This window comes from Pseudomonas sp. PSB18 (assembly GCF_014596565.1).
GTDB lineage: Bacteria > Pseudomonadota > Gammaproteobacteria > Pseudomonadales > Pseudomonadaceae > Aquipseudomonas.
In genome coordinates this window covers 230,335-456,790 of record NZ_NOIN01000001.1, presented here as the reverse complement: position 1 = coordinate 456,790, position 226,456 = coordinate 230,335, and the positions used below count along the sequence as shown (strand labels likewise).

Annotated in this window: 207 protein-coding genes, 3 tRNA genes and 2 riboswitches (2 of these 212 running past the window's edge); of the genes, 110 read left to right on the top strand and 100 right to left on the bottom strand. The window is 61.9% G+C overall.

What is annotated here, in order from left to right; all coding sequences use genetic code 11:
• A protein-coding gene (locus tag CGA22_RS01945) for an amino acid racemase (protein ID WP_041024300.1) crosses the window boundary here: on the top strand, positions 1-476 show its end. The gene continues 1,012 nt to the left of window position 1, outside the view; only the last 476 of its 1,488 coding nucleotides appear in the window; the start codon falls outside the window, past its left edge; the stop codon is at positions 474-476.
• Positions 477-584: 108 nt separating this feature from the next.
• On the opposite strand, the gene CGA22_RS01940 is transcribed toward CGA22_RS01945, so the two are convergent.
• On the bottom strand, positions 585-1,487 hold the full coding sequence (locus CGA22_RS01940; RefSeq protein ID WP_041024301.1) for an AraC family transcriptional regulator: 903 nt from the start codon (positions 1,485-1,487) through the stop codon (positions 585-587).
• A gap of 246 nt (positions 1,488-1,733) precedes the next feature.
• On the opposite strand from CGA22_RS01940, the gene CGA22_RS01935 reads away from it, so the two are divergent.
• Together CGA22_RS01935 and CGA22_RS01930 are read left to right on the top strand one after the other, a co-directional pair.
• Positions 1,734-2,969 (top strand): MFS transporter, encoded by a 1,236-nt coding sequence (locus CGA22_RS01935; RefSeq protein WP_041024302.1) that lies wholly within the window; start codon positions 1,734-1,736, stop codon positions 2,967-2,969.
• 88 nt (positions 2,970-3,057) lie between these two features.
• Complete coding sequence (locus CGA22_RS01930) at positions 3,058-3,336, top strand: hypothetical protein (RefSeq protein WP_177329290.1); 279 nt, start codon at positions 3,058-3,060, stop codon at positions 3,334-3,336.
• Positions 3,337-3,346: 10 nt separating this feature from the next.
• Here the strand turns inward: CGA22_RS01930 and CGA22_RS01925 are convergent, their stop codons facing one another.
• From CGA22_RS01925 to chrA, 5 genes are all read right to left on the bottom strand, one after another.
• Positions 3,347-3,826, bottom strand: coding sequence for a hypothetical protein (locus CGA22_RS01925; RefSeq protein WP_041024303.1), 480 nt, complete (start codon positions 3,824-3,826; stop codon positions 3,347-3,349).
• A gap of 283 nt (positions 3,827-4,109) precedes the next feature.
• Positions 4,110-4,397, bottom strand: coding sequence for a helix-turn-helix domain-containing protein (locus CGA22_RS01920; RefSeq protein WP_041024304.1), 288 nt, complete (start codon positions 4,395-4,397; stop codon positions 4,110-4,112).
• A 2-nt stretch (positions 4,398-4,399) separates the two neighbouring features.
• Positions 4,400-4,714, bottom strand: a complete 315-nt coding sequence (locus CGA22_RS01915) for a type II toxin-antitoxin system RelE/ParE family toxin (protein ID WP_041024305.1) — start codon at positions 4,712-4,714, stop codon at positions 4,400-4,402.
• Positions 4,715-4,826: 112 nt separating this feature from the next.
• Positions 4,827-5,978: a mechanosensitive ion channel family protein gene (locus CGA22_RS01910; RefSeq protein ID WP_041024306.1), complete on the bottom strand. Its 1,152-nt coding sequence runs from the start codon at positions 5,976-5,978 to the stop codon at positions 4,827-4,829.
• 185 nt (positions 5,979-6,163) lie between these two features.
• Positions 6,164-7,507 (bottom strand): chromate efflux transporter, encoded by a 1,344-nt coding sequence (chrA, locus tag CGA22_RS01905; protein ID WP_041024307.1) that lies wholly within the window; start codon positions 7,505-7,507, stop codon positions 6,164-6,166.
• Positions 7,508-7,689: 182 nt separating this feature from the next.
• On the opposite strand from chrA, the gene CGA22_RS01900 reads away from it, so the two are divergent.
• The 6 genes from CGA22_RS01900 to CGA22_RS01875 all read left to right on the top strand — a co-directional run bounded on the left by CGA22_RS01900 (position 7,690) and on the right by CGA22_RS01875 (position 16,180).
• Positions 7,690-8,349: a ribonuclease T2 family protein gene (locus tag CGA22_RS01900; protein WP_041024308.1), complete on the top strand. Its 660-nt coding sequence runs from the start codon at positions 7,690-7,692 to the stop codon at positions 8,347-8,349.
• Positions 8,350-8,525: 176 nt separating this feature from the next.
• Positions 8,526-10,085 (top strand): GGDEF domain-containing protein, encoded by a 1,560-nt coding sequence (locus CGA22_RS01895; RefSeq protein ID WP_041024309.1) that lies wholly within the window; start codon positions 8,526-8,528, stop codon positions 10,083-10,085.
• A 123-nt stretch (positions 10,086-10,208) separates the two neighbouring features.
• A complete protein-coding gene (locus tag CGA22_RS01890; RefSeq protein ID WP_041024310.1) occupies positions 10,209-12,785 on the top strand; it encodes an EAL domain-containing protein in 2,577 nt (858 codons plus the stop codon).
• A 36-nt stretch (positions 12,786-12,821) separates the two neighbouring features.
• On the top strand, positions 12,822-13,616 hold the full coding sequence (gene xth, locus CGA22_RS01885; RefSeq protein WP_041024311.1) for an exodeoxyribonuclease III: 795 nt from the start codon (positions 12,822-12,824) through the stop codon (positions 13,614-13,616).
• Between the two features lie 115 nt (positions 13,617-13,731).
• Positions 13,732-14,550, top strand: coding sequence for an arylamine N-acetyltransferase family protein (locus CGA22_RS01880; RefSeq protein ID WP_041024312.1), 819 nt, complete (start codon positions 13,732-13,734; stop codon positions 14,548-14,550).
• A gap of 109 nt (positions 14,551-14,659) precedes the next feature.
• On the top strand, positions 14,660-16,180 hold the full coding sequence (locus tag CGA22_RS01875) for a nucleobase:cation symporter-2 family protein (RefSeq protein ID WP_041024313.1): 1,521 nt from the start codon (positions 14,660-14,662) through the stop codon (positions 16,178-16,180).
• Between the two features lie 193 nt (positions 16,181-16,373).
• Here the strand turns inward: CGA22_RS01875 and CGA22_RS01870 are convergent, their stop codons facing one another.
• The gene (locus CGA22_RS01870) at positions 16,374-16,724 is read right to left on the bottom strand and encodes a hypothetical protein (protein WP_041021191.1); all 351 of its coding nucleotides are present in this window, start codon (positions 16,722-16,724) and stop codon (positions 16,374-16,376) included.
• Between the two features lie 166 nt (positions 16,725-16,890).
• Between CGA22_RS01870 and CGA22_RS01865 the strand changes: the two genes are divergently transcribed.
• On the top strand, positions 16,891-17,712 hold the full coding sequence (locus CGA22_RS01865) for a shikimate 5-dehydrogenase (protein WP_041021192.1): 822 nt from the start codon (positions 16,891-16,893) through the stop codon (positions 17,710-17,712).
• A gap of 2 nt (positions 17,713-17,714) precedes the next feature.
• Here the strand turns inward: CGA22_RS01865 and CGA22_RS01860 are convergent, their stop codons facing one another.
• On the bottom strand, positions 17,715-18,362 hold the full coding sequence (locus tag CGA22_RS01860) for a YceH family protein (protein WP_041021193.1): 648 nt from the start codon (positions 18,360-18,362) through the stop codon (positions 17,715-17,717).
• A 130-nt stretch (positions 18,363-18,492) separates the two neighbouring features.
• On the opposite strand from CGA22_RS01860, the gene CGA22_RS01855 reads away from it, so the two are divergent.
• Positions 18,493-19,002, top strand: coding sequence for a DUF1993 family protein (locus CGA22_RS01855; protein ID WP_041021194.1), 510 nt, complete (start codon positions 18,493-18,495; stop codon positions 19,000-19,002).
• Positions 19,003-19,193: 191 nt separating this feature from the next.
• Here the strand turns inward: CGA22_RS01855 and sstT are convergent, their stop codons facing one another.
• Entirely contained in the window at positions 19,194-20,426 is a 1,233-nt protein-coding gene (gene sstT, locus CGA22_RS01850; protein WP_041021195.1) for a serine/threonine transporter SstT, read from the bottom strand.
• Between the two features lie 284 nt (positions 20,427-20,710).
• On the opposite strand from sstT, the gene CGA22_RS01845 reads away from it, so the two are divergent.
• Positions 20,711-21,865: an MFS transporter gene (locus tag CGA22_RS01845; RefSeq protein ID WP_041021196.1), complete on the top strand. Its 1,155-nt coding sequence runs from the start codon at positions 20,711-20,713 to the stop codon at positions 21,863-21,865.
• Here the strand turns inward: CGA22_RS01845 and nhaR are convergent.
• The gene (gene nhaR, locus CGA22_RS01840; RefSeq protein WP_041021197.1) at positions 21,862-22,755 is read right to left on the bottom strand and encodes a transcriptional activator NhaR; all 894 of its coding nucleotides are present in this window, start codon (positions 22,753-22,755) and stop codon (positions 21,862-21,864) included. The two genes, CGA22_RS01845 and nhaR, sit on opposite strands and share 4 nt — an antisense overlap.
• A 135-nt stretch (positions 22,756-22,890) precedes the next feature.
• On the opposite strand from nhaR, the gene CGA22_RS01835 reads away from it, so the two are divergent.
• Positions 22,891-23,154: a hypothetical protein gene (locus CGA22_RS01835; protein WP_041021198.1), complete on the top strand. Its 264-nt coding sequence runs from the start codon at positions 22,891-22,893 to the stop codon at positions 23,152-23,154.
• A 28-nt stretch (positions 23,155-23,182) separates the two neighbouring features.
• Positions 23,183-23,932 carry a TerC family protein gene (locus tag CGA22_RS01830; protein WP_041021199.1) on the top strand — a complete coding sequence of 250 codons (750 nt, stop codon included), beginning with the start codon at positions 23,183-23,185 and terminating at the stop codon, positions 23,930-23,932.
• A gap of 69 nt (positions 23,933-24,001) precedes the next feature.
• Here the strand turns inward: CGA22_RS01830 and CGA22_RS01825 are convergent, their stop codons facing one another.
• On the bottom strand, positions 24,002-24,166 hold the full coding sequence (locus CGA22_RS01825; RefSeq protein ID WP_177329232.1) for a hypothetical protein: 165 nt from the start codon (positions 24,164-24,166) through the stop codon (positions 24,002-24,004).
• A 223-nt stretch (positions 24,167-24,389) separates the two neighbouring features.
• Here CGA22_RS01825 and CGA22_RS01820 point away from each other — a divergent pair, with 223 nt between their 5' ends.
• Positions 24,390-25,067 carry a lipoprotein gene (locus CGA22_RS01820; protein WP_041021200.1) on the top strand — a complete coding sequence of 226 codons (678 nt, stop codon included), beginning with the start codon at positions 24,390-24,392 and terminating at the stop codon, positions 25,065-25,067.
• Positions 25,068-25,167: 100 nt separating this feature from the next.
• A complete protein-coding gene (locus CGA22_RS01815) occupies positions 25,168-25,374 on the top strand; it encodes a DUF6021 family protein (RefSeq protein WP_041021201.1) in 207 nt (68 codons plus the stop codon).
• A 105-nt stretch (positions 25,375-25,479) separates the two neighbouring features.
• On the opposite strand, the gene pbpG is transcribed toward CGA22_RS01815, so the two are convergent.
• Together pbpG and folD are read right to left on the bottom strand one after the other, a co-directional pair.
• Positions 25,480-26,418 carry a D-alanyl-D-alanine endopeptidase gene (gene pbpG, locus CGA22_RS01810; protein WP_041021202.1) on the bottom strand — a complete coding sequence of 313 codons (939 nt, stop codon included), beginning with the start codon at positions 26,416-26,418 and terminating at the stop codon, positions 25,480-25,482.
• Positions 26,419-26,684: 266 nt separating this feature from the next.
• Entirely contained in the window at positions 26,685-27,539 is an 855-nt protein-coding gene (gene folD, locus CGA22_RS01805) for a bifunctional methylenetetrahydrofolate dehydrogenase/methenyltetrahydrofolate cyclohydrolase FolD (RefSeq protein ID WP_041021203.1), read from the bottom strand.
• Between the two features lie 281 nt (positions 27,540-27,820).
• Here folD and CGA22_RS01800 point away from each other — a divergent pair.
• The 10 genes from CGA22_RS01800 (at position 27,821) to CGA22_RS01755 (ending at position 38,206) form a co-directional block, all read left to right on the top strand.
• A tRNA-Arg gene (locus CGA22_RS01800) sits at positions 27,821-27,897 on the top strand.
• 40 nt (positions 27,898-27,937) lie between these two features.
• Positions 27,938-28,013, top strand: a tRNA-His gene (locus CGA22_RS01795).
• Positions 28,014-28,071: 58 nt separating this feature from the next.
• Positions 28,072-28,156: transfer RNA gene (locus tag CGA22_RS01790), tRNA-Leu, on the top strand.
• Between the two features lie 435 nt (positions 28,157-28,591).
• A complete protein-coding gene (gene tig, locus CGA22_RS01785) occupies positions 28,592-29,902 on the top strand; it encodes a trigger factor (protein WP_041021204.1) in 1,311 nt (436 codons plus the stop codon).
• Positions 29,903-29,994: 92 nt separating this feature from the next.
• Positions 29,995-30,636 (top strand): ATP-dependent Clp endopeptidase proteolytic subunit ClpP, encoded by a 642-nt coding sequence (gene clpP / locus CGA22_RS01780; protein WP_003183177.1) that lies wholly within the window; start codon positions 29,995-29,997, stop codon positions 30,634-30,636.
• Positions 30,637-30,743: 107 nt separating this feature from the next.
• Positions 30,744-32,027, top strand: coding sequence for an ATP-dependent Clp protease ATP-binding subunit ClpX (gene clpX, locus CGA22_RS01775; protein WP_003183176.1), 1,284 nt, complete (start codon positions 30,744-30,746; stop codon positions 32,025-32,027).
• Between the two features lie 220 nt (positions 32,028-32,247).
• On the top strand, positions 32,248-34,644 hold the full coding sequence (gene lon, locus CGA22_RS01770) for an endopeptidase La (protein ID WP_041021205.1): 2,397 nt from the start codon (positions 32,248-32,250) through the stop codon (positions 34,642-34,644).
• 149 nt (positions 34,645-34,793) lie between these two features.
• On the top strand, positions 34,794-35,066 hold the full coding sequence (locus CGA22_RS01765; RefSeq protein WP_041021206.1) for an HU family DNA-binding protein: 273 nt from the start codon (positions 34,794-34,796) through the stop codon (positions 35,064-35,066).
• A gap of 222 nt (positions 35,067-35,288) precedes the next feature.
• On the top strand, positions 35,289-37,160 hold the full coding sequence (locus CGA22_RS01760; protein ID WP_041021207.1) for a SurA N-terminal domain-containing protein: 1,872 nt from the start codon (positions 35,289-35,291) through the stop codon (positions 37,158-37,160).
• A 224-nt stretch (positions 37,161-37,384) separates the two neighbouring features.
• On the top strand, positions 37,385-38,206 hold the full coding sequence (locus tag CGA22_RS01755) for a DUF2242 domain-containing protein (protein ID WP_041021208.1): 822 nt from the start codon (positions 37,385-37,387) through the stop codon (positions 38,204-38,206).
• A gap of 292 nt (positions 38,207-38,498) precedes the next feature.
• Here the strand turns inward: CGA22_RS01755 and CGA22_RS01750 are convergent, their stop codons facing one another.
• Positions 38,499-39,536, bottom strand: coding sequence for an AraC family transcriptional regulator (locus CGA22_RS01750; RefSeq protein ID WP_041021209.1), 1,038 nt, complete (start codon positions 39,534-39,536; stop codon positions 38,499-38,501).
• Positions 39,537-39,538: 2 nt separating this feature from the next.
• On the bottom strand, positions 39,539-40,669 hold the full coding sequence (locus CGA22_RS01745; RefSeq protein WP_041021210.1) for a carbon-nitrogen hydrolase family protein: 1,131 nt from the start codon (positions 40,667-40,669) through the stop codon (positions 39,539-39,541).
• Between the two features lie 335 nt (positions 40,670-41,004).
• Between CGA22_RS01745 and CGA22_RS01740 the strand changes: the two genes are divergently transcribed.
• Positions 41,005-43,044, top strand: coding sequence for an FAD-dependent oxidoreductase (locus CGA22_RS01740; protein WP_041021211.1), 2,040 nt, complete (start codon positions 41,005-41,007; stop codon positions 43,042-43,044).
• Positions 43,045-43,233: 189 nt separating this feature from the next.
• Positions 43,234-44,142 (top strand): 1-aminocyclopropane-1-carboxylate deaminase/D-cysteine desulfhydrase, encoded by a 909-nt coding sequence (locus CGA22_RS01735; RefSeq protein ID WP_041021293.1) that lies wholly within the window; start codon positions 43,234-43,236, stop codon positions 44,140-44,142.
• Positions 44,143-44,148: 6 nt separating this feature from the next.
• Here the strand turns inward: CGA22_RS01735 and CGA22_RS01730 are convergent, their stop codons facing one another.
• Together CGA22_RS01730 and CGA22_RS01725 are read right to left on the bottom strand one after the other, a co-directional pair.
• Positions 44,149-44,697 carry a cytochrome b gene (locus tag CGA22_RS01730; protein WP_041021294.1) on the bottom strand — a complete coding sequence of 183 codons (549 nt, stop codon included), beginning with the start codon at positions 44,695-44,697 and terminating at the stop codon, positions 44,149-44,151.
• 167 nt (positions 44,698-44,864) lie between these two features.
• Positions 44,865-46,271 carry a type VI secretion system Vgr family protein gene (locus CGA22_RS01725; RefSeq protein ID WP_041021295.1) on the bottom strand — a complete coding sequence of 469 codons (1,407 nt, stop codon included), beginning with the start codon at positions 46,269-46,271 and terminating at the stop codon, positions 44,865-44,867.
• A gap of 219 nt (positions 46,272-46,490) precedes the next feature.
• On the opposite strand from CGA22_RS01725, the gene CGA22_RS01720 reads away from it, so the two are divergent.
• A complete protein-coding gene (locus tag CGA22_RS01720; protein WP_041021296.1) occupies positions 46,491-47,195 on the top strand; it encodes a YebC/PmpR family DNA-binding transcriptional regulator in 705 nt (234 codons plus the stop codon).
• Between the two features lie 75 nt (positions 47,196-47,270).
• On the opposite strand, the gene CGA22_RS01715 is transcribed toward CGA22_RS01720, so the two are convergent.
• The 8 genes from CGA22_RS01715 to CGA22_RS01680 all read right to left on the bottom strand — a co-directional run bounded on the left by CGA22_RS01715 (position 47,271) and on the right by CGA22_RS01680 (position 55,549).
• Positions 47,271-48,596: a leucine-rich repeat-containing protein kinase family protein gene (locus CGA22_RS01715; RefSeq protein WP_041021297.1), complete on the bottom strand. Its 1,326-nt coding sequence runs from the start codon at positions 48,594-48,596 to the stop codon at positions 47,271-47,273.
• Positions 48,597-48,800: 204 nt separating this feature from the next.
• Positions 48,801-49,847 (bottom strand): ABC transporter substrate-binding protein, encoded by a 1,047-nt coding sequence (locus CGA22_RS01710; protein WP_041021298.1) that lies wholly within the window; start codon positions 49,845-49,847, stop codon positions 48,801-48,803.
• A gap of 17 nt (positions 49,848-49,864) precedes the next feature.
• The gene (locus CGA22_RS01705) at positions 49,865-50,980 is read right to left on the bottom strand and encodes an NAD(P)/FAD-dependent oxidoreductase (RefSeq protein ID WP_041021299.1); all 1,116 of its coding nucleotides are present in this window, start codon (positions 50,978-50,980) and stop codon (positions 49,865-49,867) included.
• Positions 50,977-52,332: an NAD(P)/FAD-dependent oxidoreductase gene (locus CGA22_RS01700; protein WP_041021300.1), complete on the bottom strand. Its 1,356-nt coding sequence runs from the start codon at positions 52,330-52,332 to the stop codon at positions 50,977-50,979. The genes CGA22_RS01705 and CGA22_RS01700 overlap by 4 nt, the downstream gene beginning before the upstream one ends.
• A 226-nt stretch (positions 52,333-52,558) precedes the next feature.
• Complete coding sequence (locus tag CGA22_RS01695; protein ID WP_041020092.1) at positions 52,559-52,849, bottom strand: (2Fe-2S)-binding protein; 291 nt, start codon at positions 52,847-52,849, stop codon at positions 52,559-52,561.
• A 7-nt stretch (positions 52,850-52,856) separates the two neighbouring features.
• Positions 52,857-53,651, bottom strand: coding sequence for an ABC transporter permease (locus tag CGA22_RS01690; protein WP_041020093.1), 795 nt, complete (start codon positions 53,649-53,651; stop codon positions 52,857-52,859).
• A gap of 6 nt (positions 53,652-53,657) precedes the next feature.
• Complete coding sequence (locus CGA22_RS01685; protein WP_041020094.1) at positions 53,658-54,527, bottom strand: ABC transporter permease; 870 nt, start codon at positions 54,525-54,527, stop codon at positions 53,658-53,660.
• Positions 54,524-55,549: an ABC transporter ATP-binding protein gene (locus tag CGA22_RS01680; protein WP_041020095.1), complete on the bottom strand. Its 1,026-nt coding sequence runs from the start codon at positions 55,547-55,549 to the stop codon at positions 54,524-54,526. Before CGA22_RS01680 ends, CGA22_RS01685 begins: the two co-directional genes overlap by 4 nt.
• Positions 55,550-55,800: 251 nt before the next feature.
• On the opposite strand from CGA22_RS01680, the gene CGA22_RS01675 reads away from it, so the two are divergent.
• Positions 55,801-56,637: an IclR family transcriptional regulator gene (locus CGA22_RS01675; protein ID WP_041020096.1), complete on the top strand. Its 837-nt coding sequence runs from the start codon at positions 55,801-55,803 to the stop codon at positions 56,635-56,637.
• Positions 56,638-56,757: 120 nt separating this feature from the next.
• Here CGA22_RS01675 and CGA22_RS01670 read toward each other — a convergent pair whose 3' ends face one another.
• Together CGA22_RS01670 and CGA22_RS01665 are read right to left on the bottom strand one after the other, a co-directional pair.
• Entirely contained in the window at positions 56,758-57,510 is a 753-nt protein-coding gene (locus CGA22_RS01670) for an anti-sigma factor family protein (RefSeq protein ID WP_041022060.1), read from the bottom strand.
• Entirely contained in the window at positions 57,507-58,013 is a 507-nt protein-coding gene (locus tag CGA22_RS01665) for a sigma-70 family RNA polymerase sigma factor (protein ID WP_041022061.1), read from the bottom strand. Before CGA22_RS01665 ends, CGA22_RS01670 begins: the two co-directional genes overlap by 4 nt.
• A gap of 167 nt (positions 58,014-58,180) precedes the next feature.
• Here CGA22_RS01665 and CGA22_RS01660 point away from each other — a divergent pair, with 167 nt between their 5' ends.
• Together CGA22_RS01660 and CGA22_RS01655 are read left to right on the top strand one after the other, a co-directional pair.
• Positions 58,181-59,275, top strand: a complete 1,095-nt coding sequence (locus CGA22_RS01660; RefSeq protein ID WP_188258466.1) for a catalase family peroxidase — start codon at positions 58,181-58,183, stop codon at positions 59,273-59,275.
• The gene (locus CGA22_RS01655) at positions 59,272-59,814 is read left to right on the top strand and encodes a cytochrome b (protein WP_041022406.1); all 543 of its coding nucleotides are present in this window, start codon (positions 59,272-59,274) and stop codon (positions 59,812-59,814) included. Before CGA22_RS01660 ends, CGA22_RS01655 begins: the two co-directional genes overlap by 4 nt.
• Before the next feature lie 82 nt (positions 59,815-59,896).
• On the opposite strand, the gene CGA22_RS01650 is transcribed toward CGA22_RS01655, so the two are convergent.
• Positions 59,897-61,048, bottom strand: a complete 1,152-nt coding sequence (locus CGA22_RS01650; RefSeq protein WP_041022407.1) for a M14-type cytosolic carboxypeptidase — start codon at positions 61,046-61,048, stop codon at positions 59,897-59,899.
• A 486-nt stretch (positions 61,049-61,534) separates the two neighbouring features.
• Positions 61,535-61,873: a DUF6124 family protein gene (locus CGA22_RS01645; RefSeq protein ID WP_041022408.1), complete on the bottom strand. Its 339-nt coding sequence runs from the start codon at positions 61,871-61,873 to the stop codon at positions 61,535-61,537.
• A 128-nt stretch (positions 61,874-62,001) separates the two neighbouring features.
• Between CGA22_RS01645 and CGA22_RS01640 the strand changes: the two genes are divergently transcribed.
• Positions 62,002-62,649, top strand: a complete 648-nt coding sequence (locus CGA22_RS01640; protein ID WP_041022409.1) for a LexA family protein — start codon at positions 62,002-62,004, stop codon at positions 62,647-62,649.
• 29 nt (positions 62,650-62,678) lie between these two features.
• Here CGA22_RS01640 and CGA22_RS01635 read toward each other — a convergent pair whose 3' ends face one another.
• The 4 genes from CGA22_RS01635 to CGA22_RS01620 are packed head-to-tail and all read right to left on the bottom strand — an operon-like array spanning position 62,679 to position 68,269.
• Positions 62,679-64,628, bottom strand: coding sequence for an acetyl/propionyl/methylcrotonyl-CoA carboxylase subunit alpha (locus CGA22_RS01635; RefSeq protein ID WP_041022410.1), 1,950 nt, complete (start codon positions 64,626-64,628; stop codon positions 62,679-62,681).
• Complete coding sequence (locus CGA22_RS01630) at positions 64,628-65,473, bottom strand: gamma-carboxygeranoyl-CoA hydratase (RefSeq protein WP_041022411.1); 846 nt, start codon at positions 65,471-65,473, stop codon at positions 64,628-64,630. Before CGA22_RS01630 ends, CGA22_RS01635 begins: the two co-directional genes overlap by 1 nt.
• Positions 65,474-65,486: 13 nt before the next feature.
• Positions 65,487-67,094, bottom strand: a complete 1,608-nt coding sequence (locus CGA22_RS01625; RefSeq protein ID WP_041022412.1) for a carboxyl transferase domain-containing protein — start codon at positions 67,092-67,094, stop codon at positions 65,487-65,489.
• 11 nt (positions 67,095-67,105) lie between these two features.
• The gene (locus tag CGA22_RS01620; protein ID WP_041022413.1) at positions 67,106-68,269 is read right to left on the bottom strand and encodes an isovaleryl-CoA dehydrogenase; all 1,164 of its coding nucleotides are present in this window, start codon (positions 68,267-68,269) and stop codon (positions 67,106-67,108) included.
• A 209-nt stretch (positions 68,270-68,478) separates the two neighbouring features.
• Here CGA22_RS01620 and CGA22_RS01615 point away from each other — a divergent pair, with 209 nt between their 5' ends.
• A complete protein-coding gene (locus CGA22_RS01615; protein ID WP_041022414.1) occupies positions 68,479-70,170 on the top strand; it encodes an AMP-binding protein in 1,692 nt (563 codons plus the stop codon).
• Positions 70,171-70,813: 643 nt separating this feature from the next.
• On the opposite strand, the gene CGA22_RS01610 is transcribed toward CGA22_RS01615, so the two are convergent.
• The 3 genes from CGA22_RS01610 to CGA22_RS01600 all read right to left on the bottom strand — a co-directional run bounded on the left by CGA22_RS01610 (position 70,814) and on the right by CGA22_RS01600 (position 73,282).
• A complete protein-coding gene (locus tag CGA22_RS01610) occupies positions 70,814-71,713 on the bottom strand; it encodes a hydroxymethylglutaryl-CoA lyase (RefSeq protein ID WP_041022415.1) in 900 nt (299 codons plus the stop codon).
• A 153-nt stretch (positions 71,714-71,866) separates the two neighbouring features.
• Positions 71,867-72,265 (bottom strand): MerR family transcriptional regulator, encoded by a 399-nt coding sequence (locus CGA22_RS01605; RefSeq protein ID WP_041022416.1) that lies wholly within the window; start codon positions 72,263-72,265, stop codon positions 71,867-71,869.
• Between the two features lie 87 nt (positions 72,266-72,352).
• A complete protein-coding gene (locus tag CGA22_RS01600) occupies positions 72,353-73,282 on the bottom strand; it encodes a LysR family transcriptional regulator (RefSeq protein WP_041022417.1) in 930 nt (309 codons plus the stop codon).
• Between the two features lie 189 nt (positions 73,283-73,471).
• Here CGA22_RS01600 and CGA22_RS01595 point away from each other — a divergent pair, with 189 nt between their 5' ends.
• The gene (locus tag CGA22_RS01595) at positions 73,472-74,701 is read left to right on the top strand and encodes an acyl-CoA dehydrogenase (protein ID WP_041022418.1); all 1,230 of its coding nucleotides are present in this window, start codon (positions 73,472-73,474) and stop codon (positions 74,699-74,701) included.
• A 147-nt stretch (positions 74,702-74,848) separates the two neighbouring features.
• Here the strand turns inward: CGA22_RS01595 and CGA22_RS01590 are convergent, their stop codons facing one another.
• The 11 genes from CGA22_RS01590 to CGA22_RS01540 form a co-directional block, all read right to left on the bottom strand.
• Complete coding sequence (locus tag CGA22_RS01590) at positions 74,849-75,718, bottom strand: oxaloacetate decarboxylase (protein WP_041022419.1); 870 nt, start codon at positions 75,716-75,718, stop codon at positions 74,849-74,851.
• Between the two features lie 182 nt (positions 75,719-75,900).
• Entirely contained in the window at positions 75,901-76,083 is a 183-nt protein-coding gene (locus CGA22_RS01585; RefSeq protein WP_041022420.1) for a hypothetical protein, read from the bottom strand.
• Positions 76,084-76,101: 18 nt separating this feature from the next.
• Complete coding sequence (locus CGA22_RS01580; RefSeq protein ID WP_041022421.1) at positions 76,102-76,761, bottom strand: hypothetical protein; 660 nt, start codon at positions 76,759-76,761, stop codon at positions 76,102-76,104.
• Entirely contained in the window at positions 76,758-77,462 is a 705-nt protein-coding gene (locus CGA22_RS01575; protein ID WP_084213755.1) for a hypothetical protein, read from the bottom strand. Before CGA22_RS01575 ends, CGA22_RS01580 begins: the two co-directional genes overlap by 4 nt.
• Before the next feature lie 260 nt (positions 77,463-77,722).
• A complete protein-coding gene (astA, locus tag CGA22_RS01570; RefSeq protein ID WP_041022422.1) occupies positions 77,723-78,757 on the bottom strand; it encodes an arginine N-succinyltransferase in 1,035 nt (344 codons plus the stop codon).
• 49 nt (positions 78,758-78,806) lie between these two features.
• Positions 78,807-79,823: an arginine N-succinyltransferase gene (locus tag CGA22_RS01565; protein ID WP_041022423.1), complete on the bottom strand. Its 1,017-nt coding sequence runs from the start codon at positions 79,821-79,823 to the stop codon at positions 78,807-78,809.
• A gap of 126 nt (positions 79,824-79,949) precedes the next feature.
• Positions 79,950-81,299: an APC family permease gene (locus tag CGA22_RS01560; protein WP_041022424.1), complete on the bottom strand. Its 1,350-nt coding sequence runs from the start codon at positions 81,297-81,299 to the stop codon at positions 79,950-79,952.
• A 61-nt stretch (positions 81,300-81,360) separates the two neighbouring features.
• Positions 81,361-82,113: an N-formylglutamate amidohydrolase gene (locus CGA22_RS01555; protein WP_041022425.1), complete on the bottom strand. Its 753-nt coding sequence runs from the start codon at positions 82,111-82,113 to the stop codon at positions 81,361-81,363.
• Positions 82,097-83,446 carry a glutamine synthetase family protein gene (locus CGA22_RS01550; RefSeq protein ID WP_041022426.1) on the bottom strand — a complete coding sequence of 450 codons (1,350 nt, stop codon included), beginning with the start codon at positions 83,444-83,446 and terminating at the stop codon, positions 82,097-82,099. Before CGA22_RS01550 ends, CGA22_RS01555 begins: the two co-directional genes overlap by 17 nt.
• Positions 83,443-84,087: a cysteine hydrolase family protein gene (locus CGA22_RS01545; RefSeq protein ID WP_041022427.1), complete on the bottom strand. Its 645-nt coding sequence runs from the start codon at positions 84,085-84,087 to the stop codon at positions 83,443-83,445. Before CGA22_RS01545 ends, CGA22_RS01550 begins: the two co-directional genes overlap by 4 nt.
• Before the next feature lie 2 nt (positions 84,088-84,089).
• Positions 84,090-84,944 (bottom strand): MurR/RpiR family transcriptional regulator, encoded by an 855-nt coding sequence (locus CGA22_RS01540; protein ID WP_041022428.1) that lies wholly within the window; start codon positions 84,942-84,944, stop codon positions 84,090-84,092.
• A 287-nt stretch (positions 84,945-85,231) separates the two neighbouring features.
• Between CGA22_RS01540 and CGA22_RS01535 the strand changes: the two genes are divergently transcribed.
• Both CGA22_RS01535 and cobF read left to right on the top strand, forming a co-directional pair.
• Positions 85,232-85,798, top strand: coding sequence for a histidine phosphatase family protein (locus CGA22_RS01535; protein WP_041022429.1), 567 nt, complete (start codon positions 85,232-85,234; stop codon positions 85,796-85,798).
• A complete protein-coding gene (gene cobF / locus CGA22_RS01530; protein ID WP_041022430.1) occupies positions 85,795-86,550 on the top strand; it encodes a precorrin-6A synthase (deacetylating) in 756 nt (251 codons plus the stop codon). Before CGA22_RS01535 ends, cobF begins: the two co-directional genes overlap by 4 nt.
• A gap of 188 nt (positions 86,551-86,738) precedes the next feature.
• Here cobF and ftrA read toward each other — a convergent pair whose 3' ends face one another.
• The gene (gene ftrA, locus CGA22_RS01525; protein ID WP_041022431.1) at positions 86,739-87,698 is read right to left on the bottom strand and encodes a transcriptional regulator FtrA; all 960 of its coding nucleotides are present in this window, start codon (positions 87,696-87,698) and stop codon (positions 86,739-86,741) included.
• A gap of 101 nt (positions 87,699-87,799) precedes the next feature.
• Between ftrA and CGA22_RS01520 the strand changes: the two genes are divergently transcribed.
• The 4 genes from CGA22_RS01520 (at position 87,800) to CGA22_RS01505 (ending at position 91,246) form a co-directional block, all read left to right on the top strand.
• Entirely contained in the window at positions 87,800-88,234 is a 435-nt protein-coding gene (locus tag CGA22_RS01520; RefSeq protein ID WP_041022432.1) for a rhodanese-like domain-containing protein, read from the top strand.
• A 238-nt stretch (positions 88,235-88,472) separates the two neighbouring features.
• Positions 88,473-89,252, top strand: coding sequence for an ABC transporter substrate-binding protein (locus CGA22_RS01515; RefSeq protein ID WP_041022433.1), 780 nt, complete (start codon positions 88,473-88,475; stop codon positions 89,250-89,252).
• A gap of 101 nt (positions 89,253-89,353) precedes the next feature.
• Positions 89,354-90,466, top strand: a complete 1,113-nt coding sequence (locus tag CGA22_RS01510) for a M14 family metallopeptidase (RefSeq protein WP_041022434.1) — start codon at positions 89,354-89,356, stop codon at positions 90,464-90,466.
• A gap of 63 nt (positions 90,467-90,529) precedes the next feature.
• Positions 90,530-91,246 carry an alpha/beta hydrolase gene (locus tag CGA22_RS01505; protein WP_041022435.1) on the top strand — a complete coding sequence of 239 codons (717 nt, stop codon included), beginning with the start codon at positions 90,530-90,532 and terminating at the stop codon, positions 91,244-91,246.
• Between the two features lie 173 nt (positions 91,247-91,419).
• Here CGA22_RS01505 and CGA22_RS01500 read toward each other — a convergent pair whose 3' ends face one another.
• The 3 genes from CGA22_RS01500 to CGA22_RS01490 all read right to left on the bottom strand — a co-directional run bounded on the left by CGA22_RS01500 (position 91,420) and on the right by CGA22_RS01490 (position 93,413).
• Entirely contained in the window at positions 91,420-92,007 is a 588-nt protein-coding gene (locus CGA22_RS01500) for a hypothetical protein (RefSeq protein ID WP_041022436.1), read from the bottom strand.
• 90 nt (positions 92,008-92,097) lie between these two features.
• A complete protein-coding gene (locus CGA22_RS01495) occupies positions 92,098-92,382 on the bottom strand; it encodes a hypothetical protein (RefSeq protein ID WP_041022437.1) in 285 nt (94 codons plus the stop codon).
• 80 nt (positions 92,383-92,462) lie between these two features.
• Positions 92,463-93,413, bottom strand: a complete 951-nt coding sequence (locus CGA22_RS01490) for a nucleoside-specific channel-forming protein Tsx (protein ID WP_052435117.1) — start codon at positions 93,411-93,413, stop codon at positions 92,463-92,465.
• Positions 93,414-93,606: 193 nt separating this feature from the next.
• Here CGA22_RS01490 and selD point away from each other — a divergent pair, with 193 nt between their 5' ends.
• Together selD and mnmH are read left to right on the top strand one after the other, a co-directional pair.
• Complete coding sequence (selD, locus tag CGA22_RS01485) at positions 93,607-94,641, top strand: selenide, water dikinase SelD (protein WP_041022438.1); 1,035 nt, start codon at positions 93,607-93,609, stop codon at positions 94,639-94,641.
• Positions 94,641-95,744 carry a tRNA 2-selenouridine(34) synthase MnmH gene (gene mnmH, locus CGA22_RS01480; protein ID WP_041022439.1) on the top strand — a complete coding sequence of 368 codons (1,104 nt, stop codon included), beginning with the start codon at positions 94,641-94,643 and terminating at the stop codon, positions 95,742-95,744. Before selD ends, mnmH begins: the two co-directional genes overlap by 1 nt.
• A gap of 162 nt (positions 95,745-95,906) precedes the next feature.
• Here the strand turns inward: mnmH and CGA22_RS01475 are convergent, their stop codons facing one another.
• Both CGA22_RS01475 and CGA22_RS01470 read right to left on the bottom strand, forming a co-directional pair.
• Complete coding sequence (locus tag CGA22_RS01475) at positions 95,907-96,959, bottom strand: permease (RefSeq protein ID WP_188258465.1); 1,053 nt, start codon at positions 96,957-96,959, stop codon at positions 95,907-95,909.
• Between the two features lie 158 nt (positions 96,960-97,117).
• Positions 97,118-97,792, bottom strand: coding sequence for a hypothetical protein (locus CGA22_RS01470; protein ID WP_041024529.1), 675 nt, complete (start codon positions 97,790-97,792; stop codon positions 97,118-97,120).
• A 324-nt stretch (positions 97,793-98,116) separates the two neighbouring features.
• Between CGA22_RS01470 and CGA22_RS01465 the strand changes: the two genes are divergently transcribed.
• The 3 genes from CGA22_RS01465 to CGA22_RS01455 all read left to right on the top strand — a co-directional run bounded on the left by CGA22_RS01465 (position 98,117) and on the right by CGA22_RS01455 (position 101,275).
• Positions 98,117-98,815, top strand: coding sequence for a glutathione binding-like protein (locus tag CGA22_RS01465; protein ID WP_041024530.1), 699 nt, complete (start codon positions 98,117-98,119; stop codon positions 98,813-98,815).
• Between the two features lie 172 nt (positions 98,816-98,987).
• On the top strand, positions 98,988-99,962 hold the full coding sequence (gene hemB, locus CGA22_RS01460; RefSeq protein WP_041024531.1) for a porphobilinogen synthase: 975 nt from the start codon (positions 98,988-98,990) through the stop codon (positions 99,960-99,962).
• A 218-nt stretch (positions 99,963-100,180) separates the two neighbouring features.
• Complete coding sequence (locus tag CGA22_RS01455; protein ID WP_041024532.1) at positions 100,181-101,275, top strand: DUF1615 domain-containing protein; 1,095 nt, start codon at positions 100,181-100,183, stop codon at positions 101,273-101,275.
• Between the two features lie 118 nt (positions 101,276-101,393).
• Here the strand turns inward: CGA22_RS01455 and CGA22_RS01450 are convergent, their stop codons facing one another.
• Positions 101,394-101,789 (bottom strand): hypothetical protein, encoded by a 396-nt coding sequence (locus CGA22_RS01450; RefSeq protein ID WP_188258464.1) that lies wholly within the window; start codon positions 101,787-101,789, stop codon positions 101,394-101,396.
• 193 nt (positions 101,790-101,982) lie between these two features.
• Here CGA22_RS01450 and CGA22_RS01445 point away from each other — a divergent pair, with 193 nt between their 5' ends.
• Positions 101,983-102,612: a glutathione S-transferase family protein gene (locus CGA22_RS01445; protein ID WP_041020641.1), complete on the top strand. Its 630-nt coding sequence runs from the start codon at positions 101,983-101,985 to the stop codon at positions 102,610-102,612.
• A 15-nt stretch (positions 102,613-102,627) separates the two neighbouring features.
• Here the strand turns inward: CGA22_RS01445 and CGA22_RS01440 are convergent, their stop codons facing one another.
• The 5 genes from CGA22_RS01440 to CGA22_RS01420 all read right to left on the bottom strand — a co-directional run bounded on the left by CGA22_RS01440 (position 102,628) and on the right by CGA22_RS01420 (position 106,575).
• Complete coding sequence (locus CGA22_RS01440) at positions 102,628-103,164, bottom strand: membrane integrity-associated transporter subunit PqiC (RefSeq protein ID WP_041020642.1); 537 nt, start codon at positions 103,162-103,164, stop codon at positions 102,628-102,630.
• A gap of 17 nt (positions 103,165-103,181) precedes the next feature.
• Positions 103,182-104,831, bottom strand: a complete 1,650-nt coding sequence (locus CGA22_RS01435; protein ID WP_188258463.1) for an intermembrane transport protein PqiB — start codon at positions 104,829-104,831, stop codon at positions 103,182-103,184.
• Positions 104,812-105,456: a paraquat-inducible protein A gene (locus CGA22_RS01430; protein WP_041020647.1), complete on the bottom strand. Its 645-nt coding sequence runs from the start codon at positions 105,454-105,456 to the stop codon at positions 104,812-104,814. Before CGA22_RS01430 ends, CGA22_RS01435 begins: the two co-directional genes overlap by 20 nt.
• A gap of 11 nt (positions 105,457-105,467) precedes the next feature.
• Positions 105,468-106,064 (bottom strand): paraquat-inducible protein A, encoded by a 597-nt coding sequence (locus CGA22_RS01425; RefSeq protein WP_041020644.1) that lies wholly within the window; start codon positions 106,062-106,064, stop codon positions 105,468-105,470.
• A 70-nt stretch (positions 106,065-106,134) separates the two neighbouring features.
• Positions 106,135-106,575 (bottom strand): CBS domain-containing protein, encoded by a 441-nt coding sequence (locus CGA22_RS01420; RefSeq protein WP_041020645.1) that lies wholly within the window; start codon positions 106,573-106,575, stop codon positions 106,135-106,137.
• A 370-nt stretch (positions 106,576-106,945) separates the two neighbouring features.
• Here CGA22_RS01420 and CGA22_RS01415 point away from each other — a divergent pair, with 370 nt between their 5' ends.
• Positions 106,946-109,309: a DNA polymerase II gene (locus CGA22_RS01415; RefSeq protein ID WP_041020646.1), complete on the top strand. Its 2,364-nt coding sequence runs from the start codon at positions 106,946-106,948 to the stop codon at positions 109,307-109,309.
• Between the two features lie 9 nt (positions 109,310-109,318).
• Here CGA22_RS01415 and CGA22_RS01410 read toward each other — a convergent pair whose 3' ends face one another.
• Positions 109,319-110,245 carry an AEC family transporter gene (locus tag CGA22_RS01410; protein WP_188258486.1) on the bottom strand — a complete coding sequence of 309 codons (927 nt, stop codon included), beginning with the start codon at positions 110,243-110,245 and terminating at the stop codon, positions 109,319-109,321.
• 208 nt (positions 110,246-110,453) lie between these two features.
• Between CGA22_RS01410 and CGA22_RS01405 the strand changes: the two genes are divergently transcribed.
• Entirely contained in the window at positions 110,454-111,488 is a 1,035-nt protein-coding gene (locus CGA22_RS01405; RefSeq protein ID WP_041023106.1) for an alcohol dehydrogenase, read from the top strand.
• A gap of 3 nt (positions 111,489-111,491) precedes the next feature.
• On the opposite strand, the gene CGA22_RS01400 is transcribed toward CGA22_RS01405, so the two are convergent.
• The 5 genes from CGA22_RS01400 to CGA22_RS01380 all read right to left on the bottom strand — a co-directional run bounded on the left by CGA22_RS01400 (position 111,492) and on the right by CGA22_RS01380 (position 115,405).
• A complete protein-coding gene (locus CGA22_RS01400) occupies positions 111,492-112,343 on the bottom strand; it encodes an AraC family transcriptional regulator (protein WP_084213780.1) in 852 nt (283 codons plus the stop codon).
• Complete coding sequence (locus CGA22_RS01395) at positions 112,340-113,488, bottom strand: flavin monoamine oxidase family protein (protein WP_041023107.1); 1,149 nt, start codon at positions 113,486-113,488, stop codon at positions 112,340-112,342. Before CGA22_RS01395 ends, CGA22_RS01400 begins: the two co-directional genes overlap by 4 nt.
• Positions 113,489-113,490: 2 nt before the next feature.
• Complete coding sequence (locus tag CGA22_RS01390) at positions 113,491-114,159, bottom strand: cupin domain-containing protein (RefSeq protein WP_041023108.1); 669 nt, start codon at positions 114,157-114,159, stop codon at positions 113,491-113,493.
• A 58-nt stretch (positions 114,160-114,217) separates the two neighbouring features.
• Complete coding sequence (locus tag CGA22_RS01385; protein WP_370444522.1) at positions 114,218-114,568, bottom strand: carboxymuconolactone decarboxylase family protein; 351 nt, start codon at positions 114,566-114,568, stop codon at positions 114,218-114,220.
• A 63-nt stretch (positions 114,569-114,631) separates the two neighbouring features.
• Complete coding sequence (locus tag CGA22_RS01380) at positions 114,632-115,405, bottom strand: SDR family NAD(P)-dependent oxidoreductase (protein WP_041023110.1); 774 nt, start codon at positions 115,403-115,405, stop codon at positions 114,632-114,634.
• Positions 115,406-115,543: 138 nt separating this feature from the next.
• On the opposite strand from CGA22_RS01380, the gene gcvA reads away from it, so the two are divergent.
• The 3 genes from gcvA (at position 115,544) to CGA22_RS01365 (ending at position 118,216) form a co-directional block, all read left to right on the top strand.
• Complete coding sequence (gene gcvA / locus CGA22_RS01375; protein WP_041023111.1) at positions 115,544-116,455, top strand: transcriptional regulator GcvA; 912 nt, start codon at positions 115,544-115,546, stop codon at positions 116,453-116,455.
• A gap of 125 nt (positions 116,456-116,580) precedes the next feature.
• Entirely contained in the window at positions 116,581-116,826 is a 246-nt protein-coding gene (locus tag CGA22_RS01370) for a hypothetical protein (protein ID WP_218187531.1), read from the top strand.
• Between the two features lie 157 nt (positions 116,827-116,983).
• A complete protein-coding gene (locus tag CGA22_RS01365; protein ID WP_041023113.1) occupies positions 116,984-118,216 on the top strand; it encodes an MFS transporter in 1,233 nt (410 codons plus the stop codon).
• A 25-nt stretch (positions 118,217-118,241) separates the two neighbouring features.
• On the opposite strand, the gene CGA22_RS01360 is transcribed toward CGA22_RS01365, so the two are convergent.
• Together CGA22_RS01360 and CGA22_RS01355 are read right to left on the bottom strand one after the other, a co-directional pair.
• Positions 118,242-119,063: an aldo/keto reductase gene (locus CGA22_RS01360; protein ID WP_041023114.1), complete on the bottom strand. Its 822-nt coding sequence runs from the start codon at positions 119,061-119,063 to the stop codon at positions 118,242-118,244.
• Positions 119,064-119,280: 217 nt separating this feature from the next.
• A complete protein-coding gene (locus tag CGA22_RS01355) occupies positions 119,281-120,432 on the bottom strand; it encodes an aldose epimerase family protein (RefSeq protein ID WP_041023624.1) in 1,152 nt (383 codons plus the stop codon).
• A gap of 296 nt (positions 120,433-120,728) precedes the next feature.
• Here CGA22_RS01355 and CGA22_RS01350 point away from each other — a divergent pair, with 296 nt between their 5' ends.
• The 3 genes from CGA22_RS01350 to CGA22_RS01340 all read left to right on the top strand — a co-directional run bounded on the left by CGA22_RS01350 (position 120,729) and on the right by CGA22_RS01340 (position 123,224).
• Entirely contained in the window at positions 120,729-121,478 is a 750-nt protein-coding gene (locus CGA22_RS01350) for a hypothetical protein (protein WP_041023625.1), read from the top strand.
• Between the two features lie 110 nt (positions 121,479-121,588).
• Positions 121,589-122,374 (top strand): sulfite exporter TauE/SafE family protein, encoded by a 786-nt coding sequence (locus CGA22_RS01345; protein WP_041023626.1) that lies wholly within the window; start codon positions 121,589-121,591, stop codon positions 122,372-122,374.
• A gap of 301 nt (positions 122,375-122,675) precedes the next feature.
• A complete protein-coding gene (locus CGA22_RS01340; RefSeq protein WP_041023627.1) occupies positions 122,676-123,224 on the top strand; it encodes a DUF4174 domain-containing protein in 549 nt (182 codons plus the stop codon).
• 193 nt (positions 123,225-123,417) lie between these two features.
• Here CGA22_RS01340 and ampC read toward each other — a convergent pair whose 3' ends face one another.
• Positions 123,418-124,566, bottom strand: coding sequence for a class C beta-lactamase (gene ampC / locus CGA22_RS01335; RefSeq protein ID WP_041023628.1), 1,149 nt, complete (start codon positions 124,564-124,566; stop codon positions 123,418-123,420).
• A 285-nt stretch (positions 124,567-124,851) separates the two neighbouring features.
• Here ampC and CGA22_RS01330 point away from each other — a divergent pair, with 285 nt between their 5' ends.
• Both CGA22_RS01330 and CGA22_RS01325 read left to right on the top strand, forming a co-directional pair.
• The gene (locus CGA22_RS01330) at positions 124,852-125,745 is read left to right on the top strand and encodes a Dyp-type peroxidase (protein WP_041023629.1); all 894 of its coding nucleotides are present in this window, start codon (positions 124,852-124,854) and stop codon (positions 125,743-125,745) included.
• A gap of 52 nt (positions 125,746-125,797) precedes the next feature.
• Positions 125,798-126,544 (top strand): SDR family oxidoreductase, encoded by a 747-nt coding sequence (locus CGA22_RS01325; protein WP_041023630.1) that lies wholly within the window; start codon positions 125,798-125,800, stop codon positions 126,542-126,544.
• A 135-nt stretch (positions 126,545-126,679) separates the two neighbouring features.
• On the opposite strand, the gene mapR is transcribed toward CGA22_RS01325, so the two are convergent.
• From mapR to CGA22_RS01310, 3 genes are all read right to left on the bottom strand, one after another.
• Positions 126,680-128,089, bottom strand: a complete 1,410-nt coding sequence (mapR, locus tag CGA22_RS01320) for a GntR family transcriptional regulator MpaR (RefSeq protein ID WP_041023631.1) — start codon at positions 128,087-128,089, stop codon at positions 126,680-126,682.
• Between the two features lie 154 nt (positions 128,090-128,243).
• Complete coding sequence (gene ccoG / locus CGA22_RS01315) at positions 128,244-129,656, bottom strand: cytochrome c oxidase accessory protein CcoG (protein WP_041023632.1); 1,413 nt, start codon at positions 129,654-129,656, stop codon at positions 128,244-128,246.
• A 211-nt stretch (positions 129,657-129,867) separates the two neighbouring features.
• Positions 129,868-130,101, bottom strand: coding sequence for a DUF3203 family protein (locus CGA22_RS01310; RefSeq protein WP_041023633.1), 234 nt, complete (start codon positions 130,099-130,101; stop codon positions 129,868-129,870).
• Between the two features lie 135 nt (positions 130,102-130,236).
• On the opposite strand from CGA22_RS01310, the gene CGA22_RS01305 reads away from it, so the two are divergent.
• The gene (locus tag CGA22_RS01305; protein WP_041023634.1) at positions 130,237-130,737 is read left to right on the top strand and encodes an MgtC/SapB family protein; all 501 of its coding nucleotides are present in this window, start codon (positions 130,237-130,239) and stop codon (positions 130,735-130,737) included.
• A 132-nt stretch (positions 130,738-130,869) separates the two neighbouring features.
• Here the strand turns inward: CGA22_RS01305 and CGA22_RS01300 are convergent, their stop codons facing one another.
• Positions 130,870-131,034: a hypothetical protein gene (locus CGA22_RS01300; protein ID WP_175361304.1), complete on the bottom strand. Its 165-nt coding sequence runs from the start codon at positions 131,032-131,034 to the stop codon at positions 130,870-130,872.
• Between the two features lie 218 nt (positions 131,035-131,252).
• Here CGA22_RS01300 and CGA22_RS01295 point away from each other — a divergent pair, with 218 nt between their 5' ends.
• From CGA22_RS01295 to glgB, 3 genes are all read left to right on the top strand, one after another.
• Positions 131,253-133,250, top strand: a complete 1,998-nt coding sequence (locus tag CGA22_RS01295; protein WP_041023635.1) for an alpha-1,4-glucan--maltose-1-phosphate maltosyltransferase — start codon at positions 131,253-131,255, stop codon at positions 133,248-133,250.
• A 194-nt stretch (positions 133,251-133,444) separates the two neighbouring features.
• A complete protein-coding gene (gene treS, locus CGA22_RS01290) occupies positions 133,445-136,777 on the top strand; it encodes a maltose alpha-D-glucosyltransferase (RefSeq protein WP_041023636.1) in 3,333 nt (1,110 codons plus the stop codon).
• A gap of 11 nt (positions 136,778-136,788) precedes the next feature.
• Positions 136,789-139,023, top strand: a complete 2,235-nt coding sequence (gene glgB / locus CGA22_RS01285) for a 1,4-alpha-glucan branching protein GlgB (protein WP_041023637.1) — start codon at positions 136,789-136,791, stop codon at positions 139,021-139,023.
• A gap of 177 nt (positions 139,024-139,200) precedes the next feature.
• Here the strand turns inward: glgB and gudD are convergent, their stop codons facing one another.
• Complete coding sequence (gene gudD, locus CGA22_RS01280) at positions 139,201-140,544, bottom strand: glucarate dehydratase (RefSeq protein ID WP_041023638.1); 1,344 nt, start codon at positions 140,542-140,544, stop codon at positions 139,201-139,203.
• Between the two features lie 28 nt (positions 140,545-140,572).
• On the bottom strand, positions 140,573-141,919 hold the full coding sequence (locus tag CGA22_RS01275; RefSeq protein WP_041023639.1) for an MFS transporter: 1,347 nt from the start codon (positions 141,917-141,919) through the stop codon (positions 140,573-140,575).
• Between the two features lie 337 nt (positions 141,920-142,256).
• On the opposite strand from CGA22_RS01275, the gene CGA22_RS01270 reads away from it, so the two are divergent.
• Positions 142,257-142,967: a FadR/GntR family transcriptional regulator gene (locus CGA22_RS01270; RefSeq protein WP_041023640.1), complete on the top strand. Its 711-nt coding sequence runs from the start codon at positions 142,257-142,259 to the stop codon at positions 142,965-142,967.
• A gap of 372 nt (positions 142,968-143,339) precedes the next feature.
• Here the strand turns inward: CGA22_RS01270 and CGA22_RS01265 are convergent, their stop codons facing one another.
• The 3 genes from CGA22_RS01265 to CGA22_RS01255 are packed head-to-tail and all read right to left on the bottom strand — an operon-like array spanning position 143,340 to position 145,930.
• On the bottom strand, positions 143,340-144,521 hold the full coding sequence (locus CGA22_RS01265; RefSeq protein WP_041023641.1) for an acetyl-CoA C-acetyltransferase: 1,182 nt from the start codon (positions 144,519-144,521) through the stop codon (positions 143,340-143,342).
• 11 nt (positions 144,522-144,532) lie between these two features.
• Positions 144,533-145,198 (bottom strand): CoA transferase subunit B, encoded by a 666-nt coding sequence (locus CGA22_RS01260; protein WP_003180355.1) that lies wholly within the window; start codon positions 145,196-145,198, stop codon positions 144,533-144,535.
• 33 nt (positions 145,199-145,231) lie between these two features.
• Positions 145,232-145,930 (bottom strand): CoA transferase subunit A, encoded by a 699-nt coding sequence (locus CGA22_RS01255; RefSeq protein ID WP_041023642.1) that lies wholly within the window; start codon positions 145,928-145,930, stop codon positions 145,232-145,234.
• Positions 145,931-146,074: 144 nt separating this feature from the next.
• On the opposite strand from CGA22_RS01255, the gene CGA22_RS01250 reads away from it, so the two are divergent.
• The 9 genes from CGA22_RS01250 (at position 146,075) to CGA22_RS01210 (ending at position 153,862) form a co-directional block, all read left to right on the top strand.
• Positions 146,075-146,977 (top strand): LysR family transcriptional regulator, encoded by a 903-nt coding sequence (locus tag CGA22_RS01250; protein WP_041023643.1) that lies wholly within the window; start codon positions 146,075-146,077, stop codon positions 146,975-146,977.
• A gap of 286 nt (positions 146,978-147,263) precedes the next feature.
• Positions 147,264-147,773 carry a ferritin-like domain-containing protein gene (locus CGA22_RS01245; RefSeq protein ID WP_041023644.1) on the top strand — a complete coding sequence of 170 codons (510 nt, stop codon included), beginning with the start codon at positions 147,264-147,266 and terminating at the stop codon, positions 147,771-147,773.
• A 56-nt stretch (positions 147,774-147,829) separates the two neighbouring features.
• The gene (locus CGA22_RS01240) at positions 147,830-148,099 is read left to right on the top strand and encodes a hypothetical protein (protein WP_041023645.1); all 270 of its coding nucleotides are present in this window, start codon (positions 147,830-147,832) and stop codon (positions 148,097-148,099) included.
• A 10-nt stretch (positions 148,100-148,109) separates the two neighbouring features.
• Positions 148,110-148,364, top strand: coding sequence for a metallothionein (locus CGA22_RS01235; RefSeq protein WP_223194625.1), 255 nt, complete (start codon positions 148,110-148,112; stop codon positions 148,362-148,364).
• Between the two features lie 431 nt (positions 148,365-148,795).
• Positions 148,796-149,173, top strand: a complete 378-nt coding sequence (locus tag CGA22_RS01230) for a general stress protein (protein WP_041023646.1) — start codon at positions 148,796-148,798, stop codon at positions 149,171-149,173.
• A 246-nt stretch (positions 149,174-149,419) separates the two neighbouring features.
• Positions 149,420-150,301 (top strand): manganese catalase family protein, encoded by an 882-nt coding sequence (locus CGA22_RS01225; RefSeq protein ID WP_041023679.1) that lies wholly within the window; start codon positions 149,420-149,422, stop codon positions 150,299-150,301.
• Positions 150,302-150,377: 76 nt separating this feature from the next.
• A complete protein-coding gene (locus tag CGA22_RS01220) occupies positions 150,378-151,307 on the top strand; it encodes a ZIP family metal transporter (RefSeq protein WP_041023647.1) in 930 nt (309 codons plus the stop codon).
• Positions 151,308-151,412: 105 nt separating this feature from the next.
• Positions 151,413-152,798, top strand: a complete 1,386-nt coding sequence (locus CGA22_RS01215; protein ID WP_041023648.1) for a saccharopine dehydrogenase C-terminal domain-containing protein — start codon at positions 151,413-151,415, stop codon at positions 152,796-152,798.
• A gap of 50 nt (positions 152,799-152,848) precedes the next feature.
• Complete coding sequence (locus tag CGA22_RS01210) at positions 152,849-153,862, top strand: lipoprotein (RefSeq protein ID WP_041023649.1); 1,014 nt, start codon at positions 152,849-152,851, stop codon at positions 153,860-153,862.
• Positions 153,863-153,871: 9 nt separating this feature from the next.
• Here CGA22_RS01210 and CGA22_RS01205 read toward each other — a convergent pair whose 3' ends face one another.
• Complete coding sequence (locus CGA22_RS01205) at positions 153,872-154,066, bottom strand: hypothetical protein (RefSeq protein WP_041023650.1); 195 nt, start codon at positions 154,064-154,066, stop codon at positions 153,872-153,874.
• 258 nt (positions 154,067-154,324) lie between these two features.
• Between CGA22_RS01205 and glsB the strand changes: the two genes are divergently transcribed.
• Positions 154,325-155,233: a glutaminase B gene (gene glsB, locus CGA22_RS01200; protein ID WP_041023651.1), complete on the top strand. Its 909-nt coding sequence runs from the start codon at positions 154,325-154,327 to the stop codon at positions 155,231-155,233.
• Between the two features lie 78 nt (positions 155,234-155,311).
• Here the strand turns inward: glsB and CGA22_RS01195 are convergent, their stop codons facing one another.
• The gene (locus CGA22_RS01195) at positions 155,312-155,641 is read right to left on the bottom strand and encodes a hypothetical protein (RefSeq protein WP_041023652.1); all 330 of its coding nucleotides are present in this window, start codon (positions 155,639-155,641) and stop codon (positions 155,312-155,314) included.
• 675 nt (positions 155,642-156,316) lie between these two features.
• Positions 156,317-158,233, bottom strand: a complete 1,917-nt coding sequence (locus CGA22_RS01190; protein ID WP_041023653.1) for a DNA topoisomerase III — start codon at positions 158,231-158,233, stop codon at positions 156,317-156,319.
• A gap of 229 nt (positions 158,234-158,462) precedes the next feature.
• Between CGA22_RS01190 and CGA22_RS01185 the strand changes: the two genes are divergently transcribed.
• A complete protein-coding gene (locus tag CGA22_RS01185) occupies positions 158,463-158,870 on the top strand; it encodes a response regulator (RefSeq protein WP_024781367.1) in 408 nt (135 codons plus the stop codon).
• 165 nt (positions 158,871-159,035) lie between these two features.
• Here CGA22_RS01185 and CGA22_RS01180 read toward each other — a convergent pair whose 3' ends face one another.
• Positions 159,036-160,658, bottom strand: coding sequence for an MFS transporter (locus CGA22_RS01180; protein WP_041023654.1), 1,623 nt, complete (start codon positions 160,656-160,658; stop codon positions 159,036-159,038).
• 204 nt (positions 160,659-160,862) lie between these two features.
• On the bottom strand, positions 160,863-162,506 hold the full coding sequence (locus CGA22_RS01175) for a GMC family oxidoreductase (protein ID WP_041023655.1): 1,644 nt from the start codon (positions 162,504-162,506) through the stop codon (positions 160,863-160,865).
• Positions 162,507-162,625: 119 nt separating this feature from the next.
• Between CGA22_RS01175 and CGA22_RS01170 the strand changes: the two genes are divergently transcribed.
• The 4 genes from CGA22_RS01170 (at position 162,626) to CGA22_RS01155 (ending at position 166,913) form a co-directional block, all read left to right on the top strand.
• Entirely contained in the window at positions 162,626-163,510 is an 885-nt protein-coding gene (locus tag CGA22_RS01170) for a LysR family transcriptional regulator (protein ID WP_188258462.1), read from the top strand.
• A gap of 346 nt (positions 163,511-163,856) precedes the next feature.
• The gene (locus tag CGA22_RS01165) at positions 163,857-164,228 is read left to right on the top strand and encodes a c-type cytochrome (protein ID WP_041023657.1); all 372 of its coding nucleotides are present in this window, start codon (positions 163,857-163,859) and stop codon (positions 164,226-164,228) included.
• A 7-nt stretch (positions 164,229-164,235) separates the two neighbouring features.
• Positions 164,236-165,630, top strand: a complete 1,395-nt coding sequence (locus CGA22_RS01160) for a D-arabinono-1,4-lactone oxidase (RefSeq protein ID WP_041023658.1) — start codon at positions 164,236-164,238, stop codon at positions 165,628-165,630.
• A gap of 74 nt (positions 165,631-165,704) precedes the next feature.
• Positions 165,705-166,913, top strand: a complete 1,209-nt coding sequence (locus CGA22_RS01155) for a DSD1 family PLP-dependent enzyme (RefSeq protein ID WP_177329271.1) — start codon at positions 165,705-165,707, stop codon at positions 166,911-166,913.
• A 134-nt stretch (positions 166,914-167,047) separates the two neighbouring features.
• On the opposite strand, the gene CGA22_RS01150 is transcribed toward CGA22_RS01155, so the two are convergent.
• Complete coding sequence (locus tag CGA22_RS01150; protein WP_041023660.1) at positions 167,048-167,992, bottom strand: transporter; 945 nt, start codon at positions 167,990-167,992, stop codon at positions 167,048-167,050.
• 205 nt (positions 167,993-168,197) lie between these two features.
• Between CGA22_RS01150 and CGA22_RS01145 the strand changes: the two genes are divergently transcribed.
• The 15 genes from CGA22_RS01145 to CGA22_RS01075 all read left to right on the top strand — a co-directional run bounded on the left by CGA22_RS01145 (position 168,198) and on the right by CGA22_RS01075 (position 185,187).
• The gene (locus CGA22_RS01145; protein WP_041023661.1) at positions 168,198-169,238 is read left to right on the top strand and encodes an AraC family transcriptional regulator; all 1,041 of its coding nucleotides are present in this window, start codon (positions 168,198-168,200) and stop codon (positions 169,236-169,238) included.
• Positions 169,239-169,327: 89 nt separating this feature from the next.
• Complete coding sequence (locus CGA22_RS01140) at positions 169,328-170,080, top strand: GntR family transcriptional regulator (protein WP_041023662.1); 753 nt, start codon at positions 169,328-169,330, stop codon at positions 170,078-170,080.
• Positions 170,077-171,822 carry a fumarate reductase/succinate dehydrogenase flavoprotein subunit gene (locus tag CGA22_RS01135; protein WP_177329269.1) on the top strand — a complete coding sequence of 582 codons (1,746 nt, stop codon included), beginning with the start codon at positions 170,077-170,079 and terminating at the stop codon, positions 171,820-171,822. The genes CGA22_RS01140 and CGA22_RS01135 overlap by 4 nt, the downstream gene beginning before the upstream one ends.
• Before the next feature lie 24 nt (positions 171,823-171,846).
• Positions 171,847-172,092 (top strand): ferredoxin family protein, encoded by a 246-nt coding sequence (locus tag CGA22_RS01130; protein WP_003180418.1) that lies wholly within the window; start codon positions 171,847-171,849, stop codon positions 172,090-172,092.
• Positions 172,093-172,330: 238 nt separating this feature from the next.
• The gene (locus CGA22_RS01125; RefSeq protein WP_041023663.1) at positions 172,331-173,734 is read left to right on the top strand and encodes an ABC transporter substrate-binding protein; all 1,404 of its coding nucleotides are present in this window, start codon (positions 172,331-172,333) and stop codon (positions 173,732-173,734) included.
• Between the two features lie 127 nt (positions 173,735-173,861).
• The gene (locus CGA22_RS01120; protein WP_041023664.1) at positions 173,862-174,644 is read left to right on the top strand and encodes an ABC transporter permease; all 783 of its coding nucleotides are present in this window, start codon (positions 173,862-173,864) and stop codon (positions 174,642-174,644) included.
• On the top strand, positions 174,644-175,489 hold the full coding sequence (locus tag CGA22_RS01115) for an ABC transporter ATP-binding protein (protein WP_041023665.1): 846 nt from the start codon (positions 174,644-174,646) through the stop codon (positions 175,487-175,489). The genes CGA22_RS01120 and CGA22_RS01115 overlap by 1 nt, the downstream gene beginning before the upstream one ends.
• Positions 175,486-176,448, top strand: a complete 963-nt coding sequence (locus tag CGA22_RS01110) for a HEAT repeat domain-containing protein (protein ID WP_188258461.1) — start codon at positions 175,486-175,488, stop codon at positions 176,446-176,448. The genes CGA22_RS01115 and CGA22_RS01110 overlap by 4 nt, the downstream gene beginning before the upstream one ends.
• Complete coding sequence (locus tag CGA22_RS01105) at positions 176,445-176,723, top strand: DUF971 domain-containing protein (RefSeq protein ID WP_041023666.1); 279 nt, start codon at positions 176,445-176,447, stop codon at positions 176,721-176,723. The genes CGA22_RS01110 and CGA22_RS01105 overlap by 4 nt, the downstream gene beginning before the upstream one ends.
• Before the next feature lie 98 nt (positions 176,724-176,821).
• Positions 176,822-177,439, top strand: coding sequence for a transcriptional repressor LexA (lexA, locus tag CGA22_RS01100; RefSeq protein WP_041023667.1), 618 nt, complete (start codon positions 176,822-176,824; stop codon positions 177,437-177,439).
• A complete protein-coding gene (gene imuA, locus CGA22_RS01095) occupies positions 177,439-178,068 on the top strand; it encodes a translesion DNA synthesis-associated protein ImuA (protein ID WP_041023668.1) in 630 nt (209 codons plus the stop codon). Before lexA ends, imuA begins: the two co-directional genes overlap by 1 nt.
• A 7-nt stretch (positions 178,069-178,075) precedes the next feature.
• Positions 178,076-179,497, top strand: coding sequence for a Y-family DNA polymerase (locus tag CGA22_RS01090; RefSeq protein ID WP_041023669.1), 1,422 nt, complete (start codon positions 178,076-178,078; stop codon positions 179,495-179,497).
• Positions 179,473-182,571, top strand: a complete 3,099-nt coding sequence (locus tag CGA22_RS01085; protein ID WP_218187537.1) for an error-prone DNA polymerase — start codon at positions 179,473-179,475, stop codon at positions 182,569-182,571. The genes CGA22_RS01090 and CGA22_RS01085 overlap by 25 nt, the downstream gene beginning before the upstream one ends.
• Before the next feature lie 137 nt (positions 182,572-182,708).
• Positions 182,709-184,820: an ATP-binding protein gene (locus CGA22_RS01080; RefSeq protein ID WP_084213791.1), complete on the top strand. Its 2,112-nt coding sequence runs from the start codon at positions 182,709-182,711 to the stop codon at positions 184,818-184,820.
• Positions 184,821-184,917: 97 nt separating this feature from the next.
• The gene (locus tag CGA22_RS01075) at positions 184,918-185,187 is read left to right on the top strand and encodes a hypothetical protein (RefSeq protein WP_041023672.1); all 270 of its coding nucleotides are present in this window, start codon (positions 184,918-184,920) and stop codon (positions 185,185-185,187) included.
• 73 nt (positions 185,188-185,260) lie between these two features.
• Here the strand turns inward: CGA22_RS01075 and CGA22_RS01070 are convergent, their stop codons facing one another.
• Entirely contained in the window at positions 185,261-185,782 is a 522-nt protein-coding gene (locus tag CGA22_RS01070) for a DUF4142 domain-containing protein (protein WP_041023673.1), read from the bottom strand.
• A gap of 216 nt (positions 185,783-185,998) precedes the next feature.
• Between CGA22_RS01070 and CGA22_RS01065 the strand changes: the two genes are divergently transcribed.
• Positions 185,999-186,235, top strand: coding sequence for a YdcH family protein (locus CGA22_RS01065; protein ID WP_024781383.1), 237 nt, complete (start codon positions 185,999-186,001; stop codon positions 186,233-186,235).
• A 96-nt stretch (positions 186,236-186,331) separates the two neighbouring features.
• On the opposite strand, the gene CGA22_RS01060 is transcribed toward CGA22_RS01065, so the two are convergent.
• The 3 genes from CGA22_RS01060 to CGA22_RS01050 all read right to left on the bottom strand — a co-directional run bounded on the left by CGA22_RS01060 (position 186,332) and on the right by CGA22_RS01050 (position 188,396).
• The gene (locus tag CGA22_RS01060) at positions 186,332-187,195 is read right to left on the bottom strand and encodes a LysR family transcriptional regulator (RefSeq protein WP_041023674.1); all 864 of its coding nucleotides are present in this window, start codon (positions 187,193-187,195) and stop codon (positions 186,332-186,334) included.
• A 120-nt stretch (positions 187,196-187,315) separates the two neighbouring features.
• The gene (locus CGA22_RS01055; RefSeq protein WP_041023675.1) at positions 187,316-187,633 is read right to left on the bottom strand and encodes an SCP2 sterol-binding domain-containing protein; all 318 of its coding nucleotides are present in this window, start codon (positions 187,631-187,633) and stop codon (positions 187,316-187,318) included.
• Between the two features lie 52 nt (positions 187,634-187,685).
• Positions 187,686-188,396, bottom strand: coding sequence for a histidine phosphatase family protein (locus CGA22_RS01050; RefSeq protein WP_041023676.1), 711 nt, complete (start codon positions 188,394-188,396; stop codon positions 187,686-187,688).
• 232 nt (positions 188,397-188,628) lie between these two features.
• On the opposite strand from CGA22_RS01050, the gene sohB reads away from it, so the two are divergent.
• A complete protein-coding gene (gene sohB / locus CGA22_RS01045; protein WP_188258485.1) occupies positions 188,629-189,660 on the top strand; it encodes a protease SohB in 1,032 nt (343 codons plus the stop codon).
• Between the two features lie 627 nt (positions 189,661-190,287).
• Here sohB and CGA22_RS01030 read toward each other — a convergent pair.
• The 4 genes from CGA22_RS01030 to metH all read right to left on the bottom strand — a co-directional run bounded on the left by CGA22_RS01030 (position 190,288) and on the right by metH (position 197,000).
• Complete coding sequence (locus CGA22_RS01030) at positions 190,288-190,782, bottom strand: DUF934 domain-containing protein (protein ID WP_024781389.1); 495 nt, start codon at positions 190,780-190,782, stop codon at positions 190,288-190,290.
• Positions 190,766-192,418, bottom strand: coding sequence for a nitrite/sulfite reductase (locus tag CGA22_RS01025; protein ID WP_041021301.1), 1,653 nt, complete (start codon positions 192,416-192,418; stop codon positions 190,766-190,768). Before CGA22_RS01025 ends, CGA22_RS01030 begins: the two co-directional genes overlap by 17 nt.
• Positions 192,419-192,984: 566 nt before the next feature.
• Positions 192,985-193,203 carry a DUF2970 domain-containing protein gene (locus CGA22_RS01020; RefSeq protein WP_041021302.1) on the bottom strand — a complete coding sequence of 73 codons (219 nt, stop codon included), beginning with the start codon at positions 193,201-193,203 and terminating at the stop codon, positions 192,985-192,987.
• Positions 193,204-193,289: 86 nt separating this feature from the next.
• A complete protein-coding gene (gene metH, locus CGA22_RS01015; protein WP_041021303.1) occupies positions 193,290-197,000 on the bottom strand; it encodes a methionine synthase in 3,711 nt (1,236 codons plus the stop codon).
• 155 nt (positions 197,001-197,155) lie between these two features.
• Between metH and CGA22_RS01010 the strand changes: the two genes are divergently transcribed.
• On the top strand, positions 197,156-199,447 hold the full coding sequence (locus CGA22_RS01010) for a fatty acid cis/trans isomerase (RefSeq protein WP_041021304.1): 2,292 nt from the start codon (positions 197,156-197,158) through the stop codon (positions 199,445-199,447).
• A 117-nt stretch (positions 199,448-199,564) separates the two neighbouring features.
• Entirely contained in the window at positions 199,565-200,149 is a 585-nt protein-coding gene (nfuA, locus tag CGA22_RS01005; protein WP_024781251.1) for a Fe-S biogenesis protein NfuA, read from the top strand.
• 172 nt (positions 200,150-200,321) lie between these two features.
• Here nfuA and cobM read toward each other — a convergent pair whose 3' ends face one another.
• The 4 genes from cobM to CGA22_RS00985 form a co-directional block, all read right to left on the bottom strand.
• The gene (cobM, locus tag CGA22_RS01000; RefSeq protein ID WP_041021305.1) at positions 200,322-201,068 is read right to left on the bottom strand and encodes a precorrin-4 C(11)-methyltransferase; all 747 of its coding nucleotides are present in this window, start codon (positions 201,066-201,068) and stop codon (positions 200,322-200,324) included.
• A gap of 80 nt (positions 201,069-201,148) precedes the next feature.
• Positions 201,149-201,553: a cobalamin biosynthesis protein gene (locus CGA22_RS00995; protein WP_188258460.1), complete on the bottom strand. Its 405-nt coding sequence runs from the start codon at positions 201,551-201,553 to the stop codon at positions 201,149-201,151.
• Positions 201,550-202,257 (bottom strand): CbtA family protein, encoded by a 708-nt coding sequence (locus tag CGA22_RS00990; protein WP_041022745.1) that lies wholly within the window; start codon positions 202,255-202,257, stop codon positions 201,550-201,552. The genes CGA22_RS00995 and CGA22_RS00990 overlap by 4 nt, the downstream gene beginning before the upstream one ends.
• 11 nt (positions 202,258-202,268) lie before the next feature.
• Positions 202,269-202,457: a CbtB domain-containing protein gene (locus tag CGA22_RS00985; protein WP_041022746.1), complete on the bottom strand. Its 189-nt coding sequence runs from the start codon at positions 202,455-202,457 to the stop codon at positions 202,269-202,271.
• A gap of 104 nt (positions 202,458-202,561) precedes the next feature.
• A riboswitch (cobalamin riboswitch) is annotated at positions 202,562-202,785 on the bottom strand.
• A 231-nt stretch (positions 202,786-203,016) separates the two neighbouring features.
• Positions 203,017-203,231, top strand: a riboswitch (cobalamin riboswitch).
• Between the two features lie 97 nt (positions 203,232-203,328).
• Here CGA22_RS00985 and cobW point away from each other — a divergent pair.
• From cobW to CGA22_RS00920, 13 genes are all read left to right on the top strand, one after another.
• Positions 203,329-204,393, top strand: a complete 1,065-nt coding sequence (cobW, locus tag CGA22_RS00980; RefSeq protein WP_041022747.1) for a cobalamin biosynthesis protein CobW — start codon at positions 203,329-203,331, stop codon at positions 204,391-204,393.
• Positions 204,394-204,396: 3 nt separating this feature from the next.
• Positions 204,397-208,158, top strand: a complete 3,762-nt coding sequence (gene cobN, locus CGA22_RS00975) for a cobaltochelatase subunit CobN (protein WP_188258459.1) — start codon at positions 204,397-204,399, stop codon at positions 208,156-208,158.
• Positions 208,159-208,362: 204 nt separating this feature from the next.
• Positions 208,363-209,367 carry an ATP-binding protein gene (locus CGA22_RS00970; protein WP_041023446.1) on the top strand — a complete coding sequence of 335 codons (1,005 nt, stop codon included), beginning with the start codon at positions 208,363-208,365 and terminating at the stop codon, positions 209,365-209,367.
• A 53-nt stretch (positions 209,368-209,420) separates the two neighbouring features.
• Positions 209,421-210,032, top strand: coding sequence for a vWA domain-containing protein (locus CGA22_RS00965; protein WP_177329264.1), 612 nt, complete (start codon positions 209,421-209,423; stop codon positions 210,030-210,032).
• Positions 210,033-210,226: 194 nt separating this feature from the next.
• Complete coding sequence (locus tag CGA22_RS00960; RefSeq protein WP_188258458.1) at positions 210,227-211,873, top strand: phospholipase D-like domain-containing protein; 1,647 nt, start codon at positions 210,227-210,229, stop codon at positions 211,871-211,873.
• A gap of 383 nt (positions 211,874-212,256) precedes the next feature.
• On the top strand, positions 212,257-213,105 hold the full coding sequence (locus tag CGA22_RS00955; protein WP_041024413.1) for a transporter substrate-binding domain-containing protein: 849 nt from the start codon (positions 212,257-212,259) through the stop codon (positions 213,103-213,105).
• Positions 213,106-213,159: 54 nt separating this feature from the next.
• The gene (locus tag CGA22_RS00950; protein WP_041024414.1) at positions 213,160-213,822 is read left to right on the top strand and encodes an amino acid ABC transporter permease; all 663 of its coding nucleotides are present in this window, start codon (positions 213,160-213,162) and stop codon (positions 213,820-213,822) included.
• Positions 213,823-213,831: 9 nt separating this feature from the next.
• The gene (locus CGA22_RS00945; RefSeq protein WP_041024415.1) at positions 213,832-214,494 is read left to right on the top strand and encodes an amino acid ABC transporter permease; all 663 of its coding nucleotides are present in this window, start codon (positions 213,832-213,834) and stop codon (positions 214,492-214,494) included.
• Positions 214,491-215,282 (top strand): amino acid ABC transporter ATP-binding protein, encoded by a 792-nt coding sequence (locus tag CGA22_RS00940; protein WP_041024416.1) that lies wholly within the window; start codon positions 214,491-214,493, stop codon positions 215,280-215,282. Before CGA22_RS00945 ends, CGA22_RS00940 begins: the two co-directional genes overlap by 4 nt.
• 24 nt (positions 215,283-215,306) lie before the next feature.
• Complete coding sequence (locus CGA22_RS00935) at positions 215,307-215,693, top strand: RidA family protein (protein ID WP_188258457.1); 387 nt, start codon at positions 215,307-215,309, stop codon at positions 215,691-215,693.
• A 134-nt stretch (positions 215,694-215,827) separates the two neighbouring features.
• Complete coding sequence (locus CGA22_RS00930) at positions 215,828-216,592, top strand: IclR family transcriptional regulator (protein ID WP_041022577.1); 765 nt, start codon at positions 215,828-215,830, stop codon at positions 216,590-216,592.
• Positions 216,593-216,631: 39 nt separating this feature from the next.
• Positions 216,632-217,849 carry an amino acid deaminase gene (locus CGA22_RS00925; RefSeq protein WP_041022578.1) on the top strand — a complete coding sequence of 406 codons (1,218 nt, stop codon included), beginning with the start codon at positions 216,632-216,634 and terminating at the stop codon, positions 217,847-217,849.
• A 190-nt stretch (positions 217,850-218,039) separates the two neighbouring features.
• Positions 218,040-218,954 carry a sugar kinase gene (locus CGA22_RS00920; protein ID WP_041022579.1) on the top strand — a complete coding sequence of 305 codons (915 nt, stop codon included), beginning with the start codon at positions 218,040-218,042 and terminating at the stop codon, positions 218,952-218,954.
• 71 nt (positions 218,955-219,025) lie between these two features.
• Here CGA22_RS00920 and CGA22_RS00915 read toward each other — a convergent pair whose 3' ends face one another.
• Positions 219,026-219,301 (bottom strand): peptidylprolyl isomerase, encoded by a 276-nt coding sequence (locus CGA22_RS00915; RefSeq protein WP_003182808.1) that lies wholly within the window; start codon positions 219,299-219,301, stop codon positions 219,026-219,028.
• A gap of 42 nt (positions 219,302-219,343) precedes the next feature.
• Entirely contained in the window at positions 219,344-221,881 is a 2,538-nt protein-coding gene (locus CGA22_RS00910) for a PAS domain-containing protein (protein WP_041022580.1), read from the bottom strand.
• A gap of 123 nt (positions 221,882-222,004) precedes the next feature.
• Between CGA22_RS00910 and CGA22_RS00905 the strand changes: the two genes are divergently transcribed.
• Positions 222,005-223,120 (top strand): PilT/PilU family type 4a pilus ATPase, encoded by a 1,116-nt coding sequence (locus tag CGA22_RS00905; protein WP_041022581.1) that lies wholly within the window; start codon positions 222,005-222,007, stop codon positions 223,118-223,120.
• Between the two features lie 172 nt (positions 223,121-223,292).
• On the opposite strand, the gene CGA22_RS00900 is transcribed toward CGA22_RS00905, so the two are convergent.
• The 3 genes from CGA22_RS00900 to CGA22_RS00890 all read right to left on the bottom strand — a co-directional run.
• A complete protein-coding gene (locus CGA22_RS00900; RefSeq protein WP_041022582.1) occupies positions 223,293-225,248 on the bottom strand; it encodes an acetoacetate--CoA ligase in 1,956 nt (651 codons plus the stop codon).
• Between the two features lie 204 nt (positions 225,249-225,452).
• Positions 225,453-226,229, bottom strand: a complete 777-nt coding sequence (locus CGA22_RS00895; RefSeq protein WP_041022583.1) for a 3-hydroxybutyrate dehydrogenase — start codon at positions 226,227-226,229, stop codon at positions 225,453-225,455.
• Positions 226,230-226,236: 7 nt separating this feature from the next.
• A protein-coding gene (locus tag CGA22_RS00890; RefSeq protein WP_041022584.1) for a GntP family permease crosses the window boundary here: on the bottom strand, positions 226,237-226,456 show its 3' portion. It continues 1,172 nt past the right edge of the window; only the last 220 of its 1,392 coding nucleotides appear in the window; the start codon falls outside the window, past its right edge; its stop codon occupies positions 226,237-226,239.

The window sequence follows — 226,456 nt, the reverse complement described above, 5'->3', positions numbered from 1 at the left end:
AACGCATCCAGACGAACCTGCGGGTGCCCATCGTGAACATGTTGAGCGAGACGGTGGGATGGATCCTGCACCGGCACGGGGCGGGGAAGGTCATCGGGCTCCTGGCGACTTCCGGCACGATACAGAGCCAGGTCTATCACCAGGTCGCATGCCGCGCCGGGCTGCAGATCCTGACGCCGGGGATCGATTATCAGGCCATGGTCATGGACGCCATCTACGGGCCGCGGGGAATCAAGGCGGGTTTCACCGACGGGCTTTGCAAGGAGCAGTTGCTGCTGGCGGCCGAGCATCTGTGCGAACTGGGGGCAGGTGTATTGATCCTGGGGTGTACGGAGCTGCCCCTGGTGCTCGAACACGGCGAGGCGTTTGAAATCAATGGGCACACGGTGGCGCTGGTGGACCCGACGATGATCCTGGCGCTGAAGTGCATTGCTTTGGCGGAAAAGACTGACAGCCGCTTGCAAGGGGTGAAGTGAATGTCGTGGCGAGGGAGCTTGCTCCCGTTGGGGTGCGCAGCGCTCCCATAATTCTGGGGCTACTGCGTAGCCCAGCGGGAGCAAGCTCCCTCGTCACAATGGATCAAGTCAGATTTCCTTTCCTCGCAACGCCGCAATATCCCGCTTGGGTGGCGCACCAAACAAGCGGCCATACTCGCGGCTGAACTGGGACGGGCTTTCATAGCCCACCTTGAAGGCCGCGCTTGCCACATCCATGTGTTCGTTGAGCATCAGGCGTTTCGCTTCGTTCAGCCGCAGCCATTTCTGGTATTGCAGCGGGCTCATCGCGGTGAGTTGGCGGAAGTGATGGTGGAACGTGGGGCCGCTCATCTGCACGCTCGCCGCGAGGTCTTCCACGCGTATCGGGTCGGTGTAGTTCACTTTCAGCCAGTCGATGGCCTTGGCGATCCGGTAGCCCTGGCTGTCGACGGACGCGATCTGCCGCAGACGGGCAGCCTGCTCGCTCGTCAACAGTCGATAATGGATTTCCCTCTGGATCAGTGGCGCAAGGACCGGGATCGCGTCGGGTTCATCCAGCAGGCCCAGCAGGCGCACGAATGGCGCCAGCAGCTCGGGCGTCAACGCGCCGATGTTCGCGCCGACCCCGACGGGGCGATCCCGACCGGGGGCCGGGCTGCCCTGTGCGACCAGATCGGCGACCAGGCGCAAGTCGAGCTTGAAGACCAAGCCTAGACAGGGTTGATCCGGGCTGGCCTGGGTCACCTCGGAATCGGCGGGCAGGTCCAGCGAGGTAATGAGGAATCGCGAGGCATCGTAGCCATAGGCCTGGCCGCCGAGCCACAGTTGTTTCGCACCCTGGGCCACGAGGACGATGCTCGGTTCGATCATGCAGATGGCAGGCGGAGCGGGGGCATCACGTCGAAACAGGCTGAGGCCGGCGATCGATGTTGCATAGTCCCCCGTTCGCCGGGCCCGCGCGCAAATGCTGTCGGCGAGTGTCTCTTGCAACGATGTGCGCCGGGTCGTCATGGTGTGCTCGGGTTTCAGGTTGGGTTGATAGCTTTAGGCAGAACATTACCTCGCCAAGCGAAGCGCTGACTACATGTCGCGTGCAGGTTCACAGAATCGGGCAAGAATCACAGAGAAATACTCTACCGGTCGCCTAGAGATAACCGCTGAAATGAGCGTGTGCTGCCGGGCTCTTCCCAGTGCCCTAGCGGACCTGCTCTTGCAGCTCAGCAAAAGCGTTTACCTCAGCGACAGGATGCATACTCGATGACCGATACCTCTTTGCCGAAATCACACGGCCAACCCGCATGGAGTGCCGTGCTCGCCATGGCGCTCGCCGCGTTCGCACTCGTAGCATCGGAGTTCATGCCGGTCAGCCTGCTGACGCCGATCGCGGCGGACCTGCATGTCAGCGAAGGGCAGGCCGGCCAGGGCATTGCCGTCTCCGGTGCCTTCGCGCTGATCACCAGTCTGTTCATTGCCTCGATTGCGGCCAGGGTCGACCGTAAATGGCTGTTGTCGGGCCTGACGATGCTGATGATCCTCTCCGGGACAGTGGTCGCGCTGGCGCCTGATTACCTGACGTTCATGGTGGGACGCGCCTTGATCGGGGTGGCCATCGGCGGCTTCTGGTCGCTGTCGGCGGCCACGGCCATGGCACTGGTGCCGGACAATCATCTGCCGCGTGCCTTGGCCATCGTCAATGGCGGCAACGCCCTGGCGACGGTGGTGGCGGCGCCGTTGGGCAGCTTCCTGGGGGCGATCATCGGTTGGCGTGGCGCATTTTTTTGCATTGTGCCCGTTGCTGCGATTGCCCTGGCCTGGCTGCTGTTGCGGATGCCGACAATGTGGGTCCGGCACACGCAGACGAAACAGGGCAGCAACAATGTCTTCAGGTTGATGAGCCGGGCGCCGGTTGCGTGGGGCATGTTGGCGGTCAGCACGTTTTTCATGGGGCAGTTCATGTTGTTCACTTACCTGCGTCCGTTCCTTGAAAGCGTGACCCAAGTGAGCGTCTCCCTGCTTTCGTTCATGTTGCTGATCATCGGCGTTGCCGGTTTCCTTGGCACTTTCCTGATCGGCGCATTCCTGAAGAATGGCTTGTATCGGACCCTGATCATCGTCCCGTTGTTGATGGCCGCGATTGCCATTGCGCTGGTGGGGTTCGGAGCGTCCGTGATTGCCACGACCGTCTTGCTGGGATTCTGGGGGTTGGTGGCGACTGCCGCGCCTGTCGGGTGGTGGACCTGGCTGGCGCGGACACTGCCGGACGATGCCGAGGCCGGAGGCGGCTTGATGGTGGCAATCGTCCAGCTCGCCATCGGGGCGGGCGCGACGGTCGGCGGCATCCTGTTTGATCTGAACGGTTACCAGGCGACCTTCGAAACCAGCGCGGCGGTGCTGGGCATTGCCGCCATTCTGGCCATGCTGGCCGCCCGCGCTGCGGCTCGGGAGTCGTTAGCGGAGCCGAACACCGCGGCATTCGGCGCCGCGGGTGGCTGAGCAATCAGGTGACCGTTGAGCGTTTGCGGTTGGTGGCCTATTGATATCTTGGTAAGCTCTGCTTTCGTGATCTATCGAGCCATCAGTTGTGTCTAGCGAACGAATTGCCCAATTGGAGCAAGCCCTTCTGGCCGTTATCGCTGCTGCGGGGAAAATGGGTATCTGCAGCGACGAGCTGTGTGCCCAGGCGGTGGGCGGATTGATGTCCGATCACTACTGGAGCTGGGCGAATGCCCAACATGCACAAGGCGCGGCCGACGAGATCGACAACGCCTTGAACATGCTGGTGAGACGGTCGATGGCGCAAGTGAAGGCGCCGGACGCTGAACTCGGCAGCGGCGTGTCATCCTCCCAAGCCAGCAATTAAGTCGCGTGCATTAGAGCCCCAAACCTTCCTCCACCAGCGCAAGCAACGCATCTTCATCCAGCGCCAAGGGCTCGGACTGCGGTTGTCCGTTCGACTGGACATGCCACCGCGATTCGCCGTGCTCGCCGACGGTTCGCAGAAGGCAACGTGTCTGCCCCTTCAGGTGGATCTCAATACAGCCGTCTCCGTGAGAGGAGAAGCGGGCAATCGGGTCAAGCTCGATGCGGTGACCGTTCCCTTCCATCAGCAGTTGGTCAATGGCGTAGTTGTATGTCGAACCACTGGAATGGCTTTCGAATACGTGAGTGGGATTGCGCCGAATCGTCAGGCCAGCCTCGCAGACCGGCGTCAACCAGGTTTCGATCTGGTGATACAGCTCGTAGACCTGGGCGGGCCAATGTTCAATCGCCAGGTCGGCGTTGTTATCCGTATCGGCACGGCTTTGTCGGGTTTGCCTCAGCTTGGCTGCCAGCTCGTCTGCCTTGCTCATGTCGATGCTCCCTGTCGTAGTGATCAGATGAGCTTAGCCGATGGGGTCAGGGGGCCAGTTGCGTTGGGTCAAGGGAAGGCTTTCGAGTGTAGGGGCGGGCGTGCTTCGACATCAGTCTTCCACGATTCTCTGTGGGAGCGAGCCTGCTCGCGAAGGCGTCCTGTCCTTTGCATCAGTGGCGGCTGACCCACCGCTATCGCGAGCAGGCTCGCTCCCACAGGGTTCCAACTGAACCAGATCTCTGCGTCTGACCGCTGTGAGAGCTTTTGAAAACTTGGTTTCGTTAAACCGCCAAGGCACTGATCACATGCTTTGGGTCATTATGAATCGCCCTTAACAAAGCTTTGGCGGGGCCGGTTGGCGCACGACGGCCCTGTTCCCAGTTGCGAAGAGTACCCAGCTGAACGTCAATCAGTGCTGCAAATTTTGCCTGGGTCAGGCCAGTAGCCTTGCGTATTTCTTTTACTTGCAGTGCATCGACGACGAATTTTCGGGACGGCTGACGCTCGCCCCGGACGATTTCATCCATCTGCTGCACGCTTTCCATCAGCTCATCGAAAAATTTGCTCATGGCTATCTCCAGTGCTCGACGATCGTTTTCATTGCCCTACGCTGTTCGACGGTCAAGTCTTGTTGTTCATTTTTCGGATATATCATCAATAACGCGATCTGCGAGTCAGAGACGAAATGGTAGTAAATCACTCTGGCGCCGCCTCGTTTGCCATGGCCTTTGGCAGCGATACGGATCTTTCGTATCCCACCGGTCGCTTCGATTACGTCTCCTGCCGAGGGATTGCGGACCAGTGTCGCCTGTAAGGTCGAATAATCATCATCATTCATCAACTCATTGGCCCGACGGGTAAAAATGGGAGTCTCAATAAAAATCATCGCTAATGTACGCCAATGGCTTACTTTTCAGCAATGCTAAAGGACTTCAGTGCCGCGCTCACTCCCTGAGTTGTAACCAGATCTGGTCGGCATCTTGATGGGGCAGATGGTACTAATGCCGCGCCTGATATTTCGGCGTCGCCCGGGCCGGGATTTCGTGGTCGCTTTCCCTGGTAGGCTGCGCAGGCATGTGCGGCAGCGAAGCGACGTGGACGGTTCGCGCAGGAATCGCGAAGCGCACGCCGATTTTCGCGAATTCTTCCATCATGCCCAGGTTGATCGCCTGCTGGATGTCCATGTAGACGTTGTAGCTGGGGTCCAGCACGATATACACCGTTTCGAATTCCAGCGCGCTCTGGCCGATGCCGCGAAAGTGCGAGCGGTCGAAGCGGGTCTTTTCCTGTGCTTTGATGATGTGTTCGACGATGACCGGCACCTGTCTGAGCTGTTCCGTGGAGCAGTCGAGGGGCAGGGCGAATTCGAAAACGATGCGCCGCTCCTGAAGCCGTTTGTAGTTCTGGATGGTAGTGCTGATCATCTCCGCGTTGGCCATCACGATCTGTTCGCCACCGAGGCTGCGGATCCGCGTGGTCTTCAAGCCGACGTGTTCGACGGTACCGGCCAGGGAACCGACGACGATGAAGTCGCCGACTTCGAAGGGTTTGTCCACGGCAATGGACAGCGATGCGAACAGGTCGCCGAGGATGTTCTGCACCGCCAGCGCCACGGCGATGCCGCCGACGCCGAGGCTGGCAATAAACGCGGTGATGTTCACGCCGAGGTTGGAGAGCATCGCCAGCAGCACCATGGCCCAGAGAAATACCTTCGCGCCCCACAGGCTGAGGGTTGCCAGAGCACTTTTCTGATGAATTTCGGTGTGGTTGTGGCGGGCGAAATAGTGCAGCAGTGCGAGGGCGATCGCCCGGTTGGCCCACAGGCCCATCTGCAGCGCCGCCACTACGAACCAGAGGCTGCTGACCCGGCTGAGCCAACGCTCCGGCAAATCCAGCACGCCGATGCCGATCAGGATCGAGGCCAGCAACAACAGGGTGTTGCTGGTGCTGGAGAGCACTTCGACGGCGATGTGGCTGAGGTAGGCGTTGGGTTTTTGCGCCCGGGCCCGTACGTTCCTCAAGAGGAAGCCGATGCTCGCCCTGGCGACGATGAAGCTCACCGTCATCACGCCGAGGGCGAGCAGCCAGTTGGCAATGGAGATGCCCAGCAACTGGGTATCGGTAAAGATTTCAAGGGAGCTTGAGTCCATGGATCGGTCACCTGCGCCGTTGCTTTTCGGGTTCAGGCCCTAACGCGTACAGGCTACTCGTGTGGAAGTCTGGACAGGGCCACGAACTTCATTAGGTGATGTGAGGTAGGGGCCGTTCCATTTTGTTGCCTGCCAGTGGTTGCGGCATCGGAGGCAGCGGCGACTTACCTGGGCAAGCGACTCTCCTAACGCAGCAGGTGCACCGTCAGCCCGGCCAGCCCGCACGCCACCAGTACCTGGATCACGCCACGCTTGTAGCGAAACAATGCAATGGCCGCCAGCAGGGCGATGATTGCCGATGGCCAGTCCAGGGCACCGGCAAAGCCGTTGGGCCAGAGTACGTGGTAGCCGAAGAAGCAGGCCAGGTTGAGGATTACGCCGACCACTGCCGCGGTAATCGCCGTCAGCGGAGCGGTGAACTTCAGGGCGTTGTGGGTCGACTCGACCAACGGGCCGCCGGCCAGGATGAACAGGAACGAAGGCAGGAAGGTGAACCAGGTCACCAGGGTGGCCGCAACGGCTCCGGCGAGAAAGACCTGTTCGGGGCCGAACACCTGCATCACATAGCCGCCGACGAAACCGACGAAGGCTACCACCATGATCAAGGGGCCTGGAGTGGTTTCGCCCAGGGCCAGGCCGTCGATCATCTGAGTCGGAGTCAGCCAGCCGAAGTGTGCGACCGCTCCCTGATACACGTAGGGTAAAACCGCATAGGCACCCCCGAAGGTCAACAGGGCCGCTTTGGTAAAGAACCAGGCCATCTGCGTGAAAGTGCCTTCCCAGCCGAACATCAGGGTCAACAGGCCCATCGGCAGGACCCACAGCAGGGCACCGATGATCGCCAGCCGGATGAGTCGGAAGGTGCTGAACCGGGCATGCTCCGGGGTCGGGGTGTCATCGTCGATCAAGGCTGGCCCGAAGGATCGATGCCCGGCCGCCTGGCCGCCGAGGCTGAACTTTTCCGGTGCCCAACGCCCACCGAAATAGCCGATGACGGCGGCTCCCAGCACGATCAGCGGGAAGGGGATATTGAAGGCGAATATTGCCGCGAACGACGCGACGGCTATTGCCCACAACCCACTGTTCCGGAGCGCACGGGAGCCTATGCGGTGGGCGGCATGGACGACGATTGCCGTCACGGCGGGCTTGATGCCATAGAAAACGCCCGCCACCACCGGCACTTCACCGAAGGCGACGTACAGCCAGGACAAGGTGACGAGGATGAACAGTGAAGGTAATACGAACAGCGCGCCGGCGATGACTCCGCCCCGACCACGGTGCATCAGCCAGCCCAGATAAGTCGCCAACTGCTGGGCTTCGGGGCCCGGGAGCAGCATGCAGTAGTTGAGGGCGTGCAGGAAACGCCGCTCGGAAATCCAACGCCGGCGCTCCACCAACTCCTGGTGCATGATTGCGATCTGTCCTGCCGGCCCGCCAAAACTGATGAAACCCAATTTGAGCCAGAACCAGAAAGCTTCGCGCAGGCTGACTGCCGAGGGCGCTTCGAGGGGGCGGGAGGGGTTGTCCATGGTCGACGGCATACTTGGAGGTTGAAGGCGAACTACGTTAGGGGGCGTCACGCAATTTGGATAGCCCCCGCCTGGGTTTCCCTGTAAAAAACACCTCCTTTCACCGGCTTGAAACATAACCCTTGAACAATCACCGACCGAATCGACGTCACCGTTTACAGAACTGCCCAAGGAGCGGGTCAATGAAACAACGTTTTGCGATAGTCATGCTGCTCGCGCTCACAGTGGGCTTCATGGGGATGGGCGATGCCCGTGAATCACGCAGTGCCCGGGCGGAATCCGTCGCAGGGATATTCGATTACTACGTGCTGTCGCTGTCCTGGTCGCCGACGTTCTGCCTGACTCACTCGAACGATGTCCAATGCTCCGGCAAAGGCTACGGTTTTGTCCTGCACGGTCTCTGGCCGCAATACGCCAAGGGTGGCTGGCCGCAATCCTGTGAGCCGAGGGTGCCGCTGACGATTGCCGAACGGGAAAAGGGCCTGACGCTGTTTCCGACCCGCAAATTGCTGGAGCACGAGTGGTCCAAGCACGGCACTTGCAGCGGCCTCGGTGCCATGGGTTTCCTGGAGGCCTCCGACAAGGCGCTGGCGGCGGTGAAGGTACCGTCGCAGCTGCAACCCCCCAGTGCCTCTTACTATTTTGAAGCCCAGGAGATTGCCCGGCTGTTCCGACAAAGCAACCCTGGCATTCCGGCTGACGGGATTGCAGTCATCTGCAGCGGGCCGCAATTGTCGGAAGTCCGGGTGTGCATGGACAAGAGCCTGACGTTCACCCGTTGTGGCAGGGGCGTCAAGACGCAGTGCCGGAGCGGGGATATCCGGGTGCCGCCAGTGCGTTGAGGCAGTATTCGCCTGCACCATGGTGCTGGCTGGCAATAGAAGATTTTTGGATCCATCTCCCCGCCCATCAGCTACGTTGCACCGGCAAATTGCCGCCCTACGAGCGGTAGGCTAAGCTCTTGTCCATTGGGGGGCTTTGAGCGATTCGCTCATGCTTTGCCCTCCCGGGAAATCGTTTGCCTATCCTCATCCATGATCCGCTCAATACCCCCGGCGGTGCCCTCAAGCGCCTGCCGTTGCTCAAGGCAGCGGTGGCGTTTATCGCGGCGGTCTGCCTGTGCCTGTGCGGCTTGCTTTACTTGCAACTGGAGCAGTCCCGTCGCCATAACCTCGAGGCCGCGGGTATCGTCTCGGCCAACCTTACCCGGGCCATGGCCCAGCAGGCCCAGGACACTTTCCTGCAGGCTGACCTGGTGCTCGCCAGCCTGACCGACTGGATTCAGGCCGATGGCTTTGGTCCGGAGCTGCAGCCGCGCCTGCACAAGACCTTTGCCCGACGCGTGCAATCCTTGGTGCAACTGCATGGCCTGTTTCTGTTCGACAAGAGCGGACATTGGGTCGTCACCTCTTTTGATGACTTGCAAAAAGGCGATGGGGTGGCGGATCGGGACTACTTCGCTTTTCATCAGCAGAACGCTTCGTTGATCGCCCACATCGGGCCGGCCATTCGCAGCCGGCAAAATGGCGAGTGGATCATCCCTGTATCCCGGCGCGTGAATGATCAGAACGGCAATTTCCAGGGCGTGCTGTTGGCCGGGATCAAGATGTCGTACTTCGATAAGTTCTTCAAAAGCTTCAGCCTTGACGACAAGGACGAGATGGCCCTGGCCTTGTCCGACGGAACCTTGCTGGCCCGTCGTCCTTTTGATGAGGCGCAGATCGGCCGGCCCATGTCCCAGGAGAGCCTCTTCCGGCATGACCCGCGGACCGAGGACCCCGACACCGCAATGATCCGTTCCGCCGACGGCGTCGTCAGGCTATATGATCACCAGCACTTGCAGGCCTATCCCCTGATCGTCACCGTCGCGATGTCCAAGCAGGCGATCCTCGCCGGCTGGTATGGCAAAGCCTTTCAGTCCAGCCTCATCGTGGCCCTGGTGGTCACGGGCGTCTGCCTGTTCGGTTGGGTGTTTGTGCGCCAGGTGCGTGACAGCGAGCGGATCGAAGCCGACCTGCGCAAGGCCCAGGAAGCGTTAAGGCTGATTGCCACCCATGACAGCCTGACGGGGCTGGCGAACCGTCGGCTGTTCGAGCGGGCCCTGGATATCGAATTTGGCCGGGGCGCCCGTCAGCGCAGTTCCTTGAGCCTGATCCTGCTCGATATCGATTACTTCAAGCGCTACAACGACACCTACGGGCATGTGGCGGGGGACCATTGCCTGGCGGAAGTGGCGACAGTGCTCAAGGGCTGCTGCCATCGCAAGGCCGATCTGGCGGTGCGTTATGGCGGTGAAGAGTTCGCGGTGTTGCTGCCCGATACCGATTTGCAGGGGGCCATGACGTTGGCTGAGCAGATCCGCCAGAGCCTCATCGATAAGCACATCACCCATTCCGGTTCCCCCACCGGCTACCTGACGGTGAGCCTGGGCTGCCATGCCTTCGTGCCCAGCAGCCTGGACAGCATCGAGGTCTTTATCCAGAGGGCCGATGCGGCGCTTTATCAGGCCAAGCACAGCGGCCGCAACCAAGTGGCGGTGTGGTCGACGGAGGGAGGGCTCGATACGCTGGCGCGCTAGTGGCCGGTACTCGAATTAACCACACAGGCACCTGGACCGTTGAGATCCGTTGGAATCATCGCCGGCTGACAAGGGTCCATTGCTCAGGATCGCGCCGTTAGCCGATCGGACAGGAGCAGGTGAATGGAGACCACTGCCGATATTCCTTCCAATGTCACGCGCCACACGCCGATTACCCGACGCTTGGTGGCCGCGGTCGCCGGGTTGTTTGTCCTGGGTGTCCTGGTGGCCGTTGCGGCATTGTTCAACATTGCCCGGGAGCTGGATGCAGAGGACGTGCGCAAGACGCACTTCTACATCGAGCGCGCCGTGGAAAACCGCATCATCGCCTCGAAAAACTACATCACCAGCTACACCTACTGGACCACTGCCTATGAGCACCTCAACGGCGAAGTCGATGTGCATTGGGCCTACGCGGACCAGAACATGGGCAAGACCCTGTTCACCAACGATGGGTACGAGGGGGTGTTCGTCGTTGATCGTGAGCACACCAAATACGCAGTGGTGCGTGGGCAGAATGTCCAGGCAGAGGCGGCAGCGTATATCGATGTGCCGTTGAAGGAACTGGTGGATCAGCTCCAGGGACAATCCGACCTGACCGTTCCTGTGGTCCGCTACACCTTGTTCGACGGCTGGCCGGCCATCGTCACCGCTTCGGTGATCCTGCCCAATGACGAGCGTCCCCGAGTCGACGCCAAGGGCACGTCGGTCCTGCTGTTCGTCGACCAGTTGACTCATGTCAAACTGCGCGCATTGGGCAAGCGTTATGGCCTCACCGACCTGAACCTCAAGAAAGACAACGAGCTGGCGTCCGATCAGCCGGCGGTGCCGCTGGACAGCACCGGCTATAGCCTGGTGTCCCGTCTCGAACAGCCGGGCCGGCAATTGCTCTGGTCGCTGATGCCACCCCTGGGTGGGGCATTGCTGATCCTGGCGCTGCTTACCGCCTATTTCTTTCGTTATGCCCTGCGTACGGCTCGGCAGGTGGATGCCAGCTACGACCGCCTGGAGCGCTCGACCCAGGCCCTGGAAGCCAGCGAAGAACGCTTCCGCGCCGTGGCCGAGGCAGCCTCCGACTGGATCTGGGAAATCGACGCTCAACGGCACATCACTTACCTGTCGGGACGCTTCAGTACGGTCACCGGATTTTCTGCCCCGCAATGGTTGGGCCAGGACATCGAGCAACTACTGTATTGCGACACGACTCCGATTGCTCTGTGGCTGGGCAACCTGACGGAAGAACAGAGCGCGAGCAACCTGCGCTGTTCCTACCGCGATCATTCCGGACAGCTGCGCTTTTGCCGGGTTTCGGCGCGGCCGATCCACGACAAGTCCGAAGTGGTGGGGTACCGCGGCACCGCCAGCGATATCACCGATGAAGTGGCTGCCCACGCCCAGGTCCAGCATCTGTCCATGCACGATGCGCTGACCGGCCTGCCGAACCGCAACAAGCTGGCGCGGCACCTGGAAGAGGCGCTGGCCGCCAAGGAGCATTCCGCCCCCTTGACCTTGCTGATGGTGGACTTGGACAACTTCAAGCCGATCAACGATTCCCTGGGCCACCCGGCCGGCGATGCGGTACTGCTGGAAGTCGCCCAGCGCCTGCGCGACAGCACCCGTGAGCAGGACCTGGTGGCGCGGTTGGGCGGCGATGAGTTCGTCGTGGTGCTCGGCGGGATGGAGAACACCACTGAGATCGACCGATTCTGCACCCGGCTGATCGAGAGCCTGCAGCAACCGATCCACTACGAAACCCATGCCCTTCACATCGGCGCCAGCATCGGCATTGCCGTGAGTCGTCGCCAGGGGTATGTGCCCGGCGAGTTGATTCGCTGTGCCGACATTGCCATGTATCAGGCCAAGTCGGAGGGCAAGAAGACCTGGTGTTATTTCGCCCCACAGATGAACGACCAGATCCAGCATCGACGCCAGCTGGAAAGCGACCTGCGCCTGGCGCTGAAGAACAACGAATTCATCTTGCACTTCCAGCCGCGCTACAAAGTCGACGGCCGGGAGATCGTGGCCGTCGAGGCATTGGTGCGGTGGCAGCATCCTACCCAGGGCCTGCTCGGTCCCGATGCTTTCATTCCGCTGGCCGAGCAGACCGACCTCATCGTTCCGCTTTCGCGCTGGGTACTGCGCGAGGCTTGCGAAACCGCGCTGACCTGGCCGGGGAACCTGATGGTTTCGGTCAATCTGTCGCCGGCGCAGTTCGAGCGCAGCGATGTGGTTGAAGACATACGCCAAGTACTGATCGAAACCCGTTTCCCCGCGAGTCGCCTGGAACTCGAAATCACCGAGAATGTGATGCTCAACGATGTGGACGGCGCCCTGCAGGTCATGAATGCCCTGAAAGAACTGGGTGTACGTCTGAACATGGACGATTTCGGGACCGGCTACTCTTCCTTGGGTTACTTGCGCACCTATCCTTTCGACGGCATCAAGATCGACAAGCGCTTTATCGCCTCCATGAGCAACAGCAGCAACGACCGCGCGGTGGTCCAGGCGATCATCAACCTGGGCAAGGCGATGGGCCTGACCGTCACGGCCGAGGGCGTGGAAACCCTGGCTCAGCTCGGTTCGCTGGGCTCGGACCAATGTCATGAGGTCCAGGGCTATTTCCTCAGTCGTCCGATCGATAAACAGGCCTTTTCAAACCTGCTGGAAAACCCTCAGCCGCTGTCGAAAACCGGCTCCTGAAACCCTTGGCATCTTGATACTTCGAGGTTCTGGCCTATGAAAAACCTGCGGATCGCGACCTTCAACATCAACGGTATTCGCGCCCGGCTGCCCAACCTGTTGGAATGGCTGGAGCGGGAGGAACCCGACATCGTCTGTCTGCAGGAGCTCAAGGCAGTCGACAAGGATTTCCCGGCGGCCGAGCTGGAGTCGGTGGGGTATGGATCGATCTGGCACGGCCAGGCGTCCTGGAACGGCGTCGCGATACTGGCCCGTGACGCGCAACCGCTGGAGAGCCGTCGCGGCTTGCCCGGCGATGAGAGCGACAGCCATAGCCGCTATCTGGAGGCGGCCGTGCATGGTGTGCTGGTCGGCTGCCTTTATCTGCCCAACGGCAACCCGCAACCAGGACCCAAGTTCGATTACAAACTGGCGTGGTTCGAACGGTTGATTGATTACGCCCAGGCGTTGCAGGCCAGCGATCACCCCGTGGTGCTGGCCGGCGATTACAACGTGGTTCCCACTGACATGGATATCTACAACCCGCGTTCCTGGCTCAAGGATGCGCTGCTGCAACCCGAAAGCCGCGAGTGCTATCAACGCTTGCTGGACCAGGGCTGGACGGATTCGCTGCGTCATTTGTACCCGGACGAGCGGATCTACACCTTCTGGGATTATTTCCGTCAGCACTGGCAGAAAAACTCCGGGCTGCGCATCGATCACCTGCTGCTGAACCCTGCGGCAAGCCCCTATCTGAGCGAGGCGGGCGTAGACGCCTGGGTCAGGAACCAGCCGCACCCCAGCGATCATGCCCCTACCTGGATCCGGCTGGCTTCACGCAAGCGGCGCTGAAAGAGCGGCGCATTTCGGTCGGTTGTTGTCTGTGAAGGGGGAATGCCTTATATCTGGCGCCAACAGCAGCGTGCTGCCCATCAGCCCTGCACCGGACCAGGAAAAGGACACCCTAATGAGCCAGCCTCGACTGAGCGATTCGCGCCGCTATCTGCAACGCTTGGGCTTCGACACCCCGCCAGCCCCGACGCTCGATACGTTGCGTCAGCTCCAGAACCGCCACACGGCGGAATTCCCCTTTGAAACCCTCTCGACGCTGCTGCGCCAGCCGGTGTCTATCGATTTGGAATCGGTGGAGCGCAAAATTCTCGAGCAGGGACGTGGGGGTTACTGCTACGAACTCAACCAGTTGTTCCTGGCGCTGCTGCAGGAGCTGGGTTTTGACGTCCACGGTATCACTGGCCGGGTGGTGATGAACGCGCCCGAAGGTGCCTGGACCGCCCGGACTCATCGTCTCAGCCTGGTGACGATAGACGGCGTGCGCTACATCACCGATGTCGGCTTCGGCGGGATGGTGCCCACCGGGCCGTTGCTGCTGGACAGCCGCGACGTCCAGGCCACCCCCCATGAGCCGTATCGCATCGAGGATCATCCGGACGGCTACCTGCTGCGCGCCAACGTCGCGGGCGAATGGCGACCGATGTACCTGTTCGACCTGCAGCGCCAGGAAGACATCGACTACATCCTGGGTAACTGGTACGTCTGCACTCACCCTGACTCGCCGTTCATGGGCCGGTTGATGGTCGCTCGCACCGGGGACGGTTTGCGCAAGACCCTCAACGGCAACAGCTATGCCGTGCACCGGATAGGGCAGGAGAGCGAGCGACGGGTGATGACCGACGCCGATGAGCTGATCGATCTATTGGAAGCCGAGTTCGGCCTGCGAGTGCCACCCCGGGAATTATTACGGCCTGCGATGGCCGGGCTCCTCTAGCCTCTGCGACGCTGATTTGTTTGTGGGAAATTGTATACAACTCTATGGACATTTGTCCTGAGTTTTGAATACAGTGTGCCCATAACAAAAAACAGGGAACCCCCGAACCATGAAAACGCCCCATGTTTCACTCCCTCGGCCCGAAGACGAAAATCTCGGTGTCGGCGCGAATATGGCTTACGGCCTGCAGCATGTGTTGACCATGTACGGCGGCATCGTCGCGGTGCCCTTGATCATCGGCCAGGCGGCCGGTCTGTCATCGGCGGACATCGGCCTGTTGATTGCGGCGTCATTGTTTGCGGGGGGGCTGGCGACCTTGTTGCAAACCCTTGGCCTGCCGTTTTTCGGTTGCCAGTTGCCCTTGGTGCAAGGCGTATCGTTTTCCGGCGTCGCGACCATGGTCGCGATTGTCGGGACCGGCGGGGAGGGCGGCTTCCAAGCCATCCTGGGGGCCGTGGTCGCCGCGTCCCTGATCGGTTTGCTGATCACCCCGGTGTTTTCGCGAATCACCCGTTTCTTTCCGCCGCTGGTCACCGGCATCGTCATCACCACCATCGGCCTGACATTGATGCCGGTAGCGGCGCGCTGGGCCATGGGTGGCAACAGTCATACCGCTGACTTCGGCAGCATGGCCAATATCGGCTTGGCCGCCGTCACGTTGGTACTGGTGCTGTTGCTCAGCAAAATGGGCAGCGCGACGATTTCCCGCTTATCGATTCTGCTGGCGATGGTGGTTGGTACGGTGATCGCGGTGTTTCTCGGCATGGCGGATTTCTCATCCGTCAGCGAAGGCCCGATGTTCGGTTTCCCCACGCCGTTCCACTTCGGCATGCCGACGTTCCACATTGCCGCGATCCTGTCGATGTGCATCGTGATCATGGTGACCCTGGTGGAAACCTCGGCCGACATCCTGGCGGTGGGCGAGATCATTGACACCAAGGTCGACTCAAGGCGCCTGGGCAATGGCTTACGGGCCGATATGCTGTCGAGCATGATCGCGCCGATCTTCGGCTCCTTCACCCAGAGTGCCTTTGCCCAGAACGTCGGCCTGGTGGCGGTGACCGGGATCAAGAGCCGTTTCGTGGTGGCCACCGGTGGGGTGTTTCTGGTGGTGCTGGGGCTGTTGCCGTTCATGGGGCGGGTGATTGCTGCGGTGCCCACCTCGGTGCTGGGCGGCGCGGGTATCGTGCTGTTCGGTACCGTGGCCGCCAGTGGCATTCGGACCCTGTCGAAAGTGGACTACCGCAACAACGTCAACCTGATCATCGTCGCCACCTCCATCGGTTTCGGCATGATCCCTATCGCTGCGCCCAACTTCTACGACCATTTCCCGAGCTGGTTCGCGACGATCTTCCATTCGGGCATCAGTTCCTCGGCGATCATGGCGATCATCCTGAACCTGGCGTTCAACCACTTCACTGCAGGCAACTCCGACCAGCAATCAGTCTTTGCCGCCGGCACCGAGCGGGTATTGCGTTATCAGGACCTGGCGGCGCTGCGTGAAGGCGATTACTTCAGCGACGGCAAGCTGCATGATTGCGATGGCAACGAGATTCCGGTCCTGGCAGAGCCTTCCCACTCGACGGCAGAGCATGGGTCGGCACGACTGAAAAGCGGTGAGCATGTCTGATCTTGCCGCTATCGCGAGCAGGCTCGCTCCCACAGTTGATCGGGTTGAAGCCGATCTCTGCGTCACCGCCCGTCCCCTGTGGGAGCGAGCCTGCTCGCGATAGCGGTGGATCAGTTCACATCAATGCTGAACTGTACTGCCGCCCAATAAAAAACAGCCTGTGATCCTCGATCACAGGCTGTTTTTTGTCCGGTTACCAGCGACCGTAATGGCCGTGGGGTGGGCCGTAATAGTAGCCCCGTGGTGGCCCGTAATACACCGGTGCCGGGCGATAGTAGACAGGCCGCTCGATGTACACCGGCTGTGGCTCGTAATAGACCGGTGGGGGTTGCTGTACATAAACCGGTTGCGGCTGGACGTAGACCGGTTGTTGTACGTACACCGGCCGGTCACGGTTGATGAGCGCCGAACCGACAATGGCCGAGCCGACGATTGCACCAAACACTGCGGGCCCCTCCCAACCACCGCGACCATGGGCGGATGCCTGGCCGGTGACCGCGAGTGCCCCCACGAGCAGGGCGATGACAGGGAGTTTACGATTCATGGTGGTTCCTCGTTTGGCCCCGTTTGTAACAGACCGCTAAAAGGTCACGGGGGTACTTGCTCTGACAACGATTTTCCCAGGATTTGCAGCGCCGTTGGGTAAATATTGTGTAAGGTCGGTCGGGCGGTGATCCCGCTTGTCAGAAAGTGAATGCAAGGAAACAAACATGCAAATCAATCCCAACAAAGACACCCAATTGTGCATGTCGCTGTCGGGGCGGCCCGGGAACTTCGGCCTGCGGTTTCATAATCACCTGTATGAGCAGTTGGGCCTGAACTTCTATTACAAGGCCTTCAGCAGCCGGGATTTGCCTGGTGCGGTCGGTGGTATCCGCGCCTTGGGCATTCGCGGATGCGGCGTGTCGATGCCGTTCAAGGAGGCTTGCATTGCCTTGGTTGATGAACTGGACGCGTCCGCCGCCGCGATCCAGTCCATCAACACCATCGTCAACACCGATGGCCATTTGAAGGCGTACAACACCGACTACATCGCCGTCGCCCAACTGCTGCAAACCCATGCCGTGCCCAAGGATTCGACCTTTGCCCTGCGCGGCAGCGGCGGGATGGCCAAGGCGGTGGCCAGCGCCCTGCGTGACGGGGGCTACCAGCAGGGGCTGATCGTCGCTCGCAACCAAACCGCCGGGCGGGCCCTGGCCGAGTCCCTGGGGTATGAGTGGCAGGCCGAGTTGGGCGAGCGGCGGCCCCGGATGCTGATCAATGTCACGCCGATCGGCATGACCGGTGGGCCGGAGGCCGATCAACTGGCGTTCGAGCCCGACACCATCGCCGCAGCCGAGACTGTGTTCGACGTGGTGGCCATTCCATCGGAAACGCCGCTGATCGTGCGTGCCCGGGCTGAGGGCAAACGGGTCATCACCGGATTGGAGGTGGTGGCGATCCAGGCCCTGGAACAGTTCGTGCTGTATACCGGCGTGCGGCCCAGCCTGGAACAGTTCGAGAAAGCCGTGGCGTTTGCCCGGTCCGCGTAGGGTTATTCCAGCCGCGCGAGCCGTTCTTCCAGCGCCGCGATCCGCGCTTCGAGTTCTTCGATGCGCTCCAGCGACACGCCGCTGCCGGCACCGCGTTCCACCGGGTGCTGACGGGCGGCGAGGATCGCTTCGACGTCCGCCGGGTCGCCCATGGCATGGACGTAGCGATCCTCTCGCTGCCCGGCCTGGCGTGGCACCAGCAGCGCTAGCCCGCGGGCAATCAGGCGTTCAAGTTGGTGCAGCACCTGGTCGGTGTCTTCGAAATCATGCATGCGGCCACTGCGTGTGAGCAGTTCATTGACCGTTTGCGGGCCGCGCAGGAACAGCAGGCCCATCAGGATAACCTGGGCCGGTACCAGCTCCAGGGCCTTGTCGAGCCGATGCTCCCAGCGGTCGGCACGGCTACCCATGACCAGTTTGGTAAAGCCGCGACCCTCCAGCGCCCGCAGGCTCTGGCCGACCTGGCCGGGGGTGAGGTTCATCACTGGCTCACGGCTGGTTTTCTGGTTGCAGGCCAGTACCAGGGCGTTGAGGGTCAATGGGTAGGTTTCCGGGTTGGTGGCCTGTTTTTCCACCAGGGCCCCGAGGATGCGGATTTCCGTGCTGTTGAGCCGTGGTTCTTCGGCCTGGCCTTGTTCTTCGATGCTCATCGCGCGTCCCCTATGCTGTGAAGCCGCCTAGCCTAATCCTTGCGCAATAAAAGACAAGGTGTGCAACAAGCCGTGGCTATAATCGCATCCGTTTGATGTGTCCCTTTCTTTTCACCTGCATGAGATCGCCATGACTATTTCTCTGTACGCCGCTTCCATCCCGGTTTTCAAGCAGATGCTCAACGCCATGAGTGACGTCCTGAATAAGGCCGAAGCCCACGCGACAGCAAAAAACATCGAGCCGAACGCTTTCCTGCAAGCCCGCCTGTACCCGGACATGTTCCCGCTGGTGCGTCAGGTGCAGATTGCCGTGGATTTCGCCAAAGGCGTGTCCGCGCGCCTGGCCGAGATTGAAGTACCGAAATATGACGACAGCGAAACCACCTTCGCGGAGCTGCAAGCCTTGATCAGCAAGGTGTTGTCCTTCATCGACGGCATCAGCCCAGAGCAGATCGATGGCAAGGAAAACATCGAGATCGTCACCCGCCCGGGCACGCCGAAGGAAAAACGCTTTACCGGTCAGAACTACCTGCTGACCTATGGCCTGCCGCAATTCTTCTTCCACGTCACCACCACCTATGCGCTGCTGCGTCATAACGGTGTGGAAGTGGGCAAGCGCGACTACATGGGCGCGTTCTAAGCCCGCCGGCATGAAAAAAGCCCGGAACGGTGTGAGCCGTTCCGGGCTTTTTTGTGGCTGTCTGTCATGTCCTCGGCGTATATACCACCGCTATCGCGAGCAGGCTCGCTCCCACATTGGTTCCGTGGTTACCGCTGGCCCCTGTGGGAGCGAGCCTGCTCGCGATGACGGTGGTGCACCCACCACAATGGTTATGCCGTGCGAGCCAGTTTCTCTTCCTCACCCAGGCAAGCCGCCGCAGTGAACAGCACATCGGTAGAAGAATTCAGCGCCGTCTCCGCCGAATCCTGCAGCACGCCAATGATGAATCCCACGGCAACCACCTGCATGGCGATTTCGCTCGGGATACCGAACAGGCTACATGCCAGGGGGATCAGCAGCAGCGAACCGCCGGCCACGCCGGACGCGCCGCAGGCGCAAATGGCTGCGACGACGCTCAACAGCACCGCTGTCGGAATGTCCACCGCGATCCCCAGGGTATGCACCGCGGCCAGCGTCAGCACGGTGATGGTGATGGCGGCGCCGGCCATGTTGATGGTCGCACCCAGCGGTATCGATACCGAGTAAGTGTCCTCATGCAGGCCCAGGCGGTTGCTCAGTTCGAGGTTCACCGGAATATTGGCCGCCGAGCTGCGGGTGAAGAACGCGGTGATGCCGCTTTCGCGCAGGCAGGTGAACACCAGCGGGTAGGGATTGCGCCGCAGCTTCCAGAACACGATGAGCGGGTTGACCACCAGTGCGACGAACAGCATGCAGCCGATCAGCACGGTCAACAGATGCAGGTAACCGAGCAGGGCGCCGAAGCCTGAGGTGGCCAGGGTCGAGGCCACCAGTCCGAAGATCCCTAGCGGGGCGAAGCTGATCACCAGGCGCACGATCACGGTCACGCCGTTGGACAGGTCATCGAGCACGGTGCGAGTGGTTTCGCCAGCATGACGCAGGGCAATACCCAGGCCGATGGCCCAGGCCAGGATGCCGATGAAGTTGCCGTCAGTCAGCGCGCGGACCGGGTTGTCCACCACGCTGAGCAGCAGGCTTTGCAACACTTCGCCGATGCCACCGGGAGCGGTGACGGCAACGTCCTGGGCCGACAGCACCAGGCTGGAGGGGAACAGGGTGCTGGCAACGACCGCAACCACCGCCGCGGCGAAGGTGCCCAGCAGGTACAGGAACAGGATCGGACGGATATGGGTTTCCTGGCCTTGCTTATGGTTGGCGATCGACGCCATGACCAGCACGAACACCAGGATAGGGGCCACGGCCTTGAGGGCGGACACGAAGACCTTGCCGATGAATGCGGTGGATTTCGCCACGTCCGGCGCCAGCCAGGCGAGGGCGATACCAATGATCAGGCCAATGATGATTTGCGTCACCAGGCCGGTGCGTTTGAAGCGTTGCAAAAGGGAGGGGGATAAAGCAGTCATAACGGCTATCCATGTGTTTTTTGTTGTGGGCGACGGTCGGCGTTCAGGGCAACAAGCGGGCAGGCCACGTGAGCGGGACCGGAAAAAATGTTCAACGTTTGCGGGGCGCGGACTTTAGCACAGCCCGGTAAAGAATCTGACGGACCTGTGACGATCCGTCACTCAGGTGTTTAAGCACATTTGTCTGTGGCCCACATTCTGTTAGGCTTTGGTCCTCTCATCTCTCTCTTCTTCCAGCGGGCCCTCAAGCCAACGCTGGTGTTGTCGTTTTGCTGGAGTTCTGCATGTTGTTACCCATTTTCCTGTTGTCGGCCGCCGGCTTCACCGTGCTGACCACGGAATTCATCATTGTCGGCCTGCTGCCATCCATCGCTCGCGACCTGCACGTCAGCATTCCCCAGGCGGGATTGCTGGTGACACTGTTCGCGTTTACGGTGGCGGCGTTCGGTCCATTCCTGACAGCCTGGTTTGCCCGTTTCGAGCGGCGCAGGCTGTTTATCAGCGTACTGCTGATGTTCGGCCTGGCCAATACATTGGCGGCCGTTGCCCCCGATATCTGGGTCATGGCCGTTGCCCGGTTGATCCCGGCCCTGGGCCTTCCGGTGTTCTGGGCGCTGGCCAGCGAAACGGCGGTAGACATCGTCGGGCCGCAGTACGCCGGGCGCGCCATCGCCCGGATCGGCTTCGGCATCGTCTGCGCCACGGTATTCGGGATCCCGGTGGGTACGCTGATATCCGATGCGTTCGGCTGGCGCAGTGCGTTCGCGATCCTGGCCGTCATCGCTTTCGCCAAGGCGTTACTGCTGTTTATCTACCTGCCGAAAACCAACCTGCACTTGCATCAGGTCAGCTTCCGCTCGCAGTTCAAGATTCTGCGCAGCCCGTTGATGCAAGGCCATGTGCTGTTGTCGATTCTGGTGTTCAGCGGCATGTTCACGGCCTACACCTACCTGGCCGACATCCTCGAGCGCCTCGCAGGCTTCGATGGCACGCTCGTGGGCTGGTGCCTGATGGGGTTCGGCGCCGTGGGGCTGCTGGGCAACTCCCTGGGAGGCCGAGCGGTGGACCGGCACCCGCTGATCGCATCGATGGTGTTCTGCCTGTTCATGATCGGCGGCATGGTGGCATTGGTGCCGAGCATTCATTCGACCCTGTGGTTGGCCGCAGCAATGGCGATCTGGGGCGTGACCCAGGCCGCTCTGTTCCTGGTCAGTCATGTGCGACTGATGAAGGCCGCCCCCGAAGCGCCAGCCTTTGCCGCGTCGCTGAATATTGCCGGTGCCAACCTGGGCATTGGCCTGGGGGCGATGGTCGGCGGGCGGGTCATCGATACACTGGGCCTGGGCAGCGTCGGTTTTGCGGCGGCCGGTTTCATTCTGGTATCGATCCTGTTGGCGTTGTTGCTGATGACGTTCAAGCCCCGACCCGTCCACGCTTAGTGGAACAACTCACGACGTGCGCCTTCGGCAATCGCGACGATGCCCGGATGACTGACCTTGCGTTCCACGGAGATGGCATAGAACGACTCGCTCACCGCGTCGGTCTGGCCGATCTCCTGCACGCCGTATTGGCGCTTCACTTCTTCGGCGATCACGCTCGGGCCGATGAAAATTCCGCTGCCTGACTGACCGAAGGCCTGCATCAACGCACTGTCGTCGAACTCACCTACGATGCGCGGCTGGATCTGTTGCTCGGCGAACCAGCGTTGCAGGCGGCTGCGGACCACGGTTTCCGGGCCGGGAATCAGCAGGGGGGCGTCCTGCAGGCCGCGGGGAAAATCCTGCCCGTAGCGTTCGGCCAGTGCGGCGGTGGCGAAGAAGCTGATGCCGCATTCCCCCAGTTTCTGGCTGTAGCCCTTGATGTCCAGGTGACTGGGCATCGGACTGTCGGAAATCACCAGGTCCAGGCGCTGGATCGCCAGGTCAGCCAGCAGCCGTTCGAGTTTGTCCTCGCGGCAGGTGATGCGCAGCGGTTCGCTCAGTTCCATGGTCGGCGCCAGCAGTCGATAGACGATGGACTTGGGCACCACGTCCGCCACCCCGACCCGGAACAGCGTCTGCTGTTCGTTGGGCTGGGCCCGGAGCATCAGCTCCAGTTCGCCTCCCAGTTGGAACATGTGCTCGGCGTAGGGCAGCGTCTGGCGACCGGCTTCGGTCAGCTCCAGTTGCCGTCCGACGCGGCGAAACAATTTGATGTTATACGTCTGCTCGAACAGGGAGATCTGCCCGCTGATGGTTTGTGGAGTCAGGTTCAACTGCTCGCACGCCCGCACGATGCTGCCCGTTTTGGCCACCACCCAGAAGTAATGCAGTTGTCGATAATTGAGCATGGGTTCACTTGGATTCGTAAAAATCGAAGTATAACCGCTGAAAATACGAATTTTCCTGAAGTGTCGTCGTCTCTAGAATCCCTGGCCATTGGTGAGCCATCTTCGGGCTCCGTGTTTCCTCAGAGGCATCTATCCATGACATACAAATCCTTGGGGCTTGCAGCCTTGCTGGCGATGTCTTCACTGGCTCTCGTGGGCTGTGAGCAGGCTGAAAAAAGCGCGGAACAATTGGCCCAGCAGTTGAAGGAACAGGCGGTCGATGCGGCCAAGAAGGCCATCGACGATACCCACAAGGCTGCCGAGCAGGCGCTGAACGACGCCACCGGCGGGTTGATCAGCCCCAAGAAAGAACCGGCGCAGGACGCTGACAAGGCCGACTCTTCCAACCAAGCCATCTAACCCCGTCACATCGAGCCAGGACTGACCCATGGACTATCTTTTACAACTCGCTGCCAGCCCCACTGCCTGGATCGCCCTGGCGACCCTGGTCGTCATGGAAATCGTGCTGGGTATCGATAACCTGATCTTCATTTCGATCCTGACCAATAAGCTGCCCGAGCAGCATCGTGCCAAGGCGCGGCGGATCGGTATCGGCATGGCGCTGATCCTGCGCCTGGGCTTGTTGAGCACCATCGCGTTCATTGTGCAGTTGACGGAGCCGGTCATCGAAATCCTCGGCCAGGCGTTCTCCTGGAAGGACATGATCCTGATCGCCGGTGGCCTGTTCCTGTTGTGGAAGGCCACCACCGAGATCCACCACAGCATGGACCCCGCGCCAAATGATCCGAAGTCGGCCACGTCTGGCGTGACCCTCGGATTTGCCGCCGCAATCGGTCAGATCCTGATGCTCGACCTGGTGTTCTCCATCGACAGCATCATCACGGCCGTAGGCATGACCGAGCACTTGCCGATCATGATCATCGCGGTAGTGGTGTCGGTGCTGGTGATGCTGTTGGCGGCCGAACCCCTGGCCCGATTCATCAATAACAACCCAACGGTGGTCATGTTGGCGCTTGGCTTCCTGATCATGATCGGCATGACGCTGATCGCCGAAGGTTTCGGTGCTCATGTGCCCAAGGGCTACATCTACGCTGCCATGGCGTTCTCGGCTGCGATCGAGGTCCTGAACATGATGGCCCGTCGGGCCCGGCAAAGGGCGTTGGGCAACGAAGCCTGAGTGACCAGGCATGCAAAAGCCGCCCGGGTCCAACCAGGGCGGCTTTTGCAGTTCTTTGAAAAGTGGCGGTCAGTGGGCCGCGGCGTGGCGCTGGCTGGCTTCCGTGGTCTTTTCCGTGCTCGATGGGGACGGATGATGATGGCGACGGGTGATCCGCAGCACGCCCCACAGCATGGCCGCCGCTACGCTCAGCCAGCCGAATACCAGCATCAGGATTGTCGTTGTCAGGCTCATGTGGGCCTCCCTCAGCCCCGGTAGGGGCAACGCACTCAGTTCAATGGACAGTCTAGTCGTTCAAGTGTTGCAGGCAGTGGTTCGCGATGCCCGGCCGACGAACCGGTTCGTTCTATCGCGGCAGCGAGACTGCTGTTTAAGGCTATACCCGGGCCAGTGCGCGCTTTATGATCGACGGCCCAAGCCTGACCCGTTCATCGGGTACCTGAACTAGAGACTCATCATGTTGCCGGTCATTCCCTCTTTTCGATCACTGGTATTCGCGGCCGCCTGTCTTGTGGCCCTGGCGGGTTGCGCAGGCAGTGTGTCGCCTCAGATCCAGCGCCTGCCCGAACGGGTGGAGCTCAACAGCGTGCCGTTCTATCGCGGCGATATGTACCAGGGGGCGCCACAATCCCTGGCCGCCGTGTTGACCGCGCAAGGTACGGTGATTACCCCGGGGTTGCTGGAGAAACCATTGCACCTGCCAGGTGGCGAAGCCGGCTTGCAGCAGACTATGCAGACCCTGGCGCGAGAGTATGGGTTGGTGGTGTATCCCCTCGACAGTGAACTGTCCGCCTTGTTGGAGCAGGTCGCCGCGGGGAACCCGGTGTTGCTGCGCTACACCGAAGGCACGGCGTTATGGTCCGGGCCTCGTTACGGGATTCTTGCCGGCTATAACCGGCAGAAGCGCACGGTCTTGCTGCGTTCGGGCATGAACCGGAGGCTGTTGATGAGCTTCAGTGGGTTCGAGTCGGCCTTCAAGGACGCCGGCGGCTGGGCGGTACTGCTCCAGCGCCCCACGCAGCTTCCGGCCAACGTCAACCCGCAGCGCTGGTTGAAAGCGGCGGATGAGCTGGCCGGGGCAGGGCAGGAGCAGGCAGCGGCGCGTGCCACCAAGGCTCTGGGTGCAGCGCATTGATGACTTGCCCCGTTCGTCACCTGCCGGGCACGACCCGGTACGCCTGAAACTCTTATCGTCAGGGTCCGGACTGTCCGGGCCGTGATTCAAGGAGGCAGGTATGGCACAGTCGAAAACGCCCACGGGGCCCCATTCTTCCGAGCACTCGTCCGCTGATGATGAGTTGGGGTTCGATCCCGATTCCCCGGATCTCGATGATCCGCAAGTCGATCCCATCGGGCCGGCCAAGGCTCCTCGTGATGAGAAGGACGAGCACGGCGAATCCCGGGCCAAGGCCTATGACCCGCTCGGTGACCTGAAGCATTGAGGGAAAGAAAGCCCAACGGGGCGGGTAATGCTGCTCTCTATGATTTATGAGCCATTGTGGCGAGGGGATAAATCCCCTCGCCACAGATGCCGTCGCATTCATCAATTACTTGGAGGCTTCGACCACGCCGCTCTGGCGACTCTTTAGGTTCTTCGCCGCTTTGTACTGCATCGCGACCGCTGGAACGTTGCTGCTCTTGCCCGTTTCCACCCAGCTGCGAATCCGGCTGGCGTCGGCGAAATGGGTGTATTTGCCAAAGGCATCGAGAATAACCAGGGCCATCGGGCGATTGCCCATTTTCGTCACCAGCACCAGGCAGTGACCGGCCTGGTTGGTGAAGCCGGTCTTGGTCAACTGAATATCCCAGTTGTCCTTGTGGATCAGGTGATCGGTGTTGCGAAAGCCCAGGCTGTAGACCGGCTTGCGGAAGGTGACGGTTTTTTCCTTGGTGGTGCTCAATTCGCTCAGCAGGGGGTATTTGCGAGCGGCGATCAGCAACTTGGTCAGGTCCCTGGCGGTGGAAACGTTATGGATCGACAGGCCGGTCGGCTCGACATAGTGGGTGCTGGTCATGCCCAGCGCCTTGGCCTTGGCGTTCATGGCGGCGATGAACGCTGCGTAACCGCCCGGGTAATGATGCGCGAGGCTGGCGGCGGCGCGGTTCTCCGAAGACATCAGCGCAATCAGCAAGACGTCACGACGCGACAGTTCGCTGTTGAGCTTGACCCGGGAAAACACCCCTTTCATTTCCGGGGTGTTGGTAATGGTGATGGAGATGTACTCGTTCAGGTCCTGCTTGGCGTCCAGCACGATCAGCCCGGTCATCAGTTTGGTCACCGATGCGATGGGGACCACCACATCCGGATTGCTGGAGTAGACGACTTTATCCGTCTGCAGATCCAGCAACATCGCGCTGCCCGAAGCGACTTGCAATTTTGACGTGTCTCGTGGGGCTGCGATGGTTTCCTGCGCGTTGATGTTCTGCGTGATAAGCGCGCCTGAGAAAGCGATGAACAGGCTGAGGATCGAAAGACGGATTTTCACGCGAATAGACTCGATAGAATTGAAGAGGCCGTTCAGCAACGGCTTTTGAAAAAAAGCGCTGCATTTTATGAGTATGGGCGACAACAGCGCTACATGCCTGTACCGCTGGGCCTCGAGAATAAATAAAGTTTAATGAAAGAGGGTACCAAACCAATGTGGGAGCGAGTCTGCTCACGAAGATGGCGTGTCAGCGAGTTGATGGCTGACTGACACACCGCTTCGCGAGCAGGCTCGCTCCCACAGGGTTTTGCTTTGGCCGGGGGAACTCAGCTATGCAGCGTCTCGGCCGCGTAGAGCGTGTTTTCCAGCAGGCAGGCACGCGTCATCGGGCCCACGCCGCCAGGCACCGGTGTGATCCAGCCGGCGCGGGGCAGGGCGGTCTCGTAGACCACGTCACCCACCAGCTTGCCGTCGTCCTGGCGATTGATGCCTACGTCGATGACGATGGCGCCTTCCTTGATCCACTCGCCCTTGACCAGGCCTGGTTTGCCGGCGGCCACGACCACCAGGTCGGCGCGTCCGACATGGCCGGCCAGGTCCTTGGTGAAGCGGTGGGTCACGGTCACGGTGCAGCCGGCCAGCAGCAGCTCCATGGCCATCGGCCGGCCAACGATGTTGGACGCGCCCACGACAACGGCATCGAGGCCATAAAGGTCCACGCCCGTGCTTTCCAGCAGCGTTATGATGCCTTTGGGCGTGCAGGGGCGAAGCAGCGGGATACGCTGGGCCAGGCGACCGACGTTATAAGGATGGAAGCCGTCGACATCTTTATCCGGGCGAATGCGCTCCAGCAGTCTGGAGGCATCCAGGTGTTCAGGCAGAGGCAACTGGAGCAGAACGCCGTCGATGTTCGGGTCATCGTTCAGGCGATCGATCAGATCGGTCAGCGCTTGCTGGGTGGTTTCGCAAGGCAGGTCGTAGGCCTGGGAAAGGAAGCCGACCTCTTCACAGTCTTTACGCTTGTGCGAGACATAAACCTGAGAGGCGGGATCGCTGCCGACCAGGATCACCGCGAGGCCCGGGGTGCGCAAGCCTTGCTGGCGACGCTCGGTGACGCGTTGGGCGATCTGCTGGCGCAGGCTGGCGGCGATCGATTTGCCGTCGATAAGTTGTGCAGTCATTGCGCGTGGTTAACCATCGAGAGGGGAAAAAAAGAGAGCGCATTCTCGCATGCCGAGGCGTGAGGGCAAAGGCGCTTGGTCTGCAAATTCCCCTAACCCCTTTAATTAAATGAATTTTTTTTAAAAAAGAGTTGACGACCTATCAGGCCGTCTATAACATTCGTCGCACTTGTCGGGCACAGCCTAGCACTGGTTAAGAAGGTGGAGCGGAGTTGGTTGTTTCAACTCAGCAAAACTGAAAGCACTTAGTTTGTAATCGTCAAAGAATACAGATTAAAAAGGCGCCCGTAGCTCAGCTGGATAGAGCATCCGCCTTCTAAGCGGATGGTCGCAGGTTCGAGTCCTGCCGGGTGCGCCATTAGGCAGCTTTGGCACAAGTAACGCAACAAGGCAATATGGTGGGCGTAGCTCAGTTGGTAGAGCACGGGATTGTGACTCCCGTTGTCGTGGGTTCGATCCCCATCGTCCACCCCATATTCTAGAAAGGCGCCAGATCTAACAATCTGGCGCCTTTGCTTTAAAAGCTTGATACGCGGATGTGGTGGAATTGGTAGACACACTGGATTTAGGTTCCAGCGCCGCAAGGTGTGAGAGTTCGAGTCTCTCCGTCCGCACCATACAAGTCGCTATTTGAATAGCAGAGAACGGCGCAGTACCTGAAGAGGGCTGCGCCGTTTTTGTTTTCGGCATTCAGGTGGTTTGTTGCCTGTCTTGTTTCGCGGCAGGTTTTGGCGATGGGTTGTTGCGATTATGTTTCGCGATGATGCGCGGTATGCCCGTCGGTCTCCTGGTGAAGGTCGAGTGCCGGGGAGGCGCAGGTTCACGCCTCTATATATAGAAGCATATAGAAGCGTTGGCGCAGAGCCCCTGGGATGATCGGTTGTATTTGCAATCCGGGCGAGGCATGACCGTTTGTCTCGCTTCTAATGCCGGCGCCTGTTTTCCAGCCGTTTTCAGTAGGGTGACTTCTTGAGTTTGACCTACTAGAATGCATGCCCTTGATTCTGGGGTCGGAAAACGCCCGGCCAACGTCTGTGCAACGAGGAATATCCATGCAAGTTTCTGTTGAAAATACTACTGCTCTTGAGCGCCGCATGAGCATCACCGTGCCGGCTGAGCGCATCGAGACTCAGGTCAACAAGCGTCTGCAGCAGACTGCCCAAAAGGCCAAAATCCCAGGTTTCCGTCCAGGCAAGGTGCCAATGAGCGTGATCCGTCAGCGTTACGAAGCTGATGCGCGCCAGGAAGCCGTGGGCGACGTGATCCAGTCTTCGTTCTACGAAGCCGTGGTCGAGCAGAAACTGAACCCTGCCGGCGCGCCATCCGTCGAGCCTAAAGTGCTGGAAAAAGGCAAGGACCTGGAATTCGTCGCCACTTTCGAAGTGTTCCCCGAGTTCACCGTTGCCGGTTTCGAGTCCATTGCCGTCGAGCGCCTGAGCGCTGACGTGTCGGATGCCGACCTGGACAAGATGCTGGACATCCTGCGCAAGCAGAACACCCGTTTCGAAGTGGCCGATCGCGCTGCCCAGAACGAAGATCAACTGAACATCGATTTCGTCGGCAAGGTCGACGGTGAAGTGTTCGCTGGCGGTTCCGCCAAGGCCACCCAGCTGGTACTGGGCTCCGGTCGCATGATCCCGGGCTTCGAAGATGGCTTGGTCGGCGCGAAAGCCGGTGAAGAGCGCGTTCTGAACGTGACCTTCCCAGAGGACTACCAGAACCTGGACCTGGCTGGCAAAGCCGCCGAGTTCACCGTGACTGTAAACAGTGTTTCCGAGCCTAAGCTGCCTGAGCTGAACGAAGAGTTCTTCGCCCAGTTCGGTATCAAGGAAACCGGTCTGGAAGGTTTCCGCGCCGAAGTTCGCAAGAACATGGAGCGTGAGCTGCGTCAGGCCATCAAGTCCAAGGTCAAGAACCAGGTCATGGACGGTCTGCTGGCTTCCAACCCGATCGAAGTGCCGAAGGCGCTGCTGGAAAACGAAGTGAACCGTCTGCGCGTGCAGGCTGTTCAGCAGTTCGGTGGCAACATCAAGCCTGATCAACTGCCGGCCGAGCTGTTCGAAGAGCAAGCCAAGCGTCGTGTCGTACTGGGCCTGATCGTTGCAGAAGTGGTCAAGCAATACGAACTCAAGCCTGACGAAGCCCGTGTTCGCGAGCTGATCCAGGAAATGGCTTCGGCTTACCAGGAACCTGAGCAAGTCGTGTCCTGGTACTACAAGAATGACCAGCAGCTGAACGAAGTCCGTTCGGTTGTGCTCGAAGAACAAGTTGTGGATACTGTTCTGCAGAAAGCTAGCGTGACCGATAAAGCGGTCTCTTACGAAGAAGCGGTCAAGCCGGTGGAAGCTCCACAAGCCGATTGATTGTTCTGCGGTAAGAAATACACACCATAAGCCAGCCTTCGCGCTGGCTTATGCGTATTCAAGACATAACTATTTGGGAGTGACTGCGAGACATGTCCCGCAATTCTTTTTATCAGCAGAGCTCTGACATCCAGGCCGCAGGCGGCCTGGTCCCGATGGTTATCGAGCAGTCCGCCCGTGGCGAACGTGCCTATGACATCTACTCGCGTCTGCTCAAGGAACGCGTCATCTTCCTGATCGGACCCGTTGAAGACTACATGGCCAACCTGGTTGCGGCGCAACTGCTGTTCCTTGAAGCGGAAAACCCGGACAAGGATATCCATCTTTATATCAACTCACCCGGCGGTTCGGTGACTGCAGGCATGTCGATCTACGACACCATGCAGTTCATCAAGCCAGACGTTTCCACCATCTGCATCGGCCAGGCCTGCAGCATGGGCGCTTTCCTGCTCGCCGGCGGCGCAGCGGGCAAGCGTCATTGCCTGCCTAACTCGCGGATGATGATTCACCAGCCATTGGGCGGCTTCCAGGGCCAGGCGTCGGACATCGACATCCATGCCAAGGAAATCCTCCACATTCGTTCGCGTTTGAACTCGCTGTTGGCTCATCACACCGGTCAAAGCCTCGAAACCATTGAGCGAGACACCGAGCGTGACAACTTTATGAGCGCCGAGCGTGCAGCCGAATATGGCCTGATCGACTCTGTGATCAACAAGCGTCAAATGCCTGCCTGAGCCACTCAAAATGCAGGTGGTTGGGATGACCGGCCGCCTGCGGGCTTGAAAAAGCCCGCAATTGCCTTCATCTTGTGTTGCAAGCCTATCGGATTTGGATCGATCGAATGACTGACACCCGCAACGGCGAGGACAACGGCAAACTGCTTTATTGCTCTTTCTGTGGCAAAAGCCAACATGAAGTACGCAAATTGATTGCCGGACCCTCGGTCTTCATTTGCGACGAGTGCGTCGACCTGTGCAATGACATCATCCGCGAGGAGGTGCAGGAAGCCCAGGCCGAAAGCAGCGCGCATAAGTTGCCTTCGCCTAAAGAAATCAGCGGCATCCTTGACCAGTATGTAATTGGTCAGGAGCGTGCGAAAAAGGTATTGGCCGTAGCGGTTTACAACCACTACAAGCGCCTCAACCAGCGTGACAAAAAGAATGACGACGTCGAACTCGGCAAGAGCAACATCCTGCTGATCGGCCCGACAGGCTCGGGTAAGACCCTGCTTGCCGAAACCCTGGCCCGTTTGCTGAACGTTCCGTTCACCATCGCCGACGCAACCACCCTCACCGAGGCGGGTTACGTGGGGGAAGATGTCGAGAACATTATTCAGAAGTTGTTGCAGAAGTGCGACTACGATGTCGAAAAGGCCCAGATGGGCATTGTCTACATCGATGAAATCGACAAGATTTCCCGCAAGTCCGACAACCCGTCCATCACCCGGGATGTATCCGGCGAGGGCGTGCAGCAGGCCTTGCTCAAGTTGATCGAAGGCACGGTCGCTTCCGTTCCGCCCCAGGGTGGTCGCAAGCATCCGCAGCAGGAGTTCCTGCAGGTCGACACCCGCAACATCCTGTTCATCTGCGGTGGTGCGTTCTCCGGTCTGGAGAAGGTCATTCAGAACCGCTCCACGCGCGGCGGCATCGGTTTCAATGCCGAAGTGCGGAGCAAGGAAGAGGGCAAGAAGGTCGGTGAGTCCCTGCGTGAAGTCGAGCCTGACGATCTGGTCAAGTTTGGTCTGATCCCGGAGTTCGTCGGTCGTCTGCCGGTTCTGGCGACGCTGGACGAGCTGGATGAAGCCGCGTTGATGCAGATTCTGACCGAGCCGAAGAACGCCCTGACCAAGCAGTATGCCAAGCTGTTCGAAATGGAAGGTGTAGACCTGGAGTTCCGTTCCGACGCGCTGAAGTCGGTGGCCAAGCGAGCCCTGGAGCGTAAGACCGGTGCCCGTGGGTTGCGCTCGATTCTCGAAGGCGTATTGCTCGACACGATGTACGAGATCCCCTCGCAGTCTGAGGTGAGTAAAGTCGTGATCGACGAAAGTGTCATAGAAGGCAAGTCCAAGCCACTGTATATCTACGAAAACAGTGAGCCGGCTGCCAAGGCCGCACCGGACGCTTGAGCGTCCTGCTGCTGGAACAAAGGAGGGGCCTTCGGGCCCCTTTGCTTTTGTGTGGCGAGGGGATTTATCCCCTCGCCACACAGAGTTGTGCATAACTTTATTTCTTTCTAACCGTCTGGCATTTGCCTTAGCGCTTGTTTTTTTTCAAGGCTGCCCCCATCTTGGTTTCAAGCTTACTTCCATCTGTTTCCGGCCTTGTGGCCGCCGTTGAGGCGAAATCATGAAGACAACCATCGAATTGCCTCTCTTGCCATTGCGCGATGTCGTGGTATATCCGCACATGGTTATCCCGCTGTTCGTGGGGCGCGAAAAGTCCATCGAAGCCCTCGAGGCCGCGATGACGGGTGACAAGCAGATTCTGCTGGTGGCTCAGAGAAATCCTGCTGATGATGATCCCGGTGAAGACGCGCTTTATCGCGTAGGTACCATTGCAACGGTCCTGCAATTGCTCAAGCTGCCCGACGGCACCGTCAAGGTCCTGGTCGAAGGTGAGCAGCGCGGGGCGGTCGAGCGTTTCAGCGAAGTGAACGGCCATTGCCGCGCTGAAGTGTCACTGATCGACGAAGCCGATGTACCCGAGCGTGAGTCGGAGGTGTTCGTCCGCAGCCTGTTGTCCCAATTCGAGCAGTACGTACAGTTGGGCAAGAAAGTGCCGGCTGAGGTTCTCTCGTCGCTGAACAGCATCGATGAGCCAGGCCGGCTGGTCGATACGATGGCCGCCCACATGGCGCTCAAGATCGAACAGAAACAGGAAATCCTCGAGATCATCGATTTGTCCGCCCGTGTCGAACACGTGCTGGCATTGCTCGATGGCGAGATCGATCTGCTGCAGGTTGAGAAACGCATTCGTGGTCGCGTCAAGAAACAAATGGAGCGCAGCCAGCGCGAGTACTACCTGAATGAGCAGATGAAGGCCATTCAGAAAGAGTTGGGTGACGGCGACGAAGGCCATAACGAAATCGAGGAGCTGAAAAAGCGCATCGATGCCGCAGGTTTGCCGAAGGATGCCCTCGCCAAGGCTCAGGCCGAGCTGAACAAGCTCAAGCAGATGTCACCGATGTCCGCTGAAGCCACCGTGGTGCGCTCCTACATCGACTGGCTGGTGCAGGTACCTTGGAAAGCCCAGAGCAAGGTGCGTCTGGACCTGGCCCGGGCCGAGGACATCCTCGACGCCGACCATTACGGCCTGGAAGAGGTCAAGGAACGCATCCTCGAATACCTCGCCGTGCAAAAGCGCGTGAAGAAAATCCGTGGTCCGGTGCTGTGCCTGGTCGGTCCTCCCGGGGTCGGTAAAACTTCCCTTGCCGAGTCGATTGCTCATGCGACCAATCGCAAGTTCGTGCGAATGGCCCTCGGCGGCGTGCGTGACGAAGCGGAAATCCGTGGTCATCGCCGTACTTACATCGGTTCGATGCCAGGAAGATTGATTCAAAAGATGACAAAGGTCGGCGTGCGCAATCCGCTGTTCCTTCTGGACGAAATCGACAAGATGGGCAGCGATATGCGTGGCGATCCCGCTTCCGCGTTGCTCGAAGTGCTCGATCCGGAGCAGAACCACAACTTCAACGACCATTATCTGGAAGTCGACTACGACTTGTCGGACGTGATGTTCCTGTGCACCTCCAACTCCATGAACATTCCGCCGGCATTGCTGGACCGTATGGAAGTGATTCGTCTGCCGGGCTACACCGAGGACGAGAAGATCAACATCGCTGTCAAATACCTTTCGCCGAAGCAGATCCAGGCCAACGGCCTGAAAAAAGGCGAGCTGGAATTCGATGAGGACGCGATTCGCGACATCATCCGTTACTACACCCGCGAAGCCGGTGTACGGGGCCTGGAGCGCCAGATTGCCAAGGTCTGCCGCAAGGCGGTCAAGGAACATGCGCTGGAAAAACGCTTTGCGGTCAAGGTCACTTCCGACCTGCTGGAGCACTTCCTGGGCGTGCGCAAATTCCGCTACGGCCTGGCCGAGCAACAGGATCAGATCGGTCAGGTGACTGGCCTGGCATGGACTCAGGTGGGTGGCGAGTTGCTGACCATCGAGGCCGCTGTCGTACCGGGCAAAGGGCAATTGATCAAGACCGGTTCCCTGGGCGATGTGATGGTCGAGTCGATCACCGCGGCGCAGACGGTCGTTCGCAGCCGTGCCCGGAGCCTGGGCATCCCCCTGGACTTCCATGAGAAGCGCGACACGCATATCCACATGCCTGAAGGGGCTACGCCCAAAGACGGCCCCAGCGCGGGCGTAGGCATGTGCACGGCCCTGGTGTCGGCATTGACCGGCATTCCGGTACGCGCCGATGTTGCCATGACCGGTGAAATCACCCTGCGAGGGCAGGTACTGGCGATCGGTGGGCTGAAGGAAAAACTGCTGGCGGCACACCGTGGCGGGATCAAGATCGTGATCATTCCGGAGGAGAATGTGCGTGATCTGAAAGAAATTCCTGACAATATCAAGCAGGATCTTCAGATCAAACCGGTTAAATGGATTGACGAGGTCCTGCAAATTGCGCTGCAATACGCGCCGGAGCCCTTGCCGGATGTGGCTCCGGAGATTGTCGCGAAAGATGAGAAGCGCGAGTCTGACTCTAAGGAAAGAATTAGCACGCATTAATACGCATTTTGCCTGGGGGGCTTCCTTGACAGTTTTTTAGAGCCCTTGTTATAAAGCGGCTCTTAAGTGTCTGTAGGCCATCCAGCACTCGTTTTTGCTTTCACCAAAAAAACTTAGAATCATCTCAAATAGATATAAGGGGACTTAGAGTGAACAAGTCGGAACTGATTGATGCTATCGCTGCATCCGCTGATATCCCGAAAGCTGCTGCTGGCCGCGCGCTGGACGCTGTAATCGAATCCATCACTGGCGCTCTCAAGGCTGGCGACTCCGTTGTCCTGGTTGGTTTCGGTACCTTCGCCGTTACCGATCGTCCAGCTCGCACCGGCCGTAACCCGCAAACTGGCCAGGCACTGCAGATCGCTGCTGCCAAGAAGCCAGGCTTCAAGGCTGGTAAAGCACTGAAAGACGCCGTTAACTAAGTTTCATTGAGTTTATCCGGGTCGGGGTCATGCCTGGCTTGGCAGCGGAGCGGTAGTGGGATCGGTTCAACCGGTCTGTCGTACCAGGGCTCGCGGGTTCGAGCCCGGTCCGCTCCGCCAGTTACGAGAAGGCGCATCCTCGGATGCGCCTTTCTTCTATCCGGATTCTACCCACGCTCCACGGTTGCCTAATTTTGAAGTTCAACCGTTTCTGGGGGACGCATGCTGCAGAATATCAGGGACAATTCACAAGGCTGGATTGCCAAGACCATCATCGGGGTCATCGTCGCATTGATGGCGCTGACCGGTTTCGATGCCATTTTCAAAGCCACCACCCACAGTAATGACGCGGCCAAGGTCAACGGCGAGAACATCAGCCAGAACGAGCTGAGTCAGGCGGTCGACATGCAACGTCGCCAGCTGATGCAACAGCTGGGCAAGGACTTCGACGCTTCCCTGCTGGATGAAAAGATGCTCCGCGATTCGGCGCTCAAGGGCCTGATCGATCGCAAGTTGCTGCTGCAAGGCGCGCATGATGCAAAGTTCGCCTTTTCCGAAGCCGCGTTGGACCAGGTGATCCTGCAAACGCCTGAGTTCCAGGTGGATGGCAAGTTCAGCCCGGAACGCTTCGACCAGGTGATTCGCCAGCTGGGTTACAGCCGCCTGCAATTCCGCCAGATGCTGGCCCAGGAAATGCTGATCGGCCAATTGCGCGCTGGCCTCGCCGGAAGCGGTTTCGTGACCGATGCCCAAGTGCTGGCGTTCGCCCGTCTGGAAAAACAGACCCGTGATTTCGCCACCCTGACCCTCAAGGCTGATCCGTCGGCGGTGAAGCTGACCGATGAGGAGGTCAAGGCCTACTACGACAAGCACGCCAAGGAATTCATGAGCCCCGATCAGGTGGTGATTGACTACCTGGAATTGAAGAAAGCCGCTTTCTTCGATCAGGTCAGCGTCAAGGATGAAGACCTGCAAGCGGCGTATCAGAAAGAGATCGCCAACCTGTCCGAACAGCGTCGGGCGGCCCATATCCTGATCGAAGTGAACGACAAGGTCACCGAAGCCCAGGCCAAGGCGAAGATCGAGGAAATCCAGGCTCGCCTGGCCAAAGGCGAATCGTTTGAAGCCCTGGCGAAGGAGTTCTCCCAGGATCCGGGTTCGGCCAACAATGGCGGTGACCTCGGCTATGCCGGTCCCGGTGTCTACGATCCAGCGTTCGAAAAGGCGCTGTACGCGCTGAACAAGGATCAGGTTTCGGCACCGGTGCGCACCGATTTCGGTTTGCACCTGATCAAGCTGCTGGGTGTCGAAGCGCCTGAAGTGCCCACCTTCGCCAGCCTCAAGGACAAGTTGACCCGCGAGCTGAAAGCCCAGCAGGTGGAGCAGCGTTTCGTCGAGGCGACCAAGCAACTGGAAGATGCTTCGTTCGAAGCGTCCGATCTGGCGCAGCCGGCCCAGGACCTGAAACTGACCGTCCACACGTCGGCGCCGTTCGGTCGCGAAGGCGGGGACGGGATCGCGGCCAACCGCGCTGTCGTCACGGCCGCGTTCAGCCCGGAAGTGCTGGATGAGGGTGCCAACAGCACCGCCATCGAGCTGGATCCGGAAACTGTCGTGGTGTTGCGTGCCAAGGAGCATCGCAAGCCAGAGCAACTGCCGCTGGAAAGCGTGGAAGTAGCCATCCGTACCCAATTAGCCAAGGAACACGCCAGCGAGGCCGCCAAGACCCGGGCCGATGAGCTGATCGCCAGCCTGCGGGAAGGAAAAACGCCGCCGGCCAAGGCTGTCGACGGCCAAAACTGGAAGGTCGTCGAGGCGGCAACTCGCAGCCAGGAAGGCATCGAACCTACGGTACTTCAGGCGTTGTTCCGCATGCCAAAACCGGAGTCCAAGGACAAGCCGACGTTTACCAGCGTGACTTTGCCCGACGGCAACCTGGTGCTGGTGCAACTGCGTGGCGTGAATGAAGCCGCGGCACCGACCGACGCGGAGAAGGCCGAATATCGCCGCTATCTCGCGTCCCGTGTTGGCCAGCAGGACTTTGCGGCTTATCGCAAGCAGCTGGAAAGCGAGGCGGACATCAAGCGTTTCTGATGTTCTGATGGCTTGCCAAGAAAAGACCCCGGCCGAAAAGCCGGGGTCTTTTTGTATCCGCTTATTGCTAAATGACAGGATGTTCATCGGCCTACTGGATTTACGCCTTTTTCCCGCAAACAACCCCCAGTAGACTTGTAACCCCTTTGAGACACGAATACCCACGCTGCCGGGGGCGTTCTGTTGCACAATACGCCCCCGGACCGTTTTCCTCAGGATGTTCAATGTTCAGATCATTTCACATGCGCACCGTCGGACTGGCACTGATGCTGGTCGCCGCAGCCGGCTGCTCGTCGAAGAAAGCCGCTATTTATGAGCATGAAAACTTCGATGATTCCGGTACGTTCTCCCGCACTTATCCGGTGAGCGACGCGGTGACCTGCGAAGCCGGGCGCCGGGCCTTGCTCAGCCAGGGCTACATCATTACCAGCAGCGACCCGAAACTGGTCAGTGGTCACAAGAGTTTCCAGCAGACCGGCGATACCCACATGGAGATCAGCTTCAATCTGGTCTGTGCCGAAGACGGTGGTGCCGGACATCATGCGACCATGTTTGCCAACGCGTTGCAGGACCAGTATGCGCTGAAGAAGGTCAACAACTCCGCCAGCCTGGGCGTGGGTGTGTTGGGGTCTGTGTCGATGCCGATCGGTTCGTCGGATGATTCGATGGTCAAGGTGGCCAGCGAAACCGTGTCGGCGGCCAAGTTCTACGAGCGTTTCTTTGCCCTTGTGGAGATGTTCCTGCCTGCAGAAGCGAAGAAAGGCGTGCCAGCTACCGAAAAGCCGAATACTGAGCTGGGGGTTCCGGAGCCCAAGGCCGAACCGGCTGCGTTGGCGCCTACTGCGCCGCCTGCTGCGCCGGCCCCCGTCGAAGCGACGCCGGCAGCATCGGAGCCCGTCGCACCGCCAGCGGAGCCTGCGCCGATTGCGCCCAGCGAGCCCGCGCCATACGTAGGTCCGGAATCGACGCTGGAAGAGATCAAGCCACCGCCACCCAGTGATTTGCCTCCGCCGACCGAGGCAATCCAGCCGCTGCCTTCATCCTGAGAATCCGTGGCAAGGATGTCATGCCTTGTCACACCTCCATAGGTTGATTTCCCATCGCTGTGCTACGTTTAAAACATGAAGCCTTTGCTTCATGTTTTGTTCATAAAGCAGCTTTATTCTGACACCAAGGCCATCAGGCGTCGGTTCAACGATATGGGAAGGATTCAAAATGGATGATTATCAGGAAGAGCTGCTGGAATATCAGGCTTACGAGCTGGATCCGCTGGAGCCTGCCGAGGATGCGACGGAGTTGTGACAGCCGCTGCAGGTTATTGGCATCAAGCTGAGCGCTTTAAGCTCTATTGGCCTTCTGGCTGCGGCGAAACTCTCCCGGCGTCTGGCCATTCCAGCGTTTGAAAGCGCGCTGGAATGCCTCGGCTGAGGCGAAGCCCAGCAAGTAGGCAATTTCGCCGAACGCCAGTTCGGTATCTCGAATGTAGGTCATGGCCAAGTCGCGGCGCGTGTCATTGAGGATCGCGCGAAATTGCGTGCCTTCCTCTGCCAGTTTCCGGCGCAGTGTCCAGGTCGGCAGCTTCAGGCGCGCCGCCACTTCTTCCAGGTCGGGTTCCCGTCCACCATTGAGTAACGGCCCAAGCAGTTGAATGATGCGTTCGCGCAGGCTGCGGGTACGGGTGAGTTGTTCCAGTTCCCGTTCACACAGTTGAACCAGGTGCCGCCAGGTGCTGGGGCAATGCTGCGGGTTGCGCCGGGCAAGGTCTTCCAGGCCCAGGCGCACCTGGTTCTGGTCGGCGCCGAACAGGATCGGACAATCGCCGAGCGTACGGTAGGCGTCCAGGTACACCGGTGCCTCGAACTCGATCTCGATGCGTTCGGCTCGTAACGGGGTGCCACTTACGCTGGACAACTGTTGGAGCCAGCCGGCAACGATCGAGTCCACGACGAAGCGGTTATAGGCGTTATAGGGGCTGATGGAATAGAACCGCAGCCAGGCGCCCCGGGCGTCCTCGTGAAAACTCGATTGGCCACGATAGTTGGAGCCATACAACGGCTCGAAGCGGATCAAGCAGCGTGCCGCTTCGCGTACCGTCGGAGCCTGGGCCGCGGTGACCCCAGCGAGGCCGGCCTGGCTCAACCGGCTGAGGCGGCCCATGCGCAGGCCCAGGGCCGTATCCTGGGTCTGCTGGATCGCAGCGTGACCGAGGCGCATATAGCGTGGAATCGATAATCGGGCCCCGGGCTCGGCCAGGCGTGCGGCGTCGAGGCCGTATTGTTCGAGCAGGGGCAGGGGATCCAGGCCATGGCTGGCTACCGCATCGGCCAGGCTGTGGACGAAGCCCACGGACAGGTCGCCCAGGCGCATCGGTTTCATGCTCACAGCCACAGGTTCAGCAGGCGGGCGCCACGGGCTTCGCCATCGGGGAAATGCTGGCCATCGTGGCTGATGAAGCTCTGGCCGGCATTGCCGTTGTCCCAGAACTGGCCGCGTAGAAACACGCTGACACCGCCCTTGGCCTGGCTGATGGGCAACTGGCTGGTCAGCGTCAGGCGATGCCAGGCCTGGCCTTCGCTCATCTCACCGGGCTTGAGGCTCACCTCGCTCGGTGTGGACAGGCCTTTATAGCCGTTCCAGGGTTTGTCCCAGGTGTCGCGCCCGCTGATGAAGGCGGGCACCGCGATCAGTTGTGCGCCCTGATCGTTGAGTTGTCGATAATAGCGCGGATACCAACTGTCGCTGCCGATCAGCACGCCCAGGCGCCCGGCGGGGGTATCGACGACGCGGAGGGCGTCCTGGCGGTCGGCCTCCAGCACATCCCGTTGCTCGAACACAGGATGCTGTTGACGCTGGGGCTGCCCGAGCGGTCGACCGTCCCTGCCAAACACCAGGCTGCTGTTATACAGCGCGCCGCGGCCGATCTTCAGTTCACCTTCGCTGACGCTGGGCTCGGGCAATATGATGGAGCCGGCTACCAGGGTCACGCCAAACTCCCGGGCCAGCCCGCCGAACATGGCCTGGTAATCATGAGCCATGGTATTGGCTTTCATGCGCAGGTACGCGTCCTCCAGGCGGTTGTCGCCTTGGGCCCTGATCAATCCACGGATGAACGCCAGTGGGTTGCTGATCGCCAGCCAGTTCATGGCTTCCTTCAATGTACCGGCCTGATACAGCTCGTCCTTTTCTCCGCTGATCATCAACCAGGTGCCAATGTGCTCGGGCAGGACCACGATGGTCTTATCGCTGAGCAGACCCAGGTCGCGAGCGGTCTCCAGGTAGGCCGCCAGTTTGCGGCGCAACTGCCCGGGGCTCTGATAGTCGGTTGGGAACAGCTCGGGCTGGATGCCCAGCAAGTTGCCTCGATCGGCAGGAACGCCCTGGTCGACCGCCAGGTCGATGCGCAGGTCCGAGAGGTAATGCCCCGTCGGACGATCCGCCGTCCACAGTGCATAGCTCATCAGGGCGGCGATCAGGGCCAGTGAAAACAGCAGATACAGAAGTTTACGCATGGAGAGCAATCAGCGGCCGTGTGCAGTTCTTACGGGGCAGGGTACGGTAAAACCTGAAATTAGCAAAAGAGAAGTCCCTGTGTGTGCGAGCCTGCTCGCGATGGGTGTGTGCAAACAGGTATCGCGCAGACTGCTCAGATGCCATCGCGAGCAGGCTCGCTTCCACAACTAGGACTCGCCGTCCATGGGGACTGGATCGCTGCACATTAAGATCAATAAGTTGTCAGTTTCGGTCATTGAGCGCAGTGGTCCCGGCTTTTAGGCTGTGGGACATGACTGATGGAGGCCGCAGAGCTTCCGCATTTTCCGTGATTGCCCGTTGTGGAGTGACCCCAATGACCGCCCCTCATTACCCGCATCTGCTGGCCCCGTTGGACCTGGGTTTTACCACGTTGCGCAACCGTGCCCTGATGGGGTCGATGCACACGGGGCTTGAGGAAAAGCCCGGTGGTTTCGAACGCATGGCGGCGTATTTTGCCGAGCGTGCCCGTGGCGGTGTGGGCTTGATGGTAACCGGCGGGATCGCGCCGAACGACGAGGGCGGCGTGTACTCCGGCGCCGCCAAGCTGACCACCGAGGAAGAGGCGCTCAAGCACCGGATCGTCACCCAGGCCGTCCACGAGGCCGGTGGCAAGCTCTGCATGCAGATCCTTCACGCCGGCCGCTACGCCTACAGCCCGAAGCAAGTGGCGCCCAGCGCGATCCAGGCGCCGATCAACCCGTTCAAGCCCAAGGAGCTGGGCGAGGAAGGGATCGAGAAACAGATCAGCGATTTCGTCACCTGCTCAAGATTGGCCCAGCAAGCAGAATACGACGGTGTCGAGATCATGGGCTCGGAAGGTTATTTCATTAACCAGTTCCTGGCGGCCCACACCAACCACCGTACCGACCGCTGGGGTGGCAGCTACGAAAACCGCATGCGCCTGCCGGTGGAAATCGTACGTCGGGTGCGCGAGGCGGTAGGGCCGAACTTCATCATCATTTTTCGCTTGTCGATGCTCGACCTGGTGGAAGGCGGCAGCACCTGGGAGGAAATCGTCCAGTTGGCCAAGGCCGTCGAACAGGCCGGCGCGACGATTATCAACACCGGTATCGGCTGGCATGAGGCACGCATTCCCACCATCGCCACCAAGGTTCCGCGGGCGGCGTTCAGCAAGGTCACGGCCAAGCTGCGCGGTTCGGTGACTATTCCGCTGATCACCACCAACCGCATCAACACGCCGGAAGTGGCCGAGCAGATCCTCGCTGAAGGTGATGCCGACATGGTCTCTATGGCACGGCCGTTCCTGGCGGATCCGGATTTCGTCAACAAGGCTGCTGCTGGCCGCGCGGATGAAATCAACACCTGCATCGGCTGCAACCAGGCCTGCCTCGACCACACCTTCGGCGGCAAGCTCACCAGTTGCCTGGTGAACCCGCGTGCCTGCCATGAAACCGAACTCAACTACTTGCCAGTCACTCACGTGAAGAAAATTGCCGTGGTCGGCGCCGGGCCGGCGGGGTTGTCCGCGGCTACCGTGGCAGCCGAGCGCGGTCATCAGGTGACGCTGTTCGATTCGGCCAGCGAGATCGGCGGGCAGTTCAACGTCGCCAAGCGCGTGCCGGGCAAGGAAGAATTCTTCGAGACCCTGCGTTACTTCAAGCGCAAATTGCAGACAACCCATGTCGAGCTGTGCCTCGATACTCGTGTGGATGTGGAGCAACTGGTGGCGGGCGGTTACGACGAGATCATCCTTGCCACCGGGATCGCGCCGCGGACGCCGGCGATTCCCGGTGTGGAGCATGCCAAGGTGCTGAGCTACCTGGATGTGATTTTGCAGCGCAAGCCGGTGGGCCGCAGCGTGGCGGTGATCGGGGCCGGGGGGATCGGTTTCGACGTGTCGGAGTTCCTGGTGCACCAGGGCGTCGCCACCAGCCAGGACCGCGAGGCGTTCTGGAAGGAGTGGGGGATCGACACCCGACTCGAGGCACGCGGTGGCGTGGCCGGGATCAAGGCCGAGCCCCACGCGCCAGCGCGGCAGGTGTTCCTGTTGCAGCGCAAGACGTCCAAGGTCGGTGACGGCCTGGGCAAAACCACCGGCTGGATTCACCGCACGGGGTTAAAGAACAAGCAGGTCCAGATGCTCAACGGTGTCGAGTACCTGAAGATCGACGACGAGGGGCTGCACATCCGTATCGGCGACAGCGGCGAGCCGCAGGTGCTGGCCGTGGACAACATCGTGATCTGCGCCGGCCAGGATCCGTTGCGTGAGCTGCAAGAGGGGCTGGAAGCGGCAGGGCAGACCGTCCACCTCATCGGCGGCGCCGACGTAGCGGCGGAGCTGGATGCCAAGCGGGCCATCAACCAGGGTTCGCGGTTGGCGGCGCAGTTGTAAGGGGGCGCAGATCCCCTGTGGGAGCGAGCCTGCTCGCGATAGCGGTGGTCCAGTCGACAGAAATGTTGGAGGTGCCGCCGTCATCGCGAGCAGGCTCGCTCCCACAGGGGAATGTGGTGGATGCTGAATCTGCGGCCATCCGTGACCGCCTGTTAGAATGCGGGCCTCTGTGCGCCAGGCCTGCTCGCAATGCTTCTTTCTGCCCTTGATTGGCACCCCAACCCCACACTTGAACCCCTTCATCTGGATTGGCTCACCCGCGCCGGTGTCGAAGTGGCGGTGTTGCGCCTGGACCGGATCGATACCCTGATCAGCGGCAACAAGTGGTTCAAGCTGGTTCACCATGTGCGCGCCGCACACGAGGCCGGCGCCGAGGGGATCATGAGCCTGGGCGGGGCCTATTCCAACCACCTGCATGCACTGGCCGCTGCCGGCAAACGCTTTGGCTTTCCGACGGTCGGGCTGCTGCGTGGGCATCCCCGGGAAACACCGACGGTGCTCGACCTGCAAGCATTTGGCATGGATTTGCACTGGTTGGGGTACGGCGGATACCGGGAGCGGCATGCCGCGGATTTCTGGGCGTCCTGGCAGGCGCGCTACCCCCATCTGCACCCGGTGCCCGAAGGCGGGTCAGGCTTGCCGGGCGCGCAGGGCTGCAAGGCCTGGGTGACCAGCGCCCGTGAACAACTGGTGGCATTGGGGTGGACGGGCTATCACGGCTGGTGGTTGGCTTGCGGCACCGGAACATCATTGGCGGGACTGGTGTTGGCCGAAGCGGGAGCGCATCCGGTTCATGGTGTGCTCGCGGTGCCCGAGGACCACGGCGTGGCGCAGCAGGTCGAAAGCATCATGCGCGAGGCGGGCATTGCCGATCCGCGTTATGAATTGCTCGACGGCAGTCGTGGCGGTTTCGCCCGGGTCGACGGGCCACTGAGCGCCTTCATCGACGCCACGGGTGCAATCGAACTGGAGCCGCTCTACACCGGTAAGGCGCTGATGATGCTCAAGGCGCACGTCGAGGCTGGCCGGTTTGCCCAAGGCACGCGCTTGATCTTCGTCCACACCGGCGGCTTGCAAGGCCGCCGGGGATTTGAGTAAGCGCCGTCAGCCGCGCTTTGGCATCATCCGCAGCAGCGTGTTATCGCGCACGATGTAGTGGTGATACAGCCCCGCCAGGGCATGCAGGCCGATCAACCAGTAGCCGATGGTGCCGCCCAGCACATGCCAGCCTTCCAGCCGTTTGGCGAAGTTCTTGTCCTGATCGATCAGCAGCGGCAGATCGAAACCGTAGAACATCACTTGATGCCCTTCGGCGCTGGTGATCAGCCAGCCCAGCAGCGGCATGGCGATCATGAACAGGTACAGCGCCCAGTGCATCAGGCGCGCAAGGAAGGTCTGCCAGACAGGCGAAGCCGGAAAGATGGCCGGTGCCTTGCCCACGCTGCGGGCGAACAGGCGTAGCCAGACCAGCAGGAACACCGTCAGGCCGAGCATGAAATGCGCTTCCTTGATCAGGGTTCGACCGCCGCTGCCCTTGGGGAATATCCCGCGAAATTCTATGCAGGCATAAACCACGGCCAGCAGCACCAGCATCAACCAGTGCAAGGTGATCGTGACGGTACTGTAGCGGTTCTCGGAATTTTTCCAGGGCATGCGGGTATCTCCAGACATCAGGGTAAAGCGCCGTCTCGAGCGGCGTTGTGATGTTACTTTAAGCCCGTTTCGCTGGGTTTGCATGAGTCAGATCAGCTTTTGTCCGTACGGCCCCGGTTTCCGGCCGCTGGGCAGCCAGGCCGCCCATCGCGGTATTCGGTGAGGCGTCAGGGCGTTGTGTCGGGAGGGTTCAGAAGCCAGTCGAACAGCAGCCTGACGTCGGTATTGCCCGGCGCCGGTTTTGACGGCGCCATGAAGCGTCCGCCACCGCTATCGATACCGCCCGGGCACAGCACCGGCCGATCGGGATCGCCGTCGAGAAAACTGACCAGCACTTCACTGCCGGCCATCGGGGGCGGGCTGTCGTGGAGGCTCAACCTTGACAGGGGCAGGGGAATGCCTTCGTCATCCGGGCTCCACAAGCTGACACGGACCTGACCCCGTTCATCCGGCACCGCCGGCTGCCCGGCAGGGCCAAGGACATGCGCCACGTGGTAACCGGGAATGCTGGGCCTGGGTTGCTTGAGGGCAGGCCTGAATACGGTGGACCATGGGATGGCCGAGAACCTGTTTCGATAGTCCCTGGCCGACGACACGGGCGGCTGACTCGCTTCCAGGATCGAAAACTGCCGCCCGCGATGCTGGACCTCGATGACCAGCCATTGATCGTTGAACGTCGATACCGGGTGCTCGCCGATCTGCACGATGTGGCCACTGCGCAGGGCCGGTTGAGTGCTGTGGCCGTGGATTTCCCGTTGCCGGCAGCGCAGGCGCTCCAGGTTCCGGTGCCCGATCTGATAAGCATGAGCCAACGCTGGATTGCTCCGTATCGCCTCGTGATCGGTGCCGTTGAACCCATGATTCGCTGCGCTGGTTTCGGTGGGTGTCATTGCCCGCTCGGCGAAGTGGATGGGCAGGGCAGACGCCGTCGGGTGGTGGCGCTGGTACAGCCGTTCGAGTGCCGGTTGCTCATCGGCCTGCGTCCGCAGTGTCAGCTCGACCGCCCGTGCCGGGAAGCTCTTGGGATCTTCGGCAAACACCAGGACATGGCCGGAAGGGGAGTGTTCGAAGTGATAGTGAATGCCTTCTTGCTCACATAGCCGCTGCAGCAGCTCCAGGTCGCTTTCTTCGTACTGGATACAGAACGGGCGGGATGGGTACTGGCCGTGGGGCAGTTCGAAACGGTAGCTGTGCGCGGGCAGCGCGTTGTCTTCCAGCAGGCGCTGCAGTATCTGTACGACGCTGAGCTGATGGAAAACCCGTCGTCTCGGACCCTGCTCCAGACGCTGGAGATGGGGAACCAGGGTCAGGCGATAGCCGATACGGTGCGGTGCAGGGGCGCTCAGGCTGACGCTGTGGACGATGCCATGGACACCGGACTCGCCGTCCAGGCGCAGGAACGCCGGTTGCCCGAGCAACGTGTCGGGATTGATCGGCGGCGCGAGGCCGATCAGTTCGAGGTCGAAGCGGTACGGCTGGTTGAGGGCCTCCCTACCGCTGAACCGCAGCACTTGCAGGCGCAAGTCGCTTTGCGTGAGTGTCAGGCTGAAGGGGCTTTCCGTGTCGTTGCGCATCGCGGTGCTTACTTGAAAGAGAAGAAGCCGCGAGGGTACGAAACCGCGGGGCGAAACGGTGCTCCAGAATCGCTATTTCGGAAACGGCCTACAGCACGTTGTGAAAAGGTCGATTCGCCGGAGAGCATTTTTTGGTCGATCAGCCGGTTTAGGCCGTATAAACTTGCGCCACAGCGCCGGCCGGCAGATGTCTTGGCGCGTCAGACAAGAGAGTGAGTGATGGGCGCACAGTGGAAGGTTAAACACAAAGAGGCGGCTGCCAACGCCAAGGGCAAGATCTTCGGCAAACTGGTGAAGGAAATCACCATTGCCGCGCGCAACGGTGCCGATGTGGCGACCAATGCACACCTGCGGCTGGTGGTCGAGCAGGCGAAGAAGGCCTCGATGCCCCGCGAGACCCTGGAGCGCGCGATCAAGAAAGGTTCGGGCCAGCTCGGCGAAACCGTGCAGTACCACCGTGTGACCTACGAAGGGTTTGCGCCACACCAGGTGCCGTTGATCGTTGAATGCGTGACCGACAACATCAACCGTACCGTGGCTGAAATCCGCGTCGCGTTCCGCAAGGGCCAGTTGGGCGCTTCGGGTTCGGTGGCTTGGGACTTCAACCATGTCGGCATGATCGAAGCCGCTCCGGACAGCCCTGACGCCGATCCGGAAATGGCCGCCATCGAGGCCGGTGCCCAGGATTTCGAACCGGGCGAAGAGGGTGCGACGCTGTTCATCACCGATGCTGCCGACCTCGATGCGGTGCAGAAAGCGCTGCCTGCCCAGGGCTTTACGGTGTTGTCCGCCAAGCTGGGCTACCAGCCGAAAAACCCGGTCAGCGGCCTGACCGCCGAGCAGATGGCCGAGGTCGAAGCGTTCCTTGAAGGCCTCGACAACCACGATGACGTGCAGGATATGTTTGTCGGGTTGGCGGGTTAAGGGGATTCCCTAAGCGCGAAATAGTCTTTGTGGCGAGGGGATAAATCCCTCGCCACAAAGGCAAGCTGCGTTCGATCAGCCGGTGGTCAAGCTGCCGGCCAATACCCGCTCAATCTCCTCGAACCCCGGCCGCGCCAGTACATCCGGCTGACAGCAACGCGCCTCCAACGCCTGCAGCGTTGCAAATTGCCCGTCATCGCCCCTCGGCTCGATCCGTGCCAGCAACTCACCGAGCAGAATCCCGAAGGCCCTCACTTCGATGCGTTGCAGTGCGCGGGTCTGCGGAGTGTCTGCGGTGGCATGGAAAGACGCCGCGCCAAAATCCCCCAGCAGGCATTCGCCCTGGTCGTTGTAAAGGATGTTGTGTCCGTACAAATCCCCGTGGGTGATGCCCTGATGGTGCAGGTGTGCCGCCACCGAGGCGATGCCCCGGGCGATACGCAAGGCTGCGGTGGCGCTCAAGCGCAACGTGTCGGCATACACATCGCGTGTGCAGGAGGCCAGGCTCGGCAGCCCGGCCAGGTTTCGATAGCTGGGCTCGATCAGCGCCATGACCAGCCCGGCCTGTTCTTCAGGATGTCCGGCGACCTGGCCCAACACTTCAATCAGGTTCGGGTGTCGGCCCGCGGTGATGCAGGCATGCATTTCATGCAGGGGCGAGCCGTCGCTGGTCATCTCGCCCTTGTACATCTTCACCGCGACGTTTCGCGCCGGTTGGCCTGTCGGTTGCCAGAACGCTTGATGGATCACTCCCGAGGCGCCTTCGCCCAACTGTTGTCGCAGGCTCAGTTGGGCCCAGTCGATGGGTGTCGTGCTGTGCAGCGCGGCGTCTTCGGCTTGGGTTTCCAGCGGGTTACCGGCGTAGGCGAGCCAACTGAGGCGGGGCAGTTCCAACAACCATTGCGGCAGATCAACCAACCGATTGGCGGCGATACGCAGCAGCTCAAGTCGGTGACACTGGGCCAGGCTGGCGGGCAATTGCTGCAAGCGGTTGCCAGCCAGCATCAGTTTTTGCAGATGTGGGCGTTGTCCCAGTTCATCCGGCAACTGGCTGATGCGGTTGTCCGTCAGAATCAGCCAGCGCAGCAGCGGCGGCAGGGCCGCGGCGGGTACACGTTCGATGCGGTTGGCCTTGAAACCGACCATGGTCAACGTGGCACAACGGCCCAGGCATTCGGGCAGCTCAGTGAAGCGATTGTCCGAGCAGAACAGTACCCGTAGTCGGGTCAGCCGATGCAGGTCATCGGGCAGGGTCTCCAATTGGTTGCCGCTGAGATTGAGGATCTCGAGGGAGTCCGCCAGGTCGAAGATTTCCCGGGGAAACTGCGTCAGGCCGCAGGCCAGGTCCAACCGGGTGATGCCTGACAGTTGGCCGGCGCGGAGTTGGGCGAGGGTGTTCATGGGAGGGGTGGCACCGTTTATCAAGAAAAGTTCGATGCCACCTAGTTTGTTACAAAACCCTGTGGCGAGGGGATTTATCCCCGCTGGGCTGCGCAGCAGCCCCAACGCAGTCGCCCCCAACTGCCTGATTCACCGGCTTGCATGGTTTAGGGCTGCTACGCAGCCCAACGGGGATAAATCCCCTCGCCACAAATGCCAGTTCGGCTAGCGCTCGATACTACGGCTCCAACGCGCGTTCCACGCCGGACGCTGTTCGTTGACCTGGTCCCAGTCCACCGCAATCGCCGTTTCCAGGTATTGCTTCATGGCTTCCACCTGGCCGCGAGTCTTGTCAGTAGTGGGGGTGTTGGGGTTGGACGGGATCTGGTCGCCTTCTTCCAGGGCAATGGCCTGGGCTTCGGGCGCGAGCAGGAAGGCGGCGAGTTTTTGCGCCAGCTCGGGTTGGGTGTTGTGGGCGATGGCGCATTCGGCAACGTTGAGCACCACGGCGCCTTCCTTCGGTTGCGCATATTCCACGGGCATGCCCTTGAGCTTCAACGCGGTCACTTGGGTCGGCGTCAGCGGGAACAGCGCGGCTTCGTCGGTCTGCAGCATTTCGGAGATTTTCGCCGAGCTGGGGATGTATTCCAGCACGTTGCGTCCCACGGTGTTCGGCCAGGCCTTGAAGCCCGGCTCGACGTTGGTCTCGTTGCCACCCTGGATCCGGTTGAACATCAGGAAACCGTGCAGGCCGAAGGTGGACGAGGCCACCGACTGGAACACCAGTTTGTCCTTGAAGCGCGGATCGGCCATGTCCATCCATGAGGTCGGTGCGCTCCAACCTTTTTCCTTGAACAGGCGCGTGTTGTAGGCGAGCCCTGTCACACCCAGGCTGACGGCCACGGCCTGATCCTTGATACGGCCCTTAGCGGGGATTTGCGCCAGGGTCGGGCTGTCCTGGAGTTTGTCGCAAAGCCCCATGGAAATGGCGCGGTACATGATGCCGTCATCCAGGAACATGACGTGCATCTGTGGGTTGTCTTTGCTGGCCTGCACTTTCGCCAGGATGTCCGCCGAGGTCCCGGGCACGATCACCACTTTGACGTTGTTGGCTTTCTCGAAGGCCGGCAAGACCTTGTCGGCGTAGAGCCGCTCCATGGTGCCGCCGTTCATGCCCAGGTAAAGCGTTGGCTCGGCGTGTGCCTGGCCGACGGCGAGCAATGCGCTCAAGCAGGAAAAGCCCAGCAGTGCAGTGCGTTTGACGTTATTCATGGCGCGACCTTCCTCTATCAAGAAACGGAGATGGAGTGAAACCGGGTGATGGAAAACGCATCCAGCGACGTTTTCGATTCGCCGCAACAGATGATTTCGGTGAGCGCCTGGCCCACCGCCGGGCCGATCTGGAAGCCCGCTCCGGCAAAGCCGAACGCATGCAACAGGCCGGGTTGGGTGCTGCTGTGCCCGATCACCGGCTGGCGATCGGGCAGGTAGCCTTCGGTGCCGCTCCAGGTGCGAATCGCCTGGGCGCCCTCAAGGAACGGGTAGAGCTCGACCGCCTGGCGCAGGATCTCGATCACGGCGTTCTGGCCGGGCCGGGCGCGAGCGTCGTCCAGGGCGAAACCCTGGCCGCCGCCCAGCACGCAATTGCCGCGCGCAACCTGACGCGCATAAATCCCGCCGCCTTCCACGCCGGTGCTGGCATCCATCACCAAGGGCAATGGCTCGGTGACCAACATCGCCGGGTGCCCGGCATACATGGGCACGGCTTCGCCGAACTGAGCGGCGAAATGACTGGCCCAGGCGCCGGCGCAGTTCAGCAGCCAGGGTGCACGCAGCGTCAGGCCCGTTTCGGTTCGCACGGTAAAGCGCTGGCCGTCGTGCTCTACAAGGCTGACTGGACACTGTTCATGAACTTGAGCGCCATGCCGACGTGCAGCCTGGGCAAAGGCCGGGGACACCAGTCGTGGGTTGGCGTGACCGTCGTCCGGGCAAAAGGACGCGCCGACAGCCACCGCACCGACCCAGGGAAAACGCGTGTGCAGTGCCTGGCGATCCAGCAGTTGCAAGTCGAGACCGAAGCCCTGGCTGCGGGCGGCGTAGTCCTGCAACGCACGCATGTCCTCGGCGCTGCGGGCCAGTTTCAGGTGGCCGCTGCGCTGGTATTCACCATCAATGCCGATCAACTGGGGCAGCTGGCTCCAGATTTCGTGGGCCCGTTGCGACAGCGGCAGTTGAGACAAGGGCCGCCCCTGGCGTCGCACGCCGCCATAGTTCACACCGCTTGAGTGCGAGCCGCAGAAGTCCCGTTCCAGCAGCGCTACCCGACGCCCGGCCTTGCTCAGGAACAGCGCGGCCGACGAACCGACGATGCCGCCGCCGATGATCACCACGTCGACTTCGATCATGGTTCCACCTCCAGGCCAAACGGCACGGGTTTGACCGGCGCCTGTGCCCGCAAGCGACCGATGCCGCAAATGGGTCGTCCACTTTCGTGGGCGATGATTTCCGCCGCCGCGGCGCCGCACATTCTTCCCTGGCAACGCCCCATGCCGACGCGGCAATGGGCCTTGACCCGGTTGATTTCCCAATGGCCTTCGCCGATCACCCGACGGATGTCGCCGACGCTGACTTCTTCGCAGCGGCAAATCATCAGTTCGTCAGCCGTGTCGGCGGCCCAGCTTTGCGGGAAGGCAAAGGCCCGCTCCAGGCCCTGGCGGAAATGGCCGATGCGCTCGAGTTCTGTTTCCAGTTGGGTGCAGCGCTGCGGATCGACTCGGTAACCGCTGTCTTCGAGCAAGGCCAGGGCGGCGCGTTCGCCGGCTTTCTCGGCGGCGTCGGCGCCCATGATTCCCGCGCCGTCACCTGCGAGATAGACCCCGTTCACGCTGCTGCGGCCGGCGCTGTCCCGCTGGGGCAGCCAGGCGCGGTTGAGGGCGTTCCAGGTGAACTCGCAGCCCAGCAGGTCCGCCAGTTGGGTTTCGCTGCGCAAGCCGTGGGCGAAGGCCACCGCGTCGCAGTCGAGGGAATGCTCGCTTTTTGCGTTGTACCATTTCAGCGACTGCACCCGGCGCTCACCGTCGATACGCGACAGGCTCGCGCCCTGATGCACGGCGATGCCATGGGCGGTCAGCCAGCCCCGGTAGTAGAGACCCTTGGCGAGTGTGGCCGGTTGTGTCAGCAGGGCGGGCAGGGCGCGGGCCTGGGCGCGCAGAGGGGAGCTGTCGAGCACGGCGACCACATTGGCGCCGGCCTTGGCGTATTGATAGGCCACCAGATAAAGCAACGGCCCGCTGCCGGCGAACACCACGCGCTCACCGATGGCGCAACCCTGGAATTTCAGGGCGATCTGCGCGGCGCCAAGGCTGTACACGCCCGGCAACGTCCAGCCCGGTACGGGCAGGATCCGGTCGGTGGCGCCAGTGGCGACGATCAGGCTCGAATACTCCAGCCGGGCGGCACGACCTTCATGCAGGGTATCGAGCAGTCCGGCTTCGGCGTTCCATACCAGGGTGTCGGGACGATAGTCGAGCTGGTCGCGCAACTCGTCGATGGTCTGGTGGATCGAGCGGGCCTTGTGCGCTTCGAAGCCATACAACTTGGCTGGCGAGCGCTTGAAATTGGCCGGTTGCCGCCGATAGATCTGCCCGCCACCGCGCAAGGCTTCATCCAGCAGGACAGGGTACACGCCGTGGGCGACCAGGGTCTGGGCGGCACGGATTCCGGCAGGGCCGGCGCCGATGATGGCGATTGGTTTCATGATGGCCTCATCGACATGATCAGGGGATGTGTGGCGCCGTCGAAGGCGCTATCGCGAGCAGGCTCGCTCCCACAATGGATCGGTGCGGAACGCCGATTTTGTGACCGCCGCAGAACCCCTGTGGGAGCGAGCCTGCTCGCGATAGCGGTGGTCCATTCAGCAACGATGGCGGCAGGAGGATCGCTTTCGCGAGCAAGCCCGCTCCCATAGGGCATAAGTGAGCTATTCATACCTGCCGTCCCGGTTCGCGGGTGATTTGCTGGCCGGCTTCGAGCAGGGTGGCGCAGGCGCGGACGCGGCGGCCGTCGCCGAGGCGGACCCAACAGTCCTGGCAGGCGCCCATCAGGCAGAACCCCGCCCGGGGTTCGGCGCTGAAATCGCTGCCGCGCAGGTGTTCGCCGCAGGTCAGCACGGCGGTCAGCAGCGTATCGCCCAACAGGCCGCTGGCCGGCTGGCCGTCGAGGGTAAAGTCCAGGGCCGGGCGGTCGCCTTCGGCCAGTCGTTTCAGCAGCGCCATGGTGCCCTCATTGTTTGCCCACCAGAACCCGATCCAGGCCATAGATCCGGTCGAGCAGAATCATCGTCAGTGCGGTAAGCGCAATGACCAGTGCCGACACCGCCGCCATCATTGGGTCGATGGATTCGGTGGCGTACACATACATGCGCACCGGCAGGGTTTGCGTCGCCGGTGACGTGACAAAGATCGACAGGGTGACTTCATCGAAACTGTTGATGAACGCCAGCAGCCAGCCCCCGGCCACCCCCGGCAGGATCATCGGCAAGGTGATCTGCCGAAACAGCGTGAAGCGCCCGGCACCCAGGGATTGCGCAGCCTGTTCGGCACTGCGGTCCAGGCCGATGGCCGACGCCAGCACCAGGCGCAACACATAGGGCGTGATGACCAGCACGTGGGCGAAGATCAGCCAGGTGAAATTGCCGTTGACCCCCATCAGCGCAAACAACCGCAGCAGCGCCACACCCAGCACCAGGTGCGGAATGATGATCGGTGACAGGAACAGGCCGTTGAAAAAATCCCGGCCGGGAAATTCGAGGCGGGTGATTGCCAGCGCTGCCGGCACCGCGATCAACGTTGCCAGCGAGGCCGCGCAGAACGCCAGGGCCAGGCTGTTGTAGAACGCATCGACGAAATCCGCGCGCTCGAACACAGCGCGGAACCAGCGCAGGGAGAATTCCGTGGTCGGCAGGCTCAGGGTGTTTTCCGGGGTGAAGGCGACGAGACAGACCACCACCAGCGGCGCCAGCATGAACACCACGACCAAGGCATGAAACAACAGGGCGAAAGGACCGTTCCTGGACATGATGAGTTACCCCAATGACTTCTTGTAGCGGCCTTCGATCATGCGGTTCCACGACAGCATGATCAGCAGGTTGAGCAGCAACAGCGCTATGGCGATGGCCGCGCCCATGGGCCAGTTGAGTTCCGACAGGTACTGGTCGTAGATCAGCGTGGCGACCATCTTCAAACGGCGTCCGCCGAGCAGGCCGGGAATGGCGAAGGAACTGGCGGCCAGGCCGAACACAATCAGGGTGCCGGACAGCACGCCGGGCATGATCTGCGGCAGCACCACCTTGCGGATCACCGTGAATTGGCTGGCCCCCAAGGACATCGCCGCCTGTTCCGCGGCCGGGTCGAGTTTCTGCAGCGAGGTCCAGACCGGAATGATCATGAACGGCAGCATCACGTGAACCAGGGCAATCACCACGGCGAACGGCGTGTACAAAAGCTTCATGGGCGAGCCACCGAACGCTTGCAACGTCTGGTTGACCAACCCGTCGGCGCCCAGCAGCAGGCTCCAGCCGAAGGCCCGGACCACCACCGAGATCAGCAACGGGGTGAGAATCAGGATCAGGAAAATCGAGCGCCATGGCGCGCCCATGCGGCTGAGCACGTATGCTTCGGGCACGCCGATCAGCACGCACAACAGCGTGGTCAGGGCACTGATCCAGAAGGTGCGCAAAAAGATCTCGTAGAAGTACGAATCGCCCAGCAGGCTGATGTAGTGATCGAGGGTGTAAGCGTGGCTGTCGATCCCCGACCCGTAGTCGAAAACGTTGAACGACAGCACCAGCGTCAGCCCCAGGGGAATCACCAGCAGACCCAGGTACAGGGCCAGGGCCGGTGCGGACATCAGATAGCCTTGTCGGCCCCGGCGCATGCCGTCCAGCAGCTTCATGCCGGCACCTCATCGACACTCAATACACGCAACAACGCCGGATCCCAGTCCAGGCCCACCGCCGTGCCTTCGGTCATCGGCGCAGAGCCGTCATTTCGGCGTACCACGCAGAGCTCACCCAGGCTGGTCGAGACCCCATACAACCATTGGCTGCCGAGGAAGAAACGGCTGGCGATCGTGCCTTGCAGGCGGCCCGCGCCAACGGCGCACAGGTCGATTTTTTCGGGGCGCAGGCTCAGGGTCAGTTCGCCCTGGCCCGGCTGACAGGCTTGAACCACGCCGGCGCTGTCACGTTCGCCGGGCAGCAGATTGGCTTTGCCAACGAAGCCGGAAATGAAGGTAGTGCGTGGGTGTTCGTAAAGGGTGTAGGGCGTATCGATCTGAGTGATACGCCCGGCTTGCATCACCACGACGCGGTCGCTGATGGACAGCGCTTCGGACTGGTCGTGAGTGACCATCAACGTGGTGATACCGACTTCCCGCTGGATGCGGCGGATTTCGAATTGCATCTCTTCGCGCAGGTTGGCGTCGAGGTTGGACAGCGGTTCGTCGAGCAACAGCACCGGCGGTTCGATCACCAGCGCCCGGGCCAGTGCCACGCGCTGGCGCTGGCCGCCCGAGAGCTCCCGGGGGTAACGCTCGGCATGCCGGTCCAGGCGCACCAGCTTCAGCACCCGGTCTACCCGTTGCTGGAGTTCGCCGCCCGGCACCTTGCGCATGCGCAGGCCGAAGGCGACGTTGTCCCGGACGGTCATGTGGGGGAACAGCGCATAACTCTGGAACACAACGCCCAGGCCCCGGCTGGCGGGTTTGGCGTGGGTGATGTCGCGGCCGTCCAGCACGATACGCCCGCTGCTGACATCGACGAAGCCGGCGATCATTTGCAGGGTGGTGGTCTTGCCGCAACCGGAAGGACCCAGGAGCGAGACGAATTCGCCTTTTTCTACCGCGAGGTTGGTGGCAACCACGGCGTCGATATCGCCGTAGCGTTTACTCAAGTTTTCAAGTTGCACGAAAGCCATGACTGCGCTCCACCTGAGATTGTTATGCGTCGCCGTGAAGCGCGCTTTTTTGTAAGGGCAGATACGAAGGGGTGACGCAGGACACTCGGTGCGTTGGCGCTCGACCTGGATCGGCTGCCGCTGTTGTTCGAATCGCCCCTGTATGGACGCAGAGTAGGACGAAGAATAGGATGGGCTCAATGGCCTATTTCACTGAGGCGATGACTATTTTCAGTTTCATTCGACCAGTGAATTGATGAGTAAAAAACTGAATGAATAATTCCACTGATCGGAATACTGAAAAAAATGAAGTCGGAGTTGGCGCCGTTTCCAGGTTGTTTGCCGTGTTGCGCAGCTTGGGCGACACCGCCGAGGGCGGGGAGCGGGTGACGCAATTGGCCCAGCGCATCGGCCTGTCCCAGCCCACCACCCATCGCCTGCTGCGCAGCCTGATGGACGAGGGCATGGTCGAGCAGGATGGGCGCAGCAAACGCTATCGCCTGAGCCTGGACTTTTTCGCCCTGGCCGCCCGTGCTGGGAACACCGGCAACCTGCGTGAACTGGCGCGACCGGCCATGCTGCGGCTGTCGGCGTCCCTGGGGGACTCGTTGTTCCTGCTGGCGCGCAGCGGCTTCGATGCGATCTGCCTGGACCGCAGTGAAGGGCCGTTTCCGATCCGCACCTTTACCGGTGATATCGGCGGCCGAGTGGCGTTGGGCGTGGGCCAGGGCAGCCTGGCGATCCTGGCGTTCCTGCCGGAGGAGGAGCGCGACACGGTGATTCACTACAACCTGCCGCGGCTCAAGGATTTTCATCTGTACGACGAAGTCTTCCTGCGCTCGGAAGTGGAGAATGTGCGCAACCTGGGCTACGCCGGACGCAACACCGGCGTGCTGCAGGGGATGGCGGGGGTGGCGGTGCCGATCCTGGATCGCGGCGGCCGTGCCGTGGCGGCCTTGAGTGTGGCGACCATCAGCGATCGCCTGGGACCGGATCGCCTGCCGACGGTGGTGGAAATGCTCAAGCGCGAGGCGGCCTTGATCGGCCCACGGATCAACCCGTTCGACCCGTTGCTGCGCCGGCCTTCGCAGGTGTTTGGGCAGGGGTGAGGTTTCGAGCCCCTTGTGGGAGCGAGCCTGCTCGCGATAGCGGTAGGTCAGTCAGCAAGGTGTCGACTGATCCACCGCTATCGCGAGCAGGCTCGCTCCCACAGGGGAGGGCGGCGGGGGTCAGAAGTCCAGGGTCTGCTTGAGTTTTTGGGCCGCCGGCATGTCACTGGGAATCACCACCGCATAGTTGTACCCCGGGCCGGACCAGTATTCGGCCTGCAACTCGCCGTCGCGCCGGCTGCCACGGGGCAGCAGGAAATTCCTGGGCCCCGGTGGGCGCACATAGAAGCTGATCTTCTGACCGCTTTCGTCCTGGTAGACGATCATCGCCGCCGCGCCTTGCTCGGTGCTGAGCAAGCGGCCACTGACCGGTTTGAAGCCCGCGCCGGAAAGATCCGGCAGGCGATTGGCGTCGCTGAAGTAGCGGTCGAGCCAGCCTTGCATGCTGCTTTCGTCACCGGTCTGGTAATCGGCCGGCAGGATGCCCTGCTGGGCAAACAGCCGATAGGCCTGCAAGGCGTCAGCCATGGGTTGGGCGGCGCTGAGGAGGGTCATTTGACGGGCCTGCCAGCCACCGAAACCGCCCACGCTGACGGCCAGCAACAGCATCGCGGCGCTGGCCAGGTGTCGGCGTGAGCGATGTTTGAGCCGTTGGCGGATCAACGTCGGGTCGAGCGCCGGATTGGCCGGTTGTTGCAAGGCGCCACTCAGGGCCGTGCGCAGGCGCAACGCGTCCTGTTGCCAGGCCCGGACCCGGGCGGCAACGTCGGGGTGGCTGCCAAGGTAGGTGTCCATCAGGTGCTGGTCGGCTTCGCTCAATTGACGATCGACGTAGGCGTGCAGGTCGCGGTCGCTGGGGGGCATGCTGATCATTTGAGTATCCGCAGGGTGGGGCGGGTGATTTCGCCTTCGCTGAGTTGGCGCAAGGCCTGGCGGGCGCGGGACAGGCGAGACATTACGGTGCCGGTTGGCACGCCGAGGATGTCCGCGACTTGCTGGTAGCTCAAGCCTTCCACCGACACCCACAGCAACAGCGCTCGCTGCTCGGTGGTGAGTTGGTCGAAGGCCTGCAGGGACGACTGGGCGATCACGCTGCGCTCGGCCGAGGGGTGCGTCTCGTCGCGGCCGGTGAAAAATTCCAGCATGCGGGCGTAGCGTCGGGAACGGCGGTGGGCATCGAGAAACTGCCGGTACAGGATGGAAAACAGCCAGGCCCGCAAATCGCCGTCCGGACGCTTGTCGTCCCATTTTGACAAGGCCCGCTCCAGGCACGTCTGCACCAGGTCGTCGGCATTGCTCGAGTTGCGCGTCAGGGACACGGCGAACCGCCGTAGTCGGGGGATGAGCATGCGCAACTGGTCATCGAGTTCGTTCATGGGCGTTTGGCATCCGGTGAGCCGTCGCTGGGTGAGACTGGAAAGACGATCCCCGAACGAGATTATTCCAGCGTAGGAAAAATAAATACGAGGCATGGGAATAAAACCATCGGGCCTTCGTCTGACGGGTCCTTTCCTCAAATGGCCTTGAGCCTTGGAGCTTCGTCATGGTTGACCCTTCTTCTTCACCTGGCCCGGCATCGGCTCGGCCGCCGTTGAGTGCCGTCAGCCTGACGTTGCGCCTCGGTGGCATTGCGGTGATTGTTGCCGCACTGGCGGGGGCGTTTGCCTACGTCAATGGCACCCTTGACCCCCAGCGCCTGACGCCCCAGGCGCTGGTCAATGTGCTGGAAAAGAACAATGGTGTTCATCCGGGCTTCCGGCGCAATCACTCGAAGGGTGTCTGTGTCGCCGGTTATTTCGAAAGCAGCGGCGAGGCGCGAACCTATTCCAGCGCCCAGGTGTTCATGGATGCACGGACGCCGGTCGTTGGACGTTTCGCCTTGCCCAGCGGTAACCCTTACGCGCCGGACGGCAGCGTACCGATCCGCAGCCTGGCGCTACGCTTCACCCAGGCCAACGGCCAGCAATGGCGGACCGGCATGAACAGCATGCCGGTGTTCCCGGTGGGCACGCCTGAGGCGTTCTATCAGTTCCAGCAGGCCCAGTCACCGGATCCCGCCACGGGGAAACCGAACCCGACAGCAGTGCCGGCGTTCTTTGCCGCTCACCCGGAAGCCGTGCCGTTCCTGCAATGGATCAAGACCGCCAAGCCGTCGGCCAGCTATGCCACCGAAACCTACAACGGTATCAATGCGTTTTACCTGGTCAATCCGGCCGGGCAGCGTCAGGCAGTGCGCTGGGGCGTGGTCCCGCTGACTGCGGACGCGGCGGATGCGCCACCCGCCCAGGGCGCCGACTACCTGGCGCAGGACCTGACCAAGCGTCTCGCCGCCGGGCCGTTGCGCTGGCGGTTGAACATCACCCTGGCCAATCCCGGCGATCCGGTGAATGACGCCAGCAAGCCTTGGCCCACCGATCGCAAGGTGCTCAATGCCGGCACGCTGGTGCTGGAGAGTACCCAGGCGCAAGACAACGGCGAGTGCCGAGACATCAACTATGACCCGTTGATCCTGCCCAGCGGTATCGAGGGTTCCGAAGACCCGCTGCTGGCCGCGCGTTCCGCCGCGTATGCCAGTTCCTATCTGCGGCGTACCAGCGAAGTGAGCCAGTTGCCCGCCACCCAGGAGTCCCGCCCATGAGCGCCCCCCGTCACTTCGCACCCCTGGCCCGGCTGCTCCACTGGCTGATGGCATTGATGATCATCGCCATGCTGTTCATCGGCGCGGGCATGGTGGCCTCGGTGTCTGAACGGCATGAGTGGCTGCTTCAGTTGCACAAGCCCCTGGGCATCGCGATTCTATTGTTGGTGATCGTGCGCCTGGCGGTGCGCTTCACCACGCGCCCACCGGCACTGCCGAGGGATCTGCCGGGCTGGCAGGTACTGGCGGCGAAGGCCTCGCATATCTTGTTGTACGCCTTGATGTTGGTCTTGCCGCTGTTGGGCTGGGGCATGATTTCTGCGGCGGGGGACCCGGTGATGCTCAGCAGCTCGCTGCAACTGCCCTCGATCCTGCCGGCGAATGCCCAGACGTTCGCGGTGTTGCGCAAGGCCCACGGGTACCTGGCCTACCTGCTGTTCCTGACCGTGCTGGTGCATCTGGCGGCGGCACTGTTTCACGGCTGGGTGCGGCGGGATGAGGTGCTGGATAGCATGTTGCGCGGGCGTGATCGAGCTTGAGTGCTCGATAGCGTCATGGGCGAAGAAAGCCTGTGGCGAGGGGATAAATCCCCTCGCCACAGGCTGAATGGGTCAGACGGCGTCAGCGCAGCTCATCGACCATATCCGCCACAGTGCTCAGCACATCCTTGCCCAGTTGCATCGAGCGCTTGCCGGACCAGCCGGTCTGTGGGTTCGGGTGGTCGTCGTGGTCCTTGAACGGCATTTCCAGGGTCAAGGAGAGGCAGTCGTATTTCTGGCCGACCGCATTGCAGGCCAAGGTCATGTTTGCCTGGCCCGGTTCGTCGCGGGTGTAGCCATGCGTGGTCTGGAAGTCCTTGGTCTGGTGCTTGAGGTGGCTGCGAAAGCGCTCTTCAAGCTTGGCAATGCGGGGTGTGTAGCCGGGGTTGCCCTCGCTACCGGCGGTGAAGACGTGGGGGATGGTCTCGTCACCGTGGATGTCGAGGAACAGATCGACGCCATACTTTTCCATTTGCTGCTGTACGAAGAATACCTCGGGGCTGATTTCCGGGTTGGCGTCCTGCCAGGCACGGTTGAGGTCCTGGCCCATGGCGTTGGTGCGCAGATGCCCATGGAACGCGCCGTCCGGGTTCATGTTCGGCACCAGATAGAGATCGGCCTTGGCCAGCAACCGGTTCAGTTGGGCGTCGTCCTGATCCTGCAGACGTTCGATCACGCCCTCCATGAACCATTCGGCCATGTGCTCGCCGGGGTGCTGCTGGGCGATGATCCAGACCTTGCGCCGGCCTTCGGCACCGCTGCCTTTACGCAGCAACTGGATATCACGTCCCTCGACGCTTTTACCGGTGGCCAGCAGTTCGATTCCGGCCTTGTGCTGCGCCTGCTCGATCAGCCAGTCATGGCGGCCACGGCTGTAGGGCTCAAAATAGGCAAACCAGGCGTGAGGCTGTTCGGCTTCCAGGTAGAAACGCAGGGAGTCGCCTTCGAACTGGGTGGGCACACGGAACCAGTTGACATGATCGTAGGAAGCAACGGCCTGGTAACCCGGCCATCCTTTGCTGTAGGTCGATTGACTGGCGTTGAGCAGGCGGAAGGAATATTCATGGCCCACATGCAAGCCGCTGGCCTTGAAGTGGAACCACTGGAAGTGGGCGCTGCGGGTGTCGGGACGGATTTTCAGCAGCGATTGCAACGGGTTGCTGATGTCCACGACCTGGATATTGCCGCTGTCGAAATTGGCGCTGATATCAAAAGACGATTTAGCCACGGTCACGATTCCTTTGAGAGGATTTCCATGGCCGTTACTTTACACGCAAGGAAGGGTAGATCGAGACGAATTGCGTCATAAAACAGGGGGCGTCCTCCCTGGACGCAGAAACAGCTTAGAGAGTCCACACCTGATTCTCAAGTGCTGGCTGTCGATAGTTTTTGCCGGTCTGACGAGGCTTTGAAAATGGAAAATCCTAGCCGTTATCGAATCAGTAACCCCCCGTCAAAGACTTCATTGGCCTGAAGCCATCAGCCGGAAAATCGGCAAAAAAAAGACCCGGCAAAGAGCCGGGTCAAAAACCGTGATTAGCCTGATGAGGAGATACTCCAGAAGTCCGACCTAAGGCCTTCTGGACTATCGACCGATCTCGCGATCAGTTGATGCAATAATAATCATTATCATTTGCAAGTCAAATGTTTTTATTGCGCGCATTGGAAAATATGTCCTGACGCCCGCGTCCACGATGCGGTTCTCGTTGATTCAAGCTGCTTATCGAGTCGGGTAGCCGTCCAGGGACCGATCCAGCATGACCTTGGCCAGATCAATCATATGCACCACCGAGAATGCCAGGTCACGGTTCGAACCCTGTAACCGGTTGGCGGACTCGTGAGCGGTGGCTGCCGCACAGCGCAGCAGGTCGCACGCATGGACAAGGGCTTCTTCGCCATTGATATTGCGGTTCACGTCGAAAAAGCGGTGTTCCTGTTCATCCGAAACACTCGGTTTCAAGTAATAGTCCAAGGCCCGTTGGGCGGCCGGGCAATCCTGTAGCGAGGGGAACGGGGTGTTGGAAGGGGCTGTGGGCTCGTCTTTGCTGAGTGTATCCATGGTGTCGAGTTTCTCCGTAGTGGGCTGAAATCCTCGATCCAGAATAGTACGCATCGTAATTGTGACGGCAATTTAAATACTACAATATGTGTTTTGATGGTCGGAGTCATCCACGTATCGTGCCGCTCATGGATAAATGGATAGAGTTGGTCAAGGCCAAAATGAAGGAGCTGCGCGTCACGCAAGTGGTGCTCGCAGAGCGTCTGGGCATGTCACAGGGCGGCGTCGGCCATTGGCTGACCAAGCGCCGGGAGCCCAGTGTCGAAGACATGAACCGGGTCCTGCAGGCGTTGGGGATGGAGTTCCTCGAAGTGGCGATGGTGATCCGCGAGCCGGATACGTCGACCGAAGAGGGCATGGCCCTGGCGCAGAAGTACAACCCGTACTTCCGCTACCCGGTGAGTGACTGGCACGACGTCGGCGAAATCCGCGAAGTCGATCCCGAGCGCTACAGCCAGGCGCGTTATGAGTTGACGGATTACCACGCCCAAGGCGATGCATTCTGGCTGGTGGTGATGGGCGATGCGATGACCGCACCCACCGGGCTGAGCATTCCCGAGGGCATGTCGATCCTGGTGGACCCGGCCATCGAGGCGGTGCCCGGCAAGCTGGTGGTTGCCCAGTTGCCGGGCAGCAGCGATGCAACCTTTCGCAAGTTGATCGAGGAGAGCGGGCAGCAGTACCTGGTACCGCTCAACCCGACTTACCCGAAAAACCTGTACACCGAGCAATGCCGCATCATCGGTGTGGTCGTGCAGGCGACCATCAGGTTCTAACCGGATCGGCCCTTGGACGGGGCCGATGCCTATTCTTCGAATGCCACCAGTGCGCTGCCCTCGCTGACCATTTCCCCTTCCTGGCAATACAGCGCCTTGATCACACCGGCCTTGGGCGCACGAATGCTGTGTTCCATTTTCATCGCTTCCAGGACCACCAGTTGCGCGCCAGCCTCTACTGCCTGGCCGGGGCTCACCAACACCCGCACGATGCTGCCGTTCATGGGCGCGGTCAGGCCGCCCTCGTGGCTGTGGCTGGCTTCGGCGGCGGCCAGCGGATCGTACAGCTCGACGCGACGCAGATCGCCCTGCCATTGCAGATACAGGCTGTCGCCCTGGCGGATGGCTCGATGGCTATGGCGCAGGCCGTTGTGGTCGATCACCAGGTGTTCACCGCGAAGCTCCGCGGCCGTGGCCTGGACGTCCAGTGTCATCGCTCGATCCTGGTCCTCGCAGCTCAAATGCAACGTGGTTTCCCTTGGCAGTCCCAAACGCAGACCGGAGGTATCGGACCAGGGGGAAGCGGCATCGTCGGGGCGTACCCGCGGCGTCAGACCCAAGGCAAAACCTTGGGCGGCTGCGGACCAGAAGTCGTCATCCAGTTCACCAGGTGCTGGCAGTAATTGCGCCTGGTAGCGTGGGATAAAACCGGTGTCCAGCTCCGCCGCGGCGAAGGCCGGGTGGGCGATGATGCGACGCAGGAAGCCGATGTTGGTTTTCAACCCGCCGATGGCAAACTCATCGAGCATGCTCAACAGTCGCAACCGCGCCTGTTCACGATCCTCGCCCCAGGCAATCAGCTTGCCGAGCATTGGGTCGTAGAAGGGCGAGATCTCATCACCCTCTTCGACGCCGCTGTCGACCCGCCGTCCCGGCCCTGCGGCCGATTCGCGGTACAGCGCCAGGCGCCCGGTGGCCGGAAGGAAGTCGTTGGCCGGGTCTTCGGCATATAGCCGTACTTCGATGGCGTGGCCCGACAGTGGGACCTGTTCCTGGGTGATCGGCAGCGGCTCGCCCTGAGCAACGCGAATCTGCCAGGCCACCAGGTCCAGCCCGGTGATCGCTTCGGTGACCGGGTGCTCGACCTGCAACCGGGTGTTCATTTCCATGAAGAAAAACTCGCCCCGCGAATCCAGCAGGAACTCCACCGTGCCGGCGCCGACGTAGCCAATCGCCTGGGCCGCGCGCACGGCGGCCTCGCCCATTGCCCGGCGCAGTTCCGGAGTCAGGCCTGGGGCGGGAGCCTCTTCAACGACTTTCTGGTGACGGCGCTGAATCGAACAATCGCGTTCGTTGAGGTACAGGCAATGGCCGTGCTGGTCGGCGAACACCTGAATCTCAACGTGACGTGGTTTGAGCAGGTATTTCTCAACCAGCATCCGCGAGTCGCCGAACGACGATTGCGCCTCACGCTGCGCTGAGGCCAGGGCTTCGGCCAGTTGGCTGACGTCTTCGACGACTTTCATGCCCTTGCCGCCGCCCCCGGCGGTGGCCTTGAGCAGCACCGGGTAACCGATACGCTCGGCGGCGGCGCGGAACGTCTCCAGATCCTGGGCTTCGCCATGGTAACCGGGCACAAGGGGCACGCCGGCGGTTTCCATCAGGGCCTTGGCCGCGGATTTGCTGCCCATGGCATCAATGGCCGAGGCGGGCGGGCCAAGGAAAATCAGCCCGGCGTTTTCGATGGCACGGGCGAACCCGGCATTCTCCGAAAGAAAACCGTAACCAGGGTGGATGGCCTGGGCGCCACTGGCCTGGGCGGCGGCGATCAACTTGTCGATTTGCAGGTAGCTGTCGGCCGCCTTGCTGCCGCCCAGGTCGACCCGGATGTCGGCTTCGCGGCTGTGGCGGGCGTCGCGGTCGGTGGCGCTGTGCACCGCAACCGTGGTCAGGCCCATGGCCTTGGCGGTACGCATCACGCGGCAAGCGATTTCACCGCGATTGGCCACCAGCACGGTGGTGAGGACAGGGGCGCTCATCAACGGGGCTCCTTGTGTTTCGACGGGGCAGGTTTCGAAGGGGCAGGGGGCGACTCGGCCTGCCAGTTCGGCGGCCGCTTCTGCAGAAAGGCGCGCAGGCCCTCCTGCCCCTCCGGGCTGACGCGGATGCGGGCGATGGCATTCTCGGTATACCGTCGCAGCGCCGGGGTCAGGGCGCCGTTGCCGACTTCGCGCAGCAGTTCCTTGCTGGCGCGCATGGCCGCCGGGCTGTTGAGCAACAGGTTATCGATCCATTGCGCGACTTGATCGTCCAGCGCCTCGGGAGGGTAACTTTCCGACAGCAAGCCGATCTCTTTCGCACGTTGTCCGCCGAAACGTTCAGCGGTGAGGGCGTAGCGTCGGGCTGCCCGTTCGCCAATGGCCTGCACCACGAATGGGCTGATCACCGCCGGGGCCAGGCCAATGCGCACTTCCGACAGGCAGAATTGCGCATCATCGGCGCCGATGGCCATGTCGCAGGCGCTGATCAACCCCAGCGCGCCGCCAAAGGCCGCGCCTTGGACGACTGCCAGCGTCGGAATCTTCAACTTGGCGAGGTTGTACATCAGCTCCGCCAGTTCCCGGGCGTCGTCGAGATTGGTGTGGTAGTCGAGCTCGGCGGACTGTTGCATCCAGGCCAGGTCGGCGCCGGCACTGAAGTGTTTGCCACGACCGCGGATCAGCAGGAAGCGCACGCTTTGATCGCTGCTGACCTGGTCCAACGCGAGGATCAGCTCGCGGATCATTTCGGCGTTGAACGCATTGTTCTTCGACTCGCGGCTCAACCACAGGGTGGCAACGCCGCGCGGGTCGGTCAGCAATTCGAGGGTGTTGAAGTGGTCCATGGGCATTCCCCGGTTACATCCGGAACACGCCGAAGCGGCTCGGTTCAATAGGTGCGTTCAGTGATGCGGACAGGGCCAGGCCCACTATGTCGCGGGTCTGGGCCGGATCGATGACGCCGTCGTCCCACAGCCTCGCGCTGGAATAGTAGGGGTGACCCTGTTCTTCGTACTGATCGAGAATCGGTTGTTTGATCTCGGCTTCCTGGGCGGCGCTGAATGGATGGCCGCTGCGTTCGGCCTGTTCGCGCTTGACCTGCACCAGCACACCGGCGGCCTGTTCGGCGCCCATCACGCCAATCCGCGCGTTCGGCCACATCCACAGGAAACGTGGGTCGTAGGCTCGTCCGCACATACCGTAGTTACCCGCGCCGAAGCTGCCGCCAATGATGACCGTGAACTTCGGCACCCGGGCGCAAGCCACCGCGGTGACCAGCTTCGCGCCATGCTTGGCGATGCCACCGGCCTCGTATTTCTGCCCGACCATGAAGCCGGTGATGTTCTGCAGGAACAACAACGGGATGCCCCGCTGGCAGGCCAGCTCGATAAAGTGCGCACCCTTTTGCGCGGCTTCTGCGAACAGGATGCCGTTATTCGCCAGGACCGCGACGGGGTAGCCGTGCAGATGGGCAAAGCCGCACACCAATGTGGTGCCGAACAATGCCTTGAATTCATCGAACACCGAACCGTCCACCAGGCGCGCGATCACCTCCCGCACGTCGAAAGGCTGCTTGGCATCGGCCGGTACCACCCCGTACAACTCGTCGCTGGCATACAGCGGGGCGATGGGGGGGCGTGTCTGCAACTCACCGAGCTTGCGCCAGTTGAGGTTGGCGACGCTGCGGCGGGCCAGGGCCAGGGCATGTTCGTCGTTGTCGGCGTAGTGGTCGGCGACGCCGGAAATCTTGCAATGCACGTCGGCACCGCCCAGGTCCTCGGCGCTGACCACCTCGCCGGTGGCGGCCTTTACCAATGGTGGGCCGGCCAGGAAGATGGTTGCCTGTTCGCGGACCATGATTGCTTCATCGGCCATCGCTGGAACATATGCCCCGCCTGCTGTGCACGAACCCATGACCACTGCCAGTTGCGGGATGCCCTGGGCGCTCATGTTGGCCTGGTTGAAGAAGATCCGGCCGAAGTGCTCCCGGTCCGGAAACACTTCGTCCTGGCGCGGCAGGTTGGCGCCGCCGGAATCCACCAGATAAATGCAAGGCAGGCGATTCTGTTGGGCGATGGTCTGGGCGCGCAGGTGTTTCTTCACGGTCAGCGGATAATAGGAGCCCCCTTTGACCGTCGCGTCGTTGGCGACGATCATGCATTCGACGCCTTCCACGCGACCGATGCCGGCGATCACCCCAGCCGCAGGGACTTCTTCGCCGTAAACCTCATAGGCCGCCAGCGGGCTGATCTCCAGGAAGGGCGAACCGGGGTCCAGCAACCGGTTGATGCGCTCCCGGGGCAGCAGCTTGCCCCGTGAAGTGTGCCGCTCCTGGGCCTTGGGCCCGCCACCCTGCTGGACTTGCGCGAGCAGGGTGCGCAAGGCCCCGACCTGTTCGAGCATGGCGTCGCGGTTGGCGATGAATTCCGGTGAACGTGGGTTGAGCTGGGTGTGCAGCGTGGCCATGGTCAGCTCCGTTAGCGGGTTTCGTTGAACAGTTCGCGACCGATCAGCATCCGACGGATCTCACTGGTGCCGGCTCCAATTTCGTACAACTTGGCGTCACGTAGCAAACGCCCGGCCGGAAACTCGTTGATGTAACCATTGCCGCCCAGGATCTGTATGGCGTCGAGGGCCATCTGCGTGGCGCGCTCGGCGGTGTAGAGGATCACCCCGGCGGCGTCCTTGCGCGCGGTTTCGCCGCGCTCGCAGGCCTGGGCCACCGCGTACAGATAGGCGCGGCTGGCGTTGAGCTGGGTGTACATGTCGGCCACCTTGCCCTGGATCAGCTGGAACTCGCCGATGCTCTGGCCGAACTGCTTGCGGTCGTGGATGTAGGGCACGATCAGGTCCATGCAGGCCTGCATGATCCCGGTGGGACCGCCGGACAACACCACCCGTTCGTAGTCCAGGCCACTCATCAGCACCCTGACGCCGCCGTTGAGCACACCGAGGATGTTCTCTTCCGGCACTTCGACGTCATCGAAGAACAATTCGCAGGTGTTGGAGCCGCGCATGCCGAGCTTGTCGAACTTGTTGCTGCGGCTGAAGCCTTTCCAGTCGCGCTCGACGATGAACGCGGTGATGCCGTGGGGGCCTTTTTCCAGGTCGGTCTTGGCGTAGATCACGTAGGTATTGGCGTCGGGGCCATTGGTGATCCAGGTCTTGCTGCCATTGAGCACGTAATGGTCGCCGCGCTTGTCGGCCCGCAGCTTCATGGAAACCACATCGGAACCGGCGTTCGGCTCGCTCATGGCGAGAGCGCCGATATGTTCGCCGCTGATCAGCTTCGGCAGGTATCTGGATTTCTGCTCGTGGTTGCCGTTGCGGTTGATCTGGTTGACGCACAGGTTGGAATGGGCGCCGTAGGAGAGGGCGACCGAGGCCGAACCACGGCTGATTTCCTCCATCGCCACCACGTGGGCCAGGTAACCCAGGCCGGCGCCGCCGTATTCTTCCGGTACGGTGATGCCCAACAGGCCCATGTCGCCGAATTTGCGCCACATGTCGGCTGGAAACAGGTTGTCGACGTCGATCTGCGCTGCTCGTGGCGCCAGCTCGGCCTTGACGAAGGCCTGCACCTGGTCGCGCAACATGTCGATGGTTTCACCGAGGGCAAAATTCAGGGATGGGTAGCTCATGGGACACCTTTGGCTTTTTTATCGGGTGTGGAGAGGGGCGGGAGCGCTCTCGGCTTTACGTTAACGTAAGCCTGCAATAAATGGCTGTCAATCACCTTTACGTTAACGTCAACTTGGTCCAGAGTAGATGCGGCTGACAGCGTGACCCTGTGGGCTTTGTTTCACCGGTTCAGCGTAGCAACCCACTAATAAAGACAAGAGGGGGCGTCATGGATCAACCCGGTTCGCATTCGCAGCTCAGCTACACCCGCGGCTCTCAGGCCAAGGCCTTGTTGACGCAGACCATCGGCCAGGCTTTCGACCGGACCGTGGCCCGTTATCCCGATAACGAGGCGTTGGTGGTTCGCCATCAAGCGCTGCGTTATACCTGGCGGCAACTGGCCGAAGCGGTCGATCTGCACGCCCGGGCGTTGCTGGCGTTGGGCCTGAAGACCGGTGACCGTCTTGGCGTGTGGGCCCCCAATTGCGCCCAGTGGTGCATCAGCCAATTCGCCAGCGCGAAGATCGGCGTCATCCTGGTCAACATCAACCCGGCCTATCGCAGCTCCGAGCTGGAGTACGTGCTCAAGCAGTCCGGGTGTCAGTGGCTGGTGTGCGCCGGGGCGTTCAAGACCTCGGACTATCACGCCATGGTGCAATCCCTCGCGCCGGAACTGGCGCAACAATCGATCGGCCAATTGCACTGCGAACGCTTGCCGGACCTGCGGGGCGTGATCAGCCTCGATCCCCAACCACCGTCAGGGTTTCTGCCCTGGTCGCAACTGGCAGACCTGGGCATGGCGGTTTCGCCTGAAGCGCTGGCCGAGCGCGAGGCCAGCCTGCATGTCGAGCAACCGGTGAACATCCAGTACACCTCAGGCACCACCGGATTTCCCAAGGGCGCGACCCTCAGTCACCGTAACATTCTCAACAACGGCTACATGGTGGGCGAAAGCCTGGGCCTCAGCGCCAATGACCGGCTGGTGATCCCGGTGCCGCTCTACCATTGCTTCGGCATGGTCATGGGAAACCTGGGATGCCTGACTCACGGCAGTACCATGATCTACCCTAACGACGCCTTTGACCCCTTGCTGACCCTGAGCACCGTGGCCGAGGAAAAAGCCACCGCGCTGTACGGCGTACCGACCATGTTCATCGCCATGCTGGATCAACCGCAGCGGCGTGGATTCGACTTGTCCAGCCTGCGCACCGGGATCATGGCCGGCTCGACCTGCCCGATCGAAGTGATGCGGCGGGTGATCAACGACATGCACATGAGCGAGGTGCAGATTGCCTATGGCATGACGGAAACCAGTCCGGTGTCGCTACAGACCGGTCCTTCAGACGAACTGGAGTTGCGCGTTACCACCGTCGGCCGTACCCAGCCGCAACTGGAAAGCAAAATTGTCGACGAGGCTGGCGACATCGTTCCCCATGGCACCATCGGCGAGCTGTGTACCCGTGGCTACAGCGTGATGCTCGGTTACTGGAACAACCCCAAGGGTACCGCCGAGGCCATCGACGGGGACGGCTGGATGCACACCGGCGACCTGGCGACCATGGACGCGCAGGGTTACGTCCGCATTGTCGGACGCAACAAGGACATGATCATCCGGGGAGGTGAGAATATTTACCCGCGTGAGCTGGAAGAATTCTTCTTCACTCACCCTGCGGTAGCCGATGTGCAGGTCATCGGCATCCCTTGTTCACGCTACGGCGAGGAGATCGTGGCCTGGATCAAGTTCCATCCCGGGCACAGCGTGACCGAACAAGAGCTGCAGGCCTGGTGCAAGACGCGCATCGCCCACTTCAAGACGCCACGTCATTTCAAGTTCGTCGAGGAGTTTCCGATGACGGTGACCGGCAAGATCCAGAAATTCCGCATGCGTGAAATCAGCATCGAAGAACTGCGCGATCGATAAGACTCGCCACGACACCTGTGGGAGCGAATCTGCTCGCGATAGCGGTCAGTTGATAGGGAGGTCGATTGATACGGCCTCATCGCGAGCAGGCTCGCTCCCACATAAAAAGCCAACCACCAGACAGCACAAAGGGGAGCCGAAGCTCCCCTTTAATTTTGTCGTCGCGTGCTCTTTTTTATTATTGAAGGGCGGCCTGTTGTTGTTTTTGGTAGCCGTGACCCTTTACCGCTGTTTTTGGCGATCCCCATCCGGGATCAAGAGCAAACGTATTTTTTTGAGCGCTGATCTGCTTTTTCGCCTTGCGATCCAACCGATTCGGGTCCTACCTGAAGGTAGTCTTATTGTTCTCTGCCCGGTTGCGGGTTGCTCCTGGAAGCACCCTGAAAAGCACATCTTCTCCAAAAAAATCTGTTAGCTGCGTCTCTGCCGTGTTGTTTTTGTTATGTCAGAGTCGTTTCGTCTTGTTTTTATTGGGTTTGCCGCTTTTTTTATTCTTGTTATGCAAGAGAGATAGCAGGTGCCGTGCCAACTTTTAAAAATCGTTATAAATCAGTAAGTTAATTTTTTCAGGTGAAAAGAACAGCGAGGTGAATCTGACAAATTGTTTCCGTGTTACTCGTTTCACCGCCGGTGCGGTAACACCTTATTGAGCATTGCGTGCCTTGGCGACGCGCGAACCGGTCGGGCGCCCGAGCACATCACAGATCTGTCGACCCGCGACGATCAGCGCGTCCAGGTCGACGCCGGTTTCAATGCCCAGGCCATCGAGCAGGTACAGCACGTCTTCGGTGGCGACGTTACCGCTGGCACCCTTGGCGTAGGGGCAGCCGCCGAGGCCGGCGATGGAGCTGTCGAACACGGCGATGCCTTCGAGCAGACTGGCATACACGTTCGCCATGGCCTGGCCGTAGGTGTCATGGAAATGGCCGGCGAGCTTGTCCCGGGGAACGTCCGCCGAAACCACTTCGAACAGCTTGCGCGTGGCGCCGGCGGTGCCTGTGCCGATGGTGTCGCCCAGGGACACCTCGTAACAGCCCATTGCATACAGCTCGCGAGCGACCCAGGCCACTTGCTCGGGTTTGACGGCGCCTTCGTAAGGGCAGCCCAGCACACAGGACACATAGCCGCGCACACTGACGCCGTTGCGCTTGGCGGCCTCCATGATCGGCGCGAAGCGCTCCAGGCTGTCCTTGATGGAACAGTTGATATTGCGCTGGGAGAACGCTTCGGACGCGGCGGCGAACACCGCCACTTCCTTCACCCCGGCCGCCAGCGCGTCCTCAAACCCTCTCAGGTTCGGTGCCAGGGCCCCATAGGTGACACCGGGTTTGCGCTGGATCTGTGCAAATACCTCGGCGGAACCGGCCATCTGCGGGACCCACTTGGGCGAGACGAAGCTGCCGACTTCGATGTAACCCAGGCCGGCGGCACTCAGTGCATCCACCAGGCGCACCTTGTCGGCGACGCTGATGGGTTGCGCTTCATTCTGCAGGCCGTCGCGGGGGCCGACTTCGATCAAGCGTACAAAGGAGGGAAGGGACATGGGTTTGACCTTTAATGGGTTGCCAATATGTCGAGGCTACGGCGATCCAATGTGGGAGCGAGCCTGCTCGCGATAGCGCTATGTCAGGCAACGTTGATGTTGGCGGTTACACCGCTATCGCGAGCAGGCTCGCTCCCACAGTGGGTATGACAGCTAAACAGCGTCCTGCCCCTTGAGCGTCTGCTCCAATGCCTGGATACAGCGTTCTTCGGCGGTGTCGAGCTCCAGCTTCATCTGTTCGATGTCCAGCAGTTGCTGTTCGAGTTGCTCCCGGCGCTCGGTGATTTTCGCCAGCATGCTGTGCAGTTGTTTCTGGTTACCGCTGGAAGGGTCGTAGAGCTCGATCAGCTCGCGGCACTCGGCCAGGGAAAAACCGATGCGCTTGCCCCGCAGGATCAACTTCAGGCTGACCTTGTCCCGCGGGGAATAGATGCGCTCCTGACCCCGTCGTTCCGGACTCAGCAGGCCTTGCTCTTCATAAAAACGGATGGCCCGGGTGGTAATGTCCAGTTCCCGGGCGAGGTCGGAGATGCTATAGGTCTGACTGCTCATGGACGCGCTCGAAACGATAGGGGCTGGCGCTAAGCTAATGTCAGGTTGACGTTCACGTCAAGCAATGAAACCGGTGGGAGCGAGCCCCTACGCGTTCTCAAGTTTTTTCTCATGGGCCGTCACCTGCTGGCACAACTCGATCATCTGTTCGCGCATCCAGCGGTTGGCTGGGTCCTGATCGGTGCTTTCGTGCCAGTAGAGATGGGTTTCCACCGGCGGCACATCGTTGACTGGCAATTGGAAGGCGTGCAGGTCGTGACGACGGGAGAAACGCTCCGGGACTGTCATGACCATGTCGGTCTGCTGCAACACCTGGGAGGCCATCAAGTAATGCTGGGAGCGCAGGGCGATCTTGCGCTGGATACCCATCTTGCCCAGGGCCAGGTCGACATAGCCCAGCCCATTGCGACGGCTGGAGATATGCACATGGGTCTGGGCGAGATAGTCATCGAGGCTGATTTTTTCCTTGCCCGCCAAGGGATGGCCCTTGCGCATGGCGCATACGTAACGGTCTTCCATCAGTTTGACGTGGCGTACCTGCGGGTCGGTATTGAGCGGGGCATCGACGGCAAAATCGAGCCGGCCGGCGGCCAGTTCCTTGGTGGTTTCACGGCGCTTGGACAGGAAACTCTCGATGGCCACGGTCGGCGCCAGGCGCCGCAGGCGCTGGAACAGCGGTGGCAGGATCACGCCTTCGGTGAGGTCGGTCATGCTGATGCGGTAGGTCTTGACGGCCTGCAGCGGGTTGAAAATCCGGCTCTCCTGCACCGACACCCGCAGCAGCGACAGTGCATTGCGGACCGGGCCGATGATGTTCTGGGCCATGGGCGTGGGCACCATGCCCTGGGCGGTGCGCACGAACAGCGGGTCGTTGAAGGTCTCCCGCAGGCGCGCCAGGGCGTTGGATACGGCCGGCTGAGTGATACCGACGATCTGCCCGGCGCGGGTCAGGTTGGCTTCGGTGTAGATCGCATCGAAGACGATGAAGAGATTGAGGTCGACCTTGCTCAGATTCATGGCGCTGCACTCTTGTTTTTAGACGGTTTCTCGGGCGTGTCGTGAGGTGTCGGATGGCGATGGAATCAGTGAACCATATATCGGTGATGAATGTTAATACACGCCGAGAATAGGTTAGGTAAATTTTCGTAGCTGAACTAGCATCGATTTCATGATCTGAAATCAACCTCTGCCCAGAAGGTGCTGCCCATGGATTTTGCCTATTCCCCCAAGGTTCAGGAATTGCGTGAACGCGTCACGGCGTTCATGGATGCCTACGTCTATCCGGCCGAAGCGGTGTTCGAGCGGCAAGTGGCCGAAGGTGATCGCTGGCAGCCCACAGCCATCATGGAAGAACTCAAGGCCAAGGCCAGGGCCGAAGGCCTGTGGAATCTTTTCCTGCCCGAGTCCGAGCTGGGGGCTGGCCTGACCAATCTGGAGTACGCGCCGCTGGCAGAGATCATGGGCCGATCGTTGTTGGGGCCGGAGCCGTTCAACTGCTCGGCGCCGGACACCGGCAACATGGAAGTACTGGTGCGTTACGCCAATGAAGAACAGAAGCAGCGCTGGTTGGAACCGCTGCTGCGGGGCGAGATCCGCTCGGCCTTCGCCATGACCGAACCGGATGTGGCGTCCTCGGACGCCACCAACATGGCCGCCCGCGCCGAGCGCGAGGGTGACCAATGGGTGATCAACGGCAAGAAATGGTGGACCTCGGGGGCCTGTGACCCGCGTTGCAAGATCCTGATCTTCATGGGGCTGAGCAACCCCGATGCGCCGCGCCATGCCCAGCATTCGATGATCCTGGTGCCGGTGGACACCCCCGGGGTCAAGATCGTGCGGCCGCTGCCGGTATTCGGTTATGACGATGCGCCCCATGGTCACGCCGAAGTGTTGTTCGATAACGTGCGGGTACCGTACGAAAACGTCTTGTTGGGTGAAGGCCGCGGCTTTGAAATTGCCCAGGGCCGCCTCGGCCCGGGCCGTATCCATCATTGCATGCGTTCCATCGGCATGGCCGAGCGGGCACTGGAGTTGATGTGCAAGCGTGCCGTCAGTCGCAGCGCTTTCGGTAAACCGCTGGCGCGCCTGGGTGGCAACGTCGACAAGATCGCCGACTCACGGATGGAAATCGACATGGCCCGCCTGCTGACCCTGAAAGCGGCTTATATGATGGACACCGTTGGCAACAAGGTCGCGAAAAGTGAAATCGCCCAGATCAAGGTGGTCGCGCCGAATGTGGCCCTGAAGGTCATCGACCGTGCGATCCAGATCCACGGTGGTGCGGGGGTGTCCAACGACTTCCCGCTGGCCTACATGTACGCCATGCAGCGCACCCTGCGCCTGGCCGACGGCCCGGATGAAGTGCACCGCGCCGCTATCGGCAAGTTCGAAATCGGCAAGTACGTGCCCAAGGAAATGTTGCGCAGCGAGCGCTGAGGGCTCGGCATTCATCACAAGCCCCTGTGGGAGCCGAGCTTGCTCGCGATGACGGTATCACAGCCACTCTTTCAATCGGCTGACCCACCGCCATCGCGAGCAAGCTCGGCTCCCACAGGGGATCTGTGGTGAACACCCATTTCGCAGTTATTCCTTGACGCTCATGTACTCCTCGGCCCAACGGATGTATTCCTCGGGCTGGGTGTAGGTGTGGGTCAGTTCGGTGGCGCTGAGGTCCGAGGCCTGGGTGAAGATCTGCCGTTGTTCGCGCAGGCTGTCGTAGGTGGCCTTGATCGCGGCGAAGTAGGCGCCGTGACCGTCGATGGTCACCCGCACGCCCAGCTCGGCCAGGCGTTTGTCGTCGCGCAGCAGCGGATTGCCATAGGTGACGAGCATCAAGGGCACCGTCAGGTTTTCGCTGATCTTCTCCAGGTGCTCGAAGTCCTGCACGCCCACCATGCAAATCCCGTCCGCGCCGGCACGTTCGTATTGCTGGGTACGGCTGATGATTTCCTGGACCGGCAGGATCCCGGCATTGGTACGGGCGATGATTGCCATTTCCGGATCGACCCGGGCTTCCAGCGCCGCGCGGATCTTGCCGACACCTTCCGCCACGCCGATCAGGTCGGTGGATTTGCGGCCGAACTGGGCCGGCAGCAGGGTGTCTTCGATGGTCAGGGCTGCCACGCCGGCGCGTTCGAGTTCGATGATGGTGCGCATCACGTTCAGGGCGTTGCCATAGCCATGATCGGCATCGGCAATCACCGGCAGTTGGGCCACGCGGCCGATGCGGGTGGCCTGTTCGGCGAACTCGCTGAGGGTGATCAACGCAAAGTCCGGAGCACCCAATACTTGCAACGACGCAACCGAGCCGCCCAGGATTCCCACTTCAAAGCCCAGGTCGGCGGCAATGCGCGCCGACATCGGGTCAAACACCGATGCGGTGTGGTAGCAGGTCTGGGAAGCCAGGAGTTGGCGGAAGTTACGACGCAAATCTTGATGGGAAAGCCTGGACATATAAGTTCCACCAATGGAATGGAAGGGCTTGAGCAAAAATGTCAACGCCGAAAGAACCAAAGGCTATCACGTGGCAAGCGTAAAGATGATGACGAATGCGCATGGGCCATGTTTGCCGCGCATCGAAAAAGGCCGCAGACCTGAGAGGTCTGCGGCCCGGCAGGAGATCATCCGAGGGCTATTCAGTCCTGGATTGGCACGCTCCAGATCTGCTTGATCTCATGGATGTTCCCAACGTTGAAGCGCGTCGGGAAGCCCGGAATGGTGCATTGGATCTCGCTGCTGAGCTGCATGGCGGTATCGACCACATTGACTGCGGCGCGCAACAAGGGGGTTTCATCCCAATTGTTCATTGGATTATTCACGGTTTCTTCCTTCTTTGGTTATTGGGCAGCGGACGACTGTCCAGGGGGGAGCAATGACAGCATCTGTGTAAACAGAGCTGTCTCTTGCGCAGCGATGCCGGGGTAAAGCGGCGTGTAGTGCTCGTCAAAACACCAGGCTTCGTCAGCGCGGATCGAGTGTTCCGGGTGAATAAGTAGACTCAATGATGCGGACATGGATTGGGGGGCGATCTGTTTATGGATTTCCTTCAAGGCGGGCATATATAAAACTTCGCCGGGCGAAAGTTTGACGCTGCGCTGTTCCCCCAGTCGGGGAGTCTTGCCTGCTTGCAATGGCAGGTCGTCCAGTATTTCGCGGATGATTGTCGTGTAGCCATCGCCACTGTAGCCGACAACATACATTTCAAAGTCATGGCTGTGGTTCAGGTCATAGATAAAGGTTTCATGTTCATCCTGCAGGTTGACCGGCGACCAGAATCCCAGGCGAAGGGTGAACAGGTCATTGCTGTGCAGTACAAATGCGTAGGCATTGTAGAGGCTGTCGCGAACACTGAAGCCATCTCTCTGGATCGAGGTATAGAGGTGCTCGCTTAATAAGAACCGGTTTGAAGCCAACTGACGCAGGTCGTCAATGATGCAGTTCTTGTCGCGCTGCAAATCATAGGTATTTAAGCGTGCGATAAATGTTTCCAGGTTCATGCGGCCTTCTCCAAGGGAGAAAGCAAACTATCCAGGCGCGGGCTCTTGAGTTTCTTTAACAGCGGGACATAGTTCAATGCCTTGTGCGGGGCGGCCTGATAAAGCAGCTGAAAGGCTTTCCACGCTACGGCCGGGTGGTAGTGATAAAGCAGTTCTTCGGCAACCTTCGCCCCTCCGGGATCGCGGAGGGTTTCGAGCAATTCCAGGCTCACCAGAAACCGGGCGGCGCTTTCGTCGTGAGGCAACCAGGCTATTTTACGCAGTGAAAGGCGATCAAATACGCTGATATCCGAACTTCTGTCCAGCAAGTTGATTCGCCCCGTCAAACGGGCAACTTCCCGTTCTGTGGCAGCGTAATCGAATAGTGTTCGGTTGCCGTCAATGATAAGCGGGTTTTGCTGGTCAATGATAACGCTGTCGAGTGGTTCAAGTTGCTGGTCATGGCGCACATAAAGTTGCACCTCGAACGGTTGATCGAGCGCAAATAAAATGCTTTGCCCGGGGACCGAGTAGAGGGGCGAAAGAGCGGTGTTTGGGGTGGGGGTCCTGATGCTGATATTGCCGATGCTGGTGCAATGCAATAGGAGGGTTCCCGTGTGCGGATTGGAAATGTTCATGATGGCCGCACGCCGGGACTGTGCCTTGGCAAACGACGGTTGGCTGTTCAGTTGGCTAATCAGTTGGTTGACTTGCGCGGTCATGTCTAATGTTTTTATTTTTTTCGCTATATGCTCTGGCGAAAAGTTTCTGGTAATTAGATTTGTGATCATGAGCATTTTCGCAGCAGTGGGTCGATGCGCGAAAGTATGAGTTTTGTGTGGGGGAGCGGCAACTAAGGAATTGTCGGCAAGTATTACGAATGAACTAATTCTTTTTTGGCGAGTTGCCAGAAGCAGGGTAGGGAACCCTGCCGACTGGTCGCCAGTGATCCAGCGACCACAGGTGGCTTATTGTATTTAGGCTAAGCCGCCACAGCCTGTCGCCCCTGCCCGAGCAGTGGCACGGCGCGCACGGTGTCACCTGGCTGCACTTGCAGGCGTTTGGCGGTGAGACGGTCGACAACCAGGCTGTGACCGTTCTGATGGCCTCGGGCGCTGGTGACGCGGCAGTTTTCCAGGCGCCGGTTGTGAATCAACCAGACGGGCGCCCGTTCGTCCGGCGAACCGACGGCCAGGACCAGTGACTGGCTGTCGCGGATGCTGCGGATATTCGAGACCGGCGCTTCGATCACCGGGCCGCCGTCGAAAATATCGATGTAACCCTTATGGCGGAAACCCTCGGCGCCGAGAATCTTCAAGGCCGGTTCGGTATTCGGGTGGGCCTTGCCGATCACGGCCTGGGCCTGTTGGGTGAGCAGGCAGGTGTACAACGGCTGGCGCGGCATCAATTCGGCAATGAACGATTTATTGCCCATGCCGGATAACTGATCGGCGTAGCTGAAGTCTTTCTGAAAAAAGTGTCGTCCCAGGCTGTCCCAGAACGGCGAGCAACCGTGCTCGTCGGCATGGCCGCGCAACTCGGCGATCAGTTTTTCACCGAACAGTTGGGAGAACTCCGCAACGAACAACAGGCGTGCCAGGGACAGCAGCCGCCCGTTATGACCACGGCGCTGGGCGGGGTGCAGGAACAACGAGCAGATTTCCGATTGCCCGGTCATTTCGTTGTTGAGGAACAGGGTAGGAATCTGCCGCTGGATGCCCAGCTCCGGCGCCGAATTGACAGTGACCCCGACCCGATAGTTGTACCACGGCTCACGCAGACCGACCGCGCCGGTCAAGGCGCTGATACCGACCACTTGCCGGTCATCGTCCTCGAGTACGAACAGGTAGTCGGCGTCGGCCCGCTCGACTTGTCCGGCAAAGGTGCGCTGGGCCCAGCGTATGCGATGGGCCAGGCGCTCTTCATTGGCCGGCAGGCTGGTGAATCCCGGGCCTGCGCAGCGGGCGAGGTCCAGCAATGAAGGCAGGTCGGTGATGGCGACCGGGCGGACAATCATGATGCAGCTCCTTCATCGTGTCGGCCTGGGACACGGCGTTGCGTGATGTTCATAAGGCAACCACCCGGATCTGCTGCCCATCAGTGATATCCAGCGCTGCGAGCATCCCGGGTGTCAGGGTTACGGTCCCTGCGGAGCCGACATCCAGCTCGGCCACGATCGCCCGGTAGTTGCCAAGGCTGTCGTTGCTCACCAGATAGCGACCCCGGGCGTCAATCTGCGGGCTCTGCCGGGCGGAAACCATACGACTTTCGGCGATGGAGCGGATATTCGCGATGCGGGCGTACAGTGTCGGTCCGCCATCGAAGAGGTCCACGTAGCTGTTGGTTTCGAAACCCTCGCGCGCCAGGATGTCGAAGGCTTCCTGACCGTCAGGGTGCACCTGGCCGATGCAGGCCTGGGCCGCAGGCGGCAACATGGGGACATAAATGGGGTACTGGGGCATCAGCTCGGCAAGAAAAGTACGGCTCTGCAGGCCGCACAAGCGCTCGGCTTCGGCATAGGGCAGGTCGAAAAAATGCTGGCCGATGGCGTCCCAGAACGGTGATTGGCCGTCTTCGCTGCTGAAACCGACGATTTCCGTGATGACCGAATCGGCGAAGCGTTGCGGGTGAGCGGCGATGAACATCAACCGGGCCCGGGACAGCAGCTCCGACTCCGGCGTGCGCACCCGTTCGGCGTCGATGTGAAAACCGCGCAGCAGGGTCTGGCCATTGAGGTCCTGGCACAGCGACAGTGCTGGCACGCCGTGGCGGATGTTCAGTTCCCGGGAGGCGCTGGAAAACGGTCGGTTGCGCAGGCTGTAGAACGGTTCGTTGCAGCCGGTGCTGGCGAGAATCTCCGAACAGCCCACCAGGCGCCCGGACACCAGGTCTTGCAACACGAAAAAATAATTTTCCCCACCCGGGCCTTGCACATCGGCCTCGAACGAAGCGCGCGAGTCGAGAATTTTTTCCCGCAGGCACTCGGTATCGTCTGGAAGCGAGGTGACCCCCACCAGGCTGTCACGAGCCAGCTGCTGCAGTTGTTGCAGATCGCTTAACTGAACTGGACGTAAGGCCAGCATGGATTGCACTCCTGTTCCAGGGGCCCGGTGGCTGCACCGGGCTTGACGATCACTGTCGATGTCCACGCGTTGTAACGGTTACAACTACCGCGGCGGCTGGCCTATCCCTGCGGCCAGCTCCGAATTTCAATGACCCGCCGGGTCGGGCAGGGCGGTGTGACTGCTGAACTTGTTGAGCGCGCACAGATAGACCAGGCCCGCTGCAATCCAGACCAGGCCCAGCTTCTGCGCATCCACGCCCATGTTGTACATGATGGCCGCGACGATAACGAAGCCGACCAGCGGGCAGATCAGGTGACGGATCAGTTGCCCGGACCGCTGGCGGCGCCAGTAGTGGTTGATCACGGTGATGTGCAACAGCATGAAGCCGCTCAATGCACCGAAGTTGACCAGGGAGGTCAGGGTGTCCACGGCATTGATGAACAGGTAGCAGATCAGCAGTGACAGCACGGCCACCAGATAGATGCTCATGTAGGGCGTGTTGTGTTTCGGATGGACCTTGGCCAGTACCTTGGGCAGCTTGCCGTCCCGAGCCATGCCGAACAACAGGCGCGACACCGCGGCCTGAGAGGTGATCGCCACCGCCACGCCCCACGCCAGCGCCGTGGCGACAGCGGTCAGGGTGGCCAGCCAACTGCCGGCCGCCAGTTCGGCGATTTCATAGAAGGCGGTGTCGGCGGACTTGAAGCCCATGCCCGCCGCCAGATCCGTGGCGATCCAGGTCTGTACCACGAAAATCGCGCCCATGACCAACAGGGTCACCAGCGCTGCCTTGCCGATGCTGCGTCCCGGGTCACCCTTGATTTCTTCGGCCAGGGTGGAGATGGCATCGAAGCCGAGGAACGACAACACGGCGATCGACACGGCTTGCATCAGCAGGGCGAAGTTGAAGTGTTCCGGGCTGTACAGCGGCGCCAGGGTTATCTGGCCGTTGCCGGCCCCGCCGTGCAGGGCATTCCAGGCGTAGAACAGGAAAATCCCCAGCACCACCAGTTGGGCCAGCAGGAAAATGATGTTCATCCGCGCGGTGAAGGTGATGCCCCGCAGATTGACGAAGGTCGCGCTCACCAGGAATGCCAGGATGAAGCCGACCTTGGGAATGTCCGGATACAGGTGATTCAGCGCCATGGCGGCGTAGACATAGAGCAGCGGCGGGATCAGCAGGTAATCCAGCAACATCAACCAGCCGGCAATGAACCCGACGTGTGGGTTGAGGCCTCTTTGTGCGTAGGAATAGACGGAACCGGCCACCGGGAAGGCCCGGGCCATGCTGCCGTAGCTCAGCGCGGTGAACAGCATCGCCACCATGCCGATGATGTACGCCAGCGGCACCATCCCCGGCGCTTCGGCGTTCACGTAGCCATATACGCCGAACGGTGCGATGGGGATCATGAAGATCATGCCGTACACCACCAGATCCGTCAGCGACAGGCTGCGTTTCAATTCCTGTTTGTAGCCAAATGCCTCGATACTCACAAGCCGTTCTCCATTTCAGCCAATCATTGATTTTGTTTTTCTATCGTTCGTTGCTGCCCTGTTACAGCAGCGGCGCCAGGTAGGCGCTCCAGGTACGCACGGCCTCGGGACTGCGCAGCAGGTCGTTGCGCACTTCAATCAACACCGAATCCAGGCCGCGAGCATCGCCGTGAACCGGAACCGTCATGTCGGTCAACGGGTTGATCCGGTAGGGCTGGTTGCCTGCCACCCGCAACGAATGCCGGCCCAGCCCATCGACGATGCGCTGGGCGTAGTCCACGGCTTCGCCGAACAGCACGCCGGCTTCCAGAGCGCGCGGCTGGCCATAGAACACGGGGGTGAAACTGTGGATGCCCACCACCCGCGTCGGTCGGTTGTCGGCCAGGCGCTGGTCGATCAGCGACCGCAACCGGTCATGGAACGGGTGGAACAGGCGTTGCTGGCGGTACTTCCGAGTGGTTTCGTCCAGAGCCTGGTTGCCCGGGACCTGGTAGATCTCGCTCTGGGGCGGGATGCTGTCCGGCACGTGGAGCGGGCGATTCAAGTCAATCAATAGGCGTGAATAGTTGGCCGACAGCAAGGTTGCACCGAGCGTCTCGGACAGGCGCTCGGCCAGCGCCAAGGCACCGATGTCCCAGGCAATGTGTTCATGGGCCGCCGTTTCGTCCAGGCCCAGGTCATTCAGTGCAGCGGGAATGAAGCGGCTGGCGTGCTCGCACACCAATATCAATGGGTGCTCGGCGTTCTCCCGGATCAGCCGGTAGGGCGGCTCGGTGTAAAGCCCCGACTCGGCGCACTCAATAGATTCGCGCATAGTGCTCACATCGCTCGGCAGGTGACAGCGCCTGGGTCAAGGCCAGTTCCTGGGCCTTCAAGGCGAAGTAGGTTTCGACCAGCGGGCCGGGCAGGGTATCCAACAGCGCCCCGCTGTGACGCAGGCAATCCAGGGCCTGGGCCAGGGTGGTCGGCAGGGCGATAATGCCACGAGTCCGGCGTTCCTCCTCATTCAGGTCGTCGGGTATTTCATCGGTGACAGCATTGAGCGCCAGCCGTTGTTCGATGCCCAGTCGTCCGGCGATCAGCAAGGCGGCCATCGCCAGGTGCGGTGACGCGGTGGCGTCCATGGCACGGAATTCCAGGTTGTACTGGTTCGCCAGCGGTTTCCCCCCCAGGCTCACGGTCGGGCAGATGCGCAGCGCGGCTTCGCGGTTGCGCTGTCCCAGACAGGCGTAGGATGCGCTCCAGTGATGGGGTTGCAGGCGTTCGTAGGAGACCGGCGTCGGCGCGGTCAATGCACACAGGGCCGGCAGATGCTGCAATACACCGGCGGCCCAGTGTCGACCGAGGCTGGACAGGCCGTTGCTGCTCGCGCTGTCGTGGAGCACGGGATCGCCGTCCAGGTCTTGCAGGCTCAGGTGCAGGTGGACGCCGTTGCACACCGCATCTGCCGACGTCTTGGCAGCGAAGCTTGCCTCCAGGCCCATCTGTCGGGCGATCTCGCGGGTGATCTCCCGCACGTTCACCGCACGATCGGCAGCGGCGACGCCCAGGGTCGGACGGCAGGTGATTTCATATTGTTGCTTGCCGTATTCGGGCAGGAACATTTCCGGTTCGACGCCGCCGGCCCGCAGGGCACTGAGCAGCCAGCCGGCGAAACCGGCCTGCTGGCGCTGGGCCTGGAGGCTGAAGGCCAGGCGATCGGGTTGGGGCAGGGGGGATTTGAGATTGAACTCATGCTCGAACGCGGCGAAGACCTGCAAGCCCAGCTCGGTGCGATAGCGTTCCACTTCGTCATGCAGCAGCGTGCGTGGGCAAGCGCCCCAGGGCCGGCCGTCGGTCTCGCGCACGTCACAATGGATGAAGTCCAGCGCCGGTGCCTCGGGGTCGGGACCGTTGCTGATGGTGACCCGACTGGACAGGTCCGGCACCAGCCGCAGGTCGCCATACGCCCCCCAGGGATTGGTCGACGCGATGATGTCCTGGGGTGTCAACGCGCTGTTGGCCGGCACCCAGCCACAGCCGGCAGTGACGTAATGGGGCAATTCATCGCTGGGAAACGAGCGCCCGCGGGTCACGCCGATCAGGTCGGTGCTCACCAGCGTGGTGACGGGCAGCGGTGCAAGCGTTGCGGTTTCGAGACGGCTCATGGCTGCATCTCCTGCAAGCGACCGAGCACGGTGTCGGTGTCGGTGATCCAGCAATAGCCCTTGATGGCATTCAGGCAGGCCAGGTGACGCTGTTCGGTGTACGTGGCACAGGCGTCCTCCACCAGCGTGACCAGATAACCGCGGTCGGCGGCGTCGCGCACGGCCATATCGACGCACTGGTCAGTGACGATCCCGGCGACGATCAGGTGCCGGACCTGCAGGTTGCGCAGCACGTAGTCGATATTGGTGGAGTTGAAGACCCCCGAGGAAGTCTTGGGCAGCACGATCTCGTTTTCCATAGGCATCAGCTCGGCGATGATCTGCGCCTGCGGGCTGCCCTTGGGCAGGTGCATGTCCGACAGTTTGTGGTCCAGGGAACGGTCGCGGCCATCGGCGGTGAGGCTTTCGATGTGGGTGTGCAGCACGTTTTGCCGGGCCACACGCACTCCGTCGAGCAGGCGTTGCTGGTTGGGAATCACACGTTGGCGGGCGCGGCGGATGAAATAGTCGGCTTCGGGTGTGTCCAGGTGAGCATCGAACTGCGGCTCCAGCCAGGCGCGTTGCATGTCCACCAGCAGCAATGCGGTGTGGTCGCGGGTGAACGGCAGGTCCCGGGGGGAGCGGTGAGGGAGCGAGAACATCCTTATTTTTCCTCCAACAGGTGCGTGTCGAATTCAGTGCGCAAGCCGTCGATACCGTCCAGGCGTTCGGCCAGGCCAGGACATTGCAGCGTCAGGCAGGCGATCAATGCTTCGACCTGGGCCAACGCCGGTACCAGGCTATCGAAGGCCGAGACTGACTCCACCGGCGCGCTGATAATCAGATCGGCCAGTTCGCGCAAGGGCGAGGCATAGATGTCGCTGAACAACACGACCCGGGCATGGCGTTCCTTGGCCGCACTGGCGACACGAAGGGCCTGGGCCTGGTAGCGACGATAATCGAAGATCAACACTACGTCCTGGCGTTGCACATCGAACAGTCGGTCGGGCAGTTGGGCGTTGTCTTCCAGGGCAAAACAGCCGGCCCGCAGCAGGCGCAGGTGATTGAGCAGGTAATGGGCCAGGAAGCTGCTGAAGCGTCCGCCGAAGCAATGCACCTGATGCCGGGTGTCGAGCAGCCACTGCACGAGAATGCGCACGTCTTCGGGCTGGGTCAGAACCTGGGTTTCCAGGATGCTGCGCTGGCTGGCCACCAGGTACTGGCTCCAGGTGTCGCCTTGCTGCAATTTGATCCGAGGCTGCAACATCGTGCGGGGAGAGCGCAGGCGGTGGTCCATGTCGACCAGCAGTGCATCCTGGAACTCGGAATAGCCACCGAATCCAAGTTTTTTTACCAGCCGCACGATGGTCGGGTCGCTCACGCCAGCGTGTTCGGCCAAGCGCGACATCGGGCCCAGGCCGTTGCGCGGATAGTGATCGAGCAGAGCGCGTACGACCTTGCGTTCCGACGGCGTCAAGATCAGACCGGGGTCGGTAATAAGCTCTCTGAGAGGCGGCATCCGTGCTCCTTGCTGGATGGGTGTTGAATTTCTTTCATAACTCCTAAAAACAGTATTTATGTAGCCAGTGCTACATGTCCAGTGGTTTTTACGTTTCGTTTAAAATGCCCAGAATTGGTGCGAAAGTCCTGTAGGTCGGGGCTTTGGAAAGGATGGCGGGGTATGTCAGCCAATGCCTTTTTCCGTGTCAGACATAACGACTTTTTGTCTCGGATATTGGATTTCCTATATAAGATGCCGTACACCAACGATCCCAGTATCCGCCCTCCGCCAGTGTGAGCGTCCGCGTGCAATCCACTCGTCTGACCTTGATCAGCCATGCCCGAACCGTCGCCCAGAAGCAGGCGCGTTTCGCGCTGGACGAATCACTGGATGCTGACTGGTTGGCCAGGCGTCCGGAGGCCGGCCACGGGTATCGGAACGTTCGACATGTCTTGTGCGGGCCTGAGTTGCGAACCCGCCAGACCGCCGCATTGTTCGGCGACGAGTTCCGGGTGGTCCAGGCCCTGGCCGATTGTGATCTGGGACGGTGGCGCGGGTTGTCCATCGACGAGTTGCTCCAGGCCGAGCCGGAACATCTGCAAGCCTGGCTCGATGATCCCCATGCGACTCCCCATGGCGGCGAGTCCCTCGACCGACTGTGCCGTCGTGTCGGGGACTGGCTGGCAAGCCTGGAAAGTGAACCGGGGCACCTGCTGGCCGTCACTCATCCGTTCGTGATCCGGGCGGCCTTGGTAAACGTGTTGCAATGCCCGACAACCAGCTTCAGCCGGATCGACATCGAACCGCTGTCCGCCCTTGAGTTGCGTTTCAACGGGGTGTGGCGTTTGCGTGCCCAGGAGTCACAGGCATGAAGAAGCTTTCAGTCATCGGCATCGGCGCCGGCGATCCGGATTACCTGACGATGCAGGCGGTAAAAGCCCTGAATCGGGTAGACGTGTTCTTTCTCATGGACAAGGGGCCCGCCAAGCACGCGCTGCTGGACCTGCGGCGCGACATCTGTGCACGCTACATCGTTGATCGCCCATATCGTTTTGTCGAAGCCTGTAGTCCTGAGCGTCAACGCGAGGACCCCGACTACACCGGCAGCGTCGAAGATCTGAACCGCGCAAAGCAGGCGACGTTCGCAAGGTTGATCGATGAAGAACTGTCTGACGGGCAGTGCGGCGGTTTTCTGGTATGGGGTGATCCGTCGTTGTACGACAGCACTGTCCGCATCCTGCAGACCCTTCTCGAGACGGGACGCTGCGTCTTCGAGTTCGAGGTGATCCCGGGCATCACCAGCGTCCAGGCCCTCGCGGCGCAGCACAAAGTGTCGTTGAACAGCATTGGCGGCGCGTTGGAGATCACCACCGGGCGGCGGTTGGCGGCGGGCCAGGTGGGGGACGCGGCGAGCGTGGTGGTGATGCTCGACGCCGAGGATGCGTACCGCCAGGTGGGCGATCCCGATACGCATATTTACTGGGGCGCCTACGTCGGGACGCCGGATGAGTTGCTCATCGCCGGGCGGTTGGGGGATGTGGCCGATGACATCGAGCGCACCCGCAAGGCGGCGCGGCAGGCGAATGGATGGATCATGGATACTTATTTGTTGCGTAAGCCTTGAGGGTTGCGAATCAAGCCTGTGGCGAGGGAGCTTGCTGTGGCGAGGGAGCTTGCTCCCGTTGGGCTGCGCAGCAGCCCTCTTGGCCTACAGGGGCTTAGGGGCGCTGCGCGCCCCAGCGGGAGCAAGCTCCCTCGCCACAAGCAAGCGCTTTTGCCACAGGGGGCGTGTCCTGAGACAACTCTGTACATTCACCCCCGCCCAAACCGCTCCCGATACGCCGATGGCGCCAGCCCCACCACGCTGCGGAACGCCACGCGAAAGCTTTCCACCGAGCGGTAGCCGCACAGCTGGGCAATGTTGTCGGTGTTGTCCTGGGTGCTTTCCAGCAACTCCCGGGCGCGCGCCAGGCGTTCATGCTGCAGCCAGGCCTTGGGCGACAGGCCGCAGGCCTGGGTAAAACGGCGCAGGAACGTCCGTTCGCTCATGGCCGCCTGGCTGGCGAGCTCGCGCACGCCGAGGGGCTCGTGCAGGTGTTCACGGGCCCACTGCATGACGCCGGACAGATCGCTACGCGGGGTGCGGCTGACGGGTGATGGAATGAACTGCGCCTGGCCGCCGGTGCGTTGCGTCGGCATCACCAGTCGGCGCGCCACGGTGTTGGCAACCTGGGCGCCGAAATCCCGCGCCACCAGATGCAGGCAGGCATCGATGCCGGCTGCGCTGCCGGCTGAGGTGATGACCTGGCCTGAATCCACGTACAGCACGTCCGGATCGACCAGGATGGCCGGAAAGCTTTCGGCCAGTTCATCGGTGTAGCGCCAGTGGGTCGTGGCCCCCAGCCCGTCCAGCAGCCCGGCGGCCGCCAGCACGAATGCCCCGGAGCAGATCGACAGCAGGCGCGCGCCCCGGGCATGGGCGTTGCGCAGTGCTGCCAGCAAGTCTTCGGAGGGGGGCTCGCTGCGGCTGCGCCAGCCGGGTATCACGATGGTCCGGGCCGTATCCAGCAGCTCCATGCCACCGTCGGCCAGCACCTGGAAGCCGCCCATGGCGCGCAATGGGCCGTCATCGACGGCGACAATCCGGTGTTCATACCACGGGAAATCGAACTCGGGACGGGCCAGTCCGAAAATCTCGACGGCAACGCCGAATTCGAACGTGCACAAGCCGTCATAGGCGATGATGGCGACGAGGCCGGGGGAGAGCTGCATTTGGCGGAAAATTCCCACTGAGTGTCTTCTGCGCCACTTTAGCGGTTAGCATAGGGCGGATAAAGTCTCCTTACGCCCTCATCCCCCTTGGAGTACCCACAATGCCCAGCCCGGTTAGCGAAGTGCCTGCTGCTCCGTCCGACATTGCCTTACAGCATTTCAGTAGTCGGCTGACGTTCGAAACAGATTGTTCCGACGTTCATGCCAGCCAACAGGCCGGCGAGGTCGATTTTGTATTGGTGGATGTCCGTGGGCCCCTGGCCTATGAACGCGGTCATGTGCCAGGCGCGATCAATATCCCGTCACGCTCGCTCACCGCCCAGGCGTTAGCCGCTTATCCAAAAACCACGCTGTTCGTGGTTTATTGCGCGGGGCCGCACTGCAACGGCGCGAACAAGGCGGCAGTGCGCCTGGCGACCCTGGGCTATCCGGTCAAGGAAATGATCGGTGGCGTCATGGGCTGGCTCGATGAGGGCTTTCGCCTGACCGGCCTGGTGGAGCGCGTGGCGGACACGGCGGTCAGCTGCGACTGCTGAGTTTTTGCAGCGATCCCTGTGGCAAGGGAGCTTGCTTCCTCGCCACAGCAGTTTGTCCTGTCAGGTTTTTCGCAAACTTCAAGGACATCGGACACGCCTGGTTATTTTTATAATTATTTGTCGCCTCAACACAATTCCGCCTCTGAGTGCCCCTCTAGACTCCCGGCCACTTCGGTTTTTGCCAACCGAACGCTGCCTACGATCTGTCAATAAAAAACCTGCGCACTCAGGAGTAAAAATGAAGAAGCTAGCAATGTTCGGTGCCCTGGCACTGTCCGTGTTGTCCTTGTCGGCCATGGCCGCTGACGCCCAGCCGATCCGCCTCGGGATCGAAGCCGGTTACCCACCTTTCTCGATGAAGACCCCTGACGGCAAACTGGCCGGTTTCGATGTCGATATCGGTGATGCGTTGTGTGAGCAGATGAAGGTCAAGTGCGTCTGGGTCGAGCAGGAGTTCGATGGCCTGATCCCGGCGTTGAAGGTGAAGAAAATCGACGCGATCCTGTCGTCCATGACCATCACCGACGACCGCAAGAAAAACGTCGATTTCACCATCAAGTACTACCATACCCCGGCACGCTTCGTGATGAAGGAAGGTTCCGGGATCAAGGACCCATTGACCGAACTCAAGGGCAAGAAGGTCGGTGTGCTGCGGGCCAGCACCCATGATCGTTTCGCTACCGAAGTGCTGGTACCGGCGGGCATCAACCTGGTGCGCTACAGCTCCCAGCAGGAAGCCAACCTGGACATGGTCGCCGGCCGTCTCGATGCCATGCTGGCCGATTCGGTCAACCTCGACGATGGCTTCCTGAAAACCGACGCTGGCAAAGGCTTCGCGTTCGTGGGCCCAACCTACGACGATCCGAAGTACTTCGGCGGCGGTGCCGGCATTGCCGTGCGCAAGGGTGATCAGGCCCTGGCCGAGAAATTCAACGCCGCCATCACCGAAATCCGTGCCAACGGCACGTACAAGAAAGTGCAGGACAAGTACTTCGCCTTCGACATCTACGGGCATTGATCGTTGAAACCAAGGTGGCCCACCGTTGACGCGGTCGGCCACCTTTTTCATGGGCGATTGTTTTACCCTGCGCGATGAACGCTTTCGTATCTGGAGATTTCATGCAACGCATCGACCATACCCTGCCATGGAGCCACCTCGGCACCGAACGTCGGCTCAGTGTGTTTCGTTATGGCCATGGCCCACGCAAGGTCTACATCCAGGCCAGCCTGCACGCCGATGAGTTGCCCGGCATGCGCACGGCTTGGGAACTGAAGCAACGGCTCAACGCGCTCGAGGCCCAGGGCTTGCTCAAGGGCGTGATCGAGCTGGTGCCGGTGGCCAACCCCATCGGCCTGGATCAGCACCTGCAAAGCGCCCACATGGGGCGTTTCGAGTTGGGCAGCGGCAAGAACTTCAACCGTTCCTTCGTGGAGCTCAGTGCCCCGGTGGCGCAACGTGTCGGCCAACGGCTGGGAGACGATCCGGCGGCCAATATCACCTTGATCCGCCAGACCATGCTCCAGGTGCTGGACGAGTTGCCCGCGCCCCCATCACAGCTCGAAGCCCTGCATCGCCTCCTGCTGCGCCATGCCTGCGATGCCGATATCACCCTCGACCTGCACTGCGATTTCGAGGCGGCGATTCATCTGTACGCCTTGCCGCAACAGTGGCCGCAGTGGCGTTCCCTGGCTGCACGGTTGAAAGCCGGCGTGGCGTTGCTGTGCGAGGACTCCGGCGGAAGTTCGTTCGACGAATCCTGCTCCACCCCCTGGCTGCGCCTGGCGAGGGCCTTTCCCGAGGCGGCGATCCCGCCGGCCAACCTGGCGACCACCCTGGAACTGGGGAGCATGGGCGACACTCGGGTGGATCAGGCCCAGGCCAATTGCGAGGCCATTCTCGGATTTCTGGCCGAGCAGGGCTTCATCGGCGGCGACTGGCCGTCCGTGCCCGCCCAATGCTGTGAAGGCTTTCCGTTCGAGGGCACCGAGTACCTGTTCGCGCCGCACCATGGCGTGGTGAGTTTCCTGCGCGAGGCGGGTGAATGGGTGGAGCGGGGCGATCCGTTGTTCGAGGTGGTCGACCCGTTGGATGATCGGGTGGCCACGGTACGGGCCGGCACCAGCGGCGTGCTGTTCGCCCTGGACCGTGGGCGTTATACCCAGCCCGGGATCTGGCAGGCGAAAGTGGCGGGGCGTGAGCCGATACGCACCGGGAAATTGACCAACGACTGAAAAGTGCTGTCTACCTCACCGTACGGCCCTTGCCATGGGCTATCGAATGATGGAGGAAGATCAATGTTCAAAGCGTTCGCCCTGTTCCTGTTGCTGGTCTCGTCCGGGTTGCAAGCGCAACCCTCGCTGCACACGGACTTGCCACTCAGTTATCTGGCCCAGGCCGACGAGCAGGCCAGGGACCGGCCGCTGGTGATATTCCTGCATGGTTCCGGCAGCAACGAACAGGACCTGTTCGAGCTCAGGGACGAGCTGCCCAAGCACTACAACTACCTCTCGGTGCGGGCGCCGAAGACCATGGAACCGGGTCATTACCAGTGGTTTGCGAAGAAGGGCGAGGGTGCCTATGACGGTGACACCTCGGACTTGAAGGCCAGCGGCCAGATGCTGCTGGATTTCATCGAAAAGGCCCGGGCCAAATACCCGACGGATGCCAGCCAGGTCTATCTGGTGGGTTTCAGCCAGGGTGCGATGATGAGTTACGAAGTCGCCCTGCGACACCCCGATGCCGTCGGTGGTATCGCGGCGATGGGCGGGCGGGTTCTGTCCGTGCTGCAAGCCGAACTGACCCCCGACGAATCGCGGCGGTCGCTGGCGGTGTTCATCGGCCACGGCACGGCAGACCCGATCATCCCCTATCACGATGGCACCGAAGCCGACACGTTCCTGAAGACCTTGGCCCTGGAGCCGGAATTCCATGCCTATCCGGGCGTCGGGCATACCATCAGTGCCTTGGAAGTACAGGACCTGCGGGCCTGGCTGGAGCGGCTCAATCCGTAGCGGCTTCAGGTTGAAGCGTTGTTGCATGGGCTGACGCCATCGCGAGCAGGCTCGCTCCCACAGTGGGTGCCGGTTGTTCACACGACTCCAACCCACCGCAGCCCCTGTGGGAGCGGGCTTGCTCGCGAATGAAGCAACGCGGTCCCCTCAGGCACACCCCCGCATCCAGGCCGTCACTTACCGTTGGCGATCTGTTTCACCAGCGCTTCATGACCGTTCTTGTCGCTGGCCCGGGAGATGATCTGCACCACGGCTACGCGTGTGCCGGAGGCTCCCAGCAAGGTGGTGTCGAGGGTCGGCCCGCCGCCCTGGGTGGCGCTGGTGTCGAGTTGACGCAGGCCCAGGCCACTGCCTTTCTGGGTCAGGCTTTTTTCGCTGAGGATCTTGGCGTCCGGCAAGGCTTTGCTTCGCTGGGCGGCAAAACCGGCCATGGTCGTGTCGAGAAACGCAGCATCGTCATCCTTGACCTTCCCACCATTGACGATGGTGTTTTCGGCCGTGATCACCACGGTCCGGCTGGTGGCGTTGCTGTACATGGTCCCGGTCGCCCCCGCCGTGCCCTGGGCGGCATCGCCGGCAGGCAGAGCTGTCGCAGTGAAGCCCTTGGGCAAGGTAAAGACAAATTTGCCACCCAGCATCGATACTTTCTGGGCCGGCAGTTCTCCGGTGGTTTTAGCCGGGGCCGAATAGGCCGGCACGACAGCCAGACCGGCAACGGCTGTCAGCAACAGCGCAGCAGTGTGTTTAATCAGCAATGACATTGAAACTCTCGGCGTGGTGGGCGTGTTCGGAGGCCGATCATCCCACGGGCATCGCGCCGGACTCCAGTGCTGCGCAGGCTTCCCCGCGTGTCAGTCAGGCTCGACATCCAGTTGCAGGCTGTCATCGGCCAGGCGCTCGGTACGCCGGACAATCCCGCTGATCCGCCGCCCCTCGGCAGTGAACACCACGATCTGGGCCTTCTCCAGATCATCAGGCAACGGGGGGCGGATGTGCAGCGCGAACCATGGCGGCTCACCGTCATCGAGGCGTTTGACATCGAACTGGCAGTCGACACTTTTGGTTTCCCGGCCGAACAGCGTGTCGAGCCCGTAATCAAGATGGCTGCTGTCGGCATTGGCGGGGGAAAGGGACATCGGCAGTCTCCTGTTGAGCACTCGGTTGATGTTCAAGTGATTCTCGCGATGCACGAAAATTCCATCGCCAATGCCCTCGATCAGAATTGATAACCTACCCCGGCATAGTACCCCCAGCCCTCGGAGCGGGCGCGGAAGTTGCCATCGCCGAAGTTCAGTTCACTGCCATCCTCCCAGTTGCCGCCGTTGTGGAAGTAACGGCCCACCAGCGTGAAGCGCAGGTGGGTGAAGGAGTACAGCAACACGTTGGTGGCAACCGTGGCGTTGGCGGTGCGTGCCGGATTGTCCTTGTGCAGGTCCGAACCGAAATCGAAGTTGGTGAAGCCGATGTAAGTCAGGGAAGCACCGTTGCTGAACCGGCTGATCGGCACGATGTATTTGAGTTGGGCGCGGTAGCCGTCCCAGGAGTATTCATTGCTGGCGCCGTAGTTTTCCCATTGATAGCGACCATAGAAGTTGGCCGACAGGTTGACCCTGGAATGGGTGTCGATGTCGGTGCCCAGCCCGCTGTACAAGGTGTTGCCGCGATTGGCGCTGTTGCTGCCATGGTCGTAGATCCAGTCGAACGCCACATACCATTCCTTGAACGGCCCGATGGCCAGGCTGCGGCCTGCCAGGTAGTCGATGGAAATGCGTGGTTCGTGTTCCATGAACAGCGGTGAACCGTGGTCCCATGCCCCTTTGTCGTGGCTGTTGCCGATGTCGAAAATCTTCGGAATGTCGACGTAGCCGTACAGTTCGAACGGACCCTTGCGGCCGAAATACTCATATTCCAGGTACACATCGTCGACCGGTTGCGGGCCGAAACTGATGTCCTTGCTGCCGATGATCGTCAGGTTCTGGTTGTACCAGTCCGACAGGTAGGCGCCTTTTTTCGGCGCTGTGGCTTCGGGGCTCAAGGTTTCGCCCTGGGCAGATGCGTCGGCGGGTGCGGCTTGGGTTGCAGGGCTGAGTAGTCCGGTAACGGCGGTCAGTAGCAAAGAGGCTGCAAATACGCCGGGCACGGTGTGACGGCGGGAAATGAAATGCATGGAAAGTCCTTGTTCGTGCGGGCCGAAGCCCGTGTTCCTGGATGTAAAGAAAATGACCCGGTCAGAAGGCCTTGATGGGGCTCGCAAACGTTTGCACATCCCGTACCAGTTTTTTCCTGGCCCTTGCGGCACGAGCACTGGACCGTCGACGTTACTGCTAGAATCGCTGATCTTGACTGATAGGAGGTATGCCATGAGCGAGCCCATTCGCCTGACCCAGTACAGCCACGGCGCCGGTTGTGGTTGCAAGATTTCGCCGCAAGTACTGGAAGTGATCCTGGCCGGCAGCGGTGCGCAGAACCTCGATCCGAAGTTGTGGGTGGGCAACGCCTCCCGGGACGATGCAGCGGTGTATGCCATCGATGAAGAGCGCGGGGTGGTGTCGACCACTGACTTCTTCATGCCGATTGTCGATGATCCCTTCGATTTCGGCCGCATCGCCGCCACCAATGCCATCAGCGACATCTACGCCATGGGCGGTGATCCGCTCATGGCCATTGCGATTCTCGGCTGGCCCGTCAATGTGCTGGCCCCGGAAATCGCACGGGAAGTGATTCGCGGTGGGCGTTCGGTGTGCGACGAGGCCGGTATCCCCTTGGCCGGCGGGCATTCGATCGATGCGCCTGAGCCGATATTCGGCCTGGCCGTCACCGGCCTGGTACAAAAGCGCCACATGAAACGTAACGACACCGCCACTGCCGGGTGTCGCCTGTACCTGACCAAGCCCCTGGGCATTGGCATCCTCACCACGGCGGAGAAGAAGGGCAAATTGCGCGCCGCCGACGTCGGTCTGGCCCGTGACTGGATGTGCACCCTCAACAGACCCGGCAGCCGCTTCGGCAAACTCGATGGCGTGACGGCCATGACCGATGTCACCGGTTTCGGTCTGCTTGGGCATCTGGTGGAAATGGCCGACGGCAGTCAGTTGACCGCCCGCATCCGCTACGAGGCGGTGCCGCGCCTGCCGGGCGTCGAATACTACCTGGAGCTGGGCTGTGTGCCAGGCGGTACGCTGCGCAACTACGACAGCTACGCCAGCAAGGTCGGTCGCGTCCAGGAACTGCACAAGCGCGTGCTGTGCGATCCGCAGACCAGCGGCGGCTTGCTGATCGCCGTGACAGCACAAGGCGAAAGCGAGTTTCTTGCGGTAGCTGCTGAACTGGGCCTTGCGCTGGAGCCGATTGGCGAGTTGGTCGAGCGACAGACCAACGCGGTCGAGGTGTCTTGATGAGCAACGACATTACCGATTACCGCGACATTTTCCTCAATGATCGACCGATGATGGACACGCGCGCGCCCGTGGAATTTCTCAAGGGTGCCTTTCCCGGCGTGGTCAATCTGCCACTGATGACCGACATCGAGCGGCAGCGGGTCGGTACTTGCTACAAGCAGCAGGGTCAGCAAGCGGCCATCGTCCTGGGGCACCAATTGGTGTCCGGCGAAATCAAGGCGCACCGCATCCAGGCCTGGGCCGACTTCGCCCGGGCCCACCCTGACGGGGTTCTGTACTGCTTTCGCGGCGGCCTGCGCTCCCAGATCGTCCAGCAATGGCTCAAGGATGAAGCCGGCATCGAATACCCCAGGGTTGGCGGCGGCTACAAGGCAATGCGCACGTTCCTGCTGGACACCGTTGAGCAGGCGGTTACCCAGTGTGATTTCGTCCTGCTGGGCGGCATGACCGGCACCGGCAAGACCGAGGTGCTGGTCCAGCTGGGCAACGGGCTGGACCTGGAAGGTCACGCCAACCACCGTGGTTCCAGCTTCGGCAAACGCGCCACGGGGCAGCCTTCCAACATCGATTTCGAGAACCGCCTGGCCGTGGATATGCTGAAGAAGCGCGCAGCCGGTCTCGGGCAATTCGTGGTGGAAGATGAAAGCCGCATGGTCGGCAGCTGTGCCTTGCCGTTGCCGTTGTACCTGCGCATGCAACAGGTTCCGATGGTCTGGCTGGAAGACAGTGTGGAGCGGCGGGTCGAGCGGATTCTGCGGGATTACGTCATCAACCTGAGCGCCGAGTTTGTCGCCGTGCACGGCGAAGAAGGGTTCGCGCGGTTTTCCGAACGGTTGCTGGCGAGTTTGAACAACATCCACAAGCGCCTGGGGGGCGACCGTCATCGGCGCCTGATGGCAATCATGGAAGTCGCCCTGGCCGAGCAGGCCGATAGCGGTGCGGTGGACTTGCATCGTGGCTGGATCGAAGGGTTGCTGCGTGAGTATTACGACCCGATGTACGTGTTCCAGCGGGAAAAGAAGGAGAGTCGGATCGAGTTTGCGGGGGAGCAGGCGGCTGTGCTCGAGTATCTGCGTGAACGCGCCGCCCGGACAGGATGAACCCCGGGACCTCGTGGGAACGGGTGCCGCCAATCGCGAGCAGGCTCGCTCCCACAGGGGATTTGCAGTAGACGATACCTCTGCGATCACCTCAGGCCCATGTGGGAGCGAGCCTGCTCGCGATAGCGGTGGATCAGTCGACGGCGATGTAAATCTTGAAGCCTAAAGCAACACCGCCCCGATCAACCCGCAGACGATGCCCACCAACATGGTCAACAGCGCCACGGTCACCAGCACCCGGGCATCGAAATCCTTGCGCAGCATCAGCAGCGACGGCAGGCTGATGCTCGGCAGTGTCATCAGTAACGCCACGGCCGGTCCGGTGCCCATGCCCAGGGTCATCATCGTTTGAACGATAGGGATTTCCGCTGCGGTGGGAATCACGAACAGCGTGCCGACAATCGCCAGCGGAACCAGCCACACCAGGCTATTGGCCATGGCGCCATCGACATGGGGAAACAGCCAGACCCGCGCCGCGCCCAGGACCAGCACAGCCAGCACGTAGACTGGAATGGTGCTCCAGAACAACTGCCACAAGGTCCGTCCCCAACGAGCGAGGAAAGGCTGTGCATCGACCTCGCTGGCCTCGGTCACGGCTTCGACGGCCGCCTCGGGTAACACCTCCGGCCGGGCAATGCGCTGGGCCACCATCGACACGCCAAACACCAGCACAATGCCTGCCACCAGCCGCAGGGCGGTGAAGCCCCAGCCCAACACGAAGCCCATGAAGACCAGGGTTGCGGGGTTGAGCACCGGGTTGCCGATCCAGAAGGCCAGCGCCGCGCCCACCGAGACATTCTGCCGACGCATGCCGGCCGCCACCGGTGCCGCGCAACACGAGCACATCATGCCGGGCAGCGCGAACAGCCCGCCGCGCAGGGTCGAGGCAAAGCCGGCCCGGCCGAACAGGCGCAACAGCCAGTCACGGGGAATCAGTACCTGTAACAAGGAGCCCAGGATCACCGCCAGCACAGCTGCTTTCCAGATCGCCAGGAAATACACCTTGGCATAGGTCAGTGCGGCCATCAGCGGTGCGGTCTGTGCATCGTTGAGGATCGAACCGCCGATGCTGTGGTTATCGGCGGCGACAAACGCCTTGAGGTAGTAGGGCGACCATTTGACGTAGTAGAGACCGACGCAGGCCACCAGCAGGAACAGGGCGGGTTTCCACCAGAACGACCAGCCCCGAACGGGAGTGGCAGAAGATAACGACATGGAGAAGGTCCGGGCAACAGGGATGTGAGCGCATCATACCCTGTGGCGACGGAGCTTGCTGTGGCGAGGGAGCTTGCTCCCGCTGGAAGGCGAAGCCTTCCCAGCCGTCACGGAAACCACTGGCGGGGAGCGAGCGCCCTCGCCACCCTGCCTGCCGCTTACGTTGGACAGGTCTCCTGACCATTATCCAGGCCCTGCTTGTAGCTCTGGCTGGAAAGGCTGGCCTTACCGTTGTGCCAGGTCAGGGTCAGCACATACAGCGAATCGAAATCCCCCGATTCCCAGTCTTGGGCAATGGTCTGCTTCTTGCCCACGGCCTCGCCGGCCACCTTGTTGATCAGTTCCGGCAGATAGCCGTGTGACCAGGCCGTGTAGATGGTGGCGTTGTGGTACTTGTCATGCAGCAATTCGTCGGCCAGGGCGCTGGTGTCGTTGGCCGAATATTCGATATTGACCGGCAACCCGAGTTTGATCGCACTGGGGCTGATGGTCATCAACGGGCGAATATAGCTATAGGAATTATCCCGCTCGCCTTCTTCCACGTTGCGGGTCGGGTTGGCCGCAAATACGTAGTCGGCCTTGCCGAATTTTTGCGGCAGCAGGGTGGCCAGGTCGATGGCGCGATTGAGACCCTGGCAATTGAGTTGGCCCAGGCCGCCGGCGGGTTTTTCGGCGTGGCGCAGGAACACCAGGGTCTGGACGCCGTCGACTGGCTGGGCGCGACTGACGCTGGATTCCAGTGACAGCGCCAGGCCGCAGACCATAAGCAGCGTCGGCAGCACCAGCCATGAACGGCGTTTGAGGTGTCGGGTGAACTTCAGGGGATTGATCATCGGATTATGTTCTTCGGCTGTCTCGAGTCAGGCTTCGAGTCAGGCTGACAAACCCTGGCACCGCGAAGTCGTGGCTTCGGGTGTTTTCCTTGTCGTTACGCCGCTTCGATTCCTCGGGGCATTGCTCTGAGTCTCCTGAAGCCCTTTGGTTCGATCCTGCCACGGCTCTCTTCCATGAGATGGGGTGGAGATTAACGACAGGATGTTGCGAAATTAATAACGATTGGCGTGAATACCGTGACCGTCAGGAGTGGGCATTTCCTGATGCCATCCACCCGATCCTGAATTATGCTCCAGCATTTCCCTCCTGCCATGGAGCTCCCCATGCCCAACCTGACCCAATTCCCCATCACCCGGAAATGGCCCGCCCAGTACCCTGAGTGGCTCCAGCTTTATTCCCTGCCAACCCCCAACGGCGTGAAAGTCTCGATCATGCTTGAGGAGATCGGCCTGCCCTACGAACCCCACAAAGTGGATTTCGGCAGCAACGATCAGCTTTCTCCTGAATTCCTTTCCCTCAATCCCAACAACAAGATTCCGGCGATTCTCGATCCCCATGGGCCGGGGGACCAGCCGCTGGCGTTGTTCGAGTCCGGGGCGATTCTGATTTATCTGGCGGACAAGAGTGGCCAGCTACTGGCCCAGGAATCGGCGGCGCGCTACGAGACGATCCAGTGGTTGATGTTCCAGATGGGCGGTATCGGGCCGATGTTCGGGCAGTTGGGTTTCTTCAATAAATTTGCCGGCAAGGACTATGAGGACAAGCGCCCTCGCGACCGTTACGTCGAGGAAAGCAAGCGTTTGCTCAAGGTGCTCGATGGCCGCCTGGAAGGACGTGACTGGATCATGGGCGAGCGCTACACCATTGCCGACATCGCCACGTTCCCCTGGGTGCGCAACTTGATCGGTTTCTATGAGGCCGGCGATCTGGTGGGCATCCAGAACTTCCCCAACGTGACGCGGGTGCTGGAACGCTTCCTGGCGCGGCCGGCCGTGGTTCGGGGCTTGAAAATTCCGGAGTGAGCAAGGCGATGTGCCGCTCAAGGGCAATGACCCGCATCAACGATTCGCAGAGCCTGTAGCGGATTATTGCCTTGCCGGTAACACACTGTTTTCCAGGCGTCGTTTGTACCCGGGTCGGCCAAGGCATAAGCTTTGGCCCCCTGTGATTGACACCCATTTGCCCAGGAGTCCCATGTCCAGCCAGTTCCCCGAAGCACGTCCACGCCGCCTGCGTCGTAATGCCAGCCTGCGCAGTCTTTTCCAGGAAACCGAGTTCACGTTGAATGACCTGGTCCTGCCGATTTTCGTCGAAGAAGAAATCGATGACTTCGTGCCGATCAAGAGCATGCCAGGCGTGGTGCGCATTCCTGAGTCGAAACTGGCCGGTGAGATCGAGCGATATGCCCGTGCGGGCATCAAGTCGGTGATGACCTTTGGCGTGTCCCATCATCTGGACAGCGACGGCAGCGATACCTGGAACGAGCGTGGCCTGGTGTCGCGCATGGCCGCGATCTGCAAGGACGCGGTACCGGAAATGATCGTGATGTCCGATACATGTTTCTGTGAATACACCGATCACGGTCATTGCGGCGTGCTTCATGGGCATGAAGTGGACAACGACCGGACCCTGTTCAACCTGGGTCGACAAGCCGTGGCCGCGGCCCGCGCCGGTGCCGATGTCATCGCTCCGTCCGCGGCGATGGATGGGCAGGTCCAGGCGATTCGCAAGGCCCTGGATGAGGCCGGTTTCAGCCAGACGGCAATCATGGCCTATTCCACCAAATTCGCCTCGGCGCTCTACGGCCCGTTCCGTGAGGCTGGCGGCAGTGCTTTGAAGGGTGACCGCAAAAGCTACCAGATGAACCCGATGAACCGTCGCGAAGCGTTGCGCGAATCCCTGCTCGATGAACAAGAAGGCGCCGATGCGCTGATGGTCAAACCGGCCGGTGCCTACCTCGATATCATCCGTGACATTCGCCAGGCATCGAATCTGCCTTTGTCCGCATATCAGGTCAGTGGCGAATACGCGATGATCAAATTCGCCGCCCAGGCCGGCGCCATCGACGAAGCCCGAGTGGTGCGAGAAAGCCTTGGCGCGATCAAGCGGGCGGGAGCGGACCTGATCTTCACTTACTTTGCGATGGACCTGGCACTGAGCGGCATCTGATCCAGCCATTCCCCTGTGGGAGCGAGCCTGCTCGCGATAGCGGTGGGCCAGTTTGCATCGATGTTGGATGTGCCGCCGTCTTCGCGGGCAAGCCGGGCTCCCACATGGGTTTTCCGGTGGTTATTGAGCCGGTTTTATCCATGTGTAGAACGACGGAATATAGCCTCTCCCTGCTTTTGATCGTATGGTGCTCTGGAGTACAAACCTGATGGAGCCCTATGCTTTTCAATCGATGGATGTTCATTCTTCCGGCGCTGCTGGTCCTGGCCGGTTGCGGCAGTCATCAGGTCCAGGAGCCTGAGCGGCAGCCCACCGAGGTCAAGGCGCAGATCGTGCGGTTGTTGCCGGCCAAGACCGCGGACCGCGAAGGTTGGGCCACGGACATCTATGTTGCGTTTGCCGCGCAGCAGATCCCGCCTACGACGCAGAATATCTGTTCGGTGCTGGCTGTCGCTGAGCAGGAATCGACGTTCCAGGCCGACCCCACGGTGCCGGGGCTGGGCAAGATTGCCCGGCAGGAAATCGACCGTCGTGCGGCGAAGCTGCATATTCCCGGGCTATTGGTCAGTGGCGCGCTCCAGGTGCGTTCGTCCAATGGCAAAAGTTACAGCGACCGGCTCGCCGCGGTGCGCAGCGAGAAGGAGCTGAGCGGCATTTTTGATGATTTCATTGGCATGGTGCCGTTGGGTAAAACGCTGTTCGACGGTTTCAACCCGGTGCACACCGGCGGGCCGATGCAGGTCAGTATCGCCTTCGCCCAGGCCAATGCCCGAGATTATCCTTATACGGTGGAGGGTTCGATTCGCCAGGAAGTGTTCAGCCGGCGCGGCGGGATGTATTTCGGCATTGCGCATTTGCTGGGGTACCCGGTGAGCTATCCCGAGCCGCTGTATCGCTTCGCCGACTTCAATGCCGGTTGGTACGCCAGCCGCAACGCGGCGTTCCAGCATGCCGTGAGTCGCGCCTCAGGCATTTCCCTCGCCCTCGACGGTGACCTGATCCAGCATGGCTCCATCATGCCCGGCAGTACGGAACTGGCGGTGCGCACGCTTGGGAAATCGTTGGGAATGCGCAACCCCACCATTCGCGATCAGTTGGAGCAGGGCGACAGCCTGGTGTTCGAGGACAGCAAGCTCTACAAGCGTGTATTCGAATTGGCTGAAAAGGCCGAGGGTAAAAGGTTACCTCGTGCGGTGTTGCCGGGGATCGTACTCAAGAGCCCGAAAATCACCCGCAAGCTGACCACCGCATGGTTTGCCAAGCGGGTGGACGAGCGCTATCAGCAGTGCATGGCGCGGTCGGCGGGACGCTAGGCTCTGTGTGAAAAGCCTTGATACTCAGAGCTTTTCACACAGAGCCTGGCGATCAGCGACCATGAAAAAAGCCCGGCGGATAAGGCCGGGCTTTTGTCGGGCAGAGCAGGGCGGCAAGTCATGCGCGGTTCTGGGTCAGGTGATCCGAACCACCTTCAGCGACGCGGTTTTCGATCAAACGATCCGAACCACCTTCAGCGACGCGGTTCTCGATCAGACGATCCGAACCACCTTCAGCGACGCGGTTCTCGATCAGACGATCCGAACCACCTTCAGCGACGCGGTTCTCGATCAAGCGATCCGAGCCACCTTCAGCGACACGGTTCTCGATCAAGCGATCCGAACCACCTTCAGCGACACGGTTCTCGATCAAGCGATCCGAACCACCTTCGGCCACACGGTTTTCAATCAGTCGATCGGAACCACCTTCGGCAACGACCGGGTGGGAAGAAGCGGCGAACGCGTTGGCTGCCAGAACCGAGAAAGCGAGGCTGAGGATGATTTGGCGTTTCATGATGGTGTGCTCCGGGGATGCTGTGGGTTTGTGTGGGGCCATTGTTGCGTCGGGCAGCCATCATGAGAACTTCATTGACGTGATGGTGAACATCGACGGCGGTGATAGCTGGTCGATGTGCAGGTCGTCCACAGAGCGGAACATCGGTCGTCCTCGGGGTTCTATCGACTGAACCGTCCCAGGAGGCAGGCTTATGTATCAGTTATTCGGCTACAGGCAATCCGGTTCTTCGGCGGTGGAGATTGCCCTGTGCTTATGTGGTGTGCCATATCGCCGGGTTGATGCCTATTCGACCGAGGACAATGACGCGGCGAAAGCACTCGAGGCGTTGAATCCTCAGAAACAGGTTCCGACCTTGCAGTTGCCGGACGGGTCGGTGCTGACCGAAGCCGCGGCCATTCTGATCCATCTCGGGCTGGCCTATCCGGAATCGAAGTTGCTGCCCGAGGACCCGGTCCAGCGTGCACAAGCCATACGGGGCCTGGTTTACATCGCCGCCAATTGCTACACGCCCATCGGGATCATCGATTTTCCGGAGCGCTGGCTGGCCGAGGCGGGTGAGGCAACCCGGCGGCAATTGGTGTCGGGCACGAAGCAACGCCTCTATCGCAACTGGGCGTTGTTTGCCGATCAGTTTCCGGCGCAACCGTTTTTCAGCGGCGCCGAGCCGGGAGCGCTGGATATTCTCGCGGCGGTGATTACCAAGTGGGCCGGAACGCGCGAGGCGATGCTCAGTGCACGACCGGAATTCCATGCAGTGCTGGAGCGCATCGACCAGCATCCGCGTGTGGCCCCGGTGCTGACACTGCATTGGCCTGCGTAGCCGTGCCCGAAAGGGTCATGGGCATGCTTTTCGAGTGGCCGCCTGGGCGATGAGGTCGACGAACTGGCGGACGTTATTCTGGTGGGCCAGCACCAGCGCGTCGAGGGTGCTTCCGGCAGGCGTCTGCAGGTGATTGCGGCAGGTAAAGGCGTGGACTTCGTCGCTGAGGTTGCGCAGGCGCCATTGCACGTCCATGCGGGCGTACTGACCGGGGACTGAATCGAAACGCTGTACGTCGACCCGCAGCAGCGCCTTCGGCGCGCCGGGATTGCTCAGTTGTTCCTCCAGACTGCTTCGCAGCTCATCCGCCAGGCTGGCGCCCCACCATTCGGTCTCCAGGATCGCCAACCCGCTGTTGCCTTGGCGTATGACCATCTGGGTGCGATCCACCTGAGGCGGGACGCTGACCTGCTCGACCTGGATGTCGACCTTGGAGAGCGGTTTACCCGTCGGTTGGACCGGGCTCAAGGTGTGGTAATGAATCGGATCGCTGCGACAGGCACCGAGCAGCAGCGCCAGGGCGACGAGGGCGAGTTTCAGCATCGACGGCATGGCGTGTGCTCCTCTGATCATTCTTTCACCGGGAAAGTGAGCGGGGCGTCCTTGGGACGACCGCGCAGCAGCGATTCGGGATGACGGCTCAAGTAGTCGGACAGCTCACGCAGTGAGCGCGACATGCGGCCGAGATCGTCGAGGGTCTGGCTCAACTGTTCGCGCTGTGGGGAGTCTTCGGCCAGCGTGGCATTGGCCGATTGCAGGGTCTTGCTGACGTCTTGCAAGGTGTTCTGCACGCCTGGCAGGGTCTTGCCGTTGAATTGCTTCAGGCCTTTGCGCAACTCCACGAGGTTGCCATCCAGGTTGCTGGCGATGCTTTCCAGTGGCAGCTTGTTGATCCGCTCGACCACCGACTGCAGTTGCTCCTGCAACTGCTGGAGGCTGCCAGGGATGGTCGGGATACGGACGGGGCGGGCGGCGGGGTCGAAAGCGACTTTTTCAGCCTTGGGATAGAAGTCCAGGGAAATGTACAACTGCCCGGTCAGCAGGCTGCCGCTGCGGGCCTGGGCGCGCAGGCCACGTTCGACGAAACTGCCGATCAGGCGGGCCGAGGCGGCTTCGTCTTCGGGATCATGATTGAGCGCCTTGAGCAGTTTTTCGTGGGCTTTGCCCAGGCGCTGGGGGTAGATCACCACGCCGACGTTGACGGGAAAACTGCGTTGCTTCTCATCGAAATCCAGGTTGATGGCGACGACCCTGCCGACTTCCACGCCAAGGAATTCCACCGGTGCATCGACCTTCAAGCCACGCAGCGCCTGGTCGAAACGTAGCGCCAGGTATTGCGCCTTGCCACTGGGTGGCGCCAGGGCGCTTTGTTGGTCGGCGAACAGTTCGTAGTTCTTGTCTTCGGCTGCCGGCGTGTCGTTGGGGCTGTATTCCGGTGCCCTGAACGCGATGCCGCCGACCAGCAAAGCCGAAAGCGATTCGGTCCTGACCGCGAACCCATTGGCACCGACATTCAGGTCCACACCGCTGACGTTCCAGAAGCGAGTGTTCTCGGTGACATAGGCATCGTTCGGTGCGTTGATGAAGACTTCGATATTGACGCCCTTGCCGTCGGCGTCCAGGGCGTAGGACACCACCTGGCCCACGGGAATCTTGCGCAGATAAACCGGCGAGCCGATGTCCAGCGAACCGAGGTCCTGGGAGTGCAGGGTAAAGCGCTTGCCCGGTTCGCCGTAGGTGATCGGCGGCGGTGCCTCGAGGCCGGTAAACGACTTGGCGCGTACTTTCGAATGCCCGGCGTCGGCCCCGATGAAGTCCCCGGACAGTAACGTGTCGATCCCGGAAATGCCGCCGGCGCCGATGCGCGGCCGGACCACCCAGAACACCGAGTCTTCGTGGGTGAACGTATCGGCGTTCTTGGCCAGCTTGACCGTGGCGGTGACGTTTTTCTGGTCGTCGCTCAACTGCACGTCCGTGACCTGGCCGATCACCACGTTGCGGTATTTCACCGCGGTCTTGTTGGCGGTCAGGCCTTCGCCAGTCTTGAAGGTAATGGTGATGGTCGGGCCTTCCTGCAGCCAGTTGTGGATCACCAGGGACAGGCCCACCAGCACTGCGATGATCGGCACGATCCACACCAGCGACACCGACCAGCGACGGCTGGTGACGTGGGCGCGACCCGGCGCGGGTTGCTGCCCGTCAGTGGCTTGCGACTTCATCCATGGCCTCCTTCGAGGGTGGAGTATCCCAGATCAGCCGTGGGTCGAAACTCATGGCCGACAGCATGGTGAACAGCACGACGAGACCGAAGAACAGGATCCCCGGTCGCGGTTCGATATCGCTCAGTGCCTGGAACTTCACCAGCGCCGCCACCAGGGCCACCACCAGCACGTCGAGCATCGACCAATAGCCGATGACCTCCACCAGCCGGTACAGCTTGGCCCGTTGGAGCTGGGCCCAGTTGCTGCGGCGTTGCACGGTGAGCAGCAGTAGCGTCAGTACCACGAACTTGATGCCGGGCACGGCGATGCTGGCGATGAAGATGATCAGGGCGATGTCCCAGGCGCCGCTGCGCCAGAATTCGATCACGCCGCTGATGATGGTGCTGTCGGCGCCGTCCCCGAGCATCCGGGTGTTCATCACCGGCAGCAGGTTGGCCGGGATATAGAACACCAGCGCGGCCAGCATGTAGGCCCAGGTGCGGGTGAGGGCATCGGGTTTGCGTCGGTGCAGGGCCGCGTCGCAGCGCGGGCAGGTCTCGGGCTCGTCGGTCATGTCGCAGGCCAGGCCGCAGCCGTGGCACAGGCACAGGTTCAGCTCACCGGCCAGCGGCGGGGTATCCAGCGGTTCGCCGTTCACAGGCTGCTCCACAGGTCGCGCACGTCGCGCCCGGCAATCCGGATCATCAGCAGGCTCAAGGCCGCCAGGGCGAACAGGCCGATACCCGGCAGTACGTCCAGCATCCCGGCGAGTTTGATCACCGCCACCAGTGCGCCCAGCAGGCAGACCTCCAGCATGCTCCACGGTCGCAGCGTTTCCAGGCTACGCATGCACAGGTTGAACCCCGGCGCACGGCGGTTGGCGTAGGCATGGCCGAGCACCCAGAGCAGCAGCACCAGTTGAAGGACCGGGGCGATGATAATCGCCACCGCTGCCACCAGAGCGATGAAAGCAATCGGCCCCTGGCTCAGGGCCACGATGGAGTCCCACAGCGTGGCGCTGTTGCTCAGGCCTTGGAAACGGATGCTCATCACCGGGTAGACGTTGGCGAAGGCCCATAACACCGCCGCCGTCACGCTCAAGGCCAGGCGTTTTTCGATGGTCAGCCCGTTATAGCGCTGGATCACCGCGCCACATCGCACGCACGAGGCTTTCTGATGCGGGACGAGCTCCACCGGCTCGTACACCGCATCGCAATGTTCGCAAATGATCAGTCGCTCGGCGTCGGCCATCGGGGTGCTCGGGCAGGGACAACCCCTTCAATATAGAAGTGAGTTGGGAATGAGCAACCTGACGCGCCGATCATTCGCCCCGAATGTACTGCTCCAGTTGTTGGATCAGGTTCGCCTGTTCGGCAATGGCTTCCTTGACCAGGTCACCGATGGACAGCAGGCCGACGAGTTTGCCGTCATCCACCACCGGCAAATGCCGCAGGTGCTTTTCGGTCATGATGCTCAAGCAGGTCTCGACGGTCTGGTGCGGATCGATGGTGATCACGGGAGATACCATGATGTCGCTGACTTTCGTGCCCACCGATGAGCGGCCGTGCAAGACCATTTTGCGCGCATAATCGCGCTCGCTGATGATTCCCAGCACTTCATCGTTCTTCACCACCAACAAGGCGCCGACGTTTTTCTCGGCCATGCGCATCAAGGCCTGCAACACCATGTCGTCCGGTGAGATGGTGTGCACATGCTGGTTCTTCTCGTCCTTCATCCGGAGCAACTGCGCGACGGTTTTCATTGGGAGGGGCCTCGGGGGTGTTTTTGCAGGTGTTGTTAAAGAATCGTAGACCCAGCGGCGCAGGGCAAGCGGTAAAACGGCGGCCAGTCGTCCAAAAACGCCATCGGTAGCGAATTTATCTCGATTTCTCGCCACACACCGCCCCTGTGGCGAGGGAGCTTGCTCCCGCTGGGCTGCGCAGCAGCCCCATCGTAAGTGAGCATCAACCCGACACTGATACCCTGCGGTTACTGATTTTCGAGGGCTGCTTCGCACCCCAGCGGGAGCAAGCTCCCTCGCCACAAGGGCAGATGGTGGGTCAGTTGAGCGGGTTAAGTGTTCTTGCCGCAGGTAGAATTACCCCCCTCACCCAAGATTCGAGGTCACCGCGGTGGATTTACAGCAGGGCTTCGTCCTGACCCGGCATTGGCGCGATACCCCGGCGGGCACCGAAGTCGAATTCTGGTTGGCGACAGACGCCGGGCCCCGGCGTGTGCGGCTGGCGGTACAGCCGTCGGTGGCGTTCGTGCCGCAGCTCCAGCGGGGACAGGTCGAAGCCTTGCTGCAAGGGGAGAAGGACATTGAACTACGACCCCTCGACCTGCTGGATTTCGAGCATCGACCGGTGCTGGGCCTGTATTGCCGCCAACACGCCCAGCTGATGCGTCTGGACACGACCCTGCGGCGTGCGGGCGTGGACGTATTCGAAGCCGATATCCGGCCGCCCGAGCGCTACCTGATGGAGCGTTACATCACCGCGCCGGTCTGGTTCAGTGGTACGCCGGGCGCCGATGGCCTGTTGCTGGACGCGCAGATGAAACCGGCCCCCGATTACCGTCCGGCGTTGCGCCTGGTGTCCCTGGATATCGAGACCACGGCCCAGGGTGAACTGTATTCCATTGCCCTGGAAGGCTGCGGCGAGCGCCAGGTGTACATGCTCGGCCCACCCAATGGCGACGACAGCGGCGTGGATTTCCAGCTCGAATACTGTGATTCCCGCACGGTCCTGCTGAAGAAACTCAACGACTGGTTCGCCCGTTTCGACCCCGACGCGATCATCGGTTGGAACCTGGTGCAGTTCGATCTGCGCGTGCTGCACGAACATGCCCGGCGGCTGGCCGTGCCGTTGCGCCTGGGGCGAGGCGGGGAAGAGATGCAGTGGCGCGAGCACGGTGCGCGCGACAACCACTTTTTTGCCTCGGCGGCCGGTCGGTTGATCATCGACGGCATCGAGTCCCTGCGCTCGGCAACCTGGAGCTTCCCTTCGTTCAGCCTGGAAAACGTCGCCCAGACGCTGTTGGGAGAAGGCAAGGCCATCGGCACCCCTTACCAGCGCATGGACGAGATCAATCGCATGTTCGCCGAGGACAAGCCGGCCCTGGCCCGCTACAACCTCAAGGACTGCGAGCTGGTGACGCGGATCTTCGCCAAGACCGAGCTGCTCAAGTTCCTGTTGGAGCGGGCCAGCGTCACCGGCTTGCCGGCGGACCGCAGCGGCGGTTCGGTGGCGGCCTTCACGCATCTGTATATGCCACTGATGCACCGCCAGGGGTTCGTTGCACCGAATCTTGGCCAGCGTCCGCCCCAGGCCAGCCCGGGCGGCTTTGTCATGGACTCCCAGCCCGGGCTCTACGAATCGGTCCTGGTACTGGACTACAAGAGCCTGTATCCGTCGATTATCCGCACGTTTCTCATCGACCCGGTGGGCTTGATCGAAGGCCTGCGCCACCCCGACGACCGCGAGTCGGTGCCGGGCTTTCGCGGCGCACGGTTCTCACGCACCCGCCATTGCCTGCCATCCATCGTGGCGCGCGTCGCCGAAGGCCGGGAAACCGCCAAGCGCGAACACAACGCGCCGTTGTCCCAAGCCTTGAAGATCATCATGAACGCGTTTTACGGCGTCCTTGGTTCCAGCGGTTGCCGCTTCTTCGATCCACGGTTGGCCTCATCCATTACCTTGCGCGGCCACCAGATCATGCAGCAGACCCGGCAGTTGATCGAAGCCCGGGGGCATGTGGTGATCTATGGCGATACCGACTCCACCTTCGTCTGGCTGCGCCGGGCCCATGGCCAGGACGAGGCCGCCCGGATCGGTCGTGAGCTGGTGGCGCACGTCAACCAGTGGTGGCGCGAATACGTGCATGAGGCGTTCGGGTTGCAGAGTGCGTTGGAACTGCAGTTCGAAACCCACTTCAAGCGTTTCCTGATGCCGACGATTCGTGGCGCCGAGGAAGGCAGCAAGAAGCGCTACGCCGGGCTGGTGACCCGTGCCGACGGTAGCGACGAAATTGTCTACAAGGGGCTGGAGGCCGTGCGCACCGACTGGTCACCGCTGGCCCGGCAGTTCCAGCAGGAACTGTACGAGCGAATCTTCCACCGCAAGCCTTACCAGGATTACGTGCGCGATTACGTCCAACAGACCCTCGCCGGAGCGTTCGATGACCGACTGGTCTACCGCAAGCGCCTGCGTCGACCGCTGGATGACTACGAGCGCAATATTCCGCCCCACGTGCGAGCGGCGCGGATTGCCGACGAGTTCAACCAGCGCCAGGGGCGCCCGCGGCAATACCAGAGCGGTGGCTGGATCAGCTACGTCATCACCGTCGCCGGTCCCGAGCCGCTGGAAACCCGCAGCGCCTCCATCGACTATGACCACTACGTGAGCAAGCAGCTGCAGCCGGTGGCGGATGCGATCCTGCCCTTCGTGGGGGATGATTTCCAGACCTTGGTGGGCGGGCAGATGGGGTTGTTCTGAGGATGCCCGTCATACCCATGACGAAAGTGTGATCACGGCGACCGGAAGGGCAAGCGCGGCGAGCAGCGTCTGGCCCGCGATGATGCCGGCCATCAGCGGGGCATCACCGCCCATCTGCCGGGCCATGATGTAGGACGACGATGCCGTCGGCAGGGATTGGAAAAGCAGGACTGCAATCGCTGCATCGCCCTGCAAGCCGATCAGGCGGCAGGCGATCAAGGTCACGGCCGGCATGATCACGAATTTGGTGATCGAGGACATGCCAATCGGCTTCAACCAGCTGCGCGCCGTTTTCAGGTCCAGGGCCGCCCCGACACACAGCAGGCCCAGGGGCAATGACGCCTGGCCCAGCGACTTGAGCACGGCTTCCGGTCCGCGGGGTATCCCGATCCCTGTCCCTTGCAAGATGATGCCGGCCAGGCACGCCAGGATCAGTGGGTTCGTTGCCAATTGCCTGGCGATGAGTTTTACCGGCAACCGTCCCCCAGGACCAAAACGGGCGAACACCAGCACGCAAAGGATATTGACCGTCGGCACGATCGCCGCATTGGCCACCGCTGCCAACGTAATGCCGGATGCACCGAACAGTCCGGCGGCCGCCGACACACCCACATAGTTATTGAAGCGCACGCCCCCCTGGAAGACCGAGGTGAAGGCTGCGTCATTACCTGGAAAAATACCTCGCGAACCCACCAGCAATACCGCCACCGTGACGGTCGACAACACCAGCGTCAGGATCATCCCGCCCACCGGGACATCACCGAGGTGGGCGGTTGCCAGGCCATGGACGAACAGCGACGGCAGCAGCACGTAGTAGCCCAGTCGCTCGGCCTGGGGCCAGAAACTGTCGGCCAGGAAATTCGATTGCCTGAGCCAGGCGCCCAGGGCGATCAACAAGGCAATGGGAAAGAGGGCAAGCAGCAACGCCAGGGTCATCTTGCATTCACCGATCAGTTCAGAGGAATAAAGGCGGCTGTGCAGCCTGCGGGGGTCCATCCCTCGGTCCCACAGGGTAAAGCAGATGCGGCGTTCCCTGCACACCCATAAAGTTTTTCTTGTCCTGCGCTAAAAGTAATCTGCTTTGTCCGGCAAGCGGCATCTGCACACACTCGACCCCAGGTTTTGAGCACAGAGGCGAGAGAAAATGGCAAAGAACACGTACAAGGCTATGCAGGTGACCCGGCCGGGCCTGCTGGAGCTGGTCGAGCGGCAAATACCCGAACCAGACGCCGGTGATGTACTGATCGAAGTGCACGCCTGCGGAGTCTGTGGCGCGGACGCCGGGGCTATCGAAGGGCTGGAGGGCGGTCTGCAATTGCCCCGCGTGCCTGGTCATGAGGTAGTGGGGCGGATCGTGGCCCTCGGCGCGGCTATCCAGGGTAACTGGCGGGTGGGTCAACGGGTTGGCATCGGACGTTTGGGAGGGCATTGCAACACTTGTGAGCAGTGCCGTCGCGGGCACTTCAACCTGTGCAGCAACCAGCCCATGGTGGGCAGCTCCCGGGATGGCGGCTACGCAGAGATGATGACCGCACGCGCCACCGGGCTGGTGGCGATCCCGGATCAGTTGGATGCCGTGGAAGCGGCGCCATTGCTGTGCGCGGGCATCGCCACGTTCAATGCCCTGCGCAAGTCTGGCGCCCAGGCGGGGGATCTGGTGGCGATCCAGGGCATCGGCGGCCTCGGTCACCTGGCCATCCAGTACGCGCGGCGGATGGGTTTCAAGGTCGTGGCCGTCGGGCGTGGCGCCGACATTGCGCAAGATGTCCTGGCGCTCGGCGCTCATCACTACCTCGATACCCATGTCGACGATCCGGTCGCTCGGCTCAAGGAGATGGGTGGGGCCCAGGTGATCCTGACCACCATCACCGACAGCGCCGCGGTATCCTCGCTGATGCCTGCCCTTGCGCCACAGGGTTGTTTGCTGGTGGTGGGCGTGGGGCAACAGCCGCTGACGATCATGCCCGGTGCGCTGGTGGGCGGCGAACGCAGCGTCCAAGGTGCGATCACCGGCACCCCCTACGAATCCGAGAAAACCCTGGATTTCAGCGTCATGACCGACGTGCGCGCCATGATCGAAACCCAACCCCTGGAGAATGCCTGGGAGGCTTACCAGAAGGTGAAGTCGGGTGAGGTGAAATTTCGCATGGTGCTGACGATGGATTCGGGCGTCGTCTGAGCCTCAATGGGTGGGCGGTTGTTCCCGGGCAATGTCGAGGAAACCGACGTGATTTGCCCGGGCTTTCGTCGTCGCCGATTCCCCGCGCATATATGCCTGCGGGCTGCTGCCCAATTCCTGGCGAAACGCGTAGATGAACGCGGAGGTGGAACCATAGCCCAGCTCCAGGGCTGTGCGGGTCACGTCCAGGCCGTCGCGCAGCAGTTCGATGGCCCTGAACAGGCGTAGCCGTCTTCGCCAGGTCCGCAAGCTCATGCCTGTTTCACTGACAAAGTGCCGCGCCAGCGTCCGCTCGGACATGCCCAGTCTCCGAGCCCAGGTGTCCATTTCCGTCGGGTCTGCCGGGTCTGTGTAAAGGGCTTCGCACAGCGTTGCCAATGCCTGGTTACGGGGCCAGGGCAGGGCGGTGGAAAGAGGTGTGGTGCGATGCAGTTGGTCGAGGATCAATTGTGTGATGCGGCGGGTGTAGCCGTCGGTGTCTGCTTCATCTTCCACCCGTGCCGCTTCGATGATCAGCGCCTTGAGCAGGGGCGACACCTCGAACAGTGTGGGACGGTCGCCAGGCAGCACGGAAGGAATGCGATCGCTGATCCACAGGCTGCGAAACTCCGCACCGAACGTCGAGCCGACCTGGTGACTGAGACCGGTTGGCAGCCAGGCGGCCTGTTCCGGAGAGATCATGAAGGAGCCGGCCTGCGTATTGACCGTCAGCACGCCGGAAATCGCATAGACCATCTGGTGCCAGTCATGAGCGTGTTCGGGGTAGCTGTGTCGCGCAGGAATGGACTGGGCACGTACCTTCAAAGGCGCGGGGGGTGTGAGGCCATGAGGGGCTTCGAGGATGCCCCATTTCATGATCGATCTCGGGCAGAAGGTCCTTGAGTGATGGACGTCGACACTGCCTGTACGCCCCTTTCAGCCGCATCGACTGCCCCGGCGACATAGCCGGGAAACTGCGGCGACCATTCACTGGCGATACCGGCAAGGCAACCGCTCCAGGGCCCAGAGGCCGCCATGGCCGAGGGCGCCGCGGCATGTTGGCTCGCACCGGTGATATCCGCGTCGGTGGCGGTGAAGGGCTCCGCTGCCCAGTCTTTCAGGAACTCGGCTTTTGGAGCGCCCGCCTGAGGTCCGAACATCCGGACCAACTGAGCGCGGCAAACTGATCGCAATTCGCTTTCGGGCACGCTCTTGCGAAATGTCGCGGGTACGCCAATGAAGCCGAACAGCGCAGCGCTGCCTTGTGGAATCGAGGCGTCATGGATTTCCACCAGCGGACCGACGCTGCTTCGACCTTCGCCGGAAAGCCCTTGCTCGCGCCAGAAAGGCGTGTCGAAGATAGCGAAATACTTGGCATGGGGGGCCATCCATGTAGCGGTCGCTGCCCAGCTTCGTGCGAGTTCTGGCGGCAGGGCCGGCGAAAACTCAATGGTGGCCTGCACCAGTCGCGGTGGCATGGCCAGGAGCACCTGCTCCACGTCCCACGTCGTGATCTGGCCCGAGGCGTCGATGCTATCCAGCTCAATGCCCTGTGCTGTGCGGCGCATGCTGCGCACGGCGTGTCCGGTGAAGATTCGCGCCGGGTCCAGAGGGGCGAGCAGGGCCTCGACAAGGGCGCCCATGCCCCCCTCGAGACGCATCGAAGGCGGTGAGTTCACGTAGCCACGCATACGTGCAGGCGGTGTGTCACGTGAGCGCTCCACCATCATGTCGCCGATCTCATACTGCTCGTAACGACGCAGCTCCAGCGCCTGGATGAGCCGATCCAGCTGCCGTTGATAGCCAGGCCAGAACCACGAGGGGCCCAGGTCGAAGCGGTCCAGGGTATCCGGCTGGTCCGGCCCCGTGGTGCAGGGCGTGGGAACGGAGACGATGCGTCCCCCGGGAATGTCCCGGGCTTCGAGTACCACATAGTCCGTGATGCCCTTTTGCTGCAGTGCATAGGCGGCATACAGACCACTCAAGCCTGCCCCGACGATTGCAATTCGAGTTTTTTGCATGCCTAAGCCTCCGTGGGCATATCGAGCAGATGCCCGGTCTTGAGGTACACCGTGGCGCCTTGGCTGCCGGCGGCAATGTCCGGGTAGGTGCCTGGCGGCAAGCGCATCCAGCTACCGCGCTCGAAGGATTGCCCCGCGGTTTCGATCTGGCCCGAGAGCACCAGCAACTCAGCGCTGTCGATGCCTTGGGTGAAGAGGGGATCATCGGGCCGCAGGCGTAGCAGGCAGACCTGTTCGTTCTTGGCCGAGAACAACGGACAGATTTCCCGACTGTCCTGCTGCTGCCAGGCCAGGGGATCGCTTGTATCGATACGCACTGGATCTCTTTCGTCAGGTCTCATCTGCCAGAGCTTGACGAAGATGATCGCACCTTCGCGGCTGGAAGGCTGATGGGCCGATCCTGGAGGGTTGCGTAGATAAGTGCCCGCAGGGTGATGTTCATCGCCTTCGGAGAATGTCCCTGACAGGACCAGGATCTCCTCGCCCCCAGGATGGGGATGCGGCGGAAAAATGGACTGTGGCGCATAGCGCACAATACTGGTCGCTCGGGCTTTTTCACCCCCGAGCCGATCCAGCATGACGCGTTCGACGCCACTCTTCGGCGAGGCGACCCATTGGTAGTCGCGGGACGCAACGGTGGCGGGAAGGGAAAAGTCTGCATTGACGAGCATGGGCGAATGTCCAGGAGCCAGCGAAAGGGGACCGGCAAGCCGGCCCCCTCGTCAGGGCTCAAGCGTTGGGGAGTTGGGCGTGCGCCTCGAGGACGCGTGCCGAGTAAGTCAGGGCCGCACCTGCGTTCAGGGCAATGGCAACACCCAGTGCTTCGGTGATTTCCGCCTTGGTCGCACCCAGTTCGACGGCCTTCTTGGTGTGCACCGTGATGCAACCGTCGCAGCGGGTGGTGACGGCCACGGCCAGTGCGATCAACTCATGGATCTTGGGTTCCAGGTGGCCGGTCTTGGCGGCCGCGCCGTCAATCGTGTTCAAACCGCGGAGAATTTCGGGGCTTTGCGTCGCGAGATCGCCGACGCGTTCCAACAGTGCGGTGCGGTAAGTGTTCCAGTCATTCATCATGGAGATAGGTCCTTTCAGATTTGAGGCCGAGTGTCGCAATGACACCCGGCGCAGAGCGTGCGTCGTGAATCAGTTGCGGCCGGCCATCACACCGCCGTCCACGTCCCAGATGGCGCCGGTGACCCAGCTGGCTTTGTCGGACAGCAGGAAGGTCACGACTTCGGCGACGTCCTGCGGGGTGCCGACACGCCCGATCGGGTGGAAGCTGTTGAAGCCTTGCAGAGCGCTATGGACGTCGGCCTTGGGGATGAAGCCTTCGTAGATCGGGGTCTGTACAACGGCTGGCGAAACGGCGTTGACACGGATGTGTTTCGGCGCCAGCTCCATGGCCAGATGCTGGGTCAGCGAGTGCAGGCCGGCCTTGGCCATGGAATAGGCCGAGGAGGGCGTTGCAGCGATCGCCTGCTTGGCCCACATCGAACCGATGTTGACGATGGCGCCCGGACGTTCGTTGGCAACCAGGTTGGCGGCGACCTTCTGGGTGATGAAGAAGAAAGCCTTGTTCAGCTTCATGTACTGGTCGTAGTCCGCACCTTCGTATTCCAGGAACGGTTTCGGGAAAAACACACCGGCCGCATTGACCAGCAGGTCGATGTTCCAGTGGTGTTCATCGATGGTTCGGGTCAGTTGGGCCAGGCCTTCTTCGCTGGTCAGGTCAGCGGTCAGCGCGACGACCTCGCCGAGGGCGGACAGCTCCTTGCGGGCTTCTTCGGTTTTTTGTGGACGGTTGCCCACGATGACTGCACTGCCACCTTCGGCGAGTACCATCCGGGCCACTTCCAGGCCCATCCCACTGGTGCCACCGACGACCAGCAGCTTTTTACCCTTGAATTGATTGCTCATACCGCACCTCTCTGGACTTCATGGTTGGCAGTGACCGCCACGCGGCGCTGTTCTGCCTTGGAGCCCATTATTCGAGGCTTCCCTTCCAGGCGACAAACCACATAAAGTGTCCTTCCGAGAAAGAAAAAGTTTATCGACATGAAGATGCCAGTCCACCTCAATGCCTTGCGTGCCTTCGAGGCCAGTGCCCGTCATCAGAGTTTTTCGGCTGCTGCCGCCGAGCTCAACGTCACCCCTGCCGCTGTCGGTCAGTTGGTGCGCTCCCTGGAGGATTGGCTGGGCACGCCGCTCTTTCACCGGGCGTCCAGCGGGCGGGTCAGGCTCGTGGCGACGGAAGCGGCCGAACATGCGCTGCCTGATATTCGGGCCGGCTTCGACAGGCTCTCGCTAGGCCTGGAAAGGCTCAAGGAAGAATCGAATGGCGGCGTGCTCACGGTCACGGTCAGCCCCGCGTTCGCCGCAAAATGGCTGTTGCCGCGCATCGAAAGTTTTCATGCCGCCTGGCCCGACATGGATGTGCGCCTGGACACGAACCTGCGGACCGTGGATTTCCTCGCCCAACGGATCGACATCGGTGTGCGATACGGACCGGGAAGCTGGCCAGGCCTGGTCGCGGAAAAGTTGATGGATGAGGAGGTCTATCCGGTCTGTTCGCCCAAATTGCTGATGGATACTGCGCGCCTGCAGACGCCAGACGACCTTGCCCGGGAAACCCTCATTCATGACCTGTCCATGGACAGTCATATGGACTTCCCGACGTGGGCGGCGTGGGTCGGGAAAATGGGCCTTGCCGGTGTGGCGACTTCACGTGGGATGAAGATCAATAACTCGGCGGCAGTCTTGCAGGCGGCCATCGATGGGCAGGGAGTGGCCCTGGCTCGCAGTGTCATGGCACGCGATGACCTGGCGGCGGGGCGACTGGTCAGGCTGTTCCCGCAGATAAGGTTCGAGTCGCCCCTGGCCTATTACGTGGTCTACCGACCAGGGTGTTCGAGCCTGCCCAGGTTGAAGGCTTTTCGCGATTGGTTGTTCGAGACCGCTGCCAAATAGCGGTCGCCGGCATGGTTGGCTGCTGTTCTACATCACGTGGCGGTTCGTCGAAAGTCTGCCGGCAGTGTTTGCAGTCTAATGTTGCTCATTCTTGAACCGGAACAATCAGGAGCCTCGTATCTGCCATGCGATGCAGACGTTCTGCCCCAGGACGCTATGCTGACTGTGCGAAGCTCCACGAGCCGGTGGCCCGTGATGTCGTGCGCATCGGTGGCAGCGGCGCCCAACGGGAAATCGTCCAGGACACGTTGCTGGTGGCGCTGATACGCGCCGGCGAGGTGAAGAAGGCCAGTGGGCTGCTGGACCAGCGGTTGCATCGCCGGCCATCGCCACGGGACAGCCGCTGGCTGGCCGGGCTTGCCGTGGGCTGAACGACTGCAATCCCTGTGGGAGCGAGCCTGCTCGCGATGGCGCTCATTCAGTCGGTACAAACGTGACTGACAGAGCGCCATCGCGAGCAGGCTCGCTCCCACAAGGGATGCAGTGTGAACCTTTCATTCATCCATTGTGCGGCCTGGTGACTTGAACATGAATCTCTCCGTAGCCACCACGCCTTCAGGTTTGCGCGGTCTGCTCATCCGTTCGATGGGGCCTGTGGCGACGATTGCCATCGCCCAGCTGTTCGGCACTTCGCTGTGGTTCAGTGCCAACAGCACCGCTGAAGAGCTGATGAGCGCCTGGAGCGCGACGTCCACCGACATCGGCTGGCTGACCAACGCCGTGCAACTGGGCTTCATCCTCGGCACATTGAGCCTGTCGCTCAGTGGCGCTGCCGACCGTTTTCGCGCGAGCACGTTGTTCGTCTGCAGCGCCATCGCCGGTGCGTTGTTCAATCTTGGTTTCGCCTGGTTGGCGGAGGGGTTGCTGAGCGGTGGCGTATTGCGTTTCGGTGTGGGGATCACGTTGGCCGGTATCTATCCCATGGGCATGAAGCTGATCGTGGGATGGGCGCCGGAGCGCACCGGCCTGGCCCTGGCTCAATTGGTGGCGATGCTGACCCTGGGCACCGCGCTGCCCCACGCCTTGCGGATGGTGGGTGCGAATTGGCCGTGGCAGGCGATCATCACCGCTTCCTCGGTGCTGGCGCTCGCCGGTGCGGTTCTGATCGGCGTATTGGGCGAGGGGCCTCACGCCCGTGCCGGCTCCGCTCCTGAAGCCGCCAAGACCCAGCGAGCAGGGGCGATCCTCGGTGCCTTCAGGATCAGCCGCTTTCGGGCGGCGACCCTGGGTTACTTCGGCCACATGTGGGAGCTCTATGCGTTCTGGACGCTGGTGCCGTTGATCGTGAGCCGTACCGGGTTGGCATCGTCCTTCCCTGCCTTGGGGGTGGCGGGCCTGTCGTTCTGCATCATGGCGCTGGGGGCGGTGGGGTCGATCCTGGGGGGCGTGCTGTCCCAGCGAACAGGTAGCGCCAAAGTGGCGCTGGGAGCGTTGAGCCTGTCGGGTACGTGCGGACTGTTGTTTGTCCTCTGCGCGGACTATTTGCCGGTGTGGGCCTTGTTGGCGTTGCTGGGGATCTGGGGCGCGTCGGTGGTGGCCGACTCGCCGCAGTTCTCCGCACTGGCGGCCCAGGCCTGCCCGCGCGATGCGGTTGGCAGCGCCCTGGCGATCCAGAACAGCATCGGCTTTGCCATCACCGTTGTCTCGATTGCGGTCACCAGCTGGCTGTTCGAGCGCATCGGCATCGACGCGCTGTGGTTGCTGGTACCGGGTCCGGTTCTGGGCGTCAGCGGGTTCATCCTTTCCTCCCGCCAGGCATGAGGCTTCGGCCTGACGGGTGGGGGCGTCACACCATTGCCAATCGCTGCTTGCCCTGGGGCTGCGGAAATATCAGGTCCAGGGCAGCCAGGTCCTGGGGCGCCAATTGCAGGTTCGCCGCTTCGGCGTTCAAGCGCACATGTTCCGGTTGCACAGCCTTGGGAATGGCGATGACCTTGTCCTGGCGCAACAGCCAGGCCAGTGCGATCTGCGCCGGCGTCGCGCCGTGGCGCTCGGCGATCTGCCGCAGGGTGTGGTCCTTGAGCAGACGTCCGCCCTGGCCGACCGGGCAGTAGGCCATGATCGGCATGGACTGTTGCCGGCACCAGGGCAGCAGGTCGAATTCGATGCCCCGCTCTTGCAGGTTGTACAGCACCTGGTTGGTGGCGCAGGCCGGCGAAGCCAGTTCTTGAAGGTCTTCTACATCAAAGTTCGATACGCCCCAGCGGCCGATCTTGCCTTCTTCACGCAGGCGTTCGAAGGCGTCGACGGTTTCTTCCAGCGGGTACTGGCCGCGCCAGTGCAGCAGGTACAGGTCGATGTAGTCGGTGTCGAGCCGCCGCAGGCTGCGTTCGCAGGCCAGCGGAATGCCTTTGCGGCTGGCGTTGTGGGGATAGACCTTGCTGACCAGGAACACCTGGTCCCGCAGGCCGGTGATTGCCTCGCCTACGACGGCCTCGGCACCGCCCTCGGCGTACATTTCCGCGGTGTCGATCAGGGTCATGCCCAGTTCGATGCCCAGGCGCAGGGCGGCTGCTTCTTTCTTGTGAGCGGACGGTTCCTCACCCATGTGCCAGGTGCCCTGGCCGATCACGGGTACGGACACGCCGGCCAACTCCAGAGTCTTCATGCCTGTCTCCTATGTGCTTGAACATCAGACGTGTGGCAGCAGGATAGACCAAGTGTTCAGCTCGATCGACGGGAGGCCCGCGCCGTTCCCTGTGGGAGCGAGCCTGCTCGCGATAGCGGTGGGTCAATCGGGATTGATGTCGACGGGTACACCGTCATCGCGAGCAGGCTCGCTCCCACACTTCAGGCGACCATGTGGGAGCGATCAGGTGGGAGGGTTATTTCGCAGAGAACTTCAACACCATGGTCTGGGTGTAGGTCTGGCCCGGATCAAGTCGCGTGGAAGGGAATTTCGGCTGGTTTGGCGAATCGGGGAAGTGTTGGGTTTCCAGGGTGAATGCGCCCCAGTGCGGATAGACCTTGCCCTGCTTGCCCTTGACGGTGCCATCGAGGAAGTTGCTGGTATAGAGCTGCACACCGGGCTCGGTGGTGTAGAGCTGCAAGCGGCGCCCCGACTGCGGGTCGTAGACATCGGCGGCCGGTTTTTTCACATCACCCTGGGTGTCCAGGACCCAGTTGAAATCGAAGCCACCCTGTTTCGGTTCGGCGAACTTGAGTTGTGGATGGTCGGCCTTGATGTGGGTACCGAAGGCGGTGGGCTTGGTGAAGTCCATGGGCGTGCCGGCCACGGGCGCCAATTCGCCGGTAGGGATGAGTTTGGCGGTCACAGGGGTGTAGTGGGAGGCGTACAGGGTGGCGACCTGTTTCAGGATGTCGCCGTTACCGGCACCCGCGAGGTTGAAGTAGCTGTGGTTGGTCAGGTTCAGCACCGTGGGTTTATCGGTGGTGGCCTTGTAGTCGATGCGCAACTCGTTCTGTTCGGTGAGGCTGTAGGTGACATCGGTCTTCAGGGCACCCGGGAAACCCATTTCACCGTCCGCCGACAGGTAGGTCAGGGTCACGCCTACCGAGTCCTTGCCGTTATGGGGTGCGGCTTTCCAGACGCGCTTGTCGAACCCTTGCGGTCCGCCGTGCAGGGAGTTGCCGTGGTCATTCTGGGGAACCTGGTAGCGCTTGCCGTCCAGTTCGAATGCACCGTCGGCCAGGCGATTGCCGAAGCGGCCGATGGTCGCGCCGAAATACACGTTGCCGTTCTTCTGGTAGCCCTGGACATCATCGAAACCAAGTACCACGTCGGCGGCCTTGCCGTGTTTGTCCGGCACGATCAAGGACTGGAGGATCCCGCCGTAAGTAATGACCGTGGCCTCCATGCCATGACTGTTGCGCAACACATACTTTTCCACTGCGGTGCCGTCGTCGGTCTTGCCGAACGCAGCACGTTCATTGGTCAGGCCGGCGGCCTGGGAGGCTGAGGTGGCGATCATCAGAGACACTCCGAGGGCCGTGAGCAGATGTCTGGATTCGAGCATGGTAGACCTTCCTTCCTGTGGTTTTGTTGTTGTTTTGAACGCGGGTAGAGTCGGTTACTTGGTCGGACAGCGGTGAAGGTTTTTCTGTTCAGTAGTCTATCTATTTGAGGGTTGAGAAGGGATTTATAGCCATAAATCGAAAATTATCAATTAAAAAGTAATACTAATTAAGAAGCGAGTCTTGCCCAAGCGTCAGGTTCCACGCCCGACACTGCACTTTTAAGGTTTTTGCCGCTCTATCCATGGCCAGCAAGCGGCGACTCCCCACCGCTTCCCCATGCCCAGATCGAGATTCAATGGCCGGTGTTTCCTACTGTCTGCAGGTATTACGACGTCGCTGTCCGGCGCTGCTGGCTGGAGCGTTGTTACTGCTCAGCGTGGGTTGCAGTCACCAGCAGGGCCAGGACATGGTCACTCAGTTCAGCAACGCCCGGCCCCAGGAGTTCTTGCAGACCAGCGTCGATCGCATGGCCACGCTGTCGATGCACGACAACCTGCAAAGCCTCTATCTGTTGATGAGCAAGCTTTACCTGCGCAATCCCCAGGAGTTGCGAAAATCCGGCTTTCTCGATGCCCGCACCGCGGAAAAACAGGTGCGCATGGCCATCGAGCAGCAGCAACCCTTGCCGACATTGGGCGGCAGGAAGGACCTGGCGGCCCTGAGCTATGCCATGAGCCCGGAGTTTCTCGGCGATCGGGTCGGTGCCTTCATCTATGCCATCGGCAGCATGCTGGTAACGGCCCATGGCAACCGGCTCGAGTTCTACATGACCGACACCATCGACCCGCGCTTTGTCAGCAACGCGGCGCGCAACATCGAAAAAGCCACCTGGATACTGAGCCAGCGACAGGATAAGGATGGCAACCTGCTGCTGTTTTCCAACGAGATCTCGGAGGAGGGCAGCAATCTGAGTTTCGCGGTGGAGTTCGGGAAAATCGTCGCGCGGCTGGACTTGCTGACGCAGATGCTGGATGAGCGCTATCGGCGGATTGGGCTGAACTACGCTCAGAGCCTGCTGTTTCTCAACTTTTTGCCGGTGCAGTAGGCTTTAGGGGAAAAGGCATAAAGATAGATCACAACGTTATAGGGCGGTTATAAGAAAAATCGCTATGCTCGCGGCGAGATTTTCCACGCGGTTATGCTGAGACGGGTTTGATGGATTTCGGTAATGTCGGTTTAGTCGTAGCGGGCCTGGTGGTCGGCTTCATCGTCGGAATGACCGGCGTCGGCGGCGGGTCGCTGATGACTCCCATTCTGTTGTGGTTCGGTATCAACCCTGCGACAGCTGTGGGTACGGACTTGTTGTACGCGGCCATTACCAAATCCGGTGGGGTGTTGGTGCATGCCAGAAATCGCAATATCGATTGGGCAATCACCGGTTGGCTGACCTTGGGCAGTGTGCCGGCGGTCGGGCTGACGTTGTGGTTTCTCAGCAGCTTGCACAGTTCGCCAGATGCCATGAACGCCGTCATCAAGCAGGCCTTGGGCTTCGTGCTGTTCGCCACGGCCCTGGCAATCCTGTTCAAGAAGCGCCTGCTGCAATTCGCCCATGATCGTGCTGGCGGTCACTACAATCCCTCCGGCGCGCGACTCAATGTGCTGACGGTCGTCACCGGCCTGGTGCTGGGCACGATGGTTGCGTTGACCTCCATTGGCGCCGGCGCCCTGGGCACCGTCGCCTTGTTCATTCTCTACCCGTTCCTGGTCACCAAGCGCCTGGTGGGCACTGAAATCGCCCACGCCGTGCCGCTGACCCTCGTTGCCGGCCTGGGCCATGCGAGCATGGGTAACATGGACTGGCACATCCTCGGCTATTTGCTGGTTGGCTCGTTGCCGGGCATCTACCTGGGCAGTCACTTGTCGGGGCGCATCTCCGACGAATTGCTGCGCCCATGCCTGGCGGTGATGCTGGCGATGATCGGGTTCAAATTGGCGTTCTGATTGCCGTGGCCGGACACAGCTCTCAGGCATTTCAAAAGACCCTGTGGGAGCGAGCCTGCTCGCGATAGCGGTGGGTCAATCAGCATTGATGTCGACTGACACACCGTCATCGCGAGCAGGCTCGCTCCCACAGTAGTTCGTGTCTGCCTCTGCATCGACTGACTCCCTCCCGCACCCGGTTGCGCAATGACCCCGCTGACCTAAGCTTCATGGCAGGCTGGCGCAGCATTGGGCGACTCTCTCGCGGAACAATTGCCGCCCTGTGCAATCAGTACAGCGTGAATATCAAAAGGAGAGGCGCATGCTCATTCGGTCGTTGACCTTGGCAACCTTGCTGGCCATCGCCGGCCCCCTGTTCGCCGCTGATGGTGACTCACCCCTGGTGGCGGAAATGGGCAGATCCCGCCCCCTGGTCGTCATTGCGCCCAGCACCGTGGACCCTGCGTGGGTCAGCCTGAAAAAAGCCCTGGATGAACCGGCGGGCAAGCAAGGATTTTCCGAACGCAACATGGTGCTCTACACCGTGCTCAATACCATTGGGCAGCGCGACGGCAAGGATCTGGATCCCCAAAGCACCATGGCGCTGATCCGTTCACTCAAGCTCGGGGCGGGTGCCCAGACCAAGATCATCCTGGTGGGCAAGGATGGGGAAAAGAAGCTTGAGCATTCCGGGCCAATCGAACTGAAAGAGCTCTTCGACACCGTCGACAAGCTGCCTGCGGCAGAAAAAGAAGCAACGCCTCCCGCGCCACCTCCAGCGCCTGAAGTCGCACCGGCCAAGGATGCGAAGGGCGCAAAACCTGGCAAGGCCGCCAAGCCGGCGGCTGCGCCGAAGCCGTTGGATGATTGACTTTCAAGGGGATGACTTCCAGGAGGCAGTTGTGGGAGCAAGGCTCGCCCGCGATGAGGGCGATACGTTCTTCTGCGGAATCGCGGTGCCTGTATCGCGAGCAAGCTTTGCTCCCACATTCAGCGGAATCGCGGTGCCTGTTATCGCGAGCTAGCTTTGCTCCCACAATGTGTACCCTGCAGCTACCTCTGCCTTATCGCTCTTCCAACGCCGTCAGGATCCGGTGCGCGGCCTTCACCCGTTCCTCGATGGGATAATTCTTGTTCGCCAACAGCACGATGCCCATGTTCTTGCCAGGCACGAAAGCCGCATAGGCGCCGAAGCCACCGGTGGATCCGGTCTTGTTGATCCACGCGCTGTCCGGGGCAGGCTGGGGCGGATCGAGAGGTTCGACCTTGTTCGGCTTCATGGCAACTTCCGCCGAATTACCCGCCAGCAGCTCGCTGACCGTCACCGGGTAAGGGTAGAACTCCCAGCCCAGCCCCTGGGTCATGCCGCCGACCTGGTAGAACCCGGTGTGGGTGGTGGCAATGGCTTGTTGCAGGGCGGGGTCCAGTTTTTCCGGTCGCAGGTTGGCCTCGACGAAACGGATCAGGTCCGAGGCGCTGGTTTTCACGCCATAGGCCTCGGAGTCCAATGCCCCGGGACCGACCCGCACTGGCTTGCCGTCCTTCGCGTAGCCTTGGGCGTATCGGCTCGACTCTGATGCTGGCACCCGCAGATAACTGTGCTTGATGCCCAGGCCCGGCATCAACGTCTGTTCCATCGCCTCATCGAAAGGGCGGTCCAGGCTACGGGCGGCCAGATAGCCGAACAGGCCGATGCTCGGGTTCGAGTAGAGCCGTTGGGTACCGGCCGGGTAAAGCGGTTTCCAGGTCTTGTAATAGCCGAACATCCGGTCCGGATGGTCCGCGGCGTCGGGGAACTGCAACGGCAATCCGCCGGCGGTGTAGGTGGCGAGGTTGAGCAGGCTGATGCTCTCCAGGGCGCCGCCGTGCAACTCGGGGGCGTAGCGGCCGGCCGGATCCGACAGCGACAGCTTGCCCCGGGCCTGGGCGTAGGCACCGAGGGTTGCGGTGAAGGTCTTGCTGATCGAGCCTATTTCAAAGAGTGTCTGGTCGGTGACCGGCTGTTTCGTCTCCCTGGAGGCCACGCCGTAATTGAAATAATGAGGTTGGCCGTCCAGCGTGATCGCCACGGCCATACCGGCGATGTCCTGTCGTTTCATCAAGGGTTCGATAACCGCATTGACGGTGTCTTCGAGGCGATCCTGGGCAAAGCCCGGCATCATTCCATACCCCAGCAAAAAGGTGCCTGCGAGTATCGATCGGGTCATTCGCATGTGGACCGTTCTCCATGAAATGGCGAGAGTTCAAGCCGCTCTGCGGCCGGCAGCCTTGACGGCTCGGTGCACTGTTGGGGTGCACGCTGTGGAGCGCACTCTAGGAAGTTTTCGGCCACCAGGCAACCCAAGGCCTTGCGCTTCAGGGCAGGTTCCGAGCGATCCGACGGGGGCGAAAGAGGGATCCTACAAAAAGCCTGGATCGCACAGGCGGGTTACCCATTGGCAAACCACCACAAATCCATGGCCGCCGGGTAGACTTGTGCTCTTTCTAAAGGAGTTCACATGAGTTACTACCAGCCCGGCATTCTCGCCACCCCTGTTCCGCCTCAGGCTCGCCACTTGTTTTTCGCCCTGGAATCGGTCGAGGCGCTGCCGGCTGCGATCGACAGGTTGGTGCTGCAACTGGACGGTCGTGAGGTGATCGGTCTTGGCGAGTCGCTGGTCCAGGCGTTGGGTGCGCAGATCGAAGGCTTGCGGGCGTTTCCTGCCCTGGCGGGCGTGGGCGTGGACAATCCTTCGACCCAGCACGCATTGTGGTGCTGGCTGCACGGCGAAGACCGTGGCGAACTGCTGCACCGCAGCCGCGCCATCGAGGCGGCGCTGGCACCGGCGTTGCGCCTGGTGCAAATGAACGAAACCTTCCGCCACATGACCGGCCACGATCTGACGGGTTACGAAGACGGCACCGAGAACCCGCACGACGAAGCCGCCATCGCCGCGGCCCTGGCCCAGGGCGCCGACGGGCTGCGAGGTGGCAGTTTCGCGGCGATCCAGCAGTGGCAGCACGATCTGGACGGCTTTGCGGCCCTGCAACCCCACGAGCGCGACAACATCATGGGCCGGCGGCTGAGCGACAACGAAGAGCTCGACGATGCGCCGGAATCGGCCCACGTCAAACGCACCGCCCAGGAAAGCTTCGCGCCAGAAGCCTTCGTCGTGCGCCGCTCCATGCCGTGGATCGAGGGGGATCGGGCCGGCCTGATGTTCCTCGCGTTCGGTTTCTCCCTCGACGCTTTCGAGGCGCAACTGCGGCGCATGAGCGGTCTTGAGGATGGCATCACCGATGGCCTGTATCGCATGAGCCGGCCGATTACCGGTGGCTACTACTGGTGCCCGCCGTTGCTGGACGGGCGCCTGGACCTGCGGGTCCTGGCCGGGGGTTATGCAAAAGCGTGACGTGAACGCTATTCTTGGCCCCGGACGTCTACCGTGAAACAGGGGAAGCAGCGTGGATAAAGTCATCGTGATCACCGGTGGTGGCCGTGGTATCGGCGCGGCCACGGCGTTACTGGCTGCCGAGCTGGGGTATCGGATCTGCATCAACTACCAGGCCGATGAGAACGCCGCGCAGGACGTGCTGGCGCAGGTCCGCGCCAAGGGCGCGCAGGCCATCGCCGTGCGCGCCGACGTGAGCATCGAGGATGAGGTGGTCGGCCTGTTCGAGCGGGTGGATGCGGAGCTGGGGCGCGTCACGGCGCTGGTGAACAATGCCGGTACGGTCGCGCACAAGTCCCGGCTCGATGAGATGTCCGAGTTCCGCATCCTCAAGATCATGAAGACCAACGTACTGGGGCCGATTCTCTGCGCCAAGCACGCCGTGCTGCGCATGTCCCCCCGGCATGGCGGGCAGGGCGGCAGTATCGTCAACGTGTCGTCGGTGGCCGCCCGCCTGGGCTCGCCGAACGAATACGTCGACTATGCCGCTTCCAAGGGTGCGCTGGACACCTTCACCATCGGCTTGTCAAAGGAAGTGGCTGGCGAGGGTATCCGTGTCAATGCGGTACGCCCGGGTTACATCTACACCGATTTCCATGCCCTCAGCGGCGATCCGGAGCGGGTCAGCAAGCTGGAATCGGCAATCCCCATGGCCCGGGGCGGGCGTCCGGATGAAGTGGCCGAAGCGATTATCTGGTTGCTGTCGGACAAGGCTTCGTATGCGACCGGGACGTTTGTGGATCTGGGTGGGGGGCGCTGAGTTTCGTCAGTACTGGTCCCATCGCGAGCAGGCTCGCTCCCACAATGAATCTTCAGCGATCTTGTACTCAGGTTCACAGCAGATCGATGTGGGAGCGAGCCTGCTCGCGATACTGCCGGCGCCGACAGCCCGACCTCAGAATGACCGGATAATTCGTCCCAGCGTCTCCATGGCCTTTTCCGATGCATCCGTCCACGGGCTGCCATAGTTCAAGCGGATGCAATTTCGAAAGCGTCGGGTCGCTGAGAAGATCGGTCCTGGCGCGATGCTGATGCCTTGGGCCAAGGCCATCTGGAACAGTTTCAGCGAGTCCATCTGTTCCGGCAGCTCCAGCCACAGGAAATACCCCCCGGCCGGGTGGCTGACGCGGGTCTGAGCCGGGAAATGGCGGGCGATGGCGGCGAGCATGGCGCTTTGCTGTTCTTCCAGGGCGTAACGCAATTTGCGCAGGTGACGGTCGTAGCCGCCGTGCTGCAGGTAGTCGGCAATGGCGGCCTGGGCCGGCATCGAGGCGCACAGCGAGGTCATGAGCTTCAGGCGTTCGATCTTCTGCGCGTAGCGGCCGGCGGCAACCCAGCCGATGCGGTAACCCGGTGCCAGGCTCTTGGCAAACGATCCGCAATGCATCACCAACCCTTCGGTGTCGAACGCCTTGGCCGGCTTCGGAGCTTGCTGGCCGTAATAGAGTTCGGCGTACACATCATCCTCGATCAGTGGCACCTGGTGGCGGCGCAACAACGCCACCAGCGCTTGCTTCCGTTCCTCGGGCATGGTCGCGCCCATGGGGTTCTGGAAACTGGTCATGCACCAGCATGCCTTGATCGGATGGCGCTCCAGGGTTTGTTCCAGTACATCCAGGTCGATACCGTCGCGCGGATGCACAGGGATTTCCACGGCCTTGAGCTTGAGCCGCTCCAGCACCTGCAGGCTGGCATAGAACGCCGGTGCTTCGATGGCCACTAGGTCGCCGGGCTCGGTCACGGCCTGCAAGCACAGGTTCAAGGCTTCCAGGGCACCGTTGGTGACCAGCAGTTCCTCCATGGGCAGCATCAGTCCGCCGACCATGTAGCGCAGGGCGATCTGTCGGCGTAATTGCGGGTTGCCCGGCGACATATCAGTGACCACCACCCGCGGGTCCATATCCCGTGTGGCGCTGGACAGTGAGCGGGACAGTCGTTGCAGCGGGAACAGCGTCGGGCTGGGGAATGCCGACCCGAAGGGCACGGTGCCCGGATCCTTGATTGAGTTCAGCACCGAGAACACCAGTTCGCTGACGTCGACCTCGGTGGATTCGTGCACCTGGCTACTGATGACCGGCTCGGAAAACGGCCTTGGCGCATGGTTGTTGACGAAGTAGCCGGAACGCGGCCGGGCCCGGATCAGACCGCGGCGCTCCAACAGGTAATACGCCTGGAATACCGTGGACGGGCTGACGCCGTAGGTCTGGCTGGCATAGCGCACCGACGGCACGCGCTGTCCCGGTCCCAGCATGCCGGAGCGGATCAGCTCCGCGATGTCGTCGGCGAATTTCTCGTAGCGTTTCATTTACGGTCCAGTCATCCACGGTTCAGGTTGCGCATCAACTGTGGGAGCGAGCCTGCTCGCGATAGCGGAGTGTCAGGCACATCAAGGTTGACTGTACTGGCCTCATCGCGAGCAGGCTCGCTCCCACAAAAGAACAGCTCTGCATCTTAAGGCGTCAGCGATTCATCGGCGCGACAAAACGGCTCTTGGCCACGCTATGGATGGCGGGCTCGTCGCTGTCGGTCACCTTGAAGGCAATTTCCTGCGAACCGCTGCGGGGGCGTTCGCTGAGCATCGCCACCGACACCGGTACATCGACGATTTCCCCCGGCGCCAGGCTCAGTCGGGTCTTGCCCTGCAGGACGAAGTCGTCGCCGTCCACCAGAGAAAGCTGATAGTCCTGGCGTTGCTGGGTCTTGTTGATGATCTTGAGGCTGTAGATGTTCTCGATCAGGCCCTGGCTGTTTTCGCGGAACAGGCCGCGGTCCTTGCTCACGTCCAGGGAGACCATCGGCCGCTCCACCAATGCCACCACCAGTGCGCCGATCATCACCAGCAGCACGGCGGTATAACCGATCAGCCGCGGTCGCAGCAGATGGGTCTTGCCACCCTGTAACTGACGTTCGGAGGTGTATTTGACCAGCCCGCGGGCGTAACCCATCTTGTCCATGATCGAATCGCAGGCGTCGATGCAGGCCGCGCAGCCGATGCATTCCATTTGCAGGCCGTCGCGGATATCGATGCCGGTCGGGCAGACCTGCACGCACATCTGGCAGTCAATGCAATCCCCCAGGCCGAGATTGGCCGGGTTCGCATCGCGCTTGCGAGGGCCGCGGATTTCGCCACGGGCGGCGTCGTAGGAAATGGTCAGGGTGTCTTTGTCGAACATCACGCTCTGGAACCGCGCATAGGGGCACATGTGCATGCACACCGCTTCACGCAACCAGCCGGCATTGAGGTAGGTGGCCCCGGTGAAGAACAGCACCCAGAACAGGCTCACACCGGCCATCTGCAGGGTCAGCAGTTCTTCGGCCAGTGGCCGGATCGGCGTGAAGTAGCCGACGAAGGTCAGGCCGGTGAGCAGGCTGATGGCCAGCCACAACGTGTGCTTGGCCGAGCGGCGCAGCAACTTCTCCAGGCTCCAGGGCGCGGCATGCAGCTTGATCCGCTGGTTGCGATCGCCCTCGGTGATCTTTTCGCACCACATGAAGATCCAGGTCCAGGAGCTTTGCGGGCAGGTGTAGCCGCACCACACCCGGCCGGCGAACACGGTGATCGCAAACAGGCCGAAGGCGGCGATGATCAGCAGCGCCGACAGCAGGATGAAATCCTGGGGCCAGAAGGTGGCGCCGAAGATGTGGAATTTGCTTTCGGCCAGATCCCAGAGTACCGCCTGGCGTCCGCCCCAGTTCAACCACACCGTGCCGAAGAACAGCAGGAACAGCACACCCGCGCCGCTCATGCGCAGGGTGCGGAACAGGCCGCTGAAGCTGCGGGTATGGATCAGATTATCGGTGGTCCTGGCCTTGATCTTCGCGGGCGCGGGTTCGAAGGTCTGTATCAACTGGACGGGGATTCTATCGCTCATGGTCGGTCGCTCATCAGCCTTATCTGGCCCGCGCACTATGACCATCGAACTGTTTGCATAACAGACTCAGGTGTTTCGATAAAAACCGGATCAGATGGCCTGGAGGCCAGGGCCTGCGACAGGTTGAAGCACCCTGGGATAGACAAACTCCCGTGTGGCGAGGGAGCAGGCTCCCTCGTCACAGATTGCCCACTTGCCGACAAGGTGGGGCTCAGATCGCCGAGCCGCTGTCGCTGGCCTTGAGGTGCTTGCGGTCATCGGTCGCGCCGGCCACGGTCAAGGCGTCGGCTTCGGCCTCGGTGATGTAGATACGCTGGCCATCGACCTCCACCGCCGACATGGCCTTGTCCGCGTCGGTGATGATCGTCAGCTCGCTGGCGGAATAGTGTTTCGGGCCATTGGGGGTATCGAAACGACAGGTCTGGTGGTTGATCTCAACGGTCATGGTGCTGCTCCTTCCTGATGTCCTGAGCGTTAGGCGCTTGTCGCTTGCCAGGGTTCGTTGCGCCGGATCAGCGGTCAGGTGCACCTCTGGCGTCCGCTGCGGTCAATCGGTTATCGACTGCAAGAGGAGGGGCGTATGGAGGCGTGGTGGCATCAGGTCTGGATCACCCTGCAATCGGAATTCGCCGACATCGGCGATATCCAGCAAATGACGCGGGTCACGGTGCGCCTGCTGATGGCCGCGCTGCTCGGCGGCATCCTGGGGTTCGAGCGTGAGCACAAGGGCAAGGCGGCCGGCGTGCGCACTCATATGCTCGTGGCGCTGGGCGCGGCGCTGTTCGTGCTGGTGCCGCAGATGTCCGGCTCCCAGGCCGACGCCATGAGCCGGGTGGTGCAGGGTGTGATCGCCGGAATCGGTTTCCTGGGGGCGGGCACGATCCTGAAAAACAACCAGGGCGACGAAAGCCATGTAAAGGGCCTGACCACCGCCGCCGGCCTGTGGATGACGGCGGCCATTGGCGTCGCCGCCGGGTTGGGCCGGGAAGCGACCGCAGTGGTGAGCACGTTGCTGGCGTTGGCGGTCTTCAGTGTGATGCCGGTGATCGTCCGGGCGCTGGAGAGGGATGATAAAGCGTGATCCATCACACCGGTGCAACACCTGTGGGAGCGAGCCTGCTCGCGAAACGGTATGTCAGTCACAGATGTGTTGTCTGGTATTCCGTCATCGCGAGCAGGCTCGCTCCCACAGGTTCTCCACTAAGCTTGTTCTTCACACCCGTTCCGGCGGCGCCTCGTTCGGTGGATCGCCCACGGGCTGCTGCGGGGCGAGTGGAGGATCTTTCTCCGGAACAGGCTCCGGGTCGGGACCGGGAGGCGGCAGGGTGGGGTCGTCGATATTGGGATCGGGGGTTTCGGCCGGGATGGGAATATTCATCAGGACGGGTCTCCGTGACACACATGGCTTGAGTTGTGCTTACTGCTGTTGACCACCCTGGGCCGGGTTTGATCCCGGTCACCGCCGGGCAAATCCCGCTGAACTTTTCCCTGCCGGTCCGGTTCGGAGTTTAAGTGAGTTCTTTCAGGGACCAATTTCAAAGACTAGTGGGCCTTTACCGCCATAACGTCCATGGGGCGTAAAAGGAGCGATGCTCGATGACTGCCGAACACCCGACCGACTTGGCGTACAACCCGAATCTACCGCTGTCCCACGCCTTGTTATTGCCGCGTATTGCGATTGAAAACACCATGCCGGTGATCGACGGCGGGCAGTTCGCTGCCAAGGCCGTGGCAGGGCAGGACGTCACGGTGACCAGCAAGGTCTTCACCGATGGCCATGACAAGCTCGCCGTGCGAATTCGCTGGCGTGCACTGGACGATGAGGTGTGGAACAGCGAGGTCATGACCGACCTGGGCAATAACGGCTGGCGGGGCCAGTTCAATGTCCCGGCCCAGGGCCGCTATGTATTTTGCATCGAGGCCTGGTTCGACCAGTACGCCAGTTTCTGCTACGAACTGGAAAAGAAATATGGCGCCGGCGTCCCCATCAGCCTGGAATTGCAGGAAGGACGCAACCATGTGCTACAAGCCTCCGAGCGCAGCGATGGCGAGTTGAGCGAACAACTGGCCGCGCTGCATCACGAGCTTTCGGGGTTGTTGCCGGCCGAGCAGGTGGCCCTGTTCCTTGCACCGCACAGTGCCGACCTGATGTCCCTTGCCGATCACCGGCCTTACCTGAGCATCAGTCCCGAATACCCCCTGGATGTGGAACGCGAGCGGGCCGAGTTTGCCAGTTGGTATGAGCTGTTTCCTCGCTCGATCACCGACGATCCTCGCCGCCATGGCACGTTCAACGATGTGCATTCGCGCCTGGCGATGATTCAGGACATGGGTTTTGACGTCCTGTACTTCCCGCCGATTCATCCCATTGGCCGCAGTTTTCGCAAAGGGCCGAACAATTCCCTCACCGCCGGCCCCGACGACCCAGGCAGCCCATATGCCATTGGCAGCGAGGACGGCGGGCATGAGGCGATCCATCCGCAACTGGGCACCCGGGAAGACTTCCGGCGCCTGGTCGCGGCTGCCGAGGCCCATGGCCTGGAGATCGCCCTCGATTTCGCCATCCAGTGTTCCCAGGACCACCCCTGGCTCAAGCAGCATCCGGGCTGGTTCAGTTGGCGGCCGGACGGCACGATCAAATACGCGGAAAACCCGCCGAAGAAATACCAGGACATCGTCAACGTCGATTTCTACGCGGCGGAGGCGATTCCCAGCCTCTGGACCGAGCTGCGGGACATTGTGGTGGGGTGGGTCAACGAAGGCGTGAAAATGTTCCGCGTCGACAACCCCCATACCAAGCCGCTGCCGTTCTGGCAGTGGTTGATCGCCGATGTGCGGGCCCAACATCCCGAGGTGATCTTCCTCGCCGAAGCCTTTACCACGCCGGCGATGATGGCCCGGCTGGGCAAGGTCGGTTATTCCCAGAGCTACACCTATTTCACCTGGCGCAATACCAAGGCCGAGCTGGCGACCTACTTCAGCGAGCTCAACCAGTCGCCGTGGCGCGAGTGCTATCGACCGAATTTCTTCGTCAATACTCCCGACATCAACCCGGCCTTTCTCCATGAGTCGGGGCGCGCGGGTTTTCTGATCCGCGCGGCGCTGGCGACCATGGGTTCGGGCTTGTGGGGGATGTACTCGGGCTTCGAACTCTGTGAGTCGGCGCCGGTGCCGGGCAAGGAGGAATACCTCGATTCGGAGAAATACGAAATTCGGCCGAGGGACTTCACCGCGCCGGGCAACATCATTGCCGAAATCGCCCAGCTCAACCGCATCCGCCGCCAGAACCCGGCGCTGCAGACGCACCTGGGCCTGAAAATCTACAACGCCTGGAACGACAACATTCTGTTTTTCGGCAAGCGCACGCCTGATGGCAGCAACTTCGTCCTGGTGGCGGTCAGCCTCGATCCGCACAACCCCCAGGAAGCCAATTTCGAGTTGCCGTTGTGGGAGATGGGCTTGCCGGATGACGCCCAGACCCAGGGCGAGGACTTGATGAACGGGCACCGCTGGACCTGGTATGGCAAGTACCAGTTCATGCGCATCGACCCGGGGTATCAGCCGTTCGGGATCTGGCGGATCAGCACGTCTTGAGAGGTTCCATGGCGAGCGCAATGGTGAGGCAACCTGTGGGAGCAAGGCTTGCCCGCGATGAAGCTGACGCGATCGTCCAGAAACCGAGGCATCTGTATCGCGAGCAAGCTTTGCTCCCACAGACAGATCCTTTTGCCCTAAAGAACAGCGCAAGCCCGTCCCAGCGGCTTTATTGAATTCATCAGGAGTTGCACATGGCGAAGAAACCGCGGTCAGCCACGTTCATCAAGGACCCGCTCTGGTACAAGGATGCGGTGATCTATCAGGTACACGTCAAATCCTATTTCGATTCCAACAACGACGGTATCGGCGATTTCCCTGGCCTGATCGCCAAGCTCGACTACATCGCCGACCTGGGCGTCAACACCATCTGGCTGCTGCCGTTCTACCCATCGCCCCGGCGCGACGACGGTTACGACATTGCCGAATACCGTGGCGTCAGTCCCGACTACGGCACCATGGCCGATGCGCGGCGCTTCATCGCCGAAGCCCACAAGCGCAACCTGCGGGTCATCACCGAACTGGTCATCAACCACACCTCCGACCAGCACCCGTGGTTCCAGCGGGCACGCAAGGCCAAGCGCGGTTCCAAGGCGCGGGATTTCTACGTCTGGTCCGATGACGACCACAAATACGACGGCACCCGGATCATTTTCCTCGACACCGAGAAGTCCAACTGGACCTGGGACCCGGTGGCCGGCCAGTACTTCTGGCACCGCTTCTATTCCCACCAGCCCGACCTCAACTTTGACAACCCGCAGGTCATCAAGGCCGTGCTGTCGGTGATGCGCTATTGGCTGGACATGGGGATCGACGGCCTGCGCCTGGACGCGATCCCATACCTGATCGAGCGCGATGGCACTAATAATGAAAACCTGCCCGAGACCCATGATGTTCTCAAGCTGATCCGCGCCGAGATCGATGCCAACTATCCCGACCGCATGCTGCTGGCCGAAGCCAACCAATGGCCGGAGGACACCCAACTGTACTTCGGCGATGTCGATGCCCAGGGCCTGAACGGTGACGAATGCCACATGGCGTTCCACTTCCCGCTGATGCCGCGCATGTACATGGCGCTGGCCCAGGAAGACCGCTTTCCCATCACCGACATTCTGCGTCAGACGCCCGAGATCCCGGCCAATTGCCAATGGGCGATTTTCCTGCGCAACCATGATGAGCTGACCCTGGAGATGGTCACCGACAAGGAGCGCGACTACCTGTGGAATTACTACGCGGCCGACCGTCGGGCGCGCATCAACCTGGGCATCCGTCGACGCCTGGCGCCGCTGGTGGAGCGTGACCGTCGTCGGGTGGAACTGCTCAACAGCCTGCTGCTGTCGATGCCCGGCACGCCGACCTTGTACTACGGTGACGAAATCGGCATGGGCGACAACATCTACCTGGGGGACCGTGATGGGGTGCGCACGCCGATGCAGTGGTCCATCGACCGCAACGGCGGCTTCTCCCGGGCCGATCCGGCCAGCCTGGTGCTGCCACCGATCATGGACCCGCAGTACGGCTACCAGTCGGTCAACGTCGAAACCCAGGCGGGCGATCCGCATTCGCTGCTCAACTGGACCCGGCGGATGCTGGCGGTGCGTAAACAGTCCAAGGCCTTCGGTCGTGGGACCCTGAAAATGCTGTCGCCGAGCAACCGACGGATTCTGGCCTATACCCGTGAATACACCGGGCCGGATGGCAAGCATGAAATCATTCTCTGCGTGGCCAACGTGTCCCGTAGCGCCCAGGCCGCCGAGCTGGACCTGTCGGCCTATGCGGGCATGGTTCCGGTGGAGATGCTGGGGGGCAATGCCTTCCCGCCCATCGGCCAGCTGAATTTCCTGCTGACCCTGGCGCCTTATGGCTTCTATTGGTTCGCCCTGGCGGCGGAAAACCAGATGCCGAGCTGGCACGTGGAGCCGGCCCAGAGCCTGCCGGACTTCACCACCCTGGTCCTGAAAAAACGCCTGGAAGAATTGCTCGAAGCACCTTCGCGCACCACCCTGGAGCAAACCATCCTGCCGAGTTGGTTGCAGAACCGGCGCTGGTTCGCCGGCAAGGACAGCGCCATCGAGAAGGTCGATATCGTTTATGGGGTGCGCTTCGGCGATCCCCAGCATCCGGTGCTGCTCAGCGAGATCGACGTCACCAGTGGCGGCCAGACGCTGCGTTACCAACTGCCTTTCGGTCTGCTGGCCGAAGATCAGGTCGGTGCGGCGCTGCCGCAACAACTGGCGCTGTCCCGGGTCCGCCGGGTACGTCAGGTGGGGTTGATCACCGACGCGTTCGCCCTGGAAAGCTTCATTCGGGCCGTGTTGAACAGCATGCAGGCGGCCACGGTGCTGCCGTACGCCGATGGCGAGTTGCGTTTCGAACCCACCGAGGGCCTGGCGGCGCTGAACCTGGGTTCCGAGCCGGAGGTGCGTTACCTGTCCGCGGAGCAGTCCAACAGTTCGGTGGTGGTGGGCGGCAGCCTGGTGCTCAAGCTGATCCGCAAGGTCGCTTCCGGCGTGCACCCGGAACTGGAGATGAGTGCCTACCTGACCGCTGCGGGTTTCAGCAATATTTCGCCGCTGCTCGGTTCGGTGATCCGTCGCGACGCCCAGGGCGAGGATGCGCTGCTGATGATCGCCCAGGGCTACCTGAGCAACCAGGGCGACGCCTGGGAATGGACCCAGAACAATCTCGAACGTGCGTTGCGTGATGAGCTGGCCGATGCAGTGTCCGAGCAGGAACAGCACTACAACGCCTTGGGTGAACTGAAGGATTTCGCCGGCATGCTCGGCCAGCGCCTGGGCGAAATGCACCAGGTGCTGGCACAAGCCACCGACAACCCGGACTTCACCCCGCAGAAAACCACGGCCAAGGACGCCCAGGCCATCGGCCGGGACGTGGCCGCCCAGGTGGAAAATGCCTTGCGTCTGCTCAAGCAGCACCAGAGCCAATTGAACCCGGCGGACCAAGCCATGGTCGCACGCTTGCTGGAGCAGAAAAAAACTGTCCTGGCCCACGTCCAGGAGTTGGCCGGCAAGGCCGCCGGTGGTTTGCGCATCCGGGTCCATGGCGACCTGCATCTGGGGCAGGTGCTGGTGATCAAGGGCGACGCCTATCTGATCGACTTCGAGGGCGAACCGGCTCGGCCGTTGCATGAGCGCAGGGGCAAGCACAGCCCGTACAAGGATGTCAGCGGTGTGCTGCGCTCCTTCGATTACGCGGCAGCCATGGCGATTCACTTGCACACCGTCGATAGCACGGGGGATGCCGACGCGGCGCGGCAGCGGGTCGCCGATCGCTATTTGAGCGAAGCCCGACAGGCATTTGTGCAGGCATATCGACTGGCGGCAGCTAGTCTTGCCCATGAGTGGAAGGATGCTGAAGGCGAAGACGCCGCGCTGGCGTTGTTCGGCCTGGAGAAGGCGGCCTATGAAGTGGCCTATGAAGCCGAGAATCGCCCCGCCTGGCTGCCCGTGCCATTGCACGGCCTGTACGGGTTATTGAGTGGGCTTGAACCCTTTTCCGATTTTTAGTGGAGAGCATCATGAGCGTCTCGAACAAGGAACCACAGGGACAGGCCAAAGAGTCTTTGCTGCCGTCCCCCCGTGATATCGACGCGCTGGTGCGTGCCGAACATCACGATCCGTTTTCCATCCTGGGGCCCCATGGCGACGGCGCCGGCGGCCAGTTCATCCGGGCATACCTGCCCGGTGCACTGAGCGTGCACGTGATCGCCCGTGACGGTGGCGAGGAGCTGGGCGAGCTGCAGCTGGGCGATACGCCGGGGCTGTTCTTCGGCCATTTCGACCATGCCCAGCCCTATCTGCTGCGCACCCGCTGGGCCGGTGGCGAGCAGGTGGCCGAAGACCCCTACAGCTTCGGGCCGTTGCTGGGGGAAATGGATCTCTACCTGTTTGCCGAAGGCAATCATCGCGACCTCAGTTCCTGCCTGGGAGCGCAACTGACCACCGTCGATGGCGTCGAAGGCGTGCGGTTCGCCGTGTGGGCGCCAAATGCCCGACGGGTGTCGGTGGTCGGTGACTTCAACGCCTGGGACGGGCGCCGGCATCCGATGCGCATCCGTTATCCGTCGGGCGTGTGGGAGCTGTTTATCCCGCGCCTGGGGGCTGGAGAGGCCTACAAGTATGAGGTCCTCGGTGCCCACGGCATCCTGCCGCTCAAGGCCGACCCGGTGGCGCTTGCCAGCCAGATGCCCCCGGACACCGCATCGAAAGTCGCCTCACCGTTGAAAATCGAGTGGCAGGACGGCGAATGGATGCAGCACCGTCGCGAACGCCAGGTTCCCAGTGCGCCGTTGTCGATCTACGAATTGCACGCTGGCTCCTGGCAATGCGAAATCGACGAGGCCGGGGAGGTGGCCCGGCAATACAACTGGCATGAACTGGCCGAGCGGCTGATTCCCTACGTCAAGGAGCTGGGGTTCACCCACATCGAGCTGATGCCGATCATGGAGCACCCGTTCGGCGGCTCCTGGGGCTATCAGCCGCTGTCGCAGTTCGCGCCGACGGCACGCTTCGGCTCGCCGGACGATTTTGCCGCGTTCGTCAACGCCTGCCACCAGGCTGACATCGGCGTGATCCTCGACTGGGTGCCGGCGCATTTCCCCACCGATACCCACGGCCTGGCCCAGTTCGACGGTACGGCGCTGTACGAGTACGGCAACCCGCTGGAAGGCTTCCACCAGGATTGGGACACGCTGATCTATAACCTGGGACGCACCGAGGTCCACGGCTTCATGCTGGCGTCGGCCCTGCACTGGTTGAAGCATTTCCACGTCGACGGCCTGCGTGTGGATGCCGTGGCGTCGATGTTGTATCGCGATTATTCGCGCAAGGCCGGGGAATGGGTACCTAACCGCCACGGTGGGCGCGAGAACCTGGAGGCCATCGATTTTCTACGCCATCTCAACGATGTGGTCGCCCTGGAAGCCCCTGGCGCGCTGGTCATCGCCGAAGAGTCCACCGCGTGGCCCGGGGTCAGCCAGAGCACGCAACAGGGCGGCCTGGGCTTCGCCTACAAGTGGAACATGGGCTGGATGCATGACTCGCTGCATTACATCCAGCAGGATCCGGTGTACCGCGCCCATCATCACAACGAACTGAGTTTTGGCCTGGTGTATGCCTGGTCCGAGCGGTTCGTCCTGCCGATTTCCCATGACGAAGTGGTCCATGGCAAACGCTCGCTGATCGACAAGATGCCCGGCGACCGCTGGCAGAAATTCGCCAACTTGCGCGCCTACCTCAGTTTCATGTGGGGGCATCCGGGCAAGAAGCTGTTGTTCATGGGTTGCGAGTTCGGCCAGTGGCGCGAGTGGAACCATGACCAGCAATTGGACTGGTACCTCACGCAATACGCCGAACACCGTGGGGTACAGAAGTTGGTGGGCGACCTGAACCGGCTCTATCGCGAGGAGCCCGCGCTGCACGATCAGGATGACGCGCCTCAAGGGTTTCAGTGGTTGATCGGCGACGATGCGATGAATAGCGTCTACGCCTGGCTGCGCTGGAGCAAGGAGGGCCGGCCGGTGCTGGTGGTCGCCAACTTCACGCCGGTGCCACGCGAGGCCTATCGCGTTGGCGTGCCTTTCGCCGGGCGTTGGGTGGAATTGCTCAACAGCGATGCCGACACCTATGCCGGCTCCAACTATGGCAACGGCGGCGGCGCCTCCACCGAAGCAGTGCCCAGCCATGGCCAGGCCTTGTCCCTTGAACTCAACCTGCCGCCGTTGGCGGTGTTGATCCTGCGGCCGGAGGGGTAGCCGTTATCAATACCAGAGGCGAATGATGACTGTGGCGAGGGGATTTATCTGTGGCGAGGGGATTCATCCCCGCTGGGCTGCGTAGCGGCCCCCTTTTTTGGCGGTCGCTGCGCAACCGAGCGGGGATGAATCCCCTCGCCACAATCCCTTAGCCACAAAGCGGTGTCGTTCTGAAGATCAGCGCACCAGACACGGCTGCTTGTTGTTGAACGTCCAGCCCGGGATCAGGTACTGCATCGCCACCGCATCGTCCCGCGCGCCCAGCCCCATGCCTTTGTACAGCTCATGGGCCTTGGCCAACTGATCCATGTCCAACTCGATCCCCAGCCCCGGCTTCTTCGGCACCTGCACGCAGCCACCCTGGATCTGCAAGGGCGCCTTGGTCAGCCGTTGGCCGTCCTGCCAGATCCAGTGAGTGTCGATGGCCGTGATGTCACCCGGTGCGGCGGCGGCCACATGGGTGAACATCGCCAGGGAAATGTCGAAGTGATTGTTGGAGTGCGAGCCCCAGGTCAGCCCCCATTCATTGCACATCTGCGCTACCCGCACCGAACCTTGCATGGTCCAGAAATGCGGATCGGCCAAGGGGATGTCGACTGACTGCAAGGTGATTGCGTGACCCATCTCGCGCCAGTCGGTGGCGATCATGTTCGTCGCCGTCTTCAGGCCCGTGGCACGACGAAACTCAGCCATGACCTCGCGCCCCGAATAACCGTTCTCGGCACCGCAAGGGTCCTCGGCATAAGCGAGTACCCGGTGCTGGTCGCGGCACAGGCGGATGGCTTCCTTGAGCGACCAGGCGCCGTTCGGGTCCAGGGTGATGCGCGCCTGGGGGAAGCGTTCGGCCAGGGCGGTGACCGCTTCGATCTCCTCGTCGCCCTTGAGTACGCCACCCTTGAGCTTGAAGTCCTGGAAGCCGTAGCGTGCATGGGCGGCTTCGGCCAGGCGCACCACGGCGGCGGCGTCCAGGGCCTTCTCGTGGCGTACGCGGAACCAGTCGTTGTCGGCATCCGGTTCGCTGCGATAGGGCAGGTCGGTCTGCTGGCGATCACCCACGTAAAAGAGATAACCCAGCATCTTCACTTCATCGCGCTGCTGGCCTTCGCCGAGCAGGGCGGCAACCGGTACGTCCAGGTGCTGGCCGAGCAAGTCCAGCAAGGCCGCTTCCAGGCCGGTGACCGCGTGGATGGTGATGCGCAGGTCGAAGGTCTGCAGGCCACGGCCACCGGCATCGCGGTCGGCGAACGCCTGGCGAACGCTGTTGAGGATCTTCTGGTAGGTGCCGATGGGGTTGCCGACCACCAGCGCCCGGGCGTCCTCGAGGGTCTGGCGAATGCGCTCGCCGCCGGGCACTTCGCCGACGCCGGTGCGGCCGGCATTGTCCTTGAGAATGACCACGTTGCGGGTGAAGAACGGGCCATGGGCGCCGCTGAGGTTCAGCAGCATGCCGTCATGGCCGGCCACGGGCACGATCTGCATGCTGGTGATGATCGGGGCTTTGCTGGCTTCTTGTGAATTCATTGTGCTTATCCTTGAACGAGTCGAATGATCAGACGTGGCTGGCCGTTGGATTGACCGGTGTCGTGGCGGCTTTGGGCTTGGGCACATTGCGCGCGGCGAAAACGATGATTGCGGCGATGATGGACGTGCCCGCCAAGCCGTAGAGACCGCCCTGGATCGAACCGGTGTGTTCCTCCAGCAGGCCGAACGTCGTCGGGGCGACAAACCCGCCGAGGTTGCCCACCGAGTTGATCAGCGCGATAACCCCGGCAGCCACCCGTGCGTCCAGGTACGCCTGGGGAATTGGCCAGAACAGCGACGACGCCGACTTGAAACCCAGGGCCGCGAAGCAGATGGCGACGAAGGCGAAGATCGGCCCGCCGACGGTCGACATGAACATCCCCGCCGCTGCAATCAGCAGCGCCGCCGCGACCCAGGCTTGCTGGAACTTCCATTTGGCCGACAGCGAGGCGAAGGCGTACATGCCGACAATCGACAACAGCCAGGGAATCGAGTTGAACAGCCCGACCTGGAAGTCGCTAAGGTCGCCCATCTTCTTGATGATGCTCGGCAGCCAGAACGTGGCGGCGTAGATCGTCAGTTGAATGAAGAAGTAGATCAGGCAGAACAGGAGGATCTGGCGATCCTTGAGCAACTGGCCGATGGACAACTTGACGGGAGTAGCCGCTTCGCGGGCCCGTTGTTCGTCATCGATGGTCTTCACCAGCGCGTCTTGTTCGTCACGCTCCAGCCATTTGGCGTCGTGAGGCTTGGAGTCCAGCCAGAACCAGACGAAAACGCACAGGCCGACAGAGAACATCCCTTCAATGAAGTACATCCATTGCCAGCCGTGCATGCCCAGGCCGTTGATCTGTAGCAGTAACCCGGACAGTGGACCGGAGATCAACGAAGCGATGGCCGAGCCGCTGAGGAAGATGGCGATGGCTTTGCCGCGCTCGACGGCGGGGAGCCAGCGGGTGAAGTAATAGATCACACCGGGAAAGAAACCGGCCTCGGCCACACCCAGCAGGAAGCGCAGGATATAGAAGTGGGTTTCGTTCTGGATGAAAGCCATGCCGGCTGCCACCAGGCCCCAGGTGAGCATGATGCGGGTCAGCCAGATACGTGCGCCGATTCTTTGCAGCAGGATGTTGGAAGGCACTTCGAACAGCGCGTAGCCGATGAAGAACAGGCCGGCACCGAAGCCGTAGGCCGCGGCACCGATGCCCAGGTCGTGCTCCATGTGGGCACGCACGAAGCCGATGTTCACACGGTCGATGTAGTTGACGATAAACATGATGACGAACAGCGGCAGGATATGGCGCTTGACCTTGGAAATGGCCGACGACAGCACCGGATCCGCGCCGGCATTCGCCTTGAGGCTGGATGTGTTCACTGGTTTTTCTCCCACTCATTGTTTTTATGCGGGGCATCGAGCAGGTGTCGATGTTGATAGACATCATACAACTCGATTTTTTTTGATGACAAGTTGTTTTTGATGATGTTTGGAGAGAGTTGTAGAGCGGCTTATGCCGTATTTGCTGGTTTGGTTGAGTTTTATGAGAAGCTGGTGGAATGTGGGGCGGGCGCGTAAAGGCGGTCTTGAAAGGCTTGGGTGGTCAAGGAAAGCTTGAAATTCAGTATGTTGTCATACAAGTTGAAAGTGCCACGGTGACCACTCTCAAGCCAGCGGGTGGTAGGATCATCCAGCCTGTACTTAAGGAACCCCGGCGATGCAAGACACCGACGCGCCCCAGCGTAAACGTACCCACAACCTGGCCCATGATCTGGTGGCGAAGCTCAGCCAGAGCATCCTCCTGGGACAGTTGAAACCGGGACAGAAACTGCCCTCCGAAGGCGCCATCGTGCTGGAGCATGGCGTCAGCCGCACGGTGGTGCGCGAAGCGATCTCCAAGTTACAGGCTTCGGGGCTGGTGGAAACGCGCCATGGCATCGGCACCTTCGTGCTGGAGCAAACCGACGAGCCGGGGCTGCGCCTCAACGTGGATACCGCGGCAGGGGTGCGGGGCATCCTGGAGCTGCGCCTGGGCCTGGAAACCCAGGCGGCTGCCCTGGCGGCCCAACGCCGTAGCGAACAGCACTTGCAGCAGATGCGCCAGGCACTGGATGACTACCAGCGATTGCTCAGCAACAACGACAGTTGCGTCGAGGCCGACCGGCGTTTCCACCTGCTCATTGCCGAGGCCACGGACAACGCCTGTTTTGTCGAAGTCATGCAGCACCTGGGCAGCGCGATGATCCCCAGGACCCGGGTAAACGTGGCCGAAAGGGGTCAGGTTGACCTGGGGAAACTGGCGCAGTTGGCCAACCTTGAGCACGAGGCCATTTTCAACGCTATCCAACGCCAGGACCCGGACGCCGCCCGCGCCGCCATGTGGCTGCATCTGACCAACAGCCGTGACCGGTTTGGCGCGAGGGCCTGATCGGCCGCTGTCGCGAGCAAGCTGTGCTCCCACCAAAAAGCTGCGTGGTCACAACAGTCCATTCACCACTGAACATCGTGGGAGCAAGGCTTGCCCGCGATAGCGCCATTGGATTCAACATCATCTTTGCTGATCCACCGCTATCGCGAGCAGGCTCGCTCCCACAATAGGTCTTCAGTGAGCACCCATTCTGCGACCGGCACTAGCCCCCTGTGGGAGCGAGCCTGCTCGCGATAGCGTCCTCACAACCAACATCACCCCGACAGTCAGCAGGCAAAAAAAACCGGCGCAACCGAGGTTGCGCCGGTGGTGGTGCCGGTGGCTGTGCGGATGTTCGTGGGTCCGCTCAGCCGCCGTTGAACCCGTTGCCGGTCATGGCCGCTCCAGGGCCAGGGCCACGCCCTGGCCGCCGCCGATACACAGCGTTGCCAGGCCTTTCTTGGCGTCGCGCTTGATCATCTCATGCAGCAACGACACCAGTACCCGGCAGCCCGAAGCACCGATGGGATGACCCAGGGCGATGGCGCCGCCATTGACGTTGACCTTGTCCATGTCCCACTTCAGCTCCCTGGCCACGGCCAGCGACTGGGCGGCAAAAGCTTCGTTGGCTTCGATCAGGTCCAGTTGCTCCAGGGACCAGCCGGCCTTGTCCAGGCAGCGGCGGGTGGCCGAGACCGGGCCGATGCCCATGATGGCCGGATCGACGCCGGCGTTGGCGTAGGCACTGATTTTCGCCAGTACCGGCAAGCCCAGCGCCTTGGCTTTTTCGGCGCTCATCAACAGCACTGCCGCCGCACCGTCGTTAAGTGACGAAGCGTTGCCAGCGGTGACGCTGCCGTCCTTCTTGAAGGCGGGCTTGAGTTTGCCCAGGGATTCGGCGGTGGTGCCGGCACGCGGTTGTTCGTCGGTGGCAAAGGTCAGTGGATCGCCCTTGCGCTGAGGAATCAGGATCGGCGTGATCTCATCGGCGAAGCGGCCACCTTCAATCGCGGCCACGGCTTTCTGCTGGGACGCGGCGGCAAAGGCATCCTGCTCCTCGCGACTGATGCCGTACTTGTCCACCAGGTTCTCGGCGGTGATGCCCATGTGGTAATCGTTGAAGGCATCCCACAAGCCATCGGTGATCATACTGTCGATCATCTGCGCGTGGCCCATGCGCAGGCCCGTGCGGGCGGCCGGCAGTACATAGGGAGCCAGGCTCATGTTTTCCATGCCGCCGGCGATGATGACGTCGGCATCGCCACAGCGGATTGCCTGGGCACCGAGATGCAACGCCTTGAGGCCCGAGCCACAGACCTTGTTCAGGGTCATCGCCGGCACGGCATGGGGCAGCCCGGCCAGGATCGACGCCTGGCGCGCCGGGTTCTGCCCGGAGCCTGCGGTCAGCACCTGGCCAAGAATCACTTCATCGACCTGCTCGCCGGAAAGGCCGGTCTGTTCCAGCAGGCGGCGGATCACCGCTGCACCGAGCTCCGGCGCAGCAATGGACGCCAGCGACCCCTGGAAGCTGCCGATGGCGGTACGGGTAGCGGCGACAATCACGACTTCTTGCATCGCATCTCTCCTCATTGGGCAGCGAATTGCATTTCAGGCACATGGTCCGGCACGATCAATTTGCCGGCGGTCTTGGCGACGATTTCCTCAACGCTGACGCCTGGGGCACGTTCTTTCAGGATGAAGGCGCCATCCTGGATTTCCAGGTAGGCCAGGTCGGTCAGCACGCGCTTGATGCAACCGGCACCAGTCAGCGGCAGGCTGCAACGGGGCAGCAGTTTCGATTCGCCATCCTTGGACGCATGGGTCATGGTGACGATGATGTTCTCGGCACCGGCCACCAGGTCCATCGCCCCACCCATGCCCTTGACCAGCTTGCCGGGGATCATCCACGAGGCAATGTTGCCTTCGACGTCTACCTCGAACGCGCCGAGCACGGTCAGGTCGATGTGGCCGCCGCGGATCATGGCGAACGATTCGGCCGAAGAAAAGATCGATGCGCCGATACGCGCGGTGACGGTCTGCTTGCCGGCATTGATCATGTCGGCATCGACTTCGGCCTCGGTGGGGAACGCGCCCATGCCGAGCAAGCCGTTTTCCGACTGCAGCATGACTTCCATGCCTTCGGGGATGTAGTTGGCAACCAGGGTGGGAATGCCGATGCCCAGGTTCACGTAGTAGCCGTCCTGCATTTCGCGGGCGACGCGTTGAGCCATTTGTTCGCGGGAAAGTGCCATGTAGTTATTCCTTCTTTGGCTGGAGGCTGGGGATCACTTGCGTACGGTGCGCTGTTCGATGCGCTTCTCGAACGTGCCGCAGATGACCCGGTCGACGTAGATGCCAGGAGTATGGATCTGCGTCGGGTCCAGCTCGCCGGGTTCGACGATCTCTTCGACTTCGACCACGGTGATCTTGCCCGCCGTAGCGGCCAGCGGGTTGAAGTTCTGGGCGGTGTGGCGATAGACCACGTTGCCGAAGTGGTCGGCTTTCCAGCCTTTGACGATGGCGAAGTCGCCGGTGATGGATTCTTCCATCAAGTACTGACGACCATGGAACTCACGCACTTCCTTGCCTTCGGCCACCGGTGTACCGACGCCGGTGGCGGTGAAGAACGCGGGGATGCCTGCACCGCCGGCACGCATTTTTTCCGCGAGGGTGCCTTGGGGGGTGAGCTGGACTTCGATCTCGCCGCTCAACAACTGCTGCTCGAAGAGGGCGTTCTCGCCCACGTAGGAGGCAATCACCTTGCGGATCTGCCGGTCTTCCAGGAGCACGCCGAGGCCGAAGCCATCGACGCCGCAGTTGTTGGACACCACGGTGAGGTCGCGGATGCCCTTGCGCTTGATCTCGGCGATCAGGTTTTCCGGAATGCCGCACAGGCCGAAGCCACCGGCGATGACGGTCATGCCGTCCTTCAAGCCCGCCAGTGCTTCCTCATAGGAACTCACGCGTTTGTCGAAACCTGCCATAGACACCTCTTTTATTCTTGATGGGGTCGCAATGGAATGCAGTGTTGCGCCAAGTCATATATTTGTTAAGTTGATTTTTAGATTGGATTGATTGATAAATCTCAATAATCGCCGCCCACCTCTGCGGCTTGGAGCTGAGCGACCATGACCCTCAAGCAGATCCGTGCCTTTCTGGCCGTGGCCCAGAGCCTGAGCTTCGCCGTGGCCTGTGAGCGACTGCATCTGTCCCAGTCGGCGCTGAGCCTGACCATCAAGGCCCTGGAAGAGGGCCTGGGCGGGCGCCTGTTCAGCCGCAACACCCGCAACGTGGCCCTGACGCCTGAGGGTGAATCCCTGTTGCCCCTGGCCCGACGGCTGATCGCCGACTGGGACAACGCCGAGGATGAGATGCGCCAGCGCTTCACCTTGCAGCGCGGACGGGTGACGCTGGCGGCGATGCCGTCGTTCGCTGGCAACCTGCTGCCACCGATCCTCAAGACCTTCCGCGTCCGCTATCCGAATGTCAACGTCACGGTCAACGATGTGATCAACGAACAGGTGCTGGAGATGGTGCGTGACCGTCACGTCGAACTGGGCGTTGCGTTCGAGCCGCTGCCGGGTTCATCCCTGGCATTCACGCCGTTGTACCTGGATCGTTTCGTCGCGGTGGTACCGTTGGACTCGCCGTTGGCCCAACGCAGCGAAATCCAGTGGCAGACGTTGCTGGAACAGCCGTTCATCACCTTGCAACGGCCCTCCACCGTGCGGGTGATGCTGGAGGAGCATCTCCAGGCCCGGGGCATGAAGCTGCCAGTGGAGTTCGAAAGCCATCAGCTGGCGACAGTCGGACGCATGGTTGCCAGCGGCCTGGGTGTGAGCGCGGTGCCGGCGCTGTGCGTCGGGCAGATGCATGAGTTGGGCGCCCGTTGCATCACCCTGGGCGATCCGGTGGTGGAGCGCGCCATCGGTGTACTGACCAAACCGGGGCATGAACTCTCAGCGGCCGCGCAGGCGCTGTTCGATACCCTCAAGGATCAGGACCTGGGTGCTCGATTGGGTATGCACTGAGCCTGGACCTTCGGGCGTCAGCTTACATTGATGTCGCTGACAAATTGCCTTCGTGAGCAGGCTCGCTCCCACAGGGGACAGCGGTGACCTCCTGTGGGAGCGAGCCTGCTCGCGAAGGGGCAGAACATTCAAAACAAATGCAAGCCGAACCGCCACCCGTGCCTTTCGTCGCCCTGCATCGCGGTTTCTTCAAACTTTCCCACCGCCTGGAACATCCACTTTTATGTGCGGTATTTCAGAACCGTCGCACTGCGCTGCAGTCTCGACCACGGAAAAGGAGAAGGAAATGGCAACGCCTAAAGAGAACCTGCTGGACTGGCTCAACGACGCCCACGCCATGGAGCAGCAAGCGGAAAAAATGCTCAAGGCCCAGGCCGAGCGGCTGAAGCACTACCCGGTGCTCAAGGCCCGCATCGAAGAGCATCTGCAGGAAACCCTCGGGCAACAGAAGCTGGTGGAGGAATGCATCCAGCGCCTGGGCGGCAGCACGTCGATGATCAAGGACATGGCTGGCAAGCTCATGGCTTTCGGTCAGGCGGTGGGTGGCATGACCATGAGCGATGAAGTGGTCAAGGGCGCGATGAGTGGCTACGTGTTCGAAAACCTGGAAATCGCTTCCTACACGGTGCTGATCGCGGCGGCGAAAGCGGCCGGCGACGTCGATACCCAGCGGGCCTGCGAACAGATCCTGCCACAGGAGATCGCCATGGCCGATTGGCTGCGCGACCACTTGCCGGAAATCACCCAGGCGTTCCTGGAACGCTCCGACAATCCCCATACCGAAGCCAAGCGCTGAACGTGGAGGGCGGTCGACCCAGGGCCGTCCGCCAACCCGGCGCATAGAGGAGGTGTATGAATCAGACCAGTGGTGAGGTACGCGCCATCAACCGACAGAGCGCAATGGTGGGTGTGTATGTGGCGCAGGAGGACGGCCACACCGTGCTCGAACTGCGTTCTGCCAACGACATCGACGTCGGTGACGTCATGGAGTGGAGCAGCGGCACGGCCCTTGGCATCCAGTCCTACCGCAACCTGACCAAAGGCTGGGACGCCGAGGTGTATGTGGTCAAGCACGGTATCGCGGCAGCCAATCTGGAGGTCCAGTTGCTGGTGGGCTCCTAGGAGAAAAAGCATGAGCGAGTCGAAGATGAAATGCGGCTGCCCCGATTGCCAATGCGAGGTGGATCCGCAGCGGATGTTCAACCACGACGGCGAGGCGTATTGCAGCCAGGCCTGCGCGGAACAGCACCCCAACGGCGAACCCTGTCCGGCCCCTGACTGCCATTGCGAGCGTAGTGGCAAGGTCGGGGATCGGGACGTGACCAATAAACAACTGGACGACGCACTGGAGGAAACCTTTCCGGCCAGCGACCCGATTTCTCCCTGATTAACGGCACGTCTTTATCCGGACAGCGGCGACAGGGTGTCCGGACGCCGCAAGCCGGACAGTGCGGTGGTGCAAGATAACGCCGGCAGCCCGCGGGTTTTGGCTTCCTGGAACGGCGCGAGGCATGGGTGACGAGACCGGTGCAGTGGGGTGCCGGCGCCATCCGGCCTTTGGCGGACGGCGTGGAAAGACACGCACTGTTCAATGGGCTTTTGCGGGCCTGTTTGAGCTCCGTCGATAGCTTTGATTATTTAAGTAAATTTATCGGTTGCCGCTTGTTCGATAGCGTTTGATGGTTTGTTTTAAATGAACTTCAAAGTGCTGACCGTTCGTCGCCGGTTGCCGAACTCTATTCAAACCTTATCGGCGTCGGGTTCTCCGAATACTACGAGCCGACAGGTTCGATGACAGTAACTAACGAGGTGAATGAAATGGCTAATACAGGCAATAACAACCCTGGCAATTTCGCTAACGATCGTGAAAAGGCATCGGAAGCCGGGAAAAAAGGCGGGCAAGCGTCCGGGGGCAATTTTGCCAACGATCCTGCACGTGCTTCAGAAGCCGGCCGCAAAGGTGGCCAGGCGTCCGGCGGCAATTTCGCCAATGACCCTCAACGCGCCGCAGAGGCTGGCCGCAAGGGCGGGCAGGCGTCTGGCGGCAATTTTGCCAACGACCCTGAACGCGCTTCGGAGGCCGGTCGCAAAGGTGGCCAGGCATCGGGTGGCAACTTCGCCAACGACCGGGAAAAAGCTTCGGAAGCCGGCAAGAAGGGCGGCGACAGCAGCCACGGCGGTGGTCGTAAGTCGTAATGCGCCATGACATGCAGGCCCCTTGGCGCCACGCCGGGGGCCTGTATTGTTAAATCCAAGAAGACAGGTCGTGGGGGCATTGGCCCTTTATTTCGATAGCTGAAGGTTGGAAGGGGCCGTATTTACCGTCTGTCTTCGTTATTGAATAAAAAATAAATTTAATTCCTTTTATATATTCAGACTCTTGTCAGTCTGCCGTTTATCGGTAGACCCATAAGTTGTGCCGTGATCGAGGAGTTCAAAATCATGTTTCTACATAACAAGCGACTGCAGTACACCGTGCGTGTGGCGGAGCCGAATCCAGGTCTTGCCAACTTGCTGCTGGAACAGTTCGGTGGGGCCCAGGGAGAACTGGCGGCGGCATCCCGTTATTTCACCCAGGCGCTGGCCGAGGACGATCCGGGCCGCAAGGATCTGCTCATGGACATCGCCACCGAAGAGCTCAGCCACCTGGAGATCATCGGTTCGATCATCGTGATGCTGAACAAGGGCGCCAAAGGCAGGATGGCCGAAGGCGTGGAGAAGGAAGGGCAGTTGTACCGGGACATCAACGGTGCCGGCAACGATTCCCATATCACCAGCCTTCTGTATGGTGCCGGTTCACCCCTGACCAACTCGGCGGGTGTACCTTGGACCGCAGCCTACATCGACACCATTGGTGAGCCGACCGCAGACATGCGCTCCAACATCGCAGCCGAGGCCCGGGCCAAAATCGTCTATGAACGGCTGATGAACGTCACCGACGATCCGGGTGTAAAAGAGGCCTTGGGTTTCCTGATGACTCGGGAAATCGCTCACCAGTTGTCATTTGAAAAAGCCCTGCATTCCATTCAGCCCAATTTCCCTCAAGGTAAGTTGCCAGGCATGCCGGAGTTCACCAACGTGTACTTCAACATGTCTCAGGGCGAGCCTGCCGTGCGCGGCTCCTGGAACCAGGGTGACGATTGGGAGTTCGTCGAAAACCCCACGCCGGCGGTGGATGGCGGCGACGGCTTGGCCAGCGTACAGCTGAGTAAACAAGACGAAGCCCTGCTGATGGACATGAAGGCGCGGACGATGTCCAACCCCGAGAGCGATCCCACCACGGGTGCCGACTTGGGTTCAGGGATGCAAGGTGACAAACTGTAGGCACAACGCGGCGAGGGGGCCTGGCTTCCTCGCTGAACCTTCCATAGGGCCTGGCTAAAGCCTGTAAGGATATTTGATGGACCAGCAGACTTCCCGGATCCGATCGCCCTGGCGTACTTGGCTGGATCCTCTGCAAGGCAATCTGCTGCTGGGCGCGAGCTTCTGGCTCGGGTTGGCGGTTGTCGCCGCGTTGTTGCTTTACAGCGGTTATAACGCACTGGTAGGCGCGGACCGTCACCACTTGGGCTATGCGGTGTTGGGCGGGGTATCCGGATTTGCCGCCACGGCCTTGGGCGCAATCATGGCCGTGGTGCTGCGGGATATCTCCTCTCGCACCCAGGACATCATGTTGGGCTTCGCTGCGGGCATGATGTTGGCCGCCAGTTCGTTTTCGCTGATATTACCCGGCATCGAAGCCGCCCGAGTGATTTGCGGCAATCAGTTGCTCGCCGCGTTTGTCGTGGTGCTCGGCCTGGGGTTGGGCGTTGCGCTGATGATCGGCCTTGACCGGTTTATTCCCCACGAACATGAATTGAGCGGCCGGCGTGGGCCGCAAGCCGAGCGGATCAATCGCGTCTGGCTGTTCGTGCTCGCGATTACCTTGCACAACCTGCCGGAGGGCATGGCCATCGGCGTCAGTTTTGCCGACGGTGACTTCAAGGTCGGCCTGCCTCTCACCACGGCAATTGCCATCCAGGACATACCCGAAGGGCTCGCCATTGCCATGGCCCTGCGGGTCACCGGCATCAGCACCTTGCGCGCCGCATTGATCGCGGTAGGCTCGGGGCTGATGGAGCCGCTGGGCTCGGTGATCGGCCTGGGCATGTCGTCGGGCGTGGCCGTGGCCTATCCCATCAGCCTGGGCCTGGCGGCCGGGGCGATGATCTTCGTAGTGTCCCATGAAGTGATTCCCGAAACCCACCGCAACGGTCATGAAACCCCGGCCACCCTGGGGTTGATGATGGGGTTTGCGGTCATGATGTTCCTCGACACGGCGCTGGGCTGAAGGGCCTGGCGACAGTTTTGGCGCGATACTGTCAGGACTGACAGTATCCAATGTTCCCTCGCCGGTATTTCATGGCTCGACTACTCGTAGCCCGGAGAGACAGCAATGGAACACCAGGCCACTTTTACCGGTCATCTGGTCTTTATCGGATTTGGCACTATTGCCCGCGCCCTCCTTCCGCTGGTGTTGGGGCAGGACTACATTCCGATCGAGCGCATCACCGTCATCGCGCCGGTGATCGACCATAACATCTGGTTCAAGGAGCTTGGAATTCGGTTTGTCCGCAAGGCGCTGACCGAGCCTACCTTTGTCCAGACCCTGGAACGCATCGTCAAACCAGGGGACTTCATCATCAATGTGTCGGTGGATGTCAGCTCGCTGGCGCTGATGGCGTATGCATTCGATAAAGGAGCGCTGTACCTCGATACGTGTGTCGAACCGTGGGCGGGCGGTTACCGTGACCCGCGACTGGACCTGTCGCGTCGCAGCAACTACGCGTTGCGCGACCAGGCGCTGAAGCTGCGCAGAAAATTGGGTAAAGGTCCTACCGCAGTGGTGGCCCACGGGGCCAATCCCGGTTTGATTACTCATCTGCTCAAGGCCGGCCTGGTGGAGCTGGCGACGCAACTGCAACATCCCTTGCCGCTGCACCGCACAGCCGTGGATTGGGCCAGGCTATGCATGGAGATGGGCATCAAGGTCATACATTTTGCCGAACGCGATACCCAGTGTTCCCATTGGCTCAAGCAGGACGATGAGTTCGTCAATACGTGGTCGGTGGATGGGTTCATCAGCGAGGGCAGCCAACCGGCGGAGTTGGGCTGGGGAACCCATGAACGAACATGGCCGGCGTCTGCCAGACGCCATCGCTTCGGCACCCGCAATGCCATCTATCTCGAACGACCGAGCGCCAGCGTACGGGTCAAGACCTGGACGCCCTTGGGCGGGCCCTGTCTGGGGTTATTGGTCACGCACCACGAAACCGCGTCCACCGCAGACCTGCTGACACTGAAAAAGCGGCAGGTCCTGCTCTATCGACCCACGCTGCACTACGCCTACCACCCCTGCAACGACGCGTTGCTGTCCGTCCACGAACTGATCGGTCGCGGCTGGCAGCCTCAGCACCGACAGCGGATCCTCAATGGTGAAATCGAAAGCGGTGGCGTCGACGCGCTGGGCGTTCTGCTGATGGGGCACGCATTGAACGCTTACTGGTTCGGCTCGATGCTGAGCGTCGACGAAGCCCGGGCGCTGGTGCCCTTCAACAATGCCACCAGCCTGCAAGTGGCCGCCGGTGTGTTGGCGGGGCTTGTCTGGGCAGTGGAACATCCGGATCGCGGCATCGTCGAGCCGGAACAGATGGACTACGAGCGGGTGCTGGAGGTGGCAAGGCCCTACCTGGGCTCGCTGGTGGGCAAACGTACCGACTGGACACCCGCCGGGGAGGGCGCGGCGGCTGATTGGCAGTTCGAGCATTTCGTCCAGCTCTGACGCACCTATACTCAATTGCATGGATGACATGAATCCGGGGTGGCGCGATCGTGCTGCGTTCGCTGGTGCTGGCCGTTTTGATCGCTCTGGCGGGGTGCGCCACGCCCCAGCGCGCCCAGCAGGCGAGCGCGGTTGCCCCGGACACCTGGCGGCAGGTCGACCAGCAGATCATCGCCGCCTCCAAAAGCGCTGTCGGGCAAGCCGAGGTCTATGCTCGCGGGTCGATGGAGCATTGGCGGGTGCTGGTGTACGAACGGACTGAGGCTGAGTTCATCCCGTGGTTCAGCAGCTACTGGACCCAGGAGTGGATGGCGGTGAAAGTCAGCTGGTACGCCGCCAGTGCCAAGGGCGAAGCGGATTCCCCCTCCAGCCGGCTGGCGCTCTACCTTCAAGAGCAATATCGCGAGCGGGTGCTGGAACCGGTGGCCGTGGAGATCGATCCTGAAGCGATCAGGGCCGCCGCGACAAGCTATTACGTACGCCTGCTGAATCAGCAGGTCCAGGTGATCGCACAGAGGCATCAAATTCCAGACGAATTGATGAACCGGCGCCTCCACGGCATTACTGCGATCAACCTGGGACCGCCGGCGGCGCGCAATGCTTCGTTGTATGAAATGGTCCACACTGAGCCGCTGAATACGCTTCCGGCCTACGCCGCGTTGATCGACCACGTCAACAAGGCCACCGCCACGGGGGCGGGCCCGTCGGATGCGGTGATTGCCACGGTGGCGCAACGCACCAGTGAAAAGATCGAAGCCCAATTTGCCACGCGAGGGGCGGCCAGTGCGGCCGCAGCCGTGGCCGGGAAGGCGGTAGGGGCGCTGATTTCGGTGGGCGTGGCAGGTGTTCGCGCGGTCATCCACGAAGGCGAGCGGCCGGAAATGGAGGCGCAGATTCGCAAAAGCCTGAGCGCCGCGTTCGATGAAGCCTGGTTCAAGTCACTCAAGCATCCCCTCAGTGGTGTGCTGGCACCGGTGTACTATCTGGACGAAGAAATCGAAGGCAACCTGGTGGAGGCGGAGTTGGCGAATCAGGCGGTGGCGTTGCCGGACATCAAGCCATGACGGGCGGGTTCATTCTGCGCCGAGCGTGACGCGACAGCCCTTGCGGTGACGGATCTGTTCGTCCGAAGGGCGTTCCCTGACGAATTCGAAGCGTGGCTCACCTTCGCTGTAAATCACCAGCCAGCCCCATTCCAACTCGCTTTCATCTTGCCCTGGTCTGGGCGGCGAGGCCCACCAGGGTTCTTTCTGCATGATCTGGCGCATCGTGTCCTCCTGCCGGTTGGTCTTTCACTATAGACCCTCGATTGTGTGCTCTGTGGGAGCAAGGCTTGCCCGCGAGGCAGCGACTCGGTTCCAGGACGGACCGCATGGACTTTATCGCGGGCAAGCCTTGCTCCCACAGCTACTCTCTTCCCCAGCGAAAGGTGAGCGGCTTGATACATGAGTGTGCTCTGATCCCGTCCACCAGCGTCTAGGGTCTGTATCCCCGCACTCGAACGGGGAATCACTGGACCCCCGCACATGCAAGCACTGTTGAACGAGATCCTCGATGCGGTTCGCCCCCTGATCGGTCAGGGCAAGGTGGCCAACTACATTCCGGCCCTGGGCAGCGTGCCTGGCAATCAGTTGGGCATTGCCGTGTATGGCAACGACGGCGAGATGTATTGCGCAGGTGATGCCGAAACGCCGTTTTCGGTACAGAGTATTTCCAAGGTATTCAGCCTGGTGCAGGCCATCGAGCATTCCGGCGAAGCCATCTGGGAGCGCCTGGGCCATGAGCCGTCCGGCCAGCCGTTCAACTCCCTGGTGCAGTTGGAGTTCGAGCGCGGTCGCCCACGCAATCCGTTCATCAACGCCGGCGCCCTGGTGATCTGCGATATCAACCAGTCGCGTTTCGCCGCCCCGGCGTTGTCGATGCGTGATTTCGTGCGACGCCTGTCGGGCAATCCCCAGGTGATGGTGGATGGCAAGGTCGCTGAGTCGGAGTACCAGCACCGCGCCCGGAATGCGGCGATGGCTTACTTGATGCAATCGTTCGGTAACTTCCATAACGACGTGGAAGCGGTGTTGCGCAGTTATTTCAGCCACTGTGCGCTGCGAATGAGCTGCATCGATCTGGCTCGGGCGTTCTGTTTCCTGGCCAACGACGGCTTTTGCAAGCACAGCGGCGAACAGATCCTGAGTGCCCGCCAGACCCAACAGGTCAACTCCATCATGGCCACCAGCGGGCTGTACGACGAGGCGGGTAATTTTGCCTACCGTGTCGGCCTGCCTGGCAAGAGCGGCGTGGGCGGCGGGATTGTCGCCGTGGTACCGGGGCGCTTCACGGTGTGCGTCTGGTCGCCAGAGCTCAACGCCGCCGGCAACTCCCTGGCGGGCATGGCGGCGCTGGAGTTGCTCAGCCAGCGAATCGGCTGGTCAGTGTTCTAGGGTTAATTCGAGCAGGCCACCAGGCCATAAAAAAGGCCCGTTCCTGATGGAGGAACGGGCCTTTTTTTCAACTGCGCATCAGCAGAAGCGGTCGATGACCTGCACTTGCGAAGTGTTTTGCATCGACTGCCAGGCCTGGGTCAGCGTTTGCAGCACGCGACCGATAAAGTCCTTGTCGGCCGCAGCCTTCTTGCCCACGTAGCCTTGGCCGCGGCGGTACATCTTCAGCCGGGCGCACAGGTCTTGTTGGTGCTGTTCGAACTCGCCTTCATGCGCGTAGGGCGACAGGCAATCCATGTGGACCTGGCCAGTCTTGCTGATCCACAGGATATGGCTGTCGAGTGTGTCCTTGTGTGCTGCGAACATGCGAGCCAGTTCATCAATAGATGGTTGATTGTTCAGATTCATGTGTAAGCCCCTTGACCATTTGGTTGATCTGTCTGGTGGTTCGCAAAGATTTCGCTTCTCGGTAAGTGCCTGCCTGCTACCGAAACCAGGCCGTCAGCGTTCGTCCGTCAGACTTCAACGGGGTCGTGCATCGGTTGTGTAGTGCTATCGAAGGGCTGCTACGCAAATGCGCTACAACGAAGAGAAACAGCGAAGAACCTTAAGGCAGTGTCAACTTTCGAGGGTCGACCACGCGCGTCATGAGGACCTTCACCGACGTTTCTCGTCCTTGTTACCGGACGGTCATGCCAGGTCAGCACCTTCAATCTGCCTTGTGGGCAGTCCCTTATCCAAAAAAACAGCTCGGCGGTCAGACGAGCTTGCTCAAACGGTTGCTTGTACTCCCGATCGGGGAGACGTCTGCATCATGCAAGGGCAAATCGGAGGCGTCAACGGTTTTGTAGTGATTATTTTTGGTCACTACATATTGTCGGACAAAATGGTTTGGGTATGAAAATCTTGGAGCGCGCAGTGGGGCAGGTCAGGCTTGGGATTATTTGTGGCGAGGGGATTTATCCCCGCTGGGCTGCGAAGCGGCCCCAAGTGAGTCGCCTCAATCTATCTGATATACGAGGTGTTGGTGTTTAGGGCCGCTTCGCGCCCCAGCGGGGATAAATCCCCTCGCCACAAGGTGCTTCAGGTTGTTTTGGCTTTGGCGGGCTTGCGCTTGGCCGGCTTGCGCTTTTTCTTCCAGGGCGCTGCGGCAGGGCTGGCCGGGCCGTTGATGGTCAGGCTCATGCCCTGGCAGCGGGCGACATGCTTGCTCATCCAGGCGGCTTGTCGGGTGACGAATTCCTCCAGGCTCATCTCACCGCTTTGCACCATGTCCAGCGCCTGTTCCCAGATGGCGGTGGTGCCCGGGTCGGCGATGGCGCGGGGTACAGCGTCGATCAGGCTGCAGGCCGCCGCGGTGGCAGACAAGGCCTTGCCGTTCTTCACCAGGTAGCCGCGATCGAGCAAGCCCTGGATGATCGAAGCCCGGGTCGCTTCGGTGCCAATGCCGGTGGTGTCCTTGAGCTTCTGCTTGAGCAGTGGATCATCCACCAGTTTGGCGACGTTCTTCATCGCCTTGATCAGGTCGCCTTCGGTGAACGGCTTGGGAGGCTGGGTCCACAGGTCCTTGAGTGTCACTTCGTCCACATCACAGCCGTGACCTTCGACCAGGGCCGGCAAGGTTTGCGGCTGCACGGCTTCACGGCCCCTGGCGGGGGCCAGCGCTTCGGGCAAGGCACGTTTCCAGCCGGGCTCGACGATCTGCTTGCCCACGGCCCGCAGCGCCTGGCCGGCGCAATCGAAGTCGGCCTGGGTCCGGTCGTACTCATGGTTGGGCAGGAACTGCGCCATATAGCGTGCGCGGATCAGCGTATAGACGGCCCGTTGCTTGCCGGCGAGCTTGTCGAGGTTCTTCGCCGCGGCGGTGGGGATGATGCCGTGGTGGGCGCTGACCTTGGCGTCGTTCCAGGCCCGGGACTTGCGTTGCGGTTGCAGGTGTTCGCGCAGCGGCGCGAGGCCCGGGTCGGCCTGGGCGAGGGCGGCCAGGATGGCGGGGGCTTCGCTGTGCTGGCTCAAGGGCAGGTAGCCGCAATCGCTGCGGGGATAGGTGATGACTTTGTAGGTTTCGTAGAGCGACTGGGCGATGTCCAGGGTTTCCTGGGCGCCGAGGCCGAGTTTCTTCGAGCAGACTTCCTGCAGGGTGCCCAGGTCGAATGGCAGCGGTGCCGCTTCACGCAGGCGTTCGGTGCGCACCTTGGTCACCAGGGCGGTATGGGCGTTGCTCATGGCCTGGGCGGCATCACGGGCCAGGGCCTGGTTCAGGCAGCGCTCCTGGTCGTCGCAGGCGTCCGGATCGGCGCGCCACTGGGCGGTAAAGGCGGTGCCATCGTGGCGCAGTTGCACATCGATGGCCCAGTAGGCGACCGGTACGAAGTCAGCGATGCTGCGGTCGCGGTCCACCACCAGTCGCAGGGTGGGCGTCTGTACCCGGCCCACCGGCAGCACGCCCTGGTAGCCGGATTGACGCCCCAGCAACGTGAACAGGCGACTCATGTTCATGCCGATCAGCCAGTCGGCCCGGGAGCGACCCAAGGCCGAGTGATACAGGTTGAAGGTTTCGGCTCCCGGCTTGAGGGCCGCCAGGGCCTTGCGGATCGAGGCTTCATCGAGGGCCGACAGCCATAGCCGCTGGATCGGTCCGCGATAGCGGCAATACTCCACCAGTTCCCGGGCGATCATTTCGCCTTCCCGGTCGGCGTCGGTGGCGATCACCAGTTCCTTGGCTTCCCCCAGCAGGCGCTTGACCGCCTTGTACTGGCTGGCGGTTTTGGGCTTGACGGTCATTTTCCATTGCGCCGGCACGATGGGCAGGTCCGCCAGTACCCAGCGCTTGTAGCGGGCATCGTAGGCGTCGGGCGGGGCGGTTTCCAGCAGATGGCCGATGCACCAGGTCACCGTGACGTTCGCGCCCAACCAACAGCCGTCGCCGCGCCGCGTGGCGCCGAGCACGGCAGCGACGTCCTTGGCCTGGGACGGTTTCTCACACAGGTACAACCGCATAACGCCCTTTTCCTGAGCTGGTTTCATGGGGCGATAGCATGGTCAGGGATCGGCCCGGGAGCAAGCTTTATCTGTATGGATATACAGATAAAACGTTGCATGGAGCGTCTGGGATGACGTTCGGCGGGTGGTTTGTACTTGGAATGAATTTCTCGCGAGGGCGTCGCTCATAACTTTCAGAGCGGCTGAAACCGCGTAAACCATTGGCGGGATCAAGGAGAGTCACTGTATGAATTCGATGCCGAAGGGCGACGGACAGGCCACCACGCGTCTGATTCTCGTTGTTGAGGATGACCCGACGATACTGGAATTCCTGTGCGAAATCCTGGAGGACGAAGGGTTTGTCGTTGAGCCTCGGGAAAGCGCCGATTCGGCGCTGACATTCCTCGAGCAGAGCGCGGATTTTGTCGACCTGTTGCTGACCGATATCACCATGCCGGGCACGTTGGACGGTGCGGACCTGGCAAACCTGACCGGAGATCGCTGGCCACAGATACCGTTGCTGATCATGTCCGGCTTTGAAACGCCGGAAAGCGCCGGGATCAAGCACCACGCCGCATTCATTGCCAAGCCATGGGCGCTTGGGCAGATGCTGGACCTGGTGGAGAGCACGGTAAAGGATCACCAGCTCCATTGACGGATACAGATGAGTATCTGTGGGAGCCTGATGCCAGTCAGTTGAGCCCCCGTGGGAGCATAGCTTGCTTGCGATAGCGGTAGACCCGTCAACATTGTGGTTGGCCGACTTACCGTAATCGCGAGCAAGCTATGCTCCTACAAACAGGAGTGACGCTGCTGTTTCTCAGTTCTTGTCCAGGTCCACATGCCTGGTTTCCCGCAGGCAGAGCATGCCCACCAGCAGGCTCACCCCGGTGATCACCACGGGGTACCACAGCCCGTAGAAAATATCCCCGGTATAGACCACCAGGGCGAACGACACGGTGGGCAGGAACCCGCCGAACCAGCCGTTGCCGATGTGGTAGGGCAGGGACATGGAGGTGTAGCGGATGCGGGTCGGAAACAGTTCGACCATCAGCGCCGCCAGCGGGCCGTAGCACATCGCCGAGATGATGATCAGCGCGACGATCAAGGCGACGATCATCGGTCGGTTGATCTGCTGGGTATCGGCCTTCTGCGGGTAACCCGCCAGGGTCACCGCGCCGCGCAGGGCGGCTTCGTCGTATCCGTCGATCTTCACGTCACCGACGTTGACCTGTACCGTGCTGCCCGCCGGTGCCGCGACGCTGCTGTAGGGCAGGCCTTGCTTGACCAGGAACGTCTTGACCTTGTCGCAAGGGCTATCGAAACGCGCCTTGCCCACCGGGTCGAACTGGAAGGTGCAGGTGGCCGGGTCGGCGACCACGCTGATCGGTGCCTGGCGGCTTGCCAGGTCGATGGCCGGGTTGGCGTAGTGGGCCAGGGTCTTGAAGATCGGGAAGTACAACGCCGTCGCCAGCAGCAGGCCGATCATCAGCACCGGCTTGCGCCCGACTTTATCCGAGAGCCAGCCAAAGAAGACGAAGAACGGCGCGCCGATCACCACGCTGACGATCAGCAGGCTGTTGGCCAGGGCCGGGTCCATCTTCAGGAACTGGGTGAGGAAAAACAGCACATAGAATTGCGCGGCGTAGAAGGTCACTGCTTGCCCGGCATTGATGCTGAACAGCGCGATCAGCACGACCTTGAGGTTTTCCCATTGACCGAACGATTCACGGATCGGCGCCTTGCAGCACTTGCCTTCTTCTTTCATTTTCACGAAGGCCGGTGATTCGTGCAGGCTCATGCGGATCCAGGTGGAGATGCCCAACAGCAGAATCGACAGCAGGAACGGAATGCGCCAGCCCCAGACTTCGAACTGATCCCCCGTGAAGTAGCGGCAGCCCAGTATCACCAACAGCGAGAGCAGCAGCCCGAGGGTAGCGGTGGACTGGATCCAGCTGGTGTGGAAGCCGCGCTTGCCGATGGGGGCGTGTTCGGCGACGTAGGTTGCTGCGCCGCCATATTCACCGCCCAGGGCCAGGCCCTGGAGCATGCGCAGCGCGACCAGGATGATCGGCGCGGCGATGCCGATGCTGGCGTAGTTGGGCAGCAGGCCGACGCAGAACGTCGCCAGGCCCATGAGGATGATGGTCGCCAGAAACGTGTATTTGCGCCCGATCATGTCTCCCAGCCGTCCGAACACCAGTGCACCGAATGGCCGCACGACGAAGCCGGCGGCGAACGCCATCAGGGCGAAGATGAATGCCGTGGTGTCGTTGACACCGGCGAAGAACTGTTTGCTGATCACCGCCGCCAGGGCGCCATAGAGAAAAAAGTCGTACCACTCGAACACCGTCCCCAGGGACGAGGCGAAGATGACTTTCTGGATATCCCGGTTGGTGCCGACGCTGTGCGTGGCTTCCAGGGGTTGAACATGCTCGGACATAGCGGTATCCCTCACAGTGATTGTTTTTGTTGTTCCACTGTCGATGCCGGATTGGCATCTCCTGCTTTGACGCATTCCTCGGGTGACTGCTGTTCCCTGTGGGAGCGAGCCTGCTCGCGATGGCGGTGTGTCAGTCAACCTATTCGCTAACAGGCATACCGCTATCGCGAGCAGGCTCGCTCCCACAAGGGATTTGGTTGTTTTTCAGGCTGTGGCAGGCTCCTTTGCAACGATGTTGTTCGTAGCGTTCGGCTCAAGCATCATCCGCGCCGCCTTCTCTGCGATCATCAGCGTCGGCGAGCAGGTATTGCCCGAGGTGATGCGCGGCATGATCGAGGCGTCGGCGATGCGCAGGCCCTTGATGCCGTGGACCCGTAGTTGCGCGTCCACCACCGCGTCACCGTCCTGGCCCATGCGGCAGGTGCCCACCGGATGAAAAATCGTCGTGCCGATGCGGGCGGCGGCCTGATGCAGTTCTTCTTCGCTCTGCAGGCCTGGGCCCGGCAGGTATTCCTTTGGCTTGAAGGCTTGCAAGGCGGGCGCGGCGACGATGCGTCGGGTCAGGCGGATGGCGTCGGCAGCGACCCGCAGGTCTTCGGGATGGCTCAGGTAATTGGGCTGGATCAGCGGCGCCTCGTGCGGGTCGGCCGAGCGGATGTCTACCCGGCCACGGCTTTGCGGACGCAGGTCACAGACTGACGCGGTGAACGCCGGGAAGCTGTGCAGGGGCTCGCCGAAGCGTTCCAGGGACAATGGCTGCACGTGGTATTCGAGGTTGGCCGAGGTCTGCTCCGGTCCTGAGCGGGCAAACGCGCCGAGCTGGCTGGGCGCCATGGACAGGGGGCCGCTGCGGTCATAAAGGTAGCGCAGGCCCATGCCCATCTTGCCCCACAGCGTGCCGGCGATCTGGTTCAGGGTTCGCGCATTTTCCAATTGGTAGATGAGCCGCAGTTGCAAGTGATCCTGCAGGTTGCCGCCCACTCCCGGCAGTTCATGCACCACGCCGATCCCCAAGCGCTGTAGCAGGTTGCGCGGACCGATCCCGGAGCGCTGCAGGATCCCCGGTGAGCCGATGGCGCCGGCGCACAGGACGATCTCCTTGCGCGCCTTGAAGGTCATGCCTTTGCCTTGCCAACGGGCGCTGACGGCGTGGGCCCGGTCATCGCGCAGCAGCACGCGGTCGACTTCGACTTCGGTGAGGACCGTCAGGTTGGCGCGCTGCCGAATCGGTTTCAGGAAGGCCTTGGCCGCGTTCCAACGCACGCCGGCTTTCTGATTGACCTGGAAGTAGCCGCAGCCTTCATTGTCGCCACCGTTGAAGTCGTCGACATTGGCAATGCCGCTCTGTTCGGCGGCGTTGCGGAAGGCGTCGAGGATCGGCCATGACAGGCGCTGGCGTTCGACCCGCCATTCGCCGCTGGCGCCATGCAGTTCGGAATCCCCGGCGAAGTGGTTTTCGCTTTGCCGGAACAGCGGCAGCACATCTTTCCAGGCCCAACCGGAGTTGCCCTCGGCGGCCCAGCCGTCGTAGTCCGCGGCCTGGCCGCGCATGTAGATCATGCCGTTGATGGAGGAGCAGCCGCCCAGTACCTTGCCCCGCGGATAGCTCAAGGCACGCCCCTGCAGGCCGGGTTGCGCTTCGGTCTTGAAGCACCAGTCGGTACGTGGATTGCCGATGCAGAACAGGTAGCCGACCGGGATGTGAATCCATGGATAATTGTCGCGTCCGCCGGCTTCGAGCAGCAGCACCCGATGTTGGGGATTGGTCGACAGTCGGTTGGCCAGCAGGCATCCGGCAGGGCCGGCGCCCACGATCACGTAATCGTATTCATCGACGACAGGTTGCATCCGCGACCTCATTTTTTTGTTTTTGTCTGACCCATCGTAGTTGTTAGTTTTCGTTAAAAGAATGTTAGTTTTTGCGCAACGGCTGTGCGTTTATAAACAGCGATGTGCAAGGAGCGTTCATGTTCGACTGGAATGACCTGCGGTATTTTCTCGAGCTGCAACGCAGTGGCCGCCTGTTGACCGCGGCGCGGCGGTTGAACACGACCCATGCCACCGTGGCCCGGCACATCGAGGCCATCGAGAAAAGTCTGGGGACCGCGCTGTTTGTCCAGCACGCCCAGGGCTATGAACTGACTCCGGCTGGCGAGACGCTGCTCAAGCACGCTGAGGCCATGGAGAACGTGGCGCTGCTGGCCCAGGAGGACATTACCCAGTCCAGCGCGCCCCTGGGCAAGATTCGCCTGGGCGTGACCGAGGGGTTGGGCATCATGTTCCTGGCCAGTCGCATGGACGGCTTGTTCCAGCGCTATCCGGGGCTGGAGGTGGAGCTGGTGGCGGTGCCGCGATTCGTCAGCATCCTCAACCGCGAGGCGGAAATCAGCATTCACCTCGAACGCCCGGCGGCCGACCTGCTGGTGACCCGCAAGCTCACCGACTACAGCCTGGCGCTGTATGCCAGCCAGGCTTACCTGGACCGTTCGCCGCCGCTGCGCAGTCGCGAGGACTTGGCCCGTCATGCCTGGATCGGTTACGTCGATGACCTGCTGTTCAGCCAGGAACTGATGTTCCTCAACAGCTTTTGCCGCAACCCGCGAGTGGTGTTCCACAGCACCAGCGTCATCGCCCAGCAACAGGCCGCACGCTCGGGCCTCGGGATCGCCGTGCTGCCCTGCTACATGGCCAGCAACGACCCGGCGCTGGTGCCCTTGCTGCCCGACGAAACCCTGCGCCGCAGCTACTGGATCAGCACCCGGCGCGAACTGCACAAGTCCGTGCGGCTGCGGGTGCTGTGGGATTACGTGGTGCAGCTGTGCGAGCGGGAGCAGGGGACATTGCTGCCCTGATTCTGAATTGGGTGGGCATGGCTCTATGCAAAGCATTTCTGTGGCAAAGGAATTTCTCTGGCAAAGGGATTTTTGTGGCGAGGGGATTTATCCCCGCTGGGGTGCGAAGCGCCCCCAAAATTCATCTGTCGCTGCAGTATCAGGCCGAACACAGGGGCTGCTGCGCACCCCAGCGGGGATAAATCCCCTCGCCACAGGTCCTCATGGACAGATATCAGCCCTGGCCGCCCAAGCCCCCTTTTCTGGCCCCCAATGACCTCAAGCCGACACGCCGGCGTGCCTTAACGTGGGAACTGCCAGACCCACAACAAGAAAGGCGCACCCATGCGCCGCCGAGAGGGGCTTTATGTCGGCAACTTTTCCTTCTGTCCTGCTTCAAACCGCGACCCTCACGCTGCTTGGTGCGCTGCTCGCCGGATGCGGCGAAGAGGCCAAGCCGCCTGCGCCCGCGACCCTCAACGCCATGCCCGCCGATGCGGCGCTGGCCCAGGTCTATGACAGCAGTTGCAAGCTTTGTCATGCCAACCCCGGTGCCGGGGCACCGCTGACCGGTGACGCCAATGCCTGGGCGCCGCGGTTGGCCCAGGGCGCCGACACCCTGCTGGACCACGCGATCAACGGCTACAACGGCATGCCGCCGATGGGCATGTGCATGCACTGTTCCGAAGAGCAGTTCATGGCGTTGATCGCTTTCATGTCCGGCCAACAATTCCAATAGCAGGGGCATGACGATGGACTACTCACGACGCCAATGGCTGCAGCGGGCCGGTGTGGTTGCCGCATTCACGGCACTCGGCAGCCAGTGCACCCTGGCCGATTTGATACGCGCGCCGCGATTGATCCCATGGCGCAACTGGTCCGGTGCACAGAGTTGCCTGCCGGCCGCGCGCCTGGCACCCAAGGACCTCGATGAACTGGTGCAAGTGGTGATCCGCGCCGAAGGGCGGATCCGTCCGGTGGGTTCCGGTCATTCCTTCAGTGCCCTGGTGCCCACCGATGGAACCTTGCTATCCCTGAGTTTTTTCAGCGGCCTGCTGGAGCATGACGCGGCCCGCCTGCAAGCCGAGTTCGGCGGTGGCACGCCGATGTCCCGCATTGGCCCGGCGCTCAAGGCCATCGGCCAGGCGTTGCCGAACATGGCCGACGTGGATTATCAGACCCTGGCCGGCGCCATCGCCACCTCGACCCACGGTACCGGCAAGACCTTCGGCTCGTATGCGTCCCAGGTCGTCGGCCTGCAATTGGTGACCGCCAACGGCGAGGTGTTCGATTGCGATGCCAACCGTCATCCCGAGGTGTTCAAGGCAGGGCGTGTGTCGCTCGGAGCGCTGGGGTTGGTGACCCGTGTGCGCTTGCAGAACCGCGCCGCCTATCGGTTGCGCGAGCGCCAATGGGTGGCGAAAACCGAAGAGTTGCTGGAAGACGTGGATGCCAATACCCGGGACAACCAGCACTGGGAAATGCAGGTGGTCACCCATTCCGACTATGCGTTGTCGATCACCTTGAACGAAACCACCGATCCGGCCACGCCGCCCATCAGCCCCGAGGAGGAGGGTGGCAACGAATTCGTCACCCTGATCGAGAAGCTCGACAAGTACGGCAGCGACTTCCCGGCGATCCGTCGATCGTTGCTCAACAGCCTGAGACTGGTGGCCGACTTCGACGATCGGGTCGGTGATTCCCATGACATCTACGCCAATGCCCGCACGGTGCGTTTCAACGAAATGGAATATTCGGTGCCGGCCGAGCATGGACCGGCGTGCCTGCGGGAGATCCTCGCGCTGATCCGCGACAAGGACCTGCGCACCTGGTTTCCCATCGAATACCGCTACGTGAAGGCCGACGATATCCCCTTGAGCATGTTCGAAGGACGGGACAGTTGTTCGATCTCCGTCCACCAGCATTACCAGATGGATCATCACAATTTCTTCGCTGCCATCGAGCCGATCTTCTGGAAATACCAGGGCCGACCGCACTGGGGGAAATTGCATTCCCTGAACGCCAGGGCGCTTCAGGCGCTGTACCCGCGCTGGAACGAATTCATCCAGGTGCGCCAGGCCCTGGATCCCGCTGGGAAGTTCCTCAATGGGCATCTGTCAACGATCCTGGGGGTGAGCTGATGGCTTTCAATCGTCGTGGTTTGCTGAAGGGAACGTTGGGTGCCGGGGTGCTGCTGGCCGGCGTCGGGGCCTGGCTGCGGCCGGATGACCGGGGCGGACCGTACAGTGATTATTTCCGTCAATTGAACCGCGAGCTCAAGGCCCATGGCCCCATGCGTCCGGTGATGCTGATCGACCTGGATCGCCTCGATCACAACATCGACGTGGTGAAAGCTTCGGTCCGGCGCGCGGGCAAGCAGTTGCGGCTGGTGGAGAAGTCCCTGCCTTCGCCTCAATTGCTGAAGTACATCGGCGAGCGGGCCGAGACCCGGCGGTTGATGTCGTTTCACCAGCCGTTCCTCAACCACGATGCGCTGCAGTTTCCCGATGTCGATATCCTGCTGGGCAAACCGCTGCCGGTGCGTTCCGCCGAGCTGTTCTATCAGCTTCACAAAGGCCCGTTTGACCCGTCCCGCCAGTTGCAGTGGCTGCTGGATACCCCCGAGCGCGTCCAGCAATACCAGGCCCTGGCCCAAGGGTTGGGCACGCGCATGCGGGTCAACATCGAACTGGACGTCGGCCTGCACCGGGGCGGGGTGGCCGATGACGCGAGCCTGGACGCGATGCTCAAGCTGATTCGTGCCCATCCGGCGCAACTGGAGTTCGCCGGATTCATGGGCTATGACCCGTTCGTGGGCATGGGCGTGCCCGAGCTGTTGGCAAGCCCTGAAACACTGCTGGCGCGGGTCATGGCGATCTACACCGCACGGGTGGATTTCGTCCGGTTGCGCTACCCCGACCTGTGGCATCCGGGCCTGACCCTCAACACCGCGGGCAGCCCCAGCTATCGCCTGCATGAACAGGAACGGCTCAGTAGCGAAGTGTCGGTGGGCACGGCCATGCTCAAACCCAGTCATTACGACCTACCCTCCTTGAGCGAGCATGTGCCGGCGGCCTACATTGCGACCCCGGTGCTCAAGCGCACCGGCGCGGTGAACATTCCGGCGCTGGACGACAAGTCGCGGATTATTTCCTGGTGGGACGTGAACCAGCGCGAGACGTTCTTTCTCTACGGTGGCAACTGGATGGCCGATTTCGAATCCCCTCCCGGCCTGAAGAGCAACAGTCTTTATGGTCGCAGTTCCAACCAGGAGATGGCCAACGGCTCCGAGGCTGTGGGGTTGACGGTGGAAGACCAGGTGTTCCTGAGGCCGACCCAGGTCGAGTCGGTGCTGTTGCAGTTCGGTGATCTGCTGGCGGTGCGCGGGGGGCGGATTGTCGAGACGTGGCCGGTCTATGGCTGATCCAGTGTGGCGGTGATCGTTCCCGCGTTCCGCGTGGGAATGCCTCAACGGACGCTCCGCGTTCGGCTCTTCGGGACGCGGAGCGTCCCTGGCTGCATTCCCACGCAGAGCGTGGGAACAATCAGAAGAGGCGCTTATAGCTCAAACGGAATACTCAACTTGGCCCAGAGCATCTCGCCTTCGGGACGGTTCTCCACGTCGAATTCCTTGGCCCAGCGGATCTCGGCGCTGGCGTACTTGAGGAAGGTCAGGTGCAGCGCCGGGCCGATGGCGAAGACCTGGCCGCGCACGCCATCGTCCACATCCTGACCGGCGAATTGCACGGTGTGGCCGAACTGTTTGTCATCGGTGATCTGCTTTAGGTAGTAGCCGTTGAGCCCCACCCTCAGGTTGTCGGTCAGTCGGTAGCTGGCGGAATAATCGAAATGAAAAATCTGCCCCGAGCGGTAGTCGGTGTCCTTGTTCTTCTGGTTGAAGCTGTAGGTGGTTTTCATCGACACCTCGGTGTTTTCCGTGGGCAGCCAGGTGAAGGAAAACAGCGGTTTGTAGGTGTAGAAATTGTTGCTGGTGTTGGCCAGTCGATCGGAACTGTATTCGCCGGTGGGCACGGTGATCTCCACGGCGGCGGCCAGGGTCAGGTTCTTGCCCATGTCCCAGAGCACGATGGGGGAAATGGTGGTATCGCCCATGCCTTCGCGGGTATCGCTCATGCCGAACAGCGCGACTTCCTGCTTGATCCAGGGCTGGGCAACATAGATCCCCAGTCGCCCGCCGGCGAACCGCAACGGACTCAGGTAGTCGATGCGCGGGATCACCGCAGTGGACTCGATTTCGACCCCCGGCACCTTGCCGCCCAGCGAGCTGATGTTGAATGTCCGGGCTTTGTAATGGTTGTAGTAGAGGTTGAACGCGACCATGTTGTCCGGAAGGCTGTCGACCTCCAGCGGCAACACGAAAAAGCCGTCGGTGCCGGGGCCGATGTTGTCGACTCCGTTCTCGGTGGCCAGGGCGGGCAGCGCGTAGCTGCAGGCCAGGCCCAGGGTCATTTGCAAAGCGAACGTCGTGCGGATCGGGTTCATGTGAGGCGCTCATTATTATTGTTGGAGGTACACCGAAGGTCCGAGCCATACAAATAAGCCGTTCGCGACTGGCAGGGCAGGGTATTGGCGGCCACACAGGGGACTTGGGCGGCCAGATTTCGCGTCCCTCTTCCCTGGGGGACATGCTAACGTTTATGAAACAACCGGTTACAAAAACGCCGCCTAACGTGCCCCGGAACCCGCCATGCAGATGAAAGTCATCGACCCTACCTATGAGCTGGCGCTGGTCTCGCCATTTCTGCTGCAAACCCTGGCCGAAGTCGTGGCGGACAAGGGGTTCGACGCCGCCAGCCTGTGTCGCGGCCTGGGGTTCGGCCTCGACGATCTGCAAGATCCGGCCCAGCGCATTTCCCATCGCCAGGCCGTGGTCATGATCCAGCGGGCGCTCAAGCTGGTGCCGGACCAGGGACTCGGATTGTGGGTCGGCGACCGCAACGTGCTCGGTACCCTGGGCCTGCTGGGGCATGTGTTGTCACTGTGCGAAACCCTGCGCGATGCCTTCGCCCTGGGGATCCGTTATCAGCACACCACCGGCGGCATCGCAGTGACCAGTGTCGAAGAGGCTGTCGATCGGATCATGGTCGACGCAACCTGCCGCTTGCCCTTCGCCGACGTCCAGGTGTTTGCGGTCGAAGAGTTCTTCGCCAGCCTGATGGTGTATGGCCGGGCGCTGGCTGGCCCGGATTTCAGGCCCCTGGCCGTAGAGTTCATGCACGCGGCGCCGTCCTATGCCCTGGAGTACCAACGGATCCTGGGGCCGGAGGTGCGCTTCGGTTGCCGATACAATCGCATGCTGATCGATATCCGCTGGTTGGACGTGCGCCTGCCCAATCATCACCCGCTGGCCCTGCGTCAGGCATTGGCCTTGCTGGACCAGGAGGCGGCCGAGGTCCATCAGAAGATCGACCTGATCCAGGCGGTGGAGCGGGCGATTGCCCGGGACCTGACCCGGGGCAGCCACATCGAGAAAATCGCCGGCGACCTCAACATGAGCAGCCGCACCCTGCGACGGCGCCTGACCGAGCACAACCTGACGTTCGAAGCCTTGCTCGAACAGGTGCGTCGTGGCCGGACGCTGAGCCTGCTGGCCAACCCCGAGCTGTCCATCGAGCGCATCACCGAAGAGGTTGGCTACAGCGACGTGCGCAGTTTCCGCCGGGCCTTCCGGCGCTGGACCGGGATGAGCCCCAGCGCGTTTCGCAGCGAGGGCGTCGACGCTCGCTAATCTAAGGTTATGTCCAAACAGTATTTCTCATGCCTTGGACAGTTTCCCTAAGATCACGTCATAACTCGTTATGACAAGTGATCCAGCCCATGTCCGACAATGTGCTTGCCCTCAGCAGCGTTCCACTGCACACCCAACTGCGTGACGTGTTGCGCGCCCGCATTCTCGACGGTGAATACCCCCAGGGCAGCCAGATGCCTTCGGAAAGCGAGCTCGGTACGTTATTTCGCGTCAGCCGCATCACCGTGCGCCAGGCCCTCGGCGATCTGCAGAAGGAAGGGCTGATTTTCAAGATCCACGGCAAAGGCACCTTCGTCGCCAAGCCCAAGACGTTCCAGAACGTCAGCACCCTCCAGGGCCTGGCCGAATCCATGACCGGGCGCGGCTTCGAGGTGATCAACCGCCTGCGCAGTTTCAAATTCGTCCCGGCGGACAAACAAGTGGCCGAGCGCCTTGGGTTGATCGAAGGGGAGCCGGTGGCGCAGATCAAACGGGTGCGGTTGATCAACCGCGAGCCGGTATCCCTGGAAATCACTTACCTGCCCAAGGTCCTTGGCGAGCGCCTGGAGAAGGCCGACCTGGTGACCCGAGACATTTTCCTTATCCTGGAAAACGACTGCGCCTTGGCCCTGGGGCACGCGGACCTCGCCATCGATGCGGTGCTGGCCGACAGCGATCTGAGCCAGGCCCTGGAGGTCGAGCCGGGATCGCCCATCATGCGCATCGAGCGCCTGACCCACGACGCCGATGGCCGGCCGTTGGACTTCGAACACCTCTATTACCGCGGCGATGCTTTCCAGTACCGCTTGCGGATCGACCGGCAAAAAGGAACGCAAGCATGACTGACAGCGCTGTGACTGGAAGCACTTTGGAACAGGAATACGACATTGTCGTCATCGGCGGCGGCACGGCCGGCCCCATGGCGGCGATCAAGGCCAAGGAGCGCAACCGCGATTTGCGCGTGCTGCTGGTGGACAAGGCCAACGTCAAGCGCAGCGGCGCCATCAGCATGGGCATGGACGGCTTGAACAACGCGATCATTCCCGGCCACTCGACACCCGAGCAGTACACCAAGGAAATCACCATCGCCAACGACGGCATCGTCAACCAGGCGGCGGTGTACGCCTACGCGACCCACAGCTTCGAAACCCTCTCGCAACTGGACCGCTGGGGCGTGAAGTTCGAGAAGGACGAAACCGGCGACTACGCGGTGAAGAAGGTCCATCACATGGGCGCCTATGTGCTGCCGATGCCGGAAGGGCACGACATCAAGAAAGTCCTCTATCGCCAGTTGAAACGGGCGCGGGTGAGCATCACCAACCGGCTGGTCTGCACCCGCTTGCTGACGGATGCAGAGGGCGCGGTGAACGGCGTCATGGGCTTCGATTGCCGTACCGCCGACTTCCATGTGATCAAGGCCAAGGCCGTCATTTTGTGCTGCGGGGCGGCGGGGCGTCTGGGCTTGCCGAGTTCCGGCTACCTGATGGGCACTTATGAGAACCCCACCAATGCCGGGGACGGCTATGCCATGGCCTACCATGCCGGCGCCGAACTGGCGAACCTGGAATGCTTCCAGATCAACCCGTTGATCAAGGACTACAACGGCCCGGCCTGCGCCTACGTCACCGGCCCCCTGGGCGGCTATACCGCCAACAACAAGGGCGAGCGCTTCATCGAGTGCGACTACTGGAGCGGGCAGATGATGTGGGAGTTCCACCAGGAACTCGAGGGCGGCAATGGTCCGGTGTTCCTCAAGCTCGATCACCTGGCCGAGGAAACCATCCAGACCATCGAGGACATCCTGCACAGCAACGAGCGGCCCAGCCGCGGCCAGTTCCACGCCAACCGCGGCACCGACTACCGCACGCAGATGGTGGAAATGCACATCTCCGAAATCGGTTTCTGCAGCGGCCATTCGGCCTCGGGCGTGTGGGTGAACGAGCGGGCCGAGACGTCGGTCAAGGGCCTGTACTCGGCCGGCGACATGGCGGCGGTGCCGCACAACTACATGCTCGGGGCGTTCACCTACGGCTGGTTTGCCGGCCACAACGCGGCGGATTTCGTGGCCGAAAAGGATTTCACGGCGCTGGATGCCGGGCAGATCGAGCGGGAAAAGGCCCGCGTCTACGCACCACTGACGCGCGAACACGGTCTGCCGCCGGCCCAGGTGGAATACAAGCTGCGGCGCTTCGTCAACGATTACCTGCAACCACCGAAGGTCACTAAAAAGATGCAGATCGGCCTGCAACGCTTCAGCGATATCCAGCGCGACCTGGACCAGATCAAGGCTCACAACGCTCACGAGCTGATGCGTGCCATGGAGGTCAGCGTGATCCGCGACTGCGCCGAAATGGCCGCCCGGGCCTCGCTGTTTCGCGCCGAAAGCCGTTGGGGGTTGTACCACTATCGGGTCGATCACCCGCAACGCAATGACAGTGAGTGGTTTTGCCATTGTCACCTGAAGAAGGGCGGCGACGGCGTGATGACCTCATTCAAGAAAGCGGTCGAGCCCTACATCATCGCCCTCGATGCCGACGAACTGCAGGCTTACGAGCGGCTGCGGGTCGGCGCCGATGCGGCGTGAACCGTCCACCCAGAGAGAATACCCATGGCTTATCAACCCCAGGAAATCTTTTTCCGCTCCAATGCCCCCGTCACCGTGGACGAGGACAAATGCATCGCCCACAAGGGCTGCACCGTGTGTGTCGATGTCTGCCCCATGGACCTGCTGGCGATCAACCCGGCTACCCAGAAGGCCTATATGGCGTTTGATGAATGCTGGTACTGCATGCCATGTGAAAAGGACTGCCCGACCGGCGCCGTGAAAGTGGAGATTCCTTACTTGCTGCGCTGACATTCAGAACCGCTTTCGCGAGCAGGCTCGCTCCCACATGGGATGTGTGGTGTACGCCGAATCTGTGAACGTTGAAGAAAACTGTGGGAGCGAGCCTGCTCGCGATGGGGCCAGCCCAGTCACTACAAAGCCATCCGGCCACCCCCGGACGCCTGATCCAAAAACACCCCTCGTTTCCCACCGTGCCCAGATCACGGCGGAGACGAAACCTCCCATACATGATTCGAGGGGAATCCCCATGTTGCGTGCAGCGCTGGCCGGTCTGGTACTGGCTTCATTGACCTTGTCTGCCCAGGCAGAAACCATCCGTATCGCCATCGGCACCCAGGACACCACCATCAATTGCGCCGCCGGCGGGTTGTTGATCCGTGAGCTGGGCCTGCTGGACAAATACCTGCCCCATGACGGCGCCTATAAAGACGCCCGGTACGATATCCAGTGGAAGAACTTCACCAGCGGTGCGCCCCTGACCAACGAGATGGTTGCCGGCAAGCTCGACTTCGGTGCCATGGCCGATTTCCCCGGCGCATTCAACGGCGTGGCATTTGAAACCGCCGGCAAACACAGCCTGTTTATCAGCGTGCTGTCGGGCAGTATCCAGGGCAGCGGCAATGGCATCGTCGTCCCCAGCGCGTCCGGCGTGCAGTCCCTGGCCGAACTCAAGGGCAAGACGATCTCCGTGCCGTTTGCGTCCACCGCCCACGGCATGTTGCTGCGTGCCGTGGCGGCCCAGGGCTGGGATCCGCTCAAGGATGTGAACATCATCGCCCAGCCGCCGGAAGTCGCCGGCTCGGCTTTGCAGGCCGGCAAGATCGACGCCCACGCCGACTTCGTGCCGTTCGCCGAACTGTTCCCCAGCCGGGGTTTCGCCCGCAAGATCTACGACGGCGCCCAGGCCGGCGCGCCGACGTTCCACGGTGCGTTGGTGGACCAGGCCTACGCCAGGAAATACCCGGAGATCGTCGTCGCTTACTTGCGTGCAACCCTCGAGGCCAACCAGCTGCTGGCCGCCGAGCCGGAGAAGTACAGCGAGCTGATCGCCCAGGTCACCGGGGTGGATGCCGAAGTCAACTATCTGTTCCACGGGCCGCTGGGTGTGCAGACCCGTGACCTGACCTGGAAGCCGGAATATCGACAAGCCGTCGGCACCGCCATCGACACCCTCAAACTATTGAAGAAAGCTGATCGTGGCCTGGACCTCAATACCTTCATCGATGACCAGTACATCCGTGCCGCGTTCAAGGCCTCGAACCTGGATTACGCCGCGCAACTGGGCCACTACGCCCGGACACCGTTGAGCGGCGTCGATGCTTCGACCGGGCAGGCGATTACCGACTTCAGCCATGTGGCCGAAATCTGGGTGCGCGGCGAGCCGAAAGTGCGTCACTACGCTTCGGCGCAATCGGCTTTCGCTGCCCTGGCGAGCCTCAAGCAGGAAGGCAAAGGCATCCGTGCGGTCTATGCCCAGGCCAGTGACAGCGGGATCAAGCTGCTGGCCGAGCAGGCGTGGTTCGCCAGTGATGGCAAAGGGCGGCTCAGCGCGTTCCTGCTTAAGGGCCAGGCCGAGCAGTTTGCCGTGCAGCAGGGCGGCAGGGTTCTGGATTTCAGCGAAGCCACGGCCCAAGCCGTAGCCACCCGATAACCTGCCAAATGACCTGTGGGAGCGAGCCTGCTCGCGATGGCGTCAGATCAGTTGGAACTGATGTGACGGGAACACCGCCATCGCGAGCAGGCTCGCTCCCACAGGATCTCGGCCGAGAGGAAGAATTGTGAATCGAGCTTACCTGCGCTGGCTCCCGCGAGCCGCCTCGTTGCTGTTCTGCCTGCTGTTCTGGCAATTCGCCGCCGACGGCCATTGGGACCTCGGCCTGGTGACCTTCGCCAACGTCCCGACGCCCCTGGCCGTGACCCAGGCTGCGCTTGGGCTGGGTCAGTCGGGCCATCTCGCCCGGCACCTGGGCAGCAGCCTGGGGCGGGTCTTTGCCGGATATGGCGCGGCGGTGTTGGTCGGTGTGGCTGTGGGCCTCGCCATCGGTCGTTCGAAATGGGCGGAAGACCTGCTGTTGCCACCGCTGGAAGTCCTGCGCCCGATCCCGGCGGTAGCCTGGATTCCCCTGGCAATCCTGATGTTTCCCTCGTCGGAACTGTCGATGGTGTTCATCACCTTCACCGGCGCGTTGTTTCCGATCCTGCTCAACACCGTGCACGGCGTCGAAGGCGTGGACCGGCGGCTGATCGCGTCGGCGAAAAGCCTGGGGGCCGGGAGCCGGGCGATCCTGCAGGAAGTGATCCTGCCGGGGGCGGCGCCGAGCATCATCACCGGCCTGGCCATCGGCATGGGCACGTCCTGGTTCTGCCTGGTGACGGCGGAGATGATCGCCGGCCAGTACGGCATCGGCTACTACACCTGGGCCTCCTACACCGTGCAGAACTACGCCGACATCGTGGTCGGCATGCTGCTCATCGGTGTGCTGGGCATGGGTAGCAGTATGTTGATCAAGCGCCTGGGCGGGCTGTTCACGCCCTGGCATCGACCCCGAGGAAAAGCCTGATGAGCGCGATGCAAACGCCCGAAGGACGGATCGATATCCGTCAACTGTCCATTGTCCTGGGCCTGGGAGCCCAGGCGTTCGAAGCGGTTCAGAGGCTCGATTGCCAGATCGAAGCGGGCCAGTTCGTCTGTGTCCTGGGACCGTCCGGCTGCGGAAAATCCACCTTGCTCGGCGCCTTGGCCGGGCATCTGCAACCGCGTGCCGGCACCCTGAATGTCGACGGTGTGCCGGTGTCCGGGCCGTCGCCCCAACGGGGCATGGTGTTCCAGCAACACACGTTGTTTCCCTGGCGCAGTGTGCGCGACAACGTCGCTTTCGGCCTGAAGATGCGTGGCCTCGGCAAGGCCGAGCGATACCGCGCCGCCGATGAAATCCTCGCGCTGGTGGGGTTGGAAGGCTTTGCCGGGCATTGGCCGGACCAGCTCTCCGGGGGGATGCAGCAACGGGTGGAAATCGCCCGGGTGCTGGTCAATCGCCCGCGACTGCTGCTGATGGACGAGCCTTTCGGCGCGTTGGACGCCCTGACCCGGTTGCACATGCAGGAGCTGCTGCTGGACATCTGGACACGGATCCGTACCACCGTGGTGTTTGTCACCCATGACATCGATGAGGCGCTGTTCCTGGCCGACCGCTTGCTGGTGATGAGCCCGCGCCCCGGCCGGATCATCGAGGACCTGCGACTGGATTTTGCGCGTCCACGGACGACGGCGCTGGTGACCCACCCCGAGTTCACCCGTTTGAAACGCCACTGCCTCGAGTTGTTGCGCCATGAAGAGGGCCGGCAGTTGCCGCGTCTCAATCCCCTCGGTCTCCCTGAAACCTCCTTGCCGCGATTTGCCTTATGACCTCTCTATTCGAAAGCACCGACAACGACGATATTCTCCTCCTGCAACCGCGGTTGACTGACGCCGATCCCGGTGTGCGCCGTATTGCCCTGATTGAACTGGCTGACCTGGAAGAACCTGAAGGCCTGTCGTGGCTGGTGGATCGCCTGGGCCGGGACCCCAGTGACGAGGTGCGGGCCGAAGCGGCGCGACTGCTTGAGGCCTGGGAAGAGACGGTGGTGGTCGAGGGCCTGTGCCAAGCCCTGATCGATCCGTCTTCGACCGTTCAGGCCGCTGCTGCCCAGAGCCTGAGCCTGCTCAAGAGCGAAGCGGCGGGGAGGGTGATCCTGCCTTGGACTGCCCACGGGGATATCGGTGTGCGTATTGCGGCGTTCAGGGCCTTGCGCGAGTTGCGTCTGATGGACGCTGCACCGGCTGCGATCGCGGCCCTGGCCGATAGCGATGCCGGCGTGCGCCGAGAGGCCGTCGGGGTGCTGGGGTGGCTCAAACACCTTGAGGCCTTGCCGGCCCTGGCAAGGCTTGCCAGTGAGGATCCGGACAATGAGGTGCGCCGAGTGGCCACCGGTGCCCTGGGCCTGGCTTCGGACCCACGGGTCTTGCCGGCGCTGTGCCGGGCGCTGCGAGACCCGATCTGGTCGGTGCGCGAGGAGGCGGCCACCACCCTGGGCAAGGTCGGCCACAGCGAGGCCGGTCCGGCCCTGATCGATGCGCTGGGTGACGATTATTGGCAAGTGCGCCTGCGGGCCACCCGCAGCCTTGGCCGCTTGCGCTACGCCCCGGCGTTGCAACCCTTGATCGATACCCTGGGGCATCCCATCAGCAACCTGCGCAAGGAGGCGGCCCTGGCGTTGGGGGAGTTGCATGATCCAGGCGCCATTGCGGCCTTGCAGGCTGCCCAGGACGATGGCGACCCCGAAGTGCGCAAAGCCGTGCGCATTGCCCTGGAGCAGTTGCGATGAACCCGCTGGCGATTGGTAATTCCCAAGGCAAGGGACAATTGCGGCTCGATTGGCCCGATGGTCGCGAACAACGGCTGGACCACGCCGAACTGCGCCGCCAATGCCCATGCTCCCAGTGCCGAGCGTTTCGCCTGCAAGGGCTGGCGGTGTTGGTCGATTCGCGGATTCGGGTGGTTGAAGTCAATGCCCAGGGGTATGGGGTTCAATTGGTCTTCAGTGATGGGCATGAGCGCGGGATCTATCCGTGGGCTTACCTGGCAGCGTTTGAACACTGAGTCCCCTGTGGGAGCCGAGCTTGCTCGCGATAGCGACGGCACTGCCGACCGGTGAACTGACTGGTGGTGCTTGTCAGAAAAAACCGACAGGAGTACAAATGTACTCCATGACGACTCTCACCCCCCGCCGCGCCGCCATCCTGACCTTCATCCGCGAACGCATCGCCGACCAGGGCCAGCCTCCCAGCCTCGCTGAAATCAGCGAGGCGTTCGGTTTCGCCTCCCGCAGCGTGGCGCGCAAGCATGTGCTGGCGTTGACCGAGGCCGGCTTTATCGAAGTCAATCCGCACCAGGCCCGGGGCATCCGTTTGCTGAACCAGCCACCGCGTCCCGAGCTGCTGGACGTGCCAGTGCTGGGGCGTGTGGCCGCCGGTCGGCCGATCGGCGCCGATGCCGAGGTCCACGATCGCCTGATGCTGGACCCGGCGATTTTCACCAAGGCGCCGGATTATCTACTGCGGGTCCAGGGCGATTCGATGATCGGCGACGGCATCCTCGACGGCGACCTGGTGGGTGTCCAGCGCACGCCCCAGGCCGCGAACGGACAAATCGTGGTGGCGCGGCTCGACGGCGAAGTCACCATCAAGCGTTTCGAGCAAATCGGCGAGCGGGTGCGCTTGTTGCCGCGCAATCCGGCCTATCAGCCGATCATCGTCGAGGCCGACCAGGACCTGGCGATAGAAGGGGTGTTCTGTGGCCTGTTGAGGCAAGGCTGATGGGCGCGGTCGTTGCGCTGGACACGCTGTTCAATGGCGGCCAGGTCTGGAAAGGTCGGCCTGCGCCTCCGGCCGCCAGCCCGCAACCCACCGGCCATGCCGCACTGGACGCGGCGTTGCCCAGTGGTGGCTGGCCGGAAGCGGCGCTGACGGAAATCCTCCTCGCCGCGCCGGGCCTGGGTGAGTTGCAACTGGTGTGGCCGACCCTGGCGCGACTGTCTGCGCAGGGGGAACGGATCGTGTTGGTGGCACCGCCGTTCGTGCCCTATCCCCAGGCCTGGCAGAGCGCCGGGGTGGACCTGAGCCAGCTGTCGGTGATCCGGGCCGATGAGCGCGATGCCCTGTGGGCCACTGAACAATGCCTGCGTTCGGGCAGTTGCGGGGCGGTCCTGTGCTGGCCGCGTCAGGCGGATGACCGTGCCTTGCGCCGCCTGCAAGTGGCCGCGGAAACCGGTCAGACCCTGGCGTTCGCCTGGCGCCCGATCCAGGAAGCCATCAATCCGTCGCCGGCGGCCCTGCGCATTGCCATCGATGCCGGGCCCGGACAACTGCGCGTGCTTAAATGCCGGGGCGGGTTGGTCCGTTCGGCACCGATTGCCTTTGCCCACGCCACGTCAACAGGGCATTGAGGTTGCGATGCGCTGGGTCTGCATTCTCTTCCCGCAATTGGCGCTGGACGCCGCGCTGCGTCAGCGCCCCGATCCCGAGGAACCCCTGGCGCTTTTGACCGGCCCGGCCCAGCGCCGGGTGCTGCAAGCGGTCAACGGGCCCGCCCGGGCCCTGGGCCTGCGTCCCGGCCAGACCATGACCGCCGCCCAGGCCCTGAGCAAAGGCTTTGCCACCGCCGAATACGACGCCGCGCAGATCGAGCACTGGCAGCAATTCCTGGCGGCCTGGGCTTACCGGTTCAGCTCCCAGGTCAGCGTGCATTACCCACGCACGGTGCTGTTCGAGATCGAGTCGAGCCTGGGCCTGTTCGGGCCCTGGCCGGTCTTCGAGGCACGGCTGCGGGCCGAACTGACGGAACTGGGCTTTCGTCATCGCATCGTCGCGGCCCCGAACCCGGTGGCGGCGCGGGTGCTCGCCAATGCCCATGATGCCCTGGTGGTAGCGGATGCCGAGAGCCTGCGACAACGCCTGGGACAGATGCCGGTGGATCGGATCGGCCTGCCCCCCGACGTCGCCACGGCGTTGTCGCGCATGGGGTTGCGCTGCCTGGAACAGGTCCAGGCATTGCCCCGGCACACGCTGGCACGGCGCTTCGAAGCCCAGGTCCTCAAGCACCTCGACGCATTGATCGGCAGTCGCTCCCTGGCGCTGTCGTTCTATCTGCCGCCGGACCGTTTCGATGTGCGCATCGAACTCAACTACGACGTCCAGTCCCATCAGGCGCTGCTGTTCCCGTTACGCCGGTTGACCGGTGACCTGTCGGCTTTCCTGTGCGGCCGTGACAGTGGTGTGCAGCGTTTTGACCTGCACCTGGAACACGCCGGGTTGCCGGACACGATCATCAAGGTCGGCCTGCTCAGTGCCGAACGGGACCCCTCGATGCTCTTCGAACTGGCCCGTGGCCGTTTGGAACAGGTGCAGGTCGAGGCACCGGTGCGCGGCTTTCGCTTGTGTGCCGAGGACCTGCCGAGCTTCGTGCCCCAGCGCCTGGAGCTGTTCGATGAGCGTCCCCAACAGTCCTTGCCCTGGGAGCAACTGCGGGAGCGGTTGCGCACACGGTTGGGGGACGACGCAGTGCAGGGACTGGGGTTTCGCGACGACCACCGGCCCGAGTGCGCCTGGCAGATGACGCCTCAGCCCCGGCCCCAGGCCTGCGCGATACGCAACGGTGTGCAGCGTCCCGGCTGGCTGCTGGACGAACCCCAGGCGCTGCCGGAAGGCCAGGCGCGCGTCCTCATGGGGCCTGAGCGCATCGAAACCGGTTGGTGGGACGGTGCCGACGTGCGCCGCGATTACTACCTGGTCGAAACCCTTGCGGGACAACGGGGCTGGGCCTATCGACCGGTGGGCGAGGGCGGCCCGCTGTGGTTGCAGGGCTGGTTCGCATGAACGTCGACTATGCCGAGCTGCATTGCCTGTCGAATTTCAGTTTCCAGCGTGGCGCTTCCAGTGCTTTGGAACTGTGTCGCCGGGCCAGCCAGCAAGGCTACCGGGCCCTGGCGATCACCGACGAGTGCACATTGGCCGGCATCGTTCGGGCCTGGCAAGCGGCCAAGGAATTGAACCTGCCGTTGATCGTCGGCAGCGAGATCCGGATCGAGAACGGCCCGAAACTGGTGCTGCTGGTGGAAAACCTTGAGGGCTATCAAGCCTTGTGCCGGTTGATCACCCGTGCCCGCCGTCGCAGCGAGAAGGGCCGCTATCGTATCGTGCGGGAAGACTTCGACGATCCCTGGCCGGGGTTGTTGGCACTATGGGTACCCGATGGCAACGAGGTCGAGGAGCAGGGCCGCTGGCTTCAGTCGATCTTCGCCGGGCGCCTGTGGCTGTCGGTGCAGTTGCATTGCGGCCAGGACGACCGGCGTCGCCTGGCCGACTTGTTGGCGCTGGCGGACCGCCTGGCGCTGCCTGCCGTCGCCACGGGCGATGTGCACATGCACGTGCGTGGCCGTCGCGCCTTGCAGGACACCATGACCGCCATCCGGCATCACGTCACGGTGGCTGAGGCCGGCCAGCGCCTGCACCCCAACGGCGAGCGCCATCTGCGCAGCCGTAAGGATCTGGCCGATCTCTATCCCCGCCGGTTGCTCGATGAAACCCTGGCGATCGCCCGGCGTTGTACCTTCGACCTGGGTCAGTTGCGCTATGAATACCCCCGGGAGTTGGTGCCCGAGGGGCATGATCCGACGTCGTGGTTGCGGGAACTGACCGAACGGGGCCTGCGCGAGCGTTGGGGAAAAGGGGGAGACGATAAGGTCCGGGAACAGATCGACAAAGAATTGGAATTGATCGCCGAGCTGGGTTACGACAGCTACTTCCTCACCGTGCAGGACATCGTCAGATTTGCCCGCCAGCGCAATATCCTTTGCCAGGGACGTGGCTCGGCGGCCAACTCGGCGGTGTGTTATGCCCTGGGCATCACCGAAATCGACCCGAGCCGAACCAACCTGTTGTTCGAACGCTTCCTGTCCCGAGAGCGCAACGAGCCGCCGGACATCGACGTGGATTTTGAACATGAACGCCGCGAAGAGGTGCTGCAATACGTCTTCCAGCGCTACGGTCGCCATCGCGCGGCATTGACGGCGGTGGTCAGCAGTTACCACGGCGCCGGGGCGGTGCGGGACGTCGCCAAGGCCCTGGGCCTGCCGCCGGATCAGGTCAATGCGTTGGCCGACTGTTGCGGTCGCTGGAGCGATGAGGCGCCACCCGTGGAGCGTCTGCGCGAGGGCGGTTTCGACCCGGACACTCCGATCTTGCGCCGAGTGCTGAGCCTGACCCAGCAACTGATCGGCTTTCCCCGGCACCTGTCCCAGCACCCCGGCGGCTTCGTGATTTCCGAGCAGCCGCTGGACACCCTGGTGCCGGTGGAAAACGCCGCCATGGCCGAGCGCACCATCATCCAGTGGGACAAGGATGACCTGGATGCGGTCGGGCTGTTGAAAGTGGATATCCTGGCCCTGGGCATGCTCAGCGCGATTCGCCGATGTTTTGACCTGATCCAGCACTACCGGGGGCAGCGATACACTTTGGCGAGTCTGCCCCGTGAAGATGCCGCCACCTTCGAGATGATCAGCCGTGCGGACACCATCGGTGTGTTCCAGATCGAATCACGGGCTCAGATGGCGATGTTGCCCCGGCTCAGGCCCGAGAATTTCTATGACCTGGTGATCGAAGTGGCGATCGTGCGCCCGGGGCCGATCCAGGGCGGCATGGTGCATCCGTACCTGAAGCGGCGAAATAAAGAGGAGCCCGTCACGTACCCTTCGCCGCAATTGGAGGAGGTGCTCGGACGTACCCTGGGCATTCCGTTATTCCAGGAACAGGTCATGCAGATCGCCATCGTGGCGGCCGACTATACCGCCGGCGAAGCGGACCAGTTGCGCCGTTCCATGGCCGCCTGGAAACGTCACGGCGGGCTTGAACCGCACCGTCTACGCCTGGCAGAGGGAATGGCGCGCAACCGCTACACCCCCGAGTTCGCCGCGCAGATCTTCGAGCAGATCAAGGGCTTCGGCAACTACGGTTTTCCGGAGTCCCACGCCGCCAGCTTCGCCTTGCTGACCTACGCCAGCAGTTGGCTCAAATGCCACGAGCCGGCAGCGTTCGCCTGCGCCCTGATCAACAGCTGGCCCATGGGGTTCTACAGCCCGGACCAGATCCTGCAGGATGCCCGCCGGCACCAATTGCAGATCCGTCCGGTGGACGTGCGCGCCAGCGATTGGGATTGCAGTCTCGAACCCCAGGAAGGTCGGCAACCGGCGATTCGCATGGGCTTGCGCCTGATCAAGGGCTTTCGTGAAGACGACGCCCGGCGTATCGAGGCGGCTCGTCGGCAGCGGGCATTCACTGACGTGGCCGACCTGGGCGAGCGCGCGCAACTCGATGCCCGGGCCCAGGAACAATTGGCCGACGCCGGGGCCTTGCGTGGCCTGGTCGGTGATCGCCATCGTGCACGCTGGGAAGTGGCCGGCGTGCAGAAGCAATTGGGTCTGTTTGCCGGTTTGCCCAGTCAGGAGGAACCGCCGGTGAATCTGCCCAAGCCCTCGTTGGGGGAAGATCTGTTTGCCGACTACGCCACCCTCGGCACAACACTGGGCCCTCATCCGCTGGCCTTGCTGCGCCCTGAACTGCGTGCCCGCCGCTGTCGCAGCTCCCGGGAATTGCAGGAGGTGGAGCATGGCCGCAACGTCAGCGTGGCCGGTCTGGTGACCGGTCGCCAACGTCCGGGTACGGCCAGTGGAGTGACCTTCGTTACCCTGGAGGATGAATTCGGCAACCTCAATGTGGTGGTCTGGCGCGACCTGGCCGAGCGCCAACGCAAAGTCCTGGTGGGTTCGCAGTTGCTTCGGGTCGACGGGCGCTGGGAAAGCGTTGGTGAAGTCCGTCATCTGATTGCCGGACGTCTGAGCGACCTGACCGGGTTGCTGGCGGGCATCAACGTGCGCAGCCGCGATTTTCGTTGAGCCCGTTGTCGTCTGGCCACGGGTGTCTTTGGCTTGGCCGGCATGAAACCAAATGCCAACCTCGCGCTCGAAGGTCTGAGCACAAGGGGCTCGCGATATGCCGATTCCCCGCAGCCATTCGAGGTTCAGAGTCGCCCATGGAGTTCTTATCCCAGCCTCACGGATGTCCCGGATGGGACGGTGAAATGGCCCGGCGCATCCGGGCATACGATTGGCGCCAGACCGAGCTGGGCCCTATCGAAGATTGGTCCGCCAGCCTGCGCAGTGCCGTTCAGGTGTTGCTGGCTTCGCCCTTGCCGATGGTCATGTTGTGGGGCCGCCAGGGCTTCATGATCTACAACGATGCCTACGCCGAGTTCGCCGGCGGGCGTCATCCCTATCTGTTGGGATGCGCGGTGGAACTGGGCTGGCCGGAAGTGGCCGAGTTCAATCGCCACGTGTTGGACGTATGCCTGGCCGGCGGCACGTTGTCCTATCGCAGCAAGGAACTGGTCCTGTTGCGTGATGGCAAGCCCGAAGATGTGTGGTTGGATCTTTTCTACAGCCCCGTGCCCGACAATGACCAGGCACCGGCCGGCGTGCTGGCGATTGTCGTGGAAACCACCGAGCTGGTCCTGTCCGAGCGGGCTCGCCAGGCAGCGGAACGCAGTTATCGCGCCGTCAATGAACGCATCCAGCTGGCCCTTTCGGCAGGGCCACTGCTGGGCTCGTTTGTCTGGGATGTCCAGGCCGACACCCTGTCCGGCGACGAGCGTTTCGCCCGCACGTTCGACTACCCGCCAGATACGCCGCTGGAGGCGCTACCCATCGAGATTGCCCGCCAGCGTGTTCATCCCGATGACCTTGATGAGCTCAAGCAACGCATTGAACTGACCTTGAGCACCGGTTCGGCCTTCAATGCCGAATACCGGATACGTCGCCCCGAGGGCGATGACCTGTGGGTGCAGGCCAGCGGTCGATGCGAGTTCGATGCGTTGGGCAAGCCCCTGCGTTTCCCCGGTGTGCTGATTGACATCAACGAACGCAAGATCGCCGAAGCGTCGCTGCTCAGGTTCACCCGAGACCTGGAGCAGCGGGTCGCCGATGAGGTCCAGGCGCGGCTGGCGGCCGAAGAGCAGTTGCGCCAGTCGCAGAAGCTCGAGGCCATTGGCGGGCTCACCGGCGGCGTCGCCCATGACTTCAACAACCTGCTGCAAGTGATCGCCGGCAACCTGCACTTGCTGGCACGGCACGAGCCGGACAATGCCAATGTGCAGCGCAGGATCAGTGCTTCCATCGAGGCGGTGGAGCGGGGCGCCAAGTTGTCATCGCAACTGTTGGCCTTTGCCCGTCGTCAGCCGCTGTCACCGGCGGTCTACAACCCTCGGCGTATCTACGACGACCTGGAGGAATTGCTGCAACGGGCCTTGGGCGAGACCATCCGGATCGAAGTGACCCTGCCCGACGAGCCCTGGTGCATCCATGTGGATCGCAACCAGTTGGAAAATGCCCTGCTGAACCTGGCGATCAATGCCCGCGATGCCATGGGCGGCGAAGGCACCATCCAGATACTGGGCGAGAACATCCTGCTCGACGAAGCGTCCTGTGCCGGCAAAGGCATCCCGGCGGGTGACTATGTGCGGTTGTCGGTGGTCGACAGTGGCACCGGCATGCCGCCGGACATTCTCAATCAGGTATTCGAGCCGTTTTTCACCACCAAGACCGATGGCCAGGGCACCGGGTTAGGCCTGAGCATGGTGTTCGGGTTCGTCAAGCAGAGCGGCGGGCATATCGAGATCGCCAGTGACCTGGGCAAGGGCACGCGGGCGCAGATGTACTTTCCTCGCAGCTACCAACCTGAAGCCGGTGAACAGACCCACGACTACACGCCCCAGCCCGGCAGGCACGAGACGATCCTGGTGGTGGAGGACAACGATGCGGTGCGCAGTGCATCGGTGGAATTGCTCGAGCAATCCGGCTATCGAACCCTCACCGCCGCCAACGCCGATGCGGCCATGAAGCTGTTGCTCGAAGGCGTCAAAGTGGACCTGATTTTCACCGACGTGGTCATGCCCGGCCTGATCAAGAGTGCCGACCTGGCGGCCTGGGCGAAGGTGCAGAAGCCACCGGTGCCGGTACTGTTCACGTCCGGTCACACACGGGACATCATTTCCCGCAACCATCAACTGAGCCCCGACACCCATCTGCTGAGCAAGCCCTATGGGCCGGATGCCTTGACCCGTATGGTCCGCTCGGTGCTCGGCGGTTGATCGCACTGCCGCAAACAAATGGAACCGAAGCCGCTGCGTTCCCTTCGAATGATCAAGGCCGGTCCATCGCCCCGGCCTCTGTCATGAAGAGGTGCCCATGAACGACGATCGCGCAAACACGGCGCAACAAGGTCAGACGCAGAACCCGTCACCCCGCAACGACCCGGCCATCGATCCCCAACTGCCCGATGCCAAGCCAATCAGTCCGGCTGGCGCGGACCAGGCCCAGAGCGCTGCCGAGGAGGTCGATCAGAAAAAACATCATCAGGAAAACGACAACACCTTCAGCCCGGGTTTCAAGCCCGATCCTGACCGGCCGAAATCCGGCGATGACACGGACGCCGATATCGACACCGACGGCGGTTGATCGACCTACGCAAAAAAGGCTCGTCCTCCTGGGGGGACGAGCCTTTTTCTGACCTTCAGTACTGCCTGAAACACTACTTGCTGGGATGTGCGGCCTGGAGTTTCTTGGCCATTTCCAGGTGGTGCTGCAGATCCGGCAGCATCTTCTGGGCGAACGCCTTGAGCTCGGTGTTGCCGGGCTTCTTGTCGTCGGTGACGGTCTCGGCTTCTTTCTTGAACAGGGTGATGGTTTCTTCGTGGGCCTTGACCTGATTATTGGCATAGGCGGCATCGAAGGACTCATCGCGCATATCGAGAATCTTGGCCTTCGCCTTCTTCACTAGAGTGGTTTCGTCCGGCACTTCGATGTCGTGCTTTTTAGCCAGGGTCATCAACTCCTGGTTGGCCTTGGTGTGGTCGGCGATCATCTTGTTGGCGAACTCCTTGACGTCCGCCGATGCGCTTTTTTCCAGGGCCAGTTTGCTGGTTTCGATTTCCGCAATGCCACCGGCCGCCGCGTTGTCGACAAAGTCGTTGGAACTCGCGGCCCATGCCATGCCCATGCTGGTACTCAGGGCAACTGCCAGGCCGAGTTGACGCAGGGTAAATCCGTCCATAGGTATTCTCCGTACAGGTTGTACAAGTGATCTTGAGTGTCACTGTTCAATGGAGAGCGGTGTATGGCTAAAGGTTTGATCGCAAAGCGATACGGTACGACGAACGGTCACCGCTGGTCGGATTGGCGGTCGACAGAACCCCGTCGGCAAGGCCATCCTGATGGTTGAGGCGCCCCTCAAAGGCGCCTGTCATTGACCGTCAGAAGGAGGTGTTCCATGCCGGTGTCCCATGATCTGTGCCAGGATCTCAAGTGCGAAAAAGACCACATCCAGCAAAAGCGCAGCGAGAATCCAAGACTCGACTCGCTGCTTCAAAAATACTCCCAGCTTGATGCAGAGGTGGTAGACGCCGAGAAGCCGACGTCCGCCGCACTGTCCGACGTTGCCCTGGAGACGCTCAAGAAGAAACGATTGCAGGTAAAGGACGAGATCATGGAGCACTTGCGCAAGTAACCTGATGGCGCGGGGGCTGTTTCTGTGGTGGGGTTTAGCGAAACGTCGCACCGCTCCGCCGGGCTGCAAACGGCCCCCGCTCTTTAACCCAATGCATCAACTCAGCGGATCCCAGCGCTGGGACCAATCACTGCCGCTCTTGACGATTGTCCTCAACACTTCGAACGCCTGTTGCAACGGCGCCGAATCCCGGTCCCGGGAATAGACCAGGTAAGTCGGATAGTTGAACTCCGGTGCCTTGGGCACCCGTTCCAGGATGCCGCTGTCCAGGTAGCTCTGCACCACGCGTGTGCGAAAGTAGCCGCTGCCGCCGTTTTCCAGGATGTATTGCAAGGCCAGGGGGCCGAGATTGAAGGTGACGGCAGCCTTGGCCTTGTCCGGCAGGGCGGTGTCGTGCTGGCGACGGAAATCGACACCCCAGTCGATGTACACGTAGGGCTCCGGGCAACTGGCCAGGCGCACCAGGATCAGTTTCTCTTCCAGTAGCTGTTCAACCTGCAGTCTCGGCCAGTATTCGGGTTGATACACCACCGCAGCGTCCAACAGGCCCAACTCCAGCTGTTGCAGCAGTTTCTCGCCGTCGCGGATGTCCATGCGCAAGCCATGGCCGGGAATCGTCCGACGCAGTTCTCGGGCCCAGCTGAGCATCAAGGGATTGCACAGGCTGACCTCGCCACCGATGTGCAGCACATTGCGATAGCCCTCGGGCAGCGGCAGGTCCCGGCGGGCCGCTTCCCAGGTCTGCACGAGCTGGTTGGCGTAGACGACGAAGGCTTCACCGTCGGTGGTCAGTCGCGCACCGGCACGGTTGCGCACGAACAGCGCGCAGCCGAGCTGGCTTTCCAGTTTCTGTACCCGGGCGGTAATCGCCGTCTGGGTGACATGCAGCTTGTCGGCCGCTGCGGCGAGACTGCCGTGGCGGACAATTTCCAGGAAGGTGCGAGCGAGGTCGATGTCCATGGGCTGGCCGATACGGGAGGTGGGTATGAAAGAATTGCCAAGCCTGCCCGAAAAACACGAATCCCGCCACGAGGGCGGGATTCGTTGCAGCCAGCAGCACCCCGTAGAGGGCGTACAGGCTCAGGCCGGGAACAGCTCGGAGAGTTTCATCGACAGCATCATGTCGCCTTCGACACGCAGTTTGCCGCCCATGAACGCTTGCATGCCGTCGGTTTCACCGCTGACGATGCCCTTGAGGGTTTCGCTGTCCATCACCAGTGTGCAGTTGGCGTCGGCATTTTCGCCTTCCTGCAATTCACAGGTACCGTCCTTGACGATCAGCGCGTATTGCTTGTCTTCGTCGGTGACGTTGAAACCGAATACCAGGTCCAGGCCGGCAGCGGCGGATGGGTTGAATTTTTCTTTCATCTTTTGTACGGCGTCGACTACGGAGGTCATGGTTTCGATCCTTATCGGGTTGATACAGCAAGGGTCTACGATTAATTCGGCCTCAGCGATAGGTGATGAGGTCCGGGGTCTTCAGCAGTTGCAGATGAGCATGGCTGTTGAAGGAAGCCAGGGCCACGTCGCGCCCCCTGAATTTCAGGTGGTTGAGCGAGGTGTTGACGATTTGCCAGTTGAGTTCGAAGGCCTGTCGGGCCGGTATCCGGGTGATCAGATGGAGCAGGGCGGTAATCGTGCCGCCGGAGGTGAAGACGGCAATCTTGTGGCTGTTGTCGGCCTGTTCCAGGATGCGCTGCAGGCCGGCCTGGACCCGCTCGACGAAACCCTGCCAGCTCTCCAGTCCGGGCGGGTCGTACTGGCCGCTGAGCCAGCGCTCGACCACGAGGGCGAAAATGCGCTGGAATTCGGCACGGTTCTGTGCGGCATTGCGCAGGATGTGCAGGGCCTCGGGTTCCTGGGGCAGCATGTCCGGCAACAGGGCGCGGATCACTGCGTCGGCATCGAATTCGTTGAATGCCGAGTCGGTTTCCACCTCGGGAACCGGCAGCCCGGCGGCGGACATCCGGCCCAAGGCGCCGGTGGCGGTATCCTGCTGGCGACGCAGGTCGCCCGAAAGGCAACGATCGAACACGACACCCAGCTCCGCCAGGTGGTTACCCAGCACCTGTGCCTGGCGTATGCCATTGGGTGAAAGGACATCGTAGTCGTCCGCACCAAAGGAGGCCTGGCCATGTCGAATCAGATAGATACTGCCCACGTCCGCGTCATCCCGGTACGTTGAAGGTCTGGCGAGGTTATGAGGATGGCAGTGAGCTGTCAATGAAAAAACATACGCTTGTTTGAAATGTCCGTTACAGCCTTGTCCTGCCTGGTCCGGGCTTAAGGTAACCACAGGTTTCCCGGCTGGTAGCGATGCAGGCGCATGGGTATGCTGGGAACGTTTAATGTCCGCCGTCGAGCGGCGAGTCGAGAATCAATTAGGAGTGATCGTGGAGTTCTTTATCGAATACGCCGGTTTTCTGGCCAAGACCGTGACGCTGGTCATCGCCATCCTGGTGGTGCTGGCCAGTTTTGCTGCCCTGCGCAGCAAGGGGCGGCGCAAGTCGGCCGGCCAGTTGCAGGTGAGCAAACTCAACGATTTCTACAAGGGGCTGCGCGAGCGCCTCGAACAGACGCTGCTGGACAAGGATCAGCTCAAAGCCCTGCGCAAGAGCGAAGGCAAGGCTGAGAAGGCGCAGAAGAAACAGAAGGAAAAACCGGCGGCCAAGCCCCGGGTGTTCGTGCTGGATTTCGACGGCGACATCAAGGCCTCGGCCACCGAGAGCCTGCGCCATGAGATCACCGCGCTGCTGACCCTGGCAACGCCCAAGGACGAAGTGGTGTTGCGCCTGGAAAGCGGCGGCGGCATGGTCCACAGCTATGGGCTTGCTTCGTCGCAACTGGCGCGGATCCGCCAGGCCGGCGTGCCACTGACCGTGTGCATCGACAAAGTCGCGGCCAGTGGCGGGTACATGATGGCCTGCATCGGCGAGAAGATCATCAGCGCGCCTTTCGCCATCCTCGGCTCCATCGGCGTCGTGGCCCAGTTGCCGAACGTCAATCGCCTGCTGAAGAAGCACGACATCGACTTCGAAGTCCTGACCGCCGGCGAGTACAAGCGCACGCTGACGGTGTTCGGCGAAAATACCGAGAAAGGCCGGGAGAAATTCCAGCAGGACCTGGACATCACCCATGACTTGTTCAAGAGCTTCGTGTCCAATTACCGCCCACAACTGGCCATTGATGAAGTGGCGACCGGCGAGGTCTGGCTGGGTGTCGCAGCCCTTGGCAAGCATCTGGTGGACGAGCTGAAGACCAGCGACGAATACCTGGCCGAGCGCGCCAAGAGCGCCGAGCTGTACCACCTGCACTACGCCGAACGCAAAAGCCTGCAGGAGCGCGTCGGCATCGCGGCCAGCGGCTCAGTGGACCGTGTGCTGCTGAGCTGGTGGAGCCGCCTGACACAGCAGCGGTTCTGGTAAGAACGGGTCGCTCGGATCGTTCCCACGCTTCGCGTGGGAATGCAGCCAGAGACGCTCCGCGTCCCAAAGAGCCGAACGCAAAGCGTCCGTTGAGGCGTGCCCACGCAGAGCGTGGGAACGATCGAAGCCTGCAGGAGCGCGTCGGCATCGCGGCCAGCGGCTCAGTGGACCGTGTGCTGCTGAGCTGGTGGAGTCGCCTGACACAGCAGCGGTTCTGGTAAGAACGGGTCGCTCGGATCGTTCCCACGCTTCGCGTGGGAATGCAGCCAGAGACGCTCCGCGTCCCAAAGAGCCGAACGCAAAGCGTCCGTTGAGGCGTGCCCACGCGGAGCGTGGGAACGATCGAAGCCTGCAGGAGCGCGTCGGCATCGCGGCCAGCGGCTCAGTGGACCGTGTGCTGCTGAGCTGGTGGAGTCGCCTGACACAGCAGTGGTTCTGGTAAGAACGGGTCGCTCGGATCGTTCCCACGCTTCGCGTGGGAATGCAGCCAGAGACGCTCCGCGTCCCAAAGAGCCGAACGCAGAGCGTCCGTTGAGGCGTGCCCACGCGGAGCGTGGGAACGATCGAGCCCATAAAAAAAGCCCTGAACCGGAATGTCCGGGTCAGGGCTTTTTTTATGCAACGGGTTCAGCGGCGACGAAACAGCGGCAGCGGTTCGTCAGTGGCGGCCTGGTAGGTCACCGAGAAGTCCTTGAGGCTTTCGAGGGCTTCGTAGGGGTCCTTGTCGGCACGCAGGGCGAACGCGTCGAAACCGCAGCGGCGCATGTAGAACAGCTGGTCGCGCAGTACATCGCCAATGGCCCGCAATTCACCCTTGAAGCCGTAGCGATCACGCAGCAGGCGGGCATTGGAGTAGCTGCGCCCATCGGTGAAGGCCGGAAAGTTCAGGGCGATGACCTGGAGCTGGTTGGCGTCATCACCGATCTCTTCAGCTTCCTCGTCGGCGTCCAGCCACACGCCCAGGCCGCCATCGCGGGCCTTGAGGTAGTGCGAATGGTCACGCCACAGGGCCAGGGGCACGATCAGGTCGTCGCAGTTGGAAATGCCATCGAGGGTCGCGTCCTTGGGCAGCAGGTGCCAGGTTTCGTCGATGACCTCGTTGTTCTTAATGATTCGCTGCATAGACGCGTTCCTTGAAGAGGTCGATGCCGATACGTTGGTAAGTGTCGATGAAACGCTCGTCTTCGGTACGTTGTTCGATGTACACGTCGATCAGTTTCTCGATCACGTCTGGCATGTCGTCCTGGGCAAACGATGGCCCGAGGATCTTGCCCAGGCTGGCGTCGCGGCTGCCGCTACCACCCAGGGAGACCTGGTAGAACTCTTCGCCTTTCTTGTCCACGCCCAGGATGCCGATGTGGCCGACATGGTGGTGACCGCAGGCGTTCATGCAACCGGAAATGTTCAGGTCCAGTTCGCCGATGTCGAATAGGTAGTCCAGGTCGTCGAAACGGCGCTGGATCGATTCGGCGATCGGGATCGACTTGGCGTTGGCCAGGGAGCAGAAGTCGCCGCCCGGGCAGCAGATCATGTCGGTCAGCAGGCCAATGTTCGGCGTGGCGAAACCCTGCTCGCGCAACTCGCCCCACAGGGCGAACAACTGGCTCTGTTCGACGTCCGCCAGGATGATGTTCTGCTCGTGGGAAGTGCGCAACTGACCGAAGCTGTAGCGCTCGGCCAGGTCGGCCACCGCGTCCAGCTGCTTGTCGGTGATGTCGCCCGGCGCAACACCGGTCGGCTTCAGGGACAGGGTGACCGCGATGTAGCCAGGCTTCTTGTGGGTCAGGGTGTTGCGGCTACGCCAGCGGGCAAAGCCCGGATGTTCCTTGTCGAGTGCCGCGAAGTCCTGGTTGTCCAGGGCCTTGTATTGCGGGTCGACGAAGTGTTTGGCCACGCGGTGGACTTCAGCTTCGGTCAGGGTGGTCTGGCCGCCACGCAGGTGAACCATTTCGGCTTCGACCTTCTCGGCGAACACTTCTGGTGTCAGGGCCTTGACCAGGATCTTGATCCGCGCCTTGTACTTGTTGTCACGACGGCCATAGCGGTTGTACACCCGCAGGATGGCGTCGAGGTAGCTCAGCAGGTCCTGCCAGGGCAGGAACTCGTTGATGAATGCACCCACCACCGGCGTACGACCGAGGCCACCGCCCACCAGCACGCGGAAGCCCAGCTCGCCTGCAGCGTTGTAGACCGCCTCCAAGCCGATGTCATGGACTTCGATGGCGGCGCGGTCCGAGGTCGAGCCGTTGATGGCGATCTTGAACTTGCGCGGCAGGTAGGCGAATTCCGGGTGGAACGTGGTCCACTGACGGACAATCTCGCACCACGGACGCGGGTCGATCAATTCATCGGCCGCGACACCGGCAAACTGGTCGGTGGTGACGTTGCGCAAGCAGTTGCCGCTGGTCTGGATCGCGTGCATCTGCACGGTGGCCAGTTCAGCCAGGATCTCCGGTACGTCTTCCAGGGCCGGCCAGTTGTACTGGACGTTCTGCCGCGTACTGATGTGGGCGTAACCCTTGTCGTAGTCGCGGGCAATCTGGGCCAGCTTGTGCACCTGGCGCGAGGTCAGTTGGCCGTAAGGCACCGCCACCCGCAGCATCGGGGCGAAACGCTGGATATACAGGCCGTTCTGCAGGCGCAGAGGGCGGAATTCTTCTTCGCTCAGCTCGCCTGCCAGATAGCGTCGGGTCTGATCACGGAACTGCTTGACGCGGTCCTCGATGATCCGCTGATCGTACTCGTCATATACGTACATATAAGTCTCGGTCTCAGGCTTGGGCCGATCAGAAACAGCTGCGTATTGGCTCGCTGGAATCGGGTTCTGCCTCGGCAATTCTGCGCGCACGGCCGCGCACTCCTAAAGGAGCCGGTGCACGATACCTGTTTTGAGTTATGCGCAAAAGTGATGTTTGAGTATATGTAAAGAACCAAATGACCTAATGGGGGCCATCGGCTCGGAACCCACATTTGTCGTATGGGCAATCATCGTCTTAACTGTGGTCGAGTCCCTATGCAATCACCTAAAAAACCGACAAGAGGCGATGCAATGAGCAATCCGACCAAAGCAAGGAAAAGCGACAGCACTGTTGATGCCTGGGCCATTCTGTTCCTGATTATCCTGGTGGTAGGCACGGCGGTGTTCTGGGTCAGTCATCAGTAATCGGTCGTCCAACGCAATAAAAAACCTGTGGGAGCAAAGCCTGTGGGAGCAAAGCTTGCTCGCGATGAACGATGACGCGGTCTCGACCGTGTCGTTTGCGTCGCGAGCAAGCTTTGCTCCCACAGGTTCGCTCCCGCAGGGGGATGTGCAGGAAGATCGTTCTAAATTCCCGCCAGATGCACCACCAGCTTGACGATGCCGAACAGCGTCAGGGCGAAGATCACCGTGAACGCGATCCCCAGTATCACGAAGTGACTCGGTTTGCCGTGGGTGAAGTCACGGGCGCGGTTCTTGCCGCTCTGCACGCCGAAGGCGGCGGCCAGCACGCTGTGCATCATCTGCAGCAGGGTTGGCGGCTTGTTGTCGACTGGGTCGTCCATAAATCCCTCGTCTGCCATGGGTTTGGGACAAGCATAGACAACCCCTGGGAAAAGATCGCGGCCGCTGCCGGCCGCGATCGTCAGGATCAGTTGTCGTAACCCAGGTTCGGCGCCAGCCAGCGTTCGGTCACGCTCAGTTCCTGGCCCTTGCGGCCGGTGTAGCTCTGCACCTGGTCCTTGTCGATCTTGCCGACGGCGAAGTACTGCGCCTGGGGATGGGCGAAGTACCAGCCGCTGACCGCCGCCGCCGGGAACATGGCGTAGTGCTCGGTGAGGAACACGCCGCTGCGACCGGCCTTCAGTTCGCTGGCCTCGGGGTCGAGCAGGCGGAACAGCGTGGCTTTCTCGGTGTGATCCGGGCACGCCGGGTAACCGGGGGCAGGGCGGATGCCGGTGTACTGCTCCTTGATCAGCGCCTCGTTGTCCAGGCTTTCGTCCTTGGCATAACCCCAGTGTTCCTTGCGCACCTGCTGGTGCAGCCACTCGGCGCAGGCCTCGGCCAGGCGGTCGGCCAGGGCCTTGACCATGATCGAGTTATAGTCGTCGCCGGCTTCCTGGTAGGCCTTCGCCACTTCTTCGGCGCCAATGCCTGCAGTGGTGATGAAGCCGCCCACATAGTCGGTCACGCCGCTGTCCTTCGGCGCAACGAAGTCGGCCAGGGAGAAGTTCGGCTTGCCGTCGGTCTTGATGATCTGCTGGCGCAGGTGATGCAGGCGGGCCAGCGGCTTGCCGTCGTCGCCGTAGACTTCCAGGTCGTCGTCATGCACCTGGTTGGCCGGCCAGAAACCGAACACCGCACGGGCGCTGATGAGTTTCTCGTCGATCAGCTTGCGCAGCATGGCCTGGGCATCGGCATACAGCGCGGTAGCGGCTTCGCCGACCACTTCGTCGGTGAGAATGCGCGGGAACTTGCCGGCCAGGTCCCAGGAAATGAAGAACGGCGTCCAGTCGATGTATTCGGCCAGGACGTTCAGGTCGATGTCGTCCAGTACCCGGGCGCCGGTGAATGTCGGCTTGACCGGTTGGTAGCTGCTCCAGTCGAACTGCGGCTTCTTGGCGACGGCGGCGGCGTAGCTCAAGCGTTCGGTGCGGGCGCTGCGGTTGGCGGTGCGCTCGCGAACCTCGATGTAGTCCTGGCGGGTTTTTTCGACAAACGCCGGTTTCAGTTCCTTGGACAGCAACTGGGTCGCCACCCCGACGGCGCGGGAGGCGTCGGTGACGTAGATCACCGCGTCATTGCTGTACTTGGGCTCGATCTTCACCGCCGTGTGGGCCTTGGACGTCGTCGCGCCACCGATCATCAGCGGCAAATGGAAGTCCTGGCGCTGCATCTCGCGGGCCACGTGCACCATCTCATCCAGGGACGGGGTGATCAGGCCGGACAGGCCGATGATGTCGCATTTTTCGTCCTTGGCCACCTGCAGAATTTTCTCCGCCGGCACCATCACGCCCAGGTCGACGATGTCATAGCCGTTGCAACCGAGCACCACGCCGACGATGTTCTTGCCGATGTCATGGACGTCGCCCTTGACCGTCGCCATCAGGATCTTGCCCTTGGCCTCCGGCTTGTCGCCTTTTTCCGCCTCGATGAACGGAATCAGGTGGGCCACGGCCTGTTTCATCACGCGCGCCGATTTGACCACCTGGGGCAGGAACATCTTGCCGGCGCCGAACAGGTCGCCAACGATGTTCATGCCGGCCATCAGCGGACCTTCGATGACTTCGATAGGACGGGCGAACGACAGGCGCGACTCCTCGGTGTCTTCGACGATGTGGGTGGTGATGCCCTTGACCAGTGCATGCTCCAGGCGCTTGTTGACGTCCCAGTTGCGCCACTCCTCGGTTTCCGCTTCCTTGGTGCTGCCGTCGCCCTTGTACTTGTCGGCGATGGCGAGCAGGGCGTCGGTGCCTTCCGGGGTGCGGTTGAGGATCACGTCTTCCACGGCGTCGCGCAGTTCCACCGGGATCTGGTCGTAGATCTCCAACTGGCCGGCGTTGACGATACCCATGGTCAGGCCTGCGCGGATCGCATACAGCAGGAACACCGAGTGGATCGCCTCGCGCACCGGGTTGTTGCCCCGGAACGAAAACGACACGTTGGACACCCCGCCGGAGGTCAGCGCGTAGGGCAGTTCGTCGCGGATGTAGGCGCAGGCGTTGATGAAGTCCACGGCATAGTTGTTGTGTTCTTCGATACCGGTGGCGACGGCGAAGATGTTCGGGTCGAAGATGATGTCTTCCGGCGGGAAGCCCACTTCATTGACCAGGATGTCGTAGGAACGCTTGCAGATTTCCTTCTTGCGCGCCTCGGTGTCGGCCTGGCCGGCTTCGTCGAACGCCATCACCACCACGGCGGCACCGTAGCGCTTGCACAATTTGGCGTGATGGATGAACTGCTCGACGCCTTCCTTCATGCTGATGGAGTTGACGATGCCCTTGCCCTGGATGCATTTGAGGCCGGCTTCGATCACTTCCCATTTCGACGAGTCGATCATGATCGGCACGCGGGAGATGTCCGGTTCGCCGGCAATCAGATTGAGGAAGGTCACCATGGCCTTCTTCGAATCGAGCATGCCCTCGTCCATGTTGATGTCGATCACCTGGGCGCCGGCCTCGACCTGCTGCAGGGCCACTTCCAGGGCTTCGGTGTAGTTGTCTTCGCGGATCAGTCGGGCGAACTTGGCGGAACCGGTGATGTTGGTCCGCTCGCCGACGTTGACGAACAGCGAGCTGCGATCGATGGTGAACGGTTCCAGGCCCGACAGGCGGCAGGCGCGGGGAATTTCCGGAATCGGTCGTGGTGCGTAACCGGCCACCGCCTTGGCGATGGCTTCGATGTGCGCCGGAGTGGTGCCGCAGCAGCCGCCGACGATGTTCAGAAAGCCGCTCTGGGCGAACTCTTCGATGACCTTGGCGGTTTGCGCCGGCAGCTCGTCGTACTCACCGAACTCGTTGGGCAGACCGGCGTTCGGGTGCGCCGAGACGTGGGTGCTGGCCTTGTTCGACAGCTCTTCCAGGTAAGGGCGCAGTTCGCGGGCGCCCAGGGCGCAGTTCAGGCCGACGGAGATCGGCTTGGCATGGGCCACGGAGTTCCAGAAGGCTTCGGTGGTCTGGCCGGAGAGGGTGCGGCCGGAGGCGTCGGTGATGGTGCCGGAAATCATGATCGGCAGCTCGACGCCCAGTTCTTCGTAGACCCCTTGCACAGCGAAGATCGCCGCCTTGGCGTTCAGGGTGTCGAAGATGGTTTCGATCAGGATCAGGTCGGCGCCGCCCTCGATCAGGCCCTTGGTGGCCTCGGTGTAGTTCTCTACCAGTTCGTCGAAGGTCACGTTGCGGTAGCCGGGGTTGTTCACGTCCGGCGACAGCGAGCAGGTGCGGCTGGTCGGGCCGAGCACGCCGGCGACGAAGCGTGGCTTGTCCGGGGTTTCGAGGGTCTTGGCGTCGGCCACCTTGCGGGCCAGGCGCGCACCTTCCAGGTTCAGCTCATAGGCCAGGCCCTGCATGCCGTAGTCGGCCTGGGACACCTGGGTGGCGTTGAAGGTGTTGGTTTCGAGAATGTCGGCGCCGGCATCCAGGTAGGCTTTTTCGATGGAGCCGATGACGTCGGGACGGGTCAGCACCAGCAAATCGTTATTGCCCTTGACGTCGCTCGGCCAGTCGGCGAAACGCTTGCCGCGATAGTCCTGTTCCTCCAGCTTGTAGCTCTGGATCATCGTGCCCATGCCGCCGTCGAGGATCAGGATGCGTTCCTTGAGGGCCTGCTGGAGAAGATAAAGGCGAGCGCTGCGATCAGACATAGGACTACCCGGAAAAAAAGACCATTACGAAGCCGGGAATCATAGCAAACCTGTGCCGGATTTGATCGCGGGTGGCTTTTGCATGAATCTTGCTCATGTTTGCAAGCGACTGCTGGCCCGGTAGAATCACCGTTCCATCTCTTAGGGACCGAGACATGCCGTACCGCGTCTTATTCGGCAGTCTGTTGCTGCTGTTGTCTTTCACCGCAGCCGCCAAGGATCCCGTCCCCGCGCTGTCCTATACCCGGGACATCCAGCCGATCTTCACCGAGAAATGCGTGGCCTGCCACGCCTGCTATGACTCTGCCTGCCAGTTGAACCTGGGCAGCGGCGAAGGCGCGGCCCGGGGCGCGAGTAAGATGTCGGTGTATGACGGTGAGCGCCGCCAGGCCGCCGTCCCGACCCGCTTGTTCTATGACGCTTCCGGTCCGCAGGCCTGGCAGCGTAAGGGCTTCTATTCGGTGCTCGATGCCCAGGGGAGCCAGGCTGCGTTGATGGCGCAGATGCTGGCGCTGGGGCACGGCGCGCCGCTGCAACCCAACGCCAAGCTGCCGGAAGACATCGCGCTGGGCCTTGCGCGTGAAAACAGCTGCGCGATGCCGGGGCAATTCGATGGATACGCCGCCGCGCACCCCAGGGAGGGCATGCCCCTGGCGGTCACCGGCCTGACCGATCAGCAATACCAGACCTTGCAGCGCTGGCTGGCTGCCGGCGCCCCCATCGACCAGCAAGCCCTGGCCCCGAGCGCCGCCGAAGCCTTGCAGGTGGTGCAATGGGAAAACCTGCTCAACGCTCCCGGCGCTCGGGAAAGCCTGGTGGCTCGCTGGTTGTTCGAGCACTGGTTCCTGGCGCACATCTATTTCAAGGACGGCGAGCCGGGGCATTTCTTCCAGTGGGTGCGCTCGCGCACGCCCAGCGGTCAGCCGATCGATCTGATCAACACCCGTCGCCCGAACGACGACCCCGGCACCCGCGTCTATTACCGGCTCTGGGCGGTGCAAGGGGTGATCGTGCACAAGACCCACATCACCTACGGGCTGAGTGCGGCCAAGATGGCGCGGATCAAGAGCCTGTTCTACAAGGGCAACTGGCAGGTCACGGCGTTGCCCGGCTACGGGCCGGAGCGCCGCTCGAACCCGTTCTCCACCTTTGAAGCGATCCCGGCCCAGGCCCGCTATCAATTCATGCTCGATAACGCCGAGTATTTCGTGCGCACCTTTATCCGCGGCCCGGTATGCCGGGGTCAGATCGCCACGGATGTGATCCGCGACAACTTCTGGGCGCTGTTCCAGGCCCCTGAGCACGACCTGTACATCACCGATCCGAACTATCGCGGCCAGGCCACGCCATTGCTGGCGATGCCGGGGCAGAACGACGATGTGGGCAGCGTTGTCAGCCTGTGGCTCGACTACCGGGACAAGCGCAACGCCTACGAGGCCCTGCGCCGGGACAATTACGCCGAATTGCCGGCACCGAGCTGGTCGACGCTGTGGGCCGGTAACGACAATGCCTTGCTGAGTATTTTCCGGCACTTCGACAGCGCCTCGGTCACCAAGGGCCTGATCGGCGAAGTACCGCAGACGATGTGGCTGTTCGACTTCCCGTTGCTGGAACGCACCTATTACCAATTGGCGGTGAATTTCGATGTGTTCGGCAACGTCTCCCATCAGGCCCAGACGCGGCTGTACTTCGACCTGATTCGCAATGGCGCGGAACAGAACTTCCTGCGCCTGATGCCGGCCGACTCCCGTGAAGGCTACCTCGACGACTGGTACCAATCCGGCGGCAAATTCAAGATGTGGCTGGATTACGAGAGCATCGACAATGACAAGCCGACCGCCCTCAAGCTGGATGAACGCGACCCCAAGGGCGATTTCGCCCGGCAATTGCTGGTCCGCTATGGCGAACTGAATGCGCGGCCCGATCCGATCAACCGTTGCGACGGCGCTTATTGCTCGCGCCCGAACATCGATCCGGCCCTGCAAAATGCCGAGCAGGCCCTCAGTCGCCTGGTGTCGCGCCCGGCGGCGGGGCTGCGGGTCATCGACCAGTTGCCGGAAGCGACGATGCTGCGCATCGAAACCGCCGACGGTCATCGCGAGATCTACAGCCTGCTGCGCAACCGTGCCCATAGCAACGTGGCGTTCCTGCTGGGCGAGGAGTTGCGTTACCAACCGGGGCTGGACACCTTGACGGTCTATCCGGGCGTGCTCAGCAGCTACCCGAACTTCATGTTCAATATTCCCGCCGGGCAAGTCCCGGCGTTCGTCGACGCCATGGAAAACGCCCAGGATGAACAGGCGTTCGAGCGGATTGTCGAGCGTTGGGGGATTCGTCGCAGTCACCCGCAGTTTTGGCACTACTTCCATGACCTGAGCCGTTACATCGAGGAAACCGAGCCCCTGGAGGCCGGCGTGCTGGACATGAATCGCTACCAGAACCTCTGACCGGCATGTCCCGGCGGCGAAACCCGTGCCGCCGGCTGCTTTCCTGACAAAAATACTGGGACTTTGTCCGACGCCCTGATTTGGCGTAAACTGCCGGCAAGCCTGCGAGGAGTTTCCATGACCGCCATTACGATTACCGATGCCGCCCACGATTACCTGGCCGACCTGCTGTCCAAGCAGAACACGCCGGGAATCGGGATCCGCATCTTCATCACCCAGCCCGGCACCCAGTACGCAGAGACGTGCATTGCCTACTGCAAGCCGGGGGAAGAAAAGCCCGAAGACACCGCGTTGGGGCTCAAGAGCTTCACCGCCTACATCGATTCGTTCAGCGAAGCGTTCCTGGACGATGCGGTGGTCGACTACGCCACCGACCGGATGGGCGGCCAACTGACGATCAAGGCGCCGAATGCGAAAGTGCCGATGGTCAATGCCGACAGCCCGATCAACGAGCGCATCAACTATTACCTGCAAACCGAGATCAACCCGGGGCTGGCCAGCCACGGCGGCCAGGTGTCGCTGATCGACGTGGTGGAAGACGGCATCGCCGTGCTCCAGTTCGGCGGCGGCTGCCAGGGCTGCGGCCAGGCTGACGTGACCCTGAAGGAAGGTATCGAGCGCACGCTGCTCGAGCGTATTCCTGAACTCAAGGGTGTGCGCGACGTGACCGACCACACGCAGAAAGAAAACGCTTACTACTGATTGTTGCAGCCTGGGCTACCGCAATCGCGAGCAGGGCTCGCTCCCACAAGGACCCATAACTCTGTGGGAGCGAGCCCTGCTCGCGATTGCGGCGGTACATTCAACATCATTTCTGCCTGATCCACCGCTATCGCGAGCAAGCCCGCTCCCACAGGGAATGCGTGTTGCCCGATCAGGGCCTGTACAGATGCGCATGCCCGGCGCGGTAGAGCGATGATTCGCTGAACACCTCGTTGCCCAGCACCCGTCCCACCAGAATCAGCGCCGTGCGGCGAAAGCCCTTGGCCTGCACCTTTTTTGCGATGTCGGCCAACGTCCCCACCACCCAATCCTGATCCGGCCAAGTCGCCCGGTGAATCACGGCAATCGGGCAATCCGCGCCGTAATGGGGCAGCAGCTCACCGACGATTTTTTCCAGATGATTGACTCCCAGGTGGATCGCCATGGTCGTTCCATGTTGCGCCAGGCTACTGAGCTCCTCTCCGGCGGGCATCGCGGTCTTGTCCGCGTAGCGGGTGAGGATCACGCTCTGGGCGATGTCCGGCAAGGTCAATTCGGCACCCAGCAGGGCGGCGCAGGCTGAGGTTGCGGTCACGCCGGGAATGATTTCGAAGGGGATGCCCAATTCGCGCAGGCAACGAATCTGCTCGCCGATGGCGCCGTACAGGCTCGGGTCGCCGGAATGCACCCGGGCGACGTCCTGGCCGTTGCGATGGGCTGCCTCCATCAGCGCGATGATCTGTTCCAGATGCAGTTCGGCGCTGTTGATCACCTGTTCGGCGCAATGGCCCTCGAGCACGGCAGCGGGCACCAGGGAGCCGGCATAGATGATCACCGCGCAGCTGCGCACGAGCCGCTGGCCCTTGACGGTGATCAATTCCGGATCGCCGGGGCCGGCGCCGATGAAGTAGACGGTCATGACCGGGTTCCTGAAAAAAGAGGGGAGAGCGACGCCTGAATGAAGATCGCTCATGATCCATGGAGTGCGATTATCGGGTTTTACGAGGCGACCGCCAATGCCAGGGTGGCGTGGGCGCGCTTCTGACGGGAAATCCGCAAGGTGGCGGTCGTTTTCCCCAATTGTTCGGCGAGGGCCAGTGCCGCGCTTTCGGCGATGCCGTAGCAACCCGTGCGCTCGAAAGCGATCTGCGAGCGGTGGCTGAGGCGTCCCAGGTAACCCGCCAACTGTCCGGCACTGAAGAATGTCAGTGGCAGGGCCAGTTGCCCCGCCAGTTCCAACAGGCCCGGTTCGTCACGCTTCAGGTCGATACTGGCCAGGGCTGTCACCTCTTCAAGCGCGATGCCATGGGTCAGCAGCGTCTCATCCAGCAGCGCCCGCAACACACTGGCCGGGCAACCGCGCTGGCAGCCCAGGCCGACGACCAGCACCTGCCCGTTACTCATGCCTCGTGGTGAGCTTGGCCGTCGCGGCGGAACAGCCAGGCGCTGATCAGGCCCAGGGCCAGCCAGAACGCGACGTTGGTCAATTGCGAGGCGATCTTGAATTGGCTTTCAAGGGCTTCGGGCGCCAGCATCGAGTGGACTTCCGGTTGCGGTGCGCCGATGACATGAGGCACCAGTAAAGTCGCCACGCCCAGCAGCTTGAGCAGCCAATGCCTGCCGAACGCGATCAGGGCGATGCCCACGGCCGTCGACGCCGCGGTGCCGATCCACCACATTTGCCGTTGAGCCAGGTCGGCCGCAGCGGTGCCGGGCAGTTCCGGCGGCAGGCCAAGGGTTGGCGCGAGGACGAAGGTGGCATAACCGGCCAGGCCCCAGAGCAGGCCCTGGGAGGTGCGGGTGGGGGCGCGCAAGGTGTACAGGCCCGCCAGCATCAGGGCGAAACCTACAGCGACGACCAGATTGCCGCCGGTGGTGGACAGCACGCGTTGCCAGCCATCTTCGGGCTCCCAGGCTTCGGCATCATGGGTATGGGCGACGCCGTCGGCATGCTGATGGGCCTCGACAGGGGTTTCGGCGGCCGGGGCTTTTTCGTAGGTTTCGGCCTGCAGGATCAGTGGCGAAACCCATAGGCTTTGCAGAAGGGTCAGCAGCAGGGCGGCCAGCAAACCACTGAACCCGGCGGTTTGCGCGATACGCTTGATCATGTCGGCAGGTCTCAATGGCACGGGAAGGCGGCGCTGTGGCGGGTGTCGTGGGCCGCGTTGTGCACCGCTTCGATGTGGGAGAAACCGGCGAAATAGACCAGGCCTGCACCCAGGATCGAGGCGAGGATCGCCGCGCTCAGGCGCTGGCTCAGGGTCGTGGTGCTGCTGGCGGTGCGGGCGGTGGTGCTGATGGTCGACATGGCGCTTCCCTCTGTTCTTGTCTTGGCCAGTGGGTACTCGAGCGCAATGAAACCCCGGGCAAAAGCCCGTCAGGATTCGAACAGCGCCCGCCCACCGCGGGTTTGTTGATGTTTGAATTACGGGCCGGTCTCCGGGCTCACGAGGGGCAGGGCCTTGGCCTTGCCTGCAAGCGTCACCTTCCCATGCCATGAGGCACAGTGGATCTGACGCTTCGCTCGCTTACCGTTGCGGGGGCAGCACCGGACTGACGTGGCCTTGAAGTAAAGCACACGATTCACCGGTTTCCCGTTTCACCCTGTGAAGGGCACCCGTAACAAATGGTCTGTGTAGCGACACAGACCGTGCACAGGAGAGCATGGGGCAGGGTGGGGCGTCAATTGTCAGCAACTGGATCTGATGTGGGAACACCCTACCGTGGGAGCAAAGCTTGCTCGCGATCCAGACGACGCGGGGCTATGGAGCAAACCGCGTCATCGTTTGTCGCGGGCAAGCCTTGCTCCCACGGTATGAGTTGTCCTTGAGCCTGCTTGCAGACATTGACCCGCCCGCACACCCTGCGTAGCCTTGCGCCTTCGAGGTTCTTCGGTTTGCGCCGAAGCTAAGAAGGGAACGCGGTCCAAGCCGCGGCTGCCCCCGCAACTGTGAACGGTGACGTTCCTGCCAGGCCACTGTGCATGCCGCACGGGAAGGCGCAGGAATTGCCAGGGCTTTCCATGAAAGCCGGGATCGGCCCGCCGTCAGCCAGGAGACCTGCCTCGAAACAGATTCTCACTACAACCGGGCGGGGTGATCCGGTGGCGAAATCTTCCGTGCACGCCTGTGCCTGCGGTTGTCGTCCCGTTTGCCCGCCATCTTGCCAAAGGGCATCCGATGAAAACACTGGCCAAACTTCCCGTCACTATCGTTACCGGTTTCCTCGGTTCGGGTAAGACCACGTTGCTGCGGCACATGCTCGACAACGCCCAGGGCCGGCGTATCGCGGTGATCGTCAACGAGTTCGGTGAGCTGGGCATCGACGGCGAGATCCTCAAGCAGTGCTCCATCGGTTGCACCGAAGAAGAAGCCAGCGGTCGCGTCTATGAACTGGCCAACGGCTGCCTGTGCTGCACCGTGCAGGAAGAGTTCTTCCCGGTGATGCGCGAGCTGGTGGCCCGACGTGGCGACCTCGACCATATCCTCATCGAAACATCCGGCCTGGCCTTGCCTAAGCCGTTGGTCCAGGCCTTCCAGTGGCCGGAAATCCGCAGTGCCTGCACCGTCGACGCGGTGATCACCGTGGTCGATAGCCCGGCCGTGGCCGCCGGTACCTTCGCCGCTTTCCCCGACCAGGTCGATGCCCAGCGCAAGCTCGACCCGAACCTGGACCACGAATCGCCGCTGCACGAACTGTTCGCCGATCAGTTGGCGAGCGCCGACCTGGTGATCCTCAACAAAGCCGACCTGATCAGCCCGGAAGACCTGGCGAAAGTCCGTCTTGAAGTGGTCGAAGAACTGCCACCGGCGGTCAAGGTCATCGAAGCCAGCAACGGTCGCCTGCCGCTGGAGGTGCTGATCGGCCTGGGTGCCGGTTCCGAAGAACACATCGACAGTCGCCACAGCCATCACGACCACCACCATGACGGCGACGAGGATGACCACGATCATGACGCCTTCGATTCCATTTCCATCGAACTGCCCCAGGCTGACGAAAGCTTGCTGCTGGACGCGCTGACCCAGTTGGTGGTCCAGCACGGCGTGCTGCGGGTCAAGGGTTTCGCGGCGATCCCGAACAAGCCGATGCGCCTGTTGATCCAAGGGGTCGGTACGCGTTTCGACAAGCATTTCGACCGCCAGTGGGGCGCTGACGAAGCGCGGGTGACGCGTCTGGTGTTGATCGGCCAGGCGCTGGATGCCGGGCTGCTCGAAGCGCAGCTGCGCGCCGCCCTCAGCGTCTAAGCCATGCACCTGCTCAGGACCCAGCCCGGCGGTTTCGTTTCGGACGACAATATTGCCGACCTGGGGCAAACCCCCGCCGAGCTGGTGATCCTGTGCAGCGGCGACTCCAGCCTGGCGCTGCTGGCCGAAGCCGCGCGTCAGTTGCCGGACGACTATCCGCAGTTTCGCCTCGCCAACCCGATGCAGGTGCAGAACCATGCTTCGGTGGACCTTTACGTTGAGGACGTGCTGCGTCACGCCAAGGTCATCCTGTTGTCGCTGCACGGCGGTATCGGCTATTGGCGCTACGGCATCGAGCGCTTGCTGGAGTTGGCCGGACGCGGAGTGACATTGATCCTGGTGCCGGGGGACGACCGTCCGGACCCGGAACTCAGCGACTTGAGCAACGTGCCCGCCGCTGACCGCGACCGGCTGTGGCAGTTTTTGCGCCAGGGTGGGCTGGGCAATGCCCTGGACCTGTTTCACAACCTCGGCAGTCAATGGTTCGGGCGCGACTACCCCTGGGCTGAACCGCAGACCCTGCCACGCACGGCGATCTACCATCCGCAAAAAACCGGTGCCAGCCTCGACGACTGGCGAGCTGACTGGCAGGCCGATCAACCCGTGGCGGCGGTGCTGTTCTACCGTTCCCACCTGCAAGCGGCGAACACGGCGTTCATCGATATGTTCTGCCAGCGGTTGCAAGTGGCCGGGCTCAATCCGTTGCCGATAGCGGTGGCGAGCCTCAAGGAGCCTGGTTGTCTGGTGCAGGTTGAAGACTGGCTGGACGAGGTCGAGGCCGGGGTGATCCTCAACACCACCGGGTTTGCCCAGTCGAGCCCGGAAGCGCCGCACTTGCGGCCGTTTCGTCGCGACATTCCGGTGATCCAGGCGATCTGCGCCCAGGACAACGAACCCGGTTGGCGTGCCAGCGAGCAGGGTCTGGGCCCGCGGGACCTGGCGATGCACATCGCCTTGCCGGAGCTGGACGGGCGGATCATCAGTCGCCCCATCAGCTTCAAGGACATGGCTTGGCGCAGCGAGCGCAGCCAGAGTGACGTGGTCTGCTACCGGGCGGTGCCCGAGCGCATGGATTTCGTTGCGCACCTGACCCGGCGCTGGACCGCACTGGCGCGCCTGCCCAACGAGCAAAAGCGCGTGGCGCTGATCCTCGCCAACTACCCGACCCGGGATGGACGCATCGGCAACGGCGTCGGCCTGGATACCCCGGCGGCGGCATTGAACATCCTGCGCGCCATGCGGGACGAGGGCTATCCGCTGCCCGCCGAACTGCCTGCCAGTGGCACCGCGCTGATCCAGCAGTTGCTGGGCGGGGTCAGCAACGACCTGGACAGCCTCGACCTGCGCCCGTGCCACCAAAGCCTGGCGCTGGAGGCTTACCGGGCCATGTTCGACGCCCTGCCCGAGGCCAATCGCCAGGCGGTGCTGGAGCGCTGGGGCGCGCCCGAGACGGATCCGATGTTCCGCGCCGGTCGCCTGATGATCGCCGGCCTGCGCCTGGGCCTGACGTTCGTCGGCATCCAACCGGCCCGGGGGTATCAGGTTGACCCGAGTGCGGTCTATCACGACCCGGACCTGGTGCCGCCCCATGGCTACCTGGCGTTCTATTTCTGGTTGCGCCATACCTATGGTGCCCATTGCGTGATCCACGTCGGCAAACATGGCAACCTCGAATGGCTGCCCGGCAAAGGCGTCGGGTTGTCGGAAAGCTGTTGGCCGGATGCGTTGCTGGGACCGCTGCCGAATATCTATCCGTTCATCGTCAACGACCCGGGCGAGGGTGCCCAGGCCAAGCGGCGTACCCAGGCCGTGATCATCGACCACCTGATGCCGCCGCTGACCCGCGCCGAAACCTACGGACCGTTGCGTAACCTCGAGTTGCTGGCCGACGAGTATTACGAGGCACAACTGCTGGACCCGCGCCGTGCCCGGGAGCTGCAGCGGGACATCCTGAACCTGGTGCGCGAAACCCACATCGATCGCGAGCTGCAATTGGATGCCGACGCCGATGCGGCGATCTGGCTGCCGCGCCTGGACACCTACCTGTGCGATCTGAAGGAGTCGCAGATCCGCGACGGTCTGCACATTTTTGGCGAGTCGCCCAGCGGACGGCTGCGCATCGACACCTTGCTGGCGTTGTTGCGCATTCCCCGGGGCGATGGCAAGGGTGCGCAGTCGAGCCTGTTGCGAGCGCTGTCGAAGGCGTTCGGGCTGGGCTTCGATCCGTTGGATTGCGCCTTGGCCGAGCCGTGGGCCGGCGACTGTCCCGAGGCGTTGCGGCGGGTCAGCGATGAGCCCTGGCGTACCGCCGGCGATACCCGCGAGCGCCTGGAGCTGTTTGCGGCAAGCTTGATCGAGCAGGCCTTGGAAGGCAGGGTCGAGCAATTGGAAGCGCCGGGTTGGCAGGACGTGAGCAGCATCATCGAGAGCCTGCGCTCCGTCGTGGCCCCGCGCCTGGATGCCTGTGGCCCGGCGGAAATGCGCGGCCTGCTCGATGCCTTGAGCGGACGCTTCGTGCCGGCGGGCCCCAGCGGTGCGCCGAGTCGTGGGCGCCTGGACGTGTTGCCCACCGGACGCAACTTCTTCTCGGTGGACGTACGCAACCTGCCCACCACCACGGCGTGGCGCATCGGTTTCCAGTCGGCGAACCTGATTCTGGAGCGGCACTTGCAGGATCACGGCGATCACCTGCGCCAGCTCGGCCTGTCGGTGTGGGGCACCGCCACCATGCGCACCGGCGGCGATGACATCGCCCAGGCCATGGCGCTGATGGGCGTGCGCCCGGTATGGGCCACGGGCAGCCAACGGGTGGATGACTTCGAGATCCTGCCGCTGAGCCTGTTGGATCGGCCCCGGGTCGATGTGACGTTGCGGGTATCGGGGTTCTTCCGGGACGCCTTCGCCAACCTGATCCGGCTGTTCGATGCGGCGGTGCAGGCCGTTGCCGCGCTCGACGAGCCGGAAGACATGAACCCCCTGGCGGCCAAGGTGCGGAGCGAACGAGAGGCTTTGCTGGCGTCGGGCCTTGAGGCGGACGCGGCTGCCCGCCAGGCCGGCTGGCGGATCTTCGGCGCCAAGCCCGGTGCTTATGGCGCGGGCGTGCAGGGCGCCATCGACGGTCGCCTGTGGCAGAGCCGCGAAGACCTGGCCGAGGTGTACCTGAACTGGGGCGGCTACGCCTACGGCGGCGCAGATGAAGGCACCGCTGCGCGAGATCAGTTTTCCCGGCGCTTGAGCCAGGTACAAGCGGTGTTGCAGAACCAGGACAACCGCGAGCACGACCTGCTCGATTCCAACGATTACTACCAGTTCCAGGGCGGTATGCTGGCGGCGGTGGAGACCCTCGGTGGAACCGCCGCGGCCAGCTACCACGGCGATCACAGCCAACCCGACCTGCCCCGGATCCGCACCCTCAAGGAAGAGCTCAACCGCGTCATCCGTTCCCGGGCGGCCAACCCGAAGTGGATCGACGGGGTCAAGCGTCACGGTTACAAGGGCGCGTTCGAACTGGCGGCGACGGTGGACAACCTGTTCGCTTTCGACGCCACGACGCAACTGATCGACGATCACCAGTACGCCTTGCTGGCCGATGCCTACCTCCTCGACCCGGACACCCGGGACTTCGTCCGCCAACACAACCCCGATGCCTTGCGGGACATGACCGAGCGCATGCTGGAAGCCCAGCAGCGGGGGATGTGGCAGGCGCCGGGAGCGTATCGCGAGGCGCTGGAGAATCTGTTGCTCGACATTGAAGAAGATGGTTGATGGGTACCATCAGTTGGCCATGCCCAGAACCTGTGCCAAGGTCGTCTGTGGGAGCAAGGCTTGCCCGCGATACAGGCGGTGCGGTCCTTCAGAAATCGAGGCGTCTTTTCGCGAGCAAGCTTTGCTCCCACAGTGTGGGGATAAATCCCCTTGGCACAGAGCTGTGTTCAAACTGAACTTACCGACCACTCCCGAGAACTCACGATGACCGACACCCCTCATTTCCCACTCTCCGCCGTGGTCGGCGCCGATGACCTGAAACTGGCGCTGTGCCTGGCCGCCATCGATCCGAAAATTGGCGGCGTGCTGATCGAAGGGCCTCGCGGCATGGCCAAGTCGACCCTGGCCAGGGGGCTGGCGGACTTGCTGGCCAGCGGTCAGTTCGTCACCTTGCCTCTGGGCGCCACCGAAGAGCGGCTGGTAGGCACCCTCGATCTGGACGCTGCCCTGGGAGAAGGGCGCGCGCAGTTCTCCCCCGGTGTGCTGGCCAAGGCCGACGGTGGCGTATTGTACGTCGATGAAGTGAACCTGCTGCCGGATCACCTGGTGGACCTGCTGCTGGACGTCGCCGCCAGCGGCACCAACCTGATCGAGCGCGACGGTATCTCCCATCGGCATCCGGCGCGTTTCGTGCTGATCGGCACCATGAACCCGGAAGAGGGCGAGTTGCGCCCGCAACTGCTCGACCGGTTTGGGCTGAATGTGGCCCTCGACGGTCATACCGCACCGGCCGAGCGTGGGCAGATCATTCGGCGGCGGCTGGATTTCGACAGTGATCCCGTGGCGTTTTGCGCGCAATGGGCGTCGGCCCAGGGCCAACTGCGCGAACGCTGCCAGAACGCTCGCGAGCGTTTGTCACAGATTCCCCTGGACGATCAGGCCCTGGCGCAGATCACCGAGCGCTGCTTTGCCGCCGGTGTCGATGGCTTGCGTGCCGACCTGGTCTGGTTGCGCGCCGCACGGGCCCATGCCGCCTGGCGCGGGGCGCCGGTTATCGCCGCCGAGGACATCGATGCGGTCGCCGAGTTTGCCTTGCGTCACCGTCGGCGCGAGCACTCAGCCCCGGCACCTTCACCGTCCCAGGCCCCTTCGGCTGGCGAAAGAGCCGCCGAGCCAAACGAAGGCCAGGGCCAATGGGGCGACTTGCCGGCCCAGGCGCTACCGACCGGTGCCCGGCGTGAAGTGCCGAGCTGGCCAAAAAAGCCCTAGGCATTCGCCCCCGTTCGGCCGCGGGGGAGAATGCCAGACCCCGTGCGGGGCCGTTGCAGCAGGGACGCCAGGGTCGTAGCAAAGCCGCGGCCAGCGGCGTGGTGAATTGGCCGGGCACCTTGTTGAACGGTCGCCCGCGCCTGCGTGAAGACCTGCGCTGGCAGGCCCGTCATCGCTCGCCCCATGAACTCTGGCTGGTGATCGTCGATGCGTCGGCCTCGACCCGTCGTCATCGGGCCTTGAGCGATGGCAAGGGCCTGCTGGCGCAGCTGTTCGACGATGCCTACCGGCAACGCGCCCGGTTAGCGCTGCTGACGGCCAGCGGCAGTGTTCCGAATTGGCAGGTGCAAGGTCTCAAGGCCTCGGCCGGGTTGCGGGACTGGCTCGAGGGGCTGGGCGCCGGTGGTGGTACGCCGTTGCTGGCGGCGCTGCAGGAGGCCGGTCATTGGTTGGTCGCCCGGCGCAAACGCTACCCGGCGGAGCAGCAGAGGGTGTTGCTGATGACGGATGGACGGGTGAAGGAGGGCTCGCCGCTGCCGCCGCTCGATTGCCCGTGTCTGTTGATCGACATCGAGCGAGGCCCGATCCGCCTGGGCCGGGCCCGGCAGTTGGCGGAGCAATTGGGGGCTGAGTATCGGTATATCGATGATGGGGTATCTGACTGATATCCGTTGCTTGGACGGGCCCCATCGCGAGCAGGCTCGCTCCCACATGAGATGCGCTGTGAATACATGATAGATCTACGCCACAACCCCCTGTGGGAGCGAGCCTGCTCGCGATAGCATCGCCTCGGTCCCCGATCTGCCCACCCCCAGACGGATCCCTGTTCTATGCTGAGGCAACTTCACAGGAGTGAACCATGCGCATACTCGTCACCAATCCCCAGGACGATTTCCGGGTCAAGGCGTATGCCGGCACCAATGGCGTGTTGCTCGCCATGGACCTGGCCGAACCGCGGCGCAAGGGCCTGCTGGGATTTGCCATCGAGAAACAGCAGGGTGACAAGCCCTGGCTATTCCTGTTCAACAGCCTGACGTTCCCCGACAAGGCCCACACCTTTCCCGAGTTCCATGCCACGCCCAGCGACAAGGCGCCTTTGCAGAAATTTCGCTGGGCCGATTACGCCGTCAATCCCGGTATGACCATTCATTACCGTGTGCACTTGGCCTACGGCAGTCCCGATGCGCCGCAGTTGGGAGAGTCCCTGGAGGTCACGGTCACCAGCGATAACGGCCAGCCGGCCAACCAGCGAGTGATCTTCAATCGTGCCGTGGCCGCCAGCCAGGCGTTCCAGCGCAAGTTCCCCGAACTGGATGCGTTGATCAGTGCCAACCGGAACCTGTCCATCGACGATTGGCCCGATGCGCCGCGGCGCTGGCTGGAGAACGGCCTGCTGGGACGCCTGACCGGCTTCATCGACCGGGCATTGGATGCCACCTGGGCCCTGGATGTTGCCATCTACGAGTACGAACTGCCGGTGATCGTCGATGCGGTGAATGCCGCATTCGCCCGCGGCGCGCAGGTGCGGGTGCTGTACCACGCCGAGCCGGGCGACGACACCACACTGCGCAACGAAGCCAGCCTGGAAAAACTGCCGCCGGCCAACAAGCGGGGACGGGTGACCCAAGGCATCTTCCACGACAAGTTCATCGTCTTGAGCAAGGTCGATGGCAGCGGTGCGTCGCATCCCGAGGCCGTGCTCTGCGGCAGCACCAATTTCACCGCCAACGGTGTCTACCGCCAGGCCAATGTCGTTCATGTGCTGGACGACCCTCGGGTGAGCGACAGCTATCGCCAGGTGTTCGAGCAGATCTGGGCCGCACCCCAGGACGTCGATGCCACCCGCCAGTGGCTGACTCAGAGCAACCCCATGGACCCGCAGCAACGGTTGTTCGTCGGGTTCTCGCCGCGCACCGGAGAGGGCGATCTGGAGCGCTTCGTCGAGATCATCAATGCCGCCCGCAAGGATCTGCTGTTCGTTACCGCCTTCGTCCTGCCCGACCGGATCCTCGACGCCTTGCTTGGCCAGCCCCATGACGACGTCCTGCGCTATGGCCTGCAAAACACCACCAGCCGCATCACCGGATTCCATGCCGACCGCACCGCCGAATTCGCCGCCACCGCGTTGCTCAACACCGGGCTGGAAGGCTGGCTCAGGGAAAACATGAAAGGCCAGAAGGGCAACCTGCTGGTGCACACCAAAGCCATCGTCACCGACTTCACCAGCGACACGCCGACCATCATCAGCGGCAGTCACAACCTCAGCGCCGCCGCCAGCAGCAATAACGACGAGAACTACCTGATCATCCAGGGCGACACCGACCTGGCCGACCGCTATGGGTTGGAACTGCTGCGTTTCTACGAGCATTACCGCTTTCGTTATTTCGCCAGGAAGCTCGCGCTCAAACAGGTCAAGCCGCTGGCGGTGGATGACAGCTGGAGCGATGACTATTACCGCGACGGGGACCTGCGGATGTTGTCGAGGGTGAGGTTTTGCGGGCGCTAGCGGCAGCGGCAATTATTGCTACAAGCGCAAGTAGTCCCGGCACCGCCGACCCTTGTGGGAGCGAGCCTGCTCGCGAAGACGGCTTCACATTCAGCCTCAATTCCAACTGACCCACCGCTATCGCGAGCAGGCTCGCTCCCACAGAGGGCATGCGGCACCGGTTTGGGGCCTTGCTACCCGCGCCTCGTAGCCAACGGTAGCAGTCTCGGGATCACGTCCCGAGTCATCCACGCGTGGCCGATTTCTCCATCTCCCTGATTCCATTCACTTTCCATTTTCGTCACCCATGGGTCTCAAGCCTGTGGCACACTTTCTGCTGTCTATTCCGTTGTTACATACCATGTTCCGGTATAGCGGAATAAACTCATCCTGGAGTGCTTGCCATGCATCGCCGACCTTCCTTGTTCAAAGCGTGTGTTTTTCTCTTCGCGGCCACGACGGCTGCCATGGGTGTCGCTCAGGCGGCCGACAGCAAGCTGGACAGCGTGCTGCAACGGGGGAAATTGATCGTGGGCACGGGCAGCACCAACGCGCCGTGGCACTTCCAGGGAGCGGATGGCAAGTTGCAAGGGTTTGATATCGACATCGCACGGATGGTCGCCAAGGGCCTGTTCAACGATCCGACGAAAGTCGAGTTCGTGGTGCAGTCTTCCGATGCGCGGATTCCCAACCTGCTGACCGACAAGGTGGACATGAGCTGCCAGTTCATCACCGTGACCGCCAGCCGTGCCCAGCAAGTAGCCTTTACCTTGCCGTACTACCGCGAAGGCGTAGGCCTGCTGTTGACAGCCAACAGCAAGTACAAGGAAATCGACGACCTGAAGGCTGCCGGCGATGGCGTTACCGTCGCGGTGTTGCAGAACGTCTATGCCGAAGAATTGGTGCACCAGGCGCTGCCCAAGGCCAAGGTCGACCAGTACGACAGCGTCGACCTGATGTACCAGGCGGTGAACTCTGGCCGCGCCGATGCCGCCGCAACCGATCAGTCCTCGGTCAAGTACCTGATGGTGCAGAACCCTGGCCGCTATCGCAGCCCGGCGTATGCCTGGAGCCCGCAAACCTATGCCTGTGCGGTCAAGCGCGGCGACCAGGATTGGCTGAACTTCGTCAACACCACCCTGCATGAAGCCATGACCGGCGTGGAGTTCCCCACCTACGCTGCGTCGTTCAAACAGTGGTTTGGCGTCGAGCTGCCGTCGCCGGCCATCGGGTTCCCCGTTGAGTTCAAATGATCCCGTGAGCCCGGGGCGCCCCATGCGGGCGCCCCGTCGAAGGTACTGCCGACCATGAACTATCAGTTGAACTTTGCCGCTGTCTGGCGCGATTTCGACACCTTGCTGGCGGGGCTTGGCCTGGGACTCGGCCTGGCACTGGTGTCGATCGCCATCGGTTGCGTGATCGGCCTGGCCATGGCTTTCGCGCTGCTCAGCAAGCACCGCGTATTGCGGGTGCTGGCGTCGGTGTACGTCACGGTGATCCGCAATACGCCGATCCTGGTGCTGATCCTGTTGATCTACTTCGCCTTGCCGAGCCTCGGCATTCGCCTGGACAAGCTGCCGTCGTTTGTCATCACCTTGTCGTTGTACGCCGGGGCCTACCTGACCGAAGTGTTCCGCGGTGGGTTGATGAGCATCCACAAGGGCCAGCGGGAAGCGGGCCTGGCGATTGGCCTGGGCGAGTGGCAAGTGAAAGCCTATGTCACCGTGCCGGTGATGCTGCGCAACGTGCTGCCGGCCTTGTCGAACAACTTCATTTCGCTGTTCAAGGACACCTCCCTGGCGGCGGCGATTGCCGTGCCGGAGCTGACCTATTACGCCCGCAAGATCAACGTGGAGAGCTACCGGGTGATCGAAACCTGGCTGGTGACCACGGCCCTGTATGTCGCGGCCTGTTATCTCATTGCCATGCTGCTGCGGTATTTCGAGCAGCGCCTGGCGATTCGCCGTTAGGAGCGTCCCATGTACGAATCCCCCAGTTGGTTGCATGAGCTATGGGTTGCCCGGGATACGCTCTGGGCCGGTTTTCTGACCAGTGTGCAGTGTTCGGTGCTGGCGATTTTTCTGGGCACCTTGATTGGCCTGGTTGCCGGGCTGGTGCTGACCTACGGCCGCACCTGGATGCGCGCGCCGTTTCGCTTCTATGTCGACCTGATTCGCGGCACGCCGGTGTTCGTGCTGGTGCTGGCCTGCTTCTACATGGCTCCGGCGCTGGGTTGGCAGATCGGCGCGTTCCAGGCCGGTGTCCTGGGCCTGACGCTGTTCTGTGGTTCCCACGTGGCCGAGATCGTGCGCGGTGCCTTGCAAGCGCTGCCCCGAGGGCAGATGGAAGCCAGCCAGGCCATCGGCCTGACGTTCTTCCAGGCCCTGGGTTACGTACTGTTGCCCCAGGCATTGCGGCAGATCCTGCCGACCTGGGTCAATTCCTCCACCGAGATCGTCAAGGCCTCGACCTTGCTGTCGGTGATCGGTGTCGCCGAGCTGCTGCTCAGCACCCAGCAGATCATCGCCCGGACCTTCATGACCCTGGAGTTCTACCTGTTCGCCGGGTTTCTCTTTTTCATCATCAATTACGCCATCGAATTGCTCGGGCGGCACATTGAAAAGCGGGTGGCCTTGCCATGACTGACGTTTCGACCCCCTCCAACGCCCAGCCGCTGCTCGACATTCGCGGCCTGCGCAAACAATACGGCCCACTGGAAGTGCTCAAGGGCGTCGACCTGAGCATGCAGCGCGGCAACGTCGTCACGCTGATCGGTTCCAGCGGTTCGGGCAAGACCACACTGCTGCGCTGCGTGAACATGCTGGAAGAATTCCAGGGCGGGCGGATACTGCTCGACGGCGAGTCCATCGGTTACGACGAGGTCGATGGCAAGCGCGTGCGCCATCCCGAGAAAGTCATCGCCCGGCATCGTGCGATGACCGGCATGGCGTTTCAGCAATTCAACCTGTTTCCCCACCTGAGCGCGTTGCAGAACGTCACCCTGGGCCTGCTCAAGGTGAAGAAGCTGCCCAAGGACGAAGCGGTGGCCCTGGCCGAGAAGTGGCTGGAGCGGGTCGGCCTGCTGGAACGCCGCAATCACTTCCCCGGTCAGTTGTCCGGTGGCCAGCAGCAGCGGGTGGCGATTGCCCGGGCAATTGCCATGAACCCCAGCCTGATGCTGTTCGACGAAGTCACCTCGGCCCTCGATCCGGAGCTGGTGGGTGAGGTGCTGAACGTGATCAAGGGGCTGGCCGAAGACGGCATGACCATGTTGCTGGTGACCCACGAAATGCGCTTTGCCTTCGAGGTTTCCGACAAAATCGTCTTCATGAACCAGGGCCGCATCGAAGAGCAGGGTCCGCCGAAGGAACTGTTCGAGCGGCCGCAGTCACCGCGCCTGGCGGAATTTCTCAAGAACACTCGTTTTTAATCCATTGAACAAGGAGAACCACTCATGAGCATCAAGCGCTACGGTACCGGCAGCACCGCAGGCGGCGGCCAGCCACGGCCCTTTGCCCGCGCCGTCGAGGCCGATGGCTGGTTGCACGTGTCCGGACAAGTGCCGGCGGTGAACGGCGAGATCGTCGCCGGCGGGATTGTCGAGCAGACCCACCAGACCATGAAGAACGTGATCGCCATTCTCGAAGAGGCCGGCTACGAGCTCAAGGACGTGGTGCGCTGTGGTGTGTGGCTGGATGACCCTCGGGACTTCTGGAGTTTCAACAAGGTATTCGGCGAATACTTCAGCCCCGAACACGCCCCGGCCCGGGCCTGTGTGCAGGCGAGCATGATGGTGGATTGCAAGGTCGAGATCGATTGCGTGGCCTACAAGAAAAAGTGAGGCCATCGCGGGCAAGCCTTGCTCCCACAAGATCAAGCTGTGCCTGTGGGAGCAAGGCTTGCCCGCGATAGCGATCTACCAGACGCCACCGCTGTCTGGTTACACTCGCGGCCAACTGAATGGGAACCCAAGACATGACCGAAGACACTATCAAACGCCGGGCCCGGGGACTGGATCGGGCGTTCGATATCCTCGATTTCCTCAAGGAGATCGGCCAGCCGCTGCGCCCGAACGACATTGCCAGCGGCATCGGCAGCCCCAAGTCCACGGTCTATGAACTGGTGGCATCGCTGCTGGAGCGGCGCATCCTCGAGCCGGTGGGCAAGGACGGCCACGTCTACCTGGGCCGCCAGTTGTACTTTCTCGGGCAGGCGCACCTGCGGCATTTCGATTTGAGCCGCGAGGCCGATCACGCCTTGCAGGAGATCGTCCGCCAGACCCGGGAAACCGCGCAGATGTGCCTGCTCAACGGGCGCAAATACACGGTGGCACTGATGAAGGAGGGCGAGCGGCATTTTCGCATTTCATCGGACATCGGTGAAAACGCGCCTATCCCCTGGACCGCCTCCGGCCGCCTGCTGCTGGCGCATCTGAGCGACCAGCAGATCGTCGACCTGATCGACCCCGACGACTTCATCCTGCCGGACGGCGAGCGCCTGCCGGTGGAGCAGTTTCTCAAGGAGATCCGCCAGGCCGGCCTCGATGGTTTCTTCTCCTTCGACAGCGTCGCCGACACCTTCACCCACTGCTTCGCCGCACCGGTCAAAGACCCCAACGGCGTGGCCATTGCGACCCTGTGCATCGTCGCCCCCCGGGCCGATGCCAAGAACAATTACGCCGATTACCGCCGGGTGCTGATCGACAGCGCCAACAACCTGGCCCGGCGCATCAATGAATAGACAATAGCGGTCACCCGCGACCGCGAGAGGAGTTCGACCATGTCTTCTGCCATTCAGGACGCTGCCGTAGAGAAGGGCGCCGCCATTGTCGGCGCTCACCTGTTGCGCGACGTCAGCCTGCCGGCGCTGGTGCTGCATCGTGAAGCGCTGGAACACAACATTCGCTGGATGCAACAGTTCGTCAGCAACAGCGGTGCCGAGCTGGCGCCCCACGGCAAGACCAGCATGACCCCGGCGCTGTTCCGCCGGCAACTCGATGCCGGCGCCTGGGGCCTGACCCTTGCCACCGCCGTGCAAACCCGTGCCGCTTACGCTCACGGTGTGCGGCGGGTGCTGATGGCCAACCAATTGGTGGGCACGCCGAACATGGCGCTGATCGCCGATCTGCTGGCCGACCCGACATTCGAATTCCATTGCATGGTCGATCATCCGGACAACGTCGCCGACCTGGGCGAGTTCTTCGCATCCCGCGGTGCGCGGCTGAACGTGATGATCGAGTACGGCGTGGTCGGTGGTCGTTGCGGGTGCCGGAGCGAGGCCGAAGTGCTGGCCCTGGCCGAGGCGATCCGGGCGCAACCGGCGCTGGCCCTGACCGGTATCGAAGGCTACGAAGGGGTGATCCACGGTGACCACGCCGTCAGCGGTATCCGTGCGTTCGCGGCGTCTTTGGTGGGGTTGGCGGTGCAGTTACAGGACAGCGGCGCGTTTGCCCTCGATAAACCGATCATCACGGCCTCGGGGTCGGCCTGGTACGACCTGATCGCCGAATCCTTCGAGGCCCGCAATGCCCACGGGCGTTTCCTCAGCGTGCTGCGTCCCGGCAGCTATGTGGCCCACGACCATGGCATCTACAAGGAGGCCCAGTGCTGCGTACTGGAACGACGCAACGACCTGCACGAAGGCCTGCAGCCGGCGCTGGAGGTCTGGGCCCATGTGCAATCACTGCCGGAGCCGGGTTTTGCGGTCATCGCCCTGGGCAAGCGCGACGTGGCCTACGACGCCGGGCTGCCGGTGCCGCTCAAGCGCTACAAGCCTGGATCTGATGAGGTAGCCGGTGACGATGTAAGCGGCTGCAAAGTGACGGCGGTGATGGACCAGCATGCGTTCATGACGGTGGCACCGGGAGTTGAGTTGCGGATCGGCGACATCATTGCGTTCGGCACTTCCCATCCGTGCCTGACCTTCGACAAGTGGCGGGTGGGGTGCCTGGTGGATGAGCAGTTGCGGGTGATCGAAAGCATGGAGACTTGTTTCTAGGCTTGAAACTGAGTTGCGCCTATCGCGGGCAAGCCTTGCTCCCACAGGTCTTGCTCCAACAGGACCTGCTCCCACAGGTCTTGCTCCCATAGGTCTTGCTCCAACAGGCTTGTGGGAGCAGGACCTATGGGAGCAAGGCTTGCCCGCGATGGCGGCCTGCTCGACACCATAGAATCATCAGGATCACCCCATGAGCAACCCGAAACCCCGCATCGCCCTGATCGGCGAGTGCATGATCGAACTGCAGCAACGCGCCGACGGCAGCCTGCAACAGAGCTTTGGCGGCGACACCTTGAACACGGCGGTGTACGTGTCCCGCGCCTTGGGCGACAGGGCATCGGTGGATTACGTCACGGCCTTGGGCGATGACAGTTTCAGTGATGCCATGTGTCAGAGCTGGGCCGAGGAGAACATCGGCCTGGAACGGGTCCAGCGTTTGCCCGGCCGCTTGCCCGGATTGTATTGCATCCAGACCGATGCGGCCGGTGAGCGACGGTTCCTGTACTGGCGCAACGAAGCGGCGGTGCGCGATTGCTTCACCACGCCGGCCGCGACGCCGATCCTGGCGGCATTGCCGGATTACGATGTGCTGTATTTCAGTGGCATCACCCTGGCGGTGCTGGGCGAGCAGGGGCGCGGCAAACTTATCGAAACCTTGATCGAGGCGCGTCGGCGAGGCGCCCAGGTGGTCTTCGACAACAACTATCGGCCAAGGCTCTGGGCCTCGGTCGACGCTGCACGCGCGGCCTATCGCAGTGTATTGCCTTATGTGGAGCTGGCATTGCTGACGGTGGACGACGAGCAGGCGTTGTTCGGTCATGCCGACAGCGAAGCGGTATTCGCCGCCTACGAACAGCTTGGCACCCCGGAAGTGGTCCTCAAGCGCGGTGCCGAGGCATGCCTGATCCGGTGCGCTGGCCAGTCGTATGAAGTGCCGGGCCAGCGGGTCGAACGGGTGGTGGACACCACGGCGGCGGGGGATTCGTTCAGCGCAGCCTACCTGGCGCGCCGCTTGATGGGCGGAAACCCGGTGGAGGCCGCCGAGGCCGGGCATCTGTTGGCGAGCCGGGTGATCCAGGTGCCGGGGGCGTTGATTCCCCGATAGCGACCCACCACAGAACCTCATGTGGGAGCGAGCAGGCTCGCTCCCACATTTGATCTGCGTTGGGCCCGATATCAATCCCGATAAAACACCTGCACCAGGTGATATCCGAACTTGCTCTTGATCGGCCCATGCACCACCCGCAGGGGCTTCTTGAAGATCACCGCATCGATCACCCCGACCATCTGCCCCGGCCGCACTTCACCCAGGTCGCCGCCGCGTTTGCCGGAGGGGCAGGTGGAGTATTTCTTTGCCAGCACATCGAACGCTTCGCCCTTGGCGATGCGTTGCTTGAGCTGTTCGGCTTCTTCGGCGGTTTTCACCAGGATATGGCGGGCTTGGGCTTTCATCGCGGCGCTGACCTGAACAAAAGGGGACGATTATGCCTCAACTCAGGAGACATGGTTGATCATCGTCCGAATCTTGTTCGCCAGCAGATCGAGGGCGAAAGGCTTGGCGACCATGTCCATGCCCTGTTCGAGGAAACCCTGGCGTTCGGCGGCTTTTTGCGCATAGCCGGTCATGAACAGCACCTTCAGATCGGGTCGATGCTGGCGGGCGATTTCCGCCAGTTGCCGGCCATTCATGCCGGGCAGGCCGACGTCGGTGACCAGCAGGTCGATGCGCTGGTTGGACTCCAGCAGCGGCAGGGCGGTCTTGGCGTCTTCGGCTTCAAGGGCGGTGTACCCCAGCGTCTGCAACAGATCGAGCACCAGCATCCGCACCGCCGGCTCGTCTTCCACCAGCAAGACGGTTTCTCCTTCGATCGCGGCCGGAGCCTCCACGGTCGTGGCTTGTGTCGGTTGTTCGACGGGCGCTACCCGCAGCCGCGGCAGGTACAACTGCACCCGTGTGCCCTGGCCCGGTACGCTGTCCAGGTTCAGCAACCCACCTGACTGTTGGGCAAACCCATAGATCATCGACAATCCCAGGCCGGTGCCCTGGCCGATGGGCTTGGTGGTGAAGAACGGGTCGAAGGCCTTGGCCAGCACGGACGGGGTCATGCCGCTGCCGTTGTCGCTGACGGCAATCATCACGTAATCCCCGGGCTTGACCGGTTCCAGGGTGCTGATGTCGCTGCCGTCGAGGTAGATATTGGCGGTTTCGATGGTGAGTTCGCCGCCGTCGGGCATGGCATCCCGCGCGTTGATCACCAGGTTGAGCAAAGCGTTTTCCAACTGGCTGGCATCGGTGCTGACGGGCCAAAGCTCATCGGCCAGTTGCAGCCGCAGCGCGATGTGATCACCCGTGGTACGACTCAGCAGGTCTTCCAGGGACAGCACCAGGCTGTTGGCGTCCAGCGGTTTGCGATCCAGGGACTGGCGCCGGGAGAAGGCCAATAGCCGATGAGTCAGGGCCGCGGCGCGGTTGGCCGATGACACCGCCGCTTCGGTAAAGCGTCCGATCTCGTCGACGCGGCCGTTGGCGATGTAGCGCTGCATCAGGTCCAGGCTGCCGAGGATACCGGTGAGCATGTTGTTGAAGTCATGGGCGATGCCCCCGGTGAGCTGGCCCACGGCTTCCATTTTCTGGGCATGGCGCAAGGCTTCCTCTGCGCGCTCGCGTTCGAACATCTCGTTTTGCAAGCGGTGGTTGGCTTCGGCCAGTTGCTGGGTGCGGGCGATAACCCGTTCTTCCAGGGTTTCGTTGAGGTTGCGCAGGGCCTCCTCGGTTTTCTTGCGCTCGGTTTCGTCGATCACAAAGATATAGAAACCATTCACCGCGCCGTCCGCGCCGTGGCGAGGCAGGTAGTTGGTCAGCGCATGTCGCGGCCGGCCGTCGCGGTGGTCCGATTGGACGGCGAAGCTGCACGGCTTGCCCGCCAGGGCCGCGGCAATCTGTTCGGCGCGAGCCGCATAGCCTTCCTCGCCGATCACTTCGCGAATGGTCTTGCCATAGAGTTCCTGCGGGGTCAGCCCGAACCAGTCCAGGTAGGCGCTGTTGTTCAGGCGAAAACGTTCCTCGTGGTCCACGTAGCTGATGAGGATCGGCATGGCGTTGATGATCAGTTGCAGCTCGGTCTGGCTCTGGCGCAGGGCCTGTTCGGTGCGCTTGCGCTCGGTCAGGTCCAGGGCCGCGCCGAGAAAGCGCTTGGGCCGACCATGGCGATCCTTGTAGCAGCGACCGCGCACGAACACCCAGCGCAGTTCGCCGTCGGGCTGCAGCAGGCGATACTCCTCGGCATATTCGGTGCCGTGGGTGATGCAATGCTTGATGCTGCGGGCGACCATCGCTCTGTCCTCGGGATGTACGCCTTCGAGGTAGGCACTGATGGGCAACTGCCGCGACAAACTGGGATCGACACCGTGCAACAGGGCGAAATGCGCATCGGCAGTGAAGCGGTCTTCGCTGATGTCCCAGTCCCAGGTGCCCAGCGTATCGGCTGCCGCCAGGGCCAGTTGCAGGCGTTCTTCGCTTTCCTGCTGAGCCTTGAGGCTGGCTTCGGAACGGCGTTCGAACTCCAGGGCCAGGCGTCGCCGCTCGCTGGTCTCGATGGCCGTGATCAGGATGCCGGTCACGGCGCCGCTTTCGTCACGCACGGGGCTATAGGTCAGGTCCAGCCAGAGATCGCAGAGGCGACCGGCAAAGGGCAGGCGCCATTGTTGGTCGCGGCTGCTGTGGGTGCGGCCTTGCAACACGTTGTGATAAATCGGCTCGGTCAGGCTTTTGAGTTCGGGCCATGCCGTATGGGTCGGCTGGCCGAACGCCTGGGGATGCTTGTCGCCGGCCAGGCGGGAAAAGGCGTCGTTGTAGAAATGGATCAGTTGCGGCCCCCACAGCAAAGCCATAGGCATCGGCGAGTGCAGCACGATGTCCACGGCGGTGCGCAGGCTCTGGGGCCAGGTTTCGGCAGCGCCCAGCGGGCTGGAGATCCAATCCAGTCGGTCGATCAGGCGTTGTATGCCGCTGCCGGCGGGTGTTGCGTTCATCACGGAATCCCTGGTTGTCGTGTCGCGTCTACTATCCTCTGAAGGAGGTAAGCGCGGGTTGGTCTGCAGAGGTACGTGCTCGGGTCAGCTTGTTTCATTGATGTCTCGCGGAAGTTTCAGTCCATGGAAATCGATCCCTTGTTACGCATCCTGGCCAGCCAGGAAGGCTCCGATCTTTACCTGTCCACCGGGGCACCGCCGTGTGCCAAGTTCGAGGGCGTGCTCAAGCCCCTGGGCAACCAGGCGTTCAAGGTCGGTGACATCGCCGGGCTCGCCGAGTCTTTGATGGACGCCGAACAGCGCCTTGAGTTCGATCGGGAATTGGAAATGAACCTGGCCATTTCCCTCTCGGGTGTCGGGCGATTCCGGGTCAATATCTTCAAGCAGCGCAATGACGTGTCCATGGTGATCCGCAACGTCAAGCTGGACATACCGCGATTCGAGGACCTGAAACTGCCCAAGGTGCTGCTGGACACCATCATGCAGAAGCAGGGGCTGATGCTGTTCGTCGGCGCGACGGGGTCAGGCAAATCCACCTCCCTGGCGGCATTGATCGATTATCGCAATCGCAACAGCAGCGGCCACATCATCACCATCGAGGATCCGGTGGAGTACATCCATCGGCACAAGAAGTCGATCATCAACCAGCGGGAGGTCGGTGTCGACACCCGCAGTTTCCATGCCGCCCTCAAGAACACCTTGCGGCAGGCACCGGATGTGGTGCTGATCGGCGAGATTCGCGACCGGGAAACCATGGAGCACGCCCTGGCCTTTGCCGACACCGGGCATCTGGTGATTTCCACCTTGCATGCCCACAACGCCAATCAGGCCTTGGACCGGGTGATCAACTTCTTCCCGGAAGAGCGCCGGCCACAGCTGTTGAGTGACTTGGGCAACAACCTCCAGGCATTCGTGTCCCAGCGCCTGGTGCGCACCCGTACCGGCCAGCGCCGGGCGGCGGTTGAGGTCATGCTCGGCTCGCCGACGGTGGCCGACCTGATCCGGCGCAACGAGCTGGGCGAACTCAAGGGCATCATGGAGAAGTCGGAAGAACTGGGCATGCAGACCTTTGACCAGGCCCTGTTCAACCTGGTGGTGGAAGGGGTGCTCGATGAGGAAGAGGCCCTGAAGAATGCCGACTCGGCGAACAACCTGCGGTTGCGGTTGAAACTGCATGCGGAGTCGGGCGCCGCGCCCCCGGCCGATCCGGCGGCGGGGGAGTGGGGGTTGATGGATTGATGGGGTTTGGCACATTCCCTGTGGCGAGGGGATTTATCCCCGCCGGGCTGCGGAGCAGCCCCAATGCAATCAACACAATCTATCTGATGTACCGAGGTGTCTGGATTTAGGGCTGCTTCGCAGCCCAGCGGGGATAAATCCCCTCGCCACAGAAAAGCAGTTTTGTGGGGGGCTAGGTGGCCAGCTCCGGCCGATCCCGAAACTGCTCCAGCGCCTCCGGGTTGGCCAGGGCGTCGGTATTTTTCACCGCTTCGCCATGCACCACATTGCGCACCGCCAGTTCCACCACCTTGCCACTGATGGTCCGCGGTATGTCGCTGACCGCCAGGATCTTCGCCGGTACATGGCGCGGCGTGGTGTTGGCCCGGATGACCTGGCGGATCCGCTGCTCCAGGGTGTCATCGAGGACTGTGCCCTCTTGCAGACGCACGAACAGCACCACCCGCACATCCCCCTGCCATTGCTGGCCGATGGCGACGCTGTCCAGCACCTGTTCGACCTTTTCCACCTGTCGATAGATTTCCGCCGTCCCGATGCGCACGCCACCGGGATTGAGCACCGCGTCGGAGCGGCCATGGATCAGGAAGCCGCCATGGGACAGCTCCTCGGCGTAATCGCCTTGGGCCCACACACCGGGGAATTGGCTGAAGTAGGAGGCTCGCAGTTTTTCCTGCCGGGGGTCGTTCCACAGGCCGATGGGCATCGCCGGGAAATGCCGGGTGCACACCAATTCACCTTTCTCACCGATGACGGCCTGCCCGGCCTCGTTCCAGACCTGTACCGCCATGCCCAGGCTCTTGCCCTGCATCTCGCCGCGCCGCACGGCCGACAGTGGATTGCCGTTGACGAAGCACGACACGATGTCGGTGCCACCGGACATCGACGCCAGGCAGACGTCGGGCTTGACGTCGCGGTAGACGTAGTCGTAGCTATGGGGGGCCAGTGCCGAGCCGGTGGACAGCAGGGTCCTGAGGCTGCCCAGGTCGTGGGTCTGCCGAGGTTTCAAACCCTGGCTCTCCAGGGCGGCCAGGAACTTGGGGCTGGTGCCGAACACGCTGATGCGCTGTTGGTCGATCAGGTCCAGCAGGCGCTCGGGGCCGGGGTGGAACGGTGAGCCGTCGTAAAGCACCACCGCACTGCCGACGGCGAGGGCGGACACCAGCCAGTTCCACATCATCCAGCCGCAGGTGGTGTAGTAGAACAGCCGACCCTCGGGGCCGAGGTCGACGTGCAGGCCATGCTCCTTGACGTGTTGCAGCAGTACGCCGCCGGTGCCATGGACGATGCACTTCGGTACGCCGGTGGTGCCGCTGGAGTACAGGATGTACAGCGGATGGTCGAACGACACGGCAACGAACTGCGGCTCGCCACCGGCTTGGTAGAACCCGTCCCACAGCGCGACGCTGGCCGGGGTCCTGAAGTCCTCGGCGCAGGCATCCGGCTGGGCATAGGGCAGCACGATGAGTTGCTGCAGCGATGGCAGTCGTTCGAGGATCTCGTTGACCTTGGGCCGTTGGTCGATGACCTTGCCGGCGTAGCGGTAACCGGCGCAGGTGATCAGCACTTTGGGCTCGATCTGGCCGAAACGGTCGATCACCCCCTGGGTGCCGAAGTCTGGCGACGAACAGGACCAGATCGCTCCCAGGCTGGTGGTGGCGAGCATACCCACCAGGGTCTGCCAGGTGTTGGGCATGCACGCGGCGACGCGGTCGCCTTGGGTGACACCGGCCGCTTGCAGGCTTTTCTGCAGGCCGGCGACGTGGGCCGCGAGTTCGGCCCAGGTCAGGTGTTCCTGGTCGCCGTCTTCGCCGACGGCAACCACGGCCACCGTTGTATCGCGACGGCGCAGCAAGTGTTCGGCAAAGTTCAGCGTCGCCCCTGGGAACCACTGGGCGCTGGGCATTTGCTCGCCTTCCAGCAGCACCTCGGTGGGCGCCTGATGAAAGCGGATCCCGAAGAAATCGACGATGGCCTGCCAGAACGCTGCGCGCTGGTCGATGCTCCAGGCGTGCAGGGCGGGGTAGTCACTGAGTTGCAGGTGATGCCGTTCGTTGACGAACCGGCGAAAGGCGTTCATGCGCGACCGCTCGATGCGTTCGGGGCTGGGTTGCCAGAGGGTGTCGGACATGGCGTATCTCTTATTCTTGTTCAGGATCGTCAGGATCGTTCCCACGCTCTGCGTGGGAACGCCTCAATGGACGCTCTGCGTCCGCTGTTGGAACACGCAGCGTCCCTAGATGCATTCCCACGCTTGGCTCTTTGGAACGCGGAGCGTCCCTAGTTGCATTCCCACGCAGAGCGTGGGAACGATCAGTGTCAGGGTAGTCCTGGGTTACTGGGCCAACCACCCACCATCGATATTCCACGCTGCGCCACGCACCTGGCTGCCGGCTTCGCTGCACAGGAACAGCACCAGTTCCCCCAGTTGCGGCGGAGTGACGAAATCCAGCGACGGCTGCTTCTCGGCCAATAGATCATGCTGGGCCTGTTGCGGGTCGATGCCGCTGGCGATGCGGTCGTCGATCTGTTTCTGCACCAGCGGGGTCAGCACCCAGCCGGGGCAGATGGCGTTGCAGGTGACGTTGCTGGTGGCGGTTTCCAGGCCGACCACTTTGGTCAGGCCGATCACCCCGTGCTTGGCCGCGACATAGGCGGCCTTGCCCACCGAGCCGACCTGGCCGTGTACCGAGGCGATATTGACGATCCGCCCCCAGCCCTTGCTGCGCATGCCTGGCAGGCTCAGGCGGGTGGCGTGGAACACCGAGGACAGGTTGATAGCGATGATCGAGTCCCAGCGCTCCACCGGGAAGTCCTCCACGGCGGCCACATGCTGGATGCCGGCGTTGTTCACCAGAATGTCGACGCCGCCGAATTCCCGCTCGGCATAAGCGAGCATCTCGGCGATCTGGGCCGGATCACTGACATCGGCCGGATGATGGCCCACCTTGCCGCCGAACTGCTGCACTTCGGCGATCACCGCCGACGCATCGCCAAAGCCATTGAGGATCAAGTCGGCGCCGGCCTTGGCCAGGCTCAGGGCGATGCCCAGGCCGATGCCGCTGGTAGAACCGGTGACCAGGGCGGTCTTGCCGGAAAGAGTTGTCGTCATAAGAACCTCATACAATGCCAGTGGCGTAGAACACACCGATCACCACGAAAACCGCGAGGGTCTTGATCAGCGTAATGCAGAAAATGTCTTTGTAGGCTTCACGGTGGGTCAGCCCGGTGACCGCCAGCAGGGTGATCACCGCGCCGTTGTGAGGCAGGGTGTCCATGCCGCCGCTGGCCATCGCTGCGACCCGGTGCAGCACTTCCAGGGGGATATTGGCGGCGTGG

What these genes read in the sequence shown, in the direction of transcription:
- CGA22_RS01940 (WP_041024301.1), bottom strand. Translation starts at nt 1,487, where the DNA reads ATGACGACCCGGCGCACATCGTTGCAAGAGACACTCGCCGACAGCATT.
- CGA22_RS01935 (WP_041024302.1), top strand. Translation starts at nt 1,734, where the DNA reads ATGACCGATACCTCTTTGCCGAAATCACACGGCCAACCCGCATGGAGT.
- CGA22_RS01925 (WP_041024303.1), bottom strand. Translation starts at nt 3,826, where the DNA reads ATGAGCAAGGCAGACGAGCTGGCAGCCAAGCTGAGGCAAACCCGACAA.
- CGA22_RS01920 (WP_041024304.1), bottom strand. Translation starts at nt 4,397, where the DNA reads ATGAGCAAATTTTTCGATGAGCTGATGGAAAGCGTGCAGCAGATGGAT.
- CGA22_RS01915 (WP_041024305.1), bottom strand. Translation starts at nt 4,714, where the DNA reads ATGATTTTTATTGAGACTCCCATTTTTACCCGTCGGGCCAATGAGTTG.
- CGA22_RS01910 (WP_041024306.1), bottom strand. Translation starts at nt 5,978, where the DNA reads ATGGACTCAAGCTCCCTTGAAATCTTTACCGATACCCAGTTGCTGGGC.
- chrA (WP_041024307.1), bottom strand. Translation starts at nt 7,507, where the DNA reads ATGGACAACCCCTCCCGCCCCCTCGAAGCGCCCTCGGCAGTCAGCCTG.
- CGA22_RS01900 (WP_041024308.1), top strand. Translation starts at nt 7,690, where the DNA reads ATGAAACAACGTTTTGCGATAGTCATGCTGCTCGCGCTCACAGTGGGC.
- CGA22_RS01890 (WP_041024310.1), top strand. Translation starts at nt 10,209, where the DNA reads ATGGAGACCACTGCCGATATTCCTTCCAATGTCACGCGCCACACGCCG.
- xth (WP_041024311.1), top strand. Translation starts at nt 12,822, where the DNA reads ATGAAAAACCTGCGGATCGCGACCTTCAACATCAACGGTATTCGCGCC.
- CGA22_RS01880 (WP_041024312.1), top strand. Translation starts at nt 13,732, where the DNA reads ATGAGCCAGCCTCGACTGAGCGATTCGCGCCGCTATCTGCAACGCTTG.
- CGA22_RS01875 (WP_041024313.1), top strand. Translation starts at nt 14,660, where the DNA reads ATGAAAACGCCCCATGTTTCACTCCCTCGGCCCGAAGACGAAAATCTC.
- CGA22_RS01870 (WP_041021191.1), bottom strand. Translation starts at nt 16,724, where the DNA reads ATGAATCGTAAACTCCCTGTCATCGCCCTGCTCGTGGGGGCACTCGCG.
- CGA22_RS01865 (WP_041021192.1), top strand. Translation starts at nt 16,891, where the DNA reads ATGCAAATCAATCCCAACAAAGACACCCAATTGTGCATGTCGCTGTCG.
- CGA22_RS01860 (WP_041021193.1), bottom strand. Translation starts at nt 18,362, where the DNA reads ATGAGCATCGAAGAACAAGGCCAGGCCGAAGAACCACGGCTCAACAGC.
- CGA22_RS01855 (WP_041021194.1), top strand. Translation starts at nt 18,493, where the DNA reads ATGACTATTTCTCTGTACGCCGCTTCCATCCCGGTTTTCAAGCAGATG.
- sstT (WP_041021195.1), bottom strand. Translation starts at nt 20,426, where the DNA reads ATGACTGCTTTATCCCCCTCCCTTTTGCAACGCTTCAAACGCACCGGC.
- CGA22_RS01845 (WP_041021196.1), top strand. Translation starts at nt 20,711, where the DNA reads ATGTTGTTACCCATTTTCCTGTTGTCGGCCGCCGGCTTCACCGTGCTG.
- nhaR (WP_041021197.1), bottom strand. Translation starts at nt 22,755, where the DNA reads ATGCTCAATTATCGACAACTGCATTACTTCTGGGTGGTGGCCAAAACG.
- CGA22_RS01835 (WP_041021198.1), top strand. Translation starts at nt 22,891, where the DNA reads ATGACATACAAATCCTTGGGGCTTGCAGCCTTGCTGGCGATGTCTTCA.
- CGA22_RS01830 (WP_041021199.1), top strand. Translation starts at nt 23,183, where the DNA reads ATGGACTATCTTTTACAACTCGCTGCCAGCCCCACTGCCTGGATCGCC.
- CGA22_RS01825 (WP_177329232.1), bottom strand. Translation starts at nt 24,166, where the DNA reads ATGAGCCTGACAACGACAATCCTGATGCTGGTATTCGGCTGGCTGAGC.
- CGA22_RS01820 (WP_041021200.1), top strand. Translation starts at nt 24,390, where the DNA reads ATGTTGCCGGTCATTCCCTCTTTTCGATCACTGGTATTCGCGGCCGCC.
- CGA22_RS01815 (WP_041021201.1), top strand. Translation starts at nt 25,168, where the DNA reads ATGGCACAGTCGAAAACGCCCACGGGGCCCCATTCTTCCGAGCACTCG.
- folD (WP_041021203.1), bottom strand. Translation starts at nt 27,539, where the DNA reads ATGACTGCACAACTTATCGACGGCAAATCGATCGCCGCCAGCCTGCGC.
- tig (WP_041021204.1), top strand. Translation starts at nt 28,592, where the DNA reads ATGCAAGTTTCTGTTGAAAATACTACTGCTCTTGAGCGCCGCATGAGC.
- clpP (WP_003183177.1), top strand. Translation starts at nt 29,995, where the DNA reads ATGTCCCGCAATTCTTTTTATCAGCAGAGCTCTGACATCCAGGCCGCA.
- clpX (WP_003183176.1), top strand. Translation starts at nt 30,744, where the DNA reads ATGACTGACACCCGCAACGGCGAGGACAACGGCAAACTGCTTTATTGC.
- lon (WP_041021205.1), top strand. Translation starts at nt 32,248, where the DNA reads ATGAAGACAACCATCGAATTGCCTCTCTTGCCATTGCGCGATGTCGTG.
- CGA22_RS01760 (WP_041021207.1), top strand. Translation starts at nt 35,289, where the DNA reads ATGCTGCAGAATATCAGGGACAATTCACAAGGCTGGATTGCCAAGACC.
- CGA22_RS01755 (WP_041021208.1), top strand. Translation starts at nt 37,385, where the DNA reads ATGTTCAGATCATTTCACATGCGCACCGTCGGACTGGCACTGATGCTG.
- CGA22_RS01750 (WP_041021209.1), bottom strand. Translation starts at nt 39,536, where the DNA reads ATGAAACCGATGCGCCTGGGCGACCTGTCCGTGGGCTTCGTCCACAGC.
- CGA22_RS01745 (WP_041021210.1), bottom strand. Translation starts at nt 40,669, where the DNA reads ATGCGTAAACTTCTGTATCTGCTGTTTTCACTGGCCCTGATCGCCGCC.
- CGA22_RS01740 (WP_041021211.1), top strand. Translation starts at nt 41,005, where the DNA reads ATGACCGCCCCTCATTACCCGCATCTGCTGGCCCCGTTGGACCTGGGT.
- CGA22_RS01735 (WP_041021293.1), top strand. Translation starts at nt 43,234, where the DNA reads ATGCTTCTTTCTGCCCTTGATTGGCACCCCAACCCCACACTTGAACCC.
- CGA22_RS01730 (WP_041021294.1), bottom strand. Translation starts at nt 44,697, where the DNA reads ATGCCCTGGAAAAATTCCGAGAACCGCTACAGTACCGTCACGATCACC.
- CGA22_RS01725 (WP_041021295.1), bottom strand. Translation starts at nt 46,271, where the DNA reads ATGCGCAACGACACGGAAAGCCCCTTCAGCCTGACACTCACGCAAAGC.
- CGA22_RS01720 (WP_041021296.1), top strand. Translation starts at nt 46,491, where the DNA reads ATGGGCGCACAGTGGAAGGTTAAACACAAAGAGGCGGCTGCCAACGCC.
- CGA22_RS01715 (WP_041021297.1), bottom strand. Translation starts at nt 48,596, where the DNA reads ATGAACACCCTCGCCCAACTCCGCGCCGGCCAACTGTCAGGCATCACC.
- CGA22_RS01710 (WP_041021298.1), bottom strand. Translation starts at nt 49,847, where the DNA reads ATGAATAACGTCAAACGCACTGCACTGCTGGGCTTTTCCTGCTTGAGC.
- CGA22_RS01705 (WP_041021299.1), bottom strand. Translation starts at nt 50,980, where the DNA reads ATGATCGAAGTCGACGTGGTGATCATCGGCGGCGGCATCGTCGGTTCG.
- CGA22_RS01700 (WP_041021300.1), bottom strand. Translation starts at nt 52,332, where the DNA reads ATGAAACCAATCGCCATCATCGGCGCCGGCCCTGCCGGAATCCGTGCC.
- CGA22_RS01695 (WP_041020092.1), bottom strand. Translation starts at nt 52,849, where the DNA reads ATGGCGCTGCTGAAACGACTGGCCGAAGGCGACCGCCCGGCCCTGGAC.
- CGA22_RS01690 (WP_041020093.1), bottom strand. Translation starts at nt 53,651, where the DNA reads ATGTCCAGGAACGGTCCTTTCGCCCTGTTGTTTCATGCCTTGGTCGTG.
- CGA22_RS01685 (WP_041020094.1), bottom strand. Translation starts at nt 54,527, where the DNA reads ATGAAGCTGCTGGACGGCATGCGCCGGGGCCGACAAGGCTATCTGATG.
- CGA22_RS01680 (WP_041020095.1), bottom strand. Translation starts at nt 55,549, where the DNA reads ATGGCTTTCGTGCAACTTGAAAACTTGAGTAAACGCTACGGCGATATC.
- CGA22_RS01675 (WP_041020096.1), top strand. Translation starts at nt 55,801, where the DNA reads ATGAATAATTCCACTGATCGGAATACTGAAAAAAATGAAGTCGGAGTT.
- CGA22_RS01670 (WP_041022060.1), bottom strand. Translation starts at nt 57,510, where the DNA reads ATGATCAGCATGCCCCCCAGCGACCGCGACCTGCACGCCTACGTCGAT.
- CGA22_RS01665 (WP_041022061.1), bottom strand. Translation starts at nt 58,013, where the DNA reads ATGAACGAACTCGATGACCAGTTGCGCATGCTCATCCCCCGACTACGG.
- CGA22_RS01660 (WP_188258466.1), top strand. Translation starts at nt 58,181, where the DNA reads ATGGTTGACCCTTCTTCTTCACCTGGCCCGGCATCGGCTCGGCCGCCG.
- CGA22_RS01655 (WP_041022406.1), top strand. Translation starts at nt 59,272, where the DNA reads ATGAGCGCCCCCCGTCACTTCGCACCCCTGGCCCGGCTGCTCCACTGG.
- CGA22_RS01645 (WP_041022408.1), bottom strand. Translation starts at nt 61,873, where the DNA reads ATGGATACACTCAGCAAAGACGAGCCCACAGCCCCTTCCAACACCCCG.
- CGA22_RS01640 (WP_041022409.1), top strand. Translation starts at nt 62,002, where the DNA reads ATGGATAAATGGATAGAGTTGGTCAAGGCCAAAATGAAGGAGCTGCGC.
- CGA22_RS01635 (WP_041022410.1), bottom strand. Translation starts at nt 64,628, where the DNA reads ATGAGCGCCCCTGTCCTCACCACCGTGCTGGTGGCCAATCGCGGTGAA.
- CGA22_RS01630 (WP_041022411.1), bottom strand. Translation starts at nt 65,473, where the DNA reads ATGGACCACTTCAACACCCTCGAATTGCTGACCGACCCGCGCGGCGTT.
- CGA22_RS01625 (WP_041022412.1), bottom strand. Translation starts at nt 67,094, where the DNA reads ATGGCCACGCTGCACACCCAGCTCAACCCACGTTCACCGGAATTCATC.
- CGA22_RS01620 (WP_041022413.1), bottom strand. Translation starts at nt 68,269, where the DNA reads ATGAGCTACCCATCCCTGAATTTTGCCCTCGGTGAAACCATCGACATG.
- CGA22_RS01615 (WP_041022414.1), top strand. Translation starts at nt 68,479, where the DNA reads ATGGATCAACCCGGTTCGCATTCGCAGCTCAGCTACACCCGCGGCTCT.
- CGA22_RS01610 (WP_041022415.1), bottom strand. Translation starts at nt 71,713, where the DNA reads ATGTCCCTTCCCTCCTTTGTACGCTTGATCGAAGTCGGCCCCCGCGAC.
- CGA22_RS01605 (WP_041022416.1), bottom strand. Translation starts at nt 72,265, where the DNA reads ATGAGCAGTCAGACCTATAGCATCTCCGACCTCGCCCGGGAACTGGAC.
- CGA22_RS01600 (WP_041022417.1), bottom strand. Translation starts at nt 73,282, where the DNA reads ATGAATCTGAGCAAGGTCGACCTCAATCTCTTCATCGTCTTCGATGCG.
- CGA22_RS01595 (WP_041022418.1), top strand. Translation starts at nt 73,472, where the DNA reads ATGGATTTTGCCTATTCCCCCAAGGTTCAGGAATTGCGTGAACGCGTC.
- CGA22_RS01590 (WP_041022419.1), bottom strand. Translation starts at nt 75,718, where the DNA reads ATGTCCAGGCTTTCCCATCAAGATTTGCGTCGTAACTTCCGCCAACTC.
- CGA22_RS01580 (WP_041022421.1), bottom strand. Translation starts at nt 76,761, where the DNA reads ATGAACCTGGAAACATTTATCGCACGCTTAAATACCTATGATTTGCAG.
- CGA22_RS01575 (WP_084213755.1), bottom strand. Translation starts at nt 77,462, where the DNA reads ATGACCGCGCAAGTCAACCAACTGATTAGCCAACTGAACAGCCAACCG.
- astA (WP_041022422.1), bottom strand. Translation starts at nt 78,757, where the DNA reads ATGATTGTCCGCCCGGTCGCCATCACCGACCTGCCTTCATTGCTGGAC.
- CGA22_RS01565 (WP_041022423.1), bottom strand. Translation starts at nt 79,823, where the DNA reads ATGCTGGCCTTACGTCCAGTTCAGTTAAGCGATCTGCAACAACTGCAG.
- CGA22_RS01555 (WP_041022425.1), bottom strand. Translation starts at nt 82,113, where the DNA reads ATGCGCGAATCTATTGAGTGCGCCGAGTCGGGGCTTTACACCGAGCCG.
- CGA22_RS01550 (WP_041022426.1), bottom strand. Translation starts at nt 83,446, where the DNA reads ATGAGCCGTCTCGAAACCGCAACGCTTGCACCGCTGCCCGTCACCACG.
- CGA22_RS01545 (WP_041022427.1), bottom strand. Translation starts at nt 84,087, where the DNA reads ATGTTCTCGCTCCCTCACCGCTCCCCCCGGGACCTGCCGTTCACCCGC.
- CGA22_RS01540 (WP_041022428.1), bottom strand. Translation starts at nt 84,944, where the DNA reads ATGCCGCCTCTCAGAGAGCTTATTACCGACCCCGGTCTGATCTTGACG.
- cobF (WP_041022430.1), top strand. Translation starts at nt 85,795, where the DNA reads ATGAAGAAGCTTTCAGTCATCGGCATCGGCGCCGGCGATCCGGATTAC.
- ftrA (WP_041022431.1), bottom strand. Translation starts at nt 87,698, where the DNA reads ATGCAGCTCTCCCCCGGCCTCGTCGCCATCATCGCCTATGACGGCTTG.
- CGA22_RS01520 (WP_041022432.1), top strand. Translation starts at nt 87,800, where the DNA reads ATGCCCAGCCCGGTTAGCGAAGTGCCTGCTGCTCCGTCCGACATTGCC.
- CGA22_RS01515 (WP_041022433.1), top strand. Translation starts at nt 88,473, where the DNA reads ATGAAGAAGCTAGCAATGTTCGGTGCCCTGGCACTGTCCGTGTTGTCC.
- CGA22_RS01510 (WP_041022434.1), top strand. Translation starts at nt 89,354, where the DNA reads ATGCAACGCATCGACCATACCCTGCCATGGAGCCACCTCGGCACCGAA.
- CGA22_RS01505 (WP_041022435.1), top strand. Translation starts at nt 90,530, where the DNA reads ATGTTCAAAGCGTTCGCCCTGTTCCTGTTGCTGGTCTCGTCCGGGTTG.
- CGA22_RS01500 (WP_041022436.1), bottom strand. Translation starts at nt 92,007, where the DNA reads ATGTCATTGCTGATTAAACACACTGCTGCGCTGTTGCTGACAGCCGTT.
- CGA22_RS01495 (WP_041022437.1), bottom strand. Translation starts at nt 92,382, where the DNA reads ATGTCCCTTTCCCCCGCCAATGCCGACAGCAGCCATCTTGATTACGGG.
- CGA22_RS01490 (WP_052435117.1), bottom strand. Translation starts at nt 93,413, where the DNA reads ATGCATTTCATTTCCCGCCGTCACACCGTGCCCGGCGTATTTGCAGCC.
- selD (WP_041022438.1), top strand. Translation starts at nt 93,607, where the DNA reads ATGAGCGAGCCCATTCGCCTGACCCAGTACAGCCACGGCGCCGGTTGT.
- mnmH (WP_041022439.1), top strand. Translation starts at nt 94,641, where the DNA reads ATGAGCAACGACATTACCGATTACCGCGACATTTTCCTCAATGATCGA.
- CGA22_RS01475 (WP_188258465.1), bottom strand. Translation starts at nt 96,959, where the DNA reads ATGTCGTTATCTTCTGCCACTCCCGTTCGGGGCTGGTCGTTCTGGTGG.
- CGA22_RS01470 (WP_041024529.1), bottom strand. Translation starts at nt 97,792, where the DNA reads ATGATCAATCCCCTGAAGTTCACCCGACACCTCAAACGCCGTTCATGG.
- CGA22_RS01465 (WP_041024530.1), top strand. Translation starts at nt 98,117, where the DNA reads ATGCCCAACCTGACCCAATTCCCCATCACCCGGAAATGGCCCGCCCAG.
- hemB (WP_041024531.1), top strand. Translation starts at nt 98,988, where the DNA reads ATGTCCAGCCAGTTCCCCGAAGCACGTCCACGCCGCCTGCGTCGTAAT.
- CGA22_RS01455 (WP_041024532.1), top strand. Translation starts at nt 100,181, where the DNA reads ATGCTTTTCAATCGATGGATGTTCATTCTTCCGGCGCTGCTGGTCCTG.
- CGA22_RS01450 (WP_188258464.1), bottom strand. Translation starts at nt 101,789, where the DNA reads ATGAAACGCCAAATCATCCTCAGCCTCGCTTTCTCGGTTCTGGCAGCC.
- CGA22_RS01445 (WP_041020641.1), top strand. Translation starts at nt 101,983, where the DNA reads ATGTATCAGTTATTCGGCTACAGGCAATCCGGTTCTTCGGCGGTGGAG.
- CGA22_RS01440 (WP_041020642.1), bottom strand. Translation starts at nt 103,164, where the DNA reads ATGCCGTCGATGCTGAAACTCGCCCTCGTCGCCCTGGCGCTGCTGCTC.
- CGA22_RS01435 (WP_188258463.1), bottom strand. Translation starts at nt 104,831, where the DNA reads ATGAAGTCGCAAGCCACTGACGGGCAGCAACCCGCGCCGGGTCGCGCC.
- CGA22_RS01425 (WP_041020644.1), bottom strand. Translation starts at nt 106,064, where the DNA reads ATGGCCGACGCCGAGCGACTGATCATTTGCGAACATTGCGATGCGGTG.
- CGA22_RS01420 (WP_041020645.1), bottom strand. Translation starts at nt 106,575, where the DNA reads ATGAAAACCGTCGCGCAGTTGCTCCGGATGAAGGACGAGAAGAACCAG.
- CGA22_RS01410 (WP_188258486.1), bottom strand. Translation starts at nt 110,245, where the DNA reads ATGACCCTGGCGTTGCTGCTTGCCCTCTTTCCCATTGCCTTGTTGATC.
- CGA22_RS01405 (WP_041023106.1), top strand. Translation starts at nt 110,454, where the DNA reads ATGGCAAAGAACACGTACAAGGCTATGCAGGTGACCCGGCCGGGCCTG.
- CGA22_RS01400 (WP_084213780.1), bottom strand. Translation starts at nt 112,343, where the DNA reads ATGAAATGGGGCATCCTCGAAGCCCCTCATGGCCTCACACCCCCCGCG.
- CGA22_RS01395 (WP_041023107.1), bottom strand. Translation starts at nt 113,488, where the DNA reads ATGCAAAAAACTCGAATTGCAATCGTCGGGGCAGGCTTGAGTGGTCTG.
- CGA22_RS01390 (WP_041023108.1), bottom strand. Translation starts at nt 114,159, where the DNA reads ATGCTCGTCAATGCAGACTTTTCCCTTCCCGCCACCGTTGCGTCCCGC.
- CGA22_RS01380 (WP_041023110.1), bottom strand. Translation starts at nt 115,405, where the DNA reads ATGAGCAATCAATTCAAGGGTAAAAAGCTGCTGGTCGTCGGTGGCACC.
- gcvA (WP_041023111.1), top strand. Translation starts at nt 115,544, where the DNA reads ATGAAGATGCCAGTCCACCTCAATGCCTTGCGTGCCTTCGAGGCCAGT.
- CGA22_RS01370 (WP_218187531.1), top strand. Translation starts at nt 116,581, where the DNA reads ATGCGATGCAGACGTTCTGCCCCAGGACGCTATGCTGACTGTGCGAAG.
- CGA22_RS01365 (WP_041023113.1), top strand. Translation starts at nt 116,984, where the DNA reads ATGAATCTCTCCGTAGCCACCACGCCTTCAGGTTTGCGCGGTCTGCTC.
- CGA22_RS01360 (WP_041023114.1), bottom strand. Translation starts at nt 119,063, where the DNA reads ATGAAGACTCTGGAGTTGGCCGGCGTGTCCGTACCCGTGATCGGCCAG.
- CGA22_RS01355 (WP_041023624.1), bottom strand. Translation starts at nt 120,432, where the DNA reads ATGCTCGAATCCAGACATCTGCTCACGGCCCTCGGAGTGTCTCTGATG.
- CGA22_RS01350 (WP_041023625.1), top strand. Translation starts at nt 120,729, where the DNA reads ATGGCCGGTGTTTCCTACTGTCTGCAGGTATTACGACGTCGCTGTCCG.
- CGA22_RS01345 (WP_041023626.1), top strand. Translation starts at nt 121,589, where the DNA reads ATGGATTTCGGTAATGTCGGTTTAGTCGTAGCGGGCCTGGTGGTCGGC.
- CGA22_RS01340 (WP_041023627.1), top strand. Translation starts at nt 122,676, where the DNA reads ATGCTCATTCGGTCGTTGACCTTGGCAACCTTGCTGGCCATCGCCGGC.
- ampC (WP_041023628.1), bottom strand. Translation starts at nt 124,566, where the DNA reads ATGCGAATGACCCGATCGATACTCGCAGGCACCTTTTTGCTGGGGTAT.
- CGA22_RS01330 (WP_041023629.1), top strand. Translation starts at nt 124,852, where the DNA reads ATGAGTTACTACCAGCCCGGCATTCTCGCCACCCCTGTTCCGCCTCAG.
- mapR (WP_041023631.1), bottom strand. Translation starts at nt 128,089, where the DNA reads ATGAAACGCTACGAGAAATTCGCCGACGACATCGCGGAGCTGATCCGC.
- ccoG (WP_041023632.1), bottom strand. Translation starts at nt 129,656, where the DNA reads ATGAGCGATAGAATCCCCGTCCAGTTGATACAGACCTTCGAACCCGCG.
- CGA22_RS01310 (WP_041023633.1), bottom strand. Translation starts at nt 130,101, where the DNA reads ATGACCGTTGAGATCAACCACCAGACCTGTCGTTTCGATACCCCCAAT.
- CGA22_RS01305 (WP_041023634.1), top strand. Translation starts at nt 130,237, where the DNA reads ATGGAGGCGTGGTGGCATCAGGTCTGGATCACCCTGCAATCGGAATTC.
- CGA22_RS01300 (WP_175361304.1), bottom strand. Translation starts at nt 131,034, where the DNA reads ATGAATATTCCCATCCCGGCCGAAACCCCCGATCCCAATATCGACGAC.
- CGA22_RS01295 (WP_041023635.1), top strand. Translation starts at nt 131,253, where the DNA reads ATGACTGCCGAACACCCGACCGACTTGGCGTACAACCCGAATCTACCG.
- treS (WP_041023636.1), top strand. Translation starts at nt 133,445, where the DNA reads ATGGCGAAGAAACCGCGGTCAGCCACGTTCATCAAGGACCCGCTCTGG.
- glgB (WP_041023637.1), top strand. Translation starts at nt 136,789, where the DNA reads ATGAGCGTCTCGAACAAGGAACCACAGGGACAGGCCAAAGAGTCTTTG.
- gudD (WP_041023638.1), bottom strand. Translation starts at nt 140,544, where the DNA reads ATGAATTCACAAGAAGCCAGCAAAGCCCCGATCATCACCAGCATGCAG.
- CGA22_RS01270 (WP_041023640.1), top strand. Translation starts at nt 142,257, where the DNA reads ATGCAAGACACCGACGCGCCCCAGCGTAAACGTACCCACAACCTGGCC.
- CGA22_RS01265 (WP_041023641.1), bottom strand. Translation starts at nt 144,521, where the DNA reads ATGCAAGAAGTCGTGATTGTCGCCGCTACCCGTACCGCCATCGGCAGC.
- CGA22_RS01260 (WP_003180355.1), bottom strand. Translation starts at nt 145,198, where the DNA reads ATGGCACTTTCCCGCGAACAAATGGCTCAACGCGTCGCCCGCGAAATG.
- CGA22_RS01255 (WP_041023642.1), bottom strand. Translation starts at nt 145,930, where the DNA reads ATGGCAGGTTTCGACAAACGCGTGAGTTCCTATGAGGAAGCACTGGCG.
- CGA22_RS01250 (WP_041023643.1), top strand. Translation starts at nt 146,075, where the DNA reads ATGACCCTCAAGCAGATCCGTGCCTTTCTGGCCGTGGCCCAGAGCCTG.
- CGA22_RS01245 (WP_041023644.1), top strand. Translation starts at nt 147,264, where the DNA reads ATGGCAACGCCTAAAGAGAACCTGCTGGACTGGCTCAACGACGCCCAC.
- CGA22_RS01240 (WP_041023645.1), top strand. Translation starts at nt 147,830, where the DNA reads ATGAATCAGACCAGTGGTGAGGTACGCGCCATCAACCGACAGAGCGCA.
- CGA22_RS01235 (WP_223194625.1), top strand. Translation starts at nt 148,110, where the DNA reads ATGAGCGAGTCGAAGATGAAATGCGGCTGCCCCGATTGCCAATGCGAG.
- CGA22_RS01230 (WP_041023646.1), top strand. Translation starts at nt 148,796, where the DNA reads ATGGCTAATACAGGCAATAACAACCCTGGCAATTTCGCTAACGATCGT.
- CGA22_RS01225 (WP_041023679.1), top strand. Translation starts at nt 149,420, where the DNA reads ATGTTTCTACATAACAAGCGACTGCAGTACACCGTGCGTGTGGCGGAG.
- CGA22_RS01220 (WP_041023647.1), top strand. Translation starts at nt 150,378, where the DNA reads ATGGACCAGCAGACTTCCCGGATCCGATCGCCCTGGCGTACTTGGCTG.
- CGA22_RS01215 (WP_041023648.1), top strand. Translation starts at nt 151,413, where the DNA reads ATGGAACACCAGGCCACTTTTACCGGTCATCTGGTCTTTATCGGATTT.
- CGA22_RS01205 (WP_041023650.1), bottom strand. Translation starts at nt 154,066, where the DNA reads ATGCGCCAGATCATGCAGAAAGAACCCTGGTGGGCCTCGCCGCCCAGA.
- glsB (WP_041023651.1), top strand. Translation starts at nt 154,325, where the DNA reads ATGCAAGCACTGTTGAACGAGATCCTCGATGCGGTTCGCCCCCTGATC.
- CGA22_RS01195 (WP_041023652.1), bottom strand. Translation starts at nt 155,641, where the DNA reads ATGAATCTGAACAATCAACCATCTATTGATGAACTGGCTCGCATGTTC.
- CGA22_RS01190 (WP_041023653.1), bottom strand. Translation starts at nt 158,233, where the DNA reads ATGCGGTTGTACCTGTGTGAGAAACCGTCCCAGGCCAAGGACGTCGCT.
- CGA22_RS01185 (WP_024781367.1), top strand. Translation starts at nt 158,463, where the DNA reads ATGAATTCGATGCCGAAGGGCGACGGACAGGCCACCACGCGTCTGATT.
- CGA22_RS01180 (WP_041023654.1), bottom strand. Translation starts at nt 160,658, where the DNA reads ATGTCCGAGCATGTTCAACCCCTGGAAGCCACGCACAGCGTCGGCACC.
- CGA22_RS01175 (WP_041023655.1), bottom strand. Translation starts at nt 162,506, where the DNA reads ATGCAACCTGTCGTCGATGAATACGATTACGTGATCGTGGGCGCCGGC.
- CGA22_RS01170 (WP_188258462.1), top strand. Translation starts at nt 162,626, where the DNA reads ATGTTCGACTGGAATGACCTGCGGTATTTTCTCGAGCTGCAACGCAGT.
- CGA22_RS01165 (WP_041023657.1), top strand. Translation starts at nt 163,857, where the DNA reads ATGTCGGCAACTTTTCCTTCTGTCCTGCTTCAAACCGCGACCCTCACG.
- CGA22_RS01160 (WP_041023658.1), top strand. Translation starts at nt 164,236, where the DNA reads ATGACGATGGACTACTCACGACGCCAATGGCTGCAGCGGGCCGGTGTG.
- CGA22_RS01150 (WP_041023660.1), bottom strand. Translation starts at nt 167,992, where the DNA reads ATGAACCCGATCCGCACGACGTTCGCTTTGCAAATGACCCTGGGCCTG.
- CGA22_RS01145 (WP_041023661.1), top strand. Translation starts at nt 168,198, where the DNA reads ATGCAGATGAAAGTCATCGACCCTACCTATGAGCTGGCGCTGGTCTCG.
- CGA22_RS01140 (WP_041023662.1), top strand. Translation starts at nt 169,328, where the DNA reads ATGTCCGACAATGTGCTTGCCCTCAGCAGCGTTCCACTGCACACCCAA.
- CGA22_RS01135 (WP_177329269.1), top strand. Translation starts at nt 170,077, where the DNA reads ATGACTGACAGCGCTGTGACTGGAAGCACTTTGGAACAGGAATACGAC.
- CGA22_RS01130 (WP_003180418.1), top strand. Translation starts at nt 171,847, where the DNA reads ATGGCTTATCAACCCCAGGAAATCTTTTTCCGCTCCAATGCCCCCGTC.
- CGA22_RS01125 (WP_041023663.1), top strand. Translation starts at nt 172,331, where the DNA reads ATGTTGCGTGCAGCGCTGGCCGGTCTGGTACTGGCTTCATTGACCTTG.
- CGA22_RS01115 (WP_041023665.1), top strand. Translation starts at nt 174,644, where the DNA reads ATGAGCGCGATGCAAACGCCCGAAGGACGGATCGATATCCGTCAACTG.
- CGA22_RS01110 (WP_188258461.1), top strand. Translation starts at nt 175,486, where the DNA reads ATGACCTCTCTATTCGAAAGCACCGACAACGACGATATTCTCCTCCTG.
- CGA22_RS01105 (WP_041023666.1), top strand. Translation starts at nt 176,445, where the DNA reads ATGAACCCGCTGGCGATTGGTAATTCCCAAGGCAAGGGACAATTGCGG.
- lexA (WP_041023667.1), top strand. Translation starts at nt 176,822, where the DNA reads ATGTACTCCATGACGACTCTCACCCCCCGCCGCGCCGCCATCCTGACC.
- imuA (WP_041023668.1), top strand. Translation starts at nt 177,439, where the DNA reads ATGGGCGCGGTCGTTGCGCTGGACACGCTGTTCAATGGCGGCCAGGTC.
- CGA22_RS01090 (WP_041023669.1), top strand. Translation starts at nt 178,076, where the DNA reads ATGCGCTGGGTCTGCATTCTCTTCCCGCAATTGGCGCTGGACGCCGCG.
- CGA22_RS01080 (WP_084213791.1), top strand. Translation starts at nt 182,709, where the DNA reads ATGGAGTTCTTATCCCAGCCTCACGGATGTCCCGGATGGGACGGTGAA.
- CGA22_RS01075 (WP_041023672.1), top strand. Translation starts at nt 184,918, where the DNA reads ATGAACGACGATCGCGCAAACACGGCGCAACAAGGTCAGACGCAGAAC.
- CGA22_RS01070 (WP_041023673.1), bottom strand. Translation starts at nt 185,782, where the DNA reads ATGGACGGATTTACCCTGCGTCAACTCGGCCTGGCAGTTGCCCTGAGT.
- CGA22_RS01065 (WP_024781383.1), top strand. Translation starts at nt 185,999, where the DNA reads ATGCCGGTGTCCCATGATCTGTGCCAGGATCTCAAGTGCGAAAAAGAC.
- CGA22_RS01060 (WP_041023674.1), bottom strand. Translation starts at nt 187,195, where the DNA reads ATGGACATCGACCTCGCTCGCACCTTCCTGGAAATTGTCCGCCACGGC.
- CGA22_RS01055 (WP_041023675.1), bottom strand. Translation starts at nt 187,633, where the DNA reads ATGACCTCCGTAGTCGACGCCGTACAAAAGATGAAAGAAAAATTCAAC.
- CGA22_RS01030 (WP_024781389.1), bottom strand. Translation starts at nt 190,782, where the DNA reads ATGCAGCGAATCATTAAGAACAACGAGGTCATCGACGAAACCTGGCAC.
- CGA22_RS01025 (WP_041021301.1), bottom strand. Translation starts at nt 192,418, where the DNA reads ATGTACGTATATGACGAGTACGATCAGCGGATCATCGAGGACCGCGTC.
- CGA22_RS01020 (WP_041021302.1), bottom strand. Translation starts at nt 193,203, where the DNA reads ATGGACGACCCAGTCGACAACAAGCCGCCAACCCTGCTGCAGATGATG.
- metH (WP_041021303.1), bottom strand. Translation starts at nt 197,000, where the DNA reads ATGTCTGATCGCAGCGCTCGCCTTTATCTTCTCCAGCAGGCCCTCAAG.
- CGA22_RS01010 (WP_041021304.1), top strand. Translation starts at nt 197,156, where the DNA reads ATGCCGTACCGCGTCTTATTCGGCAGTCTGTTGCTGCTGTTGTCTTTC.
- nfuA (WP_024781251.1), top strand. Translation starts at nt 199,565, where the DNA reads ATGACCGCCATTACGATTACCGATGCCGCCCACGATTACCTGGCCGAC.
- cobM (WP_041021305.1), bottom strand. Translation starts at nt 201,068, where the DNA reads ATGACCGTCTACTTCATCGGCGCCGGCCCCGGCGATCCGGAATTGATC.
- CGA22_RS00995 (WP_188258460.1), bottom strand. Translation starts at nt 201,553, where the DNA reads ATGAGTAACGGGCAGGTGCTGGTCGTCGGCCTGGGCTGCCAGCGCGGT.
- CGA22_RS00990 (WP_041022745.1), bottom strand. Translation starts at nt 202,257, where the DNA reads ATGATCAAGCGTATCGCGCAAACCGCCGGGTTCAGTGGTTTGCTGGCC.
- CGA22_RS00985 (WP_041022746.1), bottom strand. Translation starts at nt 202,457, where the DNA reads ATGTCGACCATCAGCACCACCGCCCGCACCGCCAGCAGCACCACGACC.
- cobW (WP_041022747.1), top strand. Translation starts at nt 203,329, where the DNA reads ATGAAAACACTGGCCAAACTTCCCGTCACTATCGTTACCGGTTTCCTC.
- cobN (WP_188258459.1), top strand. Translation starts at nt 204,397, where the DNA reads ATGCACCTGCTCAGGACCCAGCCCGGCGGTTTCGTTTCGGACGACAAT.
- CGA22_RS00970 (WP_041023446.1), top strand. Translation starts at nt 208,363, where the DNA reads ATGACCGACACCCCTCATTTCCCACTCTCCGCCGTGGTCGGCGCCGAT.
- CGA22_RS00960 (WP_188258458.1), top strand. Translation starts at nt 210,227, where the DNA reads ATGCGCATACTCGTCACCAATCCCCAGGACGATTTCCGGGTCAAGGCG.
- CGA22_RS00955 (WP_041024413.1), top strand. Translation starts at nt 212,257, where the DNA reads ATGCATCGCCGACCTTCCTTGTTCAAAGCGTGTGTTTTTCTCTTCGCG.
- CGA22_RS00950 (WP_041024414.1), top strand. Translation starts at nt 213,160, where the DNA reads ATGAACTATCAGTTGAACTTTGCCGCTGTCTGGCGCGATTTCGACACC.
- CGA22_RS00945 (WP_041024415.1), top strand. Translation starts at nt 213,832, where the DNA reads ATGTACGAATCCCCCAGTTGGTTGCATGAGCTATGGGTTGCCCGGGAT.
- CGA22_RS00940 (WP_041024416.1), top strand. Translation starts at nt 214,491, where the DNA reads ATGACTGACGTTTCGACCCCCTCCAACGCCCAGCCGCTGCTCGACATT.
- CGA22_RS00935 (WP_188258457.1), top strand. Translation starts at nt 215,307, where the DNA reads ATGAGCATCAAGCGCTACGGTACCGGCAGCACCGCAGGCGGCGGCCAG.
- CGA22_RS00930 (WP_041022577.1), top strand. Translation starts at nt 215,828, where the DNA reads ATGACCGAAGACACTATCAAACGCCGGGCCCGGGGACTGGATCGGGCG.
- CGA22_RS00925 (WP_041022578.1), top strand. Translation starts at nt 216,632, where the DNA reads ATGTCTTCTGCCATTCAGGACGCTGCCGTAGAGAAGGGCGCCGCCATT.
- CGA22_RS00920 (WP_041022579.1), top strand. Translation starts at nt 218,040, where the DNA reads ATGAGCAACCCGAAACCCCGCATCGCCCTGATCGGCGAGTGCATGATC.
- CGA22_RS00915 (WP_003182808.1), bottom strand. Translation starts at nt 219,301, where the DNA reads ATGAAAGCCCAAGCCCGCCATATCCTGGTGAAAACCGCCGAAGAAGCC.
- CGA22_RS00910 (WP_041022580.1), bottom strand. Translation starts at nt 221,881, where the DNA reads ATGAACGCAACACCCGCCGGCAGCGGCATACAACGCCTGATCGACCGA.
- CGA22_RS00905 (WP_041022581.1), top strand. Translation starts at nt 222,005, where the DNA reads ATGGAAATCGATCCCTTGTTACGCATCCTGGCCAGCCAGGAAGGCTCC.
- CGA22_RS00900 (WP_041022582.1), bottom strand. Translation starts at nt 225,248, where the DNA reads ATGTCCGACACCCTCTGGCAACCCAGCCCCGAACGCATCGAGCGGTCG.
- CGA22_RS00895 (WP_041022583.1), bottom strand. Translation starts at nt 226,229, where the DNA reads ATGACGACAACTCTTTCCGGCAAGACCGCCCTGGTCACCGGTTCTACC.